The organism is Mesorhizobium sp. WSM1386 (assembly GCF_055901595.1).
This window is the reverse complement of the sequence record NZ_CM148373.1, coordinates 1,060,688-1,285,422: the sequence shown is the minus strand read 5'-3', so window position 1 is coordinate 1,285,422 and position 224,735 is coordinate 1,060,688. Positions and strand designations below refer to the sequence as shown.

Sequence of the window (224,735 nt, the reverse complement as noted above, 5' to 3'; positions counted from 1 at the left end):
AACTGCTGCCACCTGTCGAGTTGTGTCTTCGAGATGTACTCAAGGTCGGATGCGTAGGAAATCCACGTCTCCACCTCGCTGCATGATCCCATTGCCATCGAAATGAACCGCGCGAATTCAGCTTTGGAGTGAGGTTGTTTGGCAAACCCCTCAGCCAGATTGGCGCAGATCGCCTTGCTCGAACGGCGCAATTGATCGGCGAGCGCATATTGCTCGATCCTCGGAAAGGCAAGGGTGGCTTTGTGAATTTCGAGAGAAACAGCATAGGCCCGCTTGTAGACCTCAAGGTCCCTGGCGCGCCCAACGTAGCCTCCCTGCTTCTCCATTCCTCAGTTCTTCAATTCCTCAGTTCTTCAATTCCCCTACTCAAGCAGCGGCGACCAGGCCGGATCGGACGCAAAATTCGAAGTCGGGATCGGCTGCTCGTTGCGGCCGGTGAGATCGACCGAGATCAGTTTCGGACCACCATTGGCGTCGCGGAAGAACATCAGGACGCGGCCGTTCGGCGCCCAGGTCGGCCCTTCCTGCTGAAAGCCCGACGACAGGATGCGCTCGCCCGAACCGTCGGTCTTCATGACGCCGATCTGGAATTCGCCGCCGGTCTGCTTGGTGAAGGCGATAAGGTCGCCGCGCGGCGACCATACCGGCGTCGAATAGACGCCGTCGCCGAAGGAGATGCGGGTCTGGCCGGAGCCGTCCGCGCCCATGACGTAGATCTGCGCGCGGCCGCCACGATCGGATGTGAACACGACCTTGCTGCCGTCCGGCGAATAGGAGGGCGAGGTGTCGATGGCGGTAGAATTGGTCAGCCGCGTCGTCGAGCGGCTGCGCAGATCCATGGCGAAGATGTTGGAATTGCCGTCGTCGCGCAGCAGGCTCATGATCACCTTCTGGCCGTCGGGCGAGAAGCGCGGCGCGAACGTCATGCCGGGGAAGTTGCCGACGAGTTCGCGCTGCCCGGTCTCGATCTGCAGGAGATAAACCCGCGGCTGGCCGCTTTCATAGGACATGTAGGTGATCTCTTGCCGGTTCGGCGAGAAGCGCGGCGTCAGCACGATCGACCGGCCGTCCGAGAGATAGCGGACGTTGGCGCCGTCCTGGTCCATGATGGCAAGGCGCTTCTTGCGCGCGTTCTTGGCGCCGGATTCGTCGATGAAGACGACGCGCGTGTCGAAATAGCCCTTCTCGCCGGTCAGCCGCTCGTAGATGGCATCGGCAATGATGTGGGCGACGCGGCGCTGGTTGGCATCGTTGGCGAAGAACTGCTCGCCGGCCATCTGCTGGCCGGCAAAGGTGTCCCAAAGCCGGTACTGCGCGCGGATGCGCCCGTCGGCCTCCTTGCTGACGCTGCCGGTGACCAGCGCCTGGGCGTTGATCACCTTCCAGTCGTCGAAGCGGGGTGCGGCATCCGGGTTCGAGATCTTCTCGATGAAAGCACTCTTGTCGATCGGCGCGAACAGGCCGGAGCGCTTGAGATCGGCGGTGATGATTTGCGAGATCTGGGCACCAAGCGCATCGCCGCCCTGGAAATCCGTGATGGCGATCGGCAACGGCTCGACATTACCCTTGTTGACGTTGAGCTCGACCAGCGCCAGTGCCGGCAGCGTGCCGGCGGCGGTCATGCCCATCGCCATCGCTGCGATCATCAGGAGCGGCTTGAGGATTGATTTCATGTCTTCTCGCTTCTCATACTGATTTTCGGATAACCGGGCCTAAAGGCCGAGCATTTCCCGTGGATCGAAGGTGACCCGGATGTCGTTCCAGATGTCTTGCTTGCCGGCGGGAACCTGCAGCCCGGCCACGTCGCATTTCTGCACCGCACGGACCGCGCTCTCATCGAACTGCCGGTTGCCGCTCGATTTTTCGACGGACGGACGACCATCGAGCTTGCCGGAGTTGTCCAGGTTGAAGCGCACCACCACGACGAAACTCTCCGAGCCCTCCAGCCCGGCCGGCAGCGTCCAGCAGCCGCCCAGCTGGCTTTCCAGAGCTCCCTGTTCCGACTTCGAGAGCTTCTGGCCTTGATCCTTGTCACCGCCGAGCGAGGCTTGCTGGGTCGAACGCTTGGCGCCGCCGCCGGACGGCTTCTGCTTGTCGAGGAGAGCAGAGATTTCGTCGGCGTTGAACTGCTTGTCGTCGGACTTTGGCTTGGACGACGCTTCCTTGACCGGCTTGTCGGCATCCTTGCGGTCCGGTGCCTTGGCGCTTTCCGCCTGTGCCGGCTGCGGCTTCGGCCGCGCTTCCGGCGCCGGCGCCGAACTCGGCAATTGGGTCTCTTCGGTCGGCGGGTCCTTCGCTATGGCCTCGGCGACCGCATCAGGCTTGACCTCGGGCGTCGGATCGATAGCGGCGGTCTTGTCCTGCGGCGGCGGGGTCGGCGCCGGCTTGGCCGGCGTCGGCTTGGGCTCCACCTGCTTGACCGGCTCGGGCTTGACCTCTTCCTTGGGCTGCGGCGCCGGCGCCACCTCCGTCGCCGGAATCGGTTTCGGCTTTTCCTGCGGCTTCGGCACGTCTTCGGTCTTCGGCGTTTCCTTGGGAGTCGGTGCGGGTGGCGGAGCCGAGGTCGTATCGACCGGCTTGGGCTTGGCTTCCGGCGTTATCGGCTTGTCGGTGTCGACGCTGTTCTCGCCGACCTTCTGCGCATTCGGCACGATATCGGGACGCTGCGTCGGCAACGGCGCCGGCTTTTCATGCATCACGGCCTCCTTGTCGCCCTGCAATGTCTGCGCGATGGCTTCCATCGGCACGATATCGACCGCGACCGACTCGACATCGGCCGACGGCAGCGCGGCCGGAGCCGACAGGGTGAACAGGCCGAAGGCCAGCACCGCCGTGTGCAGGATCACCGATGTGGTGAGGCCGGTCTTCATCGTCTTGTCTACTGATCCTGTTCCTGCAGTGAAACCAGGCCGATGTTCTTGTAGCCGGCGGCCGAAATGCGGGCCATCACCTTCATCGCCGTGCCGTAGTCGGTGGATTTGTCGCCACGAATAAAGATGCGCTCCTCATAGCCGGTCTTCGAGATCGCCTGCAGCTTGGCCACCAACTCCTCGATCGGAATCTCGGTCTCCTGCAGATAGATCTTACCCGCGGCATCGATCGAGACGGTTATCGGCTGCGTGTCGGCGTTCATCGCCTTGGCTTGTGTGTCCGGCAGATCGATCGGCACGCCGACCGTCAGCATCGGTGCGGCGACCATGAAGATGATCAAAAGCACCAGCATGACGTCGACCATCGGCGTGACGTTGATTTCCGACATCAGCCCATGGTGACGGCCGCGCCGCCGGTGGCCGCGTCCGCCGCGCCCTGCCATGCCTACGGACATACCCATCTTTTGTGCTCCTCAGGCCTTCGGCGCGACTTTTTCATCGATTTGGCGCGAGAGTATGGCGGAGAACTCGTCGGAGAACCCTTCCATGCGCACCGCTATCTTGCTCGCGTCGGACGACAGTTTGTTGTAGGCGATGACGGCGGGAATGGCGGCGAGCAGGCCGATGGCCGTCGCCAGCAGCGCTTCGGCGATACCGGGCGCCACCACCGCAAGGCTGGTGTTCTTGGAGCCGGCGATGGCCTGGAACGAGGTCATGATGCCGATGACGGTGCCGAACAGGCCGATAAAGGGGGCGGCCGAGCCGGTGGTGGCAAGGAAGCCGAGGCGCCCCTCCAGCTTCTCCATCTCGCGGGTCAGCGCCAGGTCCATGGCCTTGTCGATGCGGGTTTGCAGCCCGAGCGGCGTTTTTGCACCTTTCTCGAAGCTCTTCTTCCACTCGCGCATGGCGGCGACGAAAATGGCGCCCATACCTGACGTCTTGCGGTCGGCGAGCGTGCGGTAGAGTTCCTCCAGCGACTGCCCGGACCAGAAGACCTGCTCGAAGCGGTTGAGAGCCAGCCGCATGCGGCCATAGGCAACCAGCTTGTCGATGATGATCGCCCAGGTCCAGACCGAGGCACAAAGCAGCCCGATCATGACCAGCTTGACCACCCAGCTGGCCTGCATGAACAGCGCCCAAATCGACAATTGCGCGCCCGGTTCGGCGAGTGCGATATTTTCCATCGTTACGTCCTTAAGATTTCCGGGCGAAGCTGGCGGCTGGCCCCTGGCATCCCTTGTGGTCGGTTCGCACGAAGCTACCGGGCACCCCAAGTCGAGCCTTTCGCGGCCTTTTCGGGGCAAATATTGGTGAAAGGAAGGCGTTGGATAACGCCAATCTTCACCAACCTCTTCATGAACCGTTATGGTTAAGGATGGGTTAGTCCGTAAGGCGCGGCGCATTGCCGCGCCCGATGGCGTGGCCGGGGCGCAGACATAAGGGCAGACATAAGGTTTGTGCGATGCGGCTAGAAGTCCGTTTCGTCCACATAATAGGTGGGGTAGTCCTGCCCGCCTTAGAGGATACGCAGGATCAGCACCTGCTCTGCGTCGACCCGAAACAGGATCGACGCACGACGTTCGAAGCCGACGACGCGGACGCCGGATCCGATGGCGTCGCGAACGACGCCACGTTCCGGGAACATGGATGGTGCCATGCACGCCGCCTCAATGCGAGCCGCCGGCACGCGGCACCGCTTTCCTTTTCGATGTAATTGTAAATGGCAAAGAGATCGGACTGCGCCGAGGGTCTGAAAATGACCCTATGCGTCACGCTTGGCGACCTTCATCCGGTCCGCTTGGTGCTCGCGCAATGCCTTGAACACGTCCTCTGCAGGGATGTCCGGGCGCGGATCATCTAGAGCCTCCTTCACCTTGGCTCGCATGATGGCGGCGATGACCTGTTCCTCGCGGTCAAGGGCGCGAAGCGCGGCACGCATGACTTCGCTCGCGGAATCATACGCTCCCGACGCCAGTCGGGCGTCGAGGCTGCTCTGCTGGCGTCCAAGCGTCACGCTTATGGGCTTGCTGGTTCTCATGGCGAATGTTTCCTCGTGCCTCCTTCACAGCACAGTGTATGACGCTGTCATACTATTTTCTGACGCGCCACCCGGCTTTCTGACGCGCCACCCCGGCTGAAAACCGGGTTGATGAGCTTTAGCGCCGCTAGGGGCAATCCGTTCAATCAGCCTACGCAGCAGACTTGGGCATGAACGCCGCGATCCATTCCTTGGGGAAGCGTCTCGGCCGGCCATTCTCGCCTATAATCGCCGCTTCGACCTTGGCTTCGACCAGCACCTCGTCGCCGCGTTTGAGCTGCTGCGCCATGAAGATGCGAGCTCCGGAAATGGCCTCGGTACGGGTGTCGACGGTCAGGATGTCGTCGATGCGGGCGGGGATGCGGAAGTCGATCTCCATGCGCCGCACCACCCAGACTATTCTTTCGCCATGCTTGCCATCGGCAAGTTCGGTGTGATGCACGCCGGTGAGCCTGAGATAGTCCGAGCGGCCGCGCTCGAGAAATTCGAGATAACGCGCGTGGTAGACGACACCCGAAAAATCGGTGTCGGCATAGTAGACCCGCGCCATCAGCCGATGACCGGACGCCGTCAGCGCACCGGAAAGCCCGGCCAGCAGCGTCGCCGATTCACCATGATCGCCCATTGCGCTTCCTTTTTCAGTCGCGGCGAGGCACCTGTTCCCCGTGACCTAGCATCGGATGGCACTGTTGACAGCGATGATCAAGAGTTTGATGGCGGCGCTGCTGGTGCTGGCTGCCCTGTCGCTGCCTGGCCATGCGGCGACCTTCTCGATGAAGCGCGGTCTCAATCTCGACCAGTGGGTCACCTGGCCCGGCGAAGATCAATGGAGCGACGCCAAGGCCATCCTGCCCTATCCCGAGTGGCGCAAATTCCTTGGGGAAGACGATCTCAGGAGGCTGAAGGACGCCGGCTTCGATTTCCTGCGCATGCCGGTTGACCCGTCGCCCTTGCTATCCGACCAGACGACAGCGTTGCGCGACGATCTTTATGCCAGCGTGCTGGACTCGGTGCGCATGATCAACCGCGCCGGCCTGAAGGTGATCGTCGACATGCATCTGATCCCCGCCGGCGGCAGCCGCAAGATCGGCATGGCTGAGGTGATGGACGACCCGCGGACCTTCGACCTTTATGTCGACATGGTGCGCAAGATGGCCCGCACCCTGGCCGGTGAGGATCCCAGGAAGGTCGCCTTCGAATCGATGAACGAACCGATCGTCGATTGCGACAGCGAGGGCACCAGCCTGTGGCCCGAACGCCAGCAGAAATTGTTCGCCGCCGCAAGATCCTCTGCAACGAAACTCACCCTGGTGCTGACCGGCGCCTGCTATTCCGCTGCGTCGTCGCTGGAGAAGATCGATCCGAAGGCCGTCCCCGACGACAATGTCATCTGGACCTTTCATTCCTACGATCCGTTCCTGCTCACCCACCAAGGCGCGACCTGGGCCGGCGACTTCATCCCCTATGTGACCGGCCTGCCCTATCCGCTGACATCAGTGCCGAAGGCGCAGCTCGAAATGACGCTCGACACCATCCGCGCCCGGATTAAGGCCGAGGCGCCATGGACACGGCAGAGCGGCCTGCTTGCCTATCTCGGCGAACAGGTCGCCAGCATGGACAGCCCCGACAAGCTCGACGGCCTTATGGATGCGCCGTTCAAGAAGGCCGAGGCATGGGCGAAGGCCAACGGCATTAAGCCGGAAAACATCACGCTGGGCGAGTTCGGCATGATCCGCCAGGAACACGGCAATTCCTACGTGATGCCGCCCGAGTATCGAGCCGCCTATGTCAAGGACATGATCGCCCGCGCCGAGGCGCACGGTTTCTCATGGTCGGTGTGGAGCTATGGCGGCGCGTTCGGCATCGTCGACGCCTTCAATGGCGACAAGGCCGAGCCGGACGTGATGAAGGCAATCCGCAACCTGCGCTGAACCACGCATCAGCCAAGGTCGATCGACAGGATTTCCGGACGCATTCCGAAACGGATGGGCAAATTGCTGAAGCCAAGTCCGCCTGAGACGATCAGGTTGCGGTCGCTTTCCACGATATGGCCGTAGGCGTAGCGATTGCCGTAACGCGACGGCACGATCGGCGAATAACCGAACAGCCGCACCTGCCCGCCATGGGTGTGTCCCGACAGCGTCAGCGAAACCCGCCACGGCACTTTCGGGAAGACATCCGGCTCGTGCGCCAGCAAGATGACAGGCGAGCTATCGCTGACCTTGGCCAGCGTGCCGTCGAGATCGTCCAGCCCCTTGGGCCTGTCGCCCTTTTTGGTCGGCAGCAGGGCCAGCTGATCGGCAAGCCCCGCGATCCAGACACCATGCCCATCCTTTTCCAGGCGCACGGCATCGTTTTCGAGCACCGGAATGCCGACTTTCTCCAATGCCTTGCGCGCGATCGTCGGACCAACCCCTGCCCGTTGCGCGAAGCCGTCATTCCACCAGTCGTGGTTGCCAAGGATAGACAGCACGCCGAGCGGCGCCTTGAGCCCTGACAGGGCGCCCGCCCATTGCGGTGGCGTCACTCTTTGCGAAACCAGGCGCATGCCGGCGATGTAGTCGCCAAGCAGCACGATCAGGTCCGGTTGCAAGGCATTCGCCTCTTCGACAAGCGATGCGATGCGCTCCTGCGTCATCCACGGCCGGCAGGCATGGATGTCGGCCAGGGCGACGACACGCAGCTTCAACCCCGCCGGCCAGTGCGGCGGCGTCAGCGCATAGCGCTTCACATGCGTCAGCAGCATCGGCTCGATGCCGACCGCATAGGCGCTGAACGCGGCGACCGACAGGAACGACCCGCCCATGAAGCGCAGGAACCCGCGTCTGGTTATCATTCTGTGGCTCCGGCATTTGGATCGCGGCGTCGTGCCGCGAGGCAGCGCCGATAAAGTCCACGATTGCGCCGGCAAATCGGCAAAGACGAGTAGATTTTGCGCAGGGCGTTCACAGATGCTTGATCATTGGGTCTGGAACCCGCGCCTGATCATTGGCGCCGCTACTCTTCCTGGAACAGGTTGATCTGCTGCTGCGCCAGATCCTTCGGCGCGTCGAGACCGAGGTGGCGCCAGGCATTGGCCGTCAGCACGCGTCCGCGTGGCGTGCGCTGGATGAAGCCCTGCTGGATCAGATAGGGCTCGATGATGTCCTCGATGGCATCGCGCGGTTCGGACAGGCCGGCCGCGATCGTCTCGATGCCGACCGGCCCGCCGCCGAAATTGCGAGCGATCATGGAGAGATAGCGCCGGTCGAGCGCATCGAGGCCGAGTGCGTCGACCTCCAGCCGGGTCAGGGCCTCATCGGCGATCAGGCGGTCGACATGGCCGTCGCCGGCCACGGAGGCGAAATCGCGCACGCGGCGCAGCAGCCGGCCGGCGATGCGTGGCGTGCCGCGTGCGCGCCGCGCGATCTCGAGTGCGCCATCATCGCCGAGCGGCATCTGCAGGATGCGCGCACCGCGCCGCACGATCTGTTCCAATTCCTCGACCGTGTAGAAATTAAGCCGCACCGGAATGCCGAAACGGTCGCGCAGCGGATTGGTGAGCAGGCCAAGCCGCGTCGTGGCGGCGACCAGCGTGAACCGGGCAAGGTCGATCTTGACCGAACGCGCCGCCGGCCCCTCGCCGATGATCAGGTCGAGCTGGAAATCCTCCATCGCCGGGTAGAGGATTTCCTCCACCGCCGGGTTCAGCCGGTGGATCTCGTCGATGAACAGCACGTCGCCTTCTTCGAGATTGGTGAGCAGTGCGGCGAGATCGCCGGCTTTGGCGATGACCGGCCCGGAGGTCGAGCGGAAATTGACGCCGAGTTCGCGCGCCATGATCTGCGCCAGCGTGGTCTTGCCGAGCCCCGGCGGGCCGACGAACAGCACATGGTCGAGCGCCTCGTTGCGGCCCTTGGCGGCCTCGATGAACACTTTGAGGTTGGCTCGCACCGCCGCCTGGCCGACGAAATCGTCAAGCGTCTGCGGCCGCAAGGTCTGCTCGGCATCCTCGCCGCGTTTTTCCGGAGCAATCAGGCGGGGCGCTAGGCTCATGCCGTCTTCCTCGCATATGGCCGGGAAACGGACAAGCGAGCCCTCACCGCGCCAGTTCCTTCAGCCCGAAGCGGATCAGCTTCGAGGCGTCCGCGTCCTCGCCCGCCGTTTTCAGCGCCGCCGATACCGCATTGGCGGCGGTGTCGCGCGAATAGCCGAGGTTGACCAGCGCCGAGACGGCATCGGTGATCGGCGCGGGCGCCACGCCCTCGCCGAGCTCCTGCTTAAGGCCGATGGTGCCGGAGGCGGCGCCTGCATAGGCCGGCGCCTTGTTCTTCAACTCGGTGACGATGCGCTCGGCCACTTTCTTCCCGACACCCGGTGCGCGCGAAACCATGGCGATGTCGCGCAGCGCGATCGCATTGGCGAGGTCGGCCGGCGTCAGCGTCGACAGGATGGCCAGAGCCACCTTGGCGCCGACGCCCGGCACATTGTTCATCAGCAGCCGAAACCACTCGCGCTCGAGCTGCGACTGGAAGCCATAAAGCCGCAGCATATCCTCTCGCACATAGGTCTCGATGAACAGCACCACCGCTTCGCCCGGAGAAGGCAGTGCTGCCAACGTGCGCGCCGAGCAATAGGCGACATAGCCGACGCCATGGATGTCGACGAGGCAATGATCCTCGTCGATCTCGTCCAACGTGCCCTTGAGCTTGCCGATCATTCCGCAAAGCCTCTCATGATGCCAATGCCGCCATCCGATAAGCAACGCTTTGCCGATGATGCGTGTGGCAAATCGCGATCGCCAGCGCGTCCGCGGCATGTTCGGTGTCGAAGGTCGCCTTCGGCAGCAGCACCTTCACCATCATGTGGATCTGCTTCTTGTCGCCATGGCCGACGCCGATCACCGCCTTCTTGACGGCGTTGGGCGCGTATTCGGCGACGACGAGGCCGGCGCGCGCCGGCACCAGCATGGCGATGCCGCGCGCCTGGCCGAGCTTCAGCGTCGCCACCGCGTCCTTGTTGACGAAGGTCTGTTCGACGGCCGCTTCGTGCGGCATGGCCGCATGCAGAACCTCGGCGAGCCCGTCATGCAACTGGCAAAGCCGCGTTGCCAGTGCCGCCTTGTCCTCGGAGCGCACGGTGCCGGAAGCGACGAAGCGCAAGGAATTACCGAGGCTCTCGACGATGCCCCAGCCGGTGCGCCTGAGCCCCGGATCAATCCCGATAATGCGAATCGCGTCCCCCATCCGGCGAGTTTACCTCCGGCGGACAGCGATGCCAGCAAAATGTGAACAAACCAGAAACGGAGCTAATTGCGAGCGAAAGCTGTGTTCAGCAGGCTGATCTGGTCCGAAACCGGATTGGCCCGGCGGGCCACGGGCTGCATGTCTACCATGGCGCTGGCGCCGTAGATCTCCTCGTCCATGCGGCGCACCAGCGCCTGCAGGCGCAGCGAGCGGGTGACGAGGTCGAGGAAATCGTCGGGCAGTTCGGCCCAGCCGGCCGCCTCGTCATGGGCGGAAGCCGTGTCGAGGCGCACCTTGGATTTTTCCGAAGCGACCTGGTCGCGGGTCATCTCGCCGGAATTGGCCGCGCGCTGCAAAAGCAGCCACGAGGCAACCTGCATCAGCCTGGTGGTCAGCCGCATCGATTCGGCAGCATAGAGCGTGGCGGCCAGCCGCGACAGCTTCTTGGCCTCGGCCCGGCCCTTGCCGTCGAGATATTCCGCTGCCTGTTCGACCAGGCCCATGCCTTCCTGGTAGAGCGGTTTGAAGGAGTGCGAAAAAACCCGGCGCTCCGCCAGTTTGACGGTTTTCGCACTGCCCTTCGAAGCCTCGTTCATGGATACGCCCCTGCACTTGCAACCGGCCGATTCGGCTCACTGCCGATACACCCGGGACCCTAGATGACTGAAGCTTGAAAATGCGCTTCGCCAGGGGTGAAGGCAAGCACATGTTTAACAGAAGGTTAACAGCGATCCCCTGCGCGCAATGTCGCTGGAATGCGGACAAAAAAAGAGCCGCGGATAAGGCGGCTCTCAGGAGTTTAACAGGGAGGCGTCAAACAAAGTGGCTCCAACCACTCGGTAAGAATCCAGATCACTGGATGGACATAGTAAACGCCTGTAAAGCTTAATGGACCCTTAACGGCACCGATGTTTTTTGACCGAACGCCCCGCTCCTGTGCCGTAACAGCACACGGACCGAGCCTCGCTTCAGGCCCGGAGCCTGTTTCGAAATTCGCTCCGGCGAAACCGCGCACCGGGCTGTTGCCGGGAGCCGCCGGTCGACCTGCCGAAACACAGGCGGTTTTTCGCGACATCGTTCCGAAACAGGCGGCACGCTAAACGCCCGCTCCTCTGACGGCTGGCGCATGTCCGCTCCGCCGCGGCAACCCGGAAATATCCCAGGAGCAACCGATGGACTGGTATTCGATCGTCAAATTTCTCCACATCGTCTCAGCCACCTTGTGGGTCGGCGGCGGCTTCGTACTGTTTCTGCTCGGTATGATTGCCGAGCGCGCCGGCAACATCGAGGACAAGCTTCAGGCGATGCGTGCCAGTGGGCAGTTGGGCGGGCGCTTCTTCGCACCGATGTCGATGCTTACCTTGCTCTTCGGCCTTGTCATGTGCGGCTTCTGGGTTGGCTTCTCCGATCTTTGGATCATCATCGGCCTGGTCGGCTACGCCACCACCTTCTCGATCGGCATGTTCATCTTCAAGCCCACCGGCGAGCGCATGGCTGCGATGATCGCCACGGAAGGCGTCACGCCTTCCCTGCTTGCCATTGGCCAGCGCATGATGAGCACGGCACGCTTCGACTATGCGGTGATGCTGGTGATCGTCGCCGACATGGTGCTCAAGCCGACCGCGGATGACATCGGCATTCTCGCCGGCATGGTGCTGGTCCTGGTGGCGGGCGCCATGCTGGCCTTCGGCGGAAGCCGTCGCCTTGTGCCCAGCGCCGCCTGATCCCGCAGACGGTGAGGGCGGCTGAACAGCCGCCTCGCCTGTTATATGAGGCCTGCGATGCCGTCCCACAGCAGCTTCAGCGCCACCACTGCCACCGTGGCGTAGGTGAAGGGGTAAAAAATCTCCGGCCGCATGCGCCGTACCAGCCAGGCGCCGGCGATCGTCGACAGCGGCGCCAGCGGCATCAGCACGGCGGACGCCGTCAGGTTGGCGGTGTCGAACTGGCCGAGTGCGAAATAGGGCACGAGCTTCAACGCATTGGTGGCGGCAAAGAAGATCGCCGCCGTGCCCGAGAGCACCTTGGGGTCCAGCCGGATCGGCAAGGCATAGACCTGGAAGGGCGGCCCGCCGACATGCGCGACGAAGCTGGTGAAGCCGGCAACGGTTCCCCATAGGGCGGCAGCCACGCGGTTGGGTTCGGCGGCATGGCTCGAGCCATGCCGAAACTGCAAATAGAGCCAGCGCAGCACGAAGATGATGGCGACGGCGCCGACGATCAGCCGCACCGCTTCCTCGGTGACCAGGGCTGCTGTCAGCCAGCCGAGGCCGATGCCGATGACGGCGCCCGGCATCATGTCGACCAGCATCTTGCGGTCGTAAACACCCCACCAAGTCCACACCGAAACGATGTCCATCAGGCACAGGATGGGCAGCAGGATGGCCGCCGCCTGCACCGGCGGCATGGTCAATGCCATCAGCGGCACGCCGACGAAGCCGACGGCGCCGCCGAACCCGCCCTTGGACAGGCCGACCAGAATGACCGCCGGAATGGCGGCCGCGTAGAACCACGGATCGAGAAGCAGGCCTGACATGGGGAGGGACTGGTCTGGAGGGAAAGTGCGTCAACGGCCTGAATAGCCTAGAATTGCGCGTCGGGCGACTGCAAATCCGGGTCGCCCGCCGCGCACCCGGCCAATGGCTGGCGCCGACCCTATCGCCGGGCCGAAACCAGCAGGAACATCGGCCGCTCGAGCTCTTCCGCCAGTTCCGGCCTGGCCGCGATCTGGTCGGCCGTCGGACAGAAATCCTCGACATGCTCTATGGTGAAGCCTGACCGGATCAGGCTGTTCAGCGTGGTGCCCATCGTGCGGTGATATTTGACCACGCCCTTGGCAAGCCAGTCGGTCTGGCGAGGCCTTCCACCAGATACTGGTCGACGGGCCACGTTTTGCGGCTTTCGGCATCGACCAGCCAGCTGGGTTTGGTCGGAGCCATGTAGATCGGATGTTCCGTCGAGAAGACGAAATGGCCGCCGGGCGAAAGGGCTCGATGCACCGTCCCGAACAGCCGCGCGACGTCCTCGACATAGTGGATCGCAAGCGAGCTGTAGGCGAGATCGAAGGCGCCTTGCGGCAGGCTGAGCTGATCGAGATCGGCCCGCTCATAGGTGATGCCGGTGTCCGGGCTGGCGGCTCTCGCCCGGGCGAGCATCTTCTCCGACAGGTCCAGCCCAAGAACTTCTCGCGCCCCATTCTCATGCGCCCAGCGGCAGAACCAGCCGAAGCCGCAGCCGAGATCGACAACCCGCAAGCCGCCGATTTCAGGCAGCATCGCCCGCAGCGCCGGCCATTCGGCAGCACCCTCCAGGCCTTCGACCGAACGGCCAAGCTGGCTGTAGCCGGCGAAGAAATCCGGCTGGTCGTAGATATTCTGAACCATGTTTTCCTCGTTGTCAGGCAATCATCGTTCCCGGACAATCATCTGGTGGAAGACTGACATTTGGTGGGCTGGCCGCGCATTTCCACCTCGGCCACGCGGTGTCAAGGCAATCAGGCCGACGGTGCCCCGAGCGGTGGTGGCCGCCGCCGGATCGGCTGCGCCTTGATGATGGCGGTGCTGGTCTCGGCCTTGTCGGCGATGCGGTCGAGAATGCCGTCGAGATCACCGATCGAGCGCACGAACAGTCGCGCGACGAAGCAGTCATCGCCCGTCACCTTGTCGCATTCGCCAAACTCGGCAATCTCCTCGATCAGCTTCTGGACGATGTGCAGCTTGCCCGGCAAAGGCTTGATGCGCACGATCGCTTGCAGCGTATAGCCGAGCGCCAGCGGATCGATCTCGACCGTGAACGCCCGGATGACGCCACGCTCCTCAAGCCGCCGAAGCCGCTCCGAAACACTCGGCGACGACAGCCCGACCTGGGCCGCCAGATCCTTCAGCGAGGTCCGCGCGTCCCTTACCAGGATTTCGAGGAGATTTCGGTCGAGATCGTCAAGCATTTCAGATTTCTCGCAAATTCGGAGTGGACACCTAATATAATTAGGTCCTCTACCCGTATTCCCTTTTTCAGATGATGGAAAGCACCCGCGCCGCATGAGATCATGCAGCCTCAACGGTTTGAGAGGTCCATCATGAACGATACGGTACGCGGCACGATCGAAATGTCCGCCGCCATGGCGATCCTTGGAACGATCGGCTGGTTCGTGATCATGTCCGGCCAGCCGATCATGGATGTGGTGTTCTGGCGCTGCGCATTCGGCGCGCTGACGCTGCTGATCATCTGTGCCTCGCTCGGATTGTTGCGCAACGGACTGCCGCTGCGCGTCATCGGCCTCGCCGCGCTTGGCGGTGCCGCCATCGTCATCAACTGGGTTCTGCTCTTCAGCGCTTTCTCCCGCGCGTCGATCTCCATCGCCACCGCCGTCTACAACACCCAGCCCTTCATGCTGGTCGGCTTCGGCGCGCTCTTCTTCGCCGAGCGGCTGACCCTGACCAAACTGACCTGGCTGACAATAGCCTTCGCCGGCATGGTGCTGATCGTCGGTGCCGCCCCTGACGCCGGCGATGTCGGCACCAACTATTTCGCCGGCATCCTGATGGCGCTGGCCGCGGCCTTCTTCTGGGCAGTCGCTGCCATCGTCACCAAGAAGCTCAAGGGCACGCCGCCGCATTTGATCGCGCTCATCCAGGTCTGTGTCGGCGTCGTCATGCTGGCGCCCTTCGCCAATCTCTCGCATCTCCCCGCCGACCCATGGAGCTGGGCCATGCTGGCCACGCTGGGCATCGTCCACACCGGCCTGATGTACATCCTGATGTATGGCGCCATCCAGAAACTGCCGACACACCTGCAGGGATCGCTGTCCTTCATCTATCCGGTCGTCGCCATCCTGGTCGATGTCACCGCCTTCGGCCATCGCTTGCATCTCAGCCAGGTCGTCGGCGCCGCCGCCATTTTGGTTGCCGCCGCCGGGATGAATCTCGGCTGGACGCTGTGGAGGTCGCGAGCCCCGGCCTGACGACCGCAACCGCTCACGAGATACCTGGAGGCGTTTCGACCAGCGATCCCGTCCCTCCGCCTGTTCAAAGCGGGCAGTTTGCTCTATGCCGCAATCCAACCATCTTCGCCCGGCATAGGCGAAACCCGGGATCAAGAACCATGAACGACGCCACGCCTCCCAACCGCTGCCGCATTGTGCTGATCGCGCCGCCAGGCGTGCCGGCGGACCGTATCGCGGCCGCATTCGACGGCGGCGACGTCGCCTCGCTGATCCTGCCGGAGAACGGCATGGACGAGGCCTCCTTCCAGGCCTTTGCCGAACAAATCGTGCCGGCGGCGCAGGCCGCGGGCGTGGCCGTCATCATCGCCGGCGACACCCGGATCGCCGGCCGTGTCCAGGCCGACGGCATCCATGTCGAGGTTTCCAAGGCCGAGCTCGCCGAAACGATTGGGCATTTCCAGGCCAAGATGATGGTCGGTACCGGCGGCGCCAAGACGCGTGACGATGCGCTTGAGCTTGGCGAGACGCGGCCCGACTACATCTTCTTCGGCCGCTTCGGCTACGATAACAAGCCCGAGCCGCACCCGCGCAACCTGTCGCTGGGGCGATGGTGGGCCGACATGATCCAGATCCCCTGCATCGTCATGGCTGGATCCGACCTCGCATCCATCGAGACGGTGGCCGACACCGGCGCCGAATTCGTCGCCCTGTCCAGCGCGGTGTTCGCCGACGGCGTCGATCCGCAGGCGGCGATCGCCCTAGCCAACGCGTCGCTCGACGAAACCGCGCCACGCTTCGAGGATTGACGTGGCGTCGGCAAGGCTTCCCCTTCAGGCCCTGCTTGCGGCGGTCATGATCCAGACCGCTGCCACCGCTGAAACGGTATCCTTGCCGCACCCCAAGCCGGATACCGGCATGCATACCGACAAGCCGATCGAAAACCAGCTGCCGCAGCCCGCCACCACCGCGGAGCCCGCGCCCTTGCCCTCGGCCGACGACGTCAACCCCGACCGCTTCGGCGCCAAGCCGGCGGACGCGGCCTATGGCGCCTTCCAGCGCGGGCTCTACAAGACCGCCTACAACCTCGCGCTGGTCCGCGCCCAAAACGGCGACCCGGCGGCGCAGACGCTGGTGGCCGAGATCCTGTCGCGCGGGCTCGGCGTGCCGCTCAATGCGGCGGAGGCGGCGAAATGGTATGCGCTTGCCGCCGAACAGGGCGTGCCGGAATCTCAGTTCCAGTACGCGCTGATGCTGCTCGACGGGCGCTACGTCAAGAAGGACGAGAAGGAGGCCTATGCGCTGATGCAGGCCGCCGCCGAAGCCGGCAACCGGCTGGCGCAATTCAATTTCGCGCAGATGCTGGTCCAGCAGGATCCCGGCGACGCAGGCTGGAGCAAGGCGGTCTCCTACTATGAGCGCGCCGCAGCGACCGGCCTCGCCGACGCGCAGTACGCCATGTCCCAGATCTATGCCAACGGCGTCGGCGGCAAGACCCGCGACGACGCGCACGCAAGGCGCCTGTTGGCGCAGGCCGCGCGGCAGAACTACGACACCGCGCAGATCGACCTCGCCGCCTGGATGATCGAGGGCCGCGGCGGCGCGCGCGACCTGAAATCCGCCTTCGGCTGGACGAAGCAGGCAGCCGAAGGCGGCAATGTCGCCGCCGAGAACCGCCTGGCGAAACTCTATATGGAAGGCATCGGAGTCGACCCCGACCTGGTGCTCGCCGCCGCCTGGTACATCGTCGCGCGCCGCGCCGGTCTCATCGATCCTCAGATGGATGATTTCCTGCAAGGGCTGAGCGACGACCAGACCAAGCAGGCCTTGCAGAAGGCGAACCGCCTGCCTTGAGACTGGCTCATGCGGTCATTGGATGTGATCCAGGACGACCTTGCCAAAGGGTGATCCGTGTTCGAGGTGCCGGAAGGCCGCGGCCGCATCCTGCCAGGCAAACACCTTGTCGATCATGGGTTTCATCCGGTTGACGGTCATGCCTCGGTTCATCGCCTCGAAGGACTCGCGCGAACCGACCGGTATGCCGCGCGCCCTGACCTGGCGGCGAAAGATGTCGAGCGGATTGATCGACCCTTCGCTGCCGCCGAGATAGCCGATGACGTTGATCTGGGCACCGCGCGCCGCAGCCTTCAACGATTGGTCGAAGCTTTGTGGTCCGCCGACTTCAATGATGTGGTCGGCACCACGGCCATCGGTCAGCGCCAGCACCGCCCCCGCCCAGTCCGGATCGCTGCGGTAGTTGATGCCGTCATGCGCGCCAAGCGCCTTAGCCCGCGTGAGCTTGTTGTCGCTGCTTGAGGTGACGATCACGCGTGCGCCCGCTGCCGCGGCGAACTGCACAGCAAACAGCGACACGCCGCCAGTGCCCAAACTGAGCACCGTATCGCCCGGCTTCATCCGGCCTTCAGTGAACAGCGCATGCCAGGCCGTGACCGCGGCGCAAGGCAAAGTCGCCGCTTCGACATCGCTCAGATGCGGTGGCGCAAGCACGGCTGCCTGTTCGTCCAGCCGCGCGAACTCGCTGAGCAGACCATCGATGGGACCGCCACGCTGATAGGAAGGTTCGGCCATGGCAAAGCTGCCGCCGACCCAGCGCTGCCAGAACGTGCCGCAGACGCGGTCGCCGGCCTTGAAGCGGGTCACTTCGGCGCCAACCGCAACCACTTCGCCGACACCGTCCGAAAGCGGAATCAGCGGCAGCGCAAAGGCAGTGTGGTAGCTGCCACGGGCGATTTCGACATCCCGGTAGTTGAGCGCGGTCGCCCTGACCCTGATGATCATCTCCTGGCGGCCTGGTTCCGGCATCGGCCGCTCCACCGGTCTGAGATTTTCGATGCCGCCGGGGGCCTGCAATTCGATGGCCTTCATTGTGTTCCCTTTCCTTTTGGCAACCCGCCAAGGGAAAATCGCTTGCCTGCGCGCCGATTTCAAATTCATAATAATCAGAATGATTATGCATCTGGAGTATTTCGACGATGCTGGAGGAACTGCGCACCCTTGTTCTCTTTGCTGAGGAAGGTTCGATCCAGAATGTGGCCCGCCGCCTGCCTTTGACGCAGCCGGCCGTTACCCGGCAGATCCAGCGGCTGGAAGAGATGCTTGGGACCACGCTTCTCGATCGTCGGCAGAAGCCTCCGCGCCTGACGGCAGCGGGATCGGAGGTGCTGGCGCGTGCAAAGCACATACTGGCTTCGGTCCAGGCTCTGAAGGCGTTCGCTGCAGATGCCGAGCCGCAAGGCGTACTGCGTGTCGGCCTGGCACACGGTTTGTCCGACGCAAGCGTCGCCGGCGCTATCGCCGGCGCGGCTGCTGCGTTCCCCAAACTATCGCTGCGGCTCAAGACCGGCTGGAGCGCGGAACTCATCGAGCAATTCGAACGCGGCCAACTCGACGCGGCGATCGTTCTGCGACCTGCCGATCATCAGTGCTCGGACGCGCTCGGCATCGAACGTCTCTGCATCGTGCAGGCTGGCGGCACCGAAACCCATCTTGCAGACGCTGGGACTCACATGTCTTGGGTTCTTAGCCCCGAGCCCTGCGACGCGCGTCAGAAACTCCTCTCAAGTTTGGGCGGCGAACGGCATCGGCTCGTTGTGGCGGCCGAAATTCAGGATCCGGCAATGCAGATGGAGTGGGTACGTCGTGGGCACGGCCTCGGCCTGATGCCATTGCGGCTCGCGGCGCGAGGACTTCCCGACGGCCTCGCGCTTGTCGATATCGAAAATTTAGATCTTTCACTGCAGGTCGTGGCGCTTCGCTCTCCGCACCTCAACCGGCTGGCGAATGCCGCGGATGCCATTGCAAAGGCCGTCGGCGAAGCCATCAAAATCGAGACCTGATGCCGGCTGGCAGGCCAGAGCCGATCCCGCGTCCCTTGCCTCTCCGGGCGAATTGTGGTCTTGGAAGCCCGAAATCGCTTTCCCAGCGACAATCCCATACCAACGGCTGGCCGTTGGCAGCATCCCGGATCACCTCATCATGGCCAAGATCAACGGCAACGAAATCCGTCCCGGCTACGTCATCGAGCACGATGGCGGCCTCTGGGTGGCGGTCAGGACCAACACCGTCAAGCCCGGCAAGGGCGGCGCCTACAACCAGGTTGAGCTGAAGAACCTCATCAACGGCACCAAGCTCAACGAGCGCTTCCGCTCGGCCGAGACGGTCGAGCAGATCCGCCTCGACCTGAAGGATTTTTCCTTCCTCTACGAACAGGACGACGCGCTGGTGTTCATGGACACCCAGAGCTACGAGCAGCTCGAATTGAACAAGGACTTCGTCGGCGACCGCGCCGCCTTCCTGCAGGACGGCATGATGGTGACGGTGCAGCTTTACGAGGAAAGGCCGATCGGCATCTCGCTGCCCGACTACGTGACCCTGGCCATCACCGAGGCGGACCCGGTGGTGAAGGGCCAGACGGCGGCATCCTCCTACAAGCCGGCGGTGCTGGAGAACGGCATCCGCGTTCTGGTGCCGCCCTTCATCGGCGCCGGCGAACGCATCATCGTCGACACCAACGAAATCACTTACGTGCGCCGCGCCGACTGATGCATGTCGCCCAAAAGTGGCCCCGGTTTTGGGTCACCGACATGCATCAAGACAGAGTTTAATGCGGGCACAGGAAGACATACGATGGCACGCTCAGCCCTTCTCAACGTCATGGTCCAGGCCGCAATGAAGGCCGGCCGCTCGCTGTCGCGCGACTTCGGCGAGGTCCAGAACCTGCAGGTCTCGATGAAGGGGCCGGGCGACTATGTCAGCCAGGCCGACCGCAAGGCCGAGGACATCGTCTTTGCCGAACTGTCGAAGGCACGCCCGGGCTACGGCTTCCTGATGGAAGAGCGCGGCGTCGTCGCCGGCGACGACAGCCAGCACCGCTGGATCGTCGATCCGCTCGACGGCACCACCAATTTCCTGCACGGCATTCCGCTGTTCGCCGTCTCGATCGCGCTTGAGCGCCAGGGCCAGATCGTCGCCGGCGTCATCTACAATCCGGCGATGGACGAACTCTATACGACCGAGCGTGGCGGCGGCGCCTTCCTGAACGACCGTCGTCTGCGCGTCGCTGGCCGCACCAAGCTCGTCGACGCAGTGATCGGCTGCGGCGTGCCGCATCTGGGACGCGGCCAGCACGGCAATTTCCTGATCGAGCTGCGCCACGTCATGGCCGAGGTCTCCGGCGTCAGGCGTCTTGGCTCGGCTTCGCTCGATCTCGCCTATGTCGCCGCCGGCCGCATGGATGGGTTTTGGGAAATCGGCCTGTCGGCCTGGGACATCGCCGCTGGCCTGCTCCTCATCCGCGAGGCGGGCGGCTTCGTCTCCGACATGGATGGCGGACAGGACATGCTGGACCATGGTTCGGTCGTCGCCGGCAACGAGATCATCCAGCGCGCGCTGCTGAAGACGGTGAAAAAGCCTTTCGCGCCCCGCTGAAGCAATTCCGGGAAAGGCGCGCAGCGCTTTCCCTGGGGAATTGCGTAAAGGCACAAATGCCGCCGCGCTGAACCGCCGCAGTCGCAAAACCGCAACCAAAGCTTGAAATACTGTCCGGCGGCTGCCCAGATAGGGTGACGCAGGATCATCGATGACGAACACACCGCCGCAACTCGAAATCCCGGCCGCACTCCAAATCCCCTTTGTCGGGCGCTGGCACTACTCCCGCGCGGAGATGATCGCCGACGGCATCGTCCATACGGTCGGCATCGTGCTGGCGATCGCGGCCGGCTCGGCGTTGCTGGCGCTGGCGGCATCTCGGGTCGGGCCAGGCGAATACATTGCCGCCGCCTTCTATGTCGTCTCGCTGCTCACCGTTCTGTCGGTATCGCTGACCTACAATCTGTGGCCGGTGACCTCGCCGGTGAAATGGGTCCTGCGGCGTTTCGATCACGCCGCGATCTATCTCCTGATCGCGGCCACCTACACGCCGTTTCTGGCACAGCTCGACGGCTCGCCGCTGGCCAATTGGATGATCGCGTTGGTCTGGGTCGCGGCGGCAACGGGCATCGCCATCAAGGTGTTCTTCCCCGGCCGCTTCGACCGCCTGGCGATCGTCTTCTATCTCGCCATCGGCTGGAGCGGGGTCGTGCTGGTCAAGCCGCTCGTCGAGACGCTGCCGACGACGTCGATCGGGCTCATTGTCGCCGGTGGCGTCGTCTATTCCTGCGGTGTCGTTTTCTTCGCCTGGAAGGGACTGCGCTTCCACAACGCTCTGTGGCACGGCTTCGTCGTCACCGGCGCCGGCTTGCATCTGGCAGCCATGGTTGACTGTCTGGTGATAAACCGCCTCTAATCCTGGATACCGATTTCGGTTTGCATGTCGGATGGACGCGCTGCACATTAGCCCCATGGCAATATTGCCAAGCGCCATTCAATTTGGTCACAATTCCGTTTAGAGTCGCCAACGACGTGATCGGCGGCAGCGGCATCGGAAACGGGGCACGAATGGCTTTTCTCAGATCCTTCGGCATGGGCAGGCGCTCCGACGTCCTGATCTACGATCCACATAAACTGTCGAGCCCGCAGGTCTTCCTGCTCACCATGGTCATCTTCCTGGCCATCGTGGCGTTTATCGCCGCGATATTGACCCGCCAGATCTCGACCGCCTTCGTCACCAATCCCGGCCTCAACGGCCTGATCGTCGGCGTGCTCGCCGTCGGCATCCTGCTGGCCTTCGTCCAGGTCGGGCGGCTGTTTCGCGAGGTGCGCTGGGTCAATTCCTTCCGGGCCGGCTCGGAAACCACCGAACCGGTGTTGCTGGCGCCGATGAAGGCGATGATCGGCCGTTCGTCGTCGATGGCCTTCTCGACCTCCTCGATGCGCACCATGCTCGATTCCATCGCCACGCGCCTCGATGAAAGCCGCGACACCTCGCGCTATCTTGTCGGCCTGCTGGTGTTCCTCGGCCTGCTCGGCACCTTCTGGGGCCTGTTGAACACGATCGGCTCGATCCGCGAGACCATCGAGTCGCTCGATCCCGGCACGGGTGACGCGGCCGCGGTGCTCGATTCGCTGAAGCAGGGCCTGTCGGCGCCGCTGGCCGGCATGGGCACCGCCTTCTCGTCCTCGCTGTTCGGCCTGTCCGGCTCGCTCGTGCTCGGCTTCCTCGACCTGCAGGCCGGCCGCGCCCAGACGCGCTTCTACACCGAGCTCGAGAACTGGCTGTCCTCGGTCACGGACCTCTCGTCCGACATCGTGGTTTCCGACCCCGCCAAGACCGAATCCTCCGACGAGATCCGCGTGCTGTCCGAAAAGCTGCGCAGCATGCAGGAGAACGGCGGCGGCTCCAACCCGCGCGTTGCCACCGCCATGGCCAATCTCGCCGATGGCATTTCCGGCCTGGTCAAGAACATGCGTTCCGAGCAGCAGATCATGCGCGACTGGGTCGAGGCTCAGTCCGACGAGCAGAAGGCGATGCGCAACACTCTGGAAAAGATCGCTGATGCCCTGAAAAAGCAGGGAGTACACTAGCGTGGCCCTGGCACGGGCGCGGCGCGCCGATCGCCGCATCGACTATTGGCCGGGCTTCGTCGATGCACTGTCGACGCTGCTGCTGGCCATCATGTTCCTGCTCACCGTCTTCGTGCTGGCGCAGTTCCTGCTCGGCCGCGAAATCTCCGGCAAGGATACGGCGCTGTCACGCCTCAATTCGCAGATCAACGAACTGACCCAGCTTCTGGCGCTGGAGCGCTCGACAGCACAGGACAAGGATGATTCGCTCGCCAATCTGCAGGCGTCGCTATCGGCGGCGGAGGCCGAGAAGAGCCGGCTCGAACAATTGCTGGCGCAAGGCGCCGGCGCCGGCGACGCCGCCAACCGGCGGGCCGCGGAGCTCGGCGGAGAACTCGACAACCAGCGCCAGATCAGCCAGCAGGCGCTGAGCCAGGTCGAGATCCTCAACCAGCAGATCGCCGCACTGCGCAAGCAGATCGGCGCGCTCGAGGACGCGCTTAACGTGTCCGAAACGCGCGACCGCGATTCCAACACCAAGATCGCCGATCTCGGCCGCCGCCTCAACGTCGCGCTGGCCCAGCGCGTGCAGGAACTGAACCGCTACCGCTCCGACTTCTTCGGCCGCCTGCGCGAAATCCTCGCCGATCGCGAGAACATCCGTATCGTCGGCGACCGATTCGTCTTCCAGTCGGAAGTGCTGTTCCCGACCGGCTCCGAGGTGATCAACGATGCAGGCAAGGTCGAGATGAAGAAACTCGCCGATGCCATCATCGAGCTGCAGAGGGAAATTCCGCCGGAGATCAACTGGGTGCTGCGCGTCGATGGCCACACCGACAACAAGCCGCTGTCCGGCACCGGCCGTTATCGCGACAATTGGGAACTGTCGACGGCGCGCTCGACCTCGGTGGTCAAGTTCCTGATCGAGAACGGCGTGCCTGCCAACCGGCTGGTCGCCGCCGGCTTTGGTGAGTTCCAGCCGCTCGATCCCGCCGACACCGAAGAGGCGCGCAACAAGAACCGCCGCATTGAACTCAAGCTCACCGAACGTTGATCCATCATCACGCGATGTCACGCGAATTTGTTCGCCGGCTCAACTCTAGGGCGCAAAGCGCGACCGGCAAGGCCTGAAAAGATTATCTTTTTTTAATTACACTTCGCGCCAGAGCGCTCCTAGCTTGCTGCGCAGGGCCGAGAACCGCCGGCGATGCCTCCCATCGCGACGCGACGGAACCGGACGGCCCGCGTCCGGAACGCGGGGCGGCAAGGCCGCTCCCTTTTCCCCAGCAAAAGGAGGCGCCGTCATGCGCTCTTCAGCATCTCTCAAGACTGCAACCCTTGCCGCAATACTGATTGCCGCCCCTCTTGCCGGCGCCTATGCCGCGGGCCATCACAAGGGCGCGCTCGACGCCGCCCCGCCGACCGAAATGGCGCGCCCGCGTGTCGAGGCTCTCATCGAACAGGCGCTGGGCGTCCGCCAGGGCATCGTGGACGCAAGACAGGCTAACAACATCACCCCGGCGGTCGCCGAACACTTGGAAATGCGCACCAACCAGATCAGCCAGGCCGCCGAGAAGATCGCCGCGTCGGATCACGGCAGGATCCCGTCAGCGCAGTATCGTGACCTGCTGCGCCGCCTCGACAATGTCGACCAGCGGCTGAGGGGCGACACCGGCAGCGGTTTCATGATGGGCGACGGCTCCGACGGCGGAAACTATCCGAACGGCTGAGGCTATCCCGCCTGGAAAGATCCCAGAGGAAGGACCACCTGGCGCCTTCGGGACCCCAATCCCGCGGGCGCCCTTTTTCCTAATCGGCCGAGTTTGCCTACCAACCAAGCCAGACCGCGATCAGGGCGAGCACAGCCGGCACGGTCTGGATGAACAGGATCTTGCGGCCGACCGTTGCCGCGCCGTAGAGGCCGGCAATGGCCACGCACAAAAGGAAGAAGACCTTGACCTGGAAACCGGCCGCGCCGAGGGTGAGCCCCCAGATCAGGCCGGCGGCGAGAAATCCGTTATAGAGACCTTGATTGGCGGCGAGCACCTTCGAGGCGCTGGCGAATTCCGGCGTCAGGCGAAATGTCTTGTGCCCGCGCGGCGTGTCCCAAAGCACCATCTCGAGATAGACGATGTAGACATGGATCAAAGCCACCAGCCCGACCAGGATGTTGCCGATCATTTGCTCCCCCTTCATTTGGCCCGTCAGCATTTCATGCGCGACGGCGTCGGCGCAAGGCGCATCTGCCGGACGATCTCTGAGGGTTGCTAACGCTTTTGCGTTGGTGTCTTTTCGCACCGTCCTCAATCACGGAAGCCGCCATGTCCTTTCAGAAACTCGACGATCTCGGCCACAAGCTTGAAGCGCTCGAGCATGCGCTGGCCATCCTCGGTGCCGATGAAGCGACCCACATGGCCGTGGGCGGTGGCGAAAAGCGTGCCGAGGCGATGGCAGCCCTTGCCGGCATGTACCACACCAGGGCGACCGCACCGGAGATATCCGACTGGATCGCCGCCGCCGAAGGTGAGGTGCTCGACGACGAGCAGCGCGCGGCACTCGCCGAACTGCGGCGGCAATACACCAATTTGACCTGCCTGCCGGTCGAATTCGTCGAACGCCAGACGACGGCGCGCATGCGTTGCGAGCAGCTGTGGCGCGACCTGCGCCCCAAGAATGATTGGGCGGGCTTTCAGCCGGCGCTGGAGGGCGTGGTGGCGCTGGTGCGCGAAGAGGCCGCCCTGCGCTCCGACGTGCTCGGCCTCGCGCCCTATGATGCTCTGATGGAGCAATACGACCCCGGCAACCGCGTCGCCGACATCACCCCTGTCTTCACCGAGCTGAAGGCCTTCCTCAAGGGGTTCGTGCCGGAGGCGCTGGCAGTGCAGGAAGCGCGGCTGCGCAAGCATCCTCTGAAGCCGCTTTCGGGCGCTTACGCGATCGACCGCCAGCGCGAACTCGGTCTTGCCATGATGGCGGCGGTCGGCTTCGACCTGACACACGGCTCGCTCTCGGTGTCGCACCATCCCTTCTGCGGCGGCGTGCCGAGCGACGTGCGCATCACCACCCGTTACAAGACATCGGATTTCCTGTCGGCGCTGATGGGCGTGCTGCATGAGACCGGGCACGCGCTCTACGAACAGAACCTGCCCAAGGCATGGTCGCACTGGCCGCTCGGCAAGGCCCGCGGCATGGCCGTGCATGAAAGCCAGAGCCTGTTCGTCGAAAAGCAAATCGGCCGCAACCCCGCCTTCTGGCGCTGGGCTCTGCCGGTGGTGGAAAAGCATCTCGGCGAAGCCTGGTCGCTCGACCATATCCTGCCGCATGTGCACCATGTCGAGCGCGGCCTGATCCGGGTCGACGCCGACGAGGTGACCTATCCGCTGCATGTCATCCTGCGCTACGAACTGGAGCAGGAACTTGTCACGGGCCGGCTGGAGGTGGCTGATCTGCCCGAAGCCTGGGACGCCAGGATGCGCGATTATCTCGGCCTCTCGACCATTGATAATCCTGCCGACGGGCCGATGCAGGACGTGCATTGGCCAAGTGCTGCCTTCGGCTACTTCCCCTCCTACACGCTGGGCGCGATGATGGCGGCGCAGCAATGGGCCGCGCTGACGCGGGAGCATCCGTCGGTCGATGACGATCTGGCGAAAGGGAATTTCGCTGATATCAACGACTGGCGCCGCAAGAAGATATGGTCGCAAGGATCGCGCTGGTCGACCCCGGAGCTGCTCGAGCGCGCCACCGGCGAAAAGCTCAACGCCGCGTATTTCGTCAACCACTTGAAGCAGCGCTACGGCGGCTGAAACCGGCCATCGCGCCATTCCGGTTTTCGGCGACCGGCGGCAACAGCCCGCCGGATCGGAAAATGCCTACTCCGCCGCGCCCCGGAAGGCGCTGGCGCCGGTCTCGAACTGCAGCTTGGCCAACCGTGCATAGATGCCGCCTTTGGCGACGAGACTATGGTGCGTGCCTTCCTCGACGATCGAGCCGCCATCCATGACCAGTATCCTGTCGGCCTTCAGCACGGTTGCCAGCCTATGGGCGATGACGATGGTGGTGCGGCCCTGCATCAGCCGTTCGAGCGCCGTCTGCACCAGCGTCTCGCTTTCGGCGTCGAGCGCCGACGTGGCTTCGTCGAGCAGCAGGATCGGCGCGTCGCGCAGGATGGCGCGGGCGATCGCCACCCGCTGGCGCTGGCCGCCGGACAACGTCACGCCGCGCTCGCCGACCTGACTGTCATAGCCTTTGTCGAGCTTGAGGATGAATTCGTCGGCCAGCGCGTCCTTCGCCGCCGCCTCGATCTCGGCTTTGCCGGCGCCCGGCCGGCCAAAGCCGATATTGTCGCGCGCGGTGGCCGCGAAGATGGTGACGTCCTGCGGCACGATCGCGATGCGTTCGCGCACCGAAGCGGGATCGGCCTCGCGCACGTCGACGCCGTCGATCAGCACCTTGCCGGTTTCAGGGTCGTAGAAGCGCAGGATCAGCGAGAAGACCGTGCTTTTGCCTGCACCCGAAGGACCGACAATCGCCACCGTCTCGCCGGGCATGACCTGAAAGCTCAGCCCGTGGACGGCGGCGCGGTCGGGTCTGGCCGGATAGGAGAAGGAGACGTCGTCGAAGACGATCGCTCCCCTGGCGACCGCCGGCAGCGGCTTCGGATCGGCCGGCGCCTGGATCGCCGGCTTCTCGGCCAGGATCTCGGTCAGCCTTTCTGCCGCACCCGCGGCCTGCGCAAGTTCGCCCCAGACTTCCGACAGCGCGCCGAGCGCACCGGCGGCGAACACCGAATAGAGCAGGAACTGGCCGAGCGTGCCCGGCGATATCGTGCCTTCGAGCACGTCGCGCGAGCCGAACCACAGCACCGCGACGACAGACGAGAAGATGGTGAAGATGGCGAAGAAGGTGAGGAAGGAGCGCGCGAAGATCGAGGCGCGCGCCGCCTCGAAAGCAGCCTCCACGGCGCTGGAGAAATGGCCGGTGACCAGCTTCTCATTGGTGAAGGCCTGCAAGGTGCGCACCGCACCGATCTGCTCGCTGGCATAGGCGGTCGCCTCGGCCAGAGTGTCCTGCGCCTGCCTTGACTTGCGCCGCACCGACCGCCCGAAGGCGACCAGCGGCAGCACGATGACGGGAATGGCCGCAATGACCAGGCCCGACAGCTTCGGGCTGGTGACGACCATCATTCCCACAGCGCCCAGGCCAAGGATGACGTTGCGCAGCGCGACCGAGGCGGTGGCGCCGACCGCCGACTTGACCTGCGTGGTGTCGGCGGCGAGCCGCGACACGATCTCGCCCGACTGGGCGGTGTCGAAGAAGGCAGGCGACAGCGTCGTCACATGGGCAAAGACATCGCGCCTGATATCGGCGACGACGCGCTCGCCCAGCGTGATGACGAAATAGTAGCGGCCGGCCGATGCGGCCGCCAGCACGGCAGCCATTGCCACAAGGGCGGCGAAATATTCGGCGATGAAGATGGTGTTGGCTGAGGAGAAACCATGGTCGATCATGCGCCGCACGGCCAGCGGCAGCGCCAATGTCGTTGCCGCCGCGATGGTCAGCGAGATGAGGGCACCGACAACCAGCGTGCGGTAATGCGTTATATAGGGGAACAGGCGGCTGAGCGGCTTGAGCGAGCGTCGACGCTCGTCTGCGCTGCTGGATTGCGCCATCTCGGTGTTTCCTCTAGCCGCCTCGGTGTGTGCGCCTCAATATGCGCTCGCCGCGGCCTTGTGATTCAATTCCGGCTGATGTATAGGCACGCCGACCGTTTTAGAAGCCGTGGCTCCTCAATAGCTGCGGCTTCGAGTTTTAAAAAGGGGCGCATCGACGCAGGCCATTGGCCCGTGAGCCGCGCCGACAAGCCAGGAACCGACCCATGAAGAGCGCTATTCATCCCGACTACCACACCATCAAGGTCGTCATGACCGACGGCACCGAGTACACGACCCGTTCGACCTGGGGCAAGGAAGGCGATACGATGAACCTCGATATCGACCCGACCACCCACCCGGCCTGGACGGGCGGCCAGCAGACCCTGCTCGACCGCGGCGGCCGCCTGTCGAAGTTCAAGAAGCGTTTCGAAGGTTTCGGCCTCTAAGCCCTTTCGGCATTGCCGCAGATCAAAAACCCGCCTCCGAGGCGGGTTTTTTGTTGGCCGCAAGGCAGATCGCCTCAAGCTGGCGCCTCTATCTCCTCCTTGTGGGGAGGTCGGACCGAAAGTCCGGGTGGGGGTCCGGCGCCGCCCCCACCCCGCTGCTTCGCAGCGACCCTCCCCACGAGGGGAAGGGTGAGAGCATCTTACTCGGCGAGCAATTCCCTCAGCGCCATGCGCTTGTAGGCATCGACCAGCCTGTCGCCCTCCTGCCGCTCGACCGAGATCGCCAGCCGCATCGCGGCTTCGCCCATCTGCCACACCAGAAACGCGATGGTCTCCAGCGCCACCGGATCGGCTCGCGGACGCAATCGCTTCAGAACCGCCAAAAGGAATTCAGCATTGGCCCGGCTGTCGGCGAGTTCCAGCTGGCGCAGCGCCTTGTCGGCCTGCGTGCCCGACCAGATGTCACGCATCACCGGCTCAGCCAGGAACAGCCGGTAGTAGATGTCGACCAATTCCGAGAAAGCCCGCCGCAGGCCTTCTGCATCACGGACATCCTTGAGCGCCGCTGAAATGCAGGCCTGGCTCTCGGCGGTGTAGCGCTCGGCCAGCGCCCAGATGAGCGCCCGCTTGTCGGGAAAGAACTGGTAGAGCGAGCCGATCGAAACCCCTGCCCGTTCCGCCACCTCGCCCATGCGCATGGCATCGCTGCCTTGCTCGGCGATCAGCGCCGAGGCGGCGGCCAGCATGCGCTCGACCCGCTCGCGGCTGCGCTGCTGGCTTGGCGCGCGCCGTGGCGACGCAAGCTGTTCCTGCGGGGAAACGGGCGCTGCGGTGTCCTCCATGATGGCTCCGATTTCAACAAAATGGCCAAGCAATGGCTTGACTCGAAAAATACGAGGGTTTATCACGTTTTGCAAATGTGAGGATTATTCATATTTTCTTGGAGCAGCCGACATGATCGCGAAATCTCTCCCCACCTTGATCTTCATCGCCGCAATCGGCTCGGGCGTCGTCGGCGGCGTGTTCTTTGCCTTTTCCAACTTCGTCATGCCGGCGCTCGCCCGCCTGCCTGCGGCGGGCGGCATCGCCGCGATGAACTCGATCAACGTCACCGTCATCACCCCGGCTTTCATGACCGCACTTTTCGGCACCGGACTGATCTGCCTTGTGCTTATCGCCGGCGCCATCATCGGCTGGAGCCAGCCGGGCTCGTTCTGGCTTCTCGCTGGCGCGCTGATCTATCTCGTCGGCAACCCGATCGTGACCATGGTCTTCAACGTGCCGCTCAACGATGCATTGGCGGCCGTCGACCCGGCCAGCAGCGAAGGCGCAATGCTGTGGTCCCGCTACCTTGATGAATGGGTGATGTGGAACCATGTCCGCGCCATCACGGCAATAGCCGCTATGGCATCCTTCTGGTTCGCCGCGCGTTGACGGCAGGAGTCATTTCCAGCGCCTGAAAAGTTCAGGACGATCGTCGGGAGACGCGTTTTGAAGGATCAATATTCGAAGATGGCCTTCGGCATGGCAATCGGAGTTGGTATCGGCGCCGCGATCGGCACCGCCCTGGATGACCTTCCGGTGGGCATTGCCATGGGCATCGCGATTGGCGTCGCCTTCGGTGCATGGCGAGGAAAGTGACGGCAGCGCCGGCGGCCCTTACGCCTTTGTCTTCCGATCGGCATGACCGAGGTCGCGATCCGGGTCGATGACGTCGCGCACCAGCTGCTTCAGTTTGGCCGCATCCGGAAAGCCGCCGTCGCGCTTGCGGTCCCAGACCAGCACCTCGTTGCAGGAGATGGTGAAGATGCCGCCGGTGCCGGGCACCAGCGTCACTTCGCCGAGATCCGTGCCGAAGGTGGAGAGCAGCTCCTGCGCCATCCAGCCGGCGCGCAGCAGCCATTGGCACTGCGTGCAATAGGTGATGCGGATGCCGGGCAGCCGCTTTTCGTCCACGCCGGGTCGAACTGCGCTCATGCCGCGCTGAGCTTGGCCAGCGTCGCCTCATCGACTTCGAAGTTGGCGTAGACGCTCTGGACGTCGTCGTCATCCTCGAGCGTGGCGACCAGCTTCATCAGCGACTGTGCGCGCTCCTCGTCGACCGGAACGGTGTTCTGCGGCTTCCAGATCAGCTTGACCGATTCCGCTTCGCCGAGCGAGGCTTCCAGTGCCTTCGACACCTCGCCGACATTCTCGAAGGCACAATAGATCGTGTGGCCTTCCTCGTCCGACTCCACATCATCGGCGCCGGCTTCGATCGCCGCGTCCATGACCTTGTCGGCGCTGCCGGCCGACGCCGGATAATAGATCTCGCCGGCACGATCCCACATGAAGGACACCGAGCCGGTTTCACCCATTGCCCCGCCGGCCTTGGTGAAGGCGGCGCGCACGTTCGAGGCCGAGCGGTTGCGGTTGTCGGTCAGGGCCTCGACGATGACGGCGACGCCGCCGGGACCATAGCCCTCGTAGCGTACGGCTTCATAGTTTTCGGCATCGCCCATCGAGGCCTTGTTGATGGCGCGCTGGATGTTGTCCTTCGGCATCGACACCGCCTTGGCGTTCTGGATCGCCAGGCGCAGGCGCGGGTTCATCGAAGGATCGGGCGTTCCGCTCTTGGCGGCAACGGTGATTTCGCGCGCCAGCTTGGAAAACATTTTCGACCGCACCGCGTCCTGACGGCCCTTGCGGTGCATGATGTTCTTGAACTGTGAATGGCCAGCCATGGCACCCCTGTCGTGTTCGGCTAGAGCACACTGCGACGAGGTGGCTCACCTCGCTTTTGCAAAATGCTCGAATTCAAAATTTCAGAGCGTCCCGGGTGCAACTCGCGGAAGCACGGCGTTCTCTGTCGGAATGGCCGGCTTATAGATAAATCGGCTCAATTCGTCCAGCCGCGCCGCGTTCGCAGCGGGAGAGACAGCGCGGCTCACGCCTCGAGATCGGATTTCAGCCGGTCGATGATGCTGAGCGCATGGCCGGCATACTGGCTGATCCAGCGATCATGGATCTGCTTGATCGGCAGCGCGTTGAGATGGTTCCAGCGTTCGCGTCCCTCGCGGCGCGCCACGATCAGCTCGGCCTCCTCCAGCACCTTGAGATGCAGCATGACGGTGCAGCGGTCGATGTCGGGAAAGGCATCGCACAGCATCCCCGTGGTCTTCGGCTCTTCCTTCAGCTGGTCCAGCATTTCGCGCCGGCGCGGATGCGCCAGCGCCTTGAAAACATTGTCGTCTTGCGATCGGCTTGACATGTTATGTTTCTATAACATATTCTTGGGTCAATCAAGGAAGGAGCTGTGGATATGTCTCTTGGATTCAAGGTTTCCGGACGCATCGGCAAGCCCGTCGCCGAAGTCTTCGACGCCGTCGTCAATCCGAAGAAGCTGAGCGGTTATTTCACCACCATCGGCGGCGCCAGCGCGCCGCTTGAGGCCGGCGCAGGCGTCGTCTGGTGGGGCAAGGTGCCGGTCGAAGTCGACGAAGTGGTCAAGGACAGCCGCATCGTGCTGCGCTGGGACGCCACCGACGCCGACGGCAGGCCCGCTTACAAGACCCGTATCGAGATGAATTTCGAGCCGCTGGACGATGGCGGCACCTTCGTCACCATCGCCGAGAGCGGCTGGCGGGAGGGCGCGGTCGGGCTGAAGAAATCCTACCTCAACTGCGAGGGCTGGTCGCAGATGCTGGCCTGCATGAAGGCCTATGTCGAATATGGCATCAATTTGCGCGACGGCTATTACCGCAGCGAGATGAAGGGCGAACCCGCCAACGAGACCAATGTCTGATCTTAATCAGGACGGAGCCCCGCGATGACGAAAGTAACGCCATTCCTGATGTTCGAGGGCAAGGCCGAAGAGGCCATGACCCTTTATTGCGAGACCATTCCCGACAGCGAGGTCCTTGACGTCACGCGCTACGGCGCCGGCGAGGATGGCCCGGAAGGCGTGGTCAAGCTGGCGCGCGTATCCATCGCCGGCCTGGAGGCCATGGTCTTCAACAGCCCGGTGCATCACGCCTTCACCTTCACACCCTCGGTCTCGCTCTACGTGAACTGTTCCTCCGAAGAGGAGCTGAACCGCATTGTCGAGACCCTGGCAAAGGACGGCGCGTTCCTGATGCCGCCTGACAATTACGGCTTCAGCCGCCGCTTCGCCTGGCTGAACGACAGGTTCGGCGTCTCCTGGCAGATAAATCTGGCCTGAGGCAACTTGGGGGTGAGGCAACTCGGGATGGCGCTTGGCGTTTGCTGTCTGGAACCGCGTAAACGCCGGTCGCGGTGCGATGAACGACCTTTCGTGCGATGAACGACCTTTCGAAGGAGGCCACCATGGAAATCCGCGAAACACCAACCGCCGAAGCAGGCATGCTGATCCGGCGGCCCGTCGCCGAGGTGTTCGAGGCCATCGTCGATCCGGCCATCACCGCCCAATTCTGGTTCACTGACGGCAGCAGCCGGCTGGACAGCGGCAATGAGGTTCGCTGGTAATGGCGCATGTATGGCGTCTCGACGACGGTCAATGTCAGCGAGATCGTCAAGAACGAGAAGATCGTCATGCAATGGAGCGATCCGCCGACCACGGTGGTCTGGACCTTCGCCGAAATGCCTGATGCGACCTTTGTCGAGGTCCGCAATTTCGGCTTTGCCGGCAATTGCGACGAGCAGGTGAAGGAAGCCGTCGGCTCGACCGGCGGCTTCACGCTCGTCCTGGCCGGCGCCAAGGCCTGGCTGGAGCAAGGCCTGACATTGGGCCTGATCGGCGACCGTCACCCAAAGGGCGTGCCGGGGCATTAAGCTCGCCCCGGCAAGCCTCAGTGCCGGTCGCCGGATTTCGCCTTCTTGCGTCGCCGCGCCAGCATGTTGAGGCCCTCGACCAGCGCAGAAAAACCCATCGCCGCATAGATGTAGCCCTTGGGCACGTGATAGCCCATGCCGTCGGCAATCAGCGTCATGCCGATCATCAGCAGGAAGCCCAGCGCCAGCATGACGATGCTCGGGTTCTTGGCGATGAAGTCCGCCAATGGCCCGGCCGCAAGCATCATGACGCTGACGGCGACGATCACCGCGATGTACATGATGGCGATCTCGTCGGTCATGCCGACGGCGGTTATGATCGAATCGATCGAGAAGACGAGGTCGAGCAGCAGGATCTGGAAGATCGCGCCGGCAAGGCTGATCTGCAGCGTCTCGCCCATCATCGAGTCCTTGTGGTCGTCGGGATCGACCGTGTGGTGGATTTCCTTGGTTGCCTTCCACACCAGGAACAGGCCGCCGGCGATGAGGATCAGGTCGCGCCAAGAAAAGCCGTGGCCAAGCGCCGTGAACACCGGCGTCGTCAGCTGGACGATGATCGAGATGGTGGCGAGCAGCACCAGCCGCATGATCAGCGCGGCCGAGATGCCGAGCCGGCGGGCGCGGGCGCGTTGCGCTTCCGGCAGCTTGTTGGTCAGGATCGAGATAAAGATCAGATTGTCGATGCCGAGCACGATCTCGAGCACAACCAGCGTCAACAACGCGACCCAGGCCGTTGGATCGGAAACAAATTGAAAATGCGGCGCAAGGAATTCGATAAGCTGCATGGAGGTCGTCCCCTCTACGATCTAGAGCAGTGTCGCCGGCAGTTAGGTATTGCGAACGCCTATATCAATGTCACGTCCAGAAGGACGGAGCCGTTTCGTCCAGGCGCGGCCCGCGACGAAACGGCGCGATCTTCTCGGTCAGTCCCGTGCGGTCGGAAATGGTGACACCGACGCCGCACAATGTCGCCGGTCCGTTCGCCGCCTCGAACCGCCCTTTCGGCACTTTCGACAGGAACCGGTTGAGCGGCTCCTCCTTGTCCATGCCGAGCGAGGAATCATAGTCGCCGCACATGCCGGCGTCGGACAAATAACCGGTGCCGCCATTGAGGATCTGGTGGTCGGCGGTCGGCTGGTGGGTGTGGGTACCGACGACGAGGCTGGCGCGGCCATCGACGAAATGCGCGAAGCACATCTTCTCCGAGGTCGCCTCGGCGTGGAAGTCGATCACCACGGCATCCGCCTGCTCGCCGAGCGGACAGGCGGCAAGCTCGCGTTCACCGGCCTGGAACGGATCGTCGAGCTCGGGATGCATGAACACCCGGCCCATGATGTTGGCGACCAGCACGCGCGCGCCGCTCCTGGCGATGTAGACGCCGGAGCCGCGCCCGGGCGTGCCCTTGGGGAAGTTGGATGGCCGCAGGAAGCGTTCCTCGCGTGGCGCGAAGGCCAGCGCATCGCGTTGGTCCCAGACATGGTTGCCGGTGGTGACGACATCGGCGCCGGCGGCGATGGTCTCGCGGAATATCTCCTCGGTGATGCCGAAACCGCCGGCGGCATTCTCGCCATTGACGATGACGAAATCGAGTTTGAAGTCCGAGATCAGACCGGGCAGTTGTTCCCAAACCGCCGTGCGTCCCGTCTTGCCTACCATGTCACCGAGGAAGAGAAGTCTCATATGATCCCGCACCGAAAGTCAGCGAAGCAAAAGCTGCATGACGCCAGTGAAAGATCATGCGTCCATTTATCTACAATTTTGGCGTGAAGCGGCGCAACCCGGTCTCGGTGAGTATTTCCGGGATGATGATGTCGTGGGGTTCGTCCGGAACCTGCGGAACTTCCTGGCAGTCGAAGGCGATACCTATCAGCCGGGGCGCATGGCCCTTGGCGACCAGTCTGGCGATGGCGCGATCGTAATAGCCGGCACCATAGCCGATGCGATGGCCGCGCGCGTCGAAAGCGGCGAGCGGCACCAGCATCACCGAGGGGTCGAGCACCTCGGCCTCGTGGTGCGGGCCGACCGTGCCAAAAGCCATCTCGACCATCGGCGCACCGCGCACCAGCTCGCGAAAGACGATGGTGGTCTTGTCGAGAATGGCGGGCAGGCAGAGCCTTGCCCCCTTTTCGCGCAGGGCGAACATCAGCGGCCGCACGTCGACCTCCGAGCGCATCGGCCAGAAGCCCGACACGATCTGGCCCGGTTCGATGGCGAGCTGGTCGCGCGCCGTCTCGGCCATCTCGAGCGCAACTTCCACACGCCAGAATTCATCAAGCGCATCGCGGCGGTCGAGAGCCTCGAGCCGCAGCTGTTTTTTCAGGTCTTTGAGAGATGTCATGCCGCGACGATAGAAAAGGTCAAATCTGGATGGCGTTTTAAGAGCGACGTTTTCTACCGCAACATCCACCGGAATGCGCGGAGATGGGCAAGAAGTGACGATCCACACAACCGGTGGAGAGAGCGATCCCGGGAACCTACAAAGTAGGTGGGCGCCGTGTGAGAAAACCCACGGGTCTTCCCAGGGACAGCTCCCTAAGGATCGTTAAGGCCCCGGGGAAAATGTTCTCCTGCCGGGAAGCGCAGACCGTCCCGCCCAATATAGGCCGCCGGTCGGCTAAGCGCCAGAGAATTGGCGTTCTTTCCCTGCGGGTCTCGCACAGTCGTCACGGACACCCCACCCTTGCGCGGGCCGAGCCGCCTCCTTACGGTCTCCCGGAATGAACCAAGGAGCAGAAATGCGTTTCGAAGGCACGGAGGCCTATGTCGCCGACAAGGATCTGATGGTGGCGGTCAACGCGGCGATCGCGCTGGAGCGGCCCTTGCTGGTCAAGGGCGAGCCCGGCACAGGCAAGACCGAACTCGCCCGCCAGGTGGCGGCGGCACTCGGCCTCGACCTCATCGAATGGCACGTCAAATCGACGACGCGGGCCCAGCAAGGTCTTTACGAATATGATGCCGTGTCGCGGCTGCGCGACAGCCAGCTCGGCGATACCAGGTTCAACGACATCAAGAACTACATCAAGCGCGGCAAGCTCTGGCAAGCCTTCGCCGCCGGCAAGAAGGTCGTGCTCCTGATCGACGAGATCGACAAGGCCGACATCGAGTTTCCCAACGACCTCCTGCAGGAACTCGATCGGATGGAGTTCTTCGTCTACGAGACCGGCGAGACCATCCGCGCCGCAATCCGTCCCATTGTCATCATCACCTCCAACAACGAGAAGGAGCTGCCGGACGCCTTCCTGCGCCGCTGCTTCTTCCACTACATCCGCTTTCCCGACGTCGAGACGCTGCACAGGATTGTCGACGTCCACTATCCCGGCATCAAGCACGATCTGGTGCGCGCGGCGCTCACCCAGTTCTACGAGATCCGCGAGGTGCCGGGGCTGAAGAAGAAGCCGTCGACCTCCGAGGCGCTCGACTGGATCCGCCTGTTGGTCGCCGACGATATCGCGCCTGAGGATTTGCGCGCCGACCCGAAGAACGCGCTGCCCAAGCTGCACGGCGCATTGCTGAAGAACGAGCAGGACGTTCATCTTTTCGAGCGGCTGGCCTTCTTGGCGCGCAGGCAGGGTTAGCGCTTTCCCCGGCTGTGGACCGTTGCCGTTAGCCGAACAGGTGGGCAGCTTCGACCTGACCCCTTCGGAGGAAACGAAATGACCGAGATCACCGTCCGCCCGCTTGCCCAATCCGACCATGCCGACTGGCGGCGGCTGTGGACCGACTACCTGACCTTCTACGAGACCAAGCTGCCGGAAGAGGTCTACGCCGTCACCTGGAAGCGGCTATTCACTCCGGGTGAATTCGAGCCGAAAGGCTTCATCGCCACACTGGACGGCAAAGCGGTCGGTCTCACGCACTACCTGTACCACCGCTCCGGCTGGTCGGAGAAAAACAACTGCTATCTGCAGGATTTGTTCGCCGACCCGGACGTCCGCGGCAAGGGTATCGGTGCGGCACTGATCGAGGCGGTCAAGCAGGAAGCCGGCAAGATCGGCGTCAAGAATGTCTACTGGATGACGCACGAGACCAACACCACCGCGCGCAAGCTTTACGACCACGTCGCCCGCCGCACGGGCTTCATCGAGTACGATATGCTATAATCGGCCATGTTCATCCCTTTCTTCCTCGAACTGAAGGCCGCGCGCGTTCCCGTCTCGCTCAGGGAATATCTGTCGCTGCTGGAGGGTCTGGAAGCCGGGCTGGTCGACTACGACGTCGAAGGTTTTTATTACCTCGCGCGCGCCGCTTTGGTGAAGGACGAGCGCCATATCGATCGCTTCGACCAGGTGTTCGCGCATATCTTCAAGGGCATCGAGGCGCTGGGCGGATCGGATGCGGTGGATGTCGCCAATATTCCCGAGCAATGGCTGCGCCGGCTTGCCGAAAAGCACCTGACCGAGGAAGAGAAAAGACTGGTCGAGGCGCTCGGCGGTTTCGACAAGCTGATGGAGACCTTGAAACAGCGGCTCGAGGAGCAGAAGGGCCGCCACCAGGGCGGTTCGAAATGGATCGGCACCGGCGGCACCTCGCCCTTCGGCGCCTATGGCTACAATCCCGAAGGCGTGCGCATCGGCCAGCATGAAAGCCGCAATCGCCGCGCGGTGAAGGTATGGGACAAGCGCGAATTCCGGAATTTCGACGATGCGGTCGAACTCGGCACCCGCAACATCAAGATCGCGCTGAAGCGGCTGCGCCGCTGGGTGCGCGAAGGCGCCGAGGAGGAATTCGACCTGCCCGGCACCATCCATGCCACCGCCGAGCACGGCTATCTCGACGTGCAGACGCGGCCCGAGCGGCGTAACGCCGTGAAGCTCTTGATGTTCTTCGATGTCGGTGGCTCGATGGACGATCACATCAAAAGCGTCGAAGAGCTGTTTTCGGCCGCCCGCGCCGAATTTCGCCAGCTCGAATATTTCTATTTCCACAACTGCCTCTACGAGGGCGTGTGGAAGGACAACCGGCGACGCCATGCCGAAACGGTCCCGACCTTCGACCTCATCCACAAATACGGGCCGGACTACAAGGTGATCGTCGTCGGCGACGCCTCGATGAGCCCTTACGAAATCGCCCATCCCGGCGGCTCGGTCGAACACTGGAACCCGGAAGCCGGCGCTGTCTGGCTCGGCCGCCTGCTACGGCAATGGCCGAACGCGGTATGGCTCAATCCGGAGAGCGAAAAGAACTGGGGCTTTACGCATTCGATCGCGATGATCCGCGACATCTTCGGCGGCCGCATGTTTGCGCTGACGCTGGCCGGGCTGGAAGGCGCCACGAAACAGCTTTCAAGGAAGCAGTGAGTGCGCCAGAACTGGCCATGCCGGTAACAAACGCCTATCTTCAGGCGAATATGAGGTTGCAACCAATAACGAGCCGCCAAGGCTGAGGAGATCACATGGACACCCACACCTATCCCGTCACCCGCACCGACGCCGAATGGCGCGCCCGGCTGACGCCGGAGCAATATGCGGTCATGCGCGGCCACGGCACCGAGCGTCCGGGAAGCTGCGCCTTGCTCTACGAAAAGCGCGCCGGCACCTTTTCCTGCGTCGGCTGCGACCAGCCGCTGTTTGAATCCAAGCTGAAGTTCGAGAGTGGCACCGGCTGGCCGAGTTTCAACGACCCGGTGCCAGGTTCGGTCGAGAACACCATCGACCGCAGCTACGGCATGGTCCGCACCGAATGCCACTGCGCCCGCTGCGGCAGCCATCTCGGCCACGTCTTCGAGGACGGCCCGCCGCCGACCGGCCTGCGCTACTGCATCAACGGTGTGGCGCTGAAATTCGAACCGGCCGCCTGAACGGCAGCCTATAGAGCGTTTCACGTTTTGACGGAAGCGTAGCCGGCGTTTACGAAGTAGTTCTTGCATTCGGCTGCCTCGATGGTTTCGACGAGGTGGCCGATGTGGCGCCAAGTGTCCTCGACGGTGCGCTTCTGGGCTTGGCGCATCCAATGTTTGATCTTGGCGAAGGCCTGCTCGATCGGATTGAGGTCGGGAGAGTAGGGCGGCAGGTACCAAAGCCTGGCGCCGGCAGCCTTGATCATCTGCCTGATGGCCGCCGACTTATGACTTCCCAGATTGTCCATGACGACGATGTCGCCAGGCTTCAGCACGGTGACGAGCTGCTGTTCGACATAGGCGCGGAAGCATTGGCCGTTGATCGGTCCGTCGAAGACACAAGGTGCTGCGAGCCGATCCCATCGCAGCGCGCCAAGGAAGGTCAGCGTGCGCCAGTGGCCGTGCGGAGCCAGGCCGCGCAGCCGCTTGCCCTTCGGTCCCCAACCTCGCAGCGGAGCCATGTTGGTCTTGATCCAGGTCTCATCAATGAAGACCAGGCACTGCGGATCGAGGCCCGCCTGCCAGGACCGCCATCGCTGACGCCTGCGGGCAACATCAGCCCGCGCCTGCTCAAGGGCGAATAGCGTTTTTTTTGAAGCTCAGGCCCTCGCGGCGCAGGAACAGCCACACCGTATTGTGCGAGACCTTGATCCCGCGCACATCCAATTCATCCTTCAGCCGATGCAGCGTCAAATCAGAGGCCTGATTGATCCGCTCCACAATGAAAGCCCGATGCGGCTCAAGAACGCGCTTGCGATGTCCGCCCATCTTGCCCGGGACTACCGAGCCGGTGGCACGGTAACGCTGCGACCACTTCACCACCGAGGAAACCGCAACGCCAAAGCGCGATGCCACTGCACGGCAGTTCTCACCCGCTCCAACTGCCTCAACAACACGCTCACGAAGATCATTTGAAAGGGCTCGCGTCATCAGATGCTGGCCTCCATCCAGCCAGCATCTTGAATCACAAACACCCCTCTTTGGGAATCCTACGATTCTCTCAAAACAGGAAACGCTCTAGCTCCGGAAAGGGCGGCCTGGGCCGCCCTTTTTCATGCCTGGTGCGTTCTTCAGACGACCACTGTGGCGATAAGCCAGAGTGCGGAGCCCAGCAGTATCAGCGAGGCTTTGCCGCCGCTCTCGGCCGTCCGCCACACGGCCGACGTCAGGAAGATGTTGTAGGGCACCGGCGCGAAATGCACCGCCAGAACCAGCCACAGCGGCAGCTTGAGGCCGAGCAGGACCAGCGCCAGCGCCGAAGACGCCATATTGATCAATGTCCCGACGAGCAGCATGTCGCGCCAGAACAGCCGGTCGAGCGGCACCTGGCCAAGCCAGCGCGAACGGAAGAAATCCGCGATCACCTACGCCTGCCCCAGCACTTCGATAACAGCCTGCTCGACACGTGAACATTCCGTCACCAGCCAGTCGGTCATCGCCGGCCAGTTGTCCTCGGCATAGCAGTTCACCCGCCACATCGAATTGATGCCTAGGCCCTCGCAATTTTGCTCCGGCCTGAGCTTCAGCCTGTCTTCGATCGCCGGCTGGAACGGCTTCAGCCGCGACCGGCTTTGCGTGGCGCCGAACTTCTCGTTGCGGCCGAAGAAGACGCCGACATGGTTCTGCGCGGGCGCGACATACATGGACAGGACCAGGGCAAAATCGGGCAATCCGCGCTGCCAGAACCAGGGTCCACGCCGCGCCAACCGCGCCCTTTCTTCCGGATGCCGTTCAGCGAACAGCGACCAGAAGCCGCGATGGCGGAATTCCGAGGCGCGACGGCCGCCAAAGTCGAATTCGCTCATGGTTCGATGCCGCTCCAGCATCACCCAGGTTTAGATCGTTGCCGAGCCCTTAGAGGCTGTTTCGAAATTCGCTCTGGCGAGTCATATGGTGGTGGTTTCGAGAACCGGAGCGGAGCGGACATTGGTCCGTGAGCACCGGAAGCGCAGAAAACGCCATCAGATGGCCGCCAGAGTAGAATTTCCAAACAGTCTCTACACCATGCCGAGCGCGGCCATATACAGATCGAGGATGGCGTCTTCCTCTTGGCGTTCGGCCTGATCCTTCTTGCGCAGACGGATGATGGTACGGATTGCCTTGGTGTCGAAGCCGGTGCCCTTGGCCTCGGCGAACACTTCCTTGATGTCGTCGGCGATCGTCTTCTTTTCTTCCTCGAGCCGCTCGATGCGCTCGATGAGGGCACGCAGCTGGCCGGCGGCAACAGTCTGGCTGGTCTCGGTGATATCGTCGGCCATGTTTTTCTCCAAAAAATCGGTTCTGCGCCGCGACTCGGGGACCGTGCCACGGCGAATTTCAGCGGTTCGATGCCCGACCGGGGGCACGGGGTCAAGCGGTTATCGAACAGCGCGCCAAGGGCTGCCAACAGAAGCCGACAGCCTGCCCGCTTGAGTGAGCCTTCAGGCGAAGGCGATCAGCAAATCCTTGGCATCGATCTGGTCGCCGGCCTTGACCAGCACCTCGGCGACCGTGCCGTCGCGCTCGGCATGCAGTGCCGTCTCCATCTTCATGGCCTCGATGGAGAGCAGCACGTCGCCGGCCTTCACAGCCTGGCCGGCGGCGACCGCAAGCGCGGAAACCACGCCCGGCATCGGTGCGCCAACATGCGCCTCGTTACCGGGTTCGGCCTTGCGGCGCGCCTTGGCGGCGGAGGCGCCATGCGCCCGGTCCGGCACCTTGACGCGACGCGGCTGGCCGTTGAGCTCGAAGAACACGGTGACCATGCCCTTGTCGTCGACATCGCCGATGGCCAGGCACCGTATCACCAGCGTCTTGCCCTTCTCGATGTCGACGAAGATCTCGTCTTCCGATTTCATGCCGTAGAAATAGGTCGGCGTCGGCAGGACGCTGACCGGGCCATAAGCTTCCTGCGCCGCGGCGAAGTCGGAAAACACCTTCGGATACATCAGCCACGAGGCAAACTCGTATTCCGAGAGCTTGCGCTCGAGCTTCTCCTCGATCTCCTTGCGGCTGGCCTTGAGATCGGCGGGCTTCAGCAGCGAGCCGGGCCGCTCCGTGATCGGCTTGTCGCCCTTCAGCGCCTTTTTCTGCAGCGCTTGCGGCCAGCCGCCCGGCGACTGGCCGAGATCGCCGCGCAGCATCGAGACGACCGAGTCCGGGAAGGCGATGTCCCTGGCCGGGTTCTCGACATCGGCGACCGTCAGATCCTGGCTCACCATCATCAGCGCCATGTCGCCGACAACCTTGGACGACGGTGTTACCTTGACGATGTCGCCGAACATCAAATTGACGTCGTGATAGGTCTGCGCCACCTCGTGCCAGCGCGTCTCCAGCCCAAGCGAGCGCGCCTGTTCCTTGAGGTTGGTGAACTGTCCGCCCGGCATTTCGTGCAGGTAGACTTCCGAGGCCGGTCCTTTCAGGTCGCTTTCGAAGGCTGCATACTGGTTGCGCACCGCTTCCCAGTAGAACGAGATCTTGCGGATCCATTGCGGGTCGAGGCCCGGATCGCGCTCGGTGCCCTTCAGCGCCTCGACGATCGAGCCCAGGCAAGGCTGCGACGTATTGCCGGAAAAGGCATCCATCGCCGCGTCGATGGCGTCGACGCCGCTCTCCACCGCCGCCAGCACCGTCGCCGCCGACAGGCCCGACGTGTCGTGGGTGTGGAAATGGATCGGCAGGTCGGTCGCCTCGCGCAGCGCCTTGAACAGCACGCGGGCAGCGCTCGGCTTCAGCAGGCCGGCCATGTCCTTGACCGCGATGATGTGGGCGCCGGCGGCCTGCAATTCCCTGGCCAGCCCGACATAGTATTTGAGGTCGTACTTGGCCCGCGCCGGATCGAGAATATCGCCGGTGTAGCACATCGCCGCTTCGATGAGCTTTCCCTCGGCGCCGACCGCGTCCATGGCGACGCGCATGTTCTCGACCCAGTTCAGGCAATCGAAGACACGGAACAGGTCGATGCCGCCGGCAGCCGCCTGCTTGACGAAATGCTGCACGACATTGTCGGGATAGTTGGTGTAGCCGACGCCATTGGCGCCGCGCAGCAGCATCTGCAGCAACAGGTTGGGCGCTGCCTCGCGCACCAGCGACAGCCGCTCCCACGGGTCCTCTGTGAGGAAGCGCATCGCCACGTCGAAGGTCGCGCCGCCCCAGCATTCGAGCGACAGAAGCTGCGGCAGGGCGCGCGCATAGGTGCCGGCGATGCCGGCAATGTCATGCGTGCGCATGCGGGTCGCCAGCAGCGACTGATGGCCGTCGCGCATCGTCGTGTCGGTGACCAGCACTTCCTTCTGCTCGCGCATCCAGGCGGCGAACTTTTCCGGGCCGAGCACATCGAGCTTCTGCTTGCTGCCGGCGGGGACGTTGCCGTTGAGATAGGGCACCACGGGCGGCGCCGCATCGGCCTTCGGCATCGGCCGGCCGCGCGTCTCGGGATGGCCGTTGACGCTGACGTCAGCCAGGTAGTTGACGAGCTTGGTCGCCCGGTCCTGACGCTTGACCTGCTGGAACAGCTCCGGCGTCGTGTCGATGAACTTGGTCGTATAGGAATTGTCGGCGAAGCTCGGGTGATTGATGATCGCTTCGAGGAAAGTGAGGTTGGTGGCGACGCCGCGGATGCGGAACTCGCGCAAGGCGCGGTTCATGCGCGCGATGGTCTCGGCCGGTGTCGGCGCCCAGGCCGTGACCTTCTCCAGCAGCGGATCGTAGAAGCGGGTGATGACCGCGCCGGAATAGGCGGTGCCGCCATCGAGGCGGATGCCGAAGCCGGTGGCGCCGCGATAGGCGGTGATGCGGCCGTAATCCGGGATGAAATTATGCTCGGGATCCTCGGTCGTGATGCGGCACTGCAAGGCGTGGCCATTCAGCCTGATGTCCCTCTGCGCCGGCACTCCCGATTCCGGCGTGCCGATGGCGAAGCCGTCGAGAATGTGGATCTGGGCTTTGACGATATCGATGCCGGTCACCATCTCGGTGACGGTATGTTCGACCTGGATGCGCGGGTTGACCTCGATGAAATAGAACTTGCCGGTATCGGCATCCTGCAGGAACTCGACCGTGCCGGCGCCGATGTAGCTGGTTTCTCGCGCGATCTTCAGCGCGTGGCCGCAAAGCTCCTCGCGCTGCGACATTTCGAGATAGGGCGCGGGCGCACGCTCGACGACTTTCTGGTTGCGGCGCTGGATCGAGCAGTCGCGCTCGAAGAGATGCACGGCGTTGCCGTGGGTGTCGCCAAGCACCTGCACCTCGACATGGCGGGCGCGCTCGATCAGCTTTTCGAGATAGACCTCGTCCTTGCCGAAGGCGGCTTTCGCCTCGCGCTTGCCTTCAGTGACTTCGCGGGCGAGATCGGCCTCGGCGCGGATGGCGCGCATGCCGCGTCCGCCGCCGCCCCAAGAGGCCTTCAGCATCACCGGATAGCCGATCTCCTTGGCCAGTTTCTTGACCGCGTCCATGTCGTCGGGCAGCGGATCGGTGGCGGGGATCACCGGCACGCCGACCTCGATGGCCAGATTGCGCGCCGCGACCTTGTTGCCGAGCCGGCGCATCGTGTCCGGCTTCGGCCCGATGAAGGTGATGCCGGCCTGCGCGCAGGCCTCGGCGAATTCGGGGCTTTCCGACAGAAGCCCGTAACCCGGGTGGATCGCATCGGCGCCCGAAAGCCTGGCGACGCGGATCACTTCCTCGATCGACAGATAGCTCTCGATCGGCCCCATGTCCTTGGTGAGATGCGGGCCGCGCCCGACCTGGTAGCTCTCGTCGGCCTTGAAGCGGTGCAGCGAATATTTGTCTTCCTCGGCCCAGATCGCCACGGTTTTGAGGCCCAGCTCGTTGGCCGCGCGAAAGACGCGGATGGCGATTTCTGACCGGTTGGCGACGAGGATCTTCGTGATGGCCAAGGACTGGGCTCCAGCAGCGGAAGGGAAGAGAAACCGGCGCCATGATTAGCGTGAAAATGCTGCAGTGCAAACAAAATCAACGCGCATTTAAACCGATTTAAATCAATTATCCGGCCAACACTCGCACGCATTCGCTCGAACGGGCGGAACAAGGGCGACAATTTCGATCCTGGATGCGATCTCTCCGGCCTAAGGAGAGCCGGCGAAGAAAGGTCATCGGCCACCGGAATGCGCCAAAGAAAATGCCCGGCGCGTGGCGCCGGGCATCATTGGTCTCAGATCTGTCTGAGTGGATTACGACTTCGGGAACCAGGAATACTTTCCGTCGTCCTTCTTCTTCCACTCGTACATGATGTAGCCTGGCAGCTTCGGGTCGCCCTTGGCGTCATAGGCAAGATCGCCCAGAACGGTCGGGAACGGACCATTTTCATGCATCGCCTTGGCAACGGCCTGCGGGTCGTTCGTCTTGGCGGCAGCGGCCGCCTCGGCGACCACCTGCACGGCGGCGTAGGCGTAGAGCGTGTAAGCTTCCGGCTCGAAGCCCTGCGCGCGGAACTTCTCGACGAGTTCCTTGTTGGCCGGGATCAGGCGTGGGTCGGGGCCGAACGTGTTGAGCGTACCGGCAACGGCGTCGCCCGCGATCGCCGCAAGCTCGTCCGTCACGATGCCGTCGCCCGACATCATCGGAGCCTTGAGGCCCTGATCCGCGGACTGGCGGATGATCAGGCCGGCTTCGGTATGCAGGCCGCCCCAGTAGATCAGGGTGACGCCGGCTTCCTTCATCTTGGCGATCAGCGCCGAGAAGTCCTTGTCGCCGACATTGATGCCTTCATACATGACTTCCTTGACGCCAGCGGCATTCATTGCCTTCTTGGTTTCGTCGGCAAGGCCCTGGCCATAGGGGGTCTTGTCATGAATGACGGCGACCTTGGCATCCTTGAAATTCGCGGCGATGTAGGCGCCGGCGATGGCGCCCTGCTGGTCGTCGCGTCCGCAGGTGCGGAACACGTTCCACAGGCCGCGCTCGGTGAACTTCGGGTTGGTCGCGGCCGGCGTGATTTCGACGATGTTGTTTTCGGCGTAGACTTCCGAGGCCGGGATCGAGACGCCCGAGTTGAAGTGGCCGATCACGAACTTGACGCCGTCGCCGACGAACTTGTTGGCGACCGAGATGCCCTGCTTCGGATCGGAGACGTCGTCACCGATTTCGAGCTTGATCTGCTCGCCATTGATGCCGCCCTTGGCATTGATCGCAGCGACGGCCGCCTCGGCGCCCTTCTGCAACTGTGCGCCGAAGGCCGCGTTCGGGCCGGTGATCGGACCGGCGACGGCGAACAGTACGTCAGCCCACGCATTGCCGCTGAACGCGATAAGCGCGGTCAGGGCCACGGCGGACAAAAGTGACTTTTTCATTTAAACGCTCCCATTAACGGAGTGGGCGTGGATGAAGCTTTCATGCGATGCCCACCCTTATCGCAGAAAGCATAGTTTGCCGATTTTCAGGCACTTGTCACGCCGTTTCATCCCTGACGCGGCGTTAATGATGAACGTCAACCTTTCGGTTTCCAGCTCAAAATCGAAGCTCTTTCGTAGAGCCAATTATACTGTGTGACCATCTGGTTGGTTCGTGTGTATTGATAGCCGACGAAGCCCAATATCATCAGCACGATGGTGTCTACGACATAGTAATGCAGCGAGAACATCGTGCCGTCGAACAGCGCATGATGGATGAAGCGGATGCCGATGCCGAGCCCCAGCAGATAGGCGAACAGCTGGATAAAGCTGCGCCACGTCTGGGCGCTGGCCTTGCCGGTCATCCAGGCAGCCCAGCCGCCGAGCAGGCAGGTGACGAAGAAGAACTGCCAGATCGACGGTTCCTCATAGAGAATGCCTTGCATGGTGAAGTCTCCCTGGCACGATCCCGAAAAGTTCCAGACTTTCGGACAAAGATCATGTGACAAACAATTTGGAGCGGAATGCCGGATGCACATCCCGCTCCAAACTCAATGATGTCCGCCTTCGAGATAGGCGGCGCGCACTTCCGGATTGGCGAGCAGTTCCTTGCCGGTGCCGCTCATCGTCACATTGCCATTGACCATGACGTAGCCGCGCGTGGCGAGCTTGAGCGCGCCGAACGCGTTCTGCTCGACCAGGAACACAGTCAGCCCTTGCGTGCGGTTCAACTCGCGGATGGCATCGAAGATCTGCTTGACGATCAGCGGCGCCAGCCCCAGCGACGGTTCGTCGAGCAGCAGCAGCTTCGGCCGCGCCATCAGCGCTCGTCCGATCGACAGCATCTGCTGCTCGCCGCCCGACAGCGTACCGCCACGCTGGGCGATGCGCTCCTTCAGGCGGGGAAACAGCGTGAACACCTTTTCGACGTCCTCGTCGTAATGTTTGAGGTTGTCGAGGCTGGCGCCCATCTGCAGGTTTTCCATCACCGTCATGCGCGGGAAGATGCGGCGCCCCTCCGGCGATTGCGCGATGCGCATGCGTGCGATCTCGTGCGTCGGCAACTGGGTAATGTCGGTGCCGGCGAAGGTGATCGTGCCCGAGCGGGCGCGCGGCGCACCGAAGATGGTCATCATCAGCGTCGACTTGCCGGCGCCGTTGGCGCCGATCAGCGCCACGATCTCACCCTCCCTGACCGTGACGTCGACGCCATTCAGCGCCCGGATGTTGCCGTAGTAGGTCTGCACACCCTTGATATCGAGCAGCGTTGTCCCGGCCATCACTTGCCCCCTCCGCGCTTGCCTGCGGCAGGCTTGGCAGCAGTCTTCCCGGAAGCCGCGTTTGCGGTCTTCGAAGCCGATTTTGCGGTCTTCTCTGAAGCCACGTTTGTAGTCTTCGAAGCCGATTTTGTGGCCTTCCCGGAAGCATGGCTGGTCGCCACCTTGCCCGCATCGACGCGGCGCGAGAATTCCGTATCCTTGCCCTGGCCGAGCAGCTTGGCCTGCTTGACCCATTCCTCGCGCGCGATGCGCCCGTCGAAGGCGAGATAGGCTTCGACCGCCTCGACATCGGCCTTCTTCCAGGCGCCGATCTGGTCGAAATGGAAGATGCCGTGTTCGTTGAGCTTCTTCTCGTTGACCGTACCGATGCCTTTGATGAGGGTCAGATTGTCGGCCTTGCCGCCACGTGGGGCAGCGAGGCGGTTCGAAACGCCTTCGGCCTTCGCCGCGGGCGCCTTGCCCGTCGTTTTCGTCGCGGCCGTTTTCTTGGCCGCCGGTTTCTTCGCTGCCGGTTTCGCCGCCGGCTTGGCTGCCGGGGCCGGGTTGGCGACGATTGGCCTGCTTGCCACGCTCGCCGCGCGCGCATCGACCTGTGCCGCCTTCGAGGCGCCCTTGGACACCGTGACGCGCTCACCTTCGCTGTGGCTAACCGTGTCGCTCACCGGCCCGGCGAGATACGACGATGACGTGCCCGGCCCATGCGCGGAATCCGGACCGGTGTCGAGCTGTTCGATGACGTCCTCGTCGCCGACTTCGGTCAGCACCGTCTCGACCTCCTCGTCGTCGACACCGAGATAGGCAGCGATGACGCGTGGATCGGTTCGCACCGACTGCGGGTTGCCGTCGGAGATCTTGCGGCCATATTCGAGCACCACGACGTGGTCGGAAATCTTCATGACCACCGACATGTCGTGCTCGATCAGCAGGATCGAGGTGCCCGACGTATTCTTGATATCCATCAGCAGCGCATTGAGCGCCAGCGATTCCTTCGGGTTGAGACCGGCTGCCGGCTCGTCGAGGCACAGAAGCTCCGGCCCGGTGCACATGGCGCGCGCGATCTCGAGCCGCCGCTGCGCGCCATAGGGCAGATCGCCGGCCGGATCGTCGGCACGGTCGACGAGATCCGCCTTCTCCAGCCAGTGCTTGGCGAGCTCCACCGATTCGGCCGAGGCCTTGCGATAACCGCTGAAGCCGAACAGGCCAAGCACCGTATAACCGGATGCCTTCATCAGCTTGTTGTGCTGGGCAACCAAAAGGTTCTCCAGCAGCGTCATACCCGAGAACAGGCGGATGTTCTGAAAGGTGCGCGCCACCTTGGCGCGCGCCGGGATCTCGTGGTTGGGCAGCCGCTCCAGCAGGTAGCTCGAGCCGTCGGCCCGGTTGAGCGTGATCATGCCTTCCGACGGCTTGTAGAAGCCGGTGATGCAGTTGAACACGGTGGTCTTGCCGGCGCCGTTGGGACCGATCAGCGCCGTGATCTCGCCGCGCCTGGCGGTGAAGGACAGGTCGCCGATGGCGACCAGGCCGCCGAACTTCATCGACAGATGTTCGACCTGCAGGATAGCGTCGTTCATGCCGGTGTTGGTCTTCTCGATCGGGTTCGCATTCATCAGCCGTGTCCTTCCTTGGTAAAGGACCCGGAGACCGCCCTTCGCTCTTTCAGGAAAGCCGTCGGTTCGCGACTGCCGACGAAGCCACGCGGCTTCCACAGCATGACGATGACCATGGCCATGCCGAACAAAAGCATGCGGTATAGTTCGGGCGTGAAGTCCGGCCCGAAGATCTGCTTGAGGAAGTCGAGTTCGCGCAGCGCCTCGGTGCCGCCGATCATCACCATCGCGGCAACCGCGATGCCGACCAGCGATCCCATGCCGCCGAGCACGACGATGGCCAGGATGATGGCCGATTCCAGGAAGACGAAGGATTCCGGGCTGACGAAGCCTTGCCGCGCGGCGAAGAAAGAGCCGGCGAAGCCACCGAACATGGCACCGGTGGCAAAGGCGGTCAGTTTCGTGGTGGTGGTGTTGATGCCGAGCGAGCGGCAGGCGATCTCGTCCTCGCGCAAGGCTTCCCATGCACGGCCGACAGGCAGACGGCGCAGCCTGATGGTGACGAAGGCGGTGAGCAGGCAAAGGCCCAGGATCAGGTAGTAGAGGAAGATCTTGTAGTAGGCGCCCGACTGGGCGATGCCTAGCACCTTGGCAATGTAGTTCGGGTCTGACACGTTGAACGACATCAGGCCGAAGAAGCTGACCTTGGGAATGCCCGAAATGCCGGCTGAACCGTTGGTGACCTCACGCCAGTTGATCAGCACCAGGCGGATGATCTCGCCGAAAGCCAGCGTGACGATTGCCAGATAGTCGCCGCGCAGCCGCAGCACCGGGAAGCCGAGCAGCACACCCCACAGCGCCGCCATGGCGCCCGCGGCCGGCAACAGGATCCAGAAAGACAGGCCGAAATGCGTGGCGAGAAGTGCATACGCATAGGCGCCAAGTGCATAGAAGGCGACGTAGCCGAGGTCGAGCAGGCCAGCGAGGCCGACGACGATGTTCAGGCCCCATGCCAGCATCACATAGATCAGGATCTGGATGCCGAAATTATCGACCCATTTCAGCGAACCCTGCATCCCGCCGACAATCGACCAGGCGTTCAGCGACAGCACCGCGATCACCAGGATCGGGTACAGCACCAACGCCGTGATGCCCAATTTGGTGAAGTTGGCGTGGATGAAGGCGCGGAAATAGTAGATCACGCAAGCCAGCACGTAGATGACCGCCACGGCGCGCAGGAATTGCAGATAGCCAGCCGGTTCTGCTCCCACCCATCCGGCGAGAGAACTGTTCAATGCAAACAGCAGCACCGCCGCGACAACGGCCGCGATAAACCACGGCAGTTGGAAGAACCGTGACGCCACGCTGGCCGGCAACAGGCCGGTGGCAACATTGGTTATCTTCTGGCTGGCCATGAACGGCTGGCCGTAGGCGACATAGAGGAAGCGTCCGACGGCCGTGGCGATGACCACGGCGGCGAGCAGGCCCCAACGCGTCGTGACGACCAGTTCATTGGACATGTTCTGGCCGGTCTTCAGCCCGATGAACAGCACGAACAGGCCAAACGAGATGGCGCCGGCATAGAACGCTTCCTTGAGGGCGCGTTGGACAGGGGTGGCGACGGTGTCGCGCTCGGGAGATACGGTGACGGCCATGATCTCAGACCTTTTCGACTTCTGGCCGGCCCAGAATGCCGGAAGGCAGGAAGATCAGCACGATCGCCAGGATCGAGAACGCCGCGACGTCCTTATAGTCGATCGAGAAATACGCCGACCACATGCTTTCGATGAAGCCGATCAGCAGCCCGCCGAGTACGGCGCCCGGCAGCGAGCCGATGCCGCCGAGCACTGCGGCCGTGAAGGCTTTCACACCAGGCGTGAAGCCGTCGGAGAAGGCAACGACCCCGTAGTACATCAGGAACAGCGTGCCGGCGACGGCGGCGAGGGCGGCGCCCATGATGAAGGTGATCGAGATGGTGCGGTCGACATCGATGCCAAGCAGCGCCGCCATCTTGCGGTCCTGTTCGCAGGCGCGCTGGGCGCGGCCAAGCGAGGTCTTGTTGACCAGATACCAGAACAGCGCCAGCAACAGCGCGGTGACGATGACGATGATGATCTGCTTCAGCGACACGCTGACACCGTTGATGTTGTAGACCTCGGAAACCATCGGCGGGATCGGCTTGTTGCGCGGTCCTTGGGTCACCTGGACGAAGTTCGACAGTGCGATCGACATGCCGATAGCGGTGATCAGCGGCGCCAGGCGGAACGAGCCGCGCAGCGGCCTGTAGGCGACTTTCTCGATCGTCCAGTTGTAGAGGCTGGTGAGCAGCATCGCCACGATCATCATGACCAGCAGTGCGATGACCACGGGCACCGAGTAGAACAGCGCGCCGAGGATGAGGAACACGATCAGCGCCGCGAAGGCGCCCACCATGAAGATATCGCCATGGGCGAAGTTGATCATGCCGATGATGCCGTAGACCATCGTATAGCCAATCGCGATCAGCCCATAGATCGATCCCAGCGTCAGCCCGTTGATAAGCTGCTGGACAAAATACTGCATGTGTACATGGCTCCCCTGGAATGTCGCCCATGCAGACGCATTCCTTTTCGTATTTCCCCTAGTCGTAAAGTTTCGAGGCCGGATTGCAACGTGATTTTTCAATCGTCATGCGTGTTTTGGCGGCACGCCGTCCGATTGCCCGTTTTTTCGCTCCCGACCCCTGGACTATCGCGGACCCTACCATTGGCATAACGCAATGTCTTTGACGATTCGACCTCATCATGCGCCCCGCTTCGAAGAAATCGCCGTCAAAATTAGGTGATGAGAAGAATCATTGCGTTCCTGACAGAATTCCCTTTTGTGTTTGCGCGCCTTCCCTAACGTGATGAATCGACTATTTGACGACGAACCCATGCGCGAACGGATCGCGATCATCGATGAAGATCGTGTTCAATCCGGTCGTGCGCGCCCAGCCGCCGATCGAGGGAATGATCGCCGGCTTTCCCGCGACCGTGACCTCCTTTTCGACCTTGCCCTTGAACAGCGAGCCGATGATCGATTCATGGACGAAGCTGTCGCCGGCCTTGAGCTTGCCCTTGGCGTGAAGCTGCGCCATGCGTGCCGAGGTGCCTGTGCCGCAGGGTGAGCGGTCGATCGCCTTGTCGCCGTAGAAGACGGCGTTGCGGGCGTCGGCTCCCGCGACCGTTGGGCTGCCGGTCCACAGCATGTGCGACAGCCGGTTGATGCCTGGGTTCTCCGGATGCACGAAAGTGTATTTCTCGTTGAGCCGCTGCCGCACCACCGGGCTCCAGGCGATGAAGTCGCCGGCGGAATAGTCGGCCATGTCGTGGTAGTTCGCCTGCGGCTCGACGATGGCGTAGAAATTGCCGCCATAGGCGACATCGACGGTGATCTCGCCAAGCCCGGGACACTCGACCGTCAAACCTTCGGCATGGAGGAAGGACGGCACGTTGGTGATGCGCACCTCCTCGACATATTCGCCGACCTGTTTGTATTCGGCGATGACCAGGCCGGCTGGCGTGTCGAGCCTCAGCACGCCTGGCGTCTTCGGCTTGATCAGCTCGTGCTCGATCGCCATCGTCACCGTGCCGATGGTGCCGTGGCCGCACATCGGCAGGCAGCCGGAGGTTTCGATGAACAGGATGGCGATGTCGCAATCCTCGCGCGTCGGCGGGTAGAGGATCGAGCCGGACATCACGTCGTGACCGCGCGGCTCGAACATCAATCCGGTGCGGATCCAGTCATACTCGGCGAGGAAATGCGCGCGCCGCTCCATCATCGTCGAACCCTGCAGCAATGGCCCGCCGCCGGCGACCAGCCGCACCGGATTGCCGCAAGTGTGGCCGTCGATGCAGAAGAAGGATTTCTTGGCCATGTCGTTCCTCGAAAATCAAAACCCGAAAATCAAAACCGTTGTGGACTGAAGGGGGCCAGATCGACAGGCGGAGTCTGCCCCAGGACGAGCTCCCGGATCAACCGTCCCGTCGCCGCCGCCTGGGTCAGGCCGAGATGGCCGTGGCCGAAGGCATAGACTACCGGCCGGCTTCCCTGCGCCTTGCCGATGACCGGCACCGAATCCGGCAGCGAGGGCCGGAATCCCATCCATTCGCGCCCGTCCGAGGGATCGAGCCCCGGCAGGAATTTCTGCGCCTTCCGCAGCAGCGCCTTCGACCTGGCATAATTGGGCGCCCGTTCGATACCGCCGAGTTCGACCGCACCGCCGACGCGCAAGCCTGTTTCCAGCGGCGTGATAACGAAGCCATGGCCGGAGAAGATCAGCATCCGCTTCACGTCGAAGGCGCTCGTCGGCAAGGTCGTGTTGTAGCCGCGCTCGGTTTCGAGCGGAATGCGGTCGCCGAGCTGCCTGGCCAGAAGGTGCGACCAGGCGCCGGCGGTGATGACGAGCTGCCTGGCGCGCCTTGTGGATCCATCGGCCAGCGTCAGCGTCGCACCATCCTGGTCCGCCGCGACACGGTCGATCCGAGCCATTTGAAAACGCGCGCCCTTGGACTGAGCATAGGCCCACACCGCCTTGCCGAGCAGCTTTGGGTCGGCGACCGTCTTCCAGCCCGGCACGAACGTGCCGTTGACGAAGCGTGGCGACAGGCCGGGCTGCAGCGTCGCAAGGTCCTCGCCCTCGACATGGCGAAAGCCGATGCCAAAACGTTCGCGCGCGGCCCAGCCGGACAGCCCGGCCTGAAACTCGGCTTCGCTTTCGTAAAGTTCCAGCGAGCCGTCCTCGCGCAGCATCGATCGCGTGCCGGAGCGGTCGAGCAAGCCCATCCACTCCGCTTCGGCGAGCTTCATCATGCCGGCCTGGGTGGCGAGGCTCGCCTCGTATTTCTCCGGCGCGCCGGCCCGCCAGAAACGGATCAGCCAAGGCAGGAGCTTCGGCAGGTAGGCCGGCGGGATGCTGAGTGGCCCGAGCGGGTCGGCCAGCCATTTCGGCAATTGCCGGATCATGCCCTTGTGGGCCAACGGCAGCACGTCGGAGAAGGCGAAGGCGGCGGCATTGCCGGAACTCGTCTCTTCGCAGATGCCGGTACGGTCGAAGACCGTGACGTCGCGCCCCGCCTCGGCAAGCAAGGCGGCCGCACAGATGCCGATAATGCCGCCGCCGATGATGGCGATGTCGATTGCAGCATCGCTATTCATGGCTGCGTGCCGTGGTGCATGTGCCAATCCCGCCCCTTACAGCCAGCCCCCTCATCCGACCCTTCGGGCCACCTTCTCCCCGGCGGGGAGAAGAGACAGGCGCCAGCGCCGACGACCTCTTCTCCCCTGGGGGAGAAGGTGGCCGCGTAGCGGCCGGATGAGGGGGACTGCGGCGACATATCCCGTCTAGAACTGCGGCAGCGTCGGCCGCACCGCCAGCGCGTCCTTGATGATCTTTTCGACCGCCTTGCGGCGCTCGCCCAACAGCGGCTGGCGCGGCATGCGCACGCGGTCATTGGTTTGAATGGCGAACACTTCGGCAAGCTTGATGTTCTGCACCAGATAGGTCGAGACGTCGAGATCGAGCAGCGGCCGGAACCAGCGGTAGATCGAAAGCGCCTCCTCGCGGCGGCCCTGCTTCATCAGCTGGTAGATGGCGACGGTCTCGCGCGGGAAAGCGGTGACCAGGCCGGCCACCCAGCCGATGGCACCGACCGACAGCGCCTCGAAGGCCAGATTGTCGACGCCGGTGAACAGGTCGTATCGGGTGCCCAGACGATTGATGATCTCGGTCGAGCGGCGGATGTCGTCGGAGGATTCCTTGACGGCGACGAAGCGCTTGTCCGACGCCAGTTCCTCCATCTGGTCGACGGTGACGTCGACGCGATAGGCCAGGCGGTTGGAGTAGATCATCACCGGCAGGTCGCCGGCCTGTGCGACCGCGCGAAGGGCCGCCACCGTCTCTTCCGCATTGGTGTGGTAGATCGGGCTCGGCACCACCATCAGGCCGTTGGCGCCTTCCTTGGCGGCGCGCTTTGCGATGCTGGCAGCCTCGCGGGTGCCGGCTTCGTTGACCGTCAGCAGCACGGGCTTGTCGCCTGCGACTTTCTGGGCGGTCTTCAGCACCTCGATCTTCTCGTCATGCGACAGCATCGGTCCTTCGCCGAGCGAGCCGCAAACGATGATGCCGTCGCAGCCGGCCTCCATCTGCAGGGCAAAGCAGCGCTCCATCTCGGCATGGTCGAGACGATCGTCGTCGGTGAATTTGGTCGTGACGGCGGGGAAAACTCCGGTCCACATGATCATTGCTCCATCTGATATATCAGCCATATATCTGTTAAGAAAGCCGCTGTCAATGCGGAATCCGTTATGATATATTCTGGATATATCAGGAGACAGCCTTTGATATCCAAGGAAGCACGCGCTTTGTCGGAGCCGGCCGCGACCCGGGCCTATCGCGTGCTCGAGCACATGATCGTCACGCTCGAACTGGCGCCGGCGAGCTTCGTCACGGAGGGCGCCCTCATCGATAGGCTGGCGCTCGGCCGCACGCCGGTGCGCGAGGCGATCCAGCGGCTGGCCTGGGAAGGGCTGCTCGACGTGCGTCCGCGTGCCGGCATCGCGATCGCGCCGCTGCATCCGGGCGACTGGCTGCGCGTGCTCGACGCCCGGCGCGGCGTCGAGGTGGTGCTGGCCCGCTCGGCCGCACGCTTCGTCACCCGCGAGGCCGCCGACCTGTTTCACGAGGCAGCCCTTGCCATGCAGAAGGCGGTCATCTCAGGCAACGTGCTGGCCTTCATCCAGGCCGACAAGGCGCTCGACGAAGCGCTGGCGATGGCCGCCGACAACCCCTTTGCCGCGCGGCTGGCCGCCCCTTTGCAGACCCACAGCCGCCGCTTCTGGTTCCGCTACAAGGCCGATACCGGGCTCGCCGAATCGGCCGAGCACCACGTTGCCCTGATCCGCTCTATCCTTGACGGAGACGAAGAGGCCGCGGCCAAGGACGCCAAGCGGCTGATGGCGCTGCTGCGCGGCCATGCCGAGGCGGCAGCGACGCGCTGAGCCTGCTTGTCAATTCAGGCGCCGGGCATCCCCGCCATCACGGCACCGTCCCAACCTTCGCCCGCCGTGATGACGCAGCTCTGGCCATGGATGTCGGTGGCCAGGATGGTCCAGGTGCCCTGGTCGGACACGAAGATCTCGAGTATCACGCTCGGGTTGACCAGGCCGTGCGCCGCCTGGCTTTCGTGGAACTTCTCACCGAGCGCCTTGACCATGTCCGTACGCGCCGCGCATTGCGGTGCTGCCGATGCCTGGGCGGCGAAAAACGCGGAAGCCGCCGCCAGAGATATCGTTGCCATAAGACGTGCCATCTGACACCTCCCTGCGCCAAACGATTGCCCCCGAAGCTGTCGCCAGCGCCGTTGGTTGATCTGCCGCGCCTCCAGGCCTCCAGGCGGCAGGACTGCAACCTAAGACGGCAACGCGCCCCAGGTTCCATCACATTAGCGTTCACGTGGATACCGACCGCGACCGGACAGCAAAAAGGCTCGGGGTTCTGAGCCCGAGCCTTTGCTGTCTGCCTTCATGCCCGCCCCGCGCGCCCGCAGCCGAAGACGCGCAAGCAGGAAACCGCCGGCTAGTTCATCGTCGGGATGACGAACTCGGCGCCGTCCTTGATGCCCGCCCGCGCGCCCGCAGCCGAAGGCGAGGACGCGCAAGCAGCAAAGCGTCCGGCTAGTTCATCGTTGGGATGACGAATTCGGCGCCGTCCTTGATGCCGGACGGCCAGCGCGAGGTTACCGTCTTGGTCTTCGTGTAGAAGCGGAAAGCGTCCGGACCGTGCTGGTTGAGATCGCCGAAGGACGACGCCTTCCAGCCGCCGAACGTATAGTAGGCGATCGGCACCGGGATCGGCACGTTGACGCCGACCATGCCGACCTGGACACGGCTAGCGAAGTCGCGCGCGGCGTCGCCGTCACGGGTGAAGATGGCGACGCCATTGCCCATCTCATGGTCGTTGGCGAGCTTGATCGCGCTCTCATAGGTCGGCGCGCGCACCACCGAGAGCACCGGCCCGAAAATCTCTTCCTTGTAGATACTCATGTCGGCCGTGACATTGTCGAACAGGCAGCCGCCCATGTAGTAGCCGTTCTCATAGCCCTGCATCGAGAAGCCGCGGCCGTCGACGACCAGCTTGGCGCCTTCCTTGACCCCGGTGTCGACGTAGCCTTTCACCCGCTCCAGCGCCTGGCGCGTCACCAGCGGGCCGAAATCGGCGGCCGAATCCGTCGACGGGCCGACCTTCAGGCTCTCGACGCGCGGAACGAGCTTTTCCATTAATCGGTTGGCTGTGTCGTTGCCGACCGGGACAGCAACCGAGATCGCCATGCAGCGCTCGCCCGCCGAGCCGTAGCCGGCGCCGATCAGCGCATCGACGGTCTGGTCCATGTCGGCGTCGGGCATGATGATCATGTGGTTCTTGGCGCCGCCGAAGCACTGCACGCGCTTGCCGGCGGCAGTGCCACGCGAATAGATGTAATGCGCGATCGGCGTAGAGCCGACAAAGCCGATGGCCTTGATGTCGGGATCGTCGAGGATGGCGTCGACGACTTCCTTGTCGCCATTGACGACGTTGAGGACGCCCGCCGGCAGGCCGGCCTCGAGGAACAGCTCGGCAATGCGGATCGGCACGCCCGGGTCACGCTCGGAAGGCTTCAGGATGAAAGCGTTGCCGCAGGCGATCGCCGGGGCGATCTTCCATAGCGGGATCATCGCCGGGAAGTTGAACGGCGTGATGCCGGCGACGACGCCGAGCGGCTGGCGCATCGAATAGACGTCGATGCCGGGGCCGGCGCCGTCGGTGAACTCGCCCTTCATCATGTGCGGGGCACCGATGCAGACCTCGACCACTTCGAGGCCGCGCTGGATGTCGCCCTTGGCGTCGGCGATGGTCTTGCCATGCTCGCGCGCCAGGATGTCGGCCAGCTCGTCGTAGTCGCGGGCGACCAGTTCGAGGAATTTCATCAGCACGCGCACGCGGCGCTGCGGATTGGTGGCGGCCCATTTCGGCTGTGCGGCCTTGGCGTTCTCGACCGCCGCGCGCAATTCCGCCTGCGAAGCCAGCGCCACCGTACCGCGCACCGTGCCGTCCATCGGCTGCATGACGTCCTGCTTGCGGCCGCTGGTGCCGGCGACATGCTTGCCGCCGATGAAATGACCGTATTCGATCATGATGTCTCTCCCTTTGTTCGTGATGGAGCATTGTCCGCCTTCGGCCGGCGAATGGCAACGCGAGCGAGAACGCAACCGTTGTGCGGAAAATAGATAACGTTTGACGGGAGAGCATTAATTCTCGCAAATGATGGGGCCTCTTACACCAGGAATGATCAACGTTGAGTTCCTTAGCGCCCCCCTCTGTCCTGCCGGACATCTCCCCCTCTAGGGGGGAGATTGCGCTGTCATATTCGCCTTCGCCAATCATGGGGGCTGTCAAGGAGGGACTGTCGGCGACGCTGCCAATCTCCCCTCTAGAGGGGCAGATGTCCGGCAGGACAGAGGGGGGCGCCACAGAACGCTACGCTGACCATTGTCATTCGGACCACTCTCATGAACTGGGATGACGTCCGTATCTTCCTCGCCGTGGCCCGCGCCGGCCAGATCCTCGGCGCCGCCAAACGGCTGGAACTCAACCACGCCACCGTCTCGCGCCGCATTGCAGCCCTCGAGGAGGCGCTGCGCACGAAACTCTTTCGCCGGCTGACCACCGGCAGCGAGCTGACGCCCGCGGGCGAGCGTTTTCTCGACATTGCCGAGCGCATGGAGGGCGACATGATCGCCGCGCGCTCGACCATATCGGGCGAAGGCGACGACGTCTCGGGCACGGTCCGCATCGGTGCGCCCGACGGGTTTGGCGTCGCCTTCCTGGCCAAGTGCCTCGGTGAACTGACCACGCTGCACCGCGAACTGACGATCCAGCTCGTGCCGGTGCCGCGCTCCTTCTCGCTGTCGCGCCGCGAGGCCGACATCGCCATCACTGTCGAGCGGCCGACCGAGGGCCGGCTGGTGGCGGGAAAGCTGGTCGACTACACGCTCGGCCTGTTCGCCTCTCGCGCCTATGCGCAAGCGCATGGTCTGCCCAGGACCGCCGCCGAGCTCGGCCAGCACACGCTGATCGGCTATGTGCCCGACCTCATCGTCAGCCCCTCGCTCGACTACGCCGCCGAATTCAGCCCGGACTGGCGCACCAGCTTTGCCATTTCCTCCGCACTCGGCCAAGCCGAAGCCGTAAGGTCTGGTGCCGGCATCGGCATCCTGCACACGTTTGTCGCCCGCTCGATGCCGGAACTGATGGCCGTCGATGTGGTGGCACCCATCCGCCGCGCCTACTGGCTGGTCTATCACGAATCGGTCAGGCCGCTGCGGCGGGTCCAGATCGTCGCCAGCTTCATCACCAAGGCGGTGGAGCGGGAGCGGGGCCTTTTCACCTGATTTCACCAACCGGCGAAGGCAATGCGCCATTCAAGGCGGGTAGAGAACGAAGGAATTCACCACGCGCTCAACCTCGTCCGCCAATGGTGCCCATCGCTGCGCCACCTCCTCGGCGCTCTCGGCCATCAACGAGCAGTTGACATAACCATAGCGCGCACCCCGAACTGAAAACGCAAACCTGGAATGGCCGTGCAGAATGTTATTCTCGTTCCTAACCGTGAAGTCCAGATCGGCAAGGCGCACAGGATAGCCGTCCGGAAACCTTGCCAGCTTGTCATTGCTGAAATCGGCTGTGTTGAACGGTTCGCCCATCATCCTCTGCCAAGTGCCCATCGGCCAGTCCTCGATGAACTTGCGCGGATCGGGCGGCGAACCGGTTGGATTGTAAAGCGAGCCCGACACCATGCAGGAAAGGCCCTCATTTTCTGTGGAATCAACAGCCAGCAACATCGCTTCGCCAGAAGGCGGCTCACTGGTCCATTCTTCGGGAAAGGTCAGCGAGATCCAGTTATTTCGGTCATGGACGGTATTGTCGGCGGCATTCGCCCCCGCGACGCCAGACAGAAATCCAACAAACGTAACGATAAGGCAACGCTGCATCACTGGTGCTTACACTCCGGGTGCCCGAGTGAGTATTATCGGGCAGATCAATCCAGCATTGCAATACATGACCGAGGCTGTCGGCGCCGCCTTGCGCTTGCCACAAAACCAGCCAGTGTGGCATCAGGCATGCGGCCACCGCTATGAGCGGGGCCGCCGGGTGGGGAAATCGTCAGAAAGCTGGCGCGGATAAAAATGCGAGCCGTTCTTGCCATCCTGCCGCTGCTTTTCGTCTCGGCCTGCGCCAACCCATGGACAAAAGTGCCGGAAGCCGAATTGCCCAAGCCCATCCGTTACGCCATGGCGCGCCCCTCGCCCTTCGTCATCGGCAATTACTGCGGCCCAGGCACCCGCACCGGGGATCTCTCGGCCCGGCCGGTCGACCGCCTCGACGCGGTTTGCCGGACCCATGACGCCTGCTACATCGCCCGTCACAACCATTGCGACTGCGATGGCGCTCTTGTCGCTTCGGCCAGGGCGATCCGCGATGACAAGACGGCGCCCCGCAAGATGCGCAGCGAAGCGGAATTGCTGATCGCCACCTTTGCCATTCCGATCTGCACGGTTTTTCCGCAAGGCTTCATGCCACCGCGAGACCCGACGCAGTTGCGTGCCCTGAAGGCCGGAGCAACGGATTGAACGGCCGTGCATCGATCATCCTGGCCGTGTTCGGGCTGGCGCTCACTGCCCTTGCCGGCTGCGCGGACCCAGGCCGGAACGCCTGCGAGTTCCTGCCGGGACAGGCAGCCTGCACCCGCCCTGCGCTGTCGGCCGGCACGCCCGGGCCGCAGGTCGCCGCGGCGCAATTCTTCGGAGACGCCGGTACCAGCGACTATGAAAGAAGGTTCCTGGCGCTGCTTGCCAACAACCAGCTCGGTGCCATGGACCGCGCCAACGGCACCGGACCGTTCGGGCGAAACCGCCGCGACGTCCAGAACCGCGACTTCCAGACGACCTACACGACGCTGCAGCAACTTGCCGGACCGGTGGCCAAGCCGCGTCTGCCGCCGTCCGGCGGCGACGTCGGCGAGGGCCGTTTCGACGGACGCTGGCGGGTGTCGCGGCAGACGCTCTACATCGACGCCGCGGCACGACCCTCGGCGCCCAAGATTTTCGATTTCACCGGTTTGCAGGCACGCAGCGTCGAGATCGTCGTGCGCCAGGCGGGCAAGCAGCCCGCCGACATCGAAGGGTCTTGCGACGGCGTGCTGGTCATTCGTGCCGGCGGCGGCTCACGCACCATAGCCGCGGGCACGGCATTCCGCTTTCGCCTGTCCGGCGCGGACGACACGGCCAGCCTGTTTCCTAGTGACAGCCTGAACCGCTGCAACGCGACGATTCGCTCCAGCCTTGCTCGGGCAGGCGCACCGCTCGCCATGCGGCGCGAAGAGGCCGCCGATCCAGGGCTTGCCGCCTTCGACAGCCGCTACCAGCGCTGCCCCGTTCCCGACGATGCCAGCCTAGACGCGCTTGAGCGCGTCTTCTACGCCAGCCGCTGGCTGTCGCAGACCTGCGCCGTGCCGATCGGCCACCCGCGCCTGCTGCGCAAATCGCGTGACGGCTTCAACGCCAAGGTCGAGGCGCTGATGGGCACGCCGCTGTCGGACGCGGCCATCGACAAGGGTGACCCGGAACTGCCGCTCGATTTCTCCAGGGCGCCAAGGCTGAAGCTGATCTATCTCTCATCGCTCGAGTTCAAGGCGGATTTTTCCGGCCGCATCATCGAAAGGCTGATCCGCCACCATGCAGCGCTTGGCACCAAGGTGCGCATCATGGTCACCGATGTGCTGGAACGCGAGAAGGACGACGCCATGCTGCACCGGCTGGCGGCCGAATTCCCCAATGTCGAGTTGCAGGAATATCGCTGGCAGGCGGACCATGGCGCACCGATCGACGAGCAGATTTCACAATTGCACAAGGTCCATCACGTCAAGATGCTGGCGGCGCTGGCGCTCGATCCCGCGCGCTCGCGCGTCATAATCGGCGGCCGCAACATCCACGACGGTTTCCTGTTCCACCAGCCGATCGATCTGTCGCGCCATCCGGACCTCGAGCAATACGGCAAGACCGACGGGTTTTCGCTGAACTACTACTCGAACTGGAGCGACTTCGACATCGAGTTCGCCGACCCCACCATTGTCAACACGCTCGCCGCGCATCTGTCGACGATATGGTTGCGCGACGCCGACACCAACCTGGCGCGCCCCTTCTCCATCCCGGTCCGTTCCAAGGGTGGCCGCCCCTCAGGCAATGCCCGGCATTTCATTTCGGTGCCCTATGAGGACAGCCACGCGCTGGAGGATTATTTCGTCGAGCTGGTCGATGCAGCCAGCCATCATATCCAGATCGTCAATCCCTACCTGAACCTGACGCCGAGCCTCGCGCGAGCCTTCGACCGGGCGCTGGCGCGCGGGGTCAAGATCGATATCGTCGGCCGCATCGATCTCAAGGGCGATATCGGCGGCAAGTTCCTCACCGCGCTCAACAAGCTGTTCGTCGAAGAATATGGTGACCGCATCAACATCCGCGAATTCAAGGCGCCCGATGTGGTGCTGCACTCCAAGATCATGATGATCGACGAGAGGCTGGTGGCCATCTCCTCGGTCAACCTCAACAACCGCAGCTTCTTCCATGACTCGGAGAACGGCATGGTGGTGCTCGACCCCGCCTTCTACGTCAGGATGAAGCCGGTTTATGACGATTACCTCGTCCATTCCAACCCGGTCGCCGCCAATGATCCCGTGGGCCTACCGGCTGCTGTTCGACGACGTCTGGGTCAGGCAGGCGTTCTGACCCGTGCACCCAGGACGCCGCTATTTGAGATAGCGCTCCTGCGCCAGGGCGCGGACATCGATATCGGGCACTCGGCTCGAGATGATGTCGGCCAGCACCTTGGCCGAACCGCAGGCCATGGTCCAGCCGAGCGTGCCGTGGCCAGTGTTGAGATAAAGGTTGGACAGCTCGGTGCGGCCGATCAGCGGCGGCCCGTCCGGCGTCATCGGCCGAAGCCCGCACCAGAACGTCGCCTCGCGCATGGCGCCGGCGCCGGGAAAGAGATCGCCGACCGAGTGTTCGAGCGTGCGCCGCCGCGATTCGTGCAGCCTCAGGTCGAAGCCGGAAATCTCGGCCGTGCCGCCGACGCGGATGCGGTCGCCGAGCCGCGTGATCGCCACCTTGTAGGTCTCGTCCATGACGGTCGATACCGGCGCCAGTGCGGCATCCTTGATCGGCACTGTGATCGAATAGCCTTTGACGGGATAGACCGGGATCGGCCGCTTCATCCGGCGCATGAACCCCGCCGAATAGCTGCCCATCGCCATGACATAGGCGTCGGCCGCCTTGAAACCCTTGCTGGTGCTGAGATTGGCAACGCGGTTGCGGCTGCGGAGGACGCGCCAGATCGTCATGTCGTATTCGAACTTCACGCCCCGCGCCACGCAGAGCTCGGCCAATTTGTCGGTGAACATCTTGCAGTCACCGGTCTCGTCATGCGGCAGCCTGAGGCCGCCGACGAACTTCTCGCGCACGCTGGCCAAGCCCGGCTCGGCCGCGATGCAGCCGTCCTGGTCGAGGATTTCGTAGGGCACGCCGTATTTCTTCAGCACCTCGACATCGCCTGATGTGCCGTCGAGCTGCTTTTGCGTGCGGAACAGCTGCAGCGTGCCCTGGGTCCGCTCGTCATAGGTGATGCCGGTAGCTTCGCGCAGCGCCTTCAGCGTGTCGCGGCTGTACTCGGCCAGCGGCACCATGCGCGACTTGTTGATCGCGTAGCGCTCGGCCGTGCAGTTCCGCAGCATCTTGACCAGCCAGGTCCACATATGCGGGTCGAAGGCCGGCCGCACGACCAGCGGGCCATGCTTCATCAGCAGCCATTTGATCGCCTTGAGCGGAATGCCGGGCCCGGCCCAGGGCGAGGCATAGCCGGGCGAAATCTCGCCGGCATTGGCGAAGCTGGTTTCCAGCGCCGGGCCTTTCTGGCGATCGACCACCGTCACCTCGTGGCCAGCCTCGGCGAGGTAATACGCCGTGGTCACGCCGATGACGCCACCGCCCAGCACCATGATTTTCATTGCATCACGCTCCACGCCGCCACTAACACCGGGCATGCGATTCCCTGTCTGCCGGATTTTGCCGCGCCCGCCAAGAGGCTAGTCTCGAGGGGCTAGCTATCGACGTATCGGCGGTGAAAGCGCTTGCCGAGGCTGGCCAGGATTTCATATCCGATGGTGCCGGCATGGCCGGCCGCATCGTCGACGCTTTGCGAAGGACCCAGCAACTCGACCAGGTCGCCCTCGCGCAATTTGCCTGGCGGCAGGGCCGAAATGTCGAGTATGATCGAATCCATCGACACACGCCCGAGGAAAGGCAGACGCACCCCTTCGAACCAGGCCGCCGAGGCCGAGCGGCGCAACCAGCCATCGGCATAGCCGAACGAGATCGTCGCCAGGCTGCCCGGGCCTTCGGCGTGATAGGTGTGGCCATAGCCGACGCCGGTGCCTTTTTCGATGCCGCGCGTCTGCGCAACCTTGGCCTGCAGCCCCACCACGGGCAGCATCGGGTTGGGCGCGCCAGGCGTCGGGTTGATGCCGTAGAGCGCCGCCCCCGGCCGGGCGAGATCGTAGTGGTAGCGCGGCCCAAGGAAAATGCCGGAGGAATTGGCGAGCGAGGCAGGCGCCTCCGGCAGCAGGGCACGCAGCCGTTCAAATGCCAGCCGTTGCTGCTCGTTGGCCGGATGGCGCGGCTCGTCGGCGCAGGCCAGATGGCTGATCACGTATCTGATGTCGATGCTCGCGAACGCACCGGCATCTTTCACCACCGCTTCGACCTCGGCAGGCGCCATGCCAAGCCGCGACATGCCGCTGTCGACCTGGATGGCGGCCGGCAGCCGGCGGCCGGCGCCATGCGCCGTCGCGCGCCAGGCTTTCAACTGCGCGCCACTGTTGATGACCGCGCACAGGCCGGCAGCGACGGCTTCCGGCTCCGAGCCCGGCGGCAGCCCGTTCAGCACGTAGATGTCCGGCCCGGCGCCAATCGCCTTGCGCAGGACGATGCCTTCGGCCAGCAGCGCGACGAAGAAAGTGTCGCAGCCATCCTTCATCAGCGCCGATGCCACCTGCGCCACACCGAGACCATAGCCGTCCGCCTTGACCACGCCAGCGCAACGCACGCCGCCCAGTTGCGCTTTCAGCCGCCGATAGTTTTCACGGATCGCGCCGAGATCGATGCTGAGAATGGCTCCCGCCGCCGCTTCGGTTACGGCAGCGGTATCCCCGGGCAACGACCTTCTGGAGGCGTCGTTCATGGCGACCCTTCTCGTGGCGGACAGACATCAATAGGACCGCAGGACCCGCGCGGCAACCGCAGCTGCGTCTCGTCCTTTTATGCCACCAGGTGCCGGAACGCCGCCACCACATCCTCATAGACATGGCGCTTGAACGGCACGATCAGGTCGGGCAGGTCCTGCATCGGCCGCCAAGTCCACTTGTCGAATTCGGCCGTATGGCCGCCCGGCGGCGGATTGATCTGGACCTCGCTTGTCTCGCCGTGGAAGCGGAAGGCGAACCATTTCTGCGTCTGGCCGCGATACCGTCCCTTGAAGGCAATGCCGACGAGATGGTCCGGCAGATCATAGTTGATCCAGTCCGGCGCCTCGGCAATGAGCGAGACGCTGCGCATGCCGGTCTCCTCATAGAGCTCCCGCTCCGCCGCTTCCAGCGGCTCCTCGCCCTTGTCGATGCCGCCTTGCGGCATCTGCCAGAGCTGCGTGGTGCCGGCAAATTCGCTGTCGGGTTCCGCAATGCGGTGCCCGACCCAGACCAGGCCCTCGGCGTTGAGGATCATCAGCCCGACACAGGGGCGATAAGGCAGCGTTTCGCGGTCGATCTTTTTGGCCATCCGACGCTCTCTCCGGTCGTTCCAGTGGGTTCGTTGCGATCAGCGGATCGTCAGCCTTTTTGCGGATCAATGGCCACAGCTGAAATCGGCACGATCTCGATGCCGCGCTTCTTGGCTTCGGCCACCCAGGACGACACCGTGTCGACCGTCAGGTCGAAGGCCGAGCCGATGCCGACGGCAAAGCCCTTGGCTCGCGCTGTCGCTTCCAGGCTGTCGAGCTTCTTCAGGATTTCGCCGCGATCCTGCACCGCATCGATCGCCATGTCGCCGGCGACGAAGGGCACGCCGTCCTTCAGCGCCAGGTCGGGTGCGAGGCTGCGCGCCGACGAGCCGTCGTCGATATAGGCGAGGCCGCGCTTGCCGAGCTCGGCCATGAACGGTCCCATCGCCGTCGCGTCGGCCGAGAAACGGGCGCCCATATAGTTCATGACGCCGGTATAGTTCGTCGTCCGCGACAGCGCCCAGTGCAGGCTTTTCAGGTTCTCATCGACACTTGCCGCCACGGTCAGCGTGTTGCGGCCCGGATTGACGCTGGGATAGTCGAACGGTTCGAGCGGCACCTGCATGACGATCTCATGGCCGCTCTGCCTGGCGGCCTGCATCCAGCGGCCGATGCTGTTGCCCTGCGGGGCAAAGCCCAGCGTCACCTCAGGCGGCAGCTTGGCGATCGCCGCCTGAGTGCCGGTCTGTGAAACGGCGAGCCCGCCGATGACGATCGCCACGCGAGCCCCGCGCGCGCCGGACCAGGGCCGCGCATAGACGTCGAATGGCCGCCTTCCATCGGCGGCGCGCATCGGCAAGGGCCCGCTATCGCTGGCTTCGATCAGCGCCTTGTCGGGAAGATGCGCGATCTTCAAGTTCTGCCCGATGCTCGACGGATCGCGGATGACGATCCCCGCCTTGGGCGGGCCGTCGCCCTCTTCCGTCTGCACATGGATGATCTGCGGGCCGCCTGTCTTGGCTGGCGTCTGCGCCTTCGGGACGGCGGCCGGCGCCAAGGCTGGAGGCGCGGCGGCGGGTTCGGCAGGCGCCGTCACCTTCGGCGTCGAGACGGCAACCTCCTGCGGCTTGCGAAACGGCTTTTCCCTGAGCGCGATCGCACCGGAAACGCCGACCACGCCCAGCACGACAATGGCTGCGGCGATCATGCCCGCGCTGACCTTGCCGGCAGCGCGCGGCGCCCGGACGGTCTGTCCAAGCGGGCGTTCGATGTCCTTGCCGATATCAGCCAAGCCCTGTCCCCGGGGCGCATCGTTCCGAAGGGTAGTCCTTCGAGAAGACCTGCGCGAATTCATCAATCCTGGCGCACCCCTTGGCGCCGCATCTGGAGGCCCCATCTTGCCCCCGAATCAAACTGCCGGAACCCAAGGGTCCCGGCAGCATCGCATTGCTTGGGTCAGGCGGCCAGACCTGGCCGGCCAAACCACTACTGGTTGAGCACGGCCTTTTCCGGATTGGGCGGGAAGGCCGGATCGGTCTTCTGGCCGCGCAGCAGCTGCTCTGCAAAGATGAGCTGCAGGTCGTCCTTCGGATCCGGCGGCACATAGGCGGCCGAGCCCGAACCGGTCTTGCTCTCGTCCGCGCCCTTGATGTGGCCCTTGAGATCGGACTCGCCGCGCGTCAGGTCCCTGCCCTGCAGTTCCGGCGGCAACGGCTGGTCGACCTTGATGTCGGGCGTGATGCCCTTGCCCTGGATCGACTTGCCCGACGGCGTGTAATAAAGCGCCGTCGTCAGCCTGAGCGCGCCATTCTCGCCGAGCGGAATGATGGTCTGCACCGAACCCTTGCCGAAGGACTGCGTGCCCACCACCGTGACGCGGCGCAGGTCCTGCAGCGCGCCGGCGACGATTTCGGAAGCGCTGGCCGAGCCGCCATTGACGAGTACGATCATCGGCTTGCCGTTGATGTCGTCGGTCTGCTTCGGCTTGGCGTCGAAGCGGGTGACGTCCTTCGGATCGCGTCCGCGCGTCGAGACGATCTCGCCGCGCTTGAGGAAGGCGTCGGACACGCTCACCGCCTGGTCGAGCAGGCCGCCCGGATTGAGGCGCAGGTCGAGCACATAGCCCTTGAGCTTGTCGTCCGGCACCTGCTTCTTGATGGTGTCGATCGCGTTCTCGAGGTCGTCATAGGTCTTTTCGGTGAAGGAGGTGATCTTCATGTAGCCGATGTCATTCTCGACCCGGAACTTGACCGCCTTGACCTTGATGATGTCGCGCACCACCGTAAGCTCGATCGGCTTGTCGGCGCCCTGGCGCAGGATGGTGAGCTTGATCGGCGTGTTGACCAGGCCGCGCATCTTGTCGACCGCGTCGTTGAGCGTCAGGCCGCGAACCTCTTCGCCATCGATCTTGGCGATATAGTCGCCGGCCAGCACGCCAGCCTTGGCGGCCGGCGTGTCGTCGATCGGCGTGATCACCTTGACCAGGTCGTTCTCCATGGTGACCTCGATGCCGAGGCCGCCGAACTCACCCTTGGTCTGCACGCGCATGTCCTGCGCCTGTTCGGCGTTCATGTAGGAGGAGTGCGGGTCGAGCGAGGAAAGCATGCCGTTGATGGCGTTCTCGACCAGCGACTTGTCGTCGGGCGGCGTGACGTACTGTGCCCGCACCCGCTCGAAGATGTCGCCGAAGATCGCCAGTTGCTTGTAGGTCTCCGACCCCGCAGCGTTCGCCGACGAGCCAGGAGCGCCGTAAACAAGGCTCATGGCGGACGCGCCCATCAGCGCACCGGCAAACAGAAGCGACAGTTTCCGCATCATTTCACGTCCTTCCAGAAAAACGGTCCGCCCACCATGGGGCCGGATCGACGGGTTTTCCATCCTTACGGAACTCGACATAGAGTTCCGGCGTGGCATTTCCATTCTTCGAAACCGAGGTACTCGCTACCCGGGCTTCTCCCATCGCGCCGACCGGCTCTCCTGCGAGCACCGACTGGCCAGTCACGACGCTGATTCTGCTCATCCCCGCCAGAACGACATGATAACCGTCGCCGGCATTGAGGATCAAGAGTTGACCGTAGGAGCGAAACGGCCCCGCATAAAGCACATTCCCATCCGCCGGAGCGGTGACGATGGCTCCCGATTGTGTCGCAAGCATGTCGCCAAGCATCAAGGCGCCGCTACCGTCATCGGCGCCGAACCGGCGCTTGATTCGGCCTGTGACCGGCAGCGCGATCTGCCCTTGCAGTGCCGAAAAGGGGGCAGTCGCGGTGAGTTGATTGGCTTCGGGGACCGGCAGCGACGCCGTCTTGTCGCCGCCCGTCTGATCGGCGCCCGGCGTGGCCGCCTTTGCGGCATCCGCGGCCTTGCGGGTCTTCTCGGCCTGCGCCTCGAGCGACGCGATCAGATCCTTCAGGCTGCTGGCCCTGGCTGCCAGCGCCTCGGATTTCTGCTGCTCGGCCGCCATCTGCGCCTTTGTGTCAGCCTCGAGCTTCTGCTTGGCCTCGAGCAGCATGCCGAGCCGCTTCTTTTCCGCCGCCTGCTCGCCGACCGCCTCCGTCAGCCGCGCCCGTTCAGCCTCGATCGAGGCCGTCACCCGGGTTTGTTCCCTGAGGTCGGCCAGCAGGGCATCGGTCTGCTGGCGCAATTCCGGCACCACGGCGCCGAGCAGGATGGCGCTGCGCACCGACGACAGCGCGTCCTCCGGCTTGACCAGGATCGCCGGCGGCGGGTTCAGGCCCATGCGCTGCAAGGCACCCAGCACTTCGGCCAGCACATCGCGTCGTGCCATGAGCGAGGCGCGGATCTTCTGCTGCTGGCTCTTCAGCCCCTCCAGCTTGGCGCCGATATCCTCGATGTCCTGGCCGAGCTTCTGTTCGGTCATCGCCGACTGGATCAACGCGGCGGTGATCGAGGCGTGGTCCTTCTTGACCGCGGCGATGTCGGCGGCAAGCTTGGCCAGCCGTTCCGACGACAGCGTTATTTCCTTGGAAACCTGTTCGTATTCGGCGCGGCTCTGGTCCGGATCGGGAGCCATGTCGAGCGTGTTCTCGGCCGGCGCCGCATGGAGTGACAGAAGGATCGCCGCCGCCGCGATGCCGCAGCGCACGCGCCAAGGGCTGCGTGTTGACGAGTCCCCTGTTGATAGACTCAGTGTCGATTTCCAGCCTTCAGACATTCGCGATCGACTCTATCTGCGGCTTCGTTAACGAACCATCAACCATGTTAACGCGTGTCGCCCAAAGTTGCGCGGTGCTTTTGGAACAACGACATGCACAAGGAAAGCGGTTCCTTCATCGGGATCTTGCGCGGCATTGGGGCGGAATTCGGTGTGGAGCGGCGGCTTTCAGGATCTGTGATAGGGGTGGCCCGACAGGATCGTCGCCACCCGGTAGAGCTGTTCCCCCAGCATCACCCGCACCAGCTGATGCGGCCAGGTGAGCGCGCCGAACGACAGCACCAGCTCAGCCCGCTCGCGCAGCGACGCGTCGTGACCATCGGCGCCGCCTATGGCGAGCACCAGCGCCTTGCGCCCGCCATCGCGCAACTGGCCGATGCGATTGGCGAAATCCTGCGAGGAAAGGCTCTTGCCGCGCTCGTCGAGCAGGATCAGCGCTGTGCCTGGCTGCAGTTGCGCCTGCAGCCGGGAAGCTTCGTCGCGCTGGCGCTCGGTGGCGCCCTGCGCACGGCCCTCGGCGATCTCGGTGACGCCGGCGAATTCGAGCCCCACGGCAGGGCCGCTCTTGGCGAAGCGCTCGAAATAGCGCTCGGCCAACTCTCGCTCGGGGCCGGCTTTCATTCGGCCCACGGCATGAACTGAAATCTTCATCCCGCCTCTATAAGCCGCCAATGCATGTCACCCAAAGGAAATCCGGTTCTGGGCGACGACACAGGGCAGCTTAGTGAAGGGTCTCTTCCTCGAGATCCGGCGCCTGCCACATCTTTTCGAGATTGTAGAATTCGCGGACTTCGGGACGGAAGACATGGACGATGATATCGCCCGAATCGATCAGGACCCAGTCGGCGCCGGACAACCCCTCGACGCGCGCCGTGCCGAGGCCGGCATCCTTGAGCGCCTTGAGGAGATGATCGGCGACAGCCGAGACATGACGGTGCGATCGGCCCGACGCGACGACCATGTAGTCGCCGAGGCTCGATTTCCCCTGAATGTCGATTGAGACAATGTTTTCGGCCTTGGAGTCTTCCAGACTGGCAAGGACTGTCTTGATGGCACGGGACACGGCGTCGTCTACGCTGATCCTGGCCGGCGAAGGCACGATATCGGCCCTCTTCCGCAGTGCTGTTCTCAGTGTATTTCCTTTCGCAGCAAGAACAACCAAATCACCCCAAAAGCGGATGACACCACTTAGATAGGCAGAGTTCCGTTGCAGTTTCAAGACGGAGCTCCAATTCACGCGAACTCGCCGGCTGCGCGGTTGTTCCATGCGAGAGGCAAAAAGGTCGGAACCCAGCCTTCCCGCATCGGTTATCGGCTCATCGACCAACCGGAACCCTGCCATGCCGATCGACCCCCAAGACACTCTGCTCACCCTCCAGGCCGGCCTCGCGCAACTCAGTACGCTGATCGTCTCCTATTCCTTCTCCGCCATCGGCGCGGTCATCCTTCTGGTTGTCGGCTACATCATCGCCGGCCTCGGCGAGCGCTCGATCTTTGCCGGCCTCGGCCATATTCACGGCTTTGACCAGACGCTGCGGCATTTCCTTTCCAAGATCGTCCGCTACGCCATACTGGTCCTCGTCGTCATCATGGTGCTCGGCCAGTTCGGCGTTCAGACCGCGTCGATCATCGCGGCGCTCGGCGCCATTGGCCTGGCCATAGGCCTGGCGCTGCAAGGCACGCTGCAGAACATCGCCGCCGGCATCATGCTTCTGGCGCTGCGGCCGTTCCGCATCGGCGAATCCGTCGAGGTTGGCTCCATCGCCGGTTCGATCGAGGAAATCGGGCTGTTCGCCACGAAGCTCAGAACCGCCGATGGCGTCTACATCCTGGCGCCCAATTCGACGCTGTGGAACCAGCCGGTGCGCAACTTTTCGCGCAACGGCGTGCGCCGTGGCGACATCACCTTGAGCATCGGCTCGTGGAACGACATCGACCGGGCTCAGAAGACACTGCTTGCCATTGCCGCCGCCGAGCGCCGCATCAGGCGCCAGCCGGCACCGATCGCCTTCGTTGCGGCATTGGGCGACAGCACCGTCTCGATCACCTTGCGCTACTGGACATCGTCAGCGGATTTCTTCGCCACCCAGGCCGATCTCACCAAGCGCGCCAAGCAGGAATTCGATTCGGAAGGCATATCGATCCCGCTGCCGCCACCGGAAGCACCGGAAGCACCGGCGCCGGAAGCCCGCCGGCAATAATCAATTGCTTCGAGGCCGGTCCTGTTCGTCCGGCGCATAGGCAAGTTCGACCGGCAGCGGCGCCTGCGCGGTCATCGGCGCGAAGCTGCCGGTCTCGGTGGCCGGAACAGGCCGCGTCGTGAACACGCGCAGCAGCACGAACAGGCAGAAGGCGCAGGCAATGACGATTGCCACATAGATGAAGGCCTGTGTGCCGAAGACGGCCGACAGCGCCGTGACGATTCCCGGCACGATGAAGCCCGACAGCGACCAGGCAAACAGGAGCGAGCTGGACAATGCCACCATGTCGTCCTTGCCGGCACGGTCGGCGGCGTGCGCGCTGGCCAGCGAATAGATAGATTCCGAGGCGCCGTCCCACAAGACATAGATCACCAGCAGCGCCGCCAGCGCACCGCCGTCGAAACCGAGCGCAAGCATGCCCGCCGCCGCGGCCAGCGCCGACGCCCCGATCAGCACATAGCGGCGGTCGGTACGGTCGGAGATCCAGCCGAGCGGAAGCTGCAGGATCAGCGTGCCAAGCGGCATCACCGAAAGCAAAAGCGCCACTTCGGCCTGGCTGTAGCCCTTGGCCGTGGCATGGATCGGCGCGAAGCCGGAAATCGACATCGACAGGCCGCCGACCGCCAGCATGCCGGCAACGCCGACGGGTGAAATCCGCCAGGCCCGGCGCAGCGCCACCGAGGCTGCCTGGGGCGCCGGCGGCTGCGCCAGCCGCGTCATGCCGACAGGCAGGATCGACAGGGCGGTGAAGGCGATGCCGATCAAGGGCGCATCCGCGGCTCTGATGTCGATGAAAGCCAGCGCCGCATAGCCGACACCGAGCCCGGCGACATAGGCGACGTAGAAGAAGGCCATCACCCGGCCGCGTATCGCATTGGCGATGGCATCGTTGAGCCAGCTCTGCGCAACGATGAACAGGCCGCAAATGGCAAAGCCGTAGAGGGCGCGTGCCCCGATCCACGGCAGCGGATGGGGTCCGGCGCCGATGGCGGCGTTGGACAGCGCTATCAGCGCCGACAGCACCATGAAGGCACGGGCATGGCCGACCCTGCGCACCAGCGGCCCGGTCAGGATGCAGCCGGCGAGACCGCCGGCCGACAGGCCGGTGACGATCAGCCCGGCCCAGGTCGGGTCGAAACCTTCGGCACCGAGCCGGACCGGTATGTAAGCGAACATCAGCCCGTTGCCGATGGCAATCAGCGCCATCGAAACGATGACGCTGGCGATCGCGATCAGCGGCGTCGGCGCGCTGCCCTGCTCCGGATCGACTGCGGGTTGGTGCTTCACGAGAGTGGTCATGTTCAGACAAGATCGCCCACTCCACGGCGAAAAGCCCCTGCAAAAGCGACATCGGCGGTCTTCCCTTCTCCCCTTGCGGGAGAAGGGAGGAACCCCGTGGCACCCCTATCCCTTTGCCATCCGGCGGATCGCGCTCGACGACAGCGACGAGCGCGGGCCGTGGATGAAGGTCCAGGCCGGCGCTTTCATGCGCGCAAGCCGCGGCGCATCGCCTTCGTCGACGCGGGCATAGTCGAAGGTCTTGGCGACGACCGACGACAGGAACGACAGCGTCGCCCCCGGTCGGTCGATGACCGCGATCGGGAAGGTCAGCACGATCTCGCGCCAGCGCTGCCAGTGATGGAAGTCGCGCAAACTGTCGGCGCCCATGATCCAGACGAAATCGACGCCGGGATTGCGCGCCTTGACCAGCGCCAACGTGTCGGCGGTGTAGCGTACGTGATGCGCCGCCTCGAAGGCGGTGACTTTGATCTTCGGGTTCTTGGCGATCCGCTCCGACAACTGCAGCCGCTCGGTCAGCGGCGCCAGTTCGCGCGTGTTCTTCAGCGGATTGCCCGGCGTCACCATCCACCACAACTGGTCGAGCGCCAGGCGCCTCAGCGCGATCTCGGCGACCAGCGCATGGCCGGCATGCGGCGGATTGAACGAGCCGCCGAATAGACCGACGGCCAGGCCTTTTTCGGCATGCGGCATTTTGAGGTAGGCGGAGGGTGCTGGGGGTGGGGAAGGAGATAGCATCGCGCTAGGCACCCCCCTCTGCCCTGCCGGGCATCTCCCCCGCAAGGGGGGAGATCAGCAATTTCGGCGAAGAGGTAAATCTTGCAGCGTTGAGGGTTGGCGAAATCCGAAATGCCAGCCAATCTCCCCCCTTGCGGGGGAGATGTCCGGCAGGACAGAGGGGGGTGCCTGGGCGCAACGCTTCACGCCCTAGCAGCAAAAAACGTCACGGCCTCACCTGTCCCGACCCGCGCACGCGGTATTTGAACGATGTCAGCTGTTCGACGCCGACCGGTCCGCGCGCATGCATCTTGCCGGTGGCGATGCCGATCTCGGCGCCCATGCCGAACTCGCCGCCATCGGCGAACTGCGTCGAGGCATTGTGCAGCAGGATCGCCGAATCGATCTCGTTGAAGAACCGCTCCACCGCTTTGGCGTCGTCGGCGACGATCGCCTCCGTGTGATGCGAGGAGAAGGTCTCGATATGCTCGATCGCACCGCTGACGCCGTCGACCAGCTTCACCGCGATAATGGCGTCGAGATATTCGGTCACCCAGTCGGCATCATCAGCCGGCTTGGCGTCGAAAAACAGCTTCAGCACTTCGCCATCGGCATGGATCTCGCAGCCGGCGGCGCGCAGCGCGTCGAGGATCGGCACCAGATGCGTCGACGCCACGGCACGGTCGACCAGCAATGTCTCGGCGGCGCCGCAGACGCCGGTGCGCCGCATCTTGGCGTTGACGGCGATCCTGACCGCCATGTCGAGATCGGCCGAGCGGTCGATGTAGAGGTGGCAGATACCTTCGAGATGGGCAAAGACCGGCACGCGTGCCTCGCTCTGCACCCGCCCGACAAGGCTTTTGCCGCCGCGCGGGATGATGACGTCGAGCGTGCCGCCAAGCCCCTTCAGCATCTCGCCGACAGCGGCGCGGTCGGTGGTCGGCACCAACTGGATGGCATCTTCCGGCAGGCCGGCCGCCTTCAGGCCTTCGACGAGGCAGTCGTGGATCGCGGAAGACGAATTGAGCGAATCCGACCCGCCGCGCAGGATCACCGGATTGCCGGCCTTGAGGCAGAGCGCGCCGGCATCCGCCGTCACGTTCGGACGGCTCTCATAAATGACGCCGACGACGCCGAGCGGCGTACGCACGCGCTCGATCTGCAGGCCGTTCGGCCGCTCCCAGGCGGCGATGACGTCGCCGACGGGATCCTTGAGTTCGGCGATCTCGCGCATCCCTTCGGCCATGGCATGGATACGCACCGGATCGAGCTTCAGCCGGTCCATGAAGGAAGCGGATAGCCCGGACTCATGGCCATTCGAGACATCGATGGCGTTGGCGTCGAGAATCTCCTGCTCGCGGGCGACGATCGCCTTGGCCATTGCAAGGAGGGCGGCATTCTTGGCGGCGGTGGTGGCGATGGCCAGCGGCCGGGCGGCAGCGCGGGCACGGCGGCCGATATCGGCCATCAGCGCCACGGTGTCGTCCCCGGATTTTTCATGCAGTTTCAGCATGGCTCATCCTCCGCTTGTGTCGTCTCCGGCGTGATTGACCACCAAATCGTCGCGGTGGATCATCGCCGAACGCGCTTCGTAGCCGAGAATGGTTTCGATCTCGGCTGTCTTCAGGCCAGCGATCCTTACGGCATCGGCGGCATCGTAGGCAACCAGTCCGCGCGCGATCTCGCGGCCCTCTGGCGACAGGATCGCCACCGTGTCGCCCCGCGAGAAATTGCCGCTGACCAGCTTGACGCCGGCCGGCAGCAGGGATTTGCCGGACAACAGCGCGCCGATGGCGCCGGCATCGACCGTCAGCCGGCCGGCCGGCTCGAGCTGGCCGGCGATCCAGGTCTTGTAGCCCTTGACCGGATTGGCGCTTGGCCGGAAGAAAGTGGCGCGCTCGCCGCGCTCGATCGCCATCAGCGGCGACAGCCGCGTGCCCGATGTGATGATCATCGCCGTGCCGGCGGCCGTGGCTATCTTGCCGGCATCGAGCTTCGTGCGCATGCCGCCGCGCGACAATTCGGAAGCGGCGGCTCCCGCCATGGCTTCGATATCGGATGTGATGCGGTCGACCACGGGGATGAATTTGGCTTGCGGATCGCGCGCCGGCGGCGCCGTGTAGAGCCCGTCAATGTCGGAGAGCAGCACCAGGAGGTCGGCGCCCATCATCGTGGCGACGCGCGCGGCCAGCCGGTCATTGTCGCCATAGCGGATTTCGGAGGTGGCGACCGTGTCATTCTCGTTGATGACCGGCACCGCCTTCATCTTGAGCAATGTCGAGATCGTCGCCCTGGCGTTGAGATAGCGCCGGCGTTCTTCTGTGTCGCCAAGGGTCAAGAGAATCTGGCCTGATTTCAGGGCGCCCTTGCCAAGCGCATCCGACCAGGCGCCGGCGAGCGCGATCTGTCCCACGGCGGCCGCGGCCTGGCTTTCCTCCAGCTTCAGCGCACGCTTGCCGAGGCCAAGAATGGTGCGGCCAAGCGCGATGGCGCCCGACGACACGACGAGGATTTCCGCGCCGCCATTGGCCAACACCGCGATATCGTCGGCGAGCGAGGCCAGCCAGTCGCGCTTCAGGCCCGCCACGCGGTCGACGAGCAACGCCGAGCCGATCTTGACGGTGATGCGCCGGTATTTCCTGAGCGACTGCATGCCTTACTTTTCCCAGCGCGTCTCGGCCACGGGAAGAGCTTGCGCGCGAGCCTCGGCAATCACCGTCATCAGGGCGCGCTGCACCGCCTCGACGCCTTCGCCGGTGACGGCGGACAACAGCATCGGCGCGCGGCCGGCGGCGCGCTTCAGCGAAGCGACCTTCTTCTTGCGCTCATCGGCATCAAGCGTATCGACCTGCGAAAGAGCCAGGATCTCGGCCTTCTCGATCAGGCCATGGCCATAGGCATCGAGTTCGGCGCGCACGGTCTTGTAGGCCTTGCCCGGATTTTCTTCCTGCGCCGAGACCAGGTGCAGCAGCACGCGCGTGCGCTCGACATGGCCGAGGAAGCGGTCGCCGATGCCGACGCCTTCATGCGCGCCTTCGATGAGACCGGGAATATCGGCGATGACGAATTCGCGCGCGTCGATGCGGGCGACGCCGAGGCCGGGATGCAGCGTCGTGAATGGATAGTCGGCGATCTTCGGCTTGGCCGCGGTGACGGCGGCCAGAAATGTCGACTTGCCGGCATTGGGCAGCCCGACAAGGCCAGCATCGGCGATCAGCTTCAGCCGCAGCCAGATGTTGAGCTCTTCGCCCGGCAGGCCGGGATTGGCGCGGCGCGGCGCCTGGTTGGTCGAGGTCTTGAAATGCTGGTTGCCGAAGCCGCCATTGCCGCCCTTGGCGAGCAGGAAGCGCTGGCCGACGACGGTCAGGTCGCAGATCAGCGTCTCATTGTCCTCCTCGAACACCTGCGTTCCGGCCGGCACCTTGAGCGTGACGTCGGCGCCCTTGGCCCCCGTCATGTTGCGGCCCATGCCATGGACACCAGTCTTGGCCTTGAAGTGCTGCTGGTAGCGATAGTCGATCAGCGTGTTCAGCCCGTCGACCGCTTCCAGCCAGACATCGCCGCCGCGACCGCCATCGCCGCCGTCCGGCCCGCCGAATTCGATGAACTTTTCGCGCCGGAACGACACCGAACCGGCGCCCCCGTCACCGGAGCGGACATAGACCTTGGCTTGATCGAGAAATTTCATGGATCGCAGTTTCTTTATTGGCCTTGCGGCATTGCTCTAAACCTTAGGCCTTGCTCTAAACCAAGGCGCGGCGAAGGGCGAGGCCGTTTTGTGACAATGGCCGCATGGGGTTGGCCGGAGATGGCGGAATGAAGCTTGTAACCTACAACATCCAGTACGGCGTCGGTCTCGACGGGCAGTACGATGTCGGGCGCATCGCCGAGGCCGTGCGCGACGCCGACGTCATTGCGCTGCAGGAGGTTACCCGCAACAATCCGAGGAACGGCGGCCGCGACATGGTCGCCGAGATCGGCGAGGCGCTGCCCGACTACTTTGCCGTCTATGGCAGCAATTTCGAGGCCAATATCGGTTCGCGCATCGAGGATGGACGCGCCATCACCACGACCTTCCAGCTCGGCAACATGGTGCTGTCGAAGACGCCCATTCATCTGTCGCGCAACCTGCTTCTGCCGCGCAGCCGCAGCTTCGAGATGATGAACTTCCAGCGCGGCGCGCTGGAAGCGCTGATCGAGACGCCCCTCGGTTTCATCCGCTTCTATTCCATCCATCTCGATCACCGCAGCCCGGTCGAACGCGCCAGCCAGATCCAGTTCCTGCGCCAGCGCCTGTTGAACTACGCGCTCGAAGGCGGAGCATTGTCCGGCGTCGCCGAGATCGGCCTGCCGGAACTGCCGCATCCGGAAGCCTTTGTCGGAATGGGCGATTTCAACATGCTGGCCGGCTCGCCCGAATATATCGAACTCGCCGGCCGTCCGGACCATGAATTCGGCATGCCGCTGACCGCCGACTTTGCCGTCGATGCCGCCGTACGCCTCGATGTGGCCGATCTCGCCACCTGGGTCGATCCCAAACGGCCGGAGGATGCCAGCCGCCACAAGCGCATCGATTACGTCTTCACCAGCGCCTCGCTTGCTCGATCCCTGAAACGCCTGTGGGTCGACCGCCAAGCGGTCGGCTCGGACCATTTGCCCGTCTGGGCCGAACTGGGCTGACGGCTATTATCCGGCGGCGTTTTCACGTTCGACGATCGCCATCATGATCGCATCGCGGTATTCCCCGTCGATGTAGACGGCGTCACGCTGCACACCCTCCCTGATGAACCCGACCTTGTCGTAAAGAGAGATAGCGCGAGAATTGTCGGAGTGCACGGAAAGCTCGACACGGACAAAGCCGGCCTTGCGCGCTTGTGCCAAGGTCGCAGTGATAAGCCGCAGTCCAAGGCCACGCCCACGATAGGAGGGAACAATCCCCATTCCGAGGGTGCCGCGATGAGCATGTATGAGCCGATCCTGGCGAGTGATATCGCACCAGCCGACAACCTCGCCACGCACAACGGCCACGAACCCTGGGTCGCCTCTCGCGATACGGTCCGCTACGAATCTTCGGGTTTGATCGAGCGGTGGCGCTTCAAGGAAGGATAGGTACTTTCGCTCGCGCGAAACGAGATCGAGCGCGCGATGAAAGCTTTCGATATCACCCCGCCCTATCGGCGCGATCACGACTGTTTCAAGATCGTTTCTATCACCAGCCACTGGCTTGACTCGCACGAACCATCAGAAATGCACCCAGTTCCGCAGGCTGATCCAGGTCTTGCGATCCAGCCGGTAGCGCTCAACCGGCACCTGGCCGGCGACGATCGAGTTCAACATTCCCTGGCCGGCATACTGGAAACCGCATTTGTGGATGACCCTGCGCGAGGCCGGATTGATGACCCGTGTCGAGGCATGCAGCACCTGGATCGAGGTCTTCTGGAAGGCGAGATCGACCAGCGCGTGGGCGGCTTCCGTCGCATAGCCCCTCTTCCAGCAGGGCTCGCCGATCCAGTAGCCGAGCTCCAGCCCGCGATCGGTGGTGTTCAAGCCCGCGCAGCCGACGAAGGTGTCGGTGCCGGCCAGCGTCAGGGCATAGACGATGCCTGCGCGGCGCGACTTGGTCATGGCGAGGAAGGCGCGTGCCTCGGCCTCGCCATAGGGGTGCGGCATGCGCGCCAGCATTTCGGCGACATGGCGGTTGTCGGCAAGTTCCACCAGTTGCGCGACATCGCTTTCGCAGGGCGCCCGCATCACCAGCCGCTCGGTGACCAGCACCGGACAGTCTATCGCGTAACTTTCGTCTTCGGTGTCTTCCGCTTCGGCAACCATTAGAAGTCCTCCAGGCACAAGAAAAAGGGGAGATGGAAACCCATCTCCCCTGATCCTTTTCCTGGTTTTGCCAGACACCGGTCCCGAGATGGGCGCCGGTGTTCTAGTGCGGAACCGGCTACTCCGCGGCTTTGGTAATCGGGTTGACCGATACGTAGGTTCGGCCGTTGGCTTTCTTGTTGAACATCACGGCGCCGGATTCGAGCGCAAAAAGGGTATGGTCCGTGCCCATGCCGACATTGACGCCGGGATGCCAGGTCGTGCCGCGTTGACGAATGATGATGTTGCCCGGGATGACGGCTTCGCCGCCGAACTTCTTCACGCCCAGACGCTTGGAATGCGAGTCGCGACCGTTGCGCGACGAGCCGCCAGCTTTCTTGTGTGCCATCTAACTAACTCCGTTGCGCCGCAAGGCGCCTAAAAGGCCTTATGAACGCGTTCGCGTTCCGTTTCAAGTCCGATCCGGCGACCCAGTCGCCGGAAAAATTACTTCTTCGCCAATTCCTTGGCCTGTTCGCGCCAGTCCTTGATCTGGTCGGCGCTGAACGGCATGTGCTCGTCGATCTTGGCGACGTCCTTTTCGGTCAGCTTGGCGAGCTGCGCGAAGGTGATGATGCCCTGCTCGGCGAGATCCTTGGCGGCGACCGGGCCGATGCCCTTGATCACGGTCAAATCGTCCGGCTCGCCCTTCGGCGCCTTGAACAGCGGCGCGGCGGCGGTCTCGGCGTTTGCGTCGTCCTTCGGAGCAGCTTCCTTCTTGGCCTTGGCTTCCTTCGGCGCGGCCTCGGCCTTTGCCTCGGAGGCCACTTCAGCCTTGGCTTCCTTCTTCGGCGCCTTCACCGCTGCCGTCTTCGTCGGCTTTGCGCCACCCAGCAGGATCTCGGAGATTCGCACGGTGGTCAAAAGCTGGCGATGGCCGATCTTGCGGCGCGAATTCTGACGGCGGCGCTTCTTGAAAGCGATGACCGTGCGGTTCTTGCCCTGCTCGACGACTTCGGCCGTGACCAGAGCGCCATCGACGAACGGCGCGCCGAACGTGACGTTTTCGCCCTCGCCATGCGCGAGCACGTGGCCGATCTCGACGATATCGCCGACATTGGCTTCGACTTTTTCGATCTTCAGGAGATCGTTGGCGGCGACGCGATACTGCTTGCCGCCCGTTTTGATGACTGCGAACATTTTTTGCCTTTCGCTGTTCGGTCGGCCTTGATGAACCGCCTCTGGCGGTTCGGCCGTCTTTTTGTCAGTCTGCGGGTTCAAAAAACAAGCGGCGCGGAAGAACCCTCCACGCCGATTGCGCGCTGTCCCTAACCGAAGGTTGAGCGCGAGTCAAGGCAAACGGCCCGTTTCCCTGACCCTGGCGTACCGGCTGGCACCGCCTGTCGGGGACGGATGATCTCGATCCCGGCCGGACCCGGACGGCAAGCTGAATTTCCCCGCGGATTTGGCCTTGTAACCTGCCCGTTCAGCCGTTATCTAGTGCGCCGCGCCGGCAACGGCCGACCATGACCGCGGAGAGGTGGCAGAGTGGTCGAATGCACCGCACTCGAAATGCGGCATGGGTGCAAGCCCATCGGGGGTTCGAATCCCTCCCTCTCCGCCATCCTGCTTCGCTCTTCGAGCTTCGCAGGATTTGGTGCGCCGGTCGCGCGAAGCAGGATGCCCTCCGAAGCTTCAGCGTAGGAGGGCGGCGATCCCCAGACGTTCGATGAAGCGGCCCTTGCCAGCGTGGCGTTCCCGGATCGATTGAAGCCGGAGATGAAATTCCTCTGTCGCACCCTGTTTTTCTGCAAGCGCCAGAAGATCCGAAAGAAGAGCCACCGCCTTGTCATAGCCGGCGGGGTTGCGACGCGCGATTTCATCCTCGACATCCCTCCATACGTTTTCTTCCCCTCGGCGGAGAATGCCTTCAAGCCGAACTTGGCGGGCCTTCTCGGCCGCTTCCGCCTGAAGTCGCCGCTGCATCTCCGCCAATTCTGCCTCACGGTGCTCACGGGCAAGACGGATTTCACGTGCCCTGGCTTGCAATTCGGCCATTGTGCGTGGAACGGCGACCGCGGCCGGGGGCTGCAAGCGCGCCCGGACCATGGCTCGCAGTTCCGCCGACGCATGCGGCTCGCCATCGAAAACTCTCACCAGCAGGCCGGTTTTCTCGGCATCGGTCATCGCGGTGATTGTCCGTTGAACCATATCTGGCGAAGCGCCGTCCCGATCAGCGGCAGCACTTCGCTCCGTCGCTGCCTGGACAAGATCGTAGTCGATGCCGAAGAACCGGGCAAACGCTTCGAGCGCATCTGTCAACGGTCCGATGCCCGACATCGGTTCCGGCTCATTGGGCTCGATCGCCTCCATTTCGGCAGCCATCAGCCAAAGCAGATAGAAAAGCCGGAGGTCGCCTGAGAGCAGGTCCGCCCGAAGCGGTCCCATGGCTGTTAGCCAACGCTCGTCGTCGCCCCAATCCTCGAGCTCCAATTCGTCGCGGGAGATACTCAAAATGACGTTCTCGCCGACCATCCTGAGTGAGACGCCGTCGGTCCCCTCGAAAAAGGCGCAGAGACGCTTCCGGTCGACCAGCCGGGCCGGCAGCTTCATCATCAAGCGGCGTGAGCCCCAGTTCGCCAGGTAAAGATGAAGATCGAAACAGCGCTCCATGAGCTCGTCCGGATCGCCCTTGAAGTCACCCCATTCATAGAAATTGATGAAGCTGGTGGCCGTGATCCGCGCCCGTGTCGACAGATCCCGCAGGGCCGCGCGTTCCGCGACGCTGAGCGGTTGATCGATCGCCTGGAACTCGTAGTATTGATATTCGCTCATTGCCGCTCAGACCGGATGCCGGAGGACATCAGTTTCAACGATTCGCGGGGTCTCCGCGAGAGCTACATCAGCGTGGAGTCGACACCAGAGCATGATGCAGGCCAAGGGTGAAGGTGGGAGGCATTGAGGAACTCCGCGAGTTATTCAAAGGCGGCGGGTTGGATCACACGCAATCGCCGCACATGAGTGGATTTGTTTCGGCAGAAGGCTTCCCTGGGAGGTGAGGCGGCGAGGGCCGGCAAACGGATCGATTCCGACCCTCACCGCCATGCCGGCCGGGATCAGCCGGCTACTGGCGTGTTGAGAAGCTGCTGCTCCCAAAGATACGCGATGCCGCTGCCGCCGAAGTGCTGGATGAGAATCTCGGTCAGCTCCTCGACATGCTCGGTGCGCGCCCAATCGCGTTGCCATTCGCCAGCGAGCGCCATCACGGTCATCACGTTCGCGCCGGCCGCGATCATTCGCTGGATGGCGACTTCGTGAGACTCCTTCGAGATCCCGCCCGACGCGTCGGTGGTCACGGTCACGTCCCAGCCTTCGCCGGCTGCCTGGATCACAGGCATTGCGACGCAGACCTCGGTCCACAGGCCGGCGATGATCAGCTGCTTGCGGCCGGTCGCCTTGACGACGTTCACCACATTCTCGTCCTGCCAGGTGTTCACCCAGGTGCGATCGATGACTTCCTGGTCCGGAAATACGTCGGTGACCTGCTTGAAGAGCAGTCCACCGCGCGCCGCGATCACGCTGGTGAGAATGGTCGGAACATTGAAGGCTTTTGCCAGCTTCGCCAGCGCGGTCGTGTTGTTCACCACCATGTGCGGATCGTGGCTGTTCAGGTTTGCGAGCTGATAAGGTTGGTGATCGATCAGAACGAGGACCGAGTCTTCGGGGCGAAGAAGCGAATCGAGGCCGTTACGATGGTTCATCAAGACTTCCTTTCTCTGCCGCCATGGACGGCAATAGGTTCACAGGAGACATGCGCCGGCGGGCGACGTTGCCTGGCCGCAATTTGCTGTTCCTCTTGGTGATGCGGTAGTGTCACATTCAGGCAAGCTGTGTCGCGAAATGAGGAACGCTGGATGGACATCGAAGACCTGCAGACATTCGTCGCAGTGGCCGATGCAGGGGGCGTATCGGCCGCCGCACGCCGGCTCGGCGTCTCCAAGTCAATCGTCAGCCGGCGGCTCTTCAGGATCGAAGCCGAGCTTGGCGTCCAGCTCCTTGCACGAACAACCCGCGGCGCGGCACTCACGGAAGCGGGAATCACGTTCAGGGACCATGCGGCCCGAGCCAGCGCCGAGATCGATACCGCCAGGGAAACAATCCTCCCCACCGGCGAGCTGCGCGGCCGTATGAGGGTCGCAATGCCGCTTACTTTCGGGGCGACCCACTTCGCCCCCGTGCTTGCGGAAATGGCGCGTCTGCATCCAAGACTTCACATCCATACTTCCTACAGCGATCGCTTCGTCGATCTCATCGCGGAGGGTTTCGATTGTGCGATCCGCAGCGCCTATCTTCAGGACTCCAACCTGATCGCGAAACGCGTTGGGCCGATCCATGGAAAGCTTGTCGCAAGCCCGGATTATATCGAGCTACACGGATCACCCGAGACCCCGGATGAACTCATCGCCCATCAGGCGCTGATGCAGGGAACGGAAGGCTGGCAGTTCATGGATGGCGGCAGGATTGTCACGGTTCAGCCGCAGGGCAGGTTCAAGGCCGACAGCGCCACCGCGCTTGCCGCGGCGGCGGCGGCAGGTCTCGGCATCGCCTGGCTCCCCGATTGCATCACATATGACTATGTGGCCTCGGGCGCGCTGGTCCCGATCATGACGCGCTATCCGGTACCGCCGGGGGCCGCGTATGTCGTCCGCCCGCCGGGTCAGCATCCCACGCGGAAGGTGCGGGTGCTCACCGAAATGCTGACTGAGTATTTCAAACGGAATCCGGATCTTTGGGGTCTCGACAGCTAGGGAAGGCTATGGAGAGGGATAGCGTAGCTATAGTTCTCCGTTCATCGTTCTCGGCCGCCATTGCCACAGCGTCGCCTCGGGGCCACCTCAAAGATGGCCCAGGGCCTGCAGGATGAGAACGCTCGAAAGAACGAGCAGGGCAAGACCATAGGATCGATCGATCCACACGGCCTTGGGGCCGGCCAGGAGCTTGACCGCCCGCGAGCCAAGGGTCGCGTAGAGCATCAGTACTAAGACATCCGCCACCGCGATGATGATGGCCAGAACGGCATATTGCATCGCAATCGGCTCGTTGGTGTCGACAAAGGGTGGCAGGATGGCGGGGAAAAACAGCCATGCCTCGGGGTTGGTGACCGCCACCACAAAGCAACGCAGCATGAGGGCCTTGGTCGACTGGGTCTTTTGGAGAATGCCGGGATCGATTGCAGGTCGGGACGCGCCGGAGAGGCGGAGCGTGCGGACCGCGACGAAAAGCAGATAGCCGGCGCCAACCATCCTGAGCGCGGAGAGATAGAGTTCCGAGGCCAGCAGAAGCGCGCCGAAGCCGAGCCCAACCATGCAGATGAGGACGAAGTCGGAAAGCACCACGCCGGCCATGGCAATGAAGGCGTTCCTGACGCCGTAACGTGAGCCGTTGGTGATGGCCAGCACGACATCCGGCCCTGGAACCGCCATGCCGAGCACTGATACGAAGGCGACCGTCACGAGCGGCATGTTCTCCATGCGGCTGTGTAGAGTGCCCGGTACCGGTCTTCCGTAACCGATTTCACATAGTCGCCGCTTGCGTGGCGATCACGCAAAATGGCGTGGCGCTTGTCACTGACGCGGATTTGCTGCCGTCGCTCGATCAATCCCGCACTAAAATCCGACGACAATCCAAGGATTGGTCTCGTATCCGAGGCGCGGTTTTTCCGGCGTTGCTGCATCCGACAATTTGGCCGTACCAGTCAAACTGCAGTCCAGCTCCGGCACCGGCTTCTTGGCCGAATGCTTGGCAGAGCACAGGGCCGCGGCGTCACTGACCACCACCTTTTTCTCCTTGGCCGCAGCGACACCAGTCGCAGCGATTACAATCGCAACGCAAAATATAGCCACTCGCATCGTACTTCCCCATGGTTGCGCATCCCCAAGATGCTGGGGCATGACGTTACGTCACTTTTATATTAGCGCAAGTGAATATTGTGGCTGCCAGCGATAACCGTCGACACCGCCGCTTGCCCTCTCGACCGCCGTCCTGCTTTTGTTGGTCCTGGCTCTGCCAGCGAGCAGTCCGTGATCACGCCATAACGCTCGCCCTTTGAATCCGTCATGTCTGCAGGCGCGGCGGATCTGATTGTCCGCTTGGCCGGCGCCAAAACCCCATGGCTCCCACCCCTTGGCACCGGCCGCCTTTCTCCAGTCCGCCGGCTGTCTGCGACGCATTGCCGGCCACCGCCCCATTAACGACCTTCATGGATTTAGGTCCTAAAGGCCAAGCTGGGGGTTTAGCTTGCATGGAAAATCGCCAGCACAGATTCTACTGTCACATTGAATGCGACGGTTCGTGGAGGGTTGGGATTGCGCCGCCAATCGGGCGGCACGGTTAGGCGGTGGCGACCTTCTCGGATGCACTGCCCAAAGGGCCGAAGCTTCCGAACACGTCCTGACGAGAATTTACGAGGGCGGACTTGATGCAGTCGCTATCCGCATCGCCGGGGTTGTCAGACCTTCCAGTTCGGCGTGATCGATTTGCTAGACTCACGGCGATGGCGGCCTGTCGGTATAGATTTAATGCCGGCACGGTGAGGTCCTCAGGCCGACCCATCGGACTGGTGCGCCGCGATTGCCGCGAGAAAAGCCTGGCCGAACTCCTTGAGCTTCGCCGCCCCCACGCCATTCACTTCGGCGAAGGCGTGGAGATCGCGCGGGCAACGTTCGGCCATGTCGATCAGCGTGCGATCGGAAAACACCACATAGGCCGGCACCTGGCGTTCTTTCGCCAACCGCAGCCGCACGGATTTGAGCGTGGCAAGCAACGAAGCATCGACGCCTTCGGCTCCCGAAGCCTCGGCCGCTCGCATCTTGCGCAAGGCTCGGACGCGCACCTCGACGCGGTAGTGGAACGCCACCTCGCCCCGGCCGAGCGCATGACCCTTCTCGGCGATGGCGAGGCCGCCATGGCCGCTCGGGTCCGGTTCCAGGAAACCGCCAGCGACAAGCTGGCGGATCAGCGACATCCAGAAATCCTTCTTGTGCGCCACACCGCTGCCGAAGCTGGCAAGCCTCTCATGACCCCTGGCCAGCACCTTCTCGGTTTCATGTCCGGTCAGGATGTCGATGACATGGGCGGCGCCGAAGCGTTCGCCGCTCTGCGCGACCGTGGCCAGGATGATGCGCGCCTCGGCGGCGCCATCGGCGCGCGGCACCTGGTCGAGGCAATTGTCGCAATTGCCGCAAGGCTGGGCTTCCTCGCCGAAATAGCCGAGCAGCACCTGGCGGCGGCATTGCGCCGTCTCGCAATAGCCGATCAGCGTGTCGAGCCGGCGATGCGAGCGCCTCTTGTGCTCGGGCGACGCATCCTCGTCGTCGATGAACAGCCGGCGCATGCGGATGTCGCCAAGGCCGAACAGCATATGCGCCTCGGCCTCCCGCCCGTCGCGGCCGGCGCGGCCGATCTCCTGATAATAGGCTTCGAGGCTGCCCGGCATATCGGTGTGGAAGACATAGGCGACATCCGGCTTGTCGATGCCCATGCCGAAGGCGATGGTCGCCACCATGACGACGCCCGAGAGCGTCATGAAGGCGTTTTGGTTCGCCTCGCGCGCGTCCTTGCTCATGCCGGCATGATAGGCGAGCGCGGTGACGCCGTTCTTCTCAAGGAAGGCCGCCATCTCCTCCGTCTTCTTGCGCGACAGGCAATAGACGATGCCGCTGCGGCCGGGATGCCGCTCGATGAAGTTGAGCAGCTGGCGCTTGCTGTCCTGCTTGGCCGCGATGGCGAGCTAGATGTTGGGCCGGTCGAAACCCAGCACTAGCGTTTCGACACGCTCGGCGAACAGCCGGACGGCGATGTCGGTGCGCGTGCTCTCATCCGCAGTCGCCGTCACGGCGATGATCGGCACTTTCGCAAAAATGCCGCGCAGCCGCGACAAATCCTCATATTCGCGCCGGAACGCCGGGCCCCATTGCGAAATGCAATGCGCCTCGTCGATCGCGATCAGGCTGACATCGAGCCGCGAGAGCGCCTCGGTCATGCGCTCGGTCATCAGCCGCTCCGGCGCCAGGTAAAGCAGCCGCGTCTGGCCAGAAGCCACGCGGCGCCAGGCCGCGACATTGGCGTCGCGGTCGAGCGAGGAATTGATCGTGTCGGCGGCGACGCCTGCCAGCCGCAAGGCTGCGACCTGATCCTGCATCAGCGCCACCAGCGGCGAAACGACGATGGTGAGCCCGCCCAGGACCAGCGCCGGCACCTGGTAGCAAAGCGACTTGCCGGCCCCTGTCGGCATGACGGCCAGCACATGGCGCCCGCCCAGCAGCGCGTCCATGACATCGGCCTGGCCGGGCCGGAAATCGTCGAAGCCGAACACGTCCTTCAGGACACGCCGCTTGGGATCCTCGGCCCGCATGCTCGCTGCCTGTGCCGGCATCAGGCGGACACCGGGCGGGGAGCGATTTTTCGGGGATTGGAGAGGATGTGGAAACTGGTCAAGATGCTCTCCTTTCGATGCCCTGGAGTAGCGCAGCCGTCAGGCAACCACAACGCCCCTTCGCAGGAACCCGCGAGACCGCATGGCTGAGAAGCCGGCCTCGCCTTGTTTACAAGGGACGGAGACAGTCCGTGGAAAGCCGCCATAAGCCGTCATGACGTGCAAGGTTCGCGTTGCCCGGGAAAGCGATGCCGCCGACATCAGCGCGGTGATCTTGCGCTCTTTGCGGGAGAGCAATGCCAGGGATTATTCGCCTGGGATCATCGCGCGAGTGGAGCCGAGCTTCAGCCCGTCCGCCGTGCTGGAATTGATGGGCAAGCGTGACGTCTTTGTCGCCATGATCGCCAGCCGCATCGTCGGAACCGCCAGCCTCGATGGAGAGGTGATCAGAACTGTGTTCGTCGCTCCCGATGTCCAGGGACAAGGCGTTGGCAGGTGACTGATGGCCGAGATCGAACTGGCCCACGAAAAGGCGGGGTGAAAGTGCTGACCGTCCCTTCGTCCCTTACGGCCGAAGCCTTCTACGCCAGGCTGGGCTTCAGGGCCGTGCGCGACAGCTACCACGGCGAAGAGCGCACCATTATCATGCAACGCGCGCACACATAGGCCTGCAACGACAATTGCCTTGCGATGATAGTTTGCAGGCCGCCCGCAGCCGCTGGCATCATTCCCGGCTGCCGCCTTGCTCCAGCTCTTCATAGAAGCGCCGAGCCGCCTTTTCCTTCTTCAACCGATAAGCCTCGGATCGGCGATCGAACTCGGCATTGAGGGCTTTCGAGAACTGCAGCATGCAGAAGCAATAAGCGGTGAGTGCCGCCAGCAGCAGAATAAGCAGCCCGAACGCCATTTGGCCATATGCGACGACAGCTATTCCAAGCACTCCCTCGAGCAGGGTCGCGAGGCCAGCCATCGCTGCAAGGAAAATTTTCGCGGGTCGCGATCCCTTCAGGAAGTAGTACGCGCCGATGACATAGGCCAGACTCGAGATGGCGCTGACGATATTCGGTGACTGCCCAAACATCAGCAGAGCGATTGAGGAGATAATCCCGATCGCACCCGTCACAAAGAAAATGACGGCCACCGCCAGCATGTGATGTTTTGCGTTCATATCCGCCCCCTGGTCTGTCCGCAATCTTTGTCCGTTGCGCGCCCATGCAGCATATCGACTGAGGCGTCGTCCAAACGACTCATCTGCAGCTCATGGTAACCTCGCTTGTTCTCGCATAGGATGCATTAGATTGTATCTGCACGCAAGAGCTTCAGAGTTGTCCCCAGCAACGATCAGTCACGAACACCTTCCCCTGCGACACCTGCACCCCGCTGGATTCCTTCACGCGCTAGGATGTAAGCTTGGTCAGGCGAGCCAGGGAGGGCACGATGCTGCAGGTGAGACAGGACATCCTCGGCGAGCGGTTCCAGCTGCAGCGTGCCGCCTTCGAGAAGCAGCCCTTTCCCGACATCGACGTCCGCAAGGACCGCCTGAAACGCCTGCTGGCGCTGACCGAGCGGCATGAGGCCGACATCTGCGCGGCGATCGACATCGACTTTGGCGGCCGCTCGACGCATGAGACGCGCCTTGCCGAACTGTTTGTCGTGCGTGCCGGTATCCGCCACGCCCTGTCCCACCTGAAAGGCTGGATGCGGGAGCGCCGTGTCGCCACCACCTTGCCGTTCCTGCCGGGCAAGAACCGCCTCGTTGCGCAGCCGCTCGGTGTCGTCGGCATCGTCTCGCCCTGGAATTATCCTTTTCAACTTGCCGTCGCGCCAGTGACGGCAGCCCTTGCCGCCGGCAACCGCGTGCTCGTCAAGCCGTCTGAACTGACGCCTGCTTTCTCGGGGCTGCTCGCCAAACTCGCCGGCGAGCATTTCGCACCCGATGAGCTCAGCGTCATCACCGGCGATGCCGAAATGGGCAAGGCATTCGTGTCGATGCCGTTCGATCATCTGCTGTTCACCGGCTCGACCGCGGTCGGCCGCCAGGTCGCGATCGCCGCGGCCGCCAACCTGACACCGGTCACGCTCGAACTCGGCGGCAAGTCGCCGGCGATCTTCGATCCGTCCTGCGATCTCGACGCGGCGGCGTCCAGCATCGCCTACGGCAAGCTGTTGAATGCCGGACAGACCTGCATCGCGCCGGACTATCTGCTGGTGCCCAAGGGACAGGCAAGCACGGTCGCCGCCAAGCTCGCAACGGCGATCGCGCGGCTCTACCCCTCCTTGCGCGACAATCCCGACTATACCGCCATCATCAGCGACCGGCACTACCAGCGTCTGCGCGACATGATCGCCGAGGCCCGCGATGCCGGCGCCGATGTCACCGAAATCAACCCGGCCGGCGAAGATCTCGGCACCACCAGCCGCAAGCTCCTGCCGACACTGGTCAGCAATACCAGCCCGGACCTGCGGCTGATGCGCGAGGAGATCTTCGGGCCGGTGCTGCCGATCGTCGAATACGCCACCATCGACGAGGCGATCGACCATGTGAACCGGGCCGACCGCCCGTTGGCGCTCTACTGGTTCGGGCGCGACAGCGGCAACCGCCAGCGCATCCTGCACGAAACCGTCGCCGGCGGTGTCACCATCAACGACTGCATGCTGCATCTGGTGCAGGAGAACCAGCCCTTCGGCGGTGTCGGCGCCAGCGGCATGGGTGCTTATCACGGGCAATGGGGTTTCCGCACCTTCAGCAAGGAGAAACCGGTCTTCCTGCAGTCGCGCCTGAGCGCGGGCGCCCTGCTGCGCCCGCCCTACGGCAAGACGTTCGAACGACTTTTCGCCCTGCTTCGGCGGATCACCTGATCAAACGCCGTGATCTCCGCGCATTAAGTTTATATTCACCATCATTCGGCAGGTTCCCAATCCTGCGGTGATGTCTTGAGTACCGCGGCGCCACAAGCGCCCAGGCAACAAACCCGCGCTCCTTGGGGCGCGGGTTTTCATTTTTGAAAAACCGTCGCCAAGCCGGCCCGCTTCCGCCGCTGGCGGTCTCGAGGATTTCTGTCCTGCCATCGATGATCGCCTCGAAACGGCCTAAGGCGAAGCGGATTCTAAGGCAAGACCCGCACGGCGGCCGGTCCGTTCTCGCCATTTTCCTGGTGTGATCCCGGTGACGCGTTTGAAGGCGCGACTGAATGCGGCCTCGGATTGATACCCCACGCCGGCAGCGATACTTGCGAGACTTTCATGGCCGAAACGCAGGCGCTCGCCAGCCAGTTGAATCCTCCAACCCGTCAGGTATTCGATCGGCGGGCGGCCGAGCAGCGCGTTGAACCGCTCCGCAACGATCGTGCGCGATGAGCCAACCTTGTCGGCAATCTGACCGACGGTCCAATGGCGCGCTGGATCGGCGTGGAGAAGCTGCAACGTCCTTCCGACAATCGGATCGTTCAGCGCGGCGAACCAACCCTTTGAGCCGGGTGGAAGCCGGGCAACATGGCGCCTCAGCAGTTCGACGAACAGAAGCTCCATGAGTCTTCCAAGCATCGCCTGTGAACCCGGCGCCGCCGCCTCGACATGCAAATCGATTTCCCGCACCGTCGAAGCGATCAGGGCGCCTACCTTGTTCTCCGACACCTTCTCTACGATGAGCGCCGGAAGTGTGCGGAACACCGGCGCGAACAGGAATTCCGAAGACTCGAGGAAGCCGCAGATCATGCGCAATTCGTCACCGCCGCCGCCGTAGTTGACGGTCCACATTCCTTCGATCCGGCCAGGCTGCACAATTTCTCCGGCCGCAGCCATCACCAGCGGCTCACCCTTCCAAAACCTGTGATGGCCAGCGAATGGCAGGAACAGCAGATCGCCAGCAGTGACTTCTCGCCGCTCGCCATTTGCGGCCTCGAAAGTGCAGTTGCCCGCTACGATGAAATGGAAAATGCTTATGTGGCGCAGGCAGGCCATGGGGCTGACCGGGTCATAGTATTTCGGGGCCACGACGCCGAACGGCGCGCTGAAGCAGGCGTTCAGAAAGACGGAGCCGGTCAGCCTTACGGCTTTCAGCATTTCCGACAGCAGATCCGGCCCATGGTCCGGCGTCCCTGTATGTAAATCCGATGTTGCAGTCATTGCTGAACCTGAAGTCTGGCGGCTACACCTCCAGAACGCTGCAGCTCGACAGATTAATCCCGCATCACCCGATGCGCGATCTTATCAACCTCCAGCTTGGCAAAAAAGACTTTCTGCAAACCAATGGAGACACCAGGATGTTGAAATTAGCCTGCACACTTGCACTTCTGCTGGCTGGAACAGCGCCCCTGCTTGCTGATGATATGCCTATGAATGCCGACGGCATCAAATGGGGTCCTGCTCCTGCCGTCCTTCCAGCTGGCGCACAGTTCGCGGTTGTTGCCGGCGATCCGTCAAAGGACGGCATCTATGTGCTGCGGCTGAAGATGCCCGCAGGCTACAAAATTCCCGCGCACAACCACCCTACCTCGGAATATGTGACGGTGATTTCCGGCAACTTTCATATCGGAATGGGTGACAGGCTCGATGAGGCGAACGGCATCGAACTGACGGATGGCGGTTTCGGCGTTGCCCCGGCTGGAATGAACCACTTCGCTTGGACGACGAGCGATACGATTGTCCAGGTTCATGGCGAGGGGCCCTTCGCGATCACCTACGTCAACCCGGCGGAAGATCCGAGTAAGAAGTGACGATTCACCGGCCACTTCCATCAATGGCGGGCCCGCGCCTCTCCGGAGGGGTGCGGGCTTTTCCTTTGCGAGATGTGCTGGAGCAAAGCGGCGCGGGCGCCTTTGGCACGTATTGATTCCGCTCGATCAGGCGAGGAAATCGGCCCTGTGCGGCGTGAAGCTGTCGACCAGCCGCCCTGCTTCCAGTGCCTTGACGCCGTGCATCAGACCGGATGGCACGATGAAACTGCCACCGACCTCGACGATCTCGGTTTGGCCATCTATCGTCACCTCGAAGCGACCTTCGGCGACATAGCTTGCCTGGACATGCGGGTGCGAATGCAGGGCGCCGACACCGCCTTTGTCGAAGCCGAACTCAACCAACATCAGCTCGTTGGTATGGAGCAGAACGCGTCGCCTGTTGCCATCCGGCGTCGGCGCCCACGCAGCTTCGCCGGCATGGGCGAAAATCTTCGGATTGGTCATCGTTGTCTCCTCAGAGCTCTATCGCGCCAGCCAGCCGCCATCCACCGGCACCACCGCGCCATGCATGTAGTTCGATGCCGGTGCCAGCAGGAAGACGGTGGCGTCGCCGATGTCTCCCGGTTCGCCCCAGCGGCCGGCCGGGATGCGCCCCAGTATGGCGGCGCTGCGGTCGGCGTCGGCGCGCAGCGCATGCGTGTTGTTGGTCTCGATATAGCCCGGCGCGATGGCGTTGACGTTGATGCCCTTCGACGCCCACTCGCAGGCAAGCAGCCGGGTGATGCCGAGCACGCCATGTTTAGAGGCCGTGTAGGACGCGACGCGGATGCCGCCCTGGAAACTCAGCACCGAGGCGATGTTGACGATCCTGCCCCGGCGCCCGTTGGCAAGGACACCCCGGGCGAAGGACTGGCAAAGCAGGAAGGCGGTCTTCAAATTGACGTCCATGACGTCGTCCCAATCGCTTTCGCTGAGATCGACGGCGTCGGCGCGCCGGATGATGCCGGCATTGTTGACCAGCCCGTCGAGCGGCCCGTTTTCTTCCCAGACCCGGTCCAGCAATGGCCCTGCCGCCGCCGTGTCGGCGAGATCCGCCTTCACAGCTTCGAACTGTCCGCCAAGGGCGGCGATCCTGCCTGCCGTATCGTCCATCGACGAGCGGCCGACGCCGACCACCGCGCCGCCGGCACGAGCAATCGAGATGGCGATGCCCTGGCCGATGCCGGTGTTGGCGCCGGTGACCGCGATGCGCTTGCCGGCCAGGCTGAAGGCGGAATCGCTCACCGCAAATCGTCCATCGCCACCAGGTCGACGTCGGTATAGTCGACGTTGTCGCCGGCCATCGCCCAGATGAAGGCGTAGTTGGAGGTTCCGGCGCCCGAGTGGATCGACCAGCCTGGCGACAGCACCGCCTCCTCGTTGCGCATGACGATGTGGCGTGTCTCGTCCGGCTCGCCCATGAAGTGGAAGACCCGCGCCGTCTCCGGCAGGTCGAAATAGAGATAGGCCTCCATGCGCCGGTCATGGACATGGCACGGCATGGTGTTCCAGATCGAGCCCGGCGCAAGCTGCGTCATGCCGACGACGAGCTGGCAGGTCTTTGTTCCCTCGGCATGGATGAACTGGAAGATCGAGCGCTCGTTGCAGGCCTCCTTGCTGCCGAGATCGAGCCGCTTGGCGTCGCCGAGGCGGATCAGCCGGCTGGGATGGGCCTGGTGCGCCGGCGCGCTGAGCAGATAGAATTTAGCCGGAGCGTCCTTGTCGGCAGAGGCGAACGACACGTCGTTGCTGCCCATGCCGAGATAAAGCATGTCGCGCGTTTGCAATTCGAAGGATTGGCCGCCTGCTTTCACGCTGCCGGCACCGCCGATGTTGACGACGATCAGCTCGCGGCGGTCGAGAAAGTTTTTCGTCCCGGTCGGCTTGATCGCTTCCAGCGGCAGCGGCGCCACCACCGGCACGGCGCCGCCGACGATCATGCGGTCGTAATGGGTGTAGGTCAGGCTGACCCGGCCAGGCCGGAACAGGTCTTCGATGTGGAAATTGTGGCGCAGCTCATCGGTTCCCATCGTCGCGGCGGCGGCCGGATCGATTGCGAAGCGCGAGGTGAAGTCGGTATGGCTCTGGCTCATGACTGTCCTGATTTGCAATGGATCACTCGCCGGCGGCCCTGACCGTATCGGCATAAAAAGCCTGCCTGGCGTGCAGGCGCTCGCGGTAGCGCTGCTGGCTGGCGGTGAGGTGCTTGCGCATCGCCTCGCGCGCGGCTTCGGCGTCGCCTGAGGTGATCGCATTCAGGATCACCAGATGCTCGCGCTGCAGCCCGCGCTGGTAAGAGTCGGACTGCGCCAGTTCGGTCGACCAGGGCGAGGTCACGTCGCACGGAATGGCGCGCCGGCCGAGCACGTCGAGCATCTCGACATAGAACGGATTGTTGGTGGCGCTGGCGATGGCGCGGTGGAAGGCAAGGTCGGCCGGCCCGGTCGGCTCGCTGGCGAGCAGCAGCCGCTCGAACTCGAAGAAGGCCTCCTGGATCGCCGCCTCCTGTGCGGCGTTGCGGCGAATGGCGGCAAGCCCGGCCGATTCGATTTCGATCGCCAGGCGCACCTCAAGCACGTTGAGGGCGATGGAATCCTTGGCTCCCATGTCGGCGGCGAGCGCCCCGAACATCGTCGAGATATGCTCGGTGACGAAGACGCCGGCGCCCTGGCGCGGCTCGACAAGGCCATCGGCGGCAAGCTTGGCCAGAGCCTCGCGGATGACCGTGCGGCTGACGCCGAAGGTCTCGGTCAGCTGCCCTTCGGTCGGCAATTTGTGGCCGGGCAGGATCTCCCCCGCCTGCAACTGCTTGCGGATCGCCGCGATGACGGTCTCTGACAGTTTTGGTCTTCTTTCGACCCTGAGGTCGGCGACGGTATCGGACACGTGACCTCCTAATGGAACGGACCCGTTGGTGGAAAAGGCCCCCTAGTGGAAAAGGCCCCCCTAGTGGAAAAGGCTGGGCAGCCACAATGAGATTTCCGGAATGTAGGTGACCAGCATCAACACGGCGAAGGCTGCCCCGTAGAAGGGCCAGATCGAGCGCATCGCCGTCCAGATCGGAATGCGGCCGATGGCGCAACTGACGAACAGCACCGCGCCGACCGGTGGCGTGCACAAGCCAATGCCGAGATTGAGGATCAGGATGACGCCGAAATGCACGGGGTCGACGCCATAGGCCATGACAACCGGCAGGAAGATCGGCGTGGTGATGATGATCAGCGGCGACATGTCCATGAACGTGCCGAGGATCAGGAGTACCACATTGATCAGCAGCAGGATGACCAGCTTGTTGTCGGACACCGACTGCAGGAAGGCGACCAGCGCCGCCGGCACCCTGAGATAGGCGAGCAGCCAGCCGAAGGCCGCGGCGCAGCCGATGATCATCAGCACCATCGCCGTGGTGCGCACCGCGGCGCTGGTGGCGGCGACGAAGTCGTTCCAGCTCATCGAACGGTAGATGATGAGCGTCACCAGGAAGGCGTAGACGATGGCGATGCAGGAACTTTCCGTGGCAGTGAAGATGCCGGAGCGCACGCCGCCGAAGATGATGCCGATCAGGACGAGGCCGGGAATGGCGGCGACGAGCAATTGCAGGGCCCGGCCGAAGCCGGCGAACGGCTCGGTCGGGTAGCCGCGGCGGCTCGCGACCCAGTAGGCGGTGACCATCAGCGACAGCGCCAGCAGCAGGCCAGGTATGACGCCAGCGGTGAAAAGGTCGGCGATCGAGATCCGGCCCCCGGCTGAAATCGAATAGATGATCATGTTGTGCGAGGGCGGAATCAGCAGCGCGATGATGGCGCCGACCGAGGTGATGTTGACGGCATAGTCGATGCCGTAGCCGCGCGCCTTCATCTGCGGGATCATCAGCCCGCCGACCGCCGATGCATCGGCCACCGCCGAGCCGGAAATGCCGCCGAACATGGTCGAAGCGGCGATGTTGACCTGGCCCAGGCCGCCACGCAAATGGCCGACCAGCGAGCCGGCCAACGCCACGAGCCTGGCGGCGATGCCGCCGCGCACCATCAGGTCGCCGGCGAAGATGAAGAACGGGATCGCCATCAGCGAAAACACGCTGACACCGGAGTTGAGGCGCTGGAACACCACCAGCGGCGGCAGGCCCAGCACCAGTACGGTGGCGAAGCTGGCGACACCGAGGCAGAACGCGATCGGCGTGCCGATGACGAGCAGGAAGACGAAGGTGCCGAACAGGACCGTCAGGGCCATCTAGAGATCCTCCTCGCCCGTGGCGTATTGGTCGGCATCGACGGGCAGGCCGGCAAAGCGCCCAGCCAGCCGCTCCAGGGAGAACAAGCAGACAAGTGCGCCGCCCAGGACGACCGGCAGGAAGCTGACGCCACCCGGGAGATCGAGCGACGGCATCACCGTGTTCCAGGTCAGCCTGGCGAGCTGGACGCCATAGACGATCATGCCGAAGCCGAATGCGAGCACGACGACGTCCGAAATGCTGCGCAGCACCGCCTTGGCCGAAGGCGGCAGAAAATAGAGCAGCACGTCAAAACCCAGATGCGTGCGCTCGCGAACGCCGACGGCCGCGCCGAGGAAGATGAACCAGCCCATCAACAGCACCGCTGAGGATTCGGTCCAGCTTGGCGAACTGTTCAGGATATAGCGCGAGAAGACCTGCCAGAAGATGATCACCGTCATCAGGGTCAGTCCGGCGCCGCTGACCCACAGTGCGAGCCTCGACAGCTGTGCCAACAGCCGTTCGGTGCCCAGCCAGAACGCCTTCAAGCCACCCTCGCTCGACGGCGGCGCGGAAGTCCGCGCCGCGCCCGGTCCGCCGGCTTCCATTATTTCGTCGCCTGGATGCGGGTGGCGAGGTCCTTCAGTGCCGGCGTCGACAGATACTTGTCATAGACCGGCTTCATCGCGTCGATCAGCGGCTGCTTGTCGATCTCGCTGACCTTGACGCCGGCTGCTTCGACGATGTCCCGCGACTTCTTTTCCTGCGCGTCCCACAACTCGCGCATCTTGACGACGCTGTCCTTGGCCGCCTGGCGCACGATCGCCTGATCCTCCGGCGATAGCTTGTCCCAACTTGCCTTGGCCATCACCAGCACTTCCGGGACGATCTGGTGCTGGTCCATCGTATAGTGCTTGGCGACCTCGTAGTGCTTGGCGGATTCGAAGCTCGGCCAGTTGTTCTCGGCGCCGTCGATGACGCCTGTCTGCAAGGCCGAATAGACCTCGCCATAAGCCATCGGCGTGGCGTTGGCGCCCAGCGCATTGACCATGTCGACGAACACGTCCGACTGGATGACGCGGAACTTCATGCCCTTCATGTCGGCCATCGAGGCGATGTCCTTCTTGGTGTTGTAGAAGGACCGCGCGCCGGAATCGTAGAAGGCCAGGCCGACGAGGTCATGCGCCTCGAACGCCTTGAGGATCTCGTCGCCGATCGGCCCGTCCATGACATGGCGCATGTGGTCGACCGAACGGAAGATGTAAGGCAGCGACGGCACCGCCGTCTCCGGCACGATGCCGTTGAACGGTCCCATCGAGACGCGGTTGAGGTCGATGACGCCGGTCTGCGTCTGCTCGATCGTGTCCTTCTCCTCGCCGAGCTGCGCCGAATGATACACCTCGACCGAATAGCGGCCGTCGGTGCGCTGCTTGATCAGCTCGCCCATGTATTTCACCGCCTCGACGGTCGGATAGCCGTCGGGGTGCGTGTCGGCCGAGCGCAGCACGGTTTCGGCGTTGGCAATGCCTATCAGCAGTGAGCCGAAGGCGAATGTGACCGCTGTTAATTTCGAAAAATGCAACATGACTTCCTCCCTTTAGAATCAAGGCGCCCGGCTCAGAGCCGGTACGCCTTCTTGGCAAGCGTGTAGGTAAGCTCCTTGGCCAGCTCATGCGCCTCGTCCTCGCGCAGCCGGTGCTCGGCGACGAGGCGCGCCAGGAACGCGCAGTCGACCCGACGCGCCAGATCGTGGCGGGCGGGTATAGATGGAAAGGCGCGGGTGTCGTCGTTGAAGCCGACGGTGTTGTAGAAGCCGGCTGTCTCCGTCGTCATCTCGCGGAAGCGGCGCATGCCTTCCGGGCTGTCGTGGAACCACCAGGCCGGCCCGAGCTTCAGCGCCGGATAGACGCCGGCAAGCGGCGCCAGTTCGCGCGCGTAGCTGGTCTCGTCGAGCGTGAAGAGGATGATTGTCAGGTCGCGCTCCAGCCCGACGCAGTCGAGCAGCGGCTTCAGCGCCGTCACGTAGTCGGTCCGGGTCGGGATATCGAAGCCCTTGTCGCGGCCGAATTTCCGGAAAATGTCGGGCGAATGATTGCGCCAGGATCCGGGATGGATTTGCATCACCAGCCCGTCGTCCCGGCTCATCTTGGCCATCTCGGTCAGCATCTGGGCACGGAACAGTTTTCGCTCGCGCTCGTCGTCGGAGCCGCGGCGGATGCGGCTGAACAGCTCCTGCGCCGCCGCGTCGGAAAGATTTGCGGTATCGGCCGTCGGATGGCCATGATCGGACGAGGTCGCGCCAAAGCTTTTGAAGAAGGCGCGCCGCTGCCGATGCGCGTCGAGATAGCCGGCCCATGTTCCGGTGTCGCAACCGGTGATCTCGCCGAGCCGGTCGAGATTGGCCGAGAACCCCTCGAAATCGGGATCGACGACCGCATCCGGCCGGTAGGCGGTGACGATACGGCCTTCCCAGCCGCTGTCGCGGATCATCTGGTGCCATTTGAGATCGTCGAGCGCGCCTTCGGTCGTCGCGATGACCTCGATGTTGAAGCGCTCGAACAAAGCGCGCGGACGAAAATTCTCCCACTGCAGCACGGTCGCGATGGTGTCGTAGTGGCGGTCGGCCGTCTCCGCGCTCAATGGCTCTTCGATGCCGAACAGATCCGCCAGCACATGGTCGAACCACAGCCGCGTCGGCGTGCCGCGAAACAGATGATAGTGCCCGGCAAAGCGCCGCCATATCGTCCTGCCGTCGGTTTCCACCGGCCCGCCGTCGAGGGTCGGCACGCCGAGATCCTCCAGCCGCACGCCCTGGCTGCACAGCATGCGGAAGATGTAGTGGTCGGGCACGATGAGCAGTTGCGCCGGATCCGGGAACGGCTCGTTCAGCGCATACCAGCGCGGATCGGTGTGGCCGTGCGGGCTGATGAGCGGCAGGTCCTTGATCCCGGCATAGAGATCGCGGGCGATCGAGCGCGGATGCGCCTCGGCGGGAAACAGCAAATCCGCATTGGTCAGTGCCACGATTATCCTCCCAAGGCTGCTATCGGTAGGGTTGGCAAGAAATAATGTCAACATACAAAAATTGGATTGTTGTATGATGACTTTTGAAGCCATTGTGTGGCAAGAGATCGGGTGTTACGCCGCTCGCCGACCCCATGCCGAGGCCATCCATGCCATCCGACCAGACCAGCCGCGCCGCGACGACCAAACGCCTCTCCGCCACAACGGTACAAGCGCTACCGGCCCCGGTCGCGACACCCTCTTATGATCGCGGCCGCATCGCGCCTGGCATTGTGCATCTTGGCGTCGGCGCTTTCCATCGCGCCCATCAGGCAGCCTATGTCGACGACTGCCTGACGGCGGGCGAGACGGACTGGGGCATAGTCGGCGTTTCCTTGCGCAGCCCCGACACGCGCGATGCGCTGGCGCCGCAGGACGGGCTCTACACGCTGGCGATCCGCAGCAGCGGCGAGGAGGAGCTCCGCGTCATCGGCTCGATCGGCTCGATGCTGGTGGCGCCGGAAGACCCCGGTGCGGTGCTGGCCGCGCTGTCCGATCCGCGCACCCGCATCGTGACGCTGACCATCACTGAAAAGGCGTATCTGAGGGCAGCGGGCGGCGGACTGGACGCCGCCCATCCCGACATCGTCCACGATCTGGCAAATCCGCAAAGACCAAGGACGGCGCATGGTTTTCTGACCGAGGCGCTCACCCGGCGGCGTGCCGCCGGCACACCGCCCTTCACCGTGCTGTGCTGCGACAACCTGCCGGCCAACGGCGCAACGCTGCATCGCCTGCTGGTCGAATTCGCGGAATTGCGCGATGCCAGCCCGGACGCAAACAGCAGCGCCAGGCTCGCCGGCCACATCGCCGACGAGGTCGCGTTCCCCTCAAGCATGGTCGACCGCATCGTGCCGGCGACCACCGACGCCGACCGGGCGCGGATCGCCGTGGAGCTCGGCGTCGAGGACGCCTGGCCGGTCATGACCGAGCCCTTCCGCCAATGGGTCATCGAAGACAATTTTCCGGCGGGCCGGCCGTCCTGGGAAAAGTTCGGCGTCACCATGGTCGGCGATGTCGCCCCCTTCGAGGACATGAAGCTCAGGCTGCTCAACGGCGCGCATTCGGGCATCGCCTATCTCGGCCTGCTCAGCGGCCACGCCACCGTCGACCGCGCCTTTGCCGATCCGGCGATCCGGCAATTCGTCGACGCGCTATGGGCCGAAGCCATCCCGACCCTGCCCGAGGATGCCGGGCTCGACACTTCAGCCTACACGGCTGAGCTCACCGAGCGTTTTTCCAACACCGCGCTCGCTCACCGCACGGCGCAAATCGCCAATGACGGCAGCCAGAAACTGCCGCAGCGTATTGTTGCTTCGGCCGTGGAGTGTATGGAAGCCGGCACTGAATTTGTGCATCTCACGCTGGTGGTTGCCGCCTGGATCGCCGCCTGCGCGGCGCGGGGTAAGACCTTGCCGGAAGGCCATTTCACCGATCCGCTCGATGCGTCGCTGACAGCCCTTTTGAGCCAGCAACTGCCGGCGAACGAAACCGTAACGGCGGTGTTCGACCTGGCTGGCTTCGCTGGGGATCACGCCGAACGCCAGACGCTGATTGAACTGGTGGCCGTGCATCTCGTCCACCTGCGGCGGGACGGTCCGACCCTGGCCTTCGCTGCCTTGGGAATATAGAAAAAGCGGGGCAGGCCCCGCTTTTCAGTCAGTCAATTGGTGCGGATTTTCACGCCGGCAGGATGGCGCCTTCCAGCGTCGTGAGCTGGCTGAGGAACTGTTCGGCCTTGCTGCGTGCCTGGTCGTCCTTGGCGTCTGCGGCATCTTCCCTGGCTTCCTGGATGCGGCGGGCGAGATCGGCACGATCGACATCCTTCACCGCGACAGCCGATTCTGCCAGCAGCGTGCAGCCGGCCGGAACGATGTCGGCAAAGCCGCCGAACACGACATAGCGCTCTTCGCTGCCCGAGGCGTTCTTCACCGTGACGACACCGGGCTGGATCGTGGTCATGACTGGCGCGTGATGCGCCATGACAGTCATCTCGCCTTCGGCGCCCGGAATGACGACCGATTCGACCTCGGCGGAAACCAGCAGGCGCTCCGGAGAAACCAGTTCGAACTTGAAAGCTTCAGCCATGTCAATTTAGTGAGTAGGGAAATAGTGAGTAGGGAGTAGGGAGAGAGGATAAAAACCGCCCAATCACCCAGCTGCTATTCACTACTGACTACTGACTACTCCCTATTCCCTTGATTAAGCCGCTTCAGCCGCAAGGCGCTGTGCCTTCTCGACTGCTTCCTCGATGCCGCCGACCATGTAGAAGGCGGCTTCCGGAAGGTGATCGTAGTCGCCGTTGCAGAGGCCCTTGAAGCCTTTGATGGTGTCGGCGAGGTCGACCAGCTTGCCCGGCGCGCCGGTGAACACTTCGGCGACGAAGAACGGCTGCGACAGGAAGCGCTCGATCTTGCGGGCGCGGGCCACGGTCTGCTTGTCCTCTTCCGACAGCTCGTCCATGCCCAGGATGGCGATGATGTCCTGCAGCGACTTGTAGCGCTGGAGGATCGACTGCACCTGGCGGGCGACACCGTAATGCTCTTCGCCCACAACCATCGGGTCGAGCATGCGCGAGGTCGAATCCAGCGGATCGACCGCCGGGTAGATGCCCTTCTCGGCGATGGCGCGGTTCAGCGTCGTCGTCGCGTCAAGGTGGGCGAACGAGGTCGCCGGCGCCGGATCGGTCAAGTCGTCGGCGGGCACGTAGATGGCCTGCACCGAGGTGATCGAGCCCTTGGTGGTGGTGGTGATGCGTTCCTGCAGCGCGCCCATGTCGGTGGCGAGCGTTGGCTGATAGCCCACCGCCGACGGAATGCGGCCGAGCAGAGCCGACACTTCCGAACCCGCCTGCGTGAAGCGGAAGATGTTGTCGACGAAGAACAGCACGTCCTGGCCCTGGTCGCGGAAATATTCGGCAACCGTCAGGCCGGTCAGGCCGACGCGGGCACGGGCGCCCGGCGGCTCGTTCATCTGGCCATAGACGAGGGCCGCCTTGGAGCCTTCGCCGCCGCCCTTCTTGTTGACGCCGGATTCGATGAACTCGTGATAGAGATCGTTGCCTTCGCGGGTCCGCTCGCCGACGCCGGCGAACACCGAATAGCCGCCATGCGCCTTGGCGATGTTGTTGATCAGTTCCTGGATCAGCACGGTCTTGCCCACGCCGGCGCCGCCGAACAGGCCGATCTTGCCGCCCTTGGCGTAGGGCGCCAGGAGGTCGAGCACCTTGATGCCGGTGATCAGGATCTGTGCTTCCGTCGACTGCTCGACATAGGTCGGAGCCGGCTGGTGGATGGAGCGCATCTCGATCGCGTCGACCGGGCCAGCTTCGTCGACCGGCTCGCCGATGACGTTGATGATGCGGCCGAGCATGCCCGGGCCGACCGGCACGGTGATCGGCGCGCCGGTGTCGCGCACTTCCTGGCCACGCACCAGGCCTTCGGTGGAGTCCATGGCGATGCAGCGCACGGTGTTTTCACCGAGATGCTGGGCAACTTCGAGCACCAGGCGGTTGCCGACATTGGTGGTCTCGAGCGCGTTCAGGATCGCCGGCAAATGTTCGCCGAACTGGACGTCGACGACAGCGCCGATGACCTGGCGGACCTGGCCGACAACGCCGGTTGCCTTGCTCGCCACTGCCGGTGTCTTGGCCGAAGCGGCCTTGGCCGGAGCCGCCTTCGCGGCTGCCGCCGGAGCCTTTGCAGCCTTCGCGGGGACTGCGGCCTTCGCGGCTGCCGTCTTGGGTGTTGCCTTCTGGGGGGTCGCTGCTTTCGCCATCGTCTTTACCCTTTTTCGTCCTTTGTTTCTCACGCGGTCCGGTCGCGGGCCAAATGGCCCCGGACCGCGCCTAGAGCGCCTCGGCGCCCGAAATGATTTCGATCAGTTCCTTGGTGATCTGCGCCTGCCGCTGACGGTTGTAGGTGATCGACAGCTTGTTGATCATGTCGCCGGCGTTGCGCGTCGCATTGTCCATGGCGCTCATCTTGGCACCCATCTCGCCGGCCGCGTTTTCTAGCAGCGCCCGGAAAACCTGCACGGAAATGTTGCGCGGGATGAGGTCGGAAAGGATTTCGCCCGGCTCCGGCTCATATTCATAGACGGCATTGCCACCATCATTTGCCTCGGCCGGAGCCGAAGCGACGCCTGCCGGGATGATCTGCTGCGCGGTCGGGATCTGGCTGATCACCGACTTGAACTGCGAATAGAACAGCGTGCAGATATCGAAGCCGCCCTCGTCGAAGAGGTGGATGACCTTCTTGGCGATCGCGTCGGCATTGACGAAGCCGAGCGTCTTGACCTCGCGCAGATCGATGCGCTCGAGGATCATGGAGGCATAGTCGCGGCGCAGGATATCGAAACCCTTCTTGCCGACGCAGATGATCTTGACCTGCTTGCCGTCGGCCAAAAGCCTGCGGATGTGGTCGCGGGCATGACGGGCGATCTGCGAGTTGAAGCCGCCGCACAGGCCGCGCTCCGCGGTGCAGACGACCAGCAGGTGCACGTCGTCCTTGCCGGTACCGGTCATCAGCGCCGGAGCATCGCCGCCGCCGCCGATCGCCTGGGTGATGTTGGCCAGCACGGAACCCATGCGCTCCGAATAGGGGCGCGCCGCTTCCGCGGCCTCTTGCGCACGGCGCAGCTTCGCCGCGGCGACCATCTGCATCGCCTTGGTGATCTTCTGCGTCGCCTTGACCGAGGCGATACGGTTACGAAGGTCTTTTAATGAAGGCATGCTTCAAACCTGATCCCGTCTTGTCGCTTCGCTCAGGCGAAGGTCTTGGCGAAAGCGTCGATCTCGGCCTTCAGCTTGGCGCGCAGATCGTCCGACAGTGCCTTTTCCTTGCGGATGGCGTCGAGAACGTCCTTGCCCGCCGCACGCATGTGGCTGAGCAGGCCATGCTCGAACTTGCCAACCTGGTTGACCGGCAGCTTGTCGAGATAGCCGTTGACGCCGGCGAAGATCACCGCGACCTGCTCTTCCGTCTTCAGCGGCGAGAACTGCGGCTGCTTCAGGAGTTCGGTCAGGCGCGATCCGCGGTTGAGCAGGCGCTGCGTGGCGGCGTCGAGATCGGAGCCGAACTGCGCGAAGGCCGCCATTTCGCGGTACTGCGCGAGCTCGCCCTTGATCGAGCCGGCAACCTGCTTCATCGCCTTGATCTGCGCCGACGAACCGACGCGCGACACCGACAGGCCGACGTTGACGGCCGGACGGATACCCTGGAAGAACAGGTTGGTTTCAAGGAAGATCTGGCCGTCGGTGATCGAGATCACGTTGGTCGGGATGTAGGCCGACACGTCGTTGGCCTGCGTTTCGATGACCGGCAGGGCGGTCAGCGAGCCATTGCCCAGATCGTCATTGAGCTTCGCGGCGCGCTCGAGCAGGCGCGAGTGCAGGTAGAAGACGTCGCCCGGATAGGCTTCGCGGCCCGGCGGGCGGCGCAGCAGCAGCGACATCTGGCGATAGGCGACGGCCTGCTTCGACAGATCGTCGTAGCTGATCAGCGCATGCATGCCGTTGTCGCGGAAATATTCGCCCATGGTGCAGCCGGCGAACGGCGCCAGGAACTGCATTGGCGCCGGATCGGACGCGGTGGCGGCGACGATGATCGAGTATTCGAGCGCGCCGCGCTCTTCGAGCACCTTGACGAACTGCGCGACGGTCGAGCGCTTCTGGCCGACGGCGACGTAGACGCAGTAGAGCTTTTCCTTCTCGGGGCCGTTGTCGTGCACCGACTTCTGGTTGAGCATAGTGTCGAGGATGATGGCGGTCTTGCCGGTCTGACGGTCGCCGATGACCAGCTCGCGCTGGCCGCGGCCGACCGGGATCAGCGCATCGATGGCCTTGAGGCCGGTCGACATCGGCTCATGCACCGACTTGCGCGGAATGATGCCGGGCGCCTTGACGTCGACGCGCTTGCGTTCGACCGCCTTGATCGGACCCTTGCCGTCGATCGGGTTGCCGAGCGCGTCGACGACGCGGCCGAGCAGGCCAGGACCCACCGGAACGTCGACGATGGCGCCGGTGCGCTTGACGGTGTCGCCTTCCTTGATGTCACGGTCGGCGCCGAAGATGACGACGCCGACATTGTCGGCTTCGAGGTTGAGCGCCATGCCGCGGATGCCGCCGGGGAATTCGACCATTTCGCCGGCCTGGACATTGTCGAGGCCATAGACGCGGGCGATACCGTCACCGACGGACAGCACCTGTCCAACTTCGGAGACCTCGGCCTCCTTGCCGAAATTCTTGATCTGGTCTTTCAGAATTGCGGAAATTTCCGCGGCGCGGATGTCCATCAGCCGACCTCTTTCAGTGCAAGCTTGAGCGAATTGAGTTTGGTTTTGAGCGACGTGTCGATCTGGCGCGAGCCCATCTTGACCACCAGCCCGCCGAGCAGCGACGGATCGACGGTGACGGAAATGGCCACGTCCTTGCCGGCAACGCTCTTCAGCGCCGCCTTGAGTTCAGCCTGCTGGGCCGCGGTCAGCTCATGAGCCGACGTCACTTCGGCGGCGGTCTCGCCACGATGTTCGGCGGCGATCTGGCGGAATGCCCTGATCATGCCGGGCACGGCGAACAGGCGCCGGTTGCGGGCCACGACGCGCAGGAAATTGCCGGTGAGGCCGGTAATCCCGGCCTTGTCGGCGATTGCCGCGATGGCCTTGGCCTGGTCCTCGCTGGAGAACACCGGGCTATTGATCAGTCGGGTCAGGTCGGCGCTGCCCGCGAGCATCGCCTCGAAACTGTTGAGGTCGGCTTCGACCTTGGCCACGGAATTTGCCTGCAGCGCGAGTTCGAACAGCGAACCCGCGTAGCGTTCTGCGACACCTGAGATTGGCGATGACGATTGAGCCACGGACCGTCTTTTCTCTTGTCTGACAGGCCGCAGATTGTTGGCGCGAGCAAAAACTCTGGCTAAATCTTTGACCTTACTGCATTTTTTCAAGCACGGAGGCGCGGCTTCCGCTATCCCCGGCCGAAAGTCGATTGCCGTCTAGCACAGGCATTTTAAGACCGCAATGCGTCGTTCCGCATGGTTTTCAGGCACTATTGTCGCATCTGGCGAAAGAGTCCCGCCTCGCGCCCCGGAATAACTAAGGATTCAGGGCACAAAGCCGAAGGCAAAGGCGAGCGGCAATGCCGCCAAGGCCAATTCCACCACAATGGAAACCCAATTGAAAGGCGTGTTGGCGCCATCCGACATCATCGACAGCAGGCGGCCGAAGGCGGTGAACAGCCAGGAGAAGCCGAGCGCCATGTAAACCAGCGGCTGCGCCAGGAGGATGCAGCACAAGCCGACGCCGAGATAGAAGCCCGACATCCTGCCGCGTCCCTCGGCGATCGCCGCTGCCTTCTCCGGTTTGACCTGCAGGCGCAGGACTCGGAAGGCCACGCCCGGCGCCAGGAAAAACAGAAGGCCGAGCAGCACGGTGACGACGGCGCTCGACCAGGCCAGCCATTCGCCCTGGCTCGTCGGCCATGGAAGCGCAAAATCCATCTTGTCCCCTCGAAATGCCGGTTTTGAAATTCCGGGCATTCTAACGGAGGAAAAACCCCACGCCAGATGGCTTCCTGAACTTTAGAAAAAGCGCATCAACCGAGCGCGAACCCGACCGCCGCCTCGGCATGGATGCGTGTCGTGTCGAACACCGGAATGTCGAACTCCTGCTGCCCGATCAGCATGGTGATCTCGGTGCAGCCCATGATGATGCTGTCAGCGGCCTCTTCGCGCGCAAGCGTTCGGCCTCGGCGACATAGGCCGCCTTCGAGGTCTCGCTGACAATGCCCTGGCAGAGTTCGTCATAGATGACGCGATGGACCATGTCGCGCCCGGCGGCGTCGGGCACTATCGGTTGCAGTCCGTATTTGTCGGCGAGCCGGCCCTTGTAGAAATCCTGCTCCATGGTGAAGCGCGTCGCCAGCAGCGCCGGGCGCTGCATCCCCACGCGTTTGATCGCCACCGCGGTGGCGTCGGCGATGTGGATCAACGGGATCGACACCGAGGCCTGCACCTGGTCGGCCAGTTTGTGCATGGTGTTGGTGCACAGGAGCAGCCCTTCAGCGCCGCCTGCCTCCAGCTTGCGTGCGGCTTCGACGAGAAGCACGCCGGCGCCCTCCCAGTCGCCATGATGCTGCCGCTCGGCGATCTCGGCGAAGTCGAACGACCAGAGCAGCAGTTTGGCCGAATGCAGCCCGCCAAGACGCTCGCGCACGATCTCGTTGAGCAACCGATAGTAGATGGCGGTCGATTCCCAACTCATGCCGCCCAGAAGGCCAAGGGTTTTCATGGAATCGTTCATTCCTGGCTGATTTGGAGGCAATCTACCGCCGATATCGTCGCCTTACAAAAAACTCTGCGGGTCGATATCGACCTGCACCCGCACCGAGCCGCGCTGCTTCGGCCCGTTGGCCAGCATAGCCCTGATAAAACCTTGCATGTCGGCGCGCCGCTCGCCCTGGATCAGCAGGCGGAAACGGTGGCGGCCGCCAAGCAGGGACAGCGGCGCCTCGGCTGGCCCGAGCACGAACAGGTCCGACGACTCGGGCGCAGCGCGGCGCAGGCCGCGCGCATGGCCTTCGGCTTCGGCTCGCGTCACCGCGCTGACGATGACGCCGGCGAGCCGGCCAAAGGGCGGCAGCGCCGCGCGCTCGCGCTCGGCGATCTCGCGCTCGTAAAACGCCTCGGCGTCACCGGAAACGATTGCCCGCATCACCGGATGGTCGGGCTGGAAGGTCTGCAACAGGCCGAGGCTCTTCTTGCCGGTGCGGCCGGCGCGGCCGGTCACCTGGCTGAGCAATTGGAACGTCCGCTCCGCTGCGCGCGGATCGCCGTTAGCAAGGCCGAGGTCGGCATCGACAACGCCGACCAGCGTCATGTTGGGGAAGTTGTGGCCCTTGGCGACCAACTGCGTGCCGATGACGATGTCGGCCTCGCCATCGGCGATCGCCTCCAGTTCCAGCCGCAGCCGCCGCACGCCTCCCATCAGGTCCGAGGACAAAACGATGGTGCGCGCATCGGGGAAATGCGCGACGACCTCCTCGGCGATGCGCTCCACGCCCGGCCCGCAGGCGACCAGATGGTCGAGCGTGCCGCATTCCGGGCAGGCTTCCGGGCGGCGCTCATTGTGCCCGCAATGGTGGCAGACCAGTTGGCCGCGAAAGCGGTGCTCGACCAGCCAGGCCGAGCAGACCGGGCAGCCGAAGCGATGGCCGCAGACGCGGCACAGCGTCAGCGGCGCATAGCCGCGCCGGTTGAGGAACAAGAGCGATTGCTCCTTCCTCTCCAGCGTCTGGCGCATATGGTCGAGCAGCACCGGCGACAGGAAGCCGCCACGCGCCGGCGGCGCGCGCCGCATGTCGATCGACTTCAGCTGCGGCAGCGCCGCCTCGGCGAATCGAGCCGAGAGAATAGCTCTGGTGTATTTCCCTTGGCTCGCATTGACCCGGCTCTCGACCGATGGCGTCGCCGACGCCAGCACGACTGGGAAACCCCCGATGTGGCCGCGCACCACCGCCATGTCGCGCGCATTGTAGAAAACGCGGTCTTCCTGCTTGTAGGCGGGGTCGTGCTCTTCGTCGACGACGATCAGGCCGAGCTCCTTGAACGGCAGGAACAGCGCCGAGCGCGCGCCGGCGACGACGCGCACAGTGCCCTCAGCCACTTGCCGCCAGACCTTTTCGCGCATCCTTGGCGGCAGGTCCGAATGCCATTCGCCGGGCTTGGCGCCGAAGCGCTGCTGGAAGCGTTCGAGGAAAGCGTGGGTCAGCGCGATTTCCGGCAGCAGGATCAGCACCTGCTTGCCCTGGTCGAGGGCGGCCGCCACCGCCTCGAAATAAACCTCCGTCTTGCCCGACCCGGTGACGCCGTCGAGCAGCGCGACGTTGAAGGTGCCGGCCGCGACATTGGCGCGCAGCATCGATGCCGCGTCATTCTGGTCCGGCATCAGCTCCGGTACGGCATACAGGGAATCAGGCGCGGCCACCACCGGGCGTGGCGGGATCATCACCGTCTCGAACACGCCTTGCGCCTTCAGTCCCTCGATCACCGTCGATGACACGCCGGCGGCATGGGCAAGGCCGGAGCGTGTCCAGGCAAGGCCGCCTTCGGCCACCTCCAGCACCCGCTCCCTGGCACTCGTCATCCGGTCGGGCGCGAGAAGCGTGCGCTGCAGCCCCTCGATCCACGGTTCCGGGTCGAAAGCCTCCGGCGCCCGGAGCAGCATGCGCGCCACCATGCCCGGCGCCGACAGCGTGTACTGCGCCACCCAGTCGACGAAGCGGCGCATCGAACGGTCGATCGGCGGGCAGTCGAACACCTGTTCGATGGGACGCAGCTTTTTCGCGTCGATATTCTCGACCACGCCATCCCAGACGATGCCGGCGACCTGGCGTGGCCCGAGCGGCACGCGCACGATCGAGCCCGGCACGACGCGCATGCCGGCCGGCACGGCATAGGTGTAGGGGCGTTCGGCAGGCATCGGCACCAGCACCGGCGCGGCTGCGACAAAGGGCGAATCTTCGATCATGAGGCGTGACCTTGCCCCGACTTTGGTCTAGATCAAAGGGCAACGCTGAACGTGCCTTCCCAAGCACGCTGAAATCTTCAGGAGACCGCCATGAAATTTTTTGCCGACACCGCCGACATCAAGGAAATCCGTGAGCTGATCGATCTGGGGCTGCTCGACGGCGTCACCACCAATCCCTCGCTGATCCTGAAATCGGGCGGCAAGATCTCCGAGGTCACCAAGCAGATCTGCGACATCGTCGAAGGCCCGGTTTCGGCCGAAGTCGTGGCCACCGAGTACAAGAACATGATGGCCGAGGCCGAGGTGCTGGCCAAAATCGCGCCGAATGTCACCATCAAGGTGCCGTTGACGCTCGATGGGCTGAAGGCCTGCAAGACGATCCGCACCGAAATGAACCGCATGGTCAATGTCACACTGTGCTTCTCGGCCAACCAGGCGCTGCTCGCCGCCAAGGCCGGCGCTTCCTTCATCTCGCCCTTCGTCGGCCGCATCGACGACACCGGCTCGGACGGCATGGAGGTGATCCAGGAGATCCGTCAGATCTACGACAATTACGATTTCCAGACCGAGATCCTGACCGCCTCGGTGCGCACGGTGAACCACGTCAAGCAGGCGGCCCTGATTGGGGCCGATGTCGTCACCGCGCCGCCGGCCACGCTGAAGGCGCTGGTCAACCATCCGCTGACCGACAAAGGCCTCGCCGCCTTCCTCGCCGACTGGGCCAAGACCGGCCAGAAGATCGGCTGAGCGATCCGATATCCGATACCAAAAAGGCCGGGCAACCGGCCTTTTTTATTGACCCTTCGTCGACCTGCCGGTCAATCCGCGCCCTCTTCGTCGGGCGCGGCAACCGGCGGGCGCCGGCCCGTCATGATCTCGCGCTTGCCGACATGGTTGGGCGCGCCGACCAGCCCTTCCTTCTCCATGCGCTCGACCAGGGAAGCGGCGCGGTTGTAGCCGATGCCGAGGCGACGCTGGATGTAGGACGTCGAACATTTCTTGTCGCGCAACACCACCTTGACCGCCTCGTCATAACTGGAATCGCCGTCCTCGGCCGCAACGGATCCCTTGTCGAAGACGGCTCCCTGGTCGCCTTCGTCTTCGTCTTCATCCGCGTCGGCCGTCACCGTTTCCAGATATTCGGGGCGGCCCTGCGCCTTCAGATGCGCCACGACGTGCTCGACCTCCGCGTCGGAGACAAAGGGGCCGTGCACGCGCGAAATGCGCCCGCCGCCCATCATGTGCAGCATGTCGCCCTGGCCAAGCAGCTGCTCGGCGCCCTGCTCGCCCAGGATGGTGCGGCTGTCGATCTTGGACGTGACCTGGAAGGAAATCCGGGTCGGGAAGTTGGCCTTGATCGTGCCGGTGATGACATCGACCGAGGGGCGCTGCGTTGCCATGATCAGATGGATGCCGGCCGCGCGCGCCATCTGTGCCAGGCGCTGGATCGCGCCTTCGATCTCCTTGCCGGCGACCATCATCAGGTCGGCCATCTCGTCGACGATGACCACGATATAAGGCATCGGCGCGAGGTCGATTTCCTGCTGTTCGAAGAGCGGCTCGCCGGTGCCCTTTTCGAAACCAGCCTGAACGGTCATGACGACCGTCTCGCCCTTGTCGCGGGCCTGGGCGGCGCGTTCATTATAGCCGTCGATGTTGCGCACGCCGAGCCGCGCCATCTTGCGGTAACGGTCCTCCATCTCGCGCACCGCCCATTTGAGCGCGGTGACGGCCTTCTTGGGATCGGTGACGACCGGGGTCAGAAGATGCGGGATGCCGTCATAGACGGAGAGTTCGAGCATCTTGGGATCGACCATGATCAGCCGGCATTCTTCCGGCTTCAGCCGATAGAGCAGCGACAGGATCATGGTGTTGATAGCGACCGACTTGCCGGAGCCGGTGGTGCCGGCGACGAGCAGATGCGGCATCTTCGCCAGTTCGGCGATGACGGGCTCGCCGCCGATCGTCTTGCCGAGGCAAAGCGCCAGCTTGCAGCCAGTCTTGCGGAAACCCTGCGATTCGATCAGCTCGCGGAATAGACGGTCTCGCGGGTCTCGTTCGGAAGCTCGATGCCGATGACGTTGCGGCCGGGCACCACGGCGACGCGCGCCGAAATCGCCGACATGGAACGGGCGATATCGTCGGCGAGACCGATGACGCGAGACGATTTGACGCCCGGCGCCGGCTCGAACTCATAGAGGGTGACGACCGGGCCGGGACGAACGTGGATGATCTCGCCGCGCACGCCGAAATCCTCCAGCACGCTTTCCAGGAGATCGGCATTCTGCTCGAGCCGCTCCTGCGACATGTAGAAGCCCTGCCCTTCCGGCGGCTGCTGCAGCAGCTCCTCGGAGGGAAGTTCGTATGCCTCGCCGGTCGTGGACGGCACGATCTTGCCGGCCTTGGGCAGCGGCGAAGAGGCGCGCCCGGCCGGAGCCCGCACGGTCTCCTCCAGGCTTTGCGCGACCTGAACCGGAACGGCTTTGCGCGCGACGGCGGAAGTTGCGATCGCCGTCCGGGCCTGTCGCGGCGCGCTGCTCGCCACCGGCTGGATCTCGGCCTCGTTCGAATTGGCCGGACGGACGTCCGGCAGTGCAGGCGGAGCTTGCAGGCCCGGAAGGCATTCGATGACGCGGAACAGCGAGGTGGGATCGGCCGTGGGCGCGGCGTGGCTGTCGGCCGGTTTGGCGACCACCGGCCCGGCCGGGCGCGGCGCCGGGACGGCTTGCGGCACCGGAGCCTCGACCATATAGGGCGCCATGACCTCGAAAAAGGCGTGATCCGACAGATAGGGCCAGCGCACTCTTTCGCGGTTTGTCACCTTGCCCGGCGCCGCCGTCCCCTGGACCGGAGCCGATACGCGTGACGTTGCGGCCATCCTTGACCCCGCAGGTTCGCCGGTATGCCTTGGCGTAACGGATGTCGGGGCCGAACCCGCCGACCTCTGCAGCACTGCGTCCCGGTTGCCGGCGGTCGAACGGACGGCGTCCAAGACGGGGTTCCGGCTTTTCAGCAATGGTGAAGACGAAGCTGCATGGGATGGCGCGGCCGCGGCGGGCCGAGCGCTTGCTTGCTGCGCCGGTGGGACCGGCGGTTCACTTTGCGCGGCGGCAATCTGGTCGCGCTGCGGATGGCGCGTCTTGGCTTCATAGTCCGGCGTGCGGGTAAACCGCACATTGGGCGCCAGGAAGAAATAGTCTTGCCAGGCTGGGCTTTCGTTGCCGCCAAGATCGACGAAATCACCGGAATTGCCGGCTCCGGCCGCGCGGGGCTGCTGGCCGTCCGCCTTGTCGCTCATGGGGTTGAAACGCTTTATCCCGGGGTCATCGGGCGAAGCTGCCTTCAATGAATTGACCCGGAGAAAACGCCTGGATTCCATGCTCAAGACTCACTCTGAAACGTCTGCTGAGCAATAGGGAGCGAGTGGTTAACAGTTGCTTCCCGTCGGCAGCGCCGGAGCGATAGAAAAGCTGAAAATAGAGATCGGCCCTGGCCGTCGCGAGGCGAGTCGAAGACCAGAATTCACATGCCGTTGGCGGCATCAAGGCCGGTGCGTTTTGCCCGTCCGTGGCTCGGCTTTTGCGTGAAACGAAAAACAGCGTTAGCCAGCCGTCTTGCCGTGCCTGACCAGATCCTGGGCGATGGACAATTGCAGGGCTTCGGCCAGCTCGCGCGCGGCGCGATTCTCGGCGTCGATCTGCGCCCGATACGAGGCAAATTCCTGCCGGGGCCTGTCGAAGGACGAGGTGATCGCCCGCTTGCCGACCGCGATTACGGCGCCGGTTTTCGCATCGGTCAGCGTGTAGCTGGCGGTCAGCGTCACCGAACCGGCGGTCGGCTCGTCCTGATCGGTCTGGACCTGCACCAGCGCGGCCGAATCGACGGCTTCGGTCACGCTGAGACCCAGCGAATAAAGCGGCGAGGCCGGTTCGCCGGCGCCGCGCCCAAATCCGAAGATCAGATTGTTGCGCACCTGCTGGGCATAACGTGAGTTGACCGGCTTGACGGCGATCGACGCCAGTTCGGCGTTTGCGCTTGAGCCCGTGGTCAGCGGCGCGGTCGAATAGAGCGGCCGCACCTGACAGGCCGAAACCAGTGCCAGCGAGCCGACAAGGCCGGCAAGCGCGAGGCGGCGCAGCAAGCGGCTCAGCTCTGTCTTTTCCAGGTCAGGCAACTCAAGGTCAGGCAACGACATTGACGATCCTCTGCGGCACGATGATCACCTTGCGCGGGGCCTTACCTTCGAGCGCTTTCTGCACGAAGTCGAGAGCGAGCACAGCTTTTTCGACCGCACCTTGGTCCGCGTCGCGGGCAATTGTCAAATCCCCACGTTTCTTGCCGTTGACCTGCACCGGATAGGTGACCTCATTGTCGACGACCAGCGCCGGATCGAAGACCGGCCACGGGCGTTCGGCAACCAGATCGGTGCCGCCCAACGCCTCCCAGCACTCCTCGGACAAATGCGGCATCACAGGCGCGATCAGGTGCACCAGGATCTCCACCGCCTGGCGACAGGCGCCTTGCATCGCCGGATCGGCCTTGCCTTCCGCCACGTCGTTGAGCGGCGCGGTCAGCACGTTGGCCAGTTCATAGATGCGGGCAATGGCGCGGTTGAAGGCGAGCTTCTCGATGTCCTCGCCGACCGCCTTGAGTATCTTGTGCGCGGCCTTGGAAACCGCTCCGGCTTCACCATTGTCGGCCGCCGCCGGCTTGACGCCAGCCAGCGTTTCGGCTGCCGTCGATACCAGCCGCCAGATGCGCTGCATGAAGCGATGCGCGCCGGCGGCGCCATCGTCGGTCCATTCGACATCGCGCTCGGGCGGTGAATCCGACAGCATGAACCAGCGCGCCGTATCGGCGCCGTAGCCGTCGGTGATGTCCTCCGGACTGACCGTGTTCTTCTTCGACTTCGACATCTTTTCGAGCGGGCCGATCGTCGCGTCCTCGCCGGTGACGATCTCGATGGCGCGGCGCTTGCCGTCGGCTTCCTCCAGCCGCACCTCGGTTGGCGCCAGCCAGCGACCGTTCGATGCCGACCCGACGCGATAGGTTTCGTGCACCACCATGCCTTGCGTGAACAGACCCTTGAACGGCTCGGCCAGATCGACATGGCCGGTCTCGCGCATGGCGCGGGTGAAGAAACGCGAATAGAGCAGGTGCAGGATCGCGTGCTCGATGCCACCGATATACTGGTCGACCGGCAGCCATTCGTTCGCCGCCTTGGGATCGGTCGGCTCGTGCGCCCAGGGCGCGGTGAAGCGGGCGAAATACCACGACGAATCGACGAACGTGTCCATCGTGTCGGTTTCGCGGCGCGCGTCCTTGCCGCATCGCGGGCACTTCACATGCCGCCAGGTCGGATGACGGTCGAGCGGGTTGCCCGGCCGGTCGAAATCGACATCGTCGGGCAGCTTGACCGGCAGGTCCGCCTTCGGCACCGGCACCACGCCGCAATCCTCGCAATGGATCATCGGGATCGGGCAGCCCCAGTAGCGCTGGCGCGAAATGCCCCAGTCGCGCAGGCGGAAATTCACCTTGCGTTCGGCCATCGGCCGGTTGCCGATCGTCTTCTGCTCCAGGAGCTTCGCCACCTCGTCGAAAGCCTGGTCCGGCTTCATGCCGTCGAGGAAGCGCGAATTGATCATCGCGCCATCGTCGCCATAGGCCACGTCGACGATCTGGAAGGTCGCCTGACTCTCGCCTTCCGGCATCACCACCGGCACCACCGGCAGGCCATATTTGTTGGCGAAGTCGAGGTCGCGCTGGTCATGCGCCGGGCAACCGAAGATGGCGCCAGTGCCGTATTCCATCAGCACGAAATTGGCCACGTAGACAGGCAGCGTCCAGCCGTCGTCGAACGGGTGGACAACGCGGATGCCGGTGTCGAAACCCTTTTTCTCGGCCGTCTCCAGCGCCGCCACCGACGTGCCCATATGGCGGACCTCGTCGATAAACTTCGCCAGCGCCGGATTGGTCTCGGCCGCCTTTTTGGCCAGCGGATGATCGGCGGCGATGGCCATGAAAGAGGCGCCGAAGATGGTGTCGGGTCGCGTCGTGTAGACTTCCAGCTCGTGTTCGCCGGCAATGTCGGAGGCCAAAGGCCATCGGATCAGCAGGCCTTCCGAGCGGCCGATCCAGTTCTGCTGCATCAGCTTCACTTTTTCGGGCCACTCGTCGAGGCCGTCCAGCGAATCCAGCAGGTCCTGGGCGAAGTCGGTGATCTTGAAGAACCATTGCGTCAGCTCGCGCTGTTCGACCAGCGCGCCCGAGCGCCAGCCGCGCCCGTCGATGACCTGCTCGTTGGCGAGCACGGTCATGTCCTCCGGATCCCAGTTGACCTTGGAGGATTTGCGCGTCACCAGGCCCTTCTCGACGAAGTCGAGGAACAGCATCTGCTGGCGGTGATAATAGTCCACGTCGCAGGTCGCGAATTCGCGCGCCCAGTCCAGCGACAGGCCCATGACCTTGAGCTGCTCGCGCATGGTGGCGATGTTCTGGTATGTCCATTCCTTGGGATGGACCTTGTTCTGCATCGCCGCGTTCTCGGCCGGCATGCCGAAGGCGTCCCAGCCCATCGGATGCAGCACGTTGAAGCCCTTGGCCCGCTTGTAGCGCGCCACCACGTCGCCCATCGTGTAGTTGCGGGTGTGGCCGATATGGATGCGCCCCGACGGATAGGGGAACATCTCCAGCACGTAGTATTTCGGACGCGGATCGTCATTGTGCGCTTCGAAAAGCTTCTTGGCAGCCCAGGCCTTCTGCCATTTGGGTTCTGACGCGCGCGGATTGTATCGTTCGGTTGCCATGGGACGTTTTTCACTTAAAAGCATGCACGGACTGCGGGCGAGACGCTCGGCAGTTCAGGGAATGTGGTCCGGGTGTTCACCATGGTTTGGCAAACCCGTCAACCATATGGGCATCGCGTCGGCCAAAAACGCGGGTCAAAACAGCAGGATTTGCATATGGGCGACGCCGTTCAGCAGTTTTTTGCGGTCAAGGCGAAGATCGCCGGGGCCGAGCGCGAGGCTGGCCGCGAAGCCGGGACGGTGACGCTGGTCGCCGTCTCAAAGACCTTCGAGGCCGCCGACATCAGCCCGGTCATCGAGGCCGGCCAGCGCGTCTTCGGTGAGAATCGCGTGCAGGAGGCGCAAGGCAAGTGGCCGGCGCTGAAAGGAGCTTTCCCGGACATCGAGCTGCACCTGATCGGCCCGCTGCAATCGAACAAGGCCAGGGAGGCCGTCGCGCTGTTCGACGTCATCGAGACGGTCGACCGCGAAAAGATCGCCGCCGAACTCGCCAGGGAGATCGCCCGGCAAGGCCACGCGCCAAAGCTCTACGTCCAGGTCAACACCGGTTCGGAACCGCAGAAGGCCGGCATCGAACCGCGTGAGGCGGTGGCCTTCGTCGCGCGCTGCCGCGACGTCCACGGGCTCGCCATCGAAGGCCTGATGTGCATCCCGCCGGCCGACGAGAATCCCGGTCCGCACTTCGCGCTGCTGGAAAAGCTCGGCAAGGAAGCCGGCGTCGCCAAACTCTCGATGGGCATGTCCGGCGACTACGAGACGGCGATCGCTTTCGGCGCCACCAGCGTCCGGGTCGGTTCGGCGATCTTCGGCAGTCGTTAGTCCCGCCCGGCACCAGCACATTTCCTGCTGCCTCACCATGCAAATGCTAGCCAAGCTAGCTAGGAGCATTTCATGAACTGGCACCTTCAGGACGCGAAGAACAATTTTTCCAAGGTGGTTCAGCGTGCGCGAAGCGAGGGACCGCAGACGGTGACGTTGCGCGGCGAGCGTGCCGCGGTAGTGCTCTCCGCCGAGGACTACGACCGTCTCGCTGGAAGGAAAAAATCGCTGGCCGAGTACCTTTTGACAGGTCCTGTCTGGGACGATGATTTCGCCGAAGAGGTCAACCGCCGCCCGAAGACGATGATCCGGGATGTCGATCTCTGATGTATCTGCTCGACACGGACATCGTTTCGGATGTGCAGAGGCGATTGCCCAAGCCGACTGACTGGCTGGCATCGGTGGACCCGGCATCGGTCAATCTCAGCGTCATTACGCTTGGAGAGATCGAGCGTGGGATCACCAAGCTGCGCAAGGCCGAACCCGAAAGGGCAACACGCCTCGATCTGTGGCTGCGAGAGCTTCGGCGGGACAATGCCGACCGTATTCTTGCCGTTACCGAAGATGTCGCGTTGGCTTGGGGCCGTATCACGGCCCGCCGCACAAGAGGCAGCGCCGATACCCTCATCGCGGCAACCGCCCTTGTCCATGATCTTATTCTGGTGACGCGCAACACCGCCGACTTCGATGATACAGGCGTGACGGTGCTCGATCCCTGGAACGTCTAAGCTCGTTCGTCTGCTTTTCGAAGCGTTCCATCTACGCTCACGCGCATTGGGCCAATCTCAAGCGGTCGTTACGCCAGCCGTGGAAACGAAACGTACCGTTCCTATTTGATTAGTGTCATCACAATTCTCCTGGAGCCTTCGCCATGCGTTACAATCAGCTTGGAAATACGGGGATGTTCGTCTCCGAACTTTGCCTCGGCACCATGACCTTCGGCGCCGCCGGCGAAAACGCCCAATGGGGCCTGATCGCCAGCCTCGACCAGAAGGGCGTCAACGAGATCGTCGGCCGCTCGATTGCCGCCGGCGTCAATTTCTTCGACACGGCCGATGTCTACTCCTTCGGTCAATCCGAGCGCTTGCTTGGCCAGTCGCTCAGGGATCTTGGCGTCAAACGCTCGGACGTGGTGATCGCCACCAAGGTCCATGGCGCCATGGGCGACGGGCCGAACCAGCGCGGCTCCTCGCGCGGCCACATCATGGATTCGGTCGATGCCAGCCTCGAACGGCTGCAGCTCGACCATATCGATCTCTATCAGCTGCACGGGACCGACACGGTGACGCCGATCGACGAGACGCTGCGGGCCCTCGATGATCTCGTTGCCAGCGGCAAGGTCCGCTATGTCGGCGTTTCCAACTGGCAGGCCTGGCGCATCGCCAAGGCGCTCGGCATCGCCGACGCCAAGGGCTTTGCCGGCTTCGAGACCATCCAGTCCTATTATTCGATCGCCGGCCGCGACCTCGAACGCGAGATCGTGCCGCTCATCAACGAGGAGAAGCTCGGCCTGATGGTGTGGTCACCGATGGCCGGTGGCCTGCTGTCCGGCAAATACGGCCCCGGCGCGCCCGGCAATGGCGAGGGCCGCCGTGCGTCCTTCAACTTCCCGCCGGTCAACGAGGACCGCGCCTGGGCGGCCGTCGCCGTCATGCGCGAGGTCGCCAGGAAGCATGATGTCAGCGTTGCCACAGTGGCGCTCGGCTATGTCCTGGCCAAGCCTTTCGTGATGAGCGTCATCATCGGCGCCAGCCGCATGGAGCAGCTCGAACAGAACCTTGCCGCCACTGAAGTGAAGCTCGACACCGACGATCTCGCCCGTCTCGACGAGGTCAGCGCGCTGCCGGCGGAATATCCCGGCTGGATGGTCGAACGCCAGGCGGCCGGCCGCCGGCCGGCGCCGTTCACGCCCAAAGCATAACGTGGCCGACGAAGACTATCCCCGGGAGTCGGACGGCTCCCGGGTATCACTTCAGGCCATCCGCACGGTCTCGACCAGAAAATCGAGAAAAGCCCGCACTCTGGCCGGCAGGTGCTTGCCGTGGCCGACATAGACGGCATGTGTCGGTTCGACATCGCCAGGGTTGAAGTCTTCCAGCAGCGGCATCAGCCGGCCGGCGGCAATATCGGGCTCGACATGCCAGCGCGCCAGCCGGGCAATGCCCGCTCCCGCAATCGTCATCAGCCGCATAGCTTCGCCGTCGCTGACCATCGCATTGCCGCTGGCCGGAACCGTGAAGGACGTACCGTCGGTGAACGGCCAACCGTCGCTGTACCGGGCGAAGCCGAAGGCAAGGCAATTGTGACGGTCGAGTTCGGCAGGCAGGCGCGGTGTCCCACGCGCTCCAAGATAGGACGGGGCGGCAACCACCACCATCGGGCTTTGGCCTAGCTTGCGTGCCACCAGCCGTGACTCGCCGAGCTGCCCGGCCCGGATGGCGACATCGGCACGCTCCGCCATCAGATCGATGACGCTGTCGGTCAGCACCAGGTCGACCGATATTTCGGGGTAGCGTTCGAGGAAGCGCGGCAAAAGCGGGATCAGCCGGTGCACGCCGAAGGGCACGTAGGTGTTGACCCGCAGCCGCCCGCGCGGCGCAGCACCCGCCGCCGCCTCGCGCTCGGCCGCCGCCATGTCGGCCAGGATGCGCAGCCCGCTCTCGTAGAACGCGCTGCCTTCCGGCGTCAGCTGCAGCTTGCGCGTCGAGCGGCTGACCAGCCGGGCGCCGAGCCTGGCTTCCAGCCGCGCGATCAGCTTGCTGACCGCGGAGGGTGTCATGCGCAGGTTGCGCGCCGCGGCCGAAAAGCTGCCCGCCTCGACGACGCGCACGAAGACTTCGATCTCGCCGGAGCGGTTGATGTCAGGTCTGGCCATCTGTGAATCTATTTCACAGAAAATATGCCTGGAGCAAGTCTGGTTCACAATGCACGGCAACACGATCTTCCGGGTCGGGCGCGGGTTTGGACAAGGCGCTCGTCATCGCCGAAGTGGGAACCACCATGCCTCTTGCTCTCTACGCCCTCGCCGCCGGTGCCTTCGGCATCGGCGTCACCGAATTCGTCATCATGGGTCTGCTGCTCGACGTCAGCAAAGACCTTGGCGTCTCGATCTCGGCCGCCGGCCAGCTCATTTCGGGCTATGCGCTGGGCGTCGTCATCGGTGCCCCGCTGCTCACCATCGCCACCGGCAATTGGCCGCGCAAGACCGTGCTGCTGGCGCTGATGGCGATCTTCACGCTTGGCAATCTCGCCTGTGCGCTGGCGCCCGACTATTGGACGCTGATGGGCGCCCGCGTCATCACCGCCTTTGCCCACGGCACTTTCTTCGGCGTCGGCTCGGTGGTCGCCACCGGCCTTGTCGCACCCAACAGGAAGGCTTCGGCGATCGCCTTGATGTTCACCGGCTTGACCATCGCCAACATCCTCGGCGTGCCCTTCGGCACCTGGCTCGGCCAGGCCTTCGGCTGGCGCGCGACCTTCTGGGCGGTGACCGCGGTCGGCCTGGCGGCCTTCGCCGTCATCCTGGCCCTGGTGCCGCGCAGCCGGACAGCACCCGAGAAGAGCGATCTGCGCGCCGATCTCGCCGTGCTGCGCCGCACGCCCGTCCTGCTCGGCCTCGCCACCACCGTGCTTGGCTATGCCGGCGTCTTCGCAGTCTTCACCTACATCGCCCCGCTGTTGACCGAGCTCTCGGGCTTCAAGGAAGCGGCGGTATCGCCGATCCTGCTCGTCTTCGGCGGCGGTCTCATCGCCGGCAATCTCGCCGGCGGCAAGGTCGCCGACCGCTGGCTGGTGCCGTCCGTGCTCGGCAGCCTCGTCGCGCTCGCTTTGGTGCTCGTAACCATGAGCTTCGCCATCCACAGCCAGGTGATGGCCGTGATCTATGTCGGTCTGCTCGGTGCCGCCGCCTTCGCCACCGTCGCGCCGCTGCAGATGTGGGTGCTGGAAAAGGCCCAAGGCGCCGGCCAGAGCCTCGCCTCGTCCTTCAACATCGCCGCCTTCAATCTTGGCAATGCCGGCGGTGCATGGCTTGGCGGCGCGGTCATTGCCCACGGCCTCGGCCTTGGCGCGCTCACCTGGGTCGCCGCGTTGCTGCCGGTCGCGGCCCTTGGCGTCGCCGGGCTGGCGCTGCGCCTCGACCGCAGCGCCTCGCTCGGCACGCCTGTCTGCGCCAACTCGTAAGGCTCGCCCGCAATCCGTTTTCGATATCATCAGGAGTAGAAAAATGGACTATCGACCTCTCGGCGCATCGGGCCTGAAAGTGCCCGCACTTTCATTCGGTGCGGGAACCTTTGGCGGCTCCGGCCCACTGTTCGGTGCCTGGGGCAACAGCGACGCCAAGGAAGCGCGCCGGCTGGTCGACATCTGCCTCGAGGCCGGCGTCAATTTGTTCGACACCGCCGACGTCTATTCGAACGGCGCCTCGGAAGAGGTGCTCGGCGAAGCCATAAAAGGCCGCCGCGACGCCGTGCTGATCTCGACCAAGACCTCGCTGCCGATGGGCGACGGACCGGCCGACTACGGCTCGTCGCGTTCGCGGCTGATCAAGGCCGTGGACGCCGCGTTGAAACGTCTCGGCACCGACCACATCGATCTGCTGCAGCTGCACGCCTTCGATGCCGGCACGCCGATCGACGAGGTTTTGTCGACGCTGGACGCGCTCGTGCGCGCCGGCAAACTGCGCTATGTCGGGGTCTCCAACTTCTCCGGCTGGCAAGTGATGAAGTCGCTGGGGGAAGCGGATAAGCATGGCTACCCGCGTTATGTCGCGCACCAGGTCTACTATTCGCTGGTTGGTCGCGACTATGAATGGGAACTGATGCCGCTCGGCCTCGACCAGGGCGTCGGCGCGCTGGTGTGGAGCCCGCTTGGCTGGGGCCGCCTGACCGGCAAGATCCGCCGTGGCCAGCCCCTGCCGGAAACGAGCCGGCTGCACGACACCGCGAGCTTCGGTCCGCCGGTCGAGGACGAGCATCTCTATCGGGTGATGGATGCGCTAGACGCGGTGGCGCAGGAAACCGGCAAGACCGTACCGCAGATCGCCATCAACTGGCTGCTGCAGCGCCCGACCGTGTCATCGGTCATCATCGGCGCCCGCAACGAGGAGCAGCTGCGCCAGAACCTCGGCGCCGTCGGCTGGACGCTGACACCGGAGCAGATGAAAAAGCTCGACGCCGCCAGCGAAGTCACCGCACCCTACCCGTACTTCCCCTACCGACGCCAGGAGGGATTCGCCCGGCTCAACCCGCCGGCGGTGTGATTGCATCGCGATCGTTCGAGGTTTGGCCGAAGCCTTCCGAATTTCGTCATCCTAGGGCGAAGCAGGAGCGAAGCTCCGTCGCGAAGACCCTAGGATCCATGCCGTGACCCCGGCCGTAGAGCGCAGCGGTGCAGAATTCTGCACCGTTAGTATCGTTCAGATGTAACGGCATGGATCCTCGGGTCTGCGCCGCGTCGCTACGCTCCTTGCTCCGCCCGTGGATGACGAAGCGGCGGGGGTTTCCGCCAATCACTAGCGGTCGACAAAATGCCTAGCCACCGCCTAATGCAGCACGAACTCGCCGTCCACCTTGCGCCATTCGTTCGGCGCGATCAGCTTCTGGTGCGTATAGCTGACCGAGTGCAGCGGCCCGTCGAGCTTGGCTTTCCAGAACTCGATGAATTTGATCAGCACCGGAAACTTCGGCGCGATGTCGTAGTCCTGCCAGATAAAGCTCTGCAGCAGATGCGGGTGATCGGGAAAGTGGTACAGAATCTTGGCCGTGGTCAGGCCATAGCCTTTGAGCATCAGGTCCATTTCGGCATGATCGCGCATTGCGGTCCCCCTGGGCGGTCCCTTGTTGATTCTCCTCTCCTCCCAAAGCCGATTGTGCGCGCCGTTGCTTAACCGTCTATTGATTTTTTCTTCATCGAAACCGGCTTTACCACGCGAAAACATGCAGTTAGCAGCGCGCTCGACCGAGTGCTGACAACCTTCCAAAGCCCACCTGCGGCATCCCGCCGCGCGAATCCAACGTCTAATATTGCCGTAACGGCGGAACTGGTAATAATGCCGCCGAATTCGCGGTCGTGTCACCGCGATCCCGCCGGCATTTCAAGCCGGCGGATTGGTTCGGGAGGAAAGTCAGGAATGTCCGAGGTTCATGTCCATCGCGTCCAGCCGGCGTGGAAGAAGAATGCGCTGATCGACAACGATACCTACCTGAAATGGTATGCCGACAGCATCAAGAACCCGGACAAATTCTGGGGTAAGCACGGCAAGCGCATCGACTGGTTCAAGCCCTACAGCAGGGTCAAGAACACCTCCTTCGACGGCAAGGTCTCGATCAAGTGGTTCGAGGACGGGCTGACCAACGTTTCCTACAATTGCATCGACCGCCACCTCAAGAAGCGCGGCAACCAGACCGCCATCATCTGGGAAGGCGACAATCCCTACGACGATAAGAAGATCACCTACAACGAGCTTTACGAGCATGTCTGCCGGCTCGCCAATGTGATGAAGAAGCACGGCGTCAAGAAGGGCGACCGCGTCACCATCTACATGCCGATGATCCCGGAGGCCGCCTATGCGATGCTGGCCTGCACCCGTATCGGCGCCATCCATTCGATCGTCTTCGGCGGCTTTTCGCCGGATGCGCTGGCCGGCCGCATCGTCGATTGCGAATCGACCTTCGTCATCACCGCAGATGAGGGCCTGCGCGGCGGCAAGCCGATCCCGCTGAAGGACAACACCGACAAAGCGATCGACATCGCCGCCAGACAGCATGTGATGGTCAAGAACGTGGTCGTCGTGCGCCGCACCGGCGGCAAGACCGGCTGGGCTCCGGGCCGCGACGTCTGGTACCACGACGAGGTCGCGACGGTGAAGGCCGAGTGCAAGCCGGAGAAGATGAAGGCCGAGGATCCGCTGTTCATCCTCTACACCTCGGGCTCGACCGGCAAGCCGAAGGGTGTGCTGCACACCACCGCCGGCTACCTCGTCTATGTCTCGATGACGCACCAATATGTCTTCGACTACCATGACGGCGACATCTACTGGTGCACCGCCGATGTCGGCTGGGTGACCGGCCACAGCTACATTGTCTATGGCCCGCTCGCCAACGGCGCCACCACGCTGATGTTCGAGGGCGTGCCGAATTACCCATCGCAGTCGCGCTTCTGGGAAGTCATCGACAAGCACAAGGTCAACATCTTCTACACCGCGCCGACGGCGCTGCGCGCGCTGATGGGCGCCGGCAATGACCCTGTGAAGAAGACCTCGCGCAAGTCGCTGCGCGTGCTGGGCTCGGTCGGCGAGCCGATCAACCCGGAAGCCTGGGAGTGGTATTTCAACGTCGTCGGCAACGGCAAGGTGCCGATCGTCGACACATGGTGGCAGACCGAGACCGGTGGCATCCTGATCACGCCGCTGCCTGGCGCCACCGATCTCAAGGCGGGCTCGGCGACGCGGCCTTTCTTCGGCATCAAGCCGCAATTGGTCGACGGCGAAGGCAAGGTGCTGGAAGGGGCGGCCGACGGCAACCTCTGCATCACCGATTCCTGGCCGGGCCAGATGCGCACCGTCTATGGCGATCACGACCGTTTCGTGCAGACCTATTTTTCCACCTACAAGGGCAAGTACTTCACCGGCGACGGCTGCCGCCGCGACGCTGACGGCTACTACTGGATCACCGGCCGTGTCGACGATGTCATCAACGTCTCCGGCCATCGCATGGGCACGGCCGAAGTCGAATCGGCGCTGGTCAGCCATGAGAAGGTCTCCGAGGCCGCCGTCGTCGGCTACCCGCACGACATCAAGGGCCAGGGCATCTACAGCTACGTCACCTTGATGAAGGGTGCCGAACCGACCGAAGAGCTGCGCAAGGAGCTTGTCGCCCATGTCCGCAAGGAGATCGGCGCCATCGCCTCGCCCGACAAGATCCAGTTCGCGCCCGGCCTGCCCAAGACGCGTTCCGGCAAGATCATGCGCCGCATCCTGCGCAAGATCGCCGAGGACGATTTTGCCGCCCTTGGCGACACCTCGACACTGGCCGATCCAGCCGTGGTCGACGACCTGGTCGCCAACCGGCAGAACAAGAAGGGCTGATGCGGGACGCGGCCTTGCTCGGCACTGTCAGCGAACTCTGGCGCTATCCGGCGAGCTCGCTCGCCGGCGAACGCCTGGAGGCGATCTCCGTTGCGCTCGAAAGCATCGAGGGCGACCGCATGTTCGGCCTGGTCGATGCATCCGACAACGAGATCGCCCGGCCGGACCGCGCCGAGAAGTGGCACAAGGCGCCGTTGATCCGCACCCGGTTGAACCCCGCTCGCCAGCTCGAGGTCGCCGTGCCCGACGGCGAATGGCTGCCTGCTCCCGGCGTCGAGAGCGACCGCGCGGTGTCGGCCTATCTCGGCTTCGAAGCCTCGATCCGGCCGTTCGGCCAGGAGAATGCGCCTGACTATTCCGGCCCGTTGACGGCGGAGCGCTACCGCAAGGCGCCGATCCATCTTCTGACCACGGCTTCGCTGGCGCGGCTGAAGGCATTGCATCCGGAGGGCGCCGCCGACCCTCGCCGCTTCCGCCCCAACATCGTCGTCGACATGGCGGCGATCGAAGGTTCGTTTCCGGAGACGGAATGGATCGGCCGCAAGCTCGCGGTCGGCGAATTGCTGCTGACGATTTCCGAACCATGCCGCCGCTGCGGCTTCACCATCATCGCCCAGGACGGCTTCGACAACGATCCCGGCATCCTGCGCAACCTGGTCCGCCACAACGCGCACAATCTCGGGGTATATTGCACGGTCGACAAGCCGGCCAGCATCAAGCTCGGCGACGAGATGCGGTTCGTGTAGTCACCGATAAAGATCCGCCCGCGTCGGCGGCAGACCGCTCGGGCCGCGTGCGCGCTTGGTGACGACGGTCTGGAAGATCTGCGCCGAGGCGCGCTCGAAGGTGATCGAACACCCGGTCAGATAAAGCAGCCACAGCCGCGCCTTGGCCTCGCCGACCTCGGCGATTGCCTCGTCGAAGCGGGCCTGCAGCCGCTCGGCCCACAGCCTGCAGGTGCGGGCATAATGCTCGCGCAAATTCTCGACATCGTAGACGAGAAAACCGTGCGCCTCGAGATTGCCTGTTGTCATGCCGATCGTGTCGAGTTCACCGCCGGGGAAGATATATTTGAGCAATGCCTTGTATTCCGGTCCCTTGCGCAGGGTTTTCTTCATGTCGCCCTTGCTGCGCCTGGTGATGGCGTGATGCAGATAGATGCCGCCCGGCTTCAGCAGCCGGTGGACGGTGGAAAAGTAGGTGGCGTGGTTGGCAATACCCAGATGCTCGAACATGCCGATCGACGATATCTTGTCGAAAGAGCCGGTGAGCTCGGCATAGGATTTGATCTCGATGGTGATCTTGTCCTCCAGCCCCTCGGCGCGGATGCGCTCGCGGGCAAGATCGGTCTGGGCCTGCGACAGCGAGACGCCGTGGCCGACGACGCCGTAATTCTTCGCGGCATGGATCAGCATGGCGCCCCAGCCACAGCCGATGTCGAGCAGCCTTTCGCCCGGTTTCAGCCGGAGTTTCCGGCAGATGTGGTCGAGTTTGTCGGCCTGCGCCTGGTCGATGCCGTTGGCGAAATCCTTGAAGTAACCGCAGCTGTAGACCATGCGCTCGTCGAGGAAGAGCCGGTAAAAGGCATTCGAAATGTCGTAGTGATGCTGGATCGCTTCCTGGCTCGAACCGCTGACATAGGGATTGCGCCCGGACAGATCGGTCCGCGCGCTCATCTGCTTGCGTGACAAAAGCACGGAAGGCAGGTCGCGCAGGATCGCGAGCTTCGGCAGCGACTTGAGCTTGGTCCGCAGCTTGCCTTGCGACGGCAGGGCATAGAAATCGAACAGCGTCCCGTCTTCGATGTCTATGGTCTTGGAAATCCACATCTCGATCAGCGTCGACAAAGACGGTCGCCTCACAACCTGCCAGACGATGTCCTGGTCGTTGACGGTGAGCACCGGCCCGCCGGCGGGGCCGATCCGCTCGCCGGTCCACAGCCTGACGGCAAAACCGGGCTTCAGCGTTTCGATCACCGTTCGAACGACGCGCGCGGCTTTCTCGGTAGCGTCCATGCTCCCTCCCTGCGGCTCGATGACGCGATCTTGTCCATTTGGCGCGCGGATCGCAAGCGCAATGAAATGCCCGCCGCAGTTCCGGCAGGGTGCCTTTTTCAGCATGGCATCTTGTCATTTGCTGCAACGCACCCCATCATGTCCATGTGTTCAACAAATCGAAAGGAGGTGATCCGATGTCGAGTGATTTCGTTTTCCAGAACGTGGCCTCGCAGGATTGCACTTTCGGGAAGCAGTCTTCCCGTTAAGGCGCGAGATGCGCGGAGGGTGACCCTCGGGTCGCCGCCACAGGCCGCGCCATGGACGGAAACACGGAAGGCCGCCGGCTTCGCAAGAAGCGGCGGCCTTTTCCTTTTTGGGGCGAGCCTACTTCGTCAGCGCCAGGGTTTCGATGTTGCGGGCGATCGTCTGGCGACGTCCTGTTGCGGCACAGCGCTTGTGTGCCCAAGCGGACCAGTTGTCCCCAACTGCAAACCGAAATGGTGAGAGGCTAGGCCAGCATCCGTGCGCTGACCGTCTTGTCGATGCCGTGGTAGGGCGGATTGAACAGCCTGCCTTCCTGTTCATAGGTCCAAACCTTGAACAGGCTGAGCCGGTGCGGGCCGAAGCTGTGCAGCAGCGGCACGTCGGTGGCGTCTCGGCCGCGCGCGATGACGACGCGGCCGATCCTGGGCCGGTTGTGGCGCGGGTCGAACGTGTACCATTTGCCGTCCAGGAACACTTCCATCCAGGCCGAGAAATCCATCGGCGCCGGATCGGTCGGCACGCCGATGTCGCCGAGATAGCCGTTCACATAACGCGCCGGGATATTCATGCAGCGGCAGAGCGTGATCGCCAGATGGGCGAAGTCGCGGCAGACGCCCACCCGTTCCTCATGCGCTTGCGCCGCCGTGCGGGTCGAACGCGCATAGCCGTAGCCGAACGACAGGCGGTTGTGGACATAGTCGACGATCGCCTGCACCCGCGCCCAGCCGGATGGAAGGTGACCGAACAGCTGCCAGGCGAGATTGCTGAGATGATCGGTCTCGCAGTAGCGGCTGCCGAGGAGATAACCGAGCACCTCGTCGGGCAGTTCGGACACCGGTACCTCCCTGGCCAGCATGTTGACTTCATCCGGCTCGCCGCTGTCCTCGACCACCGCGTCGTAAAGGATACGAAAGCCTCCGGCAGGCGCGGTGAAGCGGCGGCAGGCATTGCCATGCATGTCGTGGTAGAGCCTGGTCGGCACGGAAGGCGATGTCAGCACGCGCGTCTGCCGTTTGATGTCGGCCTGCCTGTCCTTGTGGATCTCGAGCAGCGAAATCACCGGAGTGGCCTCGGCGCATTCAATGGCGATTTCATAGCCGAGCCGGATCAGCATCACACGTCCCCCCTTCAATCGTCATGGAAAGCAGTGTCGTTGAAACGCCGGAGGGGAGCCGTGGTTCCCTGGAGCGTCCGAAAAGACACCCTCGTGCCTTCCCATGTCGGTGCCTTGACGCTACGGTTGCGCCCTCCCTCGACACGCTCCCCGGACTTCAAGGAAAATCATGTTTGCAGGCAGAAAATTCGCCGCCTTCCTCTTCGATATGGACGGCACGCTGATCAATTCCATCGCCTCGGCAGAGCGGGTGTGGAGCGATTGGGCACGTCGTCACGGCCTCGACGTCGCCGCCTTCCTTCCGACGATCCACGGTGTGCGGGCGATCGAGACCATCACCGGCCTTGCCCTCCCAGGCATCGATCCGGCGCATGAGGCCGACCTGTTGCTGAAAGCCGAGGCCGACGATCTCGATGGCATTATGCCGATCGCCGGCGCCGTGGCGTTTCTCGAGGCGCTGCCTCCCGAGAGCTGGGCGATCGTGACCTCCGCGCCACGCTCGTTGGCGCTTGCACGCATGAAGGTTGCCGGCATTCCGGTTCCCGCCGTTCTCGTCGCGGCGGAAGACGTATCCCGAGGCAAGCCGGCGCCCGACTGCTTCCAGCTCGGCGCAAGACGGCTTGGCTTCGACGCGAGCGACTGCCTGGTGTTCGAGGATGCCCCCGCCGGCATCAGGGCGGCCGAGGCCGCGGAAGCCGCGGTCATGGTGATCAACGCCACGCACCAGCACCCGGTGCAAACGCCGCACGCCGCCATCGCAGACTACGACGCCATCGGCATCACCGTCGACGAGCGCGGCTGGCTGGCGCTTGAGGCGCAACGCAGCGCCGCCTAGGTGTGGCGTTATCGGGTGTGTCGGGATTCAGGTCAGGCCGAGTCGAAAATGGTGGCCGGTCTCACCTGAATTTCAACACACCCTAAAAATCGCTGGTCAGGCCTTTGACTTCCCAGTCGCCGTAGCGGCCGGGTTCCTTGCCACCACGGCCACCGATTTCGCGCGGCAGCGCGGCTTCCTTGCGGCGATAGTCTTGCCGTCGTGCCTCGGCTTCCGCCAGGGCACGGCGAGCGGCTGGCGTCAGTTCTTTTGACGGCGTGTCGTCATCGGTTTCGGCCGGCGTTTTACTGGGTTCGTCGTTCATGCGATATTTCCAGCGCATTGAAACAGGGACAGGCGTTTCCCATCATATAGCGATGAGCCCAGGACTATCGACCCCCTTTCGCGATCTGGACAGGAGCAGACGATGAACACCATTCGCACCGCCATGCTTCTTGCCGCGATGACGGCGCTGTTCATGGGCGTCGGCTTCCTGATCGGCGGGTCAGGCGGCATGATGATCGCGCTGGTGATCGCCGCCGGCACCAATCTGTTCAGCTACTGGAACGCCGACAAGATGGTGCTGTCGATGAACCATGCCGTCGAGGTCGACGAGAAGAACGCGCCGGAATATTACGCCATCGTCCAGGCGCTGGCCCAGCAGGCCGGCCTGCCGATGCCCAAGACCTATCTGATCGACAGTCCCCAGCCGAACGCCTTCGCCACCGGCCGCAATCCGCAGAACGCCGCGGTCGCCGCCTCCACCGGCCTCTTGCAGCGGCTGACCCATGAGGAAGTCGCGGCCGTCATGGCGCACGAACTCGCCCACGTCCAGCATCGCGACACGTTGACCATGACCATCGTCGCCACCTTTGCCGGCGCCATCTCGATGCTCGGCAACTTCGCCTTCTTCCTCGGCGGCAACCGCGACAACAACCCGTTCGGCTTTGTCGGCGTGCTGGCCGCGATGATCGTGGCGCCCTTCGCCGCGATGATCGTGCAGATGGCGGTCAGCCGCACCCGCGAATACGCGGCCGACCGGCGCGGCGCCGAAATCTGTGGACACCCGCTGTGGCTGGCATCGGCGCTTGACAAGATCGCCCGTGGCGCCGAACGCATTCCCAACCCCGATGCCGAGCGCAATCCGGCGATGGCGCATCTCTTTATCATCAATCCCCTACACGGCGAGCGCATGGACAGTCTGTTCTCCACCCACCCGGCCACCGAGAACCGCATCGCTGCGCTGCAGGAAATGGCGCGGCAGATGGGCGACAGTGCCCCCCGGACGGCGGGCCGCGGGGCTCCCGTGCCGCCGCGGGCCGACGAAGTGCAATCGGCCGGGCCGTGGGGCAAGCCGGCCGCACCGGAACAGTCCGCCGAACCCGCCAGGCCGAACTCCAATCCATGGGGTCGCAACCCGACCGGGCCCAAGGGCCGGTGGTCGTGAGCGTGGCGGACAGAGGACCTCGACGCACGGTTTCAGGCGATCAGGAACACAAGGACGGCGGCGAATTCGTTGCTGGTCTCGCCGCCCGCAAGGCGGCGGCGCGCTTGCTTGCCGCTGTCATCGATGCCAGGACGCCGCTCGACGGGCTGACCGACCACGAGAACGGCCATCCGCAATACAAGGCGCTCGATCCGCGCGACCGTGGCTTGGTGCGAGCCATCCTGGTCACCGCGCTGCGCTATCGCATGACCATTACGGGGTTGCTGGCGCGGCGCCTGGAAAAGTCCCTGCCGCCCAACGCCACCGCTTTGTCCCACATCCTGCATGTGGCGGCCGCGCAGATCCTGTTCCTCGATATTCCCGACAGCGCCGCTGTCGACCTGGCGGTGACCCACGCCAAATCCGACCCGCGCACGCAGCGCTTCTCAGGCCTGGTCAACGGCGTGCTGCGCACCCTGGCGCGCGCCAAGGACACGGAACTGCCAGCTGCCCTTGCCGCCACCGACGAAGCGCCAAAATGGTTCTCCGACCGGCTGAAGGCCGCCTATGGCGCCGACAAGACGAAGCAAATTCTCGCCGCCCACCGGCACGAGGCACCGGTGGACTTCACGGTCAAGGCCGATCCCGAACTCTGGGCCGAAAAGCTCGGCGGCATCGTGCTGCCGACCGGGACGGTTCGAGTGGAAAATCTTGCCGGCCCCGTTATCGAACTGCCCGGCTTCGCGGAGGGCGCCTGGTGGGTGCAGGATGCGGCGGCCAGCTTTCCCGCCCGGCTGTTCGGCGATGTCAGCGGGCTGCGCGTCGCCGATCTCTGCGCGGCGCCCGGCGGCAAGACCGCACAGCTGATCCTGGCCGGAGCCAGGGTTACCGCCGTCGACACCTCGAAGAACCGGCTGGCCCGGCTGGCGCAGAATCTCGACCGCCTCGGCCTTGCCGCGGACATCGTCCAGGCCGACCTCATCAAATACGAGCCGGCGGAACTGTTCGACGCCGTGCTTCTCGACGCGCCCTGCTCGTCGACCGGCACGGTGCGCCGGCATCCCGACGTACCCTGGACCAAGACGGCGGCCGATGTCGAAAAACTCGCCGATCTGCAGAACAGGCTGCTGGCCCGCGCCGTCACCCTGGTCAAGCCAGGCGGCCGGATCGTCTTTTCCAATTGTTCGCTCGACCCGATCGAAGGCGAGGATCTCCATCGCGCGTTCCTCAAGGCAACGCCGGCGGTCGCCGACGATCCCCTGCATCAGGGCGAGATCGCCGGCATCGATTCGTTCCTGACGGCGCAAGGCACGCTGCGCACCACGCCCGCTGACCTCGACCTCGGAGCGCCGGAGCGCTCGGGTCTGGACGGCTTCTTCGCCGCGCGCATGCGCCGAGCTCTTTAGAGCAATTCCAGGAAAAGTGTGAACGGTTTTCCGTCCGGAATTGCGTCAAAACAAAGAGTTAGAGCATGTCGTCCAGGCTCCAGTGGTTGCCCCAACGAGCATCGATTTCGTCGTCGACATTCTGGTAGCGGATGTCGGTCGACAGCCGGATCAGCCCGTTTTTGCTCTGGTTGGTGGTGGAGGCATGGATCATGTAGGGCGAGTGAAGGACGATGTCGCCCGCCTCGAAATCCGCCATCAGCCACCTTGTATCGAACTGTTCCGCCATGTGAGGCAGGTCCTTCGACACCCAGCCACCCTCTGTCATATTGCGGTTGTAGGCGCTGATGCGTTCCTCGGGACCGAGATCGGCATTGTCCCTGGCGAATTGTGCCTCCAGGGTAGCGCCAATGGCATGCGATCCCTCCAGGTAGATGAGACCTCCCATGTCGATCGAGGCATCGCCGATCGGTATCCAGGCCGTCACCACGCGGCTTGTGCCGCCGCGCAGGTAGACGAGATCGTAATGCGCGGGCGTCGCGGTGGCGGTGCCAGGCAAGGTGAAGCGCATGATCTTTCGCTTGTGCAGGTAGGATAACCCGCCCGTGAAAGCGTCCATCAGGCGCGATAGGCGCGGCTGCGCGCAAAAGCCCTCATAGGCCGCCGAACGGACCACCGACATCAAGCCGCGATTGGCGAGCTGGTGATCGATAGCACTGTCGGAAGCGATACCGAGCGAAGGGTTGGTCGCCGGCTTCAAAAGTCCGCTATCGGCAAGATGGGAAAGCACCCAGCCGCGAAACTCGATCACCTCACCGCGCGGCAAGAGCCCTTTCAGCCAGACATAGCCTTGCGTTCCAAAAAGGCGGCGAATGGCCTCGACGCCAATGGAAGGGTCCGTCGGCGAAAGGTAGCCCAGCCTGTTCGGCATCGTCGACAGCACCTTGCCGTTGGCTGTCAAGGCAACCGGCGGGGCGCCCCGCAATGGCTGTTCGCCGGCTGATATCGACATTTCAATCACCTGGATGGCTTCGACCTTGGCAGAACAATAGCTTGGTATCTCAACTCTTCCCATAGGTGGAAAACCGACCGGGACTCTTTCGCTCATGACCAGCCGGCACTATGCCTTGTGCCGATCGCCACGCCACAAGAGGACCTAAGTCGCGGCATGAACCAGGTGTATGACCCGGAAAAGACGTGACTTTTTTAGGGACGACCGGCCACGGCCGCGTGAAGTGGCTCGATCAGGCGAAATCGGCCTTCGCATAAGTTCTTGAATCATATAAACTTGCACCGGGGTAGAGGACGTCCAGGAGGGCTTTTGGCACTGGTTGCCAGCAACACGACGCGTCTTTGGACGCTTGTCGCGAAGGAGTTCTGGCGCAAGACGCGCCGGCGCTTGCGCGCCGGGCCAGTCTATCGCTGGCGCTATTCCGGGCGCACGCCCGAACGCGTGCTTATCGCGCCGCCGGACTTGCGCCTCGCCGACCCGCAGATCGCGCTCGAGATCTATTACGGCCGCTATCCCTTGTCGGGGCATCTGGTCGAGACCGGCGGCAAGTCACCCTTCCAGATCAATGTTCCAAATCACGGCTGGCAAAAGACGCTGCATGGCTTTCGCTGGCTTCGCCACATGCGCGCAGCCGGCACCGAGCTTGCCGCCGCCAATGCCCGCGCTCTGGTTTCCGACTGGATCACCATGCATGGCAGCCATATTTCCGGCATCGCCTGGGAGCCTGGCATCACGGCCAAGCGCATCATCGCCTGGCTGCAGCATTCTTCCGTGGTGCTGCAAGGCGCGGAGTTTCCCTTCTATCGCGCCTTCCTGAAATCGCTGGCCGTCCAGATCCGCTACCTGAGGTCGATGGCCCGCGAAATGCCTGACGGCAAGGACCGGCTGCGGGCTCGCATCGCGCTGGCCTTCGCGGCACTTTCCCTGCCTGCGCCGGCTTCGGCGCTGCGCGGCGCCACCCGCAACCTGGCCGAGGAACTCAACCGCCAGATCCTCGCCGACGGCGGCCATATCTCACGCAATCCGATGACGGTGCTGGAAATCCTCGCCGATCTTTTGCCGCTGCGCCAGACCTACGCCAACCAGGCGGAGGCGCCGCCGCAGGCGCTGATCGGCGCCATCGACCGCATGCTGCCGGCGCTGCGCTTCTTCCGCCACCAGGATGGCAGCCTGGCCCGCTTCAACGGCATGGGCGCCACGATCCACGACCGTATCGCCACCATCCTGCGCCACGACGACACCGCCGGAGCTCCGCTGCTGCATGCGCCGCATTCGGGCTATGAGCGGCTGTCGATGGGCGGCACCACCGTCATTGCCGATACCGGCCTGCCGCCGCCGGTCGACGTGTCCAACGCGGCCCACGCCGGCTGTCTCGCCTTCGAACTGTCGTCGGGCCGCCAGCATTATATCGTCAACGCCGGCATCGATACCTATGGCGCCGCCGAGTTCCGGCCGCTGGCCCGCGCTACCGCCGCGCACTCGACCGCCACCATCAACGACACCTCTTCGGCGCGGTTCACCCATTCGCTGCGGGTCAACGACCAGCTGGGTTCGCCCTTGATTGGCGGCCCGCAGCATGTCCAGTGCAAACGCACCGACCAGAAGGGCGTTCACGGCTTCATCGCCCGTCATGACGGCTATCTCCAGCGCTTCGGCTTCCTGCATGAGCGCGACCTGAAACTGTCCTCGAACGGCAATGTGCTCGCCGGCAGGGACCGGTTCCAGCGGCCCGGCAATGCCGAGATCCGCAACAACGGCCGCGACTTCGTCACCGTGCGCTTCCATATCCATCCAGACATCAACCTTTTGCAGGACGAGCATGACCGCCTGGTGCTGACCGCCGACCAGGCCGACACCTGGGTGTTCACCTCCAGCGAAGTGGTGCCGGAGGTCGAGGAATCGATCTACTTCGCCGGTCTTGGCGGCCCGCGCCGCAACCGCCAGATCGTGCTTGCATTCAAGGCGTCCGATGTGGCCGAAGTCCATTGGCAGCTGACGCGCACCAGCATCGCCGGCTACCCGGAAAACAACTGAAGCAATTCCAGGAAAGTGTGAAGCGGTTTTTCCGGGAAAAGCGCGCAGCGCTTTCCCTTGTGAATTGCGGCAAAACCCGACCGCCGGTTTGATTTCTTGAAATCATGTGCTAGGGCGCGGGCTTGCCCCTCCAGCCGTGAAAGGCCGCCAGCCATGGCCGTCGCCGCCAAGAACATTCCCGCACCGGATCTCGTTCCCGTCCGCCGTGCCTTGCTCTCCGTTTTCGACAAGACCGGCCTCATCGACTTCGCCAGGGGATTGGCTTCGGCCGGCGTCGAACTGGTCTCGACCGGCGGCACCGCCAAGGCGATCGCCGACGCCGGCATGACAGTGCGCGACGTTTCCGAGCTCACCGGCTTTCCCGAGATCATGGATGGCCGCGTCAAGACGCTGCATCCATCGGTGCATGGCGCGCTGCTTGGCGTGCGCGACGACCCCGAACATTCGGCGGCGATGCACAAATACGGCATCGAGCCGATCGATCTCGTCGTCTCCAATCTCTATCCGTTCGAGGAGGTGCGCCGCTCCGGCGCCGACTATGCCGCGATCGTCGAGAACATCGACATCGGCGGCCCGGCGATGATCCGCGCCTCGGCCAAGAACCACGCCTATGTCGCCATCGTCACCGATCCCGGCGACTACGCCTCGGTGCTGAACGCGCTGGAGATGAACATCGGCTCGCTGTCGCTGGACTTCCGCAAGAAGCTGGCCGCCAAGGCCTTTGCCCGCACCGCCAGCTATGACGCGGCGACATCCGGCTGGTTCGCCGAGGCACTCGACATCGAGCATCCGACCTGGCGCGCCTTCGGCGGCAGGCTGACCGAGGTGATGCGCTATGGCGAAAACCCGCACCAGGGCGCCGGCTTCTACGTCAATGGCGACAAGCGGCCGGGCGTCGCCACGGCGCGCCAGCTGCAGGGCAAGCAGCTGTCCTACAACAACATCAACGACACCGACGCCGCCTTCGAACTGGTCGGCGAATTCGATCCCGGCCGCTCCGCCGCCGTGGCGATCATCAAGCATGCCAACCCGTGCGGCGTCGCCGAGGGCGCCTCGCTGAAAGCCGCCTACGCCAAGGCGCTGGCCTGCGACCCGGTCTCGGCCTTCGGCGGCATCGTCGCTCTCAATCGCACCCTCGACGCCGAGGCGGCCGAGGAGATCGTGAAAACCTTCACCGAGGTGATCATCGCGCCCGGCGCAACCGACGAGGCGGCGGCGATCGTCGCCGCGAAGAAGAACCTGCGCCTGCTGGTCACCGGTGGCCTGCCCGACCCGCGCTCGCCCGGCACGACGGTCAAGTCGGTCGCCGGCGGCATGCTGGTCCAGGGCCGCGACAATGCCGTGGTCGACGAGCTCGAGCTGAAGGTGGTGACGAAGCGCGCGCCGACGCCGGCCGAAATGGCCGACCTCAAATTCGCCTTCCGCGTCGCCAAGCACGTCAAGTCGAATGCCATCGTCTACGCCAAGGACGGCGCCACCGTCGGCATCGGCGCCGGCCAGATGAGCCGCGTCGATTCCTCACGCATCGCCGCCCGCAAGGCGCTCGACGCGGCCGAAGCAGCCGGTATGGCGGAGCCACTGACCAAGGGCTCGGTCGTCGCCTCCGACGCCTTCTTCCCCTTCGCCGACGGTTTGCTGTCAGCCATCGAAGCCGGTGCCACGGCGGTGATCCAGCCCGGCGGTTCGATGCGCGACGACGACGTCATCGCCGCTGCGGATAAGCATGGCATCGCCATGGTGTTCACTGGCGTCAGGCACTTCAGGCACTGAGGCGCCTTTTTCCTTCTCCCCCTGTGGGGTCCGAAGGACGGGGCGAGACCCGTGGCTCGCCCCAGGGCGGTGGATCGGCGCGACAGCGCCGAGACGGTTGAGGGGTGTTCCAGCGGAGTGAGGCGTTGGCGTTCCCTGGCGCACCCCTCATCCGACCGAGCTTCGCTCGGCCACCTTCTCCCGCAAGGGGAGAAGGAAGAGGCGCTATTCCACCGGCCGATCCGCCGGATACGGCGTCCTGAGCAGGATCGCCATGCCTATAGCCAGGAACAGGATGATCACCGCCATGCCGAGCCGGGCCGAGTCGCTCACCGCGGTGATCGTCGCCACCAGGAACGGCGCCAGGAAACTGGTCGCGCGGCCGGCCAGCGCGTAGATGCCGAAATAGCGGCCGGATTCGGCGGCCGTGACGCTGCGCGCCATATAGGAACGCGACGACGCCTGCACAGGACCGAAAGCCAGTCCTATGAGCAGGCCGTACAGGATGTAGGCCTTCTCCGCCGCCGTGCCGAACAGCCCGCCGGAATCGGTGGTCGGCAGCTGGATCAGGCCGAGCAGCGTGAAGCCCGGACCGGTCGAGACGACACCGATGGTGGCGACCGACAGCATGACCAGCGCAATCATCACCACGGCCTTTGAGCCGAGCGCGGTGTCCAGCCGTGCGGCGACCCAGCAGCCGAAGATGGCGACGACATTGAGGATGATGCCGAACATGCCGATCTCGGTGATCGACCAGTGGAACATGCCTGCCGCAAACGTGCCGCCGAGCGCCAGCAAGGCGTTGACGCCGTCCTGGTAGATCATGCGGGCGACGAGGAAGCGGAAGATGCCGCCGCGCTTGCGCACCTCGGCCAGGGTCGATTTCAGCTCCAACAGGCCTTCACGCACCGCTGGCCCGATCGGAATGCCCTTGATGGCGTCCGGCGTGAAGAAGAACATCGGCAGGATGAACAGGAAATACCAGCCGGCCGATAGCGGCCCGGTGGCCCTGGCGTCTTCGCCGAGCTTCGGGTCGAGCCCGAACAGCGGGTCGATGCCGATGATCGTCTTGCCGGTCTCCGGCGAACCGGCCAGGCAGGTGACGACGAAGATCAGCGCGATCATGCCGCCGAGATAGCCGAGGCCCCAGGCGATGTTGGAGATGCGGCCGATCTCGCTCTTCGGCACCAGCCGCGGCATCATGGAATCATTGAATACGGTCGAGAACTCGGCAGCCACGGAAGCCAGCGAGAACAGCGCCACGACCAGGAACAGGTCCGAGCCGGGCGCCGCGAACCACAGCAGGATAAGGCTGGTGATCTTGATCGCGGCGAAGAAGGCGATCCACGGCTTGCGCGGCCCGGTCTGGTCGGCGATCGAGCCGAGGATCGGCGACAGCACCGCGATGACCAGCCCGGCGGCGGCGATGCCGTAGCCCCAGACGGCCTGGCCGGTATTGGGATCACCAGCCATGCGCGAAACGAAATAGGGGCCGAAGATGAAGGTGGTGACGACCGTGAAGAACGGCTGCGCCGCCCAGTCGAAGAACATCCATCCCCAGATGCCGCGTCCCGACGCACGCTGCACTGTTTCTACCGCCATGATGATTCCCCCGGCCGCGCCCGTGTCGGGCGCCATGTCTGCATGTTTTTCATGACCGCGCAAATGACAAGCGTCCAGCTGCCGTTCATTGCTCCTGGGTTCCGTACCCCCACGAAAGCTACGCTATGCGCACATCTTGTGTGATTAGCGTGACTGATCGGCCGAGGCTCGATTGCCACGTGGTTCCCCCAATCCGTCGCTGCTTCGCAGCGCCACCTTTCCCCCCTCCGGAGGAAAGGAAAGGAGCGTTGCTGGACGCGCGTTGACGACAAAAAAGCTTGGCGCCTTTCCTCTGCCCGTCGGTCGGGGGAGAGGTGGCTCGGCGAAGCCGAGACGGAGTGGGGGTCGACCAGCGCGGCATAACAATGCATGCGCCAAGCTGCTATGCACGCTATCGGCCTCACATCCCCGTCAGATCGCTCATCAGTCCCGACGCCACCGACAGCCGCGACACGGTGATGTCGCCGCCTTCGGTCAGCGCCTGCAACCGCTCGCGGATGCGCGCCACCCGCTCGCCGCCGGCTTCCAGCCAGGCCGCCACCGGGTCCGCCGTATCGGCATGGCCGGTGAGCGCCGCCACCGCGATGCCGCGCCGCGCCGCGCCGATCGTGTCTGTGGCACGGGACAGAGCGAGTTGGTCATAATAGTCCGAAGGTGTGATCGAGCGTGCGGCGTCCTCGACGCGCGGGATGCGGAAAGCGTCGCTGACCGCGAAGAACGCCTTGGCCGCGGCGACGATGTCGGCACCGGCGGTGCGCGCGGTCAGGGCGATGTCGGGGATCAATTCCGCCACCTCGCTCAGAGCCAACTGCCCGGCCAATCTTTCCGGCGCGCCGGCCTTGAACAGCCCGTGCCGCTTCTCCTCGATCCGCTCGCGTGAAAACGCCGGCAGCAGCGAAACGAGTTTCGGCTCCAGCGCCTTGCGCGCGTCCTGCAGCTCGGCGATGCGCTGACCGAGCGGCGCCGTGCCGGCATCGTTCTTCAGATACCAGCCGCAGGTCACATAGATCAGCCGACTAACCATCTGGTAGAGATCGAGTTGCACCTGGCCGTCGATCTGGCTGTCGAGCGCGTCGATCTCGCGATAGAGCGCCGGCAGCGCAAAGCCGTCGCGCACCACCGCGAAGGTGCGCACCACGTCGGCGGCGGTGCGGCCCGTCGCTTCCTGTAGCCGGTTGACGAAGGACGGGCCGCCGCGATTGACCAGGTCGTTGGCGACGACACGGGCAATGATCTCGCGGCGCAGCCTATGGCCGTGGATCTCGGCGGCGTATTTCTTGCCCATCCGGTCCGGGAAATAGCCCATCAGGTCGCGGTCGAAATGCGCATCATCAGGCACGTCGCTGGCGACGATGTCGGAAAACAGCACGATCTTGGCGTAGGCGAGCAGCACGCCGAGCTCCGCCCGGGTCAGCGGCTCGCCGCGTGCCTCGCGCTCGGCAAGCGCCGCCGGAGACGGCAGCGTCTCGACGGCACGGTCGAGCAGGCCGCGGGCCTCGAGCGCGGTCATGAACCGCGCCTGATGCGCGATGTCGGCGAGCCCGCGCTTGCGCGCGATCGAAAGCGCCAGCGTCTGCTGGTAGTTGTTCGACAGCACCAGCGAGCCGACCTCGCCGGTCATCTCGGCCAGCAGCTTGTTGCGCGCCGGACGCGTCAGCGATCCTTTGCGCATGGCCGACGCCAACGCGATCTTGATGTTGACCTCGACGTCGGAGCAGTTGACGCCGCCCGAATTGTCGATGGCGTCGGAATTGCAGCGGCCGCCATTCATGCCGAACTCGATGCGCGCCCGCTGCGTGACGCCAAGATTGGCGCCCTCGCCGATCACCTTGGCACGAACGTCAAGTGCCGTGATGCGGACGGCATCGTTGGCACGGTCGCCGACCTCGGCGTTGGTTTCGGTCGATGCCCTGAGATAGGTGCCGATGCCGCCGAACCACAGGAGATCGACCGGCGCCTTGAGGATAGCGGTCATGATCTCGACCGGCGTGGCGGTCGTCTTGGCCAAGCCGATCGCCGCCGCCGATGCCGCCGGCAAGGTGATCGACTTCTGGTTGCGCGAGACGATGATGCCGCCTTCCGACAGTTTGCTCTTGTCGTAGTCCTGCCAGGATGAGCGGGCGAGAGCGAACATGCGCTCGCGCTCGGCCATCGAGGCCGCCATGTCCGGGTCCGGATCGATGAAGATGTCGCGATGGTCGAAGGCGGCGATCAGCCTTGTCTTCGGCGATAGCAGCATGCCGTTGCCGAACACGTCGCCCGACATGTCGCCGACACCGACAACCGTGAAGGGCGACGTCTGGATATCGCGGTTGATCTCGCGGAAATGCCGCTTGACCGCTTCCCAGGCGCCCTTGGCGGTGATGCCCATCTTCTTGTGGTCATAGCCGGCCGAGCCGCCGCTGGCGAAGGCGTCGTCGAGCCAGAAGCCGTGTTTCTCGGAGATCGCGTTGGCGGTGTCGGAGAAGGTCGCCGTGCCTTTGTCGGCGGCGACGACGAAGTACGGATCGTCCTGGTCGCGCCTGACGACGCCGGCCGGTGGAATGACGCCGTCCAGCCCGATATTGTCGGTGATCGACAAAAGGCTGGAGACGAAATTCTTGTAGGCCGATGTGCCGGCCTCGAAGATCGCGTCGCGCCCGGCGCTCATCGGCAGCTTTTTCGGATAGAAGCCGCCCTTGGCACCGACCGGCACGATGACCGCGTTCTTGACCTGTTGCGCCTTGACCAGGCCGAGCACCTCGGTGCGGTAGTCCTGGGCGCGGTCAGACCAGCGCAGGCCGCCGCGCGCCACCGGGCCGAAGCGCAGATGCAGGCCCTCGACCTCGGAACCGTAGACGAAGATCTCCCGCCACGGCCGTGGCGCCGGCAGCCCTTCCACCGCTTGCGAGTCGAGCTTGATCGCCAGCGACTGGCCTTTCTCCTTCGTATCGGCAACGAAATGATTGGTGCGCAGCGAGGCTTCGATCAGATTGAGGTAGCGGCGGATGATGGTGTCGTCATCGATGTTGGGCACATCTTCGAGCGCATCCTTGATCTTGGCCTTGAGATGCTTGGCTGCCACCACGCCTTCGCCCTCGGCGGTCGGGCCAAGCCGGGCGATGAACAGCGCATGCAGGCCGCGCGCGATGTCGGGATAGCGGTTCAGTGCCGCGGCGATGAAGTCCTGGCTTTGCGGAATGCCGACCTGCTGCAGATAGCGGCCATAGGCGCGCAGGATCGTGATTTCGTCGGACCACAGGCCGGCGGTCTGGGCAAGGCCGTTATAGCCGTCATTGTCCACGTCGCCGCGCCAGACGGACAGGAACGCGTCCTCGAACAACGCGCCGCCATCGCCGAGGTTGATCGGCTTGCCATAGCTGTTCTCCAACTCCATGTCGTGGATGAAGACCCTGCCGGACTGCTCGTCACCAACCTCGAAGGTGCGCTCGCTGATGACGCGAAAGCCGATGTTTTCCAGCAGCGGAACGCGCCGCGACAGCGCCACCGGGCTGGCATGGTGAAAAATCTTCAGCGCCGCCTGATGCGGCTTCTGCTCGGCATGGCGGTAGTAGTCGATGGCGATCGGATTGTCGGCGCCGATCTTGGCGATGCGCCCGGCATCGACCAATGCCTCCGTCGCGCTGAACGAATCGCGATAGCTCTCCGGCAGCCTCGCGGCGATCGCCTTCAGCGCCTGGTCGCCGCCATGGGCATCCGCCGCGTCGGAAAGGGCATCCTCCCAGGTCCGCACGATGTCTCGGATCGCCGCCTCGATCGTCGCCTGCTCGACTTTCGGCGTCTTGCCGCCGGAACGGCCGATGATGAAATGCACGCGCGCCAGCCCGCCTTCGGGGAAGGCCGGGTAATAGGCCGACAGCCGGCCCTCGAAAACGGTTTTCAGATAGGCGCCGATCTTCTCGCGCACGACGCTGTCGTAGCGGTCGCGCGGCACGAAGACGAGGATCGAGACGAAGCGGTCGAACTGGTCGGCACGCACCAGCGCCCGCACCCGCGGCCGCTCGACCAGGCCAAGAATGGCCGCGGCGTGCTTTCTCAGGATCGGCACCGGCACCTGGAACAGTTCGTCGCGCGGATAGCTCTCCAGCACGTTGATCAGTGCCTTGCCGGAATGATCGTGGCGGTCGAAGCCGGACTTGGCGATGATGGTTTCGGCCTTGGACCTCAGATAGGGGATCTTCATCACCGAGCGCGTGTAGGCGGTGGAGGTGAACAGGCCGACGATGCGCAGTTCGCCCGCCAACGCGCCCTTGGCGGTGTAGGTCTTGATGCCGACGTAATCGAGATAGATGCGGCGGTGCACCAGCGACTTGGCATTGGCCTTGGTGACGATCAGCGGCTCCGGCCCGTGCAGGAAGGCGCGGATTTCCGGTGTCGTCGTCACCGCTTCGGTGCCGCGCCTGAGCACCAGCACGTCGGGATCCGTCAGGATGCCGAGGCCGGCCTTGTCGGCGCGCTCCAGCGTGCCGCTTTCCTCGCCGCCGGTGTATTTGAATTCGCGCATGCCGAGGAAGGTGAAATTGTCGTCGCGCAGCCACTCCAGGAAAGCGATAGCTTCGGCAACGCTCTTCTTGTCGAGCGGCACCGCCGAATAGCGGAACTCCGAGATCGCCTGGTCGAGCCGGGCCAGCATCGGCTTCCAGTCGTGGACGGCGGCGTGAACCTGGCCGAGCATCTTGCGCAGCCGCTCGGTCAAGCCGCTCGCAGCTTCGACCGTCACCCGTGGAATATGAACGTGGATGACGCTCAGCCGATCGTGGCTGCCGTCGTCCTTGGCGAAATTGCCATCGCCGAGGATCTCTTCCACTCCGCCCTTGCCGTGGCGAACCGTGATGACCGGGTGGGTGACCAGGCTCGGCTCGCCGGCGGTTTCCGTGACCTCGCCGAGGATGGAATCGAACAGGAACGGCATGTTGTCGTTGACGACGGTGATGACCGTTACGGGCCGGCCTTCGCGGAAGACACCCGAATCGGCCTCGACGGCGACGACGCATTCACCCTTCTTGTGCCCGGCGACCGCCTGACCGGCGAGGTCGGCGGCGCGTTCGAGGTCGGCCACTTCATAGGCGGCGATATCTTCGGCCGGCGCGCGGGCAAGCAGGTAATCGGCAAGCCTGGCTGGCCTTTCCTCCGTTTTCGCCGCCGCTGTTGCCTTCTTTTTCGACTTAGCTGCGGTTTTCACGCTGGCCATGGTGCTTCTTGCCTCCCGTCGCATGCTTTTGAGACTATGGTAGCAGATGACCGCTGTTTGGCGACAAAGGTTTGACGGCTTGCCAAGAATTATCGGAATTCCAATTGTCGGAATTCGGCGGCAAGCCATCATCCAGGGTGGAGAGATGAGCAATGAACGGCAAGATTTCGGCGCTTGATCTGGCTCCCGAAGAGTTGAGCGAGCCGACAAAAGCCTATTTCGCCAAATGCGAGGAGAAGCTCGGCCTCGTTCCCAACGTGCTCAAGGCCTACGCTTTCGACGACAAGAAACTGCGCGCCTTCACCGACATGTACAACGATCTGATGCTGGGTGAGTCAGGCCTGTCGAAGCTGGAGCGCGAGATGATCGCGGTCGCCGTCTCCTCCATCAACCATTGCTATTATTGCCTGACCGCGCATGGCGCGGCGGTGCGCCAGCTGTCCGGCGACCCGGCGCTCGGCGAGATGATGGTGATGAATTTCCGCGCCGCCGATCTTTCGCCCAGGCAGACCGCAATGCTCGAATTCGCCGTCAAGCTGACCGAACAGCCGGCAAAGATCGTCGAGGCTGATCGGGCAGCGCTGCGCGACGCCGGCTTCACCGATCGCGACATATGGGACATCGCCTCGACCGCTGCCTTCTTCAACATGTCGAACCGCGTGGCGGCGGCGATCGACATGCGGCCGAACGACGAATACCACGCCATGGCAAGGTGAGGCGCGGCGGCCGGAATCCTGCCCGCCTTATATCAGCTATCCCTCATCTTCGTTGATTGTTTGCCCGTTTGGTCCGATGATCGGCGCGCGGCGTGACCGCATGCCGGTTCGATGCCGCTGATGAAGGGAGGAGAACATGGCGAAATTTCTCTACGTCTATCACGGTTCCGGCAAGATGCCGGCGACCGAGGCCGATCTAAAGGCTTTGACGGACAGCTGGACGGGCTGGTTCGGAAAACTTGGCTCGGCTGTGGTCGACCGTGGCAATCCGGTTGGCATGTCGAAAACCGTCCTGCCCGGCGGCAAGGTCGAGAACAATGGCGGCAGCAACCCGACCGGCGGCTATTCGATCATCGAGGCGAAAGACATCGACGACGCCACCAGCAAAGCCAAGGATTGTCCGATCCTGATGGAGCCGAACTGCAACGTCGAGATCGCGCCGATCCTCAATATTATGGGTTGACGCGCCGGTTCAGGACCGCGCCGCGATGGCCGCGGCGGCGCCGGCCATCGTCGTGGCGCTGATGCGGTTGGCGATCTTCATGGCGCGCTTGCTCTTCAGCAGCTTGCGCGCCTGCGAGGCGGCGAGCACCCAGGCGAGATCGATGGAAATGAGCACCACGGCCATGGTCGCCGTCAGCTCGACCCAGCCGACGATGCTGACCGAGGCCAGGTCGATGATGGTCGGCAGCAGCGCCAGGTAGAACATCATGATCTTGGGGTTGCCGATCGTCACCGCCATGCCGGCAAAGAACAGCTTCACCGGTGAATCCTCGCGCGGCATCTCGCCTTCCTTGGCGTCGACAGGTGCGGTCCACATTTTCCAGGCGAGGTAGGCGAGATAGGCGACGCCGACCCACTTCATCACGACGAAGGCGAAATGGAAGGTCTGCGCCACGACGGCCAGCCCGAACACCGCCAGCGATAGCCAGATGCCCTCGCCGATCCACATGGCGAGCAGGAACGGGAACACGTCACGAAAGCCCTTCGAGATGACCCGCGCGACCAGAGCCGCGATCGAGGGGCCCGGTGAGCCGGCAGCGACAAACAGGGCGGCGGCGAAAATGAGCAGCGAGGTGAGATGCATGGCAAGGATCTCGACTGAGGTTTGACTGCCACACTAACCAGCAACAGCAGCATTGGCAAAGACAAGGTAATCGCTTTGGTCGGCAGCCCAGGCCTCCGTGCTCGCGATCCCTTGCCGGCTCCGCGTCCCGCGGCTAGAAGAACCGCCGCGAAACAATTTTTGAGCTTCACTTTGCCTACGTAACCGCCGGTCTCGTCAACTCCCCCGACACACCTGCATGGCGCCGCATTCGTGGTGCCTGGTTTCATTTTCATGTGTTCCTCTGGCGGCGGTTCGAGACCGGTTTGGCACTGCTGAACCGCTGTCGCGCTTTCCGCCAGCGACACCTGACTTCACGATCTCCGCAACCTATCGCCACGCCGCGCCCGCATGGGCATCTCGAGATTGCCGACCTGATGAACTTCCCGACGGGAAGGGCTTATCGGCATGTCCGGCATTGTGCGTATCGACTGGGCGATCGCGCCCGCAATCGCTCCTCGACCCCTGGTCAACTGTAATCGCTGCGGCGGCGTGAAGGCGTATCGCTGCAGCGAAAAGTTCCGCGTCAACGCCAACGGCAAGCGCATCGACGTGTGGCTGATCTATCGCTGCGTCGATTGCGACAATTCCTGGAATTTCGGCATTTTTGAGCGCTGCAACCGCCGCGACATCGAACCGGCGCTGCTCCAGGCGCTCGAAAGCAATGATCCGGGGCTGGCCCGGCGCCATGCCTTCGACGTCTCCGCGCTTCGCAATCAGGTAGGACGTGTCGAGGAGTTTCCCGATGTCGCCGTGCAAAGGCATCTGGTTGGGGAGACAAGCGAGAGCGCGACAGCGCTGGAACTCAGGCTTGGGCTGGAAATGCCGATATCGCTCCGCCTCGACCGCCTGCTTGCCAACGAACTCGGCATCTCGCGGTCGCGGCTTCAGGCCTTGCAAGAGAGGCGATTGCTGGCCATAGGACCGGACGGGGCCAAAGCTCTGCGCAGAGGGGCTCGCGAGGGGACGATCGTGCTGATCGATCTGGAGAGTGAACCCGACCGCGAAGCCATCATCTCGGCAGCCGGCGGTTGAATGAAAAAGGGGCGGAGCACGCGGTGCTCCGCCCCTTTTTATACAAGGAATCAGAAGATTACGCCGCGCCGACCGCCTTGGCCGACTTCTCGAAGCGCTTGCGCTCGTTCGGGTCGAGATAGAGCTTGCGCAGGCGAATGGTCTTCGGCGTCACTTCGACCAGCTCGTCGTCCTGGATCCAGGCCAGCGCGCGTTCCAGCGTCATGCGGATCGGCGGGGTGAGCTTGACCGCCTCGTCCTTGCCGGCGGCGCGGATGTTGGTCAGCTTCTTGCCCTTCAGCACGTTGACTTCGAGGTCGTTGTCCCTGGAGTGGATGCCGATGATCATGCCCTGATAGACCTTGACGCCCGGATCAATGACCATCGGGCCGCGGTCTTCCAGGTTCCACATGGCGTAGGCCACGGACTCGCCCTGCTCGTTGGAGATCAGCACGCCGTTGGTGCGGCCCGGCAGTTCGCCCTTGTAGGGCTCATAGGCATGGAACAGGCGGTTCATCACGGCGGTGCCGCGCGTATCGGTCAACAGTTCCGACTGGTAGCCGATCAGGCCGCGCGTCGGCGCGTGGAAGACGATGCGCTGGCGGTTGCCGCCGGACGGGCGCAGCTCGACCATCTCGGCCTTGCGCTCCGACATCTTCTGCACCACCACGCCGGCATGTTCCTCGTCGACGTCGATGACGACTTCCTCGACCGGCTCCAGCAATTCGCCGTTGTCGCCCTTCTGCATGACGACGCGAGGACGCGACACGGCGATTTCAAAGCCTTCGCGGCGCATCGTCTCGATCAGCACGGCGAGCTGCAATTCGCCGCGGCCGGAGACGAAGAACGAATCCTTGTCGGGCGATTCCTCGATCTTCAGCGCGACATTGCCTTCGGCTTCGCGCAGCAGGCGGTCGCGGATGACGCGGCTGGTCACCTTGTCGCCTTCGGTGCCGGCGAGCGGGCTGTCATTGACCAGGAAGGACATGGTCACGGTCGGCGGATCGATCGGCTGCGCATGCAGCGCCTCGGTCACCGCCAGGTCGCAGAACGTGTCGGCGACGGTGCCCTTGGACAGGCCGGCGATGGCGACGATGTCGCCCGCTTGCGCTTCTTCGATCGGCTGGCGCTCGAGGCCACGGAAGGCGAGAATCTTGGAGATGCGGCCGGTTTCGATCTGCGTGCCGTCATTGTGCAGTACCTTGACCGCCTGGTTCGACTTCAGCGTGCCGCTCTCGATGCGGCCGGTGATGATGCGGCCGAGGAACGGATTGGCTTCCAGGATGGTGCCGATCATGCGGAACGGGCCGGGATGAACGGTCGGCGCCGGCACATGCTTGATCACGAGATCGAACAGCGGCGCAAGCTGCTGGTCCTTGGGGCCTTCCGGATTTTCCGAGACCCAGCCGTCGCGGCCCGAACCATAGAGGATCGGGAAGTCGAGCTGCTCGTCGGTGGCGTCGAGGGCCGCGAACAGGTCGAACACCTCGTTGACGACCTCGACATGGCGGGCGTCCGGCCGGTCGATCTTGTTGATGACGACGATCGGCTTCAAGCCGACCTTGAGCGCCTTGCCGACCACGAACTTGGTCTGCGGCATCGGGCCCTCGGCGGCGTCGACCAGCACGATGGCCGAATCCACCATCGACAGGATGCGCTCGACCTCACCGCCGAAATCGGCGTGTCCGGGCGTGTCGACGATGTTGATGCGCGTATCCTTCCAGTCGACCGAGGTCGCCTTGGCCAGGATGGTGATGCCGCGTTCCTTTTCGAGGTCGTTGGAATCCATGGCGCGTTCGGCTACGCGCTGGTTGTCGCGGAACGAGCCGGACTGCTTCAAAAGCTGGTCGACCAGGGTGGTCTTTCCATGGTCGACGTGCGCGATGATCGCGATATTACGGAGTTTCATGTTCTGATCTCGGAAGCGTTGCAGGCAGCAGGCCAAAGGCGCTGCCTCTTTCGGTTGCGCGGCTCATACAGGGTTTTTCGCAGTTGCGAAAGGGGAAGCGCAACACCAAATACTCATCAAATCTTAAGCATCTGCGTGTGAAATGATTTTGTTAACCAAGGCGGGAACCATTCAGGGCCCGGGCAGTTCGAACGTCATGACCGATAAACTCAACCGATTTTGGCCACTAATCGCCTCCGCGGCCTTTGCCGTTCTGCTGGCGGCCAACGCCGCGCAGTCGGCCGCGACGCTGAAGGAAGCACGGTCGTCCCTGCCGATCGATGCGCCTTCGGCCCAACAGGCTTTCGCCGACGCCCCCGACGGCGTCGATCCGATTGTGACTGGCCCGGTCAGCGCCGCCTTCAAGCAGCGCCAGGACGCAGCCAACTGCGACAGCGCCGTCTGGCCGAACATTCCAATGGTCTGCTACCCGGACTGACGACCTTCAGGTCTTTACGCCGACCGTACCGGGTCGAGCGTGATCTTGTAGAGTTCGTTGTCGTCGCGATCCATCAGCCGCACGGTCATCTGCTCGGTGGCGCCGGAAATGTCGACAAGGCCAAAGAATTGCAGGCCGGTTGACGGCGGCAGGTTCTGCCCCTGCTCGGCTGTCGGCGCCTTGATGAACTTCAGCTCCGGACCGAAGGTCATGTCGAAATCGTTCGGGCCGAACGTTCCGGCATGGATGGGGCCGGAGACGAATTCCCAGAACGGACTGAAGTCCTGGAACTGAGCCTTCTCGGGATTGTAGTAATGCGCGGCTGTGTAGTGCACGTCGGCAGTGAGCCAGACGGTGTTGCTGATGCCAGCATTCTTGATGTAGCGCAGCAGGTCGGCGATCTCCAGCTCACGTCCCTTTGGCAGGCCGTTGTCACCATTGCTGACAGCCTCCGCGCCTGCCTTTTTGACGCCATCGTCCCAGACGACGAGGCCGAGCGGCATGTCTGCGGCGATGATCTTCCATGTCGCCTTGGAGTTGGCTAGCTCCCGCTTCAGCCATTTCGTCTGCTGTTCGCCCAGCATGCGCGATTGCGGCGTCATCTCATCCTGCATGTCCGGACCGTTGGGGCCGCGATAGGAGCGCATGTCGAGGAAGAACACGTCGAGCAGCGGCCCGTAGGCTATCTTGCGGTAGACGCGGCCCGGCTCCGACGGCTCGTAACGGATCGTCGTCATCTCATGGAAGGCGCGGGCCGCGCGGGCCGCCAGCACATGGATGGATGTTTCCGTGTAGCGATTGTCGGCGCTCAGATTTTTCGAATCCGACCAGTTGTTCAGCACCTCGTGGTCGTCCCACTGATAGAAGGTCGGGCAGATGGCGCTGAGACCCAGGACGTGTCTGTCCATCATGTTGTATTTCCACTGGTCGCGGTATTCGTCCAGCGTCTCGGCGACCTTGCGCTTGCCATCGACTAGCACGACGTTCTTCCACTTGCCGCCGCCGGGCAGGTCGACCTCGTCCTTCATCGCGCCGTCGGCATAGATGGTGTCGCCCGAATGCAGGAAGAAATCGGGCGTGTGCTTGCCGATCGTGGCGTAGGTCTTCATGCCGGTCTCGTCGATGCCCCAGCCCTGGCCGGCGGTGTCGCCCGACCAAGCGAACTTGATGTCGCGCTTCGAAGCCGGCGCGGTGCGGAAGCGGCCGACGATCGGCTCGGAGACGGCGTTGATGTCAGCGAGGTCGGCTGCCGTCATGCGGTAGAAGATGTCCTGATCGGAAGCGAGATCGGTGAGCAGGCGTCTGACCGTATAATCGCTGGCCGGCGACGTATCGAGCGGCGCCAGCCGGATCGCGTTGGCGAAATTCTCGGTCGACGACACTTCGAACATGACACGCGACGGGCGATCGGTGCGCGTCCACACCATGCCGCTGGTGGCGTCGACATCCCCCGACTGGACGCCATGGGTGAAGGCCGGGCGCTGGTTGGCACGAGAATAATAGGGCAGCGCCAGGCTGGAAACGCCGACCAGACCAACGGCGCTGGCGGAGGTGACAAAAGCGCGGCGAGTCATCGAGAGCTTGTTCATGGCTGTCTCCTAGATGGCGTTGAACGTTGCCACCAAGCTCCAGCCTCAATGTTTCAGGCGCATCTCGAAATCATGAACGTTTGATAACAATGAACAGGGCTGCCCTTTCCGTCTCCTCTCACGCGCCCAGTAACGCTGCGGGTCCAAAAGGGGAGAAGGGAGGGCCGCGCCTATGCCGCTTGCGGTTCCGGGTCGAAGGCCGGCCGGCTGGTGTTGATCAGCAGCGAGATGCAGGCGGCGGCGATGGCCGTCATTCCGGCGATCAGGAAGGCCAGTTCGTAATTGCCCTGCAGCTCGCGCATGGTGCCGCCGAAGGCCGCCGCCGTGGCGGCCCCCACCTGGTGGCCGGCGACGATCCAGCCGAACACGATCGGTCCGCTGCGGTCGCCGAACGCCTCGTTGGCGAGCCTGAGCGTCGGCGGCACGGTGGCGATCCAGTCGAGGCCATAGAGCACCGCGAAGATGATCAGGCTGGTCGCCGAGAAGCCGGAATAAGGCAGGTAGATCAGCGACAGGCCACGGATGGCATAGTAGACGCCAAGCAGCTTGCGCGGGTCGAAACGGTCGGTGAGCCAGCCGGACAGCGTCGTGCCGATCAGGTCGAAAATGCCCATCATCGACAGCAGGCCGGCCGCCTGCACCTCGCCAATGCCCATGTCGCCGCAGAACGCGATCAAATGCGTGCCGACCAGCCCGTTGGTGGTGAAGCCACAGACGAAGAAGGTGGCGAACAGATACCAGAACACACGCGTGCCGGCGGCGCGGCGCAGCGTGTTGAGCGTGTGCGCCAGGAAATTGCCTTGCGATGCCGGCGATGTCGGCGGCACGTCATCGGCCTCGGCGCCATAGCGCACCATGCCGATCGACACCGGACGCTCCGGCACCAGCAGCCAGACCAGCGGCAACAGGCAGGCCGTGGCGACCGCGACCGCGATGGCGACCGGCTTCCAGCCGCCCGTTTGCGCAAGCGAGGCAAGCAGCGGCAGGAACACCAGAAGGCCAGTCGCGCTGGAGGCCGACATCAAGCCCATGACCAGGCCGCGATTGGTCTTGAACCAGCGGTTGACGATGGTGGCGCCGAGCACGCTGGCGACGGCGCCGGAGCCGATGCCGGAGAACACGCCCCAGGTGATGAAGAGATGCCAGGGCTCGGTCATCAGAAGGCTGAGCGCGGTCGAGCCCGACATGATCACCAGCGAGGCGATCAGCGTGCGGCGCAGTCCGATCCGCTCCATCAGCGCGGCGGCGAACGGACCGGTCAGGCCATAGAGCAGGATGCCGACACCGGCGGCCAGCGAGATGACGTCGCGCCGCCAGCCGAAGCTGTTTTCGAGCGGCAGCATCATGACGGCGGGAGCCGAACGCAGGCCGGCCGCGATCAGCAGGCAGAGGAAGATGACGCCGACCACGACGAAGGCGTAGCGCTGGCCAAACGGGCGGGATTGAGCTATCATGTTACTGACCGGTACGTTGCAGGATGGGAGCATGTATACGTACCGATCGGTAACATTGTCAACCGAGTCCCATGATGCCAACCGACAAAAATATTGAACTGACCATCAGCGATGGTCATGCATCGGCACCGCCGAAGGCCGCCAAAAAAATCCTCGACGTCGCCTACGACCTGTTCTACCGGCGCGGCATCCGGGCGATCGGGGTCGACGAGATCGTCAAGCGCGCCGGCGTCACCAAGCCCAGCCTCTATCGCAGCTTCCCTTCCAAGGACGAATTGGCCGCCTCGTACCTGCGGCAATACGACCTCGAATTCTGGGAGCGCTTCGACGAGGCTGTCGACGCCCATCCCGGCGATCCGCGCGCCCAGATCAAGGCTTTCCTGACCCGCGTCGGAAAGCGCACGCAAAAACCCGATTATCGCGGCTGCGGCATGACCAACGCAGCGGTCGAATACCCCGAGCACGGCCATCCGGCCCGAATGGTGAGCGAAGACAACAAGCAGGAACTGCGCCGCCGGCTGCGCGCCATGGCCGCCGCGATGGGCGCTGGCGATGCCGACACGCTGGGCGACGGGCTGCTGCTGCTGCTCGAGGGCGCCTATATCAGCGGCCAGTTGTTCGGGCTCGGTGGGCCGGCGCAGTCGGTCGCCCGCAATGCCGACCTGCTGATTGAAGCCAGCTTGAAGAAATAGCGATTGGCGATACGTTGTGGCGAGCTCCAACGGAGATATCCGTCATGCGCAACCTGCTGATCCCGCTTGCCCTCGCCGGCCTCTGTCAGGCAGCCCATGCCGGTGACATATCGAGCGCCTATACCGATCTCGACTGGAAGAAGAACTGCGTGACCTACGCTCAGGCCGAACAAGGCGACGGCGACTGGGCCGACCTCGCCTGTTCGGGCTACCGCGGCTATCCCGTGCTGATCGCCTATGACGATGCCCGCGAATCGCTGTTTTATGGTTTTCCGCCCGGCGGCGACATGACATCCGCCTGGGAGAGTTTTTCCGCCTTCAATTCGTCCGGGGCCAAGGTCGAATGGCGCGTCGAGACCAATGGCGACAAAGCCGTACCCTTCGCGGTCATCCACCGCCGCACGATCAGCAATGGCGAGGATGAGAACAAGTCGACCGAAGTGTTGCTCGTCGCCAAGGTCGGCCAGATGGACGCCCGCGCCGGCTGCACCGTCGGCCTGGTACTGGCCACCGGCAACCCGCAAGCCAACGACCAGGCCCGCAAACTCGCCGACGAGAAGGCGCGAACCTTCGCCTGCGGCAAGGACCGGCACACCGTCATCGGCAATGTGCCGGCCTTCGGCCGGGTCGACAACTGATCAGAAGCGCTACTTGCTCTTCTTCGCCCGTTCGATCGCGTCCATGATCATCTTCTTGGCGTATTTGGAATCGTGCCAGCCTTCGATCTTGACCCATTTGCCGGGCTCGAGATCCTTGTAGTGCTCGAAGAAGTGCTGCACCTGCTGGCGGGTGATGTCGGGCAACTGCGTATACTCGGTGACGTTCTCGTAGCGCAGCGTCAGCTTGGGCGACGGCACGGCGATGATCTTTTCGTCCTGGCCGGCATTGTCTTCCATGATCAGCACGCCGATCGGCCTGACATTGATGACGCAGCCCGGCACCAGCGCGCGCGTGTTGCAGACCAGCACGTCGATCGGATCGCCATCGCCCGACAGTGTGTGCGGCACGAAGCCGTAATTGCCGGGGTAGCGCATCGAGGTGTGCAGGAAGCGGTCAACGAACAAGGTACCGGCTTCCTTGTCCATCTCGTACTTGATCGGCTCGCCGCCGATCGGCACCTCGATGATGACGTTGACGTCCTCAGGCGGGTTCTTTCCGCTGGCTATGGCTTCAATGCGCATGGCTTTTGTCCCTCTCTCGATGGGGAGGAGATAGCGGGCGGCGCAGAATGGCGCAATGCGGCGAATGGTGCTGACCGACGTCGGGCGAGACGCGATGGCATCCGGCACGTTCAATCATCGGAACAAGATGTTTCAGCGCCGTGATTTCGCGTTGGATTATCCCGCGAGCCGGCTTTGCTTTCCGCGATCAGCCCTCGGCGGTCATTCCCAGACGAAAGCCACCTTCTTCAGCGCCTTCTGCTCGAAGATCTCGACGCCTTCGGCGATGTCGCGGCCGCCGGCGCCGGCGTAGAAGGCGAGCGCGTTCTGGTTGTCTTCCAGCGCCCACACCACCATGCCTTTCAGGCCATGGTCGGCAAGCCGCGCCTTGGCGGCTGAAAACAGCCGCCGCCCGAGGCCGATGCCCTGATATTCCGGGCGCAAATAGAGTTCGTAGATCTCGCCCTGCTGCTTGAGTTCCCGGGCCCGGTTCTTGCCGATGGTCGCGTAGCCGGCGATCGTGCCGCCGATCTCGACCACAAGGACGGTCGCGGCGCGGCGAATCGCATTCGCCCACCAGTCGGCGCCACGGCGATTGATCATCGATGTCAGCGTGCGGTGCGGAATGATGCCGGAATAGGCGCCGCGCCAGGCTTCCAGATGCACCTCGGCGATAGCGCCAGCGTCGCGCGGCTCTGCCTTCCGGATGTCGATCGTCAGCGTATTCATGATTTGTTAACCATAAACCCGCACTGGCCGATTGCAAGAGTCCGGGCAGCCCGCCAACCGCTTTCTCACAGACGATCATGGTAGGTGACATCGTGCAAAGCCCGTCCGGAAACAGGCCGGACCGGCAAAGCAATCTCGACGGCAGGCGCTTAGATTTCGACCAGATGGTCGTCAAGTTCGTTGGTGTCGCCGGACGTGACCGGGAAATGCTCGGCCAGCACCGCGCCCACCTGCTCGATCGCCTTGACGAAACCGTCGGCAAGCCGGTCGTTGCCGGCATGCGCGGTCAAGTCGCGCACCACGCTGTCCCAGACATGCTGGGCGACCTTGGCGTCGATGCCCGAATCCGCGACCACCTCGGCATAGCGCTCGGCGATCGAGACGAAGACCAGCACGCCGGTGCGCGCCGCGGTGCGGTGGACGTTGCGGGCGAGGAACTGCTTGATCGCATTGGCGTGTGCCGCCTGATAGCGCAGCCGCCGTGGCACCATGTGGATGCGCAAGCCGGGCAGCGCCCACAGCAGGGCCAGCACGCAGGCCAGGGCCAAAAGCTGGGCGAGGACGAAATGCGGCAGCCGGATGGTGAGCCACCAGGCCTCCAGCCCATAGGCGACGGCGAGGCTGACGACCAGCATGCACAGCATCGCCATCAAGGCGGCGGGGGCGAAATAGCCGTCGCTGGCATGCGCCACGACACAGTAGATCTCGCCGTCGGTCCTGGTTTCCGCGGCGCGGATTGCATCGGCGATGCGCTCATGATCCTGCGGGTTGATCGGTCGTGTTGCCATTGTCTCACCAGCTTCCTGAAGAACCGCCACCACCGGACGAGCCGCCACCGCCCGAAAATCCGCCGCTGCTCGATCCCGAGGACCAGCCGCCGCCGGAACTTCCCGACGACCAGCCGCCACCCGACGAGCCCGTTGTCCAGCCGCTGGTGCCCGAGGATCCGCTCGGGCCCCGGCCATAACGAAACGTCATGCCCAGCCATCTATACACGCCCGGCGACAGTTTCGTGCCGAACATCGGCGGCAGGAATGCCATCGCCAGGCCACCGAAGAACATCGTCGCCCATAGGATCAGGAACACCGCGGCAATCGGGTCGATGGATGTGCCGCTGTCGGCGGGATTGCGTTTTCCCCGCGCTTCCAGCTCCTCCGGATTGCCTTCGAGCACCATGACCATGTCGTCGACGGCCTTGGCTATGCCGCCGGAGAAGTCGCCGGCGCGGAAGGCCGGCACCATGTCGTTTTCGATGATCAGCTTGGTGTGCAGGTCGGTCAGCGTGCCTTCCAGCCCGTAGCCGACCTCGATGCGCATCTTGCGGTCGTTCGGCGCGACCAGCAAAAGCACGCCATTGTTTTCCTTTGCCTGGCCGAGCTTCCAGAAGCGGAACAGCCGGTTGGCATAGGGTTCGATCTCCTCGCCGCCGAGGCTGGGGATCGTGGCGACGACGATCTGGTCGGAGCCCTTGGTCTCGAAGTCGGCGAGCTTCTGCGTCAGCGCCGCCTTGGTGCCGGCATCGATGATGCCGGCATTGTCGACGACCCGCCCGGTCAGAGCAGGCAGTTCGGCGGCGAAGGCGCTGAGCAAGGCAAACAGCAGCGCCACCGTGGACATCAGCGCAAGGCGCAACCCCTTGGCGAAATGACCGGATATCGAAAGAGCGAGGGCGGGCCTTGGCATGGGCTCACCAGCTGCCAGATGAGCCGCCGCCGCCGGACGAACCGCCGCCGCCGGAAAAGCCACCGCCACCCGAAGACCAGCCACCGCCGGAACTACCCGAGGACCAGCCACCGCTCGAGGATCGCCGGCCGGGCTCGAAGGTCATGCCGAGCCAGCGATAGCGTCCGGGTCCGAGCTTCTGGCCGAAGATCGGCGGCAGGATCGAGGCCGCGATGCTGCCGAAGAAGATGATTGCCCAGATGCTGATGAAAATGGCGAAGAACAGGTCGTCGGAATTGAACGGCGCCTGCTGGTTGCGTTTTCCCCGCGCTTCCAGTTCCTCCGGATTGCCTTCCAGCACCATGACCATGTCGTCGACGGCTTTGGCTATGCCGCCGGAAAAATCTCCGGTGCGGAAGGCCGGCACCATGTCGTTTTCGATGATCAGCTTGGTGTGCAGGTCGGTCAGCGTGCCTTCCAGCCCGTAGCCGACCTCGATGCGCATCTTGCGGTCGTTCGGCGCGACCAGCAAAAGCACGCCGTTGTTTTCCTTTGCCTGGCCGAGCTTCCAGAAGCGGAACAGCCGGTTGGCATAGGGTTCGATCTCCTCGCCGCCGAGGCTGGGGATCGTGGCGACGACGATCTGGTCGGAGCCCTTGGTCTCGAAGTCGGCGAGCTTCTGCGTCAGCGCCGCCTTGGTCGCGGCATCGATGATGCCCGCATTGTCGACCACCCGGCCGGTAAGGGCAGGCAGTTCGGCGGCGAAGGCGGTGATGGGGAGAAAGAAGCTGGCAAGAAGACAAAGAAGGGTGAGGTAAGCGCGAGGCGCCCCCCTCTGTCCTGCCGGACATCTCCCCCTCAAGGGGGGAGATTGGCGGTTTTGAGCGCATCGCTCATCCTTCTGCGTCGGTTATTGGCGAAGACCCATATAACGTCCAATCTCCCCCCTTGAGGGGGAGATGTCCGGCAGGACAGAGGGGGGTGTTTGCACGCCAGCGGTCCGTCATTTCGCGGGATTTATTCCGATGACAGTCGCCTATCACCCGCCCTGTTTCGTGCCGAAATCCACCTTCGGCACCTGCATCTTGTCTTCGTCCACCGTGAAATTGGCGAACGGCTCGTTGCCGCGGAACCAGAAGGTCGCCCACAGCACCGACGGGAAGGTCCTCAGCGTCAGATTGTAGTCCCTGACCGCCTGGATATAGTCGCGGCGCGACACCGCGATGCGGTTTTCCGTGCCTTCGAGCTGCGCCTGCAGCGCCAGGAAGTTCTGGTTGGCCTTGAGATCCGGATAGGCTTCCGACACCGCGATCAGCCGCGACAGGGCGCTGGTCAGCCCGGCCTGAGCATCCTGGAACTTCTTGAGCGCTTCGGGATCCTTGAGCGTTTCCGGCGTCACCGTGATCTGCGTCGCCTTGGCGCGCGCCTCGACCACCGCGTCGAGCGTGTCCTTCTCATGCGAGGCGTAGCCCTTGACCGTCTCGACCAGGTTGGGGATGAGGTCGGCGCGGCGCTGGTACTGGTTCAGCACCTCGCTCCATGCCGCCCTGGCGTTTTCCTCGGCCGTCGGGATGGTGTTGTAACCGCAGCCGGCAAGCAGCGGCAGCACGAAAGCCATCATCAGTAAGGCGGGAAGCGTGCGGAACATGGATGGTGAGGCAAGGCGCTGGGCAAGCATGATCGGTCCCTCGACAGAAGTTGCATGCGAAGCATTACCACAATCGGCGCGCAAGAAAACGGCCTCGGCGGGAACGGGTTATCGGCACGTTACCATCGGCCGCAAGACCCTGTAATAGCTAGCAATATCCTGCAATTGACAAGACACTGTAATTGGCGAGGCGATCACGATAAGGTCGGCGGAAGGCAGGACACCATCATGGCCGGACGACAGGACAGCGACAACGAATCGCGCCGTATCCTCGAGCGCGTCGCGCAGGAGACCGATCCGTCCGGCACCTCGCTGGTGGCGCGGACCGCGAAAGGCGTGCGCGACCACGTCGCCGCCGCCGACGCCGACCGCGCGGACCCGGTCGAGGTCTGGGGTACGCGCATTGGCAGGATACTCGGCCTGCTTCTGGCGCTGGGCCTGATGGTCTGGCTCGTGCTTTTCCTCATCCGGGGCAGCTAGGAATCAAAAAACAATGAGCGCCGAAAAACCCGACGCGCCGCGCGCGGTCATCGTCATTTCGAGCCATGTCGCCCGTGGTTCGGTCGGCAACCGCGCCGCTGTCTTTGCCTTGGAGACGCTGGGGTTTCCGGTCTGGGCGGTGCCGACGGTCATCCTGCCCTGGCATCCCGGCCACGGGCGGGCGACACGCATCGTGCCGCCGCTCGACCAGTTCAAGGCGCTGATGGCCGACCTCGAGCGGGCGCCATGGCTGGGCGAGGTTGGCGCCGTGCTGTCAGGCTATCTCGGCGAGGCGGGCCAGGCCGAGGCCGTCGCCTCGCTGGTCGCCGCCGTCAAGGCCAGGACGCCTGACGCGGTCTATATCTGCGATCCGGTGATGGGCGATTCGGGCGGCCTCTATGTGCCCGAACCAACCGCGGCCGCCATGCGCGACCGGCTGATGCCGATCGCCGACATCGCCACCCCCAACCGCTACGAGCTGGAATGGATGGCCGGCGCGCCGCTTCCCGACCTCAAATCGGTGATCTCGGCCGCACTCCATGCCGGGCCGTCGACCATGCTGGTCACCTCGGCGCCGTCGATGATGACCGGTAGCACCGGCAATCTTCTGCTCGACGGCAGCCAGGCGCTGCTCGCCGAGCACCGCCTGATCGACAAGCCGCCGAACGGGCTGGGCGACCTGACGGCGGCCGTCTACCTCGCCCGCATCCTCTCCGGCCAACCGGCGATCAAGGCTCTGCAGTCGACCACGGCGGCGGTCTACGAGATACTCGCGCGCACCGCAAAACGCGGCGGCGACGAGCTGCAGCTCGAAACCGACGCGCAGAGCCTGTCGCATCCGATGGCCATGGTGCAGCTGCGCCACCTCACGCATCCGGGGCGGGACCGCCTGGCGTGATCTCGACCGAGGCCGTTCTGGTCGGCTTAGACGGCTGCAAGGCCGGCTGGATCGCCGTGCGGTGCGCGCCGGGCGCGGTGCCTTCCGTCGAGGTCTTCGCCAGCTTCGCGGCGCTGCTCGCGGCCAATCCCGACGACGCCGTTGTCGCCGTCGACATGCCGATCGGCCTGCCAGAGGTTTCGGCCAAGGGCGGGCGCGGACCGGAAGCGCTGGTGCGGCCGCTGCTCGGGCCACGCCAGTCCAGCGTCTTTTCAATCCCGTCCCGATCGGCGCTTTATGCGGACACCAACGATTTCACCACGCTCGAAGCCTGGTACGCCGCGCATATCAGGGCAAGCGAGGTGGCCAGGACCACATCCGATCCGCCGCGCGGCGTTTCGATCCAGGCCTTTGGCATCTTCTCGAAGATCCGCGAGATCGACGCCTTGCTGGTCGCGCGGCCCGATCTGCGCGGCCGCGTCTTCGAATCGCATCCGGAAGTCGCCTTCTGCCGCCTGAACGACGACCAGCCGATGCAGCTGCCGAAGAAGATCAAAGGCAGCATCAATCCGGCCGGCATGGCCGAACGCAAGGCGCTGCTGTGCCGGCACGGCTATGACATGGCCTTTCTCGACTAGGTGCCGCCGCGCGGCGCGGCCGCCGACGATTTTCTCGATGCCGCCGCGATGATGCTGATTGCCGGCCGCATCGCCAACGGCAAGGCCAGGCCGTTTCCCAACCCGCCGCTCGTTGACGGTTTTGGCATACAGGTCGCCATCTGGGCATGACAGCATCAGCTGACGCCCCGCTTTGACGCATGGCATTTATGACTAGCCTTCACAATTCTGCATTGCTCGCAACAGGCTTTTACCGTTAGAGCCTTTCTCGACCGAAACGAGCTTCCGCCTCCAACTGGAAAGGCCTTAGCCGCCCATGCCGCATCTTCCCGACCACCTTCTCGCCGGCTACCGCAATTTCATGAACGGCCGTTATCTCACCGAGAGCGGCCGTTACCGCGAGCTCGCCCGGGAAGGGCAGGCTCCCGAGACCATGATCGTCGCCTGTTGCGACTCCCGCTCGGCCCCCGAAGCGATCTTCGACGCCGGACCCGGCGAGCTTTTCGTGCTGCGCAATGTCGGCAATCTCGTGCCGCCCTACGAGCCGGATGGCGAGTTCCACTCGACCTCGGCCGCGCTTGAATTCGCGGTGCAAAGCCTCAAGGTCAAGAACATCGTCGTCATGGGTCACGGTCGCTGCGGCGGCATCCGTGCCGCGCTCGATCCCAACTCGGCGCCGCTGTCGCCCGGCGACTTCATCGGCAAATGGATGAGCCTGATCGCGCCCGCCGCCGAGACCGTCTCGTCCAGCACCTTCATGACGACAACGGAGCGCCAGACCGCGCTCGAGCGCATCTCGATCCGCTATTCCATCGCCAATCTCAGGACCTTTCCTTGCGTCTCGATCCTGGAGGGCAAGGGGCGGCTGTCGCTGCATGGCGCCTGGTTCGACATTTCGACCGGCGAACTCTGGCTGATGAACAAGGACACCGGGGATTTCGAACGGCCGGTGCTGGAATGAACGAGAAGGCGCGGCAGGTGGTAAACGTCCGGTCGGTCGTTTTCACGGCCGTCGCGCTGCTGATCGCCATCATGGCCGCCCGCGCCGATGACCGCGCCATCATCAGCCGCTGGTATTCAGCCCTGCTGGTCGCCGACCGCACCGAACTCTCCGACCTGCTCGCCGACGACGTTCGCATCAAGCTCGACGACCTCGGCATCGTCCAGAACAAGCAGGAATTCATCGCCTCGATCGACGAATGGAGGGGCGCGGTCGCGGGTGCCGCGATCCGCCACCGGATCGAGAAGAGCGAGGCCGGCGTCACCACGGTCATCGCCTGCTACGACTTCCCCGGCAACGACATGCTGATGCATGAGACTTTCGCGGTCACCGACAACCGCATCACCGCCAGCTCACAAGCGGCGATCGCCGAAAACTGCGACGGGTTCTAAGGCGGCCGACTGCCATATTGCGGGCCTGAACGCCACGCCCTACATCGGTGACACCGAGCCATTCCCTGCCACCCCACTTGCCATCACCAGCGAAAGACCCTCCATGCCCTCCACGAAAACCGTCGACCTCGCCGCCCACCCACTGACTGCGTGGCAAGGGCCGCTCGGCCTGCCCGATTTTGCCCATATCGGCGACGGCGATTTTTCCCCGGTCTTCGACGCCGCGCTGAAGGCGCATGAAGCCGAGATCGAAGCGACCGCCGGCAACAAGGAGGCGCCGACCATCGAAAACACGCTTGCCGCGCTGGAACTCGGCGGCGAGGCGCTCGATCACGTCTCGTCGATCTTCTGGTGCCGGGCCGGCGCCCACACCAACGAGGCGATCCAGGCGCTGGAGCGCGACATCTCGCCGAAGATGTCCAGGCACTTCTCGGCAATCTCGATGAACGAGAGGCTGTTTGCCCGCATCGACGAGCTCTACCAGCGCCGCGAGAGTCTCAAGCTCGACGCCGAAACCCTGCGGGTCCTGGAAAAGACCTGGAAAAGCTTCGTCCGCTCCGGCGCCAAGCTCGACGCCGAGGGCAAGAAGCGGCTGGCGGCGATCAGCGAGGAACTGTCCTCGCTCGGCACGACTTTCGGCCAGAACGTGCTGGCCGACGAGCGTGACTGGGCGCTGTTCCTCGACGAGGCCGACCTTGCCGGCCTGCCGGATTTCCTGAAGAGCGCCATGGCGGAAGCCGCCGAGATGCGCGGCCAGAAAGGCCGCTACGCCGTCACCCTGTCGCGCTCGATCTATGAGCCGTTCACGACCTTCTCGGAACGCCGCGACCTGCGTGAGATCGCCTTCCGCGCCTTCACCATGCGCGGCCAGAATGGCGGCGCCACCGACAATACATCCGTGGTGCGCGAAATGCTGAAGCTGCGCGCCGAAAAGGCGGGGCTGCTCGGCTACGCCTCCTTCGCCGCGCTGAAGCTCGACGACACCATGGCCAAGACGCCGAAGGCGGTGCACGCGCTGCTCGATCCTGTCTGGGAGAAGGCGCTGGAAAAGGCCGCCGCCGACCAGACCGAGCTGCAGCGGCTGGCGGCGGAAGCGGGCAGCAACGAGAAATTCGCTGCCTGGGACTGGCGCTTCTACCAGGAGAAGCTGCGCGCCGAAAAGTTCGCTTTCGACGAGTCCGAACTGAAGCCTTATCTGCAGCTTGACCGCATCATCGACGCCTGCTTCGACGTGGCGACAAGACTGTTCGGCATCACTTTCGAGGAGAAGAAGGGCATTGCCGCCTGGCATCCCGACGCGCGTGTCTTCGTGGTGAAGAATGCCGACGGCAGCGAGCGCGGCCTGTTCCTTGCCGACTATTTCGCGCGGCCTTCCAAGCGTTCCGGCGCCTGGATGAGCGCGCTGAAGTCCGGCTACCGGCTCGGCCACGGCTCGAAGCCGGTGATCTACAACATCATGAACTTCGCCAAGCCGCCGGCGGGCGAGGCGGCGCTGCTGTCGGTCGACGAGGCGAAGACGCTGTTCCATGAATTCGGCCATGCGCTGCACGGCATGCTGACTGACGTCACCTGGCCTTCGGTCGCCGGCACCTCGGTCAGCCGCGATTTCGTCGAACTGCCCTCGCAGCTTTACGAGCATTGGCTGACGGTGCCGGCGGTGCTGGAAAAGCACGCGCTGCATGTCAAGACCGGCAAGCCGATGCCGAAGGCGCTGCTCGACAAGATGCTGGCCGCGCGCACCTTCGGCGCCGGCTTCGCCACGGTCGAATTCACCGCCTCGGCCTTGATGGACATGGCCTACCACGCCCGGCCCGATGCCCCGGCGGAGCCGCTTCGTTTCGAAGCCGAAACGTTGGAGAAGCTCGACATGCCGGACACCATAGCGATGCGCCACCGCACCCCGCATTTCGGCCACGTCTTTTCGGGCGACGGCTATTCGGCTGGCTACTATTCCTACATGTGGTCCGAGGTGCTCGACGCCGATGCATTTGCCGCCTTCGAGGAGACCGGCGATCCCTTCAACCCGGCGCTCGCCGAGCGGCTGCGGAAAAACATCTACGCCGCCGGCGGCTCGAAGGATCCGGAAGAGCTTTACACCGCGTTCCGCGGCAAGATGCCTTCGCCCGAAGCGATGATGGTGAAGCGGGGTTTGGTGTGATTAGCGGATCTCCCCCCTCGTGGGGGAGATGGCCGGCAGGCCAGAGGGGGGCGCTGTCCCGCCGGCCTGTCGGTCGATCATAAATCCGCCGGTTCCTCGGCTGGTTCTTTGCTCAGCCAAACTAAGTGAGGTCGCGTTCCTTCGCCCCCCCCTCTGCCCTGCCGGGCATCTCCCCCACAGGGGGGGAGATTGGCTGCTTCCAAGGATCCGCCACCCTTGGCCACACCGGCCGCGTCAGCTTCCTGTAATCGGTCACCGCCGGATTGCTGGGATACGAACTCGGCGCCGAGACATAGATGATCTCGGCGGCGATCGGCTCGAAGCCGGCGTAGAAATGGTTGGTCGACTTGATCAACAGCACGTCCTTGCTCATCGGATCGACACCGATGTTGGAAAAGATATCCGGCTCGAAGGTCTGCGTGCGGTTGGTATTGAGGATGATGTCGACCTCGGTGCCTTCGATGCGGACGAGTGCGGCCGGTCCGAGCGTCACCCGGCTTGGGCCGAAACTCTGCCATCCCTCCGGAACCGCCTTCAGCACCTTGACGCGCGCGTCGACCGGCTCGCCCGCCAACGGCCCGGCCTTGCCGCCGAAGCGCAGATCGATGACGGCACCCTCGCCCGCGGCCTGGCAGAAGGTCACCGCGATCGGGTCCCAGATCGTCGCCACGCCGACATTCTTCAAGCCGCGTTCCAGCATGGTGCGCAGCACGACGGTGCCATCGCCGGCAACGCCGCCGCCGGGATTGTCCCAGATGTCGGCGATGACCACCGGCCTGTCCTGTCTTTCGGCCCGCACGGCCAAGGCGCGATCGATACCGTCGGCGGTATCAAGCATCGTCATCGCCGTCTTCTCGCGCATGGCATAGAGTTCCCGCCCCAGCCGTTCCGCCAGCGCATCGCCCTTTTCCTTGTCATTGTCGGTGACCACCAGGATACGCGTGCCCATTTCGGGAACATCCGCCGCCATGAAACCGTGGATGACCGAGACCGACAGCACGCCCTCCTTGCCGTGCAGCGCCTTGATGCGGTCGACGAAGGAGCGCATCGGTTCGCGGCTGGTCGGCAAAACCTGGATCATGCGGCAGTCGAAGGTCGAGATGACCGGCTTGATCCCGCCGCGCGCCGCGGCCAGCCCAAGCTCGACGACATGCTCGCCGCGTTCGTAGAAATCGGTGTGCGGGAACTCCAGGAAATAGGCCATGATATCGGACGCCGCCACGCGCTTGGGCGTCAGATGGCTGTGCGGATCGAACTCGGAGGCGATCACCACGTCAGGCCCGACGATCGCCCGCACATTTTCCAGCAGATCGCCTTCGCAATCGTCGTAACCTTGCGCCACCATGGCGCCGTGCAGTCCGAGGATGACCGCATCGACCGGCAGTGCTGCCTTTAACTGGTCGAGAATCTCATCACGCAGCGCCTCATAGGTCTGCCGCTGCACCAAGCCGCCGGGCTCGGCCCAGGTGGCGGTGCCTTCGATCACGGTCAGTCCCTCGGAGGCCGCGCGCCGGCGCAAGGCGACGATCGGCGAGGAGCACAGCGTCGGCGTCTCCGGATGCTTGCCCGGCCCGGCATAGAAGGCCATCTCGAACGAGGCCCGGTCTGTCGGCACCGGCGAGAAGGTGTTGGTTTCCGTCGCCAGCGAAGCGGTGAAGATGCGCATGGAAGCTCCGTGGTAGACTTTTTTGTTTTTCGCAATTCCGGACGGAAAACCGCTGCACACTTTTCCTGGAATTGCTGGGATTGCTATTTGACGGCCCCGAGCGCCAGCCCGCGAACCAGGTAGCGCTGCAGCCAGATGAACAGGATCGCCACCGGCAGCGTCGCCAGCAGCGTGGCGGCCATGACGTGATGCCACTCGATCGTGTAGCGGCCTGCGACCAGCGAGAACACCTGGATCGGCAGCGTGTAGCTTTCCTGGCTGCGCAGCATGGTGAGCGCGACGACGAACTCATTCCAGGCGTTGATGAAGGTGAAGATGGCTGTCACCGCGATTGCCGGCAGGCAGAGCGGCAAGAACACTTTTCGCAAGGTCAGCCAGCGGCTGGCACCCTCCATCCAGGCCGCCTCCTCGAGATCGCGCGGAATCGTGTCGAAATAGCTCTGCAGCATCCACACCGTGAAGGCGACGTTGAAGGCCATGTAGATGAAGCCGAGCGCCGTCGTCGATTCGACCAGCCCCCAGGCGGCCATCAGCCGGAACAGACCGAGCACCAGTACGATCGGCGAGATCATCTGCGAGATCAGCAGGAACTGGCGGAAGGCGCCGTAACCGGCAAAGCGGAAGCGCGACATGGCATAGGCCGCGGGCACCGAGATCAGGATCGCGCCGACCGTGGCGATGACCGAGACGTAGAGCGAATTGGCCAGCGACTGGCCGAAGCCGGTCGCCACCCACATGTCGGAGAAATTCGACCAACGGAACTCGCTCGGCCACCATGTCGGCGACAGCACCTCCTGCCGTGGCTTGACCGCGGTCAGGAACATCACCGCGAAGGGAAAGATCGTCACCACGATCAAGGGCGCCAGCAGCAGCCATGCAATGACGGTGCGTTTGAGTTTACTCGTCATGCGCGCTGCTCCCGCATGGCCAGCCGCACATAGATCATGGTGAAGATGAGCAATATGGCGAACATCACCAGCGACACGGCGGAGGCCTCGCCCAGCTTGCCGATGCGGAAGGCGAGCTTGTAGAGATGGGTGACCAGGATGTCGGTCGAGTTGGCCGGCCCGCCTTGCGTCATCACCCAGATGATCGGGAAGGAATTGAAGACGTAGATGGTGTTGAGCACGATGGCGATGTTGATGAACGGCTTCAACAGCGGAAAGGTGATCTCGCGGAACTGCTGCAGCGGTGTCGCCCCTTCGAGCGCCGCCGCCTCGTAGAGATCGTCTGATATCGACGACAGCCCGCCGAGGAAGATCGTCGTGGTGAACGGCACCGTCACCAGTATGCCGATCAGCACCTGCATCGGAAAAGCCGTCTCGGCCTGCGCCAGCCACTGGATGTTGTGGTCGATCAGGCCGAGCCCGATCAGCGCCGAATTCAGCATGCCGCTTTCACCGCTCAGCGCCCAGCGCCAGACGACCGCCGTCATGGTCAGCGATACCGCCCAGGGCAGCATGATGATGACGCGGGCGATGCCGCGGCCATAGAAATCGGTATTGAGGATCATCGCCACCGGAACCGACAGCAACAGCGCCCCGCCAACCACCAGCACAGTCCACAGCCCCGTGCGCCAGAGCGCGGCGATGAAATCGGGATCGGCCGTGAGCGCGGCAAAATTGGCAAGGCCGCTGAATTCGCGCAACTGGCCGAAGCGGTTGACGTCATGGATCGAGATCTGGATCAGGTCCCAGACCGGCCAGAAGATGACGACCGCCGCCAGGAACAGGCTGGGCAAGGTCAGGAGATAGGGCAGGAAGCGATTTTGCATCGGCTGGCTTTGTACCGCGTTGCGGGGAGATTGGATTTCGCTGGCTTAACAGATTGACTTGGTCCGGCCTCGTTCTTTTCAGGGCACCGCTTCAGGATTGCTTACAACTGTAAGCGCCGTCCTCATCTGCCTGCCCGTCCTCCGCGGCAGTTGCGGAAGGGGCCCTTCCTCTCCCCCGTCGACCGGGGGAGAGGTGTCGAGCGAAGCTCGGCGGAGTGGGGGTCGACCCCTGGGCGCAAGGCGAGGCTTGCGCCTGGTGCTCTTCCTATATCCGTTCGCGGCGGCTGCCAGGTGGTTCCCCCACTCCGTCTCGGCTTCGCCGAGCCACCTCTCCCCCCTCCGGAGGGAGAGGAAAGGAGCCTGGCTGGGCGGCGTTGACATCGACGAACTATCTCTCTGCTCGAGGCTGCAAGATGTGGCGCGCCCCGCCTGAGTCTGGGGCGCGCCACGGGCGCAGGGAGATACGCCCTATTCCTTCAGCACTGCCCTTACTTCTTCAGCACTGCCCTTACTTCTTCAGCACTGCCCCTACTTCTTCAACACTGCATTGGCCTTCGCCGCCGCGTCCTTCAGGCCTGCCTCGGGGTCGCCGCCGAGATAGATTTTCTGCATGGCGTCCGACGTGATCTGGGCGACTTCTTCCCAACCCGGGATGACCGGCGCGAAGCGGGCGTCGGGCAGGAGCGCGGTGAAGGCGGCCAGATCGGCGTTGTTGACGTAGTAATCCATCTTGGCCTCTTCCTTGTTCACCGGCAGGAAGCCTTCGCCTTGCGTGAACTTGGCGCGCTGCTCCGTGGTGAACAGGAAGTCCATCAGCTTCCAGGCCTCGTCCTTGTTCTTGGAGTTCTTGAACATGATCATGGAATCGGTGACGCCATAGGTGCCGCGTGCGCCGGTCGGACCAGCCGGAATGGCGGCGACGCCGTATTTCAGCGTCGGCGCCTCGTCCTTGATTTGGTTGGACAGGAAGGGCGCGGTGATCATCATGCCGACCTTGCCCTGCTTGAACAGGTTCTGCACGTCCTCGCGGTTGTTGGAGGTGACACCCGGTTCGGTCAGCCCCTCGTCGATCATCGACTTGTAGAGCTTGGCGGCTTCGAGCGCGCCCGGCGTGCCAAGGCCCGACGTGCCGTCCTTGTTGAGGATCTCGGTGCCTTGCGACCACATCGCGTAGTAGTAATAGACGTCGGTCTCGATCTCCTTGCCCTGCAGGCCGAACCCGAAGGCGCCGGTCCCCAGCGCCTTGATCTTGCGGGCGTCTTCCTGCAGCTCGGTCCAGGTTGCCGGCGGCTTGGCGATGCCGGCCTTCTCGAACAGTTCCTTGTTGTAATACATGGCGCGCGCCGAGGCGGCGATCGGCAGGCCGTAGGTCTTGCCGTTCATGATCGAGGGCGACAGGAACGTGTCGATGAAGCGGTCCTTGAATTCGGGCGTGATGTAGCCATCGAGCGGCTCGGCGACGTCCTGCTGGACGAAGTCGATCAGCCAGCGCGTGCCGATGATCGACAGATCGGCATTTGTGCCGGCGGTGATGTCGGTGGTCAGCTTCTGCAGCAGCACATCCCACGGCACGACTTCGAACTTGACGGTGATGCCGGGATTCTTCGCCTCGAATTCCTTCTTCACTTCCTCGAAATAGGGGCCGGTCTTGGCGCTGTATTCGGCAACGGTGACCCGCACTTCACCCGCATTCGCCTGCGCCGCGAAGGCCAGCATGCTCATTCCGGCCATCAGGCCGACAGTCCATTTCGCAAGGTTCATCTGATCTCTCCCATTTTGTCCGCGCCTTTGCGCTCCTTGAGCCTGATCGTTGGCACAAGATTTATGTGACTTTCCTACATTATCGATGAATCAGCCGCATGCAAGCGGATTAATATGTTGCTTAATTACATTCCCTTCATTAGCCTGCCGGCATCTGCCTGACCTGCGGGAGGAGCAAGCGCCGTGGTTTCGAAAGCCGAATTCGAAGGCCGCACTGTCGTTGTCACGGGCGCCGGCGGTGGCCTTGGCTCGGCGATCGTCGCACTGCTGGCCGACAGGGGCGCGCGGGTGGTCGGCTGCGACCAGTCCGACGAGGCTCTGGCCAGCCCGAACCTTGCCTCGCGCCATGTTTTCAACCTTCTCGACCGGGCATCGGTGGAGAAGGCCATTGCTGCCGTGCTCGACAAGGATGGCGTGCCCGACATCCTGATCAACAATGCCGGTTGGACACGTGCCGAAACGCTGAAAGCGCTGACGGCGGACAAGATCGAGCACGAGCTCGACCTCAACCTGACCGGGGTGATGATGTTCGCCGACCCCATTGCCAAGGCAATGGCCGCGCGCGGTTCGGGCAATGTCGTCTTCATCTCCTCCGTCAACGCCATCGCGCATTTCGGCAATCCCGCCTATGCCGCCGCCAAGGCCGGCATCAACGCCTATGCCAAATCGATCGCGGTCGAGCTTGGCCGCAGCGGCGTGCGCGCCAATGTCGTCTGCCCGGGATCGATCCGTACCGCCGCCTGGGACCATCGCCTTGCCAAGGATCCGGAGATCCTCGGCAAATTGCAGCGGCTCTACCCGCTCGGCCGCATCGTCAACGCTTCGGAAGTGGCCGAAGCAGTGGCCTTCCTTGCCTCGGACCGCGCATCGGGCATAACAGGCGTGGTGATGCCCGTGGATGCCGGACTGACCGCCGGCTGCCTGCCCTTCATCGACGACATATTGGGAGCGTGACCATGACCGACGTCGAGTTTCGCGACCTGTCGAAATCCTTTGGCCAGCACAAGATCCTCGAGAACATAAGCCTCGATATCAAGAGCGGCGAATTCGTGGTGCTGGTCGGCCCATCCGGCTGCGGCAAGTCGACCTTGCTGCGCATGCTGGCTGGCCTGGAGACGATCACCTCCGGTGACCTTTTGATCGGCGGCGTGCGTGCCAACGATTTGCCGCCGCAGCAGCGCAACATCGCCATGGTGTTCCAGTCCTATGCGCTGTTCCCGCATCTGAAGGCCTCCGACAACATCGGCTTCGGCCCGAAGATCCGCGGCGAGACGCGCACGGCCATCGACGACAAGGTCAAGAAGGCCTCCGGCGTCCTCAACCTGTTCTCCTACCTCGACCGCTACCCCCGGCAATTGTCGGGCGGCCAGCGCCAGCGCGTCGCCATGGGACGCGCCATCGTGCGCGAGCCGTCGGTGTTCCTGTTCGACGAACCGCTGTCCAACCTCGATGCGCAGTTGCGCGTGCAGATGCGCGTCGAGATCAAGGCGCTGCACCAGCGGCTGAAATCGACCATCGTCTACGTCACCCACGACCAGATCGAGGCCATGACCATGGCCGACCGCATCGTCGTGATGGATCGCGGCCGGATCCAGCAGGTCGGCGCGCCGCTCGAACTCTACGACAGGCCGGCCAACAAGTTCGTCGCCGGCTTTCTTGGCTCCCCGTCGATGAGCTTTGTCTCCGGGGCTCTCAAGACGACGCCTGAGAGGACCTGGTTCGAGTCGATCGGCGGCGGCCGGCTTGCGCTTGCCGGCAACCCGCTGCCGGCGGGCAGCGCGGTCGAGGCCGGCATCCGGCCCGAGCACTTCATGATCGGTGAAACGGCGGACGCCATGACGCTGAAGGTGGATGTCGTCGAGCCGACCGGCTCCGAGACCCATGTCTATGGTTCCATTGGTGTCGACGCGGTGCGTGCCGTGTTCCGCGACCGGGTGCCGGTCAGGCCTGGCGATCTGCTGCCGGTCTCCGTCGATCCCGGCAAAATCCATCTGTTCGACACCGCGACGGGCCTGCCGCTGAGATGACGACGGAAGCGCCAATGACGAATACACGCGCATGAAGACGCCGGCCGACATCATCACGCGGCTGCAGCTGATATCGCAGGACGGCACCAAGTCGGACCGCCGTCTGGCAGGCCTGGTGCTGTCCGATCTCGACTTCGCCTCCAAGGCGGCGATTTCGGAGATCGCCGGGCGCGTCGGCGTCAGCGAACCGACGGTGACCCGCTTCTGCCGCAATCTCGGCTGCGAGGGCCTGCGCGATTTCAAGTTCTACCTGGCGCAGGCGATCGCCATCGGCGGCCAGTATCTTTCGCCCGAGCCGCTGAGCCGCGACGCGCGCGAGCAGCGCATCGCTTCCGCCATCACCGAAGCGGCGATCTCAGCCATCCAACGCGCCAGCGAGAACCTCGACATGACGACGCTGGTCGCCGTCGCCGAGCGCCTTGCGACGTCGGGCAACGTTCTGTGTATCGGCTCCGGCGGCATCTCCTCGATGATGGCGACCGAGATGCAGAACCGGCTGTTCCGGCTCGGCCTGCCGGTGCTGGCGCAGATCGACGGCCAGCTGCAGCGCATGTACGCCGCCGTTGCCACGCCCGAAACCACGCTGGTCGCCTTTTCCGTCTCAGGCTATGCGCGTTCGGTCATCGAAGCGGTACAGGTCGCCCAGCAATATGGCGCCACCACCATCGCCATCACCGCGCCGGACTCTGCGCTGTCCAAGGTCGCCGACACGGTCATCCATCTGCAGCCGCTCGAGGACGGCAACATCTACAAGCCGACATCGTCGCGCTATGCGCTGCTGGCGATCGTCGACATGATCGTGACGTCGGTAGCCGAGACGCGCGGCCCGAAGGTGCTGGAGAATTTGCGCCGCATCAAGCAGAGCGTGAACACGCTGAAGGTCGACGACCCGCGTTTGCCGCTCGGCGATTGAGAGCCTGCCGATCTCCTCCCTCGTGGGGGAATGTCCGGCAGGACAGAGGGGGCGCTGTCCCGCAGACAGATCAAGGGTCTCCATGCCGCGCAAGCGGTGGATCTTGGATCAGCCGCCGAGCGCTTCAATGCTCCGTGACAGCGCCTCGGGATCGCCTGAGATTCGCAGCGTCTTCAGCCTGGCCGTACCGCCAGCGACAACCGAAACGGCCGAAACAGGCACGCCCAGCGTCTTGGCGGCCAGTCTTTCCAGTGCTTGATTGGCGGCGCCGTTTTCCGGCACGGCGCGGACCCGCGCCTTCAGGTGGCTTCGCCCGTCCGCCGCCGTTTCGACGCCTTCGAGCCTGTCCACGGAAGATTTCGGCGTCAGCCGCACGAACAGATCGATGCCGTTGTCGCGGATGCGGAACGGCGCGCTCATGCGGTCGTCAGGCGCCCAGCAGCAGCGGCGCCACCGTGGTGAGGATGAACTGCCTGAGGAAGAACAGGATCAAAAGCAGGATGATCGGCGAGATGTCGATGCCGCCAAGGTCCGGCATGAAGCGGCGGATCGGCCGCAGCGCCGGCTCGGTCAGCCGGTAGAGCATGTTGCCGATGCTACCGACGAACTGGTTGCGCGAGTTGACGACGTTGAAGGCGTAGAGCCAGGAAAAGATCGCCGAGGCGATGATGACCCACCAGTAGAGGTCGAGCGCCATGACGATTGTTTGAATGAGGGCGAGCATGCCGGTCTCCAATTGTTGCCGACATGTAGCCATTGCATGCGATACGGGCAAGGGCTGGCTTTGCATGGGCGCCAATGCCGAACCATGACCGTTTTCCGCTCGGCTCGATGCCGGTGTGTCAAAAATGGTCCGGTCACGGCACCGAGGCTTCATGGACAAAGCCAATCCCCAAGCTCTACAAACCGGCCGCGGGCACGCGCGACGTGAGTCGGCGTAGACCCCGATTTGTTTCAAAGGAAAATGCATGCATATTCGGTCGATGGTTGTACGGTTGGGAACAGTCGCCTTGGTGGCGGTTGGGGCATTCGCCTTGCCGGCCCAGGCCGAAGGATTCCAAAACATCGTGCTTTCGGCCACCGAGCATGCGGAGCAGACGCAGGCGACATTTTCACCGGACACGGCGAAGATTTTCCTCTCCGCCGACCTGACGGACGAGGTGGCTTCGGGATCGAAGCTCACCGTGAGCTGGATTTCGGTCGATTCCGGCGGTGTTGCGCCGGCGAACTACAAGATCGACGAGGTCAACTTCGAAATCGGCGCGATCGACAACCACGTCGACTCCTCGATGACCAAGCCGGATGCCGGCTGGCCGGTCGGTACCTATCAGGTGCAGATCGCTGTCGACGGCACTGTGAAGGAAACGGTCGATTTTTCCGTGAAGTGACCGGCGGCGCCAATTGGCTTCTCCTCCACAAACTGTCGGTCAAGCGGTGCAGCGCCGTCATCATCGGGTGGCAGGAGGGGAACAGCCCTGGCGTCGTGATGCGACTGTCGAGACGCACCGCTTGATTCACGCCGCCGCGCGAGGATGATCGGCAAAAGGCTGATGCCCGCTCGATCAGCCCGTAGAGCGTGATGCCGACGAATGGGCGAATATGCGAATCCGGCGAGGCCACTTTCCATCGGCGGCGACCTGACACCCAGCGGCCGATAATTTCGGCAAAACGCCGCCTTGACAGAAAACCGCCACGCCCGATAAATGCGCCATCCGTTGGACGGGGCTGTAGCTCAGCTGGGAGAGCGCGTCGTTCGCAATGACGAGGTCAGGAGTTCGATCCTCCTCAGCTCCACCAGCGGAATTTTGAAGGAATATCTCCAAGTAAAATCAATAAGATAGCCGAAAGAGCCAATTTAATTTGGCTCACGCGTTTGACCCACGTTTCAGGCCATCGCCGGTGCCATGTCGCCGGTGTGCGCCCATAGCCTTTGTTCCAATCATGCCGAGACGACCCAGTTCGGCGGCCATCCGAACTGTCCGCCCGCTTAACCCTGATGCAACCAGCGCGGGCTATGATAAGCGATGGATTGCATGCGAGCCGCTCCAAAGGCGACCTGATTTGAACTACCATCGGACGCCAGTCGTTGGCGCCACCTATGCAATTGCGATAGCAAGCATAGGCGCTGACAGGGGGGACACCTATATGGCCGGAAGCAGTCGGCACTCACCAATCAGCAAGGTCATTCTCATCGCAGAGATGCTGATTGGTGGTATTGCCGTGGCAGCCTCCCTTTGGACGGGGAAAGGCATCGCCGCAATCTATGGCAGTGGCATCTATCTCATAGATCGGATCCAACACCCGCTCATTTATTGGGGTGGATTAATCGCAATCCTGCTCGGTCTTGTAGCGTATCCGCTTTGGTGTCTCTACAAGGGACCACCGAAGTACTAAGAGTGGCCTGTTCGCCCGTCTGCGCCGGCCTCAATGAACCTGACGGGCAACCCTGCGGCGATCTCCTCAGCCATCTCCGGCAACAGCCATTCAAGGGCCTGACGGGTTCGACAATAGGACTAAGGTCGCCACGCCGGGCGACCCCCGCGTGTTCCTGACCTGTACTGGGCTCACAGGCCTTCTCTGTTGTGCTGGAGCCAAGGCGTCTTGGCATGGGCCCTGGCAGTTCCGAAGCGGAAGAGGTGGTCGAGCGCCGATGCCCCCAAAAAAGGCCATGGGCAATTTCACGCGGTTTCCAAGGCAAGACGATTGTCAATTGGACTTATGGCGATGGCCGCTGTGGGATCGGCGCTATTTTTTTTGCAAGCCGCACCATTAGACTGGCGTTCTCAAATCAGTTTTTTCTGTGTGTTGTGACAAGGCGTTTCGGTGGGGCGACCCGAAGACGCTATATGGACTTCGAGTCGAAATGAAGAATTCGCCTGCGAAAGCAAAGACGTGTCCATTCGCGAGAATCTCGCTGCAAATCTCAGACGGCTCTGCAAGGACCATGCCTCCGTTAGCGCGGTATGCCGTGAGTTGGGTATCAACCGCACACAGTTCGAACGCTACCTGCAGGGGCAGACCGTTCCGAACAAGGCCACTGCCAAGCTGATTTGCGACTACTTCCACATCAACGAAGCCGAACTGTATCGGGATCCCGGTACGCCCGAGCCCACGGTTGCCGGCCTGCCGCCGATTTCCGAAACCCTGTTCAAACAGATGATCCGCCCGCCCGCCCCATCGATCGCGGGAGGCACCTATTTCACCTACTTTTCGATTCCGGCCCGCCCCGATCTGTTGATGCGGTCGGTGACCTTCGTACGCCGCGAGGCCGAACTGGTCACGTTCCGCAGGGTCACCGGATGGTCGGAGCGCGGTGGCTCGACTTGGGCGCGGGCGCGCGGCAACCACTATGGCGTGGCCATCTCGCGCCTGAACTGGATCTATTTCAGCGGCGTCAACCGCCGCCAGACCGGCGAACCGTCGCTGATCTCCGTGCAATGGGCTCCCATCTCCGAACCGGTGCTGATCGGCAAGGCCATGCTTCTGACCGAGGCCGGACCGGCGTTCGTATCGGTCATCATGCGGCAGGATTTGTCCGGCATCCCGGCACGGCATGCGATCCGCATGGCGCATGTCGTCGGGTTTGACGATCCGGCCATCGATCAGCTGGTCGTCAGCCTTGCCCGCGACTGGCAAGACCAGTCTCCCGGTTACGCTAAATAAGAATAAGGATACCCCGAAAAAGCGTATGTTGCCGACAGGCTACTCCATATCCGAGAAAAATCGATTTTTTAGACTTTACGGGCAAGAAAGATATTTCATACAACATTGGCTTTACTACAATTTTAACAAACTGTTAACTCTTTCGACCTTACCTTTCTTCTCGCGGATCCCGTTGTGGGGATCTCTCATCAGATCCCATCGGGGGGTCGGGAAAGGGACGAAAATGGCCAAGAAAGTGAACAATGCCCCGAAGCTGACGGTCGCCGCAGGCACGCAGACGGTCTTCTTCTCGCAGGGCATGCACTACAACAAGCGCTGAAGTCGCTCGGTGTCCGACAGGCCGTCGGCCTGTCGGTGCCTTGCTTCCACAAAGTGCCTCGCTTCCACAAACGGCATTCAGCATCATGAAAATGCGCTCTTCAAAAACGCTTGTCTTCTACCCCGGGACCAACAAGGTCACGGCCTGCAATTTCCTGACCAGAAGTGTCTTCGAATGCAGCCCCGAGGTGATCGGCCTCCTCGCGTCCTGGGACGAATGGGCCTCCACGGCGGAGATCGCGCGTGCCCACGGATGGTCGAAGGCCGAGCTGAATGCCGTCGTCCCGCAACTGCTTGATTTTTCCGCCCTGGTCCCCGCCGGCTCGCCGCTGGCCGAGCAGGAGACACAGTTCTCCGGGCAATGGAACTGGGGGCTCCCGACCGCGCTGATGCATTTCTGCGTCCAGGACTCGGAGTTCATGACCATCGAACAGGCCGAGGCTCGGCAGATCGAACGCGCCGGTCACGTCGCGCAGCCCGATCTCCTGCTCAAGAACGCCGCGGGCGCCATTGCGCTGCCGAGCGCGCTGGATGACAATGAACTCCTCGCCTTGATGGCGCAGCGCCGCACCAATCGCACGGCGGCCGCGCCCACCATCACTGCAAAACAGCTTTCCGACTGCCTGTTCGCGGGCATGGGCATCACCGGCGAAACCAGCAATTGCGTTGGCGCCCTGCCGCTGGGCATGACCCCTTCTGGCGGCGCGCGAAACCCCTATGAAGCCTATGTGATCGCGCTGGGCGTCGAGGGCCTGGAGCCTGGCGTCTATCACTATTCCGCCGCCGATCACGATCTCGGCAGGATCTCGGCCAATCATCTGCCGAAGATCTCCGAACTGGTCGGCGGGCAGGAATGGGCGGATGCCATGCCTTGCCTCATCCTGCTTTGCGCCAGCCTCGAGCGCACCATGTGGAAATATGAGGATGCCAACGCCTATCGCGTCGTGCTGATCGAAGCCGGCCATATCGGCCAGAACATGATGTTGGCGGCAACCAGGCACGGTTTGTCGGCCTGCCCCACGGCCGCGCTCAGCCATACGGCGATCAAGCGTCTTCTCGGCCTCGACCGCCTCACCGACGCACCGATCTATGCCTTGACCCTCTCGACCCCGGAACCAGGCCCGCATTCGGCGGGTCGGTCAATTAATTAGCCGACTCAATATGACAGGAGCACCACGTGGCAAATCAGTCCCTACGTCAGTCGGAGATCGATAGCCTTCAATATATCGCGTCGATGACCAATGAGCTGGTGCAGATGGCCGAAGCAAGCCGTTTTCCCATGATCTCTTATCTGCTCGGCATGGCCTATGCCGAGGCCTTCGATGTCCTGCGCGGCGCGCGGCCGGCAAGGCATGCGCAACTCAGCGGCAACCCGATGCATCCCACGCCGCGTGCAAAGGAAAACCACGCGCAGCCAAGGAGAGCGTAGCGGATGCACTCGCCAGCCCTGTGCGCACCGGCGGGCTCGTCGCCGAACCGGTGGGAGACACTTTGTGCGCTGCAAGGCCTGCTGCCGCTCCTGAGACGGCCGCCGCCGACCTCGACCATGGCGGAATAGTCTACTGGTTCGAGCAGGCCGAAGCCGAGATTGCCAACATACGCAGACAATTGAGGGGACCCGCAAATGAACATGATCGCCGCCATCAGGGCCGCCGACGCCAGCGAAAGCGTCTTCGGCCGGCTCCATGCCCTGATCTCCAGTCGGCCGGCATCGCCGGATGTTGCGCGCGGCGAAGCCCGTCAACTGATTTCCATGGCAGTGGCCGACACCTGGCAAGCCGACAGCCTCTGGGGCGCGGCGGATGCTTTCCATGCCCATTTCGACTTCATGATGCAGACCGTCGAGATCAATGGTCCCGGCGATCCGAACCTCGCGACCCTGCGCACGAAATGCCGCTTCTACCTGGAGCAGGTCGAAGCGCTGTGCCGGTCGATGAGCCTTCGGTAGAGAGCCGGCTCCGGTTTTTCCCGGAATTGCATCAGTTTCCCGGAATTGCTTCAGTTCCCGGATTGCTTCAGTTCCGAAGACTGAACACGAAAGGCGCCGTGCGGCTGACGCGCGAGCCGAGCTCCGATGGCGGTGCCGGAACGGTGGCCCCCTGCAGTACGGCAAGCGCGGCCCGATCGAGTTCGGCGTCGCCGGACGAGCGCACGACACGTGCCGATATCACGCGGCCGGACCCGTCCACGGTGAAGGTTACGTTGGTACTGCCTTGCGAGCCCCTCGATTTCGCGGCGCTCGGATAGCGCTTGTGCCGATTGATCCATGCCGTCAGCCGCGTCTCCCACTTGGCCGGGCTGATACCTGAAAACCCGGCCGACGACTTTGGCGCGGCTGCCTTGGCCGCCGGCCTGCTGTTCGCGCTTGCGGCGGCCACCGTCCTTGCCGGCTCCGCCTTTTCCTTCCTTGGCCGTGGCTTGGGCTTTTCGACCGGCTTTTTCGCTTTGACTGAGACCGGTTTCTTTTCCTTGGGCTGCTCGAGCGGCTTTGGCTGCGGCAGCGGAACGACGACCTCCGGCGCGACCGTCTCGATGACGTCGGGAACGACCTCTCCCAACGGCGGCTGGTCGACTGGTTCCGCTTCGCTTGTCTCTGTCGGCTCGATCTCGTCGGGCGGCGCCGTTTGCGGCTGCTCGGCCGGCTGCGCCTGCCCGGCCACCTTCTCGGGTTCGGCCTCGACGGCCTTTTCGATCTCCTCGACCGCCTCGGTCCGGTCGGGTGTCGCGGCATCCAGCATCGCGGCCTGTTCCGGCACCGCCGGCGTCATCACCATCGGCGACATCTCGATCACCAGCGCCGGCGGCGGTCCGCCGTCGGCCTCGCTCGGACTGAAGCTCTGCACCGCATAGGCGACCGCGACATGAGCGCCGAGCACCAGCGCGGCTGCGCCTGCCCACAAGCCAAGGTCGCGCCAACGAAGGCGCGACAGCTCAGCCGTGGGCATGGCGGCCGCTTGCGTCATGGCGCTGCCGCTCCGGTGGCGGCGGGTGCCGGGGCATCGGCCGCGGGCACCGTCTCCAGGCCGACCAGCGCGATCTTCAGATAGCCGGCGCCGCGCAACAGGTTCATCGCTTCCATCAGCTCGCCATAAGCGACCGCCTTGTCGGCGCGCAGGAAGATGCGCGTCTGCTTGTCGCCCTTGGTCTTGCCGTCCAGCGTCGCGGCGAAGACCGGGCGCGGCACGGTGTCGTTGCCGATCGCCAGTGTCAGGTCATCCTTCAACGTCAGGAACAGCGGCGTTTCCGGCCGTGGCGCGGGCGTTGCGGTCGATCCCGGCAGGTCGACATTGACATCCACGGTCGCCAGCGGTGCGGCGACCATGAAGATGATCAGGAGCACCAGGATGACATCGATGAACGGCGTGACGTTGATCTCGTGGCTTTCCTCGAGATCGTCATCCATGGTCTGGCGGATTCTGCTGCCCATACTATGCTCCCGCTACTCCGCCGCCATCGCCGTCGCGGGCGCGACAGTGCGGAAATCCAGGTCGCGGCTGACCAGCCGTTCGACGCCGGCCGACGCATCGGCCAGGATCTGCCGGTAGCCGGCTATCGAGCGCGCGAAGACGTTGTAGATGACGACCGCCGGTATCGCCGCGACGAGCCCCATCGCGGTGGCCAGCAGCGCTTCGGCGATGCCGGGTGCGACCACGGCGAGATTGGTGGTCTGCGCCTGCGATATGCCGATGAAGGCATTCATGATGCCCCAGACGGTCCCGAACAGACCGACGAAAGGCGCGGTCGAGCCGATCGTCGCCAGCACGCCGGTACCGCGCGACATGCGCCGCGATGCCGCCGCCTCGATGCGCGACAGACGCGAGGTGACCCGCTCCTTCAGCCCATCGCCCGAGACATGGTCGAGCGCGCCGGCCGAGAGCGCGGCCTCTTCCTCCGCCGCCCGCACCAGGAGCGCGCCGGGACCGCCACTGCGATCGAGCGCGCGGCTCGCCTGCTTCAACGTTGCGGCATCCCCGATCGCGCGGACGGCGCGGCTGATGCGCAGCTTGCCGCCAAGAATCTCCAGCGATTTCGCCAGCCATATCGTCCAGGTGACGAGGGACGCGAAGGCCAATCCGATCATCACCGCTTTCACGATAATGTCGGCGGCCATGAACATGCCCCATGGCGACAGGTCGTGCGGCAAGGTCAACTCCATTGCCGCCGAAGATCCGGCTGTCGCATTCGGCGCGCCAGCTGGCTGCTGTTGCGCGGGTGCCATCGTGGCCGGTGCGGCAGCCGCCGGTGAGGCGGGCGCGGCTGGTGCAACGGGCGCCGCGACAGCAGGGGCGGCATCGGGGGCGGTGCCGGCCGGTTGCTCCTGGGCCGTTGCACTGGCAGCCGACAGGATCACCGATGCGGCCAACGCTGCCAACAAACCATTTCTCGACAAGAGCCTCTTCCTTGTTTTCACAGCGGCGAGCCGCTTCCTGTTTCCCGCCGCCTCGGCCTACTGCACGTAGCCGACGGGTTGGCCGGTGACGGGGTGCGCGAACACGCCCATCTCCACGCCAAAAATGCCTTTCAGCACGTCGCCCCGCATGATTTCGCCGGGGGTGCCGCGCGTCAGCAGCTTGCCGTCCTTCAAGGCGATCAGTTCGTCGCAATAGCGCGCCGCCATATTGGGATCGTGCAGCACCACGACGACGCAGAGGTCGCGCTTGCGGCTGAGCTCCCGGACCAGCCCCAGCACCTCGACCTGATGGGCGATGTCGAGCGCCGAGATCGGCTCGTCGAGCAGCATGACGCCTGCATTCTGCGCCACCAGCATGGCAAGCCAGGCGCGCTGGCGCTCGCCGCCCGACAATTCATCCACCAGCCGGTCGGCGAAACCGTCCATGTCGGTCAGGCCAAGCGCTTCCTCGACATGCCGCCTGTCCTCGGAACCGAAGCGGCCGAGCGCGCCATGCCAGGGATAGCGCCCCAGCGTCGCCAGCTCGCGCACGGTGAGGCCGGTCGCCGCCGGCGTCGTCTGCGGCAGGTAGGCAAGTGCACGGGCGAACTCACGCGCGCCCCATTGCGGCAGCGGCCGTTTGGCGAAGGTGATGGCGCCGGAACTTGCCGGCTGCTGGCGTGCCAGAAGCTTGATCAGCGTCGATTTGCCAGAGCCGTTGTGGCCGATCAGCCCATAGACGCGCGAGCGCTGCAGTTCGAGCGAAACCGGGCCGAGCAACGTCCGCTCGCCGACGGCAAAACGCACCGCGTCGATCTGAAAGGCAGTCTCGGCTCCAGCCACCGTCATGGCTCTTCTCCAGTGCGGCCGCCGGACGTCCAATTTCTGGCCGCGGCAGGCAGGTGCCGGTTGACTATGAAACATGACATTACTAGTCAAGATTGAAGATGACTACAACGGTCAACAAATCGTCGTGACAGCCGATATCGCGAACGGATCCTCAGAAAACAGGAGGTGCACCGGATGATCAGCGGACGCGGACCAAGCGGGAGAGGCGCAAACACGCGCAATGAAGCCCAGCGTCTGGTGTCGGCGCATTGAACCATTATGGTTGGTCGAAAACAGGGAGCCACCGATGATCAAGGCAACGCCCTTCGACTTCCCCTATGACGGCATGCTCGTCGCCGAAAACACCGCGCTCGTCGTCATCGACCTGCAGCAGGATTTCCTGTCGACGACGGGCTATTTCGCCAGGCAGGGATATGACCCTTCACCGCTGCGGGCGATCCTGCCGACCGTGAACCGGCTGATATCAGCCGCGCGCAGAGCCGGCATCACCATCATCCACACCAGGCAAGGATACCGCGCCGACATGGCCGACATGACGCCCTACGAGAAATGGCGCCGCAAGCGCTCCGGTCTCGACGGCACCGACATCCTGCTGCGCTCGGGTCCGGGGTTCCAGATCGTTCCGGAGATCGATGTCGCGCCTGACGACATCATCGCCGACAAGACCTGCAACAGCGCCTTCACCTACACGGATTTCGAGCTGGTGCTGCGCGCCCAAGGCATCACGCACCTGATGTTTTCCGGATGCACGACCGATGTCTGCGTCCACACCACGTTGCGCGAGGCCTGCGACCGCAATTTTCAGTGCCTGACGATCTCGGACGCCTGCGCCAGTGGTGACCGGCAAGCGCACGAGGCGGCGCTTCACATGGTGACGGTCGAGGATGGCGTCTTCGGCGCGCTGGCGGATTCAGCCGCCGTCATCGACGGCCTGTCGCAATTATCCAGCAAGGTAAGTTAGAGCATTTAAGATCGATGCCTGCGGGACAGCACCCGCCTCTGGCCTGCCGGCCAGAGGGGTGTGTGAAGGATCGCGACGTCGCGGAATGGCTTTGGTTCCACAGGATGTTTCACCCCGCGGCGCGGGTCCCCGGCCGACTGCGAGACGCATACGCCCCGGGCTGGAACGCATCATCTTCGCGACGCGCCAGCGAATTGCGCAGCAAGGCGAGCGTTTCCCGGCCGACCGTCGCGATCTCGCGCGGCGTGTCCACGCCAACGATCATGAACTCATCGATCCCGAGAGCCGCATAGGCAAGCAGCGACAGCGCGACCTGAGCCGGCGGCCCGGACAGGTCGACCGCCTTGTGACCCGTGGCGGACGCACCCCGGTGAATCCGGACCGGAAGCGCGAAGCGCAGCTTGCCGGCGCGGCCATGTTCGGCGGCGGCACCGCGCGCCCGCTCCATCAATTGCCTGATTTCATCGATCGAGCCCGGCGCCAGTTCGAAGACATCGGCATGCCGGCCGGCCACCTTGAGCGCCGTTCCGGATTGTCCGCCCATGCGGATGACGAGGTCGGCGCCGTGAGGGCCCTTGCGCGGCACATAGCCGCCCTTGATGCTGTAGAAGGCGCCTTCGTGGTCGATGGGCCGGTCGTTCGACCACAGCCGCTTCAAGAGCACCAGATATTCGTCGATGCGCTGCCAGACGACGCCATGTCCGACCGGACGTGCCTCGGCATCGTCATCGTTCAACGGCTCGCTGATCATCCTGAGCGCCAGCCGTCCGCCGCTTTCCCTGTCGATCGACGCCAGCTGGCGGGCCGCGACCGTCGGTTCGATCACGCCGGCCCAGTGGGTGAGCACCACTTCCATCGAAGCGGTGCGGTTAAGCACCTGGGAAGCGAGATCCATATTGGTCAGCAGCCCGGCCGAATCGTCGACGACGATCTTGCGGAAGCCGCTATCCTCGATCAGATCGAGCTTGGTCGCCGTCTCGGCGAAATCATAGAAGAAGGGCGCCGTGGCATCGGCGGTCTTGCCGGGTACATGCGTGAATTCGATCGGCATTTCATCTCCTCCATCTCTGGAATCATGGATGCGGTGAAGTTCGAATCCCAGCCGCGCGCAAGCGCACCGGGAATCCGGTTCATTCAACTCCGATTGCCTGAAAATATGGGGCAACTAGCCCCCGTCAGTCTAATGTCTCGGGGCCAGCCTGAAGCTCAGGGAATAAGGCCGAGAACGACCGCCCCGGTGAACACGAACGCAAGGGCAAAGACGAGATAGGCGAAAGCGCCGGCAAAGGCCGGGCGAAAGGTCTGGGCATTGGCCACTCTCTGGCCGCTGCTGTCAGTCTGAGCGTTCTGGATATAGGACATATCGACCTCCGTCTCGCCGGTTAATCTATAAACTTGTAGACTTTGTCGATTGCTATTTTTTGGCCAAAAGCAGAATTATTTTCCCATATCGGGCAACAAATTGGTCGCCGATTGCTGAGAGCGCTTGTCAGCGCGATGGATCGGCGGGGCGTTCGCATTGCCGCGAAGCGATCGAATGGACCTATGTCCTTGTTCCCGCTGTGCCCAATTCGTCCATTGGCCGCCCGCTGCGCGCGCGGTAGCATCGCCCGAGCACACGAAGACCATCAACCATGGGGAACTGAAAATGGGCACGAGACTGGCCGGCAAGGTCGCCATCATTTCGGGCGGCGCCACGGGAATGGGCGGAGCGGCCTCGGAACTGTTTGCCGCCGAAGGCGCCAAGGTCGCGATCATCGACCGCAATCGCGAGGCGGCAGCCGCCACAGCGGCCGCGATACGTGCGCGGGGAGACATAGCCGAGCATTTCGTCGCCGACGTGTCCGACGAAGCGCAGGTCGAGGCCGCGGTGAAAGGGGCGACCGAACAGCTCGGCCCGGTCACCGTGCTGTTCAACCACGCCGGCACCATCGTCATCAAACCCTTCCTGGAGACAACGGTTCAGGAATGGGACTGGCTGCACGCCGTCAATGTCCGCTCGATGTTCCTGATGACGCGCGCCGTGCTGCCCGGCATGGTCGCGGCCGGCGGCGGCTCGATCGTCTGCACCTCGTCGATCTCGGCGGTGGCGGCGACGCCGATGGAGGTGCTCTACGACACCACCAAAGGCGCCTGCCACATGTTCGCCCGCGCCATCGCCGTCGAATTCCGCGACCGCAACATCCGCTGCAACGCCGTCTGCCCCGGCTTCATCCGCACGCCGCACGGCCTGCGCGAGGTCGCCGATCTCGGCAGGCTCGGCATCGATGTCTCCGACGCGGCGCTATCCGCGCAGCAGGGCCGGATCGGCGAGCCGGAAGAGGTCGCCAAGGCAGCGCTGTACCTCGCCAGCGACGAATCGAGCTTCGTCAACGGCACGCATCTGTTCGTCGACAATGGTTTTACGGCGATGTTAACCTGTTCACAACATTGCTGATGCAAAGGCGTCAGCTACTGCGCTTGATAAATATACCGAGCAGCACGGCGGTTGGAACGAAGAACAGTAGGTTTATAGCATACATTAAGATGTTTATCTGAGCGCTCGCGTAATCCATCGCGAGCGGGTAATTTTCTGCAGGACTTCCATAGATTCTCAGGTTTATGTCGCCCCAGATAAACGCACACAGTCCAACTATCCCCGGGATCAGCAGGAATGATAGAAGGAGTACTATTTCCTTTGTTGGAACCGTCAATAATCTAAAAGTCCAATTTCTAAAATTATATACTGACACAAAAACGATAGCAATAAAGTATGCGAGGATGAGCACTAATAACGCCACCCATAGATAGTTATTGGCCAAGCAGATGTCGGCCGGTAAGAATTTTGAAGTCGCCTCCGAAAGCTTCGGCATAAGATTGCTGCAATCGAATTGCCCATATGAACTTTCAGCGATCTCTCTTAGAAATGGCCGTATTGCCATACAGACCAGAGACGCTCCCACCACCGGGACGCTCACTGACAGTCGGACTCTCCCCTGCATGTTTTTGGTTTGCCTGAGCTATTGGGTTTCCGAGGAATCGAGCGCGTGCACCGATCCCAACCTAATCTACGCGAGTTATTTATGCGCTAACGCTCCTCCCTGCGAAACGGCTTCAACAGCGCCGATGGCGCCACCGCGTTGCGTGACATCACGGCCATGGCAACGATGGTGAAGATGAAGGGCAGCATCAGGAACGCTTCGTAGGGGATGTGCCCGAGGCCGCTCGCCTGCATGCGCAGTTGCAAGGCATCGACGAAGGCGAACAGCAGCGCCGCGCCCGCCGAGCGCCACGGATCCCAGCGGCCGAAGACGACCAGCGCGATCGCAACCCAGCCACGTCCGGACACGACGCCGAAGGTGAAGGCGTTGAACTGCGCCATCGACAGGAAAGCGCCGGCCAACCCCATCAGCGCACCGCCGAGGATGGCCGCCTGGAAGCGCGTGGCGATGACGCTGACGCCGGCCGAATCGGCGGCGCGCGGGTTCTCGCCGACCATGCGCACCGACAGGCCCCATGGCGTACGGTAGAGCACGAAGGCGGCGAGCGGGATGGCAAGGATCGCCATGTAGACCAGCGCGAACTGGTTGAACACCGCCGGGCCAAGAACCGGTACATCCGACAGCAGCGGGATCGGCAGCGTCTGGAAACCCTTGATGCTGGGCGGTACCGATTGCTGGCCGAAGATCAGCCGGTAGAGGAAATAGGCAAGGCCGGACGAAAACAGCGTGACGCCGATGCCGCAGACATGCTGGCTCAAGCCCAGCGCCACGGTGAACAGCGCGTGCAGCGCGCCCATCAGCATGCCGGTCAGCACCGCCACCAGCACGCCAAGCCACAGGCTGCCGCTGAAGCTGGTGGCGGTGAAGCCGGTCATCGCGCAAAGCAGCATGATGCCCTCGATGCCGAGATTGAGCACGCCGGCCCGCTCGGAAAACATTTCGCCGAGCGTCGCAAAGGCCAGCGGCGTGGCGATGCGGATGATCGCGGCCAGGAAGCCGACCTGAAAAATCTGTTCGAACACCGCGCTCATCGGACAACTCCGACGCGGCGGATGCGGTAGGCGGTGAACAGCAGCGCCACCAGCATGGCCAGCAGCGCGGTGCCCTGGATGACATCGCTGAGGAAGGCCGGCACGCCGGTCGCGCGCGACATCGCCTCGGCCCCGGTCATCACGGCGGCCAGGAAGATCGCCGCCGGCACAACGCCGAGCGGGTTGAGCCGCGCCAGCATGGCAACGACAATGCCGGAATAGCCGTAGCCCGGCGAGATGTCGCTCATCACCTGGAAATGCACGCCGCCAACCTCGCCGACGCCGGCGAGCCCGGCCAGTGCGCCCGACAGCAGCGCTGTCGAGATCAGTACCCGCTCGACATGGATGCCGCCATAGCGGGCCGCTTCGGGGTTTTCGCCGGTGACCCGGATGCGGAAGCCGAGCGTCGTGCGCACGATCAGGAACCAGATCAAAGGCGCGGCGATCAGCGCCACGATGACGCCGAGATGCAGCCGCGTGCCCTCGATCAGCACCGGAAAGTTAGCCGAATCCTCGATCGGCGGCGAGATCGGATAGCCGCTGAAACTATCCTTCCACGGCCCTTCGATCAGCGCCATCAGCGCGTAATAGATGACCGAGTTGAGCAGCAGCGAGGAAACGACATCATCGACCTTGAATTTGACCCGCAGCGTCGCCGGCACCAGCGCGACAGCGGCACCTGCGGCGGCGCCCGCCACCGCCATCAAGACCATGGCGAGCGGTCCCGGCATCGGGATCGCGCCGACGAAGCAGCTGGCGACCGCGCCGGCGAGCAATTGTCCCTCGGCGCCGATGTTCCAGAATTTGGCCCGGAAGGCGACGGCCACGGCCAGCCCGGTGAAGATCATCGGTGCCGCGCGCACCATGGTTTCGGTGATCGCATAGCTGTCGCCGAGCGAGGCGGTGAACATCACGCCATAGGCCTCGATCACGCTGGCGCCGGCCAGCGCGATCAGGCCGCTGCACAGGACGAGCGTCGCGCCGATCGCCAGCAGCGGCAAAGCGAGGTTGAACCATGCGGGCGTCGAGGTGCGGACTTCCAGGCGAAACATCAGCTATGCCCCTCCGCCCCGGTCATCATCAGCCCAAGCCGCGCGATCGTCGCATCGGCGCTGTCGAGCGTGCCGGCGATGCGGCCCTCATACATCACCGCGATGCGGTCGCAGAGCACCAGCAGTTCCTCGAGATCCTCGCCGATGACGATGATGCCGCAGCCCTTGGCCCGCATGTCGAGGAACTTTTCGTGGATGAAACGAGCCGCACCGATGTCGAGGCCGCGTGTCGGCTGCGAAACGATCAAGACCTTCGGATCGAAGGCGAGTTCGCGCGCCAAAAGCGCCTTCTGCAGATTGCCGCCGGACAGCGCGCCGGCGCGCGTCATCGGCCCAGGACACCTGATATCATAGGCCTTGATCTGGGCCTCGGCGAAGGCGCGGATCGCATCCGGCTTGAGCAGGCCCTTGCTGCTGAACGCCGCCGTGCCGATGCGCGGCAGCACCATGGAATCGGCGAGCGGCAAATTGGTGACCAACCCGGTGGTCATGCGGTCTTCCGGGATGCGGCCGAGACCGAGAGCCTGCACCTCGCGCGGCGAGAACCGCGTGACCTTGCTGCCGGCGATCGTCATCCGGCCGGCGTCGGGCGCGCGCACGCCCGAAATCACCTCAGCCAGCGCCCGCTGGCCATTGCCCGACACGCCGGCGATGCCGAGGATCTCGCCGCCGCGCACGGCAAGCGACACGTCGCGCAGCGCCGTGCCCGAATGCCGCGCGGTGGAAATACCGTCGAGCGTCAGCACCGCCGCACCAGGCGTCGATGGTCCCCGCGCCGGCGGCACGATCTCGTGGCCGCACATCAGTTGCGCCATGGCGGCCGACGTCGTGTTGGCGGGATCGTCGACGCGCCCGGCGACACGGCCATGCCGCAGCACCGTGCAGCGGTGAGTGAGCGCGCGCACCTCGTTGAGCTTGTGCGAGATGAAGATGATGCCGAGCCCTTGCGCCGCCATCGAGCGCAGCGCCGAAAACAGCCCGTCGACCTCGCTGGGCGCCAGCACCGCCGTCGGTTCGTCGAGGATCAAAAGCCTGGCGCCGCGAAACAGCGCCTTGACGATTTCGAGCCGCTGCTGCTCGCCGACCGACAGCGCCGAGACCGGCAGGTCGGGATTGAGCGTCAGCCCATGCTGGCGGCCGATTTCGGCGAGCCGCGCCAGCCCGCCGGCGCGGTCGATCCGCCCCGCCTTGCCGGGAATGCCGATCAGCAGGTTTTCCAGCACCGTCAGCCTTGGCGCGAGGTGAAAATGCTGATGCACCATGCCGATGCCGACAGCCAGCGCATCGGCCGAACTGGTGATGCGCACCGGCCGGCCCTGGATCAGGATCTCGCCGGCATCCGGCGCATAGGCGCCGAACAGCACATTCATCAGCGTCGTCTTGCCGGCGCCGTTCTCGCCCAGCAGCCCGAGGATTTCACCGGGCGCGACGCTCAGGTCGACAGCCTCGTTCGCCTTGACGGCGCCGAAGCGCTTGGTGATGCCGCGCATTTCGATGAGTGGGGCGGGCAAGGACAAGGATACTCCTGATCAGACTTGGCTTTGTGATCCAGCTTTGATTGATGGGGATGCGCGAGGCGCCCCCCTCTGGCCTGCCGGCCATCTCCCCCTCAAGGGGGGAGATCGGATGTCACTTTCGGCTTTCGCCAATTTTCCACGCCGAATAAGGGTGCCGCCGACAAAGCTGCCAATCTCCCCCTTGAGGGGGAGATGTCCGGCAGGACAGAGGGGGGCGCCTAGCACCAACCCCCAAAAGACCAGAACTCAATCCGAAACCGGCGTGTTCTCGTCGACATCCACCCGGAAATTGCCCTCCAGGATCTCGGCCTTCTTCTTCTCGACAAGCTCCTTCACGTCCGCAGGCAGCGTCTTGTCGAACTTGTGGTAGGGCGCCAGGAACGATCCACCCTTGGCCATGCGCGAGAAGTCGCCATAGTCCTGCGCGGTGAAGACGCCGGCCTTGACCAGCTTGATCGCCTGTTCGACCGTCGGATACATGTCCCAGACCGGGCCGGTGATGACCGTGTCCGGGCCGAGGCTCGACTGGTCGGACATGTTGGAGATGGCGAACACCTTCTTCTCCACCGCCGCTTCGATGACACCGAAGCGCTCGGCGTAGATGACGTCGGCGCCGGCATCGATCTGCGCGACAGCGGCTTCCTTGGCCTTGGGTGGATCGAAGAAGGAACCAATGAAGGCGACCTTCTTCTTGATGTTCGGATTGACCTCCTTGGCGCCGGCGAAGAAGGCGTTGACCAGCCGGTTCACCTCCGGGATGCCCATCGCCGCGACGGCGCCGATGGTGCCCGACTTCGACATCTTGCCGGCGATCATGCCTGACAGATAGGCCGGCTCGTGGATCCAGTTGTCGAAGACGCCGAAATTGGGATCGGCGGGGCCGGCGCCCGAGCCGAACAGCCAGGCGGTCTTCGGGAATTGCTTGGCGGTGCGCCGCGATTCACGCTCGGCGGCGAAGGCATCGCCCAGCACCAGCTGATAGCCGCCTTGCGCATATTCGCGCATGACGCGGCTAAAATCGGCGGTCTGCACTTTCTCGGACCATTTGTATTCGATGCCGAGTTCCTTCTCGGCCTTCTGCAGGGCGACGTGGATCTGGTTGTCCCACGGCTCCTCGATCGGTGTGGCGAAGATCGCCGCCACCTTCAGTTTTTTGTCCTTGGCGAAGGCGGCACCCGGCAGCATGGCCGCCGCCAGGCCAAGCGCGCCGAGCTCAAGCACATTGCGTCGCGACAGACCTTCGCGGGCGGAATGAGATTTGTTCTTCCGGTTATCCATTGCAGTCCCCTCTGTTCGACAGCCGTGTCGAGCCGGCTGTTCTAAAAATCAGACGGGGAACTATGGAACGGGTCCGGACTTTTGTCCACATGGTCAAATTTGATGGCGTGCCCAATCCGGTCTTGATCCTGGCCGGCCGAGAAACCTGCGATCAGGCCCGTTCGAGCGCGATGGCGATGCCCTGGCCGACGCCGATGCACATGGTGGCCAAGCCGTAGCGGCCGCCGCGTTCCCGCAGCTCCAGCGCCGCGGTACCGGAGATGCGGGCGCCGGACATGCCCAGGGGATGGCCAAGCGCGATGGCGCCGCCATTCGGGTTGACATGCGAGGCATCCTCGGCGATGCCGAGCTGGCGCAATACGGCGATGCCTTGCGAGGCAAAAGCTTCGTTGAGCTCGATGACATCGAACTGTTTTGGAGTCAGGCCGAGCCGCGCGCAGAGCTTCTGCGTCGCCGGCGCCGGTCCGATACCCATGATGCGCGGCGCGACACCGGCGGCGGCCCCGCCAAGGATGCGAGCGATCGGCGTCAGGCCGTATTTCTTCACGGCGGCCTCGGAGGCGACGATCAGCGCCGCTGCCCCGTCATTGACGCCGGAAGCATTGCCGGCCGTCACCGTGCCGCCTTGCCGGAACGGCGTCGGCAATTTGGCCAGCGCCTCCACCGTGGTGCCGGCGCGGGGATGCTCATCCTTCGAGACGACCACCGCGTCGCCCTTGCGCTGCGGGATCGTCACCTCCGTGATCTCCTTCGCCAATCGGCCATTGGCCTGTGCGGCGACTGCCTTGTCCTGGCTGCGCACGGCAAAGGCGTCCTGGTCGGCGCGGGAGACGGCGAAGTCTTCCGCCACGTTCTCGCCGGTCTCCGGCATGGAATCGACACCATACTGCTTCTTCATCACCGGGTTGACGAAGCGCCAGCCGATCGTGGTGTCGTAAATCTCGGCATTGCGCGAAAACGCCGTGTCGGCCTTTGGCATGACGAAGGGTGCGCGGCTCATCGATTCGACACCGCCGGCAATCATCAGCTCCGCCTCGCCGGCCTTGATCGCGCGTGCGGCGATGGTCAGCGCATCCATGCCGGAGCCGCACAGCCGGTTGACGGTCGAGCCCGGGATTTCCTTCGGCAGGCCGGCCAAGAGCAGCGCCATGCGCGCCACGTTGCGGTTGTCCTCGCCGGCCTGGTTGGCACAGCCATAGACGACGTCGTCGACTGCCTGCCAATCGATGCCGGCATTGCGCTCGACCAGCGCCTTCAGCGGAATGGCGCCGAGATCGTCTGATCGCACCGAGGACAGCGAACCGCCGAAGCGGCCGATCGGCGTGCGGATGTAATCGCAGATATAGGCCTCGGCCATGTCATGCAGCCCTTGTTTTTCCGGTTCCTTCATGCGCCGCCTTGGTGCGGGCCTGCAGGTCGCGCAATGTCTTGAGTTCGAGTTCACTTGGCGGCGGCGTTTCGTCAAGCGCCTCGGCGAACTTAACCACCCAGCCACAGCTCTCCTGCACCTGGTGGCGCGAGACACCCGGATGCAGAGAAACGACCGTGAATTCCTTGGTCACCGGATCAGGCTTCCAGATGGCGAGATCGGTGATCAGCAGCGTCGGACCAGCCGTGTCGATGCCGAGGCGCTTGCGATGATCGCCGCCCTCGCCATGGCCGAAGGAGGTGAAGAAGTCGATCTTTTCGACCATGCCGCGCTTGCTCTGCGCCATGGTGATGTAGATCTCCTTCGACGAGGTCGCGATCTCCGGTGCCCCGCCGCCGCCAGGCAGCCGGGTCTTCGGGTGGAAATAGTCGCCGATGACGGTGGTGTTGATGTTACCGAACTTGTCGAGTTGCGCCGCACCGAGGAAGCCGATCGAGATGCGGCCGCCCTGCAGCCAGTAGCGGAACATCTCCGGCACCGCGACGGTGGTGACCGCGGTCTCGCACAATTCGCCATCGCCGATCGACAGCGGCAGCACATCCGGCGCGGTGCCGATCGTGCCGCTTTCGTAGATCAGCGTGATGTCGGGCGCATGCGTCAGCCGCGCCACATTGCAGGCGGCGGACGGCGCACCGATGCCGACGAAGCAGACATCGTCATTTGTGAGCGCACGGCTGGCGGCAATGGTCATCATCTCGTTGGGGGTGAAGCCCAAGGCCAATGGAGTGTCGCTCATGCCGCTTTCCTCAGATGCTCGACACGTCCAGCAAAATCGTCGGCGCTCTTTTCGATGACGTTCGCCTGCATCCAGGCCTGGAACTTTTCCCGGTCGGCGGCGATCTCGTCCCATTCGAGATAGGCGGCATTGTCGCGCCCATAATAGCCATGCGCGTAGGACGGATGCGAGCCGCCCGGCACGACCGATATCGCCGCGATGGTCCAGCGCGGCAGCACGGTCAGATTGGGGTGCAGGTCGTCGAAATTGTCGACCACCTCCTCCACGGTTACAACCGCACGCCTGGCTGCCAGCACGGCTTCCTTCTGGATGCCGATGATGCCTTCGACCAGCACATTGCCTTTCCGGTCGGCCTTCTGCGCATGGATGAAGGTGACGTCGGGCCGGATCGAGGGAACGGCGGCCAGCACCTCACCTGTGAACGGGCACGTGACGGATTTGATGTTCGGGTTGACCTCCGCAAGGCCCGCGCCGCGATAGCCGCGGAACACCGCGCAGGGCAGACCGGCAGCACCCGCCTCATAGGCATTGGCCATGCCGGCATGACTGTGCTCCTCGACCTCGATGGGTCTCGGAAAACCATTCTCGATGGCATCGCGTACGCGCCGCAACAGGCCGACGCCGGGATTGCCGACATAGGAGAAGACGAGCTTCTTGGCCATGCCCATGCCGACCATCTGGTCGTAGATCAAGTCCGGCGTCATGCGGATCAGGGTCAGGCCGGAAAAACCCTGGCGGATCGCCTCATGCGCCGCAGCCGTCGGGATCAGATGGGTGAAGCCCTCGAAGGCGACGGAGTCGCCATTGTTGAGGTTCTCCGCAATGGCCCGTTTGAGCGGCAGGAACTTGACCATCGCATCGGCTCCACGTACAAAAAGTTCGTATTGCGAACATATGTTTAATATGCGATACTTTTTAAGCTGATCGAAGACGTGGAGTCAATCCGGCAGCGGTACCCTTCCATGGAGGCCCGATGGACGAAGAGACCGTTTCGCGTGACCATGTCGGCTCGCTCGAGCGCGGCCTTGCCGTCATGGAGATCCTGGCGCGTCACCCTCAGGGCATGACGCTGACCGAAATGGCGGAGGAGGCCAGCCTGACCCGTGCCGGCGCCCGCCGCTTCCTGCTGACGCTGGTTGCGACCGGCTACGCCACCCGGGATGGCCGCGTGTTCTCGCTGTCGCCGCGCCTGCTGACCGTCGCCCGCACCTGGCTTGGCGGCGGCTCGCTGTGGAGCTTCGCCGCGCCCATCATGCGGGCGGTGGCGGCGCAGTTGAACGAGGCCTGCTCGGCGGCGATCCTGTCGGGCCCGGATGTCGTCTATGTCGCCCGCATTCCCGGCCGCCGCATCCTCAGCGTGTCGCTCGAGGTCGGCACCAGGCTTCCGGCCTATTGCACCTCGATGGGACGCATCCTGCTGGGCGGCCTGACACCAGGGGAATTGGACGCGTTCCTCCGCCAGGCGACAGTCGAGAGACGCACGCCGAAGACGATCACCGACAAAAAATTGCTGGCCGAGGCAGTCGGCAAGGCGCAGGCCGACGGCTTTGGCATCGTCGACGAAGAACTGGAACTCGGCCTGCGCTCGATAGCCGTGCCGATCCGCGACCGCTCAGGGAGCACGGTCGCGGCCATCAATGTCTCGACGCAATCGGCGCGATTTTCTGTCGCCGAGATGGAACGGGAGATCCTGCCGGCGCTGTTTGAGGCCAGGCAGCGGATTGAAGATTTTTTCGTCGTTTAAGAGGACTTGCCAACCTTCAACGTCGACGGGGCAGCACCCCCCTCTGGCTGCCGGCCATCTCCCCCGCAAGGAGGGAGATCAGCTGTTATCTCGGGTTTCGCCAATCTACACTGTTGTAAGGTGAGCGCAGCGCCGAACCTGCCAATCTTCCCCCTTGCGGGGGAGATGTCCGGCAGGACAGAGGGGGGTGCTGGCCCGCCGACATCTCACAACCCTCAATGCTTGATCCGGTCCCGCATCGCGTACCACAGCATGCCCAGCACATAGAGTGGCCCGCGCAGCGCCGTGCCGCCCGGGAACGGCATCGGGGTCAGCGTCGAGAACAAATCGAGCCGTGACGCGTCGCCGGTGATCGCTTCGGCCAAAAGCTTGCCCGACAGCGTCGACAGGATGACGCCCTTGCCGGAATAGCCGTGGGCGAAATAGACCTCGCCATAGTGCCCGACATGCGGCAGTCGCGATGTGGTCACCGACACCAGCCCGCCCCAGGCATGATCGATGCGGCAGCCCTTGAGCTGCGGGAAGGTGGCTTCCATGTGCGGCCGCACGAAGCCGGCGATGTCGGCCGGCGGCGATGGCGTATAGCGCTCGCCGCCGCCGAACAGCAGCCGGCCGTCCGCCGACATGCGGTAATAGTTGACGACGAAGCGCGTGTCGGACACTGCGACATTGGCCGGGATGACATTGCGCGGGCCGTCCAGGGGCTCTGTGGCGACGATGTAGTTTCCGACCGGCATGATGCGGCTGTTGACGCGCGGTTCCAGTCCATTGAGCAGCGCATCGCCCGCCAGCACGACATGCTTGGCCTGCACCGACCCCTTCGATGTCGAGACCCGGATCGAAGGTTCTCGCTCCAGCTTCAAGGCCACCGAATTCTCATGGATGACGACGCCGGCGGCCACGGCCGCGCGGGCAAGGCCGAGCGTGTAGTTCAGCGGATGCATATGGCCGCCGAGCGGCTCGTACATCGCGCCGTGATAGGGTGTGTCGACCTTGGCCTTGGCCTCCGCCGCCGACAGGATCTCGACATCGCGGAACTTCATCGCGCTTTCGAGGCACTTGGCTTCTTCTTCCAGATCCCTGAGATCGGAGCCGTTGACCGCGCCGACCAGATGGCCGGTCAGCCTTAGATCGCAATCGATGACATGGCGCTCGATGATGTCGAGCACCAGGCCGCGCGCCTCGAAGGCGAGATCGAACAGCACCTTCGCCCGCTCAGCCCCGTAGAGCTTGACCAGCCCCTTGGCGCCCTTGCGCAGGCCCGGGATCATCTGGCCGCCATTGCGGCCCGATGCGCCCCAGCCGATCTTGCCGCCTTCGAGCAGCACCACCTTCAGGCCGCGCTCGGCGGCGTGAAGGGCCGCCGACAGGCCCGTGCAGCCGCCGCCGACGACCACCAGATCGGCTTCGACATCGCCGACCAGAGCCGGATGGTCCGGCGCCGGATTGGCGGTGGCGACATAATAGGATTGGCCGATATCGAGGCCGGAATTGAAACCCGTTGAAGATGCCATGATCACACCTTCAGCAGCAGGTGGTCGCGTTCCCAGCTCGTCACCACGCCCTGGAATAGGTCGAGCTCGACGCTCTTGACGCGCAGATAGGTCTGGAAGAAATCCTCGCCGAGCAATTTCCGCACCGGCTCACAGGCCTCGAAACGATCCAGCGCCTCCTCCATGGTCTTCGGCAGGGTGCTTTTGATCTTGTAGGCATTGCCCGACGCTTCGGCCGAGCGCGCCAGTTTCTGTTCGACGCCGAGATAGCCGGCGAGCAGCGAAGCGGCGATTGCCAGGTAAGGGTTTGAATCCGCACCCGGCAAGCGGTTCTCCACCCGCCGCGCGGCGCGTCCGCCGGCCGGCACGCGCAGGCCGCAGGAGCGGTTGTCGTGCGACCACTCGATGTTGGCCGGCGCGCTGTGGTTCGGCCTTATGCGGCGGAACGAATTCACGTTGGGCGCGAACAGCGGCATGATCTCCGGCACGTATCTCTGCAGCCCACCGATGAAATGGCCGAACATCTCGGTATCGGCATCGTCATTGCCGGCAAACAGCGTGTTGCCGGCCTCGGCGATGACGGACATGTGCAGATGCATCGAGCTGCCCGCCTGCGCCGCGATCGGCTTGGCCATGAAGGTGGCGTGCATGCCGCATTGCTGCGCCGCCTGGCGCGTCAGCCGCTTGAACAAAAGCACCTTGTCGGCCAGCGGCAGTGCGTCGCCATGCAGGAAGTTGATCTCCAGCTGTGCCGTGCCCGATTCATGGATCAGCGTGTCGAGCGGCAGTCCGGCGGCCGCCGCATAATCGTAAATGCGGCGGATCACCGGCTCGAACTCCTCGAGCGCGGCCATGTCATAGGGATGCTGCACGCCCTCCGCGCGGCCATTGCTGCCGATCGGGGCGGTCAGCGGCTTGTCCGGATCGGGGTTGGGCGCGGTGAGATAGAATTCAAGCTCCGGCGCCACCACCGCGCGCCAGCCGCGCTGGCGGTAGAGGTCGAGAACGGCGCGCAGCACATGGCGCGGCGAGGCCATCCATGGCCTGCCGTCCATGTGGAAGGCATCGGCGAAGACATAGGCCTTTCCCGCGGCGGCACCCGGCGCCAGGGTGAGCGTCGAGACGTCGGGCACAATGCGCATGTCCGGGTCCGAATAGGCAAAACCTTCGTCGATCGACCCGGAATAGCGGCCGTCGATGCTGACCAGGAAGGCGCTGCTCGGCAGATAGAGCGCGCGGTCTTCCAACGCCATCAGGAATTTGGCAGTCGGCAGCGCCTTGCCGCGCAGCACGCCGTTCATGTCGGGCACCAGGCATTCGACCTCATTGATGCCGTGCTGGGCCAGCCAGGCCTTGGGATCGTTTGTCGCGGTATTCGTGTTCTTGTCAGGCATTTCGTTCATGTCCGTATCAGGGAGAGTATGGCTTGCGCGGCCACGTCCGTTCCGGGTTTCAGCGCCATCTGGGCTGCATTTCCCTTCAGGCGGTCGCGCATGGCGTCATCGGCCAGCAGGCCGAGAATGGCTCTCTCCAATACTCCTTCGGTCCAGCCGTCGCGGCCAATATGGTCGCCGGTACCGGTCTCCTCGGCGCGGCGTGCATTGTCGTGTCCGTCCCAGCAATAAGGCATGATCAGGGACGGCACGCCGAAGCGAAGCGCCTCGCAAAAGCTGTTGTTGCCGCCATGGTGGATGAACAGGTCGGACTTCGCCACCACCGAGGGCTGCGGAAACCAGGCGTCGAGATAGACATTGTCCGGCACCGCGCGATAGGCGTCGCGCAGGCCGCCGACATTGACGATGAAGCGCGCCGGCAGCCTGTCGAAGACGGCGAGCATGCGCTCGATCAGGCCGACATCCATGGCGCCGAGGCTGCCGAAGCTGACATAGACCAGCGGCCCCTTGTTGCGCGGGAACACCGGCACCTCGAATGGCCCTTCCGAACGCACGCAACCTTCGAGATAGACGAAGCGCTCCGGATCGAGCGGCGCGGCGCGCTCGCGGCGCACGATTGCCGGCGTCAACAGCAGATTGAGGTCGGGCGACGTCTCCAGGAACAGGCCTTTCGGCAGCGGCGCCAGGCCGGCATCCACGCGAAAACGGTTGAACCGGTCATGCGCCGGCGCCGAGGCGGTGAGGTAGCGAGCCTCGAACGCCGCGCGTTGCGGGTCATCGGCATTCATTCCCGAGAGGTAGGGCGGCACTTCAGCGTCCGGCAGTTCCGTCTCGGCGCAGGAGACGACACGCACCCATGGACAACCGGCGGCGGCGATGGCCGGGAACATGATGACATTGTCGAGCACGATCGCGTCCGGCTTCAGCCGCCCCAGCAATTGGCGCAAAGGCGCCTCGGCATGGACAGCGGTGTCGACGATCGCCTGCCATGTCGGCGCGACATAGGTTTCGAGCTGGTCGATCGGGCTCAGCCGGAAATGCGGCAGGTGCCGGCGCACGAAAGCCTGCCAGTAGCTCTGGCGCTCGCTGTCGCTCAGCGGCTCGTCCGTCGGTAGCTGGTATTCCTGGAAACCATAGTCGGCAAAGACGCCGGAAAAGCCGGCATGGCAGATGAAGACGGGCCGGGCGCCCTTGGCGCGCAACGCCTGGGCGATGCCGACGCAATTCAACGCCGCGCCGAAGCTTGCTTCGGGAAACAGCGCGATGGTCGGGCTGGCTTTACGCGTCAATTAATCCTCGTCATTCCGGCCGGCTGATCATGCCGAACAGCGCGGGCGCCCCGCGGCTGGCCGCTTGCGGTCGCTGGTTGCGGGAAAGCCGCAGGTGAATGCGAAGCAGATCGGCAGCCACCTCATACTGCCGGCTTTCGAGATGGTCGAGTATGTTCAAATGTTCCAGCAACGATTGCCGCAGCCTGAACACGTTGACGCCGGCATAGATGCCGGGCAGCCGACGCAGCCTGAGATGATCGGCCAGTGCATCGGCGACGAAGCGGTTGGCGCTGCCCTCGGCGATCATGCCATGGAAATCGATGTCCAGCCGCTGGAACTCGCGCGTATCGAACGTGGCATCCGGCAGCGCCGACAGCGCGTCCATGCCCTTGCGTAACGCCGCCGCCCGCGCGCCATCCAGCCGGAAGCTGGGTGTCAGGATCGCCGCAGGCTCCAGCAGCAAGCGGAACTCGTAGCTTTCGCCTTGCGCCTCCGGATCATCAGGCGTGCGGCGGAAAAGCCAGGACTGGCCCGGCGCACGATCTAGCAGATTCTCTTCCGTCAGTCTGTTAAGTGATTTTAGTACCGTTTTACGCTGAGCACTGTACCGTCGCATCAGCCCGGCGACGGTCACTGTCTGGTCCAGCCTGCGCGCCGACCGGTCGCGCAGGATCGCTTCTGCGAGTTCGTCTTCCTCGGTAATGGGCAGTTCGGCCGATATGGCCGGCTGCGCGGCGAGGTCTACGGCCAGATGATAGCCTGTATCCGCCTCCCAGCGCACGACACCCCGCTCCGCGAGCAGGCTGAGCGCCGCCCTTACCGGCGTGCGCGAGACATTGCATAGCGAAGCGATCTGCTGCTCGGGCAGGCGGGCGTCCGGCCCAAAGCCGCGCTGGCGCGCCACATCCAGGATGCGCTGCGCCAGGTCGAGATGGTTGGTGCGAGGTCGTCGGGCTGCGGCTTGCATGACAGTTCTCGTTGGGCGGACGTGACTTGTATGATTTGACCGATCGGCATCCCGGACGCAATCGGCTGGATTGCTCGGTCGCCCAGATTCCTCGGTCACTTGTCAAATTATGGATTGACGTACTTTTTTCTGCAATAGTACTGTGCGGACAATCGGCAGGAAAAAAGACCGAGGGAACAGGATCGGAGCCGCGAGACAGATCGCGCCGGGTCCAACACAGAATTCGACGATCAACCCGAATGGGAGTCTGCCATGACCGCTACCAGCCCGCGGCGCCGTGCGCTCAAGGTCTCTTCAATCGCTCTCGGCCTCGCCATGGCGCTGTCGGCGCCGGCTGTCGCCGCCGACCTCGTCATTTCCAACTGGGACGGCTACATGGCGCCCGATGCCATGGCCGCCTTCAAGACCGCGACCGGCGTTTCCGGCGAAGTGGTGGTGCACGCCACCAATGAAGAAATCATGGGCAAGCTGATTGCCGCCGGCGGCAAGGGCTATGACGTGGTCTTCGTCTCCTCGCCCTTCGCCGAAGTGCTGAACAAGCTTGGCCTGACCGAGCCGATGGACCATGCCAAGATCCCCAACCTCGCCAACCTCTACCCGGAAGCGACCAAGCTGCCGCACGATGTCGGCAACACTTTCTCCGTGCCTTACACCTGGGGCACCACGGGCCTTTGCTACCGCTCCGACCTGGTGAAGACCGCGCCCACGAGCTGGAGCGACCTGTTGGCGCCCTCCGATGCTTTGAAGGGCAAGACCACCATGCTGGCGACCGATCGCTGGCTGCTCGCCGCCGGCCAGCTCGACAAGGGGTTTTCCGTCAACGAGACCGACCCGGCCAAGATGGCCGAGGTCAAGGATCTCTTGATCTCGGCCAAGAAGACCCTGCTCGCCTATGACGACACCACCTTCTATTCCAAGCTGGTGTCCGGCGAGGCCTTGATGGTGCAGGCCTGGGACGGCTGGTGCAACTACGGCATCGCCGACAAGCCCGAGATCAAATACGTCATTCCCAAGGAAGGCTCGGACCTCTGGGTCGACACGATGGTGGTGATGAAGGCTTCCGCCAACAAGGACGCCGCCTTCCAGTTCATCAACTTCATGCTCGACGCCAAGAACCACGCCTGGGCGGCGCAGAACATCGACTACAAGGTGCCGAACAAGCCGGCGATGGAGAGCCTGCCGGCCGACTTCCTGGCGAAGTTCCCGAACATGGCGATGCCGGTGGCCGACCTCGTCAAGTTCGAGCAGCTGCGTGACGTCGGCGAAGCCCAGCGCGACTATTCCAAGATCGTCAGCGAGATCAAGGCCGCGCAGTAGGCGTTAGTCTTGAATTAAGCGTGCGTTCCGTGGCGCCCCCCTCTGGCCTGCCGGCCATCTCCCCCTCAAGGGGGGAGATCAGCAGTTCTGATGTTCCGCTCGCCCTTAAGCATTGGAGATTGACGAAGGCGATGCCACAGCCAATCTCCCCCCTTGAGGGGGAGATGCCCGGCAGGGCAGAGGGGGGCGCTTCGTGAAACACCTCCCCTCCCGCAGCGCCCTCCTGATGACGCCGGCGCTGGTCTGGCTGACCGCGCTGATGGTGATTCCCTGCGCGCTGGTGCTGGCGCTCGCCTTCTTCCGGCGCGGTATCTATGGCGGCATCGACTACACTTTCACGCTGGAGAATTTCGGGCTGGTCTTCGACCCGCTCTATGCCGGCATCTTCCTCAAATCGGCGCGCATCGCCGGGACCGCGACCCTCATCGCGGTGGTGATCGGCTATGCCGCCGCCTACGCGATCGCGGCCGCGCCGCGCCGGTGGCAGCCAGTGTTCCTGTTCTTCGCCGTGCTGCCGTTCTGGTCCAACTATCTGATCCGCACCTATGCCTGGATCGTCCTGCTCAACCGCGAAGGGTTGATCACGCAGCTCTTGCGCTGGTTCGGCTACACCGGCGAGCCGCCATCGATGCTCTACACCGAAGGCGCCGTCATCGCCGGCCTGGTCTACAACTATTTGCCCTTCGTCATCCTCGCCTGCTACGCGCCGCTGTCGCGCCTCAACCCGGAACTCGCCGAGGCCTCGCGCGATCTTGGCGCTTCCGCCATGACCACATTCCGCCGTGTCATCCTGCCGCTGACCTTGCCCGGCATCGCCGCCGGCGCGGTCTTCGTCTTCGTGCTTTCGATCGGCAATTTCGTCACCCCGGCTCTGCTCGGCGGCGGCCGCTTCCAGATGATCGGCAACCTCGTCTACGACCAGTTCCTGACCGCCAATGACTGGCCCTTCGGCGCGGCGTTGGCCATGGCGCTGATCGCCATCATGCTGCTGGTGCTGATGGTGCAAGCGATCGCTGCCAATCGCGCTTCGGGGCGTGCGGCTGAGGCGAAAGGCAATTCCGATGGCTGAGCGCGGCGCAATCCTTGCCTTCTCCCCGTTTACGGGGAGAAGGTGCCCCGAAGGGGCGGATGAGGGGCGGCGCCAGTCTTTGCCATGCTCAGCGCTGCCCCTCATCTGCCTGCCGGCATCTTCTCCCCGTGAACGGGGAGAAGGACGCAGCTCGTTCACTCGACTCCAAGCAACCGGAGGTACGAGATGAATCAATCCTTTACTCGCACTCTCAGCATGCGGACGGTCCTCGTTCTCGTCTTCGCCTTCCTCTACATCCCGATCGCCGTCCTGGTAGCGCTGTCCTTCAACGAGGGCGGTCTGCCGACGGCATGGTCGGGCTTTTCGCTGAAATGGTATGTCTCGCTGTCCGGCAATTCCGCGATCCTGTCCGCCGCGCTCAACACGCTGATCGTGGCGCTGGTCTCGACAGCCATCGCCACCTTGCTCGGCACGCTGCTGGCGATCGGCGTCGAGATGCGCCGGCAATATGGCAAGGGGCTCGAAGCGCTGATCTTCGCACCGATGATCATCCCCGACATCGTGCTCGCGATCGCGCTGCTGTCGTTCTTTTCCATGCTCAACCTGACCATGGGCCTGCACACCATCATCCTCGCCCATGTCGTCTTCAACCTCGCCTTCGTCTGCTCCGTGGTACGGGCAAGACTGAAGAGTTTCGACTGGTCGATCGTCGAAGCCTCAGCCGACCTCGGCGCCTCCGCGCTCACCACCTTCCGGCGCGTGACCTTGCCGGTCATCCTGCCGGCGGTGGTCGCCGGAGCCCTGCTTGCCTTCACGCTGTCGGTCGACGAGTTCATCATCGCCTTCTTCACCGCCGGAGCCGGACGCGCCTCGACGACATTGCCAATGCAGATCTACGCCATGATTCGCTTCGGCATCACGCCGGAGATCAACGCGCTGGCCACCATCGTCATGGCGGTCTCGATCACCGCGCTCACCCTGTCGCAGCGGCTCAACCGTGGGATTATCGGCCAATGAGCGAACCGCGCACGCTGTTGGCCATCGATCATGTGTCGAAGAATTTTGGCCGCGTCACCGCCGTCGATGGCATCTCGCTCGATATCCGCGAGAACGAGTTCTTCGCGCTGCTCGGGCCCTCCGGCTGCGGCAAGACCACGCTGCTACGCATGCTGGCCGGCTTCGAGACGCCAAATGGCGGCCGTATCCTGCTCGACGGCCGCGACATTGTCCGCACCCCACCCAACAAGCGGCCGGTCAACCTGATGTTCCAGTCCTACGCGCTGTTCCCGCACATGAGTGTTCGGGCCAATGTGTCCTATGGCCTGGAGATGGAGCGTTTGCCGGCTGGAGAAATCCGCTCCCGGGTCGACGCCATTCTGGCAACCACCGAACTCGTCCCCTTCGCCGACCGCAAGCCGGAGCAATTGTCCGGCGGCCAGAAGCAGCGCGTCGCGCTCGCCCGTGCCCTGGTCAAGCGGCCAAGGCTGCTGCTGCTCGACGAGCCGCTCGGCGCGCTCGACAAGAAGCTGCGCGGCGCCATGCAATTGGAATTGAAGCGCCTGCAGCACGAGGTCGGCATCACTTTCGTCATCGTCACCCACGACCAGGAGGAATCGCTTGTCATGGCCGACCGCATGGCGGTGCTGAAGGACGGCAAGCTGCTGCAATGCGACACGCCGCATACGATCTACGAGCATCCGGCGGATCGCTTCGTCGCCGATTTCATCGGCGTGATGAATTTCGTGCCGGGCAAGGCCGCCGCCGACGGCGTGATGGCCGCGAATGGTTCGCGCATCGCCGGCAAACTTCCGGCAGCGCTTTCGACCGGTGCATCGGCGGTGGCCTCGGTGCGGCCCGAACGCATCCGACTGTTCCCGTCAGCAGACACCGCCAACCGCACCACCGGAACGGTCGAGGCGCTGGCCTATCAAGGGCTCGACTTGCAGCTGCATGTCCGCACGCCGCTGTCGTCCAAACCGTTCCTGGTGCGTGTCACCGCAGACGCCGCCGATCGCCGGCCGGTTTCGTCAGGCGACCAGGTCGAACTCGGCTGGGACGCCGCCGACGTCAGAATTTTTGCAGAATAACAGGAGAAGCCTGATGGCGCAGAAGACGATCGCGTTTTTTCCAGAAGCCGCCTACGGCCCGGCGCTCAATTCCGTCGGCATCGCGCAAGCCGTCGAGGCGCGCGGCCACAGAGCCGTGTTCCTGTCCGATCCCGGCTTCGTCGACGTCTACAAGGGCTACGGCTTCGAGGCGCATCCGGTGAACCTGTCCGAGCCGATGCCGCCAGAGCAGATGGCGAAATTCTGGGAGGATTTCATCAACGGCCACATCCCGAATTTCCGCAAATCGCCCTACGACCAGGTCGACAATTACGTCAAGGATTGCTGGACCGCGATCGTCGACAGCGCCAAATGGGCGCAGAAGGACCTGCCGCGCGTCCTGGCTGAGATCAAGCCTGATGTCATCTGCGTCGACAACGTCATCCTGTTCCCGGCGATCAAGCAGTACGGCAGGCCGTGGGTGCGGGTCATCTCCTGTTCGGAAAACGAGATCGAGGACGAGGACATCCCGCCCCATCTCTCAGGCTGCGGCGAGAACGACCATGCCGGACACCAGCGCTACCGCGATCATTTCAACGCGGTGATCAAGCCGATCCATGACGACTTCAACGCCTTCCTCACCGCCAACAACGAGGCGCCCTATCCGATCGGCCAGTTCTTCGAGGCCTCGCCCCATCTGAACCTGCTGCTTTATCCCGAGGCGGCCAAGTTCAGGCGCCGCCATCCGCTCGACCCGGTGAAATTCCAGTATCTCGAAGGCTGCGTGCGCCAGGAGAAGCCCTATACGGTGCCGACCTTCGCGAAGAACAATGACGGGCCGCTGCTCTACGTCTCCTTCGGCAGCCTCGGCGCCGGCGATGTCGAGCTGTTGAAGCGCATCATCGCGACGCTGGGCAACACACGCTACCGCGCGCTGGTCAATGTCGGCGGCTACAAGGACCAGTACACGGACGTGCCCGGCAACGTCATCGTCGACAGCTGGTTTCCGCAGCCCTCGGTCATCCCGCAGGTCGATGCCGTTATTCACCATGGCGGCAACAACTCGTTCACCGAGTGCCTCTATTTCGGCAGACCGGCGATCATCATGCCTTATGTCTGGGACGGCCACGACAACGCCACCCGCGTCGAGGAAACCGGCCACGGTTTCGGCATGCCGCGCTACGACTGGACCGATGCCGAGCTGGTCGCGAAGATCGAGGCTTGCCTGGCCGATACGGCTATGAAAGCGAAGCTGGCGAAAACATCGGCGCAGATGCACGCGCAGAACGGGCCCGAGAAGGCGGCGGGTTTGCTGGAGGCGCTGCTGTGATCGAGATGATTGATATGCCGAGCCAAGGCGCCCCCCTCTGGCCTGCCGGCCATCTCCCCCTCAAGGGGGGAGATCGGCTGTCACCATTGGTTTCGCCAATCACGAAGGTCGTAAGGAATGCGCCGCCGCAGAAACTGCCAATCTCCCCCCTTGAGGGGGAGATGTCCGGCAGGACAGAGGGGGGCCTCGTAGAGCGGCAACGGATCGCGTTTGATCATGGGGCACGCCCATGACCTCCTCCGCCCCGCACCTCCACCAAGCCTCCACCCGCACCGACCTCGTCGACTGGGGCATTCAGCCAGACGCGTTGGCAGGCACTTCGCACTCCACCGGCAAACTCCTGCACAAGGGCCCCAACAACCAGCCGGAATCCGGCATCTGGGTGTGCACGCCTGGGCGCTGGCGGCTCTCGATCCCACGCGACGAATTGTGCCATTTCGTCGCCGGCCGCGCGACCTACCGCTCGGATGTCGGCGAAGTGATAGAAGTCTCGGCCGGGACCGTGGTCATGTTCCCCGCCGGCTGGATGGGCGAATGCACGGTGCATGAGACCATGCGCAACGTCTACATGCTGGCGTGAAAGCATGATCCCGAAAAGTGGGAACCGGTTTTCGGACAAGATCATGCTCAAGCAAGAATCCGCTGCACAGGAGCAAGACATGCCGACACCGCATTGGCCGAAGGCCTCGACCATGGAACTGGAGGATTGGGGCGCGGGCGCCAACACGCTTGCCGGCGCGCCGCGCGCGTCGGGCAAGATCCTGTCGCAAAACCCGGACGGTTCGAGCGAATGCGGCTTGTGGTCCTGCACGCCGGGCACCCGCAAGGTGACGTTTGCGTCGGACGAGTTCTGCCACTTTCTGTCGGGGCACGGCAGCTATGTCCATGATAATGGCGAACAGATTTCGGTCGAGGCCGGCACGCTGGTGTTCTTTCCCCCGGCTGGACCGGCATTTCCATCATCACCCAAACGCTGACCAAGGCTTTCATGTGCCGCTGAGCACTCTTTCGAGGACATCCCTATGACCACGCCAATCATGCAATCGCCGCTCGCCGTCACCGACCTCGTCGACTGGGGCGTCATCCCGACCATGATCGAGGGGCAATCCCACACCTCGGGCAAGCTGCTCTACAAAGGGCCGGAAGGCCGCTCCGAATGCGGCCTGTGGGTCTGCACACCCGGCAAATGGCACTGCCATGTGACCCGCGACGAATTCTGCCACTTCCTCGAAGGAAGCTGCACCTATGTGCATGAATCCGGCGAGGTCATCGAGATCGAGCCGGACACGGCCGCCTTCTTCCCGCAGGACTGGAAGGGCGTCTGCACCGTCCATGAGACGATCAAGAAGGTCTACATGATCCGCTGATCGGATCCGAGAGGATGTCCATGAACTTCTCCCCTGACCGGCCGACCTTCTTCGTCAATCCGGACTACCGGCCGATGACTGCCGCGGCAAAACCGGTGATCGACCCCGCGACGCTGGAAACCGTCGGCGCGATCGCCGCGGCCAGCGACGGCGAGATCGACGCCGCGCTAACCGCCGCGACCAAGGCGCAGGCCGCCTGGAAGAAGCTCGACGCCAAAAGCAGGGCCAAGCACCTGCACGCCGTCGCCAACGCCATCGAGGCGGCCGACTTCACGCGTTGCGCGGAACTGATGGTGCGCGAGATGGGCAAGCCCTATCCGGAAGCCATCGGCGAGATCGCCAATTGCGCGCCGATCTTCCGCTACTATGCCGAGATGGCACGCGACGATGCCGGCAAGATCGCCGGCACGACGCAGGCCGGTTCGTTCCAGTATGCGCGCTACGAACCTTATGGCCTGTCCGTCCACATCATGCCCTACAATTTCCCGATCCTGCTGATGTGCTGGACGGTGGCGGCTTCGCTCGCCGCCGGCAACGCCTGCATCATCAAGCCGGCCGAGGCGACGTCGCTGTCGACGCTGGACTACATGACGGCGTTCCGCTCGCTGCCCGAAGGTCTGGTCTCCTGCCTGCCCGGCGGAGCGGCCACGGCGCAAGCGCTGATTGCCTCCGACCGCACCCATGCCGTTGCCTTCACCGGTTCGGTCGCCGCCGGCAAGGCCGTCGCGGTCGCCTGCGCCGAGCGCATGAAGCCTTGTGTCATCGAGGCGGGCGGCAGTGACCCGCTGATCATCAGCGAGCACGCCCCGCTGGAGGTCGCGGCAGCCGGCAGCGTCACTGCGGCCTTCCACCTCACCGGCCAGGTCTGCACCTCGGCAGAGCGCTTCTTCGTCGTCGACGCCGTTCATGATCGCTTCGTCGCGCTTTTCGCCGAACGGACGCGCGCGCTGCGCATCGGCAACGGCATGGACAAGACCGAGATCGGTCCGCTGGTCAGCGAAGCGGCCCGGGCCAAGGTCATGCGTCTGGTCGACGATGCCATCAGCAACGGCGCCATTGCAGTCACCGGCGGTCGCATCCCGCCGGCGCACAACACCGGCTGGTTCTACGAGCCGACGATCCTGACCGGCGTCACCCCGGACATGGCAATCGTGCGCGAAGAATGCTTTGGCCCGGTCGCCGCCATCTGCCGCGTGAAAAATTTCGACGAGGCGATACGGCTTGCCAATGACAGCCCGTTCGGGCTTGGCGCTTCCGTCTTCACCACTGATCTCGCCGAGGCGCATGAGGCCGCGGAACGGCTCGAGGCCGGCATGGTCTGGGTCAACAACCCTCTGATCGACAATGACGCCCTGCCCTTCGGCGGCTGGAAGGCTTCCGGCCTCGGCCGCGAGCTCGGACGCCAGGGGCTCGATGCCTTCCGCCGCTCCAAGATGGTCATCATCGACCACAAGCCGGTGATCCAGGAATGGTGGTATCCCTACCCCGACAGTTGGTTCCGCGAGGCTGGCGGCCGCAAGCACGTGTGAAGCTACGGCGTGGCAAGGGCGCGCCAGGCCCATTTACGCTTCGGTCGCTTCGACCAATACCCCGTGAGACCACGGCAGTCGTGCGGACGAAATCGCTCATCGACCGCCGTGTGATCAGCCCGTCGCGCCGGCCTCCCAGGAGCCGGTCTCAGCCATCGCTTTAAGCCGCGGGGCCGGCTTGAACACATCCTTGCCGGTCTGTTGGTGCCAATGCTCGAGCCGCTCGACGATCCTGGCCGCGCCTTCGAGGCCGGCCCAGAACATCGGGCCGCCCTTGCCGATTGGAAAACCGTAGCCATTGACCCAGACGACATCGATGTCGGATGCACGGGCAGCTATGCCTTCCTCGAGAATCTTCGCGCCCTCGTTGACCAACGGATAAAGCGTGCGCTCGATGATTTCGTCCGCACCGATCGCGCGCGGTTCGATGCCGCGCTCGGCCGCCTTGTCGCGGATCAGCGCCTCCACCTCGGGATCGGGAATGCCTGACCGCGCGCCGGCCTCGTAGAGATAGAAGCCTCGGCCGGTCTTCTGGCCGAAGCGCCCTTGCTCGCACAGCGTGTCGGCGATGACGGCCGTCTGGCCGCGCGCCTTGCGGTTGCGCCAGCCAATGTCGAGGCCGGCGAGATCGCCCATCTGGAACGGCCCCATCGGCCAGCCGAAATCGGTGAAGGCCTTGTCGATCTGGCTGGGTGTCGCACCCTCCAGGAGAAGCGCTTCCGACTCCGAACCCCGTGCCGCCAGCATGCGGTTGCCGACGAAGCCGTGGCAAACGCCGACGACGACGGCCACCTTGCCGATCCGCCGCGCCAGGTCGACGACGGTCGCCAGCGCATCCGGCGCGGTCTTGTCGGCCCGCACGATTTCCAGCAGCTTCATGACATTGGCCGGCGAAAAGAAATGCAGGCCGACCATGTCCTGCGGCCGCGAGACCGAGGCGGCGATTTCGTCGATATCGAGATAGGAGGTGTTGGTGGCGAGGATCGCGCCCGGCCTGGCCACCGCATCGAGCTTGCCGAACACCTCCTTCTTCACCGCCATGTCCTCGAACACCGCCTCGACGATCAGGTCGCAGCCTGCGAGGTCGGCATAGTCGGTGGAGCCCTTGAACTGGGCGAGCCGCTGACGCTTGGCGTCCTCGGTAAGGGAACCGCGCGAAACGGAGACGGCATAGTTCTTCTCGATCGTGCCCAGCCCGCGTTGCAGCGCTTCCTCGCTGGTCTCCAGCAAGGTGACCGAAAAACCGCCATTGGCGAATGCCATGGCGATGCCGCCGCCCATCGTGCCGGCGCCGATGACGCCGACACGCGCGATCCTGCGCTTAACGATGTCCTTGCCGGGAACCTTTGCCGCCTCACGTTCGGCGAAGAACAGGTGCCGCTGCGCGCGCGACTGATCGCTGGCGACCAGTCCAGCGAACAGCGCCCGTTCCGCCGCCAGCGCTTCGTCGAAGGGCAGCGTGACGGCATTGCGCACCGCTTGCGCGCAGGCGATCGGCGCCTCGAGGCCCCGCGCCTTCCTGGCAAGATCGGCCACTTCGGCATCGAAGGCCGCCAGGTCGGTTTCCTTGAGGCGGCCATCGCGATCACGTACCGGCGTGAAGGGACCACCCTTGCGGGCCAACTCCCTGGCAAAGTTCACGGCATGTGTAGCTAGATCGCCTTCGAAGACGGCATCGACGAGACCGGCAGCATGCGCCTCCTCCGCGCCGATCGGCGTGCCCGAAACGATCATCTTCAATGCCTTCACCGGGCCGACCAGGCGCGGCAGCCGCACTGTGCCACCGCCACCCGGCAAGAGGCCGAGCTTCACTTCGGGAAGGCCAAGCCTGGCGTGCGCGTCAGCGACACGGAAATGACAGCCGAGCGCCAGTTCCAGGCCGCCGCCGAGCGCGGTGCCGTGGATGGCGGCAACGGTCGGCTTGGCGATGGTTTCCAGCATGGCGACGATGGCGCGCAACTCCGGCGGCTGCATCGGCTTGCCGAACTCCGTGATGTCGGCGCCGGCGACGAACGTCCGGCCGGCGCAGGCGATGACGATTGCCGCGACCGAAGCATCGTCGCGCAGGGCAACCAGCGCCTGCATCAGCGGTTCGCGGACGTGAAAACTCAGCGCGTTGACCGGTGGATTGTCGATGGTGACGACGGCGACATCATTGTCCCTGGTGACACTGACAAAACTGGACAAGCTGAACCTCCCGAGACCGGCTGCGATCGGGAGGGTTTACTAGGCCGCGCCGCGAATGGGAACCGCGCCTCGCACTGGCACAATGCTTGTCCGGAAAGACTGTAGCGCGGCGAAGGCGCAAAATACTACCGAACCGCCCTCTCCCCACCCGCCGCCGTGATCACGCCAACGATAATCAGCCCCGTCAGCAGCAGCCGCACGCCGGCACTGACCCCAAAGGTGTTGAGCATGGTCAGCAGAAGTACCAGAAACAGCGCCGCGCCCCAGACGCCCGGCACATTGGCCTTGCCGCCGGCGACCGACGTGCCGCCGATGACCACCACGGCAATCGAGGCCAGCAGATATTCATTGCCGATATCGACATTGGCGCCGCGGAAATAGCCGGCGAGCAGCGCGCCGTCGATGCCGCCGAGCGCGCCCGACAGCGTGTAGGTGAGAAAGCGGATGCGGCCGACATTGACGCCGGCGAGCCAGGCGGCGCGGATGTTCTGGCCGATCGCCAACACCGAGCGGCCATAGATCATGCGCTGCAGGGCAATGGCCGCACCGATGGTGAACAGCACGGTCAAAATCGCCAGCACCGGAACGCCCAGGATCTGCCAATTGGCGAAATTGGCGAAGCCCGGCGGCGGCTTGATCTGTAGCCCGCGCCCATAGCTGATATCGATCGACTGGATGATGAAGCTCGCCGACAGCGTGGCGATGATCGGTGGGATGCGCAGCGCCCAGATCAGCAGATAGTTGGCCGCGCCGATCGCCGCCCCGCAGGCGAGCGCCGCCAGCAGGCCGACCACGATCATGGAATCGCTGCCGCCCATCACCTTCATGGCGACCGCGCTGGCAAGACCGATATTGGCCGGCAGCGACAGGTCGACATTGCCCGGGCCGAGCGTGATGACGAACATCTGGCCGACCCCGACGATGACGGTGAATACGGCGAGCGACAGCGCCGCCGTGACCATGCCGCCGCCGCCATAGCCGCCGGTGAAGGCGATCGTTGCCAGCCAAACCACAAGCGCGCCGACGAATGACCATATCCACGGTTTGCCGGCCAGCGATTTCACCAGCGTCATCGCTCATCTCTCCCTGCGGCTGATCAGCACGCGCGCCGCCAGCACGATAATCAGGATGGCGCCGTTGGCGGCCACCTGCCAGTCGGGCGGAATGTGCATGAAGGTGAGCAGCGGCGAAGCGGCCAGCGCCAGCGTTAGCGCGCCGATCACCGCGCCGATCGGCGACACCCGGCCGCCGACGAATTCGCCGCCGCCGAGGATGACGCCGGCGATCGCCAGCAGCGTGTAGCCATTGCCGATATTGGCATCGGCCGAGGTGGTGATGCCGATCAGCGCCATGCCGGACAGCACGCCGAACAGGCCGGCCAGCGCGAACAGGACGATCTTAGTCTTGAGCAATGACCAGCCGGCGCGCTTGAGCGCGGCCGGATTGCCGCCGGAGCCACGCAGGATCACACCATAGGAGGTCCGCATCAGGCCGAAATGGACGATGAGCCCGATCAGCAGCGCCGCGATGATCGGGAACGGCACGAAGGGCGGCTTGAACGACATGATCGCCAGCAGCCAGTCCGGCGCCTTGCCGCCCGGCTTGGGCAGCACGAGAATGGCCAGCCCCTGCCAGACGAAGCTCATGCCGAGCGTCACCACGATCGACGGCAAATTGCGCAGATGGATCAGCGCCCCGAGCAGCGCATAGATGCCAATCGAGCCGAGCAGTATGGCGACGCCGATCAGCGGAGCGTCCTTCAGCCAGGTCGCGGTGACGCAGCCGACGAAACCGACGAAGGTGCCGATCGACAGGTCGAGCTCGTTGCCCGCGATGACGAACATCTGCGCGATCGTCGCCAGCGCGATCGGGATCGCCAGGTTCAGCATCAGGCTGAACCCGAAATAGCTGATGGCGCGCGGGTTGAGCCAGGCGATGGCGATGAGCACCAGCGCCAGCGACAGCGCCGGCAGCAACCCGCGCAGCAGGCGCGCGCGTGCCGCGCTGCCGCGCGCCGCGGACGCCTTGAGACCGTTTTCGAGTGTCGCCGCCGTCATCTCAGGCCGCATCGCCGAAGGAGGACTGGATGATCTTTTCTTCGGTCAGCTCGTCGCGGCGCAGATTGGCGACGATGCGGCCGTTCTTGAAGACGTAGATGTGATCGCAATTGTCGAGCTCTTCGGTTTCGGTCGTGTACCAGAGGAAGGTGCGGCCGCGGCCGGCCTCTTCGCGCACGAGGTCGTAGACTTCGAGCTTGGTGCCGATGTCGACGCCGCGCATCGGGTCGTCCATCAGCACGATCTGTGCGTCCGACCCGAGGGCGCGGGCAAACAGCGCCTTCTGCTGGTTGCCGCCCGACAGCGAAAAGATGTTGTTGTTCATGTCCGGCGTGCGAATGCCGATCTTCTTTTGCCAGGACCGCGCCAGTTCGGCCTCGCGTTGCGGCGAAATCAAAAGCCCGTTGCGCAGGCGTGCAAGCGAACCGATGCCGATATTCTCAGCGATCGACCATTGCGGAAAAATGCCGTCCGACTGGCGGTCGCCGGCCACCAGCGCCACCGGCGCTGTCACTTCGATGCCCTTCTTGGCGCGTGAGGCCGCACTGAAGATCGACAGCAGCAGGTCGGTCTGCCCGTGTCCGGCCAGCCCGGCAAGGCCGATGATTTCGCCGGCACGGGCGACAAGGTCGGTGCCGTCCTTCTGCGCGGCGGGCCGCGCCTGCACCCGCAGCGGACTGGCTTCGGGCTTTGCGGCATAGGCTTGCGCCGCGATCTTGCGGCGAGCCTCCGCCCCGCCCATCACCGTCACCAGCCGGTCGCGATCGAAGGCATCCGCCGCGTCCGACGCCACCACCTTGCCGTCGCGCATCACCACGATGCGGTCGGCATTGCGCAGCACCTCGCCCAGAACATGCGAGATCAGGATGCAGCTTTTGCCGCTGGCCACGAAACGGCGCACGAAGGCGAGCAGCTGGCCGGCCGTATGCGCGTCGAGCGAGGATGTCGGTTCGTCGAGGATGACGAGGTCGAGCCGGTCCTGGGTGACCGTGAAGGCACGGGCGACCTCGACCATCTGGCGCCGGCCGATCGACAGGTCGGCAACGATATCCGATGCCGAAATGCTGTGGCCGGGAAATATCTCGTCGAGCTTGGCGGCGATCAGCTCGGCCGCCTTGCGCCGCCAGCCGAAGCCGGTGAGCGAAGCGTGGTTGATGCGCGTGTTTTCGGCGACGCTGAGATTGGGGCACAGCGACAGTTCCTGGAACACGCAGCGTATGCCGAGCTGCTGCGCGCGCGACACCGAGTAGCTGTCCTCGGCGGCGCCATGCACGCCGATCTTGCCGCTGTCGGGCGTCAACGTGCCCGCCACCATGTGCATGAGCGTCGATTTGCCGGCGCCATTGTGGCCGACCAGGCCGACGCACTCGCCGGGCCCGACATGGAAATCCACCCCGCCCAGCGCGCGAACGGCGCCGAATTGTTTTTCGGCGCCGTTCAGTCTGATGATGTCGGCGTTCCCTTCAGGCATGCTCAACAATATCCGCTCGCCAGTATGGATGCCAACGCCGCATTCACTTGATGTTGGCTTTGATGGCCGCCGCCGCTTCTTCCTGCGTGTATTCGTGGGTGGCGACGCCGCCCTCCTTGATCTTCGGCAGGGCTGCCTCGAAATCGTCCTGGGTGAAGGCGAGATAGGGCACCAGGAGATCATGCGGAATATCCTTGCGGCCGTCGAGCACCTGCTGAGCCACCCAGAAGGCGAGCGTCGACACGCCCGGCGCGATCGAAGCCGACCAGGTCTGATAGCCGTCCTTCTCCTTCTGTTCCTTCCACCACTTCAGCTCGTCCTGCCGGTTGCCCATGATGATGGTCGGGCGCGGCTTGTTGGCGGCGGCGAAGGCTTGCGCGGCGCCATAGCCGTCACCGCCCTGGTCGACGATGCCGACGACATCGGGCAACGACGGCAGGATGGTCGCCACCGCTTTCTGCGCCGTCGTCTGGTCCCAGTCGCCGGTCACCGAGCCGACGATCTTGAACTCGGGATGGGCGGCGACGCCTTCGAGGATGCCGGCATGGATGGCATCGTCGATCGAGGTGCCGGCCAGGCCGCGGATTTCCAGAAGGTTCCCGCCCTTGGGCTGGAACTTGGCCATCTGCTCGACTTCCTGCTTGCCCATGTCCTTGAAGTCGACCACGACGCGGTAGGCGCAAGGTTCGGTGACGATGCCGTCGAAGGAGACGACGACGATGCCGGCGTCGCAGGCCTGCTTGATGGCGCCGTTGAGCGCGTCGGGCGAAGCGGCGTTGATGACGATGGCGTCGTAGCCTTGCAGGATGAGGTTCTGCACCTGGGCCGCCTGCGTCGGCACTTCCTTGTCGGCGGTGGTGAAGATGTCGGCCGCGCCGACGACCTTGTCGTCGACCGCCTTCTTGGTGACGATGCCATAGCTGTCGAGCATCGCCTGCCGCCATGAATTGCCGGCATAATTGTTGGAGAATGCGATCTTCTTGCCGCTGGTGTCGGCAAGTGCCGTGCCGGCGGTGAGCACCGCTGCGAGCGTGCCGAGGACAAATAGCTTCTTCATGTCATACTCCTCCCGAGAGTTGCTGGTCTTGAGGGCTGTTGGTGACTGTCGCGCTTGCGTACCTGTTTTTTATCTATTGTCAGACAAAAGTGCAGAAGGCCGGCGGGCTGTCAACTGCAATCAGCGGGGCGTGCCGATCAACTTGCGGTGCAATGATTGAAATGGCTCCGGGTCCTGTCTAGGGAGTGGGTCAGGAGACCGAAACAGAATGCCAGCGACGCCAAAAATTGCCCAGGGCGCCCCGGGAATTCCGGCGCGCTGGACGTCAAGCGCCAAGAGTGGCGTCGGCACTTCGCTTTCGCCGGCCGGCCAGATCTGGTTCACCATCAGCCACGGCATCCTCAACGAAATCTACTATCCGCGGCTCGACAGCGCCTGCACCCGCGACCTCGGCCTGCTCGTCACCGGTCCCGACGGCTACTTCTCGGAAGAAAAGCGCGATGCCGCGCACGCCATCGAGCCGTTCGAGGACGGCGTGCCGGCCTACAGGCTGGTCAACACCGCCACCGATGGCGCCTACCGCATCGAAAAGCGCATCCTTGCCGACCCGGCGCGCCCCGCACTGCTGCAGGAAATCACCTTCACGCCGCTCAAGGGCACGCCCGGCGACTACCGCGTCTACGCCTTGCTGGCGCCGCATCTGGTCAATGCCGGCATGGGCAACACCGCCTGGATCGGCGAGCACAAGGGAAATCCGGTGCTGCTCGCGTCGGGACGCGGCTCTTGCCTGGCGCTGGCCTCGTCACTGCCCTGGCGAGACTGTTCAGCCGGCTATGTCGGATTCTCAGACGGCTGGCAGCAACTGAACCATGCCGGCAAGCTCGATCCGGCCTGCCAGCGCGCCGAGAACGGCAATGTCGCGCTGACCGGCGAGATCGGCTTTACATTGGCCAAGACAAAGGCCGTGCTGGCGCTGGGTTTTGGCGCGACGCCGGATGAGGCCGCGGAAAACGCCTTCGCCAGCCTGAAGCGAGGTTTTGAGCCGGCAGCAAAGTCCTACGTCCAGAACTGGCGCAAATGGCAGGCCGGGCTGCTGCCTCTGGACCGGCGAGCGGCGTCCGGGGTCAACAGCTATCGAACCAGCACCGCTGTCCTGGCGACGCACCGCTCGATCGCCCTGCCGGGCGCGGCGGTCGCCAGCCTGTCCATCCCCTGGGGCTTCGACAAAGGTGACGACGACCTCGGCGGCTACCATCTGGTCTGGCCCCGCGACCTTGTCGAGACGGCGGGCGGATTTCTCGCGGCAGGCGATGCCGCCTCGGCGCTGCAGATCCTCGACTATCTCGCCTCCATCCAGCAGCCGGACGGTCATTGGCCGCAGAACGCCTGGCTCGACGGATCCGCCTATTGGCCCGGCATCCAGATGGACGAATGCGCCTTTCCGCTGCTGCTGGCCGATGCCTTGCACCGCGCCGGGCACCTGCCGCGCACCAGGCTCGCCACCTTCCAGCCGATGATCGAGCGCGCCGCAACCTATGTCGTGCGCAACGGACCCGTCACCGGCGAGGACCGCTGGGAAGAAGACGCCGGCTACAGCCCGTTCACGCTCGCCGTCGAGATCGCCGCATTGCTTGCCGCCGCCGATCTGCTTGACGCCTGTGGCAAGGCGGACACGGCAACCTATCTGCGCGAGACCGCGGACGTCTGGAATGACCAGGTCGAGCGCTGGACCTATGTCACCGCCACGGCCACCTGCGAGATGGCCGGCGTCGACGGCTACTATGTCCGCATCGCGCCACCTGACAGCGCCGAGGCCGGCTCGCCGAAGGACGGCTTTGTCCCGATCAAGAACCGGCCACCTGGCGATACCGATCGGCCGGCGCAAGAGATCGTCAGCCCGGATGCGCTGGCGCTGGTCCGCTTTGGCCTGCGGGCCGCCGACGATCCGCGCATCGTCGACACCGTCAAGGTCATCGACGCGCAATTGCGCTGCGCATTGCCGCAAGGGCCGCTCTGGTACCGCTACAATGGCGATGGCTATGGCGAGCACGAAGATGGCTCGCCCTTCGACGGCACCGGCCAGGGCCGGCCATGGCCGCTGCTCGCCGGCGAGCGCGCTCACTACGAACTGGCGGCGGGCCGCAAGGACAAGGCCGCCGGCCTGCTCGACACGCTGGAACGATCCGCCGGAACGGGTGGCCTGTTGCCGGAACAGGTCTGGGACGGCCCCGACATGCCCGAGCGCGAACTGCTGCGCGGCAGGCCATCGGGCAGCGCCATGCCGCTGGTCTGGGCCCATTCGGAGCACATCAAGCTGTTGCGCTCGCTGCGCGACGGCGCGGTCTTCGACATGCCGCCGCAAGGCGTGAAGCGCTACATCGAGGACAGGACCGTATCGCCGTTCAGGACATGGCGCTTCAACAACAAGATCCGTACGCTGCCTGGGGGCAAGACGTTGCGTGTCGAGCTGCTGGCTCCGGCCACGGTCCATTGGAGCATCGACAACTGGACGACCGCCCAGGACAGCAAGACCGAAGAGAATGCTTTCGGCATCCACCTTGTCGATCTGCCCGTCGCCCTGCCCAGCGGAAGCACGCTGACCTTCACTTTTTTCTGGCCCGGGACCGGCGATTGGGAGAATGTCGACTTCTCCGTCACATCAGGCGAGCAGGATAGCCGCTAAAATCCTTCCTCGACAAACCCCAAATCTCCAGCAAACAGGGACGAAACCATGCAGATCGGAATGATGGGACTGGGCCGGATGGGCGCCAATATGGTCCGCCGCCTGATGCGCGACGGCCATGAATGCGTCGTCTACGACATCAACCCCGCCAGCGTCGCGGCCCTGGTCGGCGACGGCGCCCTTGGGGCCGCCTCGATGGCGGAATTCGTCGGCAAGCTCGCCAAGCCGCGCTGCGTCTGGCTGATGCTGCCGGCCGCCATCACCGGCAAGATCATCGATCAGGTCGCGGCCCTGATGGAGCCCGGCGACATCGTCATCGACGGCGGCAATTCCTACTATCATGACGCCGTCGACCAGGCCGCGAAACTGGCCGCCAAGGGTATCCATCTCGTCGATGTCGGCACCAGCGGCGGTGTCTGGGGCCTGGAGCGTGGCTACTGTCTGATGATCGGCGGTCCCGACGTCGCGGTGCAGCACCTCGATTCGGTCTTCGCCACGCTGGCGCCGGGCGCCGATGCCGGCGCGCCTTCACCGGACAAGGCTGCCGGCACGGCGCCGTTCGGTTACCTGCATTGCGGGCCGAGCGGCGCGGGCCACTTCGTCAAGATGGTGCACAACGGCATCGAATATGGCGTCATGGCCGCTTATGCCGAAGGCATGAACATCCTGAAATCGGCCAATGCCGGCAAGCGGCAGCGCACCGCCGACGCCGAGACCAGCCCGCTGGAAAACCCGCAATACTACCAGTTCGACATCGACCTTCCCCAGGTCGCCGAGGTCTGGCGCCATGGCAGCGTCATCGGCTCCTGGCTGCTCGATCTCACCGCCGGCGCGCTGAAGAGCGATCCAGGCCTGGCGCAGTTCGGCGGCCGGGTCTCGGATTCCGGCGAGGGCCGCTGGACGCTGAAGGCGGCGATCGACACCGGCGTGCCCGCCCCCGTGCTGTCCTCGGCGCTGTTCGACCGCTTCTCCTCGCAAGGCGAATCCGAGTTCTCCGACAAGCTGTTGTCCGCCATGCGCTATGCCTTCGGCGGCCATGTCGAGAAGCCGAAGGCCGGCAAGTGACGGCGGCAGGGGAGACGCAGGCATGAGCCAGGAACGGTCCGACACGCTGGTGCTCTTCGGGGCTACAGGCGACCTCGCCCACAAGAAGATATTTCCGGCGCTTTACCAGATGGTCGCCAAGGGCACGCTCACCGAACCGGTGATCGGAGTGGCCTTCGACGCTTGGGATTTGAAGCAGTTGCAGGCCCGCGCCCGCGACGGCATCGTCAACGCGCTCGGCAAGATCGACGAAAAAATCTTCGCCAAGTTCGCCAATTTGCTGCGCTATGTCAGCGGCGACTACCGCGACGGCGCGACGTTCGAAAAGCTGAAGAGCGCGCTCGGCAGCGCCCAGCGGCCGCTGCACTACATGGCGGTGCCGCCGACCATGTTCGAGACCGTCGTGCAAGGGCTGGAGCAGTCGGGCACGGCACACGGCGCGCGGCTGATGGTGGAAAAGCCCTTCGGCCACGATTTGCAGTCGGCGCGCTGGCTGAACCGGGTGCTGCACCTGGTGTTCGACGAACAGTCGATCTTCCGTATCGACCACTATCTCGGCAAGGAAGCGATCCAGAATCTGCTCTATTTCCGCTTCGCCAATTCGCTGCTCGAGCCGATCTGGAACCGCAACTACGTCGAAAGCGTGCAGATCACCATGGCCGAGGATTTCGGCGTCGAAGGGCGCGGCCGCTTCTATGACGACGTCGGCTGCATCAGGGACGTCATCGAGAACCATCTGCTCAACATTCTCTTGCTGCTGGCCATGGAGCCGCCCGTCGGCCGCTCGGCCGACGACCTGATCGACGAGAAGGTGCAGGTGCTGCGGGCGATCAGGACGCTGACGAAGGACGATGTCGTGCGCGGCCAGTTCACCGGCTATCTGGCGGAGCCCGGCGTGGCGCCGAACTCGCCGGTCGAGACCTTCGCGGCAGTGCGTTTCTTCGTCGACACATGGCGCTGGCAGGACGTGCCGTTCTTCATCCGCGCCGGCAAGAACATGCCGGTGCATGTCACCGAGGTGGTGGTGCGGCTGAAGCGGCCGCCGCTCGACGTCTTCGACCCGATCAAGCCGGCCGACCAGAACTACGTGCGCTTCCGCATCGACCCGCAGGTGGTGATCGCCATCGGCGCGCAGCGCAAGGCGCCCGGCGACGACATGGTCGGCGAGCAGGTGGAACTCACCGCGCTCGACGACAGCAAGGGCGACATGCCGCCTTATGAAAGGCTGATCGGCGACGCCATGAACGGCAATGGCCAGCTCTTCACGCGCCAGGACGCGGCCGAGCTTGCCTGGCGCATCGTCGGCCCGGTGCTCGGCGACGCCACCCCGCCGCACCTTTACGATCCCAGGACATGGGGACCGGCGGACGCCATGGCCGACTTCGGTCCGCCAAATGGCTGGATCGATCCGGTAGCATGAACGGAGGGGAAGCGATGGCCAAGGCGGCAAAGCAGAGGGCTGCGGACACCGGCAAGATCGTGCTTTCGATCGATATCGGAGGCTCGCACGTCAAGATCCTGACCAGCGCCGGCGGAGCGGAACGCCGGGTCGATTCCGGCCCGGACCTGACACCTCGACAGATGATCGACGTGGTGAAAAAGCTCGCCGAGGGCCTGTCCTACGACGTCATCTCGATGGGCTATCCAGGCCCGGTGCGTCACAACAAGCCGGTGCTCGACCCCATGAACCTCGGCAAGGGTTGGGCCGGCTTCGATTTCGCCGCGCAGTTCGGCAAGCCGGTCAAGGTGGTCAATGATGCGCTCATGCAGGCCATCGGCAGCTATGAAGGCGGGCGCATGCTGTTCCTGGGCCTCGGCACCGGCCTCGGCGCGGCGATGGTCCTCGACAATGTGGGCCAGCCGATGGAACTCGCCCATCTTCCTTACAGGAAAGGCAGGAGCTTCGAGGACTACGTCGGCGAACGCGGCCTGAAAATGCACGGCAAGAAGAAGTGGCGCAAATATGTGTTCGACGTCGTCGGCCGGCTCCGCGCCGCCTTGCAGCCCGACTATATCGTCGTCGGCGGCGGCAATGTCGACAAGCTCGACGAGTTGCCCACCGACAGCAGGCGCGGCGACAACACACGCGCTTTCGAAGGCGGGTTTCGTCTGTGGCGAGACGAGGCCTTGATCGTCTGATATTATTACGTTTTAGTATAGTTGTTCAAAATCACGTGTGACGCCACGTCAGTCATTGCATTAAGCAGATTTGCCGACTAGGAGTTTCGCCGAACTACACTGCGGCGCGACCAAGGGGTCCACGAAAGTCGCTTCAGCACTTAGGGTTTGCGCACTGTCCTTTCGAAAACGAGCCCGATTTTCGAGGCTGCGCGCCATAGACGGAGGAAAGATTGACCGACGATAGCAACGACGCTCGCAAAGACATCGACCTTCTCGAGCTGACCGCTCATATTGTGTCCGCCTACGTCGAGAAGAACCGCTTGCCCGCCTCCGGCCTGGCCGACCTCATTGCCAGTGTCGCCGCCTCGATCAGCAGCCTCGGCAAGCCGGCGGTTCCGGTGGCGGCGCCCCTGGTCCCCGCGGTCAACCCCAAGAAGTCGGTGATGCCGGATTTCATCATCTGCCTTGAGGACGGCAAGAAGTTCAAATCGCTGAAGCGCCATCTCGGCGTGCATTTCGGCCTGAGCCCGGACGCCTATCGCGCCAAATGGGGCCTGCCGTCGGACTACCCGATGGTTGCCCCCAACTACGCCGCCTCGCGTTCGCTGCTGGCGAAGTCGATCGGCCTTGGCCGCAAGGCGGCCGTAGTGGTACCCGTCAAGGGCAAAGCTCGGAAGGCCAAGGTCTCGGCCTGACCCCTTCATCCTAAGCCAATCGTTAGGACGACTGGAACAGAAGCCTGCCGGCGAATTCGCCTTGGCAGGCTTCATGTTTTTGTGGCTTGGATAGGCCAGACAGGGTGATCTGGGGGAAGCCATGAACTACACCAGGATGGTGATCGAGAAAGAGGCGCCGGAAGAGTACGGCTACGACCGTATCCGCTACAATCTCTCCGAAAGTTCGATCGCCGACCAGAAGCTCTCCGACATCGGCCTGTCGCTGCCCGACCTGACGCTCTTCTATGGCGAGCATCGCGGCGACAAGGACTTGCGTGCGCTGATCGCGGCGCAGGATGCCGGCGTTTCGCCCGATGATGTGCTGGTCACCGCCGGCGCCGCCGGCGCGCTGTTCATCATCTCGACCGCGCTTCTGTCGGCGGACGATCACCTGGTCGTCGTCAGGCCCAACTATGCCACCAACATTGAAACCCCGAGGGCGATCGGCTGCGCCATCGGCTTTGTCGACCTCGCCTTCGACGACGGCTTTGCCATCGATGTCGAGGCCGTCAAGGCGGCGATGCGGCCGAACACGAAGCTGATCAGCGTCACCTGCCCGCACAATCCGACCGGCACGATGATGAGCCGCGCCGAACTCGACGCTCTGGTGGCTTTAGCCGAAGCCAGCAACTGCCATTTGCTGGTCGACGAGACCTATCGCGATCTCTCCTATGGCAGGCGGCTGCCGTCGGCGGCCTCGCTGAGCCGGAAGGCCATCAGCGTCTCGTCGCTGTCCAAGGCCTTCGGCATTCCCGGCATCCGCATCGGCTGGCTGATCACCAGGGATGCGGCCCTTCAGGAGACGTTCCTTGCCGCCAAGGAGCAGATCGGCATTTGCGGCAGCGTCATCGACGAAGGCATCGCACGCGGCATGCTGGAGCGCCGGGAAGCCTTCCTGGCGACGCTGCTGCCCGAGATGGCAGGGCGACGCGACATCGTCCAGGCCTGGATCGACCGCGAACCGCTGGTCGACTGGATCAGGCCCGAAGGCGGTGTCGTCGGCTTCCCGCGCCTCAATGTCGAACCCGGCTTCGACCTCGACCGCTTCTATATGAACCTGCTGGAAAACCACGGCACCTATGTCGGGCCCGGTCACTGGTTCGAGATGCCGAAGCGCTTCTTCCGCGTCGGTTTCGGCTGGCCGACCGAGGCCGAACTGAGGGGTGGACTCGATGCCATTTCGGCCGCGCTGCGACAGTAACTTCCTTGTGCGATGGATCGACCAAGGCGAAAGTCCCTTGATCCAGGCCTGATTTTAACGCATATGCCCGCCGAACTTTGATAAGTTTCATTGATCGGAACAGCGCCCATCCGGGAAGTGCCCCGCCGGTCAATGTCATAGCAACGGGGCCTCACTCGATGACATCCCTACAAACTTCCCCGGAGCAGCGTTACGCCGCGTTCCGGCACAAAGCCTTCCTCAGCTATTGGACGGCGCGCTTCCTCACCACCTTCGCCACCATGATCGTGTCCGTCGCCGTCGGCTGGCAGATCTATGATTTGACGCGCGATCCCTTCGATCTCGGCATTGTCGGTATCGTCCAGTTCCTGCCGTCGCTGCTTTTGGTGCTGGTCACCGGCGTCGTCGCGGATCGCTTCGGCCGCCGCCTGATCATGGCCCTGGCAACGGTGGTCGAGGCAAGCTGTGCGCTCGTTCTCCTGTACTTCACGCTGCGCGGCCTCGTCAGTCCGCTGCCGATCTTCGTCGTTCTGGCGCTGTTCGGCATGGCGCGCGCCTTTTACGGACCGGCCTCCTCGTCGCTGTTCGCCAATCTGGTGCCTCCGGAAGATTTCGGCAACGCGATTGCGTGGAACTCGTCCGCCTGGCAGACGGCAACGATCGTTGGCCCGGTCGCCGGCGGCCTGCTCTATGGCGTCTCGCCGGAAGCCGCCTACGCTGTCGCCTCCGCGCTGATGCTGGTGGCGGGCCTGCTGATCTTCACCATTCCCAAGCCCGCTCAGCAGACCGCAACCGACAAGCCGACGATGGAAACGCTGTTTGCCGGCTTCCGCTACATCTGGAGCGAGAAGATCGTGCTCGGCGCCATCTCGCTCGACCTCTTCGCCGTGCTCCTGTCCGGCGCCTCGGCGCTGCTGCCGGTCTATGCGCGCGATATCCTTGAACTCGGCCCCTGGGGCCTCGGCCTGTTGCGCTCGGCGCCCGGCATCGGCGCCATCTGCGTTGCGGTCTGGCTGGCC

Annotated in this window: 213 protein-coding genes, 2 tRNA genes, 1 other RNA gene and 7 pseudogenes (2 of these 223 running past the window's edge); 90 read left to right on the top strand and 133 right to left on the bottom strand. The window is 63.9% G+C overall.

Features of this window, described 5'->3' with window-relative positions:
• From AC0NIH_RS06265 to ybgC, 8 genes are all read right to left on the bottom strand, one after another.
• On the bottom strand, positions 1–326 hold the start of the coding sequence (locus AC0NIH_RS06265) for a four helix bundle protein (RefSeq protein ID WP_473462778.1). Its footprint begins 361 nt before the window's first position; 326 of the gene's 687 nt are visible here — the first part of the coding sequence; its start codon is at positions 324–326; its stop codon lies beyond the left edge, outside the window.
• A 36-nt stretch (positions 327–362) separates the two neighbouring features.
• Entirely contained in the window at positions 363–1,646 is a 1,284-nt protein-coding gene (gene tolB, locus AC0NIH_RS06260) for a Tol-Pal system beta propeller repeat protein TolB (RefSeq protein WP_245272696.1), read from the bottom strand.
• A gap of 66 nt (positions 1,647–1,712) precedes the next feature.
• Positions 1,713–2,870 carry a TonB family protein gene (locus AC0NIH_RS06255; RefSeq protein ID WP_473462775.1) on the bottom strand — a complete coding sequence of 386 codons (1,158 nt, stop codon included), beginning with the start codon at positions 2,868–2,870 and terminating at the stop codon, positions 1,713–1,715.
• Positions 2,871–2,878: 8 nt separating this feature from the next.
• Positions 2,879–3,331: a protein TolR gene (gene tolR, locus AC0NIH_RS06250; RefSeq protein ID WP_013892535.1), complete on the bottom strand. Its 453-nt coding sequence runs from the start codon at positions 3,329–3,331 to the stop codon at positions 2,879–2,881.
• A gap of 12 nt (positions 3,332–3,343) precedes the next feature.
• Positions 3,344–4,054: a protein TolQ gene (gene tolQ, locus AC0NIH_RS06245; protein WP_023766137.1), complete on the bottom strand. Its 711-nt coding sequence runs from the start codon at positions 4,052–4,054 to the stop codon at positions 3,344–3,346.
• Positions 4,055–4,386: 332 nt separating this feature from the next.
• Positions 4,387–4,527 carry a hypothetical protein gene (locus AC0NIH_RS06240; RefSeq protein WP_473462772.1) on the bottom strand — a complete coding sequence of 47 codons (141 nt, stop codon included), beginning with the start codon at positions 4,525–4,527 and terminating at the stop codon, positions 4,387–4,389.
• Positions 4,528–4,632: 105 nt separating this feature from the next.
• On the bottom strand, positions 4,633–4,908 hold the full coding sequence (locus AC0NIH_RS06235; protein ID WP_473462770.1) for a type II toxin-antitoxin system ParD family antitoxin: 276 nt from the start codon (positions 4,906–4,908) through the stop codon (positions 4,633–4,635).
• Positions 4,909–5,059: 151 nt separating this feature from the next.
• Positions 5,060–5,533 carry a tol-pal system-associated acyl-CoA thioesterase gene (gene ybgC / locus AC0NIH_RS06230; protein WP_287270779.1) on the bottom strand — a complete coding sequence of 158 codons (474 nt, stop codon included), beginning with the start codon at positions 5,531–5,533 and terminating at the stop codon, positions 5,060–5,062.
• Between the two features lie 55 nt (positions 5,534–5,588).
• Between ybgC and AC0NIH_RS06225 the strand changes: the two genes are divergently transcribed.
• Positions 5,589–6,839, top strand: a complete 1,251-nt coding sequence (locus AC0NIH_RS06225) for a glycoside hydrolase family 5 protein (RefSeq protein WP_473462768.1) — start codon at positions 5,589–5,591, stop codon at positions 6,837–6,839.
• A gap of 8 nt (positions 6,840–6,847) precedes the next feature.
• Here the strand turns inward: AC0NIH_RS06225 and AC0NIH_RS06220 are convergent, their stop codons facing one another.
• The 5 genes from AC0NIH_RS06220 to rcdA form a co-directional block, all read right to left on the bottom strand.
• Positions 6,848–7,744, bottom strand: a complete 897-nt coding sequence (locus tag AC0NIH_RS06220) for a metallophosphoesterase (protein WP_473462766.1) — start codon at positions 7,742–7,744, stop codon at positions 6,848–6,850.
• Positions 7,745–7,905: 161 nt separating this feature from the next.
• Complete coding sequence (ruvB, locus tag AC0NIH_RS06215; protein WP_352705878.1) at positions 7,906–8,943, bottom strand: Holliday junction branch migration DNA helicase RuvB; 1,038 nt, start codon at positions 8,941–8,943, stop codon at positions 7,906–7,908.
• Positions 8,944–8,986: 43 nt separating this feature from the next.
• The gene (gene ruvA / locus AC0NIH_RS06210) at positions 8,987–9,607 is read right to left on the bottom strand and encodes a Holliday junction branch migration protein RuvA (RefSeq protein ID WP_023777657.1); all 621 of its coding nucleotides are present in this window, start codon (positions 9,605–9,607) and stop codon (positions 8,987–8,989) included.
• 13 nt (positions 9,608–9,620) lie between these two features.
• Positions 9,621–10,133, bottom strand: coding sequence for a crossover junction endodeoxyribonuclease RuvC (gene ruvC, locus AC0NIH_RS06205; RefSeq protein ID WP_473462762.1), 513 nt, complete (start codon positions 10,131–10,133; stop codon positions 9,621–9,623).
• A 62-nt stretch (positions 10,134–10,195) separates the two neighbouring features.
• Positions 10,196–10,729 (bottom strand): protease adaptor protein RcdA, encoded by a 534-nt coding sequence (gene rcdA / locus AC0NIH_RS06200; RefSeq protein WP_473462760.1) that lies wholly within the window; start codon positions 10,727–10,729, stop codon positions 10,196–10,198.
• A gap of 576 nt (positions 10,730–11,305) precedes the next feature.
• Here rcdA and AC0NIH_RS06195 point away from each other — a divergent pair.
• Entirely contained in the window at positions 11,306–11,857 is a 552-nt protein-coding gene (locus AC0NIH_RS06195) for a DUF2269 family protein (RefSeq protein WP_023777655.1), read from the top strand.
• A 41-nt stretch (positions 11,858–11,898) separates the two neighbouring features.
• On the opposite strand, the gene AC0NIH_RS06190 is transcribed toward AC0NIH_RS06195, so the two are convergent.
• The 3 genes and pseudogenes from AC0NIH_RS06190 to AC0NIH_RS06180 all read right to left on the bottom strand — a co-directional run bounded on the left by AC0NIH_RS06190 (position 11,899) and on the right by AC0NIH_RS06180 (position 14,076).
• Positions 11,899–12,669: a sulfite exporter TauE/SafE family protein gene (locus AC0NIH_RS06190; protein WP_023777654.1), complete on the bottom strand. Its 771-nt coding sequence runs from the start codon at positions 12,667–12,669 to the stop codon at positions 11,899–11,901.
• 119 nt (positions 12,670–12,788) lie between these two features.
• Positions 12,789–13,516: pseudogene (locus AC0NIH_RS06185) on the bottom strand (class I SAM-dependent methyltransferase).
• 110 nt (positions 13,517–13,626) lie between these two features.
• Positions 13,627–14,076 (bottom strand): Lrp/AsnC family transcriptional regulator, encoded by a 450-nt coding sequence (locus AC0NIH_RS06180; RefSeq protein WP_013892523.1) that lies wholly within the window; start codon positions 14,074–14,076, stop codon positions 13,627–13,629.
• A gap of 132 nt (positions 14,077–14,208) precedes the next feature.
• On the opposite strand from AC0NIH_RS06180, the gene AC0NIH_RS06175 reads away from it, so the two are divergent.
• From AC0NIH_RS06175 to AC0NIH_RS06165, 3 genes are all read left to right on the top strand, one after another.
• A complete protein-coding gene (locus AC0NIH_RS06175) occupies positions 14,209–15,093 on the top strand; it encodes a DMT family transporter (RefSeq protein ID WP_473462756.1) in 885 nt (294 codons plus the stop codon).
• 140 nt (positions 15,094–15,233) lie between these two features.
• Entirely contained in the window at positions 15,234–15,881 is a 648-nt protein-coding gene (locus AC0NIH_RS06170) for a thiamine phosphate synthase (RefSeq protein WP_473462754.1), read from the top strand.
• 1 nt (position 15,882) lies between these two features.
• Entirely contained in the window at positions 15,883–16,926 is a 1,044-nt protein-coding gene (locus AC0NIH_RS06165; RefSeq protein WP_473462751.1) for a tetratricopeptide repeat protein, read from the top strand.
• Positions 16,927–16,941: 15 nt separating this feature from the next.
• Here the strand turns inward: AC0NIH_RS06165 and AC0NIH_RS06160 are convergent, their stop codons facing one another.
• Positions 16,942–17,958 carry a zinc-dependent alcohol dehydrogenase family protein gene (locus tag AC0NIH_RS06160; protein WP_473462749.1) on the bottom strand — a complete coding sequence of 339 codons (1,017 nt, stop codon included), beginning with the start codon at positions 17,956–17,958 and terminating at the stop codon, positions 16,942–16,944.
• 107 nt (positions 17,959–18,065) lie between these two features.
• Between AC0NIH_RS06160 and AC0NIH_RS06155 the strand changes: the two genes are divergently transcribed.
• From AC0NIH_RS06155 to AC0NIH_RS06125, 7 genes are all read left to right on the top strand, one after another.
• Positions 18,066–18,929 carry a LysR family transcriptional regulator gene (locus AC0NIH_RS06155; RefSeq protein WP_473462747.1) on the top strand — a complete coding sequence of 288 codons (864 nt, stop codon included), beginning with the start codon at positions 18,066–18,068 and terminating at the stop codon, positions 18,927–18,929.
• Between the two features lie 139 nt (positions 18,930–19,068).
• A complete protein-coding gene (gene efp / locus AC0NIH_RS06150; RefSeq protein WP_013892519.1) occupies positions 19,069–19,635 on the top strand; it encodes an elongation factor P in 567 nt (188 codons plus the stop codon).
• Positions 19,636–19,719: 84 nt separating this feature from the next.
• Positions 19,720–20,520, top strand: coding sequence for an inositol monophosphatase family protein (locus tag AC0NIH_RS06145; RefSeq protein WP_473462744.1), 801 nt, complete (start codon positions 19,720–19,722; stop codon positions 20,518–20,520).
• Between the two features lie 151 nt (positions 20,521–20,671).
• Positions 20,672–21,376, top strand: coding sequence for a PAQR family membrane homeostasis protein TrhA (gene trhA, locus AC0NIH_RS06140; protein WP_473462742.1), 705 nt, complete (start codon positions 20,672–20,674; stop codon positions 21,374–21,376).
• 152 nt (positions 21,377–21,528) lie between these two features.
• Positions 21,529–22,554, top strand: coding sequence for a MotA/TolQ/ExbB proton channel family protein (locus AC0NIH_RS06135; RefSeq protein WP_013892516.1), 1,026 nt, complete (start codon positions 21,529–21,531; stop codon positions 22,552–22,554).
• A gap of 1 nt (position 22,555) precedes the next feature.
• Entirely contained in the window at positions 22,556–23,587 is a 1,032-nt protein-coding gene (locus tag AC0NIH_RS06130; protein WP_473462738.1) for a peptidoglycan -binding protein, read from the top strand.
• A gap of 250 nt (positions 23,588–23,837) precedes the next feature.
• A complete protein-coding gene (locus AC0NIH_RS06125) occupies positions 23,838–24,263 on the top strand; it encodes a hypothetical protein (protein ID WP_473462736.1) in 426 nt (141 codons plus the stop codon).
• A gap of 97 nt (positions 24,264–24,360) precedes the next feature.
• On the opposite strand, the gene AC0NIH_RS06120 is transcribed toward AC0NIH_RS06125, so the two are convergent.
• Positions 24,361–24,714: a DUF1304 domain-containing protein gene (locus tag AC0NIH_RS06120; protein ID WP_013892513.1), complete on the bottom strand. Its 354-nt coding sequence runs from the start codon at positions 24,712–24,714 to the stop codon at positions 24,361–24,363.
• A 140-nt stretch (positions 24,715–24,854) separates the two neighbouring features.
• On the opposite strand from AC0NIH_RS06120, the gene AC0NIH_RS06115 reads away from it, so the two are divergent.
• A complete protein-coding gene (locus AC0NIH_RS06115; RefSeq protein WP_473462733.1) occupies positions 24,855–26,339 on the top strand; it encodes a carboxypeptidase M32 in 1,485 nt (494 codons plus the stop codon).
• 66 nt (positions 26,340–26,405) lie between these two features.
• On the opposite strand, the gene AC0NIH_RS06110 is transcribed toward AC0NIH_RS06115, so the two are convergent.
• Entirely contained in the window at positions 26,406–28,205 is a 1,800-nt protein-coding gene (locus AC0NIH_RS06110; RefSeq protein WP_287270744.1) for an ABC transporter transmembrane domain-containing protein, read from the bottom strand.
• Positions 28,206–28,411: 206 nt separating this feature from the next.
• Here AC0NIH_RS06110 and rpmE point away from each other — a divergent pair, with 206 nt between their 5' ends.
• Positions 28,412–28,633 (top strand): 50S ribosomal protein L31, encoded by a 222-nt coding sequence (rpmE, locus tag AC0NIH_RS06105; RefSeq protein WP_010912060.1) that lies wholly within the window; start codon positions 28,412–28,414, stop codon positions 28,631–28,633.
• A gap of 200 nt (positions 28,634–28,833) precedes the next feature.
• On the opposite strand, the gene AC0NIH_RS06100 is transcribed toward rpmE, so the two are convergent.
• A complete protein-coding gene (locus AC0NIH_RS06100; RefSeq protein WP_352705774.1) occupies positions 28,834–29,475 on the bottom strand; it encodes a TetR/AcrR family transcriptional regulator in 642 nt (213 codons plus the stop codon).
• 112 nt (positions 29,476–29,587) lie between these two features.
• Between AC0NIH_RS06100 and AC0NIH_RS06095 the strand changes: the two genes are divergently transcribed.
• Complete coding sequence (locus tag AC0NIH_RS06095; RefSeq protein WP_473462729.1) at positions 29,588–30,067, top strand: anthrone oxygenase family protein; 480 nt, start codon at positions 29,588–29,590, stop codon at positions 30,065–30,067.
• Positions 30,068–30,145: 78 nt separating this feature from the next.
• A complete protein-coding gene (locus tag AC0NIH_RS06090) occupies positions 30,146–30,274 on the top strand; it encodes a glycine zipper domain-containing protein (protein ID WP_474025259.1) in 129 nt (42 codons plus the stop codon).
• Positions 30,275–30,292: 18 nt separating this feature from the next.
• On the opposite strand, the gene AC0NIH_RS06085 is transcribed toward AC0NIH_RS06090, so the two are convergent.
• The 3 genes from AC0NIH_RS06085 to AC0NIH_RS06075 form a co-directional block, all read right to left on the bottom strand.
• On the bottom strand, positions 30,293–30,610 hold the full coding sequence (locus tag AC0NIH_RS06085) for an Rdx family protein (protein WP_473462725.1): 318 nt from the start codon (positions 30,608–30,610) through the stop codon (positions 30,293–30,295).
• Complete coding sequence (locus AC0NIH_RS06080; RefSeq protein WP_473462722.1) at positions 30,607–31,356, bottom strand: YebC/PmpR family DNA-binding transcriptional regulator; 750 nt, start codon at positions 31,354–31,356, stop codon at positions 30,607–30,609. The genes AC0NIH_RS06085 and AC0NIH_RS06080 overlap by 4 nt, the downstream gene beginning before the upstream one ends.
• A gap of 203 nt (positions 31,357–31,559) precedes the next feature.
• Positions 31,560–31,883, bottom strand: a complete 324-nt coding sequence (locus AC0NIH_RS06075) for an ArsR/SmtB family transcription factor (protein WP_023766111.1) — start codon at positions 31,881–31,883, stop codon at positions 31,560–31,562.
• A 51-nt stretch (positions 31,884–31,934) separates the two neighbouring features.
• Between AC0NIH_RS06075 and AC0NIH_RS06070 the strand changes: the two genes are divergently transcribed.
• The 3 genes and pseudogenes from AC0NIH_RS06070 (at position 31,935) to AC0NIH_RS06060 (ending at position 33,424) form a co-directional block, all read left to right on the top strand.
• Positions 31,935–32,417 (top strand): SRPBCC domain-containing protein, encoded by a 483-nt coding sequence (locus AC0NIH_RS06070; protein WP_473462720.1) that lies wholly within the window; start codon positions 31,935–31,937, stop codon positions 32,415–32,417.
• Between the two features lie 24 nt (positions 32,418–32,441).
• On the top strand, positions 32,442–32,834 hold the full coding sequence (locus AC0NIH_RS06065; RefSeq protein ID WP_473462717.1) for a VOC family protein: 393 nt from the start codon (positions 32,442–32,444) through the stop codon (positions 32,832–32,834).
• A 125-nt stretch (positions 32,835–32,959) separates the two neighbouring features.
• Positions 32,960–33,424, top strand: a pseudogene (locus tag AC0NIH_RS06060) (SRPBCC family protein).
• 17 nt (positions 33,425–33,441) lie between these two features.
• Here the strand turns inward: AC0NIH_RS06060 and AC0NIH_RS06055 are convergent.
• The 4 genes from AC0NIH_RS06055 to ssrS form a co-directional block, all read right to left on the bottom strand.
• Entirely contained in the window at positions 33,442–34,209 is a 768-nt protein-coding gene (locus tag AC0NIH_RS06055) for a TerC family protein (protein ID WP_287270739.1), read from the bottom strand.
• A gap of 70 nt (positions 34,210–34,279) precedes the next feature.
• Positions 34,280–35,104 (bottom strand): TIGR00282 family metallophosphoesterase, encoded by an 825-nt coding sequence (locus AC0NIH_RS06050; protein ID WP_473462715.1) that lies wholly within the window; start codon positions 35,102–35,104, stop codon positions 34,280–34,282.
• A 70-nt stretch (positions 35,105–35,174) separates the two neighbouring features.
• Positions 35,175–35,762, bottom strand: a complete 588-nt coding sequence (locus AC0NIH_RS06045) for a 5-formyltetrahydrofolate cyclo-ligase (RefSeq protein ID WP_473462713.1) — start codon at positions 35,760–35,762, stop codon at positions 35,175–35,177.
• Positions 35,763–35,857: 95 nt separating this feature from the next.
• Positions 35,858–36,013, bottom strand: a non-coding RNA gene (gene ssrS / locus AC0NIH_RS06040) — 6S RNA.
• A 146-nt stretch (positions 36,014–36,159) separates the two neighbouring features.
• Between ssrS and AC0NIH_RS06035 the strand changes: the two genes are divergently transcribed.
• The 4 genes from AC0NIH_RS06035 to msrB all read left to right on the top strand — a co-directional run bounded on the left by AC0NIH_RS06035 (position 36,160) and on the right by msrB (position 39,221).
• Positions 36,160–36,999: an AAA family ATPase gene (locus AC0NIH_RS06035; protein ID WP_473462710.1), complete on the top strand. Its 840-nt coding sequence runs from the start codon at positions 36,160–36,162 to the stop codon at positions 36,997–36,999.
• Between the two features lie 78 nt (positions 37,000–37,077).
• Positions 37,078–37,524 carry a GNAT family N-acetyltransferase gene (locus AC0NIH_RS06030; protein WP_473462708.1) on the top strand — a complete coding sequence of 149 codons (447 nt, stop codon included), beginning with the start codon at positions 37,078–37,080 and terminating at the stop codon, positions 37,522–37,524.
• Between the two features lie 6 nt (positions 37,525–37,530).
• The gene (locus tag AC0NIH_RS06025; RefSeq protein ID WP_473462706.1) at positions 37,531–38,721 is read left to right on the top strand and encodes a vWA domain-containing protein; all 1,191 of its coding nucleotides are present in this window, start codon (positions 37,531–37,533) and stop codon (positions 38,719–38,721) included.
• 95 nt (positions 38,722–38,816) lie between these two features.
• Positions 38,817–39,221 (top strand): peptide-methionine (R)-S-oxide reductase MsrB, encoded by a 405-nt coding sequence (gene msrB / locus AC0NIH_RS06020; RefSeq protein ID WP_013892492.1) that lies wholly within the window; start codon positions 38,817–38,819, stop codon positions 39,219–39,221.
• Between the two features lie 20 nt (positions 39,222–39,241).
• Here msrB and AC0NIH_RS06015 read toward each other — a convergent pair.
• The 14 genes from AC0NIH_RS06015 to AC0NIH_RS05950 form a co-directional block, all read right to left on the bottom strand.
• A protein-coding gene (locus AC0NIH_RS06015) for an IS630 family transposase (RefSeq protein WP_352571196.1) occupies positions 39,242–40,190 on the bottom strand; the annotation gives its coding sequence in 2 pieces (ribosomal slippage) (positions 39,242–39,853 and positions 39,855–40,190; 948 coding nt in all).
• Between the two features lie 140 nt (positions 40,191–40,330).
• Positions 40,331–40,624 carry a hypothetical protein gene (locus AC0NIH_RS06010; protein WP_473461154.1) on the bottom strand — a complete coding sequence of 98 codons (294 nt, stop codon included), beginning with the start codon at positions 40,622–40,624 and terminating at the stop codon, positions 40,331–40,333.
• Positions 40,625–41,065, bottom strand: coding sequence for a hypothetical protein (locus tag AC0NIH_RS06005; RefSeq protein ID WP_473461151.1), 441 nt, complete (start codon positions 41,063–41,065; stop codon positions 40,625–40,627). It lies immediately after the preceding gene.
• A gap of 192 nt (positions 41,066–41,257) precedes the next feature.
• Positions 41,258–41,518, bottom strand: coding sequence for a DUF2312 domain-containing protein (locus tag AC0NIH_RS06000; protein WP_010912082.1), 261 nt, complete (start codon positions 41,516–41,518; stop codon positions 41,258–41,260).
• A gap of 162 nt (positions 41,519–41,680) precedes the next feature.
• Positions 41,681–45,139, bottom strand: coding sequence for a pyruvate carboxylase (pyc, locus tag AC0NIH_RS05995; RefSeq protein WP_473461147.1), 3,459 nt, complete (start codon positions 45,137–45,139; stop codon positions 41,681–41,683).
• A 294-nt stretch (positions 45,140–45,433) separates the two neighbouring features.
• Positions 45,434–46,552: a branched-chain amino acid ABC transporter substrate-binding protein gene (locus AC0NIH_RS05990; RefSeq protein ID WP_023766095.1), complete on the bottom strand. Its 1,119-nt coding sequence runs from the start codon at positions 46,550–46,552 to the stop codon at positions 45,434–45,436.
• 137 nt (positions 46,553–46,689) lie between these two features.
• Positions 46,690–47,037 (bottom strand): DUF6867 family protein, encoded by a 348-nt coding sequence (locus tag AC0NIH_RS05985; RefSeq protein ID WP_023777625.1) that lies wholly within the window; start codon positions 47,035–47,037, stop codon positions 46,690–46,692.
• A 105-nt stretch (positions 47,038–47,142) separates the two neighbouring features.
• The gene (locus AC0NIH_RS05980; RefSeq protein WP_023766094.1) at positions 47,143–47,871 is read right to left on the bottom strand and encodes an ABC transporter ATP-binding protein; all 729 of its coding nucleotides are present in this window, start codon (positions 47,869–47,871) and stop codon (positions 47,143–47,145) included.
• Positions 47,871–49,481 carry an ATP-binding cassette domain-containing protein gene (locus AC0NIH_RS05975; protein WP_473461144.1) on the bottom strand — a complete coding sequence of 537 codons (1,611 nt, stop codon included), beginning with the start codon at positions 49,479–49,481 and terminating at the stop codon, positions 47,871–47,873. The genes AC0NIH_RS05980 and AC0NIH_RS05975 overlap by 1 nt, the downstream gene beginning before the upstream one ends.
• On the bottom strand, positions 49,481–51,076 hold the full coding sequence (gene livM / locus AC0NIH_RS05970; protein ID WP_023766092.1) for a high-affinity branched-chain amino acid ABC transporter permease LivM: 1,596 nt from the start codon (positions 51,074–51,076) through the stop codon (positions 49,481–49,483). The genes AC0NIH_RS05975 and livM overlap by 1 nt, the downstream gene beginning before the upstream one ends.
• 4 nt (positions 51,077–51,080) lie before the next feature.
• On the bottom strand, positions 51,081–51,983 hold the full coding sequence (locus AC0NIH_RS05965) for a branched-chain amino acid ABC transporter permease (protein WP_023766091.1): 903 nt from the start codon (positions 51,981–51,983) through the stop codon (positions 51,081–51,083).
• 334 nt (positions 51,984–52,317) lie between these two features.
• Positions 52,318–53,319, bottom strand: coding sequence for a 4-hydroxyproline epimerase (locus AC0NIH_RS05960; protein WP_473461140.1), 1,002 nt, complete (start codon positions 53,317–53,319; stop codon positions 52,318–52,320).
• A 29-nt stretch (positions 53,320–53,348) separates the two neighbouring features.
• Positions 53,349–54,599 carry an NAD(P)/FAD-dependent oxidoreductase gene (locus AC0NIH_RS05955; protein ID WP_473461137.1) on the bottom strand — a complete coding sequence of 417 codons (1,251 nt, stop codon included), beginning with the start codon at positions 54,597–54,599 and terminating at the stop codon, positions 53,349–53,351.
• A 186-nt stretch (positions 54,600–54,785) separates the two neighbouring features.
• On the bottom strand, positions 54,786–55,679 hold the full coding sequence (locus tag AC0NIH_RS05950; RefSeq protein WP_473461135.1) for a dihydrodipicolinate synthase family protein: 894 nt from the start codon (positions 55,677–55,679) through the stop codon (positions 54,786–54,788).
• Between the two features lie 69 nt (positions 55,680–55,748).
• Between AC0NIH_RS05950 and AC0NIH_RS05945 the strand changes: the two genes are divergently transcribed.
• On the top strand, positions 55,749–56,441 hold the full coding sequence (locus AC0NIH_RS05945) for a GntR family transcriptional regulator (protein ID WP_352705612.1): 693 nt from the start codon (positions 55,749–55,751) through the stop codon (positions 56,439–56,441).
• A gap of 14 nt (positions 56,442–56,455) precedes the next feature.
• On the opposite strand, the gene AC0NIH_RS05940 is transcribed toward AC0NIH_RS05945, so the two are convergent.
• Entirely contained in the window at positions 56,456–56,752 is a 297-nt protein-coding gene (locus tag AC0NIH_RS05940) for a hypothetical protein (protein ID WP_023766087.1), read from the bottom strand.
• 364 nt (positions 56,753–57,116) lie between these two features.
• Positions 57,117–58,613: a CoA-acylating methylmalonate-semialdehyde dehydrogenase gene (locus AC0NIH_RS05935; protein WP_473461132.1), complete on the bottom strand. Its 1,497-nt coding sequence runs from the start codon at positions 58,611–58,613 to the stop codon at positions 57,117–57,119.
• Between the two features lie 375 nt (positions 58,614–58,988).
• Between AC0NIH_RS05935 and AC0NIH_RS05930 the strand changes: the two genes are divergently transcribed.
• Positions 58,989–59,870, top strand: coding sequence for a LysR family transcriptional regulator (locus tag AC0NIH_RS05930; RefSeq protein WP_473461129.1), 882 nt, complete (start codon positions 58,989–58,991; stop codon positions 59,868–59,870).
• 30 nt (positions 59,871–59,900) lie between these two features.
• Here the strand turns inward: AC0NIH_RS05930 and AC0NIH_RS05925 are convergent, their stop codons facing one another.
• Positions 59,901–60,470, bottom strand: a complete 570-nt coding sequence (locus AC0NIH_RS05925; RefSeq protein WP_031249988.1) for a hypothetical protein — start codon at positions 60,468–60,470, stop codon at positions 59,901–59,903.
• 195 nt (positions 60,471–60,665) lie between these two features.
• Here AC0NIH_RS05925 and AC0NIH_RS05920 point away from each other — a divergent pair, with 195 nt between their 5' ends.
• Positions 60,666–61,109: a hypothetical protein gene (locus AC0NIH_RS05920; protein WP_023777616.1), complete on the top strand. Its 444-nt coding sequence runs from the start codon at positions 60,666–60,668 to the stop codon at positions 61,107–61,109.
• A gap of 242 nt (positions 61,110–61,351) precedes the next feature.
• Positions 61,352–63,085: pseudogene (locus AC0NIH_RS05915) on the top strand (phospholipase D-like domain-containing protein); the annotation flags it as partial.
• Between the two features lie 198 nt (positions 63,086–63,283).
• Here AC0NIH_RS05915 and AC0NIH_RS05910 read toward each other — a convergent pair.
• The 8 genes from AC0NIH_RS05910 to rsfS form a co-directional block, all read right to left on the bottom strand.
• Complete coding sequence (locus tag AC0NIH_RS05910) at positions 63,284–64,540, bottom strand: D-amino acid dehydrogenase (RefSeq protein ID WP_023766082.1); 1,257 nt, start codon at positions 64,538–64,540, stop codon at positions 63,284–63,286.
• A 92-nt stretch (positions 64,541–64,632) separates the two neighbouring features.
• Positions 64,633–65,772 (bottom strand): alanine racemase, encoded by a 1,140-nt coding sequence (gene alr / locus AC0NIH_RS05905; protein ID WP_473461127.1) that lies wholly within the window; start codon positions 65,770–65,772, stop codon positions 64,633–64,635.
• A 77-nt stretch (positions 65,773–65,849) separates the two neighbouring features.
• Complete coding sequence (locus AC0NIH_RS05900; protein ID WP_473461124.1) at positions 65,850–66,365, bottom strand: RNA pyrophosphohydrolase; 516 nt, start codon at positions 66,363–66,365, stop codon at positions 65,850–65,852.
• Between the two features lie 50 nt (positions 66,366–66,415).
• Positions 66,416–67,597, bottom strand: a complete 1,182-nt coding sequence (locus tag AC0NIH_RS05895) for a divergent polysaccharide deacetylase family protein (protein ID WP_473461121.1) — start codon at positions 67,595–67,597, stop codon at positions 66,416–66,418.
• Between the two features lie 194 nt (positions 67,598–67,791).
• Positions 67,792–69,123 carry a S41 family peptidase gene (locus AC0NIH_RS05890; RefSeq protein ID WP_010912108.1) on the bottom strand — a complete coding sequence of 444 codons (1,332 nt, stop codon included), beginning with the start codon at positions 69,121–69,123 and terminating at the stop codon, positions 67,792–67,794.
• 1 nt (position 69,124) lies between these two features.
• Positions 69,125–70,480 (bottom strand): murein hydrolase activator EnvC family protein, encoded by a 1,356-nt coding sequence (locus AC0NIH_RS05885; protein WP_473461118.1) that lies wholly within the window; start codon positions 70,478–70,480, stop codon positions 69,125–69,127.
• A gap of 168 nt (positions 70,481–70,648) precedes the next feature.
• Positions 70,649–71,131: a 23S rRNA (pseudouridine(1915)-N(3))-methyltransferase RlmH gene (gene rlmH / locus AC0NIH_RS05880; protein WP_473461115.1), complete on the bottom strand. Its 483-nt coding sequence runs from the start codon at positions 71,129–71,131 to the stop codon at positions 70,649–70,651.
• A gap of 70 nt (positions 71,132–71,201) precedes the next feature.
• Positions 71,202–71,579, bottom strand: a complete 378-nt coding sequence (gene rsfS, locus AC0NIH_RS05875; RefSeq protein ID WP_023777607.1) for a ribosome silencing factor — start codon at positions 71,577–71,579, stop codon at positions 71,202–71,204.
• 241 nt (positions 71,580–71,820) lie between these two features.
• Here rsfS and AC0NIH_RS05870 point away from each other — a divergent pair, with 241 nt between their 5' ends.
• Positions 71,821–72,681 carry a mechanosensitive ion channel family protein gene (locus AC0NIH_RS05870; protein WP_473461112.1) on the top strand — a complete coding sequence of 287 codons (861 nt, stop codon included), beginning with the start codon at positions 71,821–71,823 and terminating at the stop codon, positions 72,679–72,681.
• Here the strand turns inward: AC0NIH_RS05870 and AC0NIH_RS05865 are convergent, their stop codons facing one another.
• From AC0NIH_RS05865 to obgE, 5 genes are all read right to left on the bottom strand, one after another.
• The gene (locus tag AC0NIH_RS05865; RefSeq protein ID WP_473461109.1) at positions 72,682–73,980 is read right to left on the bottom strand and encodes an MFS transporter; all 1,299 of its coding nucleotides are present in this window, start codon (positions 73,978–73,980) and stop codon (positions 72,682–72,684) included. It lies immediately after the preceding gene.
• A gap of 105 nt (positions 73,981–74,085) precedes the next feature.
• Complete coding sequence (locus AC0NIH_RS05860) at positions 74,086–74,718, bottom strand: nicotinate-nucleotide adenylyltransferase (RefSeq protein WP_013892461.1); 633 nt, start codon at positions 74,716–74,718, stop codon at positions 74,086–74,088.
• A gap of 205 nt (positions 74,719–74,923) precedes the next feature.
• Entirely contained in the window at positions 74,924–76,210 is a 1,287-nt protein-coding gene (locus AC0NIH_RS05855; RefSeq protein ID WP_473461106.1) for a glutamate-5-semialdehyde dehydrogenase, read from the bottom strand.
• 3 nt (positions 76,211–76,213) lie between these two features.
• A complete protein-coding gene (proB, locus tag AC0NIH_RS05850) occupies positions 76,214–77,350 on the bottom strand; it encodes a glutamate 5-kinase (protein ID WP_473461104.1) in 1,137 nt (378 codons plus the stop codon).
• Positions 77,351–77,353: 3 nt separating this feature from the next.
• The gene (gene obgE, locus AC0NIH_RS05845) at positions 77,354–78,385 is read right to left on the bottom strand and encodes a GTPase ObgE (protein WP_023777602.1); all 1,032 of its coding nucleotides are present in this window, start codon (positions 78,383–78,385) and stop codon (positions 77,354–77,356) included.
• A 128-nt stretch (positions 78,386–78,513) separates the two neighbouring features.
• Here obgE and AC0NIH_RS05840 point away from each other — a divergent pair, with 128 nt between their 5' ends.
• Complete coding sequence (locus AC0NIH_RS05840; protein WP_473461101.1) at positions 78,514–79,377, top strand: endonuclease/exonuclease/phosphatase family protein; 864 nt, start codon at positions 78,514–78,516, stop codon at positions 79,375–79,377.
• A gap of 6 nt (positions 79,378–79,383) precedes the next feature.
• Here the strand turns inward: AC0NIH_RS05840 and AC0NIH_RS05835 are convergent, their stop codons facing one another.
• The 4 genes from AC0NIH_RS05835 to AC0NIH_RS05820 all read right to left on the bottom strand — a co-directional run bounded on the left by AC0NIH_RS05835 (position 79,384) and on the right by AC0NIH_RS05820 (position 81,705).
• The gene (locus AC0NIH_RS05835; RefSeq protein WP_473461098.1) at positions 79,384–79,917 is read right to left on the bottom strand and encodes a GNAT family N-acetyltransferase; all 534 of its coding nucleotides are present in this window, start codon (positions 79,915–79,917) and stop codon (positions 79,384–79,386) included.
• Between the two features lie 21 nt (positions 79,918–79,938).
• Positions 79,939–80,526: a GNAT family N-acetyltransferase gene (locus AC0NIH_RS05830; protein ID WP_473461095.1), complete on the bottom strand. Its 588-nt coding sequence runs from the start codon at positions 80,524–80,526 to the stop codon at positions 79,939–79,941.
• Positions 80,527–80,644: 118 nt separating this feature from the next.
• Entirely contained in the window at positions 80,645–80,914 is a 270-nt protein-coding gene (rpmA, locus tag AC0NIH_RS05825) for a 50S ribosomal protein L27 (RefSeq protein WP_013892455.1), read from the bottom strand.
• Between the two features lie 98 nt (positions 80,915–81,012).
• On the bottom strand, positions 81,013–81,705 hold the full coding sequence (locus AC0NIH_RS05820; protein ID WP_473461092.1) for a 50S ribosomal protein L21: 693 nt from the start codon (positions 81,703–81,705) through the stop codon (positions 81,013–81,015).
• 334 nt (positions 81,706–82,039) lie between these two features.
• On the opposite strand from AC0NIH_RS05820, the gene AC0NIH_RS05815 reads away from it, so the two are divergent.
• Positions 82,040–82,129 (top strand) — tRNA-Ser (locus tag AC0NIH_RS05815).
• Between the two features lie 71 nt (positions 82,130–82,200).
• Here the strand turns inward: AC0NIH_RS05815 and AC0NIH_RS05810 are convergent.
• Together AC0NIH_RS05810 and AC0NIH_RS05805 are read right to left on the bottom strand one after the other, a co-directional pair.
• Positions 82,201–83,340 carry a hypothetical protein gene (locus tag AC0NIH_RS05810; protein ID WP_473461089.1) on the bottom strand — a complete coding sequence of 380 codons (1,140 nt, stop codon included), beginning with the start codon at positions 83,338–83,340 and terminating at the stop codon, positions 82,201–82,203.
• Between the two features lie 281 nt (positions 83,341–83,621).
• Positions 83,622–84,266, bottom strand: coding sequence for a hydrolase (locus AC0NIH_RS05805; RefSeq protein ID WP_473461086.1), 645 nt, complete (start codon positions 84,264–84,266; stop codon positions 83,622–83,624).
• A gap of 153 nt (positions 84,267–84,419) precedes the next feature.
• On the opposite strand from AC0NIH_RS05805, the gene AC0NIH_RS05800 reads away from it, so the two are divergent.
• A complete protein-coding gene (locus tag AC0NIH_RS05800) occupies positions 84,420–85,313 on the top strand; it encodes a LysR family transcriptional regulator (RefSeq protein ID WP_473461083.1) in 894 nt (297 codons plus the stop codon).
• An 87-nt stretch (positions 85,314–85,400) separates the two neighbouring features.
• Here AC0NIH_RS05800 and AC0NIH_RS05795 read toward each other — a convergent pair whose 3' ends face one another.
• The 3 genes and pseudogenes from AC0NIH_RS05795 to recQ all read right to left on the bottom strand — a co-directional run bounded on the left by AC0NIH_RS05795 (position 85,401) and on the right by recQ (position 88,939).
• A complete protein-coding gene (locus AC0NIH_RS05795) occupies positions 85,401–86,027 on the bottom strand; it encodes a LysE family translocator (RefSeq protein ID WP_473461080.1) in 627 nt (208 codons plus the stop codon).
• Positions 86,028–86,171: 144 nt separating this feature from the next.
• Positions 86,172–86,342 (bottom strand): hypothetical protein, encoded by a 171-nt coding sequence (locus tag AC0NIH_RS05790; RefSeq protein WP_287274486.1) that lies wholly within the window; start codon positions 86,340–86,342, stop codon positions 86,172–86,174.
• A 761-nt stretch (positions 86,343–87,103) separates the two neighbouring features.
• Positions 87,104–88,939: pseudogene (gene recQ / locus AC0NIH_RS05785) on the bottom strand (DNA helicase RecQ).
• 214 nt (positions 88,940–89,153) lie between these two features.
• Between recQ and AC0NIH_RS05780 the strand changes: the two are divergent.
• On the top strand, positions 89,154–89,438 hold the full coding sequence (locus AC0NIH_RS05780) for a GNAT family N-acetyltransferase (protein ID WP_473461077.1): 285 nt from the start codon (positions 89,154–89,156) through the stop codon (positions 89,436–89,438).
• A gap of 44 nt (positions 89,439–89,482) precedes the next feature.
• A complete protein-coding gene (locus tag AC0NIH_RS05775) occupies positions 89,483–89,605 on the top strand; it encodes a hypothetical protein (protein WP_280940334.1) in 123 nt (40 codons plus the stop codon).
• A 58-nt stretch (positions 89,606–89,663) separates the two neighbouring features.
• Here AC0NIH_RS05775 and AC0NIH_RS05770 read toward each other — a convergent pair whose 3' ends face one another.
• Positions 89,664–90,107: a hypothetical protein gene (locus AC0NIH_RS05770; RefSeq protein WP_473461074.1), complete on the bottom strand. Its 444-nt coding sequence runs from the start codon at positions 90,105–90,107 to the stop codon at positions 89,664–89,666.
• A 269-nt stretch (positions 90,108–90,376) separates the two neighbouring features.
• On the opposite strand from AC0NIH_RS05770, the gene AC0NIH_RS05765 reads away from it, so the two are divergent.
• Positions 90,377–91,798 carry a coniferyl aldehyde dehydrogenase gene (locus AC0NIH_RS05765; RefSeq protein WP_473461071.1) on the top strand — a complete coding sequence of 474 codons (1,422 nt, stop codon included), beginning with the start codon at positions 90,377–90,379 and terminating at the stop codon, positions 91,796–91,798.
• Between the two features lie 231 nt (positions 91,799–92,029).
• On the opposite strand, the gene AC0NIH_RS05760 is transcribed toward AC0NIH_RS05765, so the two are convergent.
• Positions 92,030–93,064, bottom strand: coding sequence for an AraC family transcriptional regulator (locus AC0NIH_RS05760; protein WP_023777586.1), 1,035 nt, complete (start codon positions 93,062–93,064; stop codon positions 92,030–92,032).
• Here AC0NIH_RS05760 and AC0NIH_RS05755 point away from each other — a divergent pair.
• On the top strand, positions 93,052–93,654 hold the full coding sequence (locus AC0NIH_RS05755) for a cupin domain-containing protein (protein WP_473461068.1): 603 nt from the start codon (positions 93,052–93,054) through the stop codon (positions 93,652–93,654). The genes AC0NIH_RS05760 and AC0NIH_RS05755 overlap by 13 nt on opposite strands.
• A 126-nt stretch (positions 93,655–93,780) precedes the next feature.
• Here the strand turns inward: AC0NIH_RS05755 and AC0NIH_RS05750 are convergent, their stop codons facing one another.
• From AC0NIH_RS05750 to uxaC, 8 genes are read right to left on the bottom strand one after another with little or no spacing between them, the layout of a single operon-like run.
• Positions 93,781–94,119, bottom strand: coding sequence for a cupin domain-containing protein (locus AC0NIH_RS05750; protein WP_473461066.1), 339 nt, complete (start codon positions 94,117–94,119; stop codon positions 93,781–93,783).
• A gap of 18 nt (positions 94,120–94,137) precedes the next feature.
• Positions 94,138–94,899, bottom strand: coding sequence for a 2-dehydro-3-deoxy-D-gluconate 5-dehydrogenase KduD (gene kduD, locus AC0NIH_RS05745; protein WP_473461063.1), 762 nt, complete (start codon positions 94,897–94,899; stop codon positions 94,138–94,140).
• The gene (kduI, locus tag AC0NIH_RS05740) at positions 94,896–95,747 is read right to left on the bottom strand and encodes a 5-dehydro-4-deoxy-D-glucuronate isomerase (RefSeq protein WP_023777582.1); all 852 of its coding nucleotides are present in this window, start codon (positions 95,745–95,747) and stop codon (positions 94,896–94,898) included. The genes kduD and kduI overlap by 4 nt, the downstream gene beginning before the upstream one ends.
• 22 nt (positions 95,748–95,769) lie before the next feature.
• Positions 95,770–96,540 carry a FadR/GntR family transcriptional regulator gene (locus AC0NIH_RS05735; RefSeq protein WP_023777581.1) on the bottom strand — a complete coding sequence of 257 codons (771 nt, stop codon included), beginning with the start codon at positions 96,538–96,540 and terminating at the stop codon, positions 95,770–95,772.
• Between the two features lie 60 nt (positions 96,541–96,600).
• Positions 96,601–97,881: a TRAP transporter large permease gene (locus AC0NIH_RS05730; RefSeq protein ID WP_023766051.1), complete on the bottom strand. Its 1,281-nt coding sequence runs from the start codon at positions 97,879–97,881 to the stop codon at positions 96,601–96,603.
• On the bottom strand, positions 97,882–98,469 hold the full coding sequence (locus tag AC0NIH_RS05725) for a TRAP transporter small permease (RefSeq protein WP_473461059.1): 588 nt from the start codon (positions 98,467–98,469) through the stop codon (positions 97,882–97,884).
• Positions 98,469–99,446 carry a TRAP transporter substrate-binding protein gene (locus AC0NIH_RS05720; RefSeq protein ID WP_224731389.1) on the bottom strand — a complete coding sequence of 326 codons (978 nt, stop codon included), beginning with the start codon at positions 99,444–99,446 and terminating at the stop codon, positions 98,469–98,471. Before AC0NIH_RS05720 ends, AC0NIH_RS05725 begins: the two co-directional genes overlap by 1 nt.
• Before the next feature lie 32 nt (positions 99,447–99,478).
• Entirely contained in the window at positions 99,479–100,939 is a 1,461-nt protein-coding gene (uxaC, locus tag AC0NIH_RS05715) for a glucuronate isomerase (RefSeq protein ID WP_473461056.1), read from the bottom strand.
• Between the two features lie 95 nt (positions 100,940–101,034).
• Here uxaC and AC0NIH_RS05710 point away from each other — a divergent pair, with 95 nt between their 5' ends.
• Positions 101,035–102,555, top strand: coding sequence for a mannitol dehydrogenase family protein (locus AC0NIH_RS05710; protein ID WP_473461054.1), 1,521 nt, complete (start codon positions 101,035–101,037; stop codon positions 102,553–102,555).
• A gap of 49 nt (positions 102,556–102,604) precedes the next feature.
• Here the strand turns inward: AC0NIH_RS05710 and AC0NIH_RS05705 are convergent, their stop codons facing one another.
• From AC0NIH_RS05705 to AC0NIH_RS05670, 8 genes and pseudogenes are all read right to left on the bottom strand, one after another.
• A complete protein-coding gene (locus tag AC0NIH_RS05705) occupies positions 102,605–103,012 on the bottom strand; it encodes a F0F1 ATP synthase subunit epsilon (RefSeq protein ID WP_473461051.1) in 408 nt (135 codons plus the stop codon).
• A 114-nt stretch (positions 103,013–103,126) separates the two neighbouring features.
• Complete coding sequence (gene atpD / locus AC0NIH_RS05700) at positions 103,127–104,701, bottom strand: F0F1 ATP synthase subunit beta (RefSeq protein ID WP_023766045.1); 1,575 nt, start codon at positions 104,699–104,701, stop codon at positions 103,127–103,129.
• 70 nt (positions 104,702–104,771) lie between these two features.
• Positions 104,772–105,656, bottom strand: a complete 885-nt coding sequence (locus AC0NIH_RS05695) for a F0F1 ATP synthase subunit gamma (protein ID WP_013892431.1) — start codon at positions 105,654–105,656, stop codon at positions 104,772–104,774.
• A 32-nt stretch (positions 105,657–105,688) separates the two neighbouring features.
• On the bottom strand, positions 105,689–107,218 hold the full coding sequence (atpA, locus tag AC0NIH_RS05690; RefSeq protein ID WP_013892430.1) for a F0F1 ATP synthase subunit alpha: 1,530 nt from the start codon (positions 107,216–107,218) through the stop codon (positions 105,689–105,691).
• Complete coding sequence (locus AC0NIH_RS05685; RefSeq protein ID WP_473461048.1) at positions 107,218–107,778, bottom strand: F0F1 ATP synthase subunit delta; 561 nt, start codon at positions 107,776–107,778, stop codon at positions 107,218–107,220. Before AC0NIH_RS05685 ends, atpA begins: the two co-directional genes overlap by 1 nt.
• A 246-nt stretch (positions 107,779–108,024) precedes the next feature.
• A complete protein-coding gene (locus AC0NIH_RS05680) occupies positions 108,025–108,420 on the bottom strand; it encodes an AGROH133_08824 family phage infection protein (protein WP_013892428.1) in 396 nt (131 codons plus the stop codon).
• Between the two features lie 95 nt (positions 108,421–108,515).
• Positions 108,516–109,183, bottom strand: a pseudogene (locus tag AC0NIH_RS05675) (aspartate/glutamate racemase family protein).
• 81 nt (positions 109,184–109,264) lie between these two features.
• Positions 109,265–111,448 carry a primosomal protein N' gene (locus AC0NIH_RS05670; RefSeq protein WP_224686979.1) on the bottom strand — a complete coding sequence of 728 codons (2,184 nt, stop codon included), beginning with the start codon at positions 111,446–111,448 and terminating at the stop codon, positions 109,265–109,267.
• A gap of 90 nt (positions 111,449–111,538) precedes the next feature.
• Here AC0NIH_RS05670 and fsa point away from each other — a divergent pair, with 90 nt between their 5' ends.
• Complete coding sequence (fsa, locus tag AC0NIH_RS05665; protein WP_023766039.1) at positions 111,539–112,195, top strand: fructose-6-phosphate aldolase; 657 nt, start codon at positions 111,539–111,541, stop codon at positions 112,193–112,195.
• A gap of 71 nt (positions 112,196–112,266) precedes the next feature.
• Here fsa and AC0NIH_RS05660 read toward each other — a convergent pair.
• The 3 genes and pseudogenes from AC0NIH_RS05660 to leuS form a co-directional block, all read right to left on the bottom strand.
• Positions 112,267–114,248, bottom strand: a pseudogene (locus AC0NIH_RS05660) (DNA translocase FtsK); the annotation flags it as partial.
• Positions 114,249–115,049: 801 nt separating this feature from the next.
• Positions 115,050–115,643 (bottom strand): LPS assembly lipoprotein LptE, encoded by a 594-nt coding sequence (gene lptE / locus AC0NIH_RS05655; protein ID WP_023766037.1) that lies wholly within the window; start codon positions 115,641–115,643, stop codon positions 115,050–115,052.
• Positions 115,630–118,254 (bottom strand): leucine--tRNA ligase, encoded by a 2,625-nt coding sequence (gene leuS / locus AC0NIH_RS05650; protein ID WP_473461044.1) that lies wholly within the window; start codon positions 118,252–118,254, stop codon positions 115,630–115,632. The genes lptE and leuS overlap by 14 nt, the downstream gene beginning before the upstream one ends.
• Positions 118,255–118,410: 156 nt before the next feature.
• On the opposite strand from leuS, the gene AC0NIH_RS05645 reads away from it, so the two are divergent.
• The 4 genes from AC0NIH_RS05645 (at position 118,411) to AC0NIH_RS05630 (ending at position 120,994) form a co-directional block, all read left to right on the top strand.
• Positions 118,411–119,073, top strand: a complete 663-nt coding sequence (locus AC0NIH_RS05645) for a YggS family pyridoxal phosphate-dependent enzyme (protein WP_286438030.1) — start codon at positions 118,411–118,413, stop codon at positions 119,071–119,073.
• Between the two features lie 72 nt (positions 119,074–119,145).
• Positions 119,146–119,400 carry a type II toxin-antitoxin system Phd/YefM family antitoxin gene (locus AC0NIH_RS05640; protein ID WP_023766035.1) on the top strand — a complete coding sequence of 85 codons (255 nt, stop codon included), beginning with the start codon at positions 119,146–119,148 and terminating at the stop codon, positions 119,398–119,400.
• Positions 119,400–119,801, top strand: a complete 402-nt coding sequence (locus AC0NIH_RS05635; protein ID WP_023766034.1) for a type II toxin-antitoxin system VapC family toxin — start codon at positions 119,400–119,402, stop codon at positions 119,799–119,801. The genes AC0NIH_RS05640 and AC0NIH_RS05635 overlap by 1 nt, the downstream gene beginning before the upstream one ends.
• Positions 119,802–119,944: 143 nt before the next feature.
• A complete protein-coding gene (locus AC0NIH_RS05630) occupies positions 119,945–120,994 on the top strand; it encodes an aldo/keto reductase (protein ID WP_473461040.1) in 1,050 nt (349 codons plus the stop codon).
• Between the two features lie 51 nt (positions 120,995–121,045).
• Here the strand turns inward: AC0NIH_RS05630 and AC0NIH_RS05625 are convergent, their stop codons facing one another.
• Positions 121,046–121,948, bottom strand: coding sequence for a LysR family transcriptional regulator (locus AC0NIH_RS05625; RefSeq protein WP_473461037.1), 903 nt, complete (start codon positions 121,946–121,948; stop codon positions 121,046–121,048).
• Between the two features lie 125 nt (positions 121,949–122,073).
• Between AC0NIH_RS05625 and AC0NIH_RS05620 the strand changes: the two genes are divergently transcribed.
• Positions 122,074–123,255 (top strand): MFS transporter, encoded by a 1,182-nt coding sequence (locus AC0NIH_RS05620; RefSeq protein WP_473461177.1) that lies wholly within the window; start codon positions 122,074–122,076, stop codon positions 123,253–123,255.
• A 43-nt stretch (positions 123,256–123,298) separates the two neighbouring features.
• Positions 123,299–124,333 carry an aldo/keto reductase gene (locus tag AC0NIH_RS05615; protein ID WP_473461035.1) on the top strand — a complete coding sequence of 345 codons (1,035 nt, stop codon included), beginning with the start codon at positions 123,299–123,301 and terminating at the stop codon, positions 124,331–124,333.
• Between the two features lie 282 nt (positions 124,334–124,615).
• Here the strand turns inward: AC0NIH_RS05615 and AC0NIH_RS05610 are convergent, their stop codons facing one another.
• Positions 124,616–124,888, bottom strand: coding sequence for an usg protein (locus AC0NIH_RS05610; RefSeq protein WP_023777566.1), 273 nt, complete (start codon positions 124,886–124,888; stop codon positions 124,616–124,618).
• Between the two features lie 315 nt (positions 124,889–125,203).
• On the opposite strand from AC0NIH_RS05610, the gene acs reads away from it, so the two are divergent.
• Both acs and AC0NIH_RS05600 read left to right on the top strand, forming a co-directional pair.
• Positions 125,204–127,159: an acetate--CoA ligase gene (gene acs, locus AC0NIH_RS05605; protein WP_473461032.1), complete on the top strand. Its 1,956-nt coding sequence runs from the start codon at positions 125,204–125,206 to the stop codon at positions 127,157–127,159.
• Complete coding sequence (locus AC0NIH_RS05600) at positions 127,159–127,905, top strand: MOSC domain-containing protein (protein WP_473461029.1); 747 nt, start codon at positions 127,159–127,161, stop codon at positions 127,903–127,905. The genes acs and AC0NIH_RS05600 overlap by 1 nt, the downstream gene beginning before the upstream one ends.
• On the opposite strand, the gene AC0NIH_RS05595 is transcribed toward AC0NIH_RS05600, so the two are convergent.
• Together AC0NIH_RS05595 and AC0NIH_RS05590 are read right to left on the bottom strand one after the other, a co-directional pair.
• The gene (locus AC0NIH_RS05595; protein ID WP_473461027.1) at positions 127,906–129,174 is read right to left on the bottom strand and encodes a class I SAM-dependent methyltransferase; all 1,269 of its coding nucleotides are present in this window, start codon (positions 129,172–129,174) and stop codon (positions 127,906–127,908) included.
• 490 nt (positions 129,175–129,664) lie between these two features.
• Positions 129,665–130,534 (bottom strand): transglutaminase-like domain-containing protein, encoded by an 870-nt coding sequence (locus AC0NIH_RS05590; RefSeq protein ID WP_473461024.1) that lies wholly within the window; start codon positions 130,532–130,534, stop codon positions 129,665–129,667.
• 169 nt (positions 130,535–130,703) lie between these two features.
• Here AC0NIH_RS05590 and AC0NIH_RS05585 point away from each other — a divergent pair, with 169 nt between their 5' ends.
• Positions 130,704–131,369 carry an HAD-IA family hydrolase gene (locus tag AC0NIH_RS05585; RefSeq protein ID WP_473461021.1) on the top strand — a complete coding sequence of 222 codons (666 nt, stop codon included), beginning with the start codon at positions 130,704–130,706 and terminating at the stop codon, positions 131,367–131,369.
• A gap of 82 nt (positions 131,370–131,451) precedes the next feature.
• Here AC0NIH_RS05585 and AC0NIH_RS05580 read toward each other — a convergent pair whose 3' ends face one another.
• Entirely contained in the window at positions 131,452–131,673 is a 222-nt protein-coding gene (locus tag AC0NIH_RS05580) for a DUF1674 domain-containing protein (protein ID WP_473461018.1), read from the bottom strand.
• A 102-nt stretch (positions 131,674–131,775) separates the two neighbouring features.
• Between AC0NIH_RS05580 and htpX the strand changes: the two genes are divergently transcribed.
• Together htpX and AC0NIH_RS05570 are read left to right on the top strand one after the other, a co-directional pair.
• Positions 131,776–132,795, top strand: coding sequence for a zinc metalloprotease HtpX (gene htpX / locus AC0NIH_RS05575; protein WP_473461015.1), 1,020 nt, complete (start codon positions 131,776–131,778; stop codon positions 132,793–132,795).
• Positions 132,753–134,180, top strand: a complete 1,428-nt coding sequence (locus AC0NIH_RS05570; protein WP_473461012.1) for an RsmB/NOP family class I SAM-dependent RNA methyltransferase — start codon at positions 132,753–132,755, stop codon at positions 134,178–134,180. The genes htpX and AC0NIH_RS05570 overlap by 43 nt, the downstream gene beginning before the upstream one ends.
• Before the next feature lie 58 nt (positions 134,181–134,238).
• Here AC0NIH_RS05570 and AC0NIH_RS05565 read toward each other — a convergent pair whose 3' ends face one another.
• Positions 134,239–135,171 (bottom strand): phytanoyl-CoA dioxygenase family protein, encoded by a 933-nt coding sequence (locus AC0NIH_RS05565; RefSeq protein WP_473461010.1) that lies wholly within the window; start codon positions 135,169–135,171, stop codon positions 134,239–134,241.
• Between the two features lie 309 nt (positions 135,172–135,480).
• Here AC0NIH_RS05565 and AC0NIH_RS05560 point away from each other — a divergent pair, with 309 nt between their 5' ends.
• Positions 135,481–137,205 (top strand): heparinase II/III family protein, encoded by a 1,725-nt coding sequence (locus AC0NIH_RS05560; RefSeq protein WP_023777556.1) that lies wholly within the window; start codon positions 135,481–135,483, stop codon positions 137,203–137,205.
• Positions 137,206–137,358: 153 nt separating this feature from the next.
• Positions 137,359–138,975 (top strand): bifunctional phosphoribosylaminoimidazolecarboxamide formyltransferase/IMP cyclohydrolase, encoded by a 1,617-nt coding sequence (gene purH / locus AC0NIH_RS05555; RefSeq protein ID WP_473461007.1) that lies wholly within the window; start codon positions 137,359–137,361, stop codon positions 138,973–138,975.
• A gap of 204 nt (positions 138,976–139,179) precedes the next feature.
• Here purH and AC0NIH_RS05550 read toward each other — a convergent pair whose 3' ends face one another.
• Positions 139,180–140,556: an MFS transporter gene (locus AC0NIH_RS05550; RefSeq protein ID WP_287274565.1), complete on the bottom strand. Its 1,377-nt coding sequence runs from the start codon at positions 140,554–140,556 to the stop codon at positions 139,180–139,182.
• 400 nt (positions 140,557–140,956) lie between these two features.
• Positions 140,957–145,747: an NAD-glutamate dehydrogenase gene (locus AC0NIH_RS05545; protein WP_473461004.1), complete on the bottom strand. Its 4,791-nt coding sequence runs from the start codon at positions 145,745–145,747 to the stop codon at positions 140,957–140,959.
• Between the two features lie 152 nt (positions 145,748–145,899).
• Here AC0NIH_RS05545 and AC0NIH_RS05540 point away from each other — a divergent pair, with 152 nt between their 5' ends.
• Both AC0NIH_RS05540 and AC0NIH_RS05535 read left to right on the top strand, forming a co-directional pair.
• Positions 145,900–146,463 (top strand): peroxidase-related enzyme, encoded by a 564-nt coding sequence (locus AC0NIH_RS05540; protein ID WP_023766018.1) that lies wholly within the window; start codon positions 145,900–145,902, stop codon positions 146,461–146,463.
• A gap of 136 nt (positions 146,464–146,599) precedes the next feature.
• Positions 146,600–146,926: a YciI family protein gene (locus AC0NIH_RS05535; protein WP_023766017.1), complete on the top strand. Its 327-nt coding sequence runs from the start codon at positions 146,600–146,602 to the stop codon at positions 146,924–146,926.
• A gap of 9 nt (positions 146,927–146,935) precedes the next feature.
• On the opposite strand, the gene AC0NIH_RS05530 is transcribed toward AC0NIH_RS05535, so the two are convergent.
• The gene (locus tag AC0NIH_RS05530) at positions 146,936–147,550 is read right to left on the bottom strand and encodes a LysE family translocator (protein WP_473461001.1); all 615 of its coding nucleotides are present in this window, start codon (positions 147,548–147,550) and stop codon (positions 146,936–146,938) included.
• Positions 147,551–147,976: 426 nt separating this feature from the next.
• Here AC0NIH_RS05530 and AC0NIH_RS05525 point away from each other — a divergent pair, with 426 nt between their 5' ends.
• Positions 147,977–148,603: a DUF1062 domain-containing protein gene (locus tag AC0NIH_RS05525; RefSeq protein WP_352713750.1), complete on the top strand. Its 627-nt coding sequence runs from the start codon at positions 147,977–147,979 to the stop codon at positions 148,601–148,603.
• A 58-nt stretch (positions 148,604–148,661) separates the two neighbouring features.
• On the opposite strand, the gene typA is transcribed toward AC0NIH_RS05525, so the two are convergent.
• Positions 148,662–150,491: a translational GTPase TypA gene (gene typA / locus AC0NIH_RS05520; protein WP_140572999.1), complete on the bottom strand. Its 1,830-nt coding sequence runs from the start codon at positions 150,489–150,491 to the stop codon at positions 148,662–148,664.
• A 196-nt stretch (positions 150,492–150,687) separates the two neighbouring features.
• Between typA and AC0NIH_RS05515 the strand changes: the two genes are divergently transcribed.
• A complete protein-coding gene (locus AC0NIH_RS05515; RefSeq protein WP_245264223.1) occupies positions 150,688–150,969 on the top strand; it encodes a hypothetical protein in 282 nt (93 codons plus the stop codon).
• Positions 150,970–150,983: 14 nt separating this feature from the next.
• Here the strand turns inward: AC0NIH_RS05515 and AC0NIH_RS05510 are convergent, their stop codons facing one another.
• Together AC0NIH_RS05510 and AC0NIH_RS05505 are read right to left on the bottom strand one after the other, a co-directional pair.
• Positions 150,984–152,558 carry an alkaline phosphatase D family protein gene (locus AC0NIH_RS05510; protein ID WP_473460998.1) on the bottom strand — a complete coding sequence of 525 codons (1,575 nt, stop codon included), beginning with the start codon at positions 152,556–152,558 and terminating at the stop codon, positions 150,984–150,986.
• Positions 152,559–152,728: 170 nt separating this feature from the next.
• Positions 152,729–154,012, bottom strand: coding sequence for an MFS transporter (locus tag AC0NIH_RS05505; protein WP_473460995.1), 1,284 nt, complete (start codon positions 154,010–154,012; stop codon positions 152,729–152,731).
• A 74-nt stretch (positions 154,013–154,086) separates the two neighbouring features.
• On the opposite strand from AC0NIH_RS05505, the gene AC0NIH_RS05500 reads away from it, so the two are divergent.
• Both AC0NIH_RS05500 and AC0NIH_RS05495 read left to right on the top strand, forming a co-directional pair.
• Complete coding sequence (locus tag AC0NIH_RS05500; RefSeq protein WP_013892389.1) at positions 154,087–154,704, top strand: TetR/AcrR family transcriptional regulator; 618 nt, start codon at positions 154,087–154,089, stop codon at positions 154,702–154,704.
• Positions 154,705–154,748: 44 nt separating this feature from the next.
• A complete protein-coding gene (locus AC0NIH_RS05495; protein ID WP_023777548.1) occupies positions 154,749–155,342 on the top strand; it encodes a hypothetical protein in 594 nt (197 codons plus the stop codon).
• Between the two features lie 9 nt (positions 155,343–155,351).
• Here AC0NIH_RS05495 and ppa read toward each other — a convergent pair whose 3' ends face one another.
• The 6 genes from ppa to AC0NIH_RS05465 form a co-directional block, all read right to left on the bottom strand.
• Positions 155,352–155,885, bottom strand: a complete 534-nt coding sequence (gene ppa, locus AC0NIH_RS05490) for an inorganic diphosphatase (protein WP_023766008.1) — start codon at positions 155,883–155,885, stop codon at positions 155,352–155,354.
• Between the two features lie 201 nt (positions 155,886–156,086).
• The gene (locus tag AC0NIH_RS05485; protein WP_023766007.1) at positions 156,087–156,593 is read right to left on the bottom strand and encodes a GNAT family N-acetyltransferase; all 507 of its coding nucleotides are present in this window, start codon (positions 156,591–156,593) and stop codon (positions 156,087–156,089) included.
• 149 nt (positions 156,594–156,742) lie between these two features.
• Positions 156,743–157,381 (bottom strand): TPM domain-containing protein, encoded by a 639-nt coding sequence (locus tag AC0NIH_RS05480; RefSeq protein WP_473460991.1) that lies wholly within the window; start codon positions 157,379–157,381, stop codon positions 156,743–156,745.
• A 4-nt stretch (positions 157,382–157,385) separates the two neighbouring features.
• On the bottom strand, positions 157,386–158,210 hold the full coding sequence (locus AC0NIH_RS05475; RefSeq protein ID WP_473461175.1) for a TPM domain-containing protein: 825 nt from the start codon (positions 158,208–158,210) through the stop codon (positions 157,386–157,388).
• Between the two features lie 70 nt (positions 158,211–158,280).
• Positions 158,281–159,117, bottom strand: a complete 837-nt coding sequence (locus AC0NIH_RS05470) for a TPM domain-containing protein (RefSeq protein WP_473460988.1) — start codon at positions 159,115–159,117, stop codon at positions 158,281–158,283.
• 177 nt (positions 159,118–159,294) lie between these two features.
• Positions 159,295–159,933, bottom strand: a complete 639-nt coding sequence (locus AC0NIH_RS05465) for a LemA family protein (protein WP_352713770.1) — start codon at positions 159,931–159,933, stop codon at positions 159,295–159,297.
• 198 nt (positions 159,934–160,131) lie between these two features.
• On the opposite strand from AC0NIH_RS05465, the gene AC0NIH_RS05460 reads away from it, so the two are divergent.
• The 6 genes and pseudogenes from AC0NIH_RS05460 (at position 160,132) to AC0NIH_RS05435 (ending at position 165,427) form a co-directional block, all read left to right on the top strand.
• Positions 160,132–160,383: a hypothetical protein gene (locus tag AC0NIH_RS05460; RefSeq protein ID WP_013892381.1), complete on the top strand. Its 252-nt coding sequence runs from the start codon at positions 160,132–160,134 to the stop codon at positions 160,381–160,383.
• Between the two features lie 13 nt (positions 160,384–160,396).
• Complete coding sequence (gene pdxY, locus AC0NIH_RS05455; protein ID WP_473460985.1) at positions 160,397–161,281, top strand: pyridoxal kinase PdxY; 885 nt, start codon at positions 160,397–160,399, stop codon at positions 161,279–161,281.
• Positions 161,278–162,048 (top strand): annotated as a pseudogene (locus tag AC0NIH_RS05450) (DUF429 domain-containing protein). Before pdxY ends, AC0NIH_RS05450 begins: the two are co-directional and overlap by 4 nt.
• 145 nt (positions 162,049–162,193) lie before the next feature.
• The gene (locus AC0NIH_RS05445) at positions 162,194–162,838 is read left to right on the top strand and encodes a carbonic anhydrase (protein WP_023766002.1); all 645 of its coding nucleotides are present in this window, start codon (positions 162,194–162,196) and stop codon (positions 162,836–162,838) included.
• Positions 162,835–163,269: a hypothetical protein gene (locus tag AC0NIH_RS05440; RefSeq protein ID WP_023766001.1), complete on the top strand. Its 435-nt coding sequence runs from the start codon at positions 162,835–162,837 to the stop codon at positions 163,267–163,269. The genes AC0NIH_RS05445 and AC0NIH_RS05440 overlap by 4 nt, the downstream gene beginning before the upstream one ends.
• A 103-nt stretch (positions 163,270–163,372) precedes the next feature.
• Entirely contained in the window at positions 163,373–165,427 is a 2,055-nt protein-coding gene (locus AC0NIH_RS05435; RefSeq protein ID WP_473460982.1) for a M3 family metallopeptidase, read from the top strand.
• 121 nt (positions 165,428–165,548) lie between these two features.
• Here AC0NIH_RS05435 and AC0NIH_RS05430 read toward each other — a convergent pair whose 3' ends face one another.
• The 4 genes from AC0NIH_RS05430 to AC0NIH_RS05415 all read right to left on the bottom strand — a co-directional run bounded on the left by AC0NIH_RS05430 (position 165,549) and on the right by AC0NIH_RS05415 (position 170,628).
• Positions 165,549–167,093 (bottom strand): M81 family metallopeptidase, encoded by a 1,545-nt coding sequence (locus AC0NIH_RS05430; RefSeq protein ID WP_473460979.1) that lies wholly within the window; start codon positions 167,091–167,093, stop codon positions 165,549–165,551.
• 83 nt (positions 167,094–167,176) lie between these two features.
• On the bottom strand, positions 167,177–168,001 hold the full coding sequence (locus tag AC0NIH_RS05425; protein ID WP_473460977.1) for a carbohydrate ABC transporter permease: 825 nt from the start codon (positions 167,999–168,001) through the stop codon (positions 167,177–167,179).
• Entirely contained in the window at positions 167,998–168,867 is an 870-nt protein-coding gene (locus AC0NIH_RS05420; protein WP_473460974.1) for a carbohydrate ABC transporter permease, read from the bottom strand. Before AC0NIH_RS05420 ends, AC0NIH_RS05425 begins: the two co-directional genes overlap by 4 nt.
• Positions 168,868–169,395: 528 nt before the next feature.
• A complete protein-coding gene (locus AC0NIH_RS05415; RefSeq protein WP_013892372.1) occupies positions 169,396–170,628 on the bottom strand; it encodes an ABC transporter substrate-binding protein in 1,233 nt (410 codons plus the stop codon).
• A 183-nt stretch (positions 170,629–170,811) separates the two neighbouring features.
• On the opposite strand from AC0NIH_RS05415, the gene AC0NIH_RS05410 reads away from it, so the two are divergent.
• From AC0NIH_RS05410 to AC0NIH_RS05400, 3 genes are read left to right on the top strand one after another with little or no spacing between them, the layout of a single operon-like run.
• The gene (locus AC0NIH_RS05410; protein ID WP_473460971.1) at positions 170,812–171,582 is read left to right on the top strand and encodes an SDR family NAD(P)-dependent oxidoreductase; all 771 of its coding nucleotides are present in this window, start codon (positions 170,812–170,814) and stop codon (positions 171,580–171,582) included.
• 2 nt (positions 171,583–171,584) lie between these two features.
• On the top strand, positions 171,585–172,655 hold the full coding sequence (locus tag AC0NIH_RS05405) for an ABC transporter ATP-binding protein (protein WP_473460968.1): 1,071 nt from the start codon (positions 171,585–171,587) through the stop codon (positions 172,653–172,655).
• 31 nt (positions 172,656–172,686) lie between these two features.
• Complete coding sequence (locus AC0NIH_RS05400; protein WP_473460966.1) at positions 172,687–173,568, top strand: MurR/RpiR family transcriptional regulator; 882 nt, start codon at positions 172,687–172,689, stop codon at positions 173,566–173,568.
• Positions 173,569–173,676: 108 nt separating this feature from the next.
• Here AC0NIH_RS05400 and AC0NIH_RS05395 read toward each other — a convergent pair whose 3' ends face one another.
• Positions 173,677–173,988 carry a DUF167 family protein gene (locus AC0NIH_RS05395; RefSeq protein ID WP_023777535.1) on the bottom strand — a complete coding sequence of 104 codons (312 nt, stop codon included), beginning with the start codon at positions 173,986–173,988 and terminating at the stop codon, positions 173,677–173,679.
• A gap of 7 nt (positions 173,989–173,995) precedes the next feature.
• Positions 173,996–174,292: a YggT family protein gene (locus tag AC0NIH_RS05390; protein WP_013892367.1), complete on the bottom strand. Its 297-nt coding sequence runs from the start codon at positions 174,290–174,292 to the stop codon at positions 173,996–173,998.
• A 244-nt stretch (positions 174,293–174,536) separates the two neighbouring features.
• Here AC0NIH_RS05390 and AC0NIH_RS05385 point away from each other — a divergent pair, with 244 nt between their 5' ends.
• The 6 genes from AC0NIH_RS05385 (at position 174,537) to AC0NIH_RS05360 (ending at position 179,497) form a co-directional block, all read left to right on the top strand.
• A complete protein-coding gene (locus AC0NIH_RS05385; RefSeq protein WP_473460963.1) occupies positions 174,537–174,956 on the top strand; it encodes a hypothetical protein in 420 nt (139 codons plus the stop codon).
• A gap of 333 nt (positions 174,957–175,289) precedes the next feature.
• Positions 175,290–175,365: transfer RNA gene (locus AC0NIH_RS05380), tRNA-Ala, on the top strand.
• A gap of 1,095 nt (positions 175,366–176,460) precedes the next feature.
• Positions 176,461–177,231, top strand: a complete 771-nt coding sequence (locus tag AC0NIH_RS05375; protein WP_473461172.1) for a helix-turn-helix domain-containing protein — start codon at positions 176,461–176,463, stop codon at positions 177,229–177,231.
• 410 nt (positions 177,232–177,641) lie between these two features.
• Positions 177,642–178,700, top strand: coding sequence for a SagB/ThcOx family dehydrogenase (locus tag AC0NIH_RS05370; RefSeq protein ID WP_245264221.1), 1,059 nt, complete (start codon positions 177,642–177,644; stop codon positions 178,698–178,700).
• Between the two features lie 26 nt (positions 178,701–178,726).
• Positions 178,727–178,978, top strand: coding sequence for a hypothetical protein (locus AC0NIH_RS05365; RefSeq protein ID WP_023765988.1), 252 nt, complete (start codon positions 178,727–178,729; stop codon positions 178,976–178,978).
• Positions 178,979–179,173: 195 nt separating this feature from the next.
• Positions 179,174–179,497, top strand: a complete 324-nt coding sequence (locus AC0NIH_RS05360; RefSeq protein WP_473460960.1) for a hypothetical protein — start codon at positions 179,174–179,176, stop codon at positions 179,495–179,497.
• Between the two features lie 67 nt (positions 179,498–179,564).
• Here the strand turns inward: AC0NIH_RS05360 and AC0NIH_RS05355 are convergent, their stop codons facing one another.
• Genes AC0NIH_RS05355 through AC0NIH_RS05340 form a run of 4 tightly spaced genes read right to left on the bottom strand, consistent with a single transcriptional unit; the run spans position 179,565 to position 182,788 of the window.
• On the bottom strand, positions 179,565–180,512 hold the full coding sequence (locus AC0NIH_RS05355) for a TonB family protein (RefSeq protein WP_473460957.1): 948 nt from the start codon (positions 180,510–180,512) through the stop codon (positions 179,565–179,567).
• Positions 180,509–180,976, bottom strand: a complete 468-nt coding sequence (gene exbD, locus AC0NIH_RS05350) for a TonB system transport protein ExbD (RefSeq protein ID WP_473460954.1) — start codon at positions 180,974–180,976, stop codon at positions 180,509–180,511. The genes AC0NIH_RS05355 and exbD overlap by 4 nt, the downstream gene beginning before the upstream one ends.
• Before the next feature lie 12 nt (positions 180,977–180,988).
• On the bottom strand, positions 180,989–181,939 hold the full coding sequence (gene exbB, locus AC0NIH_RS05345) for a tonB-system energizer ExbB (protein ID WP_473460951.1): 951 nt from the start codon (positions 181,937–181,939) through the stop codon (positions 180,989–180,991).
• A 57-nt stretch (positions 181,940–181,996) separates the two neighbouring features.
• A complete protein-coding gene (locus AC0NIH_RS05340; RefSeq protein ID WP_473460948.1) occupies positions 181,997–182,788 on the bottom strand; it encodes an ATP-binding cassette domain-containing protein in 792 nt (263 codons plus the stop codon).
• 286 nt (positions 182,789–183,074) lie between these two features.
• Between AC0NIH_RS05340 and AC0NIH_RS05335 the strand changes: the two genes are divergently transcribed.
• Entirely contained in the window at positions 183,075–183,749 is a 675-nt protein-coding gene (locus AC0NIH_RS05335) for a cysteine hydrolase family protein (RefSeq protein WP_473460945.1), read from the top strand.
• Between the two features lie 109 nt (positions 183,750–183,858).
• On the opposite strand, the gene AC0NIH_RS05330 is transcribed toward AC0NIH_RS05335, so the two are convergent.
• Together AC0NIH_RS05330 and AC0NIH_RS05325 are read right to left on the bottom strand one after the other, a co-directional pair.
• On the bottom strand, positions 183,859–184,800 hold the full coding sequence (locus AC0NIH_RS05330) for an LLM class flavin-dependent oxidoreductase (protein ID WP_473460943.1): 942 nt from the start codon (positions 184,798–184,800) through the stop codon (positions 183,859–183,861).
• A 155-nt stretch (positions 184,801–184,955) separates the two neighbouring features.
• Positions 184,956–185,111 carry a hypothetical protein gene (locus tag AC0NIH_RS05325; protein ID WP_473460940.1) on the bottom strand — a complete coding sequence of 52 codons (156 nt, stop codon included), beginning with the start codon at positions 185,109–185,111 and terminating at the stop codon, positions 184,956–184,958.
• Between the two features lie 286 nt (positions 185,112–185,397).
• Here AC0NIH_RS05325 and AC0NIH_RS05320 point away from each other — a divergent pair, with 286 nt between their 5' ends.
• Positions 185,398–186,186, top strand: coding sequence for an SDR family NAD(P)-dependent oxidoreductase (locus AC0NIH_RS05320; protein WP_473460938.1), 789 nt, complete (start codon positions 185,398–185,400; stop codon positions 186,184–186,186).
• A gap of 630 nt (positions 186,187–186,816) precedes the next feature.
• Here the strand turns inward: AC0NIH_RS05320 and AC0NIH_RS05315 are convergent.
• The 7 genes from AC0NIH_RS05315 to AC0NIH_RS05285 form a co-directional block, all read right to left on the bottom strand.
• A complete protein-coding gene (locus AC0NIH_RS05315; RefSeq protein ID WP_473460935.1) occupies positions 186,817–187,761 on the bottom strand; it encodes an ABC transporter permease in 945 nt (314 codons plus the stop codon).
• Positions 187,758–188,813 carry an ABC transporter permease gene (locus tag AC0NIH_RS05310; RefSeq protein WP_473460932.1) on the bottom strand — a complete coding sequence of 352 codons (1,056 nt, stop codon included), beginning with the start codon at positions 188,811–188,813 and terminating at the stop codon, positions 187,758–187,760. Before AC0NIH_RS05310 ends, AC0NIH_RS05315 begins: the two co-directional genes overlap by 4 nt.
• Entirely contained in the window at positions 188,813–190,324 is a 1,512-nt protein-coding gene (locus tag AC0NIH_RS05305) for an ABC transporter ATP-binding protein (RefSeq protein ID WP_473460930.1), read from the bottom strand. Before AC0NIH_RS05305 ends, AC0NIH_RS05310 begins: the two co-directional genes overlap by 1 nt.
• A gap of 252 nt (positions 190,325–190,576) precedes the next feature.
• Positions 190,577–191,608: a BMP family protein gene (locus tag AC0NIH_RS05300; RefSeq protein ID WP_473460928.1), complete on the bottom strand. Its 1,032-nt coding sequence runs from the start codon at positions 191,606–191,608 to the stop codon at positions 190,577–190,579.
• 151 nt (positions 191,609–191,759) lie between these two features.
• On the bottom strand, positions 191,760–192,965 hold the full coding sequence (pcaF, locus tag AC0NIH_RS05295; protein ID WP_023777519.1) for a 3-oxoadipyl-CoA thiolase: 1,206 nt from the start codon (positions 192,963–192,965) through the stop codon (positions 191,760–191,762).
• Position 192,966: 1 nt separating this feature from the next.
• Positions 192,967–193,773, bottom strand: a complete 807-nt coding sequence (locus tag AC0NIH_RS05290; RefSeq protein ID WP_224689312.1) for a CoA-transferase subunit beta — start codon at positions 193,771–193,773, stop codon at positions 192,967–192,969.
• The gene (locus AC0NIH_RS05285; RefSeq protein WP_473460926.1) at positions 193,770–194,627 is read right to left on the bottom strand and encodes a CoA transferase subunit A; all 858 of its coding nucleotides are present in this window, start codon (positions 194,625–194,627) and stop codon (positions 193,770–193,772) included. Before AC0NIH_RS05285 ends, AC0NIH_RS05290 begins: the two co-directional genes overlap by 4 nt.
• A 119-nt stretch (positions 194,628–194,746) precedes the next feature.
• Between AC0NIH_RS05285 and AC0NIH_RS05280 the strand changes: the two genes are divergently transcribed.
• On the top strand, positions 194,747–195,517 hold the full coding sequence (locus AC0NIH_RS05280) for an IclR family transcriptional regulator domain-containing protein (protein ID WP_473460924.1): 771 nt from the start codon (positions 194,747–194,749) through the stop codon (positions 195,515–195,517).
• 215 nt (positions 195,518–195,732) lie between these two features.
• Here the strand turns inward: AC0NIH_RS05280 and AC0NIH_RS05275 are convergent, their stop codons facing one another.
• Genes AC0NIH_RS05275 through AC0NIH_RS05260 form a run of 4 tightly spaced genes read right to left on the bottom strand, consistent with a single transcriptional unit; the run spans position 195,733 to position 200,579 of the window.
• Positions 195,733–197,031 carry an NAD(P)/FAD-dependent oxidoreductase gene (locus AC0NIH_RS05275; RefSeq protein ID WP_473460922.1) on the bottom strand — a complete coding sequence of 433 codons (1,299 nt, stop codon included), beginning with the start codon at positions 197,029–197,031 and terminating at the stop codon, positions 195,733–195,735.
• A 2-nt stretch (positions 197,032–197,033) separates the two neighbouring features.
• Positions 197,034–198,404, bottom strand: a complete 1,371-nt coding sequence (locus tag AC0NIH_RS05270; protein WP_352714322.1) for a glutamine synthetase family protein — start codon at positions 198,402–198,404, stop codon at positions 197,034–197,036.
• Between the two features lie 5 nt (positions 198,405–198,409).
• Complete coding sequence (locus AC0NIH_RS05265; protein WP_473460920.1) at positions 198,410–199,693, bottom strand: nucleotide disphospho-sugar-binding domain-containing protein; 1,284 nt, start codon at positions 199,691–199,693, stop codon at positions 198,410–198,412.
• A 10-nt stretch (positions 199,694–199,703) separates the two neighbouring features.
• Positions 199,704–200,579, bottom strand: coding sequence for an FCD domain-containing protein (locus AC0NIH_RS05260; RefSeq protein WP_474025165.1), 876 nt, complete (start codon positions 200,577–200,579; stop codon positions 199,704–199,706).
• Positions 200,580–200,894: 315 nt separating this feature from the next.
• Here AC0NIH_RS05260 and AC0NIH_RS05255 point away from each other — a divergent pair, with 315 nt between their 5' ends.
• From AC0NIH_RS05255 to AC0NIH_RS05215, 9 genes are all read left to right on the top strand, one after another.
• Positions 200,895–201,959: a polyamine ABC transporter substrate-binding protein gene (locus AC0NIH_RS05255; protein ID WP_023765968.1), complete on the top strand. Its 1,065-nt coding sequence runs from the start codon at positions 200,895–200,897 to the stop codon at positions 201,957–201,959.
• Positions 201,960–202,185: 226 nt separating this feature from the next.
• On the top strand, positions 202,186–203,028 hold the full coding sequence (locus tag AC0NIH_RS05250) for an ABC transporter permease (RefSeq protein WP_031257755.1): 843 nt from the start codon (positions 202,186–202,188) through the stop codon (positions 203,026–203,028).
• Positions 203,029–203,214: 186 nt separating this feature from the next.
• On the top strand, positions 203,215–204,006 hold the full coding sequence (locus AC0NIH_RS05245; RefSeq protein WP_023765966.1) for an ABC transporter permease: 792 nt from the start codon (positions 203,215–203,217) through the stop codon (positions 204,004–204,006).
• Positions 204,003–205,076, top strand: a complete 1,074-nt coding sequence (locus AC0NIH_RS05240; RefSeq protein WP_023765965.1) for an ABC transporter ATP-binding protein — start codon at positions 204,003–204,005, stop codon at positions 205,074–205,076. The genes AC0NIH_RS05245 and AC0NIH_RS05240 overlap by 4 nt, the downstream gene beginning before the upstream one ends.
• A gap of 13 nt (positions 205,077–205,089) precedes the next feature.
• Positions 205,090–206,364, top strand: coding sequence for a glycosyltransferase (locus AC0NIH_RS05235; RefSeq protein WP_352714331.1), 1,275 nt, complete (start codon positions 205,090–205,092; stop codon positions 206,362–206,364).
• Positions 206,365–206,593: 229 nt separating this feature from the next.
• Positions 206,594–206,944 (top strand): cupin domain-containing protein, encoded by a 351-nt coding sequence (locus AC0NIH_RS05230; RefSeq protein WP_352714333.1) that lies wholly within the window; start codon positions 206,594–206,596, stop codon positions 206,942–206,944.
• Positions 206,945–207,023: 79 nt separating this feature from the next.
• Positions 207,024–207,341 carry a cupin domain-containing protein gene (locus AC0NIH_RS05225; RefSeq protein ID WP_473460916.1) on the top strand — a complete coding sequence of 106 codons (318 nt, stop codon included), beginning with the start codon at positions 207,024–207,026 and terminating at the stop codon, positions 207,339–207,341.
• Between the two features lie 45 nt (positions 207,342–207,386).
• A complete protein-coding gene (locus tag AC0NIH_RS05220; RefSeq protein ID WP_013892333.1) occupies positions 207,387–207,731 on the top strand; it encodes a cupin domain-containing protein in 345 nt (114 codons plus the stop codon).
• Positions 207,732–207,751: 20 nt separating this feature from the next.
• Positions 207,752–209,260, top strand: coding sequence for an aldehyde dehydrogenase family protein (locus AC0NIH_RS05215; protein ID WP_352714337.1), 1,509 nt, complete (start codon positions 207,752–207,754; stop codon positions 209,258–209,260).
• Between the two features lie 114 nt (positions 209,261–209,374).
• Here AC0NIH_RS05215 and AC0NIH_RS05210 read toward each other — a convergent pair whose 3' ends face one another.
• From AC0NIH_RS05210 to AC0NIH_RS05190, 5 genes are all read right to left on the bottom strand, one after another.
• Complete coding sequence (locus AC0NIH_RS05210) at positions 209,375–211,447, bottom strand: 3-hydroxyacyl-CoA dehydrogenase NAD-binding domain-containing protein (protein ID WP_473460914.1); 2,073 nt, start codon at positions 211,445–211,447, stop codon at positions 209,375–209,377.
• Between the two features lie 125 nt (positions 211,448–211,572).
• Positions 211,573–212,520: an ABC transporter permease gene (locus tag AC0NIH_RS05205; protein WP_140572953.1), complete on the bottom strand. Its 948-nt coding sequence runs from the start codon at positions 212,518–212,520 to the stop codon at positions 211,573–211,575.
• Positions 212,521–212,523: 3 nt separating this feature from the next.
• A complete protein-coding gene (locus AC0NIH_RS05200; protein ID WP_023765958.1) occupies positions 212,524–213,504 on the bottom strand; it encodes an ABC transporter permease in 981 nt (326 codons plus the stop codon).
• 1 nt (position 213,505) lies between these two features.
• Positions 213,506–214,975, bottom strand: a complete 1,470-nt coding sequence (locus tag AC0NIH_RS05195) for a sugar ABC transporter ATP-binding protein (RefSeq protein WP_473460912.1) — start codon at positions 214,973–214,975, stop codon at positions 213,506–213,508.
• A gap of 43 nt (positions 214,976–215,018) precedes the next feature.
• Positions 215,019–216,032, bottom strand: coding sequence for an ABC transporter substrate-binding protein (locus tag AC0NIH_RS05190; RefSeq protein ID WP_023765956.1), 1,014 nt, complete (start codon positions 216,030–216,032; stop codon positions 215,019–215,021).
• A 208-nt stretch (positions 216,033–216,240) separates the two neighbouring features.
• On the opposite strand from AC0NIH_RS05190, the gene AC0NIH_RS05185 reads away from it, so the two are divergent.
• From AC0NIH_RS05185 to AC0NIH_RS05155, 7 genes are all read left to right on the top strand, one after another.
• Complete coding sequence (locus AC0NIH_RS05185; RefSeq protein WP_473460910.1) at positions 216,241–218,655, top strand: glucan 1,4-alpha-glucosidase; 2,415 nt, start codon at positions 216,241–216,243, stop codon at positions 218,653–218,655.
• Between the two features lie 48 nt (positions 218,656–218,703).
• Positions 218,704–219,720: a phosphogluconate dehydrogenase (NAD(+)-dependent, decarboxylating) gene (gene gnd, locus AC0NIH_RS05180; protein ID WP_023765954.1), complete on the top strand. Its 1,017-nt coding sequence runs from the start codon at positions 218,704–218,706 to the stop codon at positions 219,718–219,720.
• A 22-nt stretch (positions 219,721–219,742) separates the two neighbouring features.
• The gene (gene zwf / locus AC0NIH_RS05175) at positions 219,743–221,119 is read left to right on the top strand and encodes a glucose-6-phosphate dehydrogenase (protein WP_473460908.1); all 1,377 of its coding nucleotides are present in this window, start codon (positions 219,743–219,745) and stop codon (positions 221,117–221,119) included.
• Positions 221,120–221,133: 14 nt separating this feature from the next.
• A complete protein-coding gene (locus AC0NIH_RS05170) occupies positions 221,134–221,838 on the top strand; it encodes an ROK family protein (protein ID WP_473460906.1) in 705 nt (234 codons plus the stop codon).
• Between the two features lie 212 nt (positions 221,839–222,050).
• Positions 222,051–222,515, top strand: coding sequence for a Ros/MucR family transcriptional regulator (locus AC0NIH_RS05165; protein ID WP_224689334.1), 465 nt, complete (start codon positions 222,051–222,053; stop codon positions 222,513–222,515).
• Positions 222,516–222,636: 121 nt separating this feature from the next.
• Positions 222,637–223,737, top strand: a complete 1,101-nt coding sequence (locus AC0NIH_RS05160) for an aminotransferase class I/II-fold pyridoxal phosphate-dependent enzyme (RefSeq protein WP_473460904.1) — start codon at positions 222,637–222,639, stop codon at positions 223,735–223,737.
• 158 nt (positions 223,738–223,895) lie between these two features.
• Positions 223,896–224,735, top strand: the 5' portion of a protein-coding gene (locus AC0NIH_RS05155; RefSeq protein WP_473460902.1) for an MFS transporter. 399 nt of this gene lie beyond the right edge of the window; 840 of the gene's 1,239 nt are visible here — the first part of the coding sequence; its start codon is at positions 223,896–223,898; its stop codon lies off the right edge, out of view.

What these genes read in the sequence shown, in the direction of transcription:
- tolB (WP_245272696.1), bottom strand. Translation starts at nt 1,646, where the DNA reads ATGATCGCAGCGATGGCGATGGGCATGACCGCCGCCGGCACGCTGCCG.
- AC0NIH_RS06255 (WP_473462775.1), bottom strand. Translation starts at nt 2,870, where the DNA reads ATGAAGACCGGCCTCACCACATCGGTGATCCTGCACACGGCGGTGCTG.
- tolR (WP_013892535.1), bottom strand. Translation starts at nt 3,331, where the DNA reads ATGGGTATGTCCGTAGGCATGGCAGGGCGCGGCGGACGCGGCCACCGG.
- tolQ (WP_023766137.1), bottom strand. Translation starts at nt 4,054, where the DNA reads ATGGAAAATATCGCACTCGCCGAACCGGGCGCGCAATTGTCGATTTGG.
- AC0NIH_RS06240 (WP_473462772.1), bottom strand. Translation starts at nt 4,527, where the DNA reads ATGGCACCATCCATGTTCCCGGAACGTGGCGTCGTTCGCGACGCCATC.
- AC0NIH_RS06235 (WP_473462770.1), bottom strand. Translation starts at nt 4,908, where the DNA reads ATGAGAACCAGCAAGCCCATAAGCGTGACGCTTGGACGCCAGCAGAGC.
- ybgC (WP_287270779.1), bottom strand. Translation starts at nt 5,533, where the DNA reads ATGGGCGATCATGGTGAATCGGCGACGCTGCTGGCCGGGCTTTCCGGT.
- AC0NIH_RS06225 (WP_473462768.1), top strand. Translation starts at nt 5,589, where the DNA reads ATGGCACTGTTGACAGCGATGATCAAGAGTTTGATGGCGGCGCTGCTG.
- AC0NIH_RS06220 (WP_473462766.1), bottom strand. Translation starts at nt 7,744, where the DNA reads ATGATAACCAGACGCGGGTTCCTGCGCTTCATGGGCGGGTCGTTCCTG.
- ruvB (WP_352705878.1), bottom strand. Translation starts at nt 8,943, where the DNA reads ATGAGCCTAGCGCCCCGCCTGATTGCTCCGGAAAAACGCGGCGAGGAT.
- ruvA (WP_023777657.1), bottom strand. Translation starts at nt 9,607, where the DNA reads ATGATCGGCAAGCTCAAGGGCACGTTGGACGAGATCGACGAGGATCAT.
- ruvC (WP_473462762.1), bottom strand. Translation starts at nt 10,133, where the DNA reads ATGGGGGACGCGATTCGCATTATCGGGATTGATCCGGGGCTCAGGCGC.
- rcdA (WP_473462760.1), bottom strand. Translation starts at nt 10,729, where the DNA reads ATGAACGAGGCTTCGAAGGGCAGTGCGAAAACCGTCAAACTGGCGGAG.
- AC0NIH_RS06195 (WP_023777655.1), top strand. Translation starts at nt 11,306, where the DNA reads ATGGACTGGTATTCGATCGTCAAATTTCTCCACATCGTCTCAGCCACC.
- AC0NIH_RS06190 (WP_023777654.1), bottom strand. Translation starts at nt 12,669, where the DNA reads ATGTCAGGCCTGCTTCTCGATCCGTGGTTCTACGCGGCCGCCATTCCG.
- AC0NIH_RS06180 (WP_013892523.1), bottom strand. Translation starts at nt 14,076, where the DNA reads ATGCTTGACGATCTCGACCGAAATCTCCTCGAAATCCTGGTAAGGGAC.
- AC0NIH_RS06175 (WP_473462756.1), top strand. Translation starts at nt 14,209, where the DNA reads ATGAACGATACGGTACGCGGCACGATCGAAATGTCCGCCGCCATGGCG.
- AC0NIH_RS06170 (WP_473462754.1), top strand. Translation starts at nt 15,234, where the DNA reads ATGAACGACGCCACGCCTCCCAACCGCTGCCGCATTGTGCTGATCGCG.
- AC0NIH_RS06160 (WP_473462749.1), bottom strand. Translation starts at nt 17,958, where the DNA reads ATGAAGGCCATCGAATTGCAGGCCCCCGGCGGCATCGAAAATCTCAGA.
- AC0NIH_RS06155 (WP_473462747.1), top strand. Translation starts at nt 18,066, where the DNA reads ATGCTGGAGGAACTGCGCACCCTTGTTCTCTTTGCTGAGGAAGGTTCG.
- efp (WP_013892519.1), top strand. Translation starts at nt 19,069, where the DNA reads ATGGCCAAGATCAACGGCAACGAAATCCGTCCCGGCTACGTCATCGAG.
- AC0NIH_RS06145 (WP_473462744.1), top strand. Translation starts at nt 19,720, where the DNA reads ATGGCACGCTCAGCCCTTCTCAACGTCATGGTCCAGGCCGCAATGAAG.
- trhA (WP_473462742.1), top strand. Translation starts at nt 20,672, where the DNA reads ATGACGAACACACCGCCGCAACTCGAAATCCCGGCCGCACTCCAAATC.
- AC0NIH_RS06135 (WP_013892516.1), top strand. Translation starts at nt 21,529, where the DNA reads ATGGCTTTTCTCAGATCCTTCGGCATGGGCAGGCGCTCCGACGTCCTG.
- AC0NIH_RS06125 (WP_473462736.1), top strand. Translation starts at nt 23,838, where the DNA reads ATGCGCTCTTCAGCATCTCTCAAGACTGCAACCCTTGCCGCAATACTG.
- AC0NIH_RS06120 (WP_013892513.1), bottom strand. Translation starts at nt 24,714, where the DNA reads ATGATCGGCAACATCCTGGTCGGGCTGGTGGCTTTGATCCATGTCTAC.
- AC0NIH_RS06115 (WP_473462733.1), top strand. Translation starts at nt 24,855, where the DNA reads ATGTCCTTTCAGAAACTCGACGATCTCGGCCACAAGCTTGAAGCGCTC.
- AC0NIH_RS06110 (WP_287270744.1), bottom strand. Translation starts at nt 28,205, where the DNA reads ATGGCGCAATCCAGCAGCGCAGACGAGCGTCGACGCTCGCTCAAGCCG.
- rpmE (WP_010912060.1), top strand. Translation starts at nt 28,412, where the DNA reads ATGAAGAGCGCTATTCATCCCGACTACCACACCATCAAGGTCGTCATG.
- AC0NIH_RS06100 (WP_352705774.1), bottom strand. Translation starts at nt 29,475, where the DNA reads ATGGAGGACACCGCAGCGCCCGTTTCCCCGCAGGAACAGCTTGCGTCG.
- AC0NIH_RS06095 (WP_473462729.1), top strand. Translation starts at nt 29,588, where the DNA reads ATGATCGCGAAATCTCTCCCCACCTTGATCTTCATCGCCGCAATCGGC.
- AC0NIH_RS06090 (WP_474025259.1), top strand. Translation starts at nt 30,146, where the DNA reads ATGGCCTTCGGCATGGCAATCGGAGTTGGTATCGGCGCCGCGATCGGC.
- AC0NIH_RS06085 (WP_473462725.1), bottom strand. Translation starts at nt 30,610, where the DNA reads ATGAGCGCAGTTCGACCCGGCGTGGACGAAAAGCGGCTGCCCGGCATC.
- AC0NIH_RS06080 (WP_473462722.1), bottom strand. Translation starts at nt 31,356, where the DNA reads ATGGCTGGCCATTCACAGTTCAAGAACATCATGCACCGCAAGGGCCGT.
- AC0NIH_RS06075 (WP_023766111.1), bottom strand. Translation starts at nt 31,883, where the DNA reads ATGTCAAGCCGATCGCAAGACGACAATGTTTTCAAGGCGCTGGCGCAT.
- AC0NIH_RS06070 (WP_473462720.1), top strand. Translation starts at nt 31,935, where the DNA reads ATGTCTCTTGGATTCAAGGTTTCCGGACGCATCGGCAAGCCCGTCGCC.
- AC0NIH_RS06065 (WP_473462717.1), top strand. Translation starts at nt 32,442, where the DNA reads ATGACGAAAGTAACGCCATTCCTGATGTTCGAGGGCAAGGCCGAAGAG.
- AC0NIH_RS06055 (WP_287270739.1), bottom strand. Translation starts at nt 34,209, where the DNA reads ATGCAGCTTATCGAATTCCTTGCGCCGCATTTTCAATTTGTTTCCGAT.
- AC0NIH_RS06050 (WP_473462715.1), bottom strand. Translation starts at nt 35,104, where the DNA reads ATGAGACTTCTCTTCCTCGGTGACATGGTAGGCAAGACGGGACGCACG.
- AC0NIH_RS06045 (WP_473462713.1), bottom strand. Translation starts at nt 35,762, where the DNA reads ATGACATCTCTCAAAGACCTGAAAAAACAGCTGCGGCTCGAGGCTCTC.
- AC0NIH_RS06035 (WP_473462710.1), top strand. Translation starts at nt 36,160, where the DNA reads ATGCGTTTCGAAGGCACGGAGGCCTATGTCGCCGACAAGGATCTGATG.
- AC0NIH_RS06030 (WP_473462708.1), top strand. Translation starts at nt 37,078, where the DNA reads ATGACCGAGATCACCGTCCGCCCGCTTGCCCAATCCGACCATGCCGAC.
- AC0NIH_RS06025 (WP_473462706.1), top strand. Translation starts at nt 37,531, where the DNA reads ATGTTCATCCCTTTCTTCCTCGAACTGAAGGCCGCGCGCGTTCCCGTC.
- msrB (WP_013892492.1), top strand. Translation starts at nt 38,817, where the DNA reads ATGGACACCCACACCTATCCCGTCACCCGCACCGACGCCGAATGGCGC.
- AC0NIH_RS06005 (WP_473461151.1), bottom strand. Translation starts at nt 41,065, where the DNA reads ATGAGCGAATTCGACTTTGGCGGCCGTCGCGCCTCGGAATTCCGCCAT.
- AC0NIH_RS06000 (WP_010912082.1), bottom strand. Translation starts at nt 41,518, where the DNA reads ATGGCCGACGATATCACCGAGACCAGCCAGACTGTTGCCGCCGGCCAG.
- AC0NIH_RS05990 (WP_023766095.1), bottom strand. Translation starts at nt 46,552, where the DNA reads ATGAAAAAGTCACTTTTGTCCGCCGTGGCCCTGACCGCGCTTATCGCG.
- AC0NIH_RS05985 (WP_023777625.1), bottom strand. Translation starts at nt 47,037, where the DNA reads ATGCAAGGCATTCTCTATGAGGAACCGTCGATCTGGCAGTTCTTCTTC.
- AC0NIH_RS05980 (WP_023766094.1), bottom strand. Translation starts at nt 47,871, where the DNA reads ATGGCCGGGACAACGCTGCTCGATATCAAGGGTGTGCAGACCTACTAC.
- AC0NIH_RS05975 (WP_473461144.1), bottom strand. Translation starts at nt 49,481, where the DNA reads ATGAATGCGAACCCGATCGAGAAGACCAACACCGGCATGAACGACGCT.
- livM (WP_023766092.1), bottom strand. Translation starts at nt 51,076, where the DNA reads ATGGCCGTCACCGTATCTCCCGAGCGCGACACCGTCGCCACCCCTGTC.
- AC0NIH_RS05965 (WP_023766091.1), bottom strand. Translation starts at nt 51,983, where the DNA reads ATGCAGTATTTTGTCCAGCAGCTTATCAACGGGCTGACGCTGGGATCG.
- AC0NIH_RS05960 (WP_473461140.1), bottom strand. Translation starts at nt 53,319, where the DNA reads ATGGCCAAGAAATCCTTCTTCTGCATCGACGGCCACACTTGCGGCAAT.
- AC0NIH_RS05955 (WP_473461137.1), bottom strand. Translation starts at nt 54,599, where the DNA reads ATGAATAGCGATGCTGCAATCGACATCGCCATCATCGGCGGCGGCATT.
- AC0NIH_RS05950 (WP_473461135.1), bottom strand. Translation starts at nt 55,679, where the DNA reads ATGTGGACCGGAGTTTTCCCCGCCGTCACGACCAAATTCACCGACGAC.
- AC0NIH_RS05945 (WP_352705612.1), top strand. Translation starts at nt 55,749, where the DNA reads ATGATATATTCTGGATATATCAGGAGACAGCCTTTGATATCCAAGGAA.
- AC0NIH_RS05940 (WP_023766087.1), bottom strand. Translation starts at nt 56,752, where the DNA reads ATGGCACGTCTTATGGCAACGATATCTCTGGCGGCGGCTTCCGCGTTT.
- AC0NIH_RS05935 (WP_473461132.1), bottom strand. Translation starts at nt 58,613, where the DNA reads ATGATCGAATACGGTCATTTCATCGGCGGCAAGCATGTCGCCGGCACC.
- AC0NIH_RS05930 (WP_473461129.1), top strand. Translation starts at nt 58,989, where the DNA reads ATGAACTGGGATGACGTCCGTATCTTCCTCGCCGTGGCCCGCGCCGGC.
- AC0NIH_RS05925 (WP_031249988.1), bottom strand. Translation starts at nt 60,470, where the DNA reads ATGCAGCGTTGCCTTATCGTTACGTTTGTTGGATTTCTGTCTGGCGTC.
- AC0NIH_RS05920 (WP_023777616.1), top strand. Translation starts at nt 60,666, where the DNA reads ATGCGAGCCGTTCTTGCCATCCTGCCGCTGCTTTTCGTCTCGGCCTGC.
- AC0NIH_RS05910 (WP_023766082.1), bottom strand. Translation starts at nt 64,540, where the DNA reads ATGAAAATCATGGTGCTGGGCGGTGGCGTCATCGGCGTGACCACGGCG.
- alr (WP_473461127.1), bottom strand. Translation starts at nt 65,772, where the DNA reads ATGAACGACGCCTCCAGAAGGTCGTTGCCCGGGGATACCGCTGCCGTA.
- AC0NIH_RS05900 (WP_473461124.1), bottom strand. Translation starts at nt 66,365, where the DNA reads ATGGCCAAAAAGATCGACCGCGAAACGCTGCCTTATCGCCCCTGTGTC.
- AC0NIH_RS05890 (WP_010912108.1), bottom strand. Translation starts at nt 69,123, where the DNA reads ATGATGCGGAAACTGTCGCTTCTGTTTGCCGGTGCGCTGATGGGCGCG.
- AC0NIH_RS05885 (WP_473461118.1), bottom strand. Translation starts at nt 70,480, where the DNA reads ATGTCTGAAGGCTGGAAATCGACACTGAGTCTATCAACAGGGGACTCG.
- rlmH (WP_473461115.1), bottom strand. Translation starts at nt 71,131, where the DNA reads ATGAAGATTTCAGTTCATGCCGTGGGCCGAATGAAAGCCGGCCCCGAG.
- AC0NIH_RS05870 (WP_473461112.1), top strand. Translation starts at nt 71,821, where the DNA reads ATGCCGATCGACCCCCAAGACACTCTGCTCACCCTCCAGGCCGGCCTC.
- AC0NIH_RS05865 (WP_473461109.1), bottom strand. Translation starts at nt 73,980, where the DNA reads ATGACCACTCTCGTGAAGCACCAACCCGCAGTCGATCCGGAGCAGGGC.
- AC0NIH_RS05860 (WP_013892461.1), bottom strand. Translation starts at nt 74,718, where the DNA reads ATGCTATCTCCTTCCCCACCCCCAGCACCCTCCGCCTACCTCAAAATG.
- AC0NIH_RS05855 (WP_473461106.1), bottom strand. Translation starts at nt 76,210, where the DNA reads ATGCTGAAACTGCATGAAAAATCCGGGGACGACACCGTGGCGCTGATG.
- proB (WP_473461104.1), bottom strand. Translation starts at nt 77,350, where the DNA reads ATGCAGTCGCTCAGGAAATACCGGCGCATCACCGTCAAGATCGGCTCG.
- obgE (WP_023777602.1), bottom strand. Translation starts at nt 78,385, where the DNA reads ATGAAATTTCTCGATCAAGCCAAGGTCTATGTCCGCTCCGGTGACGGG.
- AC0NIH_RS05840 (WP_473461101.1), top strand. Translation starts at nt 78,514, where the DNA reads ATGAAGCTTGTAACCTACAACATCCAGTACGGCGTCGGTCTCGACGGG.
- AC0NIH_RS05830 (WP_473461095.1), bottom strand. Translation starts at nt 80,526, where the DNA reads ATGGTTGCCGAAGCGGAAGACACCGAAGACGAAAGTTACGCGATAGAC.
- rpmA (WP_013892455.1), bottom strand. Translation starts at nt 80,914, where the DNA reads ATGGCACACAAGAAAGCTGGCGGCTCGTCGCGCAACGGTCGCGACTCG.
- AC0NIH_RS05820 (WP_473461092.1), bottom strand. Translation starts at nt 81,705, where the DNA reads ATGTTCGCAGTCATCAAAACGGGCGGCAAGCAGTATCGCGTCGCCGCC.
- AC0NIH_RS05810 (WP_473461089.1), bottom strand. Translation starts at nt 83,340, where the DNA reads ATGAGCGAATATCAATACTACGAGTTCCAGGCGATCGATCAACCGCTC.
- AC0NIH_RS05805 (WP_473461086.1), bottom strand. Translation starts at nt 84,266, where the DNA reads ATGAACCATCGTAACGGCCTCGATTCGCTTCTTCGCCCCGAAGACTCG.
- AC0NIH_RS05800 (WP_473461083.1), top strand. Translation starts at nt 84,420, where the DNA reads ATGGACATCGAAGACCTGCAGACATTCGTCGCAGTGGCCGATGCAGGG.
- AC0NIH_RS05795 (WP_473461080.1), bottom strand. Translation starts at nt 86,027, where the DNA reads ATGCCGCTCGTGACGGTCGCCTTCGTATCAGTGCTCGGCATGGCGGTT.
- AC0NIH_RS05780 (WP_473461077.1), top strand. Translation starts at nt 89,154, where the DNA reads ATGACGTGCAAGGTTCGCGTTGCCCGGGAAAGCGATGCCGCCGACATC.
- AC0NIH_RS05770 (WP_473461074.1), bottom strand. Translation starts at nt 90,107, where the DNA reads ATGAACGCAAAACATCACATGCTGGCGGTGGCCGTCATTTTCTTTGTG.
- AC0NIH_RS05765 (WP_473461071.1), top strand. Translation starts at nt 90,377, where the DNA reads ATGCTGCAGGTGAGACAGGACATCCTCGGCGAGCGGTTCCAGCTGCAG.
- AC0NIH_RS05755 (WP_473461068.1), top strand. Translation starts at nt 93,052, where the DNA reads ATGTTGCAGTCATTGCTGAACCTGAAGTCTGGCGGCTACACCTCCAGA.
- AC0NIH_RS05760 (WP_023777586.1), bottom strand. Translation starts at nt 93,064, where the DNA reads ATGACTGCAACATCGGATTTACATACAGGGACGCCGGACCATGGGCCG.
- AC0NIH_RS05750 (WP_473461066.1), bottom strand. Translation starts at nt 94,119, where the DNA reads ATGACCAATCCGAAGATTTTCGCCCATGCCGGCGAAGCTGCGTGGGCG.
- kduI (WP_023777582.1), bottom strand. Translation starts at nt 95,747, where the DNA reads ATGAGCCAGAGCCATACCGACTTCACCTCGCGCTTCGCAATCGATCCG.
- AC0NIH_RS05730 (WP_023766051.1), bottom strand. Translation starts at nt 97,881, where the DNA reads ATGGCCCTGACGGTCCTGTTCGGCACCTTCGTCTTCCTGCTCGTCATC.
- AC0NIH_RS05725 (WP_473461059.1), bottom strand. Translation starts at nt 98,469, where the DNA reads ATGGAAGCCGGCGGACCGGGCGCGGCGCGGACTTCCGCGCCGCCGTCG.
- AC0NIH_RS05720 (WP_224731389.1), bottom strand. Translation starts at nt 99,446, where the DNA reads ATGTTGCATTTTTCGAAATTAACAGCGGTCACATTCGCCTTCGGCTCA.
- uxaC (WP_473461056.1), bottom strand. Translation starts at nt 100,939, where the DNA reads ATGTTGACATTATTTCTTGCCAACCCTACCGATAGCAGCCTTGGGAGG.
- AC0NIH_RS05710 (WP_473461054.1), top strand. Translation starts at nt 101,035, where the DNA reads ATGCCATCCGACCAGACCAGCCGCGCCGCGACGACCAAACGCCTCTCC.
- AC0NIH_RS05705 (WP_473461051.1), bottom strand. Translation starts at nt 103,012, where the DNA reads ATGGCTGAAGCTTTCAAGTTCGAACTGGTTTCTCCGGAGCGCCTGCTG.
- atpD (WP_023766045.1), bottom strand. Translation starts at nt 104,701, where the DNA reads ATGGCGAAAGCAGCGACCCCCCAGAAGGCAACACCCAAGACGGCAGCC.
- AC0NIH_RS05695 (WP_013892431.1), bottom strand. Translation starts at nt 105,656, where the DNA reads ATGCCTTCATTAAAAGACCTTCGTAACCGTATCGCCTCGGTCAAGGCG.
- atpA (WP_013892430.1), bottom strand. Translation starts at nt 107,218, where the DNA reads ATGGACATCCGCGCCGCGGAAATTTCCGCAATTCTGAAAGACCAGATC.
- AC0NIH_RS05680 (WP_013892428.1), bottom strand. Translation starts at nt 108,420, where the DNA reads ATGGATTTTGCGCTTCCATGGCCGACGAGCCAGGGCGAATGGCTGGCC.
- AC0NIH_RS05670 (WP_224686979.1), bottom strand. Translation starts at nt 111,448, where the DNA reads ATGATCGAAGATTCGCCCTTTGTCGCAGCCGCGCCGGTGCTGGTGCCG.
- fsa (WP_023766039.1), top strand. Translation starts at nt 111,539, where the DNA reads ATGAAATTTTTTGCCGACACCGCCGACATCAAGGAAATCCGTGAGCTG.
- lptE (WP_023766037.1), bottom strand. Translation starts at nt 115,643, where the DNA reads ATGTCGTTGCCTGACCTTGAGTTGCCTGACCTGGAAAAGACAGAGCTG.
- leuS (WP_473461044.1), bottom strand. Translation starts at nt 118,254, where the DNA reads ATGGCAACCGAACGATACAATCCGCGCGCGTCAGAACCCAAATGGCAG.
- AC0NIH_RS05645 (WP_286438030.1), top strand. Translation starts at nt 118,411, where the DNA reads ATGGGCGACGCCGTTCAGCAGTTTTTTGCGGTCAAGGCGAAGATCGCC.
- AC0NIH_RS05640 (WP_023766035.1), top strand. Translation starts at nt 119,146, where the DNA reads ATGAACTGGCACCTTCAGGACGCGAAGAACAATTTTTCCAAGGTGGTT.
- AC0NIH_RS05635 (WP_023766034.1), top strand. Translation starts at nt 119,400, where the DNA reads ATGTATCTGCTCGACACGGACATCGTTTCGGATGTGCAGAGGCGATTG.
- AC0NIH_RS05630 (WP_473461040.1), top strand. Translation starts at nt 119,945, where the DNA reads ATGCGTTACAATCAGCTTGGAAATACGGGGATGTTCGTCTCCGAACTT.
- AC0NIH_RS05625 (WP_473461037.1), bottom strand. Translation starts at nt 121,948, where the DNA reads ATGGCCAGACCTGACATCAACCGCTCCGGCGAGATCGAAGTCTTCGTG.
- AC0NIH_RS05620 (WP_473461177.1), top strand. Translation starts at nt 122,074, where the DNA reads ATGCCTCTTGCTCTCTACGCCCTCGCCGCCGGTGCCTTCGGCATCGGC.
- AC0NIH_RS05615 (WP_473461035.1), top strand. Translation starts at nt 123,299, where the DNA reads ATGGACTATCGACCTCTCGGCGCATCGGGCCTGAAAGTGCCCGCACTT.
- AC0NIH_RS05610 (WP_023777566.1), bottom strand. Translation starts at nt 124,888, where the DNA reads ATGCGCGATCATGCCGAAATGGACCTGATGCTCAAAGGCTATGGCCTG.
- acs (WP_473461032.1), top strand. Translation starts at nt 125,204, where the DNA reads ATGTCCGAGGTTCATGTCCATCGCGTCCAGCCGGCGTGGAAGAAGAAT.
- AC0NIH_RS05600 (WP_473461029.1), top strand. Translation starts at nt 127,159, where the DNA reads ATGCGGGACGCGGCCTTGCTCGGCACTGTCAGCGAACTCTGGCGCTAT.
- AC0NIH_RS05595 (WP_473461027.1), bottom strand. Translation starts at nt 129,174, where the DNA reads ATGGACGCTACCGAGAAAGCCGCGCGCGTCGTTCGAACGGTGATCGAA.
- AC0NIH_RS05590 (WP_473461024.1), bottom strand. Translation starts at nt 130,534, where the DNA reads ATGCTGATCCGGCTCGGCTATGAAATCGCCATTGAATGCGCCGAGGCC.
- AC0NIH_RS05585 (WP_473461021.1), top strand. Translation starts at nt 130,704, where the DNA reads ATGTTTGCAGGCAGAAAATTCGCCGCCTTCCTCTTCGATATGGACGGC.
- AC0NIH_RS05580 (WP_473461018.1), bottom strand. Translation starts at nt 131,673, where the DNA reads ATGAACGACGAACCCAGTAAAACGCCGGCCGAAACCGATGACGACACG.
- htpX (WP_473461015.1), top strand. Translation starts at nt 131,776, where the DNA reads ATGAACACCATTCGCACCGCCATGCTTCTTGCCGCGATGACGGCGCTG.
- AC0NIH_RS05570 (WP_473461012.1), top strand. Translation starts at nt 132,753, where the DNA reads ATGGGGTCGCAACCCGACCGGGCCCAAGGGCCGGTGGTCGTGAGCGTG.
- AC0NIH_RS05565 (WP_473461010.1), bottom strand. Translation starts at nt 135,171, where the DNA reads ATGTCGATATCAGCCGGCGAACAGCCATTGCGGGGCGCCCCGCCGGTT.
- purH (WP_473461007.1), top strand. Translation starts at nt 137,359, where the DNA reads ATGGCCGTCGCCGCCAAGAACATTCCCGCACCGGATCTCGTTCCCGTC.
- AC0NIH_RS05550 (WP_287274565.1), bottom strand. Translation starts at nt 140,556, where the DNA reads ATGGCGGTAGAAACAGTGCAGCGTGCGTCGGGACGCGGCATCTGGGGA.
- AC0NIH_RS05545 (WP_473461004.1), bottom strand. Translation starts at nt 145,747, where the DNA reads ATGGCCAGCGTGAAAACCGCAGCTAAGTCGAAAAAGAAGGCAACAGCG.
- AC0NIH_RS05540 (WP_023766018.1), top strand. Translation starts at nt 145,900, where the DNA reads ATGAACGGCAAGATTTCGGCGCTTGATCTGGCTCCCGAAGAGTTGAGC.
- AC0NIH_RS05535 (WP_023766017.1), top strand. Translation starts at nt 146,600, where the DNA reads ATGGCGAAATTTCTCTACGTCTATCACGGTTCCGGCAAGATGCCGGCG.
- AC0NIH_RS05530 (WP_473461001.1), bottom strand. Translation starts at nt 147,550, where the DNA reads ATGCATCTCACCTCGCTGCTCATTTTCGCCGCCGCCCTGTTTGTCGCT.
- AC0NIH_RS05525 (WP_352713750.1), top strand. Translation starts at nt 147,977, where the DNA reads ATGTCCGGCATTGTGCGTATCGACTGGGCGATCGCGCCCGCAATCGCT.
- typA (WP_140572999.1), bottom strand. Translation starts at nt 150,491, where the DNA reads ATGAAACTCCGTAATATCGCGATCATCGCGCACGTCGACCATGGAAAG.
- AC0NIH_RS05515 (WP_245264223.1), top strand. Translation starts at nt 150,688, where the DNA reads ATGACCGATAAACTCAACCGATTTTGGCCACTAATCGCCTCCGCGGCC.
- AC0NIH_RS05510 (WP_473460998.1), bottom strand. Translation starts at nt 152,558, where the DNA reads ATGAACAAGCTCTCGATGACTCGCCGCGCTTTTGTCACCTCCGCCAGC.
- AC0NIH_RS05505 (WP_473460995.1), bottom strand. Translation starts at nt 154,012, where the DNA reads ATGATAGCTCAATCCCGCCCGTTTGGCCAGCGCTACGCCTTCGTCGTG.
- AC0NIH_RS05500 (WP_013892389.1), top strand. Translation starts at nt 154,087, where the DNA reads ATGCCAACCGACAAAAATATTGAACTGACCATCAGCGATGGTCATGCA.
- AC0NIH_RS05495 (WP_023777548.1), top strand. Translation starts at nt 154,749, where the DNA reads ATGCGCAACCTGCTGATCCCGCTTGCCCTCGCCGGCCTCTGTCAGGCA.
- ppa (WP_023766008.1), bottom strand. Translation starts at nt 155,885, where the DNA reads ATGCGCATTGAAGCCATAGCCAGCGGAAAGAACCCGCCTGAGGACGTC.
- AC0NIH_RS05485 (WP_023766007.1), bottom strand. Translation starts at nt 156,593, where the DNA reads ATGAATACGCTGACGATCGACATCCGGAAGGCAGAGCCGCGCGACGCT.
- AC0NIH_RS05480 (WP_473460991.1), bottom strand. Translation starts at nt 157,381, where the DNA reads ATGGCAACACGACCGATCAACCCGCAGGATCATGAGCGCATCGCCGAT.
- AC0NIH_RS05475 (WP_473461175.1), bottom strand. Translation starts at nt 158,210, where the DNA reads ATGTCCACGGTGGCGCTGCTGTTTGCCTTGCTCAGCGCCTTCGCCGCC.
- AC0NIH_RS05465 (WP_352713770.1), bottom strand. Translation starts at nt 159,933, where the DNA reads ATGCTTGCCCAGCGCCTTGCCTCACCATCCATGTTCCGCACGCTTCCC.
- AC0NIH_RS05460 (WP_013892381.1), top strand. Translation starts at nt 160,132, where the DNA reads ATGGCCGGACGACAGGACAGCGACAACGAATCGCGCCGTATCCTCGAG.
- pdxY (WP_473460985.1), top strand. Translation starts at nt 160,397, where the DNA reads ATGAGCGCCGAAAAACCCGACGCGCCGCGCGCGGTCATCGTCATTTCG.
- AC0NIH_RS05445 (WP_023766002.1), top strand. Translation starts at nt 162,194, where the DNA reads ATGCCGCATCTTCCCGACCACCTTCTCGCCGGCTACCGCAATTTCATG.
- AC0NIH_RS05440 (WP_023766001.1), top strand. Translation starts at nt 162,835, where the DNA reads ATGAACGAGAAGGCGCGGCAGGTGGTAAACGTCCGGTCGGTCGTTTTC.
- AC0NIH_RS05435 (WP_473460982.1), top strand. Translation starts at nt 163,373, where the DNA reads ATGCCCTCCACGAAAACCGTCGACCTCGCCGCCCACCCACTGACTGCG.
- AC0NIH_RS05430 (WP_473460979.1), bottom strand. Translation starts at nt 167,093, where the DNA reads ATGCGCATCTTCACCGCTTCGCTGGCGACGGAAACCAACACCTTCTCG.
- AC0NIH_RS05425 (WP_473460977.1), bottom strand. Translation starts at nt 168,001, where the DNA reads ATGACGAGTAAACTCAAACGCACCGTCATTGCATGGCTGCTGCTGGCG.
- AC0NIH_RS05420 (WP_473460974.1), bottom strand. Translation starts at nt 168,867, where the DNA reads ATGCAAAATCGCTTCCTGCCCTATCTCCTGACCTTGCCCAGCCTGTTC.
- AC0NIH_RS05415 (WP_013892372.1), bottom strand. Translation starts at nt 170,628, where the DNA reads ATGAACCTTGCGAAATGGACTGTCGGCCTGATGGCCGGAATGAGCATG.
- AC0NIH_RS05405 (WP_473460968.1), top strand. Translation starts at nt 171,585, where the DNA reads ATGACCGACGTCGAGTTTCGCGACCTGTCGAAATCCTTTGGCCAGCAC.
- AC0NIH_RS05400 (WP_473460966.1), top strand. Translation starts at nt 172,687, where the DNA reads ATGAAGACGCCGGCCGACATCATCACGCGGCTGCAGCTGATATCGCAG.
- AC0NIH_RS05395 (WP_023777535.1), bottom strand. Translation starts at nt 173,988, where the DNA reads ATGAGCGCGCCGTTCCGCATCCGCGACAACGGCATCGATCTGTTCGTG.
- AC0NIH_RS05390 (WP_013892367.1), bottom strand. Translation starts at nt 174,292, where the DNA reads ATGCTCGCCCTCATTCAAACAATCGTCATGGCGCTCGACCTCTACTGG.
- AC0NIH_RS05385 (WP_473460963.1), top strand. Translation starts at nt 174,537, where the DNA reads ATGCATATTCGGTCGATGGTTGTACGGTTGGGAACAGTCGCCTTGGTG.
- AC0NIH_RS05370 (WP_245264221.1), top strand. Translation starts at nt 177,642, where the DNA reads ATGCGCTCTTCAAAAACGCTTGTCTTCTACCCCGGGACCAACAAGGTC.
- AC0NIH_RS05360 (WP_473460960.1), top strand. Translation starts at nt 179,174, where the DNA reads ATGAACATGATCGCCGCCATCAGGGCCGCCGACGCCAGCGAAAGCGTC.
- AC0NIH_RS05355 (WP_473460957.1), bottom strand. Translation starts at nt 180,512, where the DNA reads ATGACGCAAGCGGCCGCCATGCCCACGGCTGAGCTGTCGCGCCTTCGT.
- exbD (WP_473460954.1), bottom strand. Translation starts at nt 180,976, where the DNA reads ATGGGCAGCAGAATCCGCCAGACCATGGATGACGATCTCGAGGAAAGC.
- AC0NIH_RS05340 (WP_473460948.1), bottom strand. Translation starts at nt 182,788, where the DNA reads ATGACGGTGGCTGGAGCCGAGACTGCCTTTCAGATCGACGCGGTGCGT.
- AC0NIH_RS05335 (WP_473460945.1), top strand. Translation starts at nt 183,075, where the DNA reads ATGATCAAGGCAACGCCCTTCGACTTCCCCTATGACGGCATGCTCGTC.
- AC0NIH_RS05330 (WP_473460943.1), bottom strand. Translation starts at nt 184,800, where the DNA reads ATGCCGATCGAATTCACGCATGTACCCGGCAAGACCGCCGATGCCACG.
- AC0NIH_RS05325 (WP_473460940.1), bottom strand. Translation starts at nt 185,111, where the DNA reads ATGTCCTATATCCAGAACGCTCAGACTGACAGCAGCGGCCAGAGAGTG.
- AC0NIH_RS05320 (WP_473460938.1), top strand. Translation starts at nt 185,398, where the DNA reads ATGGGCACGAGACTGGCCGGCAAGGTCGCCATCATTTCGGGCGGCGCC.
- AC0NIH_RS05315 (WP_473460935.1), bottom strand. Translation starts at nt 187,761, where the DNA reads ATGAGCGCGGTGTTCGAACAGATTTTTCAGGTCGGCTTCCTGGCCGCG.
- AC0NIH_RS05310 (WP_473460932.1), bottom strand. Translation starts at nt 188,813, where the DNA reads ATGTTTCGCCTGGAAGTCCGCACCTCGACGCCCGCATGGTTCAACCTC.
- AC0NIH_RS05300 (WP_473460928.1), bottom strand. Translation starts at nt 191,608, where the DNA reads ATGGATAACCGGAAGAACAAATCTCATTCCGCCCGCGAAGGTCTGTCG.
- pcaF (WP_023777519.1), bottom strand. Translation starts at nt 192,965, where the DNA reads ATGGCCGAGGCCTATATCTGCGATTACATCCGCACGCCGATCGGCCGC.
- AC0NIH_RS05290 (WP_224689312.1), bottom strand. Translation starts at nt 193,773, where the DNA reads ATGAGCGACACTCCATTGGCCTTGGGCTTCACCCCCAACGAGATGATG.
- AC0NIH_RS05285 (WP_473460926.1), bottom strand. Translation starts at nt 194,627, where the DNA reads ATGGTCAAGTTCCTGCCGCTCAAACGGGCCATTGCGGAGAACCTCAAC.
- AC0NIH_RS05280 (WP_473460924.1), top strand. Translation starts at nt 194,747, where the DNA reads ATGGACGAAGAGACCGTTTCGCGTGACCATGTCGGCTCGCTCGAGCGC.
- AC0NIH_RS05275 (WP_473460922.1), bottom strand. Translation starts at nt 197,031, where the DNA reads ATGGCATCTTCAACGGGTTTCAATTCCGGCCTCGATATCGGCCAATCC.
- AC0NIH_RS05270 (WP_352714322.1), bottom strand. Translation starts at nt 198,404, where the DNA reads ATGCCTGACAAGAACACGAATACCGCGACAAACGATCCCAAGGCCTGG.
- AC0NIH_RS05255 (WP_023765968.1), top strand. Translation starts at nt 200,895, where the DNA reads ATGACCGCTACCAGCCCGCGGCGCCGTGCGCTCAAGGTCTCTTCAATC.
- AC0NIH_RS05250 (WP_031257755.1), top strand. Translation starts at nt 202,186, where the DNA reads ATGACGCCGGCGCTGGTCTGGCTGACCGCGCTGATGGTGATTCCCTGC.
- AC0NIH_RS05245 (WP_023765966.1), top strand. Translation starts at nt 203,215, where the DNA reads ATGAATCAATCCTTTACTCGCACTCTCAGCATGCGGACGGTCCTCGTT.
- AC0NIH_RS05240 (WP_023765965.1), top strand. Translation starts at nt 204,003, where the DNA reads ATGAGCGAACCGCGCACGCTGTTGGCCATCGATCATGTGTCGAAGAAT.
- AC0NIH_RS05235 (WP_352714331.1), top strand. Translation starts at nt 205,090, where the DNA reads ATGGCGCAGAAGACGATCGCGTTTTTTCCAGAAGCCGCCTACGGCCCG.
- AC0NIH_RS05230 (WP_352714333.1), top strand. Translation starts at nt 206,594, where the DNA reads ATGACCTCCTCCGCCCCGCACCTCCACCAAGCCTCCACCCGCACCGAC.
- AC0NIH_RS05225 (WP_473460916.1), top strand. Translation starts at nt 207,024, where the DNA reads ATGCCGACACCGCATTGGCCGAAGGCCTCGACCATGGAACTGGAGGAT.
- AC0NIH_RS05220 (WP_013892333.1), top strand. Translation starts at nt 207,387, where the DNA reads ATGACCACGCCAATCATGCAATCGCCGCTCGCCGTCACCGACCTCGTC.
- AC0NIH_RS05215 (WP_352714337.1), top strand. Translation starts at nt 207,752, where the DNA reads ATGAACTTCTCCCCTGACCGGCCGACCTTCTTCGTCAATCCGGACTAC.
- AC0NIH_RS05205 (WP_140572953.1), bottom strand. Translation starts at nt 212,520, where the DNA reads ATGACGCTGGTGAAATCGCTGGCCGGCAAACCGTGGATATGGTCATTC.
- AC0NIH_RS05200 (WP_023765958.1), bottom strand. Translation starts at nt 213,504, where the DNA reads ATGACGGCGGCGACACTCGAAAACGGTCTCAAGGCGTCCGCGGCGCGC.
- AC0NIH_RS05195 (WP_473460912.1), bottom strand. Translation starts at nt 214,975, where the DNA reads ATGCCTGAAGGGAACGCCGACATCATCAGACTGAACGGCGCCGAAAAA.
- AC0NIH_RS05190 (WP_023765956.1), bottom strand. Translation starts at nt 216,032, where the DNA reads ATGAAGAAGCTATTTGTCCTCGGCACGCTCGCAGCGGTGCTCACCGCC.
- AC0NIH_RS05185 (WP_473460910.1), top strand. Translation starts at nt 216,241, where the DNA reads ATGCCAGCGACGCCAAAAATTGCCCAGGGCGCCCCGGGAATTCCGGCG.
- gnd (WP_023765954.1), top strand. Translation starts at nt 218,704, where the DNA reads ATGCAGATCGGAATGATGGGACTGGGCCGGATGGGCGCCAATATGGTC.
- zwf (WP_473460908.1), top strand. Translation starts at nt 219,743, where the DNA reads ATGAGCCAGGAACGGTCCGACACGCTGGTGCTCTTCGGGGCTACAGGC.
- AC0NIH_RS05170 (WP_473460906.1), top strand. Translation starts at nt 221,134, where the DNA reads ATGGCCAAGGCGGCAAAGCAGAGGGCTGCGGACACCGGCAAGATCGTG.
- AC0NIH_RS05160 (WP_473460904.1), top strand. Translation starts at nt 222,637, where the DNA reads ATGAACTACACCAGGATGGTGATCGAGAAAGAGGCGCCGGAAGAGTAC.